Source organism: Trichodesmium erythraeum IMS101, from assembly GCF_000014265.1.
In the GTDB taxonomy this organism is placed as follows: Bacteria; Cyanobacteriota; Cyanobacteriia; order Cyanobacteriales; family Microcoleaceae; genus Trichodesmium; species Trichodesmium erythraeum.
Window position 1 is genome coordinate 3,517,962 of record NC_008312.1, and the last position, 230,686, is coordinate 3,748,647.

The following is a 230,686-nucleotide window of genomic DNA, read 5'->3' on the forward strand; positions in this document are numbered from 1 at the left end:
AAAGTTGGCGACAGAAGGTCAATTAATGGGTTATTATCATTCTGGTTTCTTTTACGCCATGGATACTTTTAAGGAATATCAAGAGTTAAATAAGATGTGGAAGTTGGGTCAAGCGCCTTGGAAGATTTGGGAATGAGATATAAAAGTAAACATTTCCTCGGGCTTGTTATAAGCTCACAATCTGCCAATTATTTTTGTTGACTTGAATACAATTTTAGGAAAAAAACTATGGAAGCTGAAAATCTCAAAGTGCAGATTTTAGAATTGGTTAAAAAATATTACCAAACAGCTCATCAAAAGTCTGGTTTTGAACCAGGAAAAAGTCGAATTAACTACTCAGGAAGGGTTTATGACGATCAAGAATTGGTCAATTTAGTAGATTCTTCTCTGGATTTTTGGTTGACCGCAGGGCCTTATGGAAACAAATTTGAGTCTAAAATGCGCGATTTTTTCAGCAGTAGAGACTTTTTGCTTGTCAATTCTGGTTCATCGGCTAATCTACTAATGGTAAGCACTATTTGTTCACCTGAATTAAAATCCCAAAAGGATACTCAGTTACAACCTTTAGAACCAGGTGATGAAGTTATTACTCCGGCTGTAACTTTTCCTACTACTTTAGCCCCTATCATTCAAAACCGCTTAATACCTGTTTTTGTGGATTGCGAGGTGGGCACTTACAATATTAATCCCCATCTTATTGAGGATGCTGTTGGGCCTCGGACAAAAGCCATTTTTATTCCTCATACTGTCGGTAATCCTTGCAATATGGAGATTATTATGGATGTAGCTAAACGTCACAATCTATGGGTATTAGAAGATAGCTGTGATGCTTTAGGGGCAACTTTTGATGGTACTTTGGTGGGTACTTTTGGGCAAATGGCTTCCTTGAGCTTTTATCCAGCGCACCACATGACAATGGGTGAAGGAGGAGCCGTTATTGTTAATCAAGCTAGTCTGAAAAAAACGGTACTCTCTTTACGGGACTGGGGTAGAAGTTGTTGGTGTCCTCCAGGGATATCTGATAGTTGTAGCAAAAGGTTTAATTGGGAATTGGGCGAACTACCATTTGGGTACGATCATAAATACATTTATTCTAACATTGGCTATAACTTGAAAGTTACTGATATGCAGGCGGCTATTGGTATTGCTCAAAAGGAGAAGGTTGAAGGGTTCATTGAAAAAAGGCGTCATAATTTTTGGCGACTGTATGAAGGCTTAAAATCTCTCGAAGAGTACCTAATTTTACCTAAAATTGATTCTAGGGCTAACCCTTCACCATTTGGTTTTCCTATTACTGTGAAGGAAGGAATAAATCGTCGCGAGCTAGTTCAACATTTGGAAGCTCATCAGATTGAAACTAGGTTGGTTTTTGGAGGTAATATACTAAAACAACCTGGATTTATGAATATTGAACGTAGAGTTCACGGTACTTTGGAAGAATCAGATATAATTATGAATCGCACGCTTTTTACTGGTGTGTTTCCTGGATTAACTGATGAAATGATAGATTATGTCATTGAGCAATTTACTGTTTTCTTTAAAAAAGATCCTGTTAATTCATCGGTTACTCTTTTGTCATAAATTTTCAACATAATAGAAATAATGGTAAATACTATCCAAACAGTTGTCGAGAAAGATTTAGAGTACATCTGCACTCTTCTTAAGGAAGAGATGTCTTGCTTGGCTGGAAAAAAAATGTTGATAACTGGAGGTGCAGGTTTTTTAGGTTATTACTTGGTTAAGTCAGCTTTATTCTGGAATCAGTCTGTAGAAAAGTCTCGAAAAATAGATTTGACAGTTTATGACAATTATATCCGTGGCGTACCTAGTTGGTTAACCGATTTAGAAGAAAACAGTTTTAGCTTGGTAAAGCACGATATTACTCAACCACTGCCTAGTAATATTGATGATTTTCAGTACATAATTCATGCAGCTTCCATAGCTTCTCCGACATACTATCGTAAGTATCCTATTGAAACGATGGATGCTAATGTTAATGGGTTAAGGTTTTTGTTGGAATATTGCCAACAACAAAAACATAAACCTCAACCAGTGGAAGGTTTCCTATTTTATTCGACTAGCGAAATTTACGGCGATCCGACTCCTGAAAATATCCCTACTCCAGAAACCTACAGAGGAAATGTTTCTAGCACTGGTCCGAGGGCTTGTTATGATGAATCTAAACGCTATGGTGAAACTCTGTGCGTGAATTTTGCCCAGCAGTACAATTTGCCGATTAAAATAGCACGTCCTTTTAATAATTATGGCCCTGGGTTAAAAATTACTGATAAAAGGGTAATTCCTGATTTCGCTCGCGATATCCTGGCGGGTAAGGATATTGTCATGCTTTCTGATGGTTCCCCCACTAGGACTTTTTGTTATGTCGCCGATGCAATTATTGGCTATTACAAGATTTTAACTAAGGGTAAGCAAGGTGAAGCTTACAATATCGGTGTGGAAAAACCAGAGATTTCTATGCTTGATTTGGCAAATAAGATTGTGGAGTTAGCAGGAGATTTATTCAATTATTCTGGTAAAGTTGTTCGTCAAGCTAGTGCTGACCAAAATTACTTGGTTGATAATCCTAATCGTCGTTGTCCTGTCATTGCTAAAGCTAGAAATGATTTGGGATACAATCCTGGTATTTCTCTTGATGAAGGGCTAAAAAGATCGCTGATATGGTATCAAGATAATTCAGAAGCAGCGGAGGCATAAATGAAAGTTTCTATGATTGGTACGGGATATGTAGGTCTAGTGTCTGGGGTTTGCTTTGCCGAAAAGGGGCATTCGGTTATTTGTGTAGATATTGACCAAGATAAGGTCGATTCTATTAATCAGGGCATTCCCCCAATATATGAGAAGGGTTTGCAGGAGTTGTTGCAAAAAAATATTGGTGATGGCTTACAAGCTGTCACCGACTTGGGACAGGCAGTACAAGAAACTGAAATTTCTATGATTGCTGTTGGCACTCCTTTTGATGGTAAGGAAATTGACTTGGGTTATATCAAGCAGGTTTCTCAGCAAATAGGGGAAGCTTTAAGGAATAAAAATTCTTATCATTTGGTCGTTATCAAAAGTACGGTAGTACCAGGTACTACTGAAAATGTGGTGTTACCAATATTAGAGGAAACTTCTGGCAAAAAAGCAGGGGTGGATTTTGGTCTGGGGATGAATCCTGAATTTTTGAGGGAAGGGGAAGCTATTGAGGATTTTATGTTTCTTGATAGGATTATTTTAGGTGGAATTGATGCTAAAAGTATTAGCTTACTGGAGCTTTTATACCAAGTTTTCGAGGGCATAGAAAAGCTAACTACAAATTGCACTACGGCAGAAATGATTAAGTACACTGCTAATTCACTTTTGGCTACTATGATTTCGTTTTCTAATGAAATAGGTAATCTCTGTAGTGCTGTTGGTGGTGTAGATGTGGTTGAGGTGATGCAAGGAGTTCATTTGGATAAACGCTTTAGCCCAATTACGGCTAGTGGCGATCGCATTACTCCTGCTTTTCTGAGCTACTTACAAGCAGGTTGTGGTTTTGGTGGTAGTTGCTTTCCTAAAGATATAAAAGCTTTAACTGCTTATGGCAGTAAACTGGGAAACCAGATGGAAATTCTGGAGGCTGCGATTAGAGTGAATGTTGCTCAACCTCAGAAAGTTTTGGATTTGTTGAAAAAGCATTTTCCTTCGACTGAGGGGGTAAAGGTAAGTGTTTTGGGTCTAGCTTTTAAACCTGGGACTGATGATATCCGAGAGTCTCCGGCGATTCCTATCATTGAATCTCTCTTAAGTCAAGGTGCGATAGTTAAGACTTACGATCCATTTGCTCAAAAGGAGGCTCAAAAGTATTTTTGTGAAAATGAATTGCTGTTTTGTGATGATTTAACTGATGCTTTAGATGCTGTAGAGGCAGTAATAATAGTCACTTGCTGGTCTGAGTTTGAGGCTCTCCCACGGCTATTAGCTGGTAAGGATAATCCACCAGTTGTGGTTGATGGCAGAAGAATGTTGGGTAAACAGAGTGTTTCTATCTATGAAGGAATAGGTTGGTCCTCCAAATCAAAGTATTGAAAACATGACACAAACAATTTTAGTTACTGGGGCTACAGGATTTGTGGGAAGTCATTTGGTTAGGCAACTCCTGAATAAAGGCAATCGAGTTATTATTCTCAAGCGTAGTTTTTCTGAAACTAAAAGGATTGAGAATTGCCTGTCACAGATAACTGCTTATGACATAGATCGGTGCAACATAGAAAAACCTTTTCAAGACTTTGGAAAAATTGATGCAGTAGTTCACACAGCAACGGCCACTGGTCGCCGTCAAGAGAGTCTTATAGAAATATTTGAGGCTAATACTGCATTTCCTTTAAAATTGTTGAAAACAGCCAAAGATTTCCAGACCAAGACTTTTATTAATACGGATACTTATGTTAATAAAAGCAATATATTATATCAAGGATTAGAAAGCTACTCTCTTTCAAAAAAACATTTCCAGCAGTGGGGAAAACAAATTGCTCTAATTCATCAGATAAAGTTTTTGAATGTTAGATTAGAATACGTTTTTGGCCAAGGGGATTATCGTAACAAACTAATATCTTACGCGAGCCAGCAGTTTTTAAGCAATGCCTCTGAGTTAAAATTCACTTCGGGGGAACAGCAACGAGATTTTATTCATGTTGAAGATGTAGTTTTGGCCTATCTTTTGCTGCTAGAAAAAGAATCGAAACCCTCACAATATTATCAAGAATATGAAGTAGGAACAGGTAAAGCAACTTCATTGCGACAACTTCTAGAAATGTTGAAAGAATTAATGCAAGTTCAAACAGAATTAAAATTTGGAGCTTTACCTCAACGTCGGGGTGAAATTATGTTTTCTCAGGCTGACACTAAGACCATTGAAGAAATTGGTTGGTATCCGGCCAAAAGTTTAAAAGAACGTTTGATGCAAACCATTGAAGGTGAAAAAAAACTCAAAGATTAACTAGGTTGGCTCAAGACTATTTTTGACACATCAGCACATTGCTGATAGAATACTAAAATTGTTTTACTTATATTATATTATTATATTCAGGACTTATGCAGAACCACTATATCTAGTAGGGGTCAACTGCCTTTAACCCCTACAGATGGTGTATATTTTCATATTTTGCGTAAGTCCTGCATATTATCGAAAAAAATAAATGACTCAATCAACTTCTTACTCTGAAATTACTAAATGCCGAGTTTGTGGCTCCGAAAAACTTACTCCAGTTTTAAGTTTGGGCAGCCAACCTCTCAGTGGAATTTATCCGTCCCCTGACTCTCCAGATCCATCTACTTCTCCTTTAGATTTAGTAATTTGTGATAGTGAGGAAGGCTGTCGAACGTTGCAACTAAAACACAGTGCAGATGCATGGGAAATGTATGGTGATAACTATGGTTTTCTCTCCGCAACAAGTCCAACAATGTGCCGTCACTTACAAGGTATTGTTACAGAAGCTTTGGAACTGGTACAACCCAATCCTGGGGATGTGGTTTTAGACATCGCTTGCAATGATGGTACTTTACTGAACTTTTATCGCGATCGTAACCTAACTCGCATAGGCATGGATCCATCAAGTAAAAAATCTGCAGATAAATTTGATGCAGACATTCAAGTTATCTATGATTTCTTTTCTGCTGATGGAGTACGGGAAATGGTGGGGGATAAGAAATGTAAAATCATTACTTCCATTGCCATGTTTTATGACCTGGAAGATCCAATAGACTTTATGAAGCAAATTCATTCTGTTTTAGCTCCAGATGGGATTTGGGTTTTTGAACTTTCCTATATGCCCCTGATGTTGAAAAATCTGACCTACGGCCAGATTATGCACGAACATTTAACTTACCTGGGTTTGCAGCAAATTCAATGGATGGCAGAACGCGCTGACCTTAAAATACTCGATGTCAGTTTGAATTTTATGCATGGTGGTAGTTTTCGGATTAAAGCTGCCCGCAAGGAGAATCCGATGAAGCCTAACCATGAGGCGATCGAGAAAATTCTTGATGCCGAAAAGCCCCTGGCAACAATGGCTCCTTTCGAGCGATTCCACAATCGGATTATTCAACATCGGCATGAGATACGAGCATTTTTTGATCTGATGCGATCTTCTGGTAAAAAAGTCTATGGCTATGGAGCTTCGACTAAGGGGAATATTGTTTTGAATTATTGTGGCATTACCCCACAAGATTTGATAGCTATTAGCGACCTGGAACCTCAAAAAGATGGTGCGGTTACGCCAGGAACTCGGATTCCAATTATAAGTCACGAAAAGCTACGAGAAATCCATCCTGATTATGCTCTGGTGTTGGCTTGGCATTATCGTCCAGAAATCATTAATAGTGAGATTAACTACTTGGAAAAAGGTGGGAAATTGGTATTTGATTTACCGCGTCCCCATACTGTTAATTTGGAAAATTATCAGTATTATTTGAATGCTTCCTTTGAAGACCTAGCTTTTTCTTTATAGATTAAAGAATTGCTGCTGTTTTATGTTGGCCCGTAGAACAGACATCTTGTCTGTTCTGTGTAGGTTTTCATTGCCCTTTAAGTATTGCGGTAATTACTCTTTTCAATTTATCTATATTCATTTCAAAACCATTGAGCGTTTGGTCGCAATATAGTGGGTAAAAATTATGTTGGCCCAATACAGATACAGGGTAAAAAAACCTATCTATAAGGTATCTACCGGTGAATATCTCGACAACAGTGGTATTTGGATGACACATAAGAATGCAGCTCAACCCTGCGCCAATAGCACCAACTAAAACAGAAGTGTGGTGCATTAACATCGCTTTCTCCTCAAAACTCAACCTTTCGGCATAAACAATCGAAAATCCCAAACTCGCCATCAATTCTTCTACTTCTACCTCGTTAGCCATCGGTCGGCGAGGAGAATACCTTCTGGAAATATACACATAACGAGCGCGATATTCTGGAGGTATATCCGAACGCTTTGCAACAATTGATTCTCTCAATTGTCTGTAAAAATCAATCCTGTCTATATCGTATTGATAACGACTAATTATCAAGTATTTAAACTTCTGCTCTTGCTTTACCAAAATTTTCTCTTTTGGTATGTTCAAATGACTAAAGATTTCCCAGTGGCTATCCGTAATTTGGGGAACAAATATTGGGCAGGATAAATTCAGCTTTTGATAGAGAATTAAGCTAGGAATTTGGTCTAGGAGTAAATGGGCGTAGTTCTGATATGCACCCCAAATATGACCGATAACAGCCAAACTGAAAATTACATCATCTTCGTAATAATTATCCAGTACTGTTTTCCTAATAGCAATCTCCTCTAAAGTTGCTCTAGTATTTGCCATCTGACTATAATTATCATCTGGCGCAACGTCTTCCCTCGAACTGGCAGTCTTTTCACCAATAAATTCCTTAACAAATTTATCAGATATTCTCGGGTCACAACGATGAAAAATATATCCCTCAGAAACACAAAATGGAGACTCGCAAATAAAATCCTTAAATATCTCTATGGTTTGCCTGCTTCTCAACTTAAACGAACCTGACAATTTCCGCACGGTAGCTACAAAATACTCCTTATCTCGATCCATTAACTCGGGTAAATATTTGACCGTAGCTTGTACCTGAAATTTTGGCACCCGTTCGTCCGCGCCCATTATATAGCGTACCGACGATGACAAACCATCAAAACACAACTTATCCATCAATGGCAGTGGAATTTCCGAGCGAATTAGTTTAACCCTTTTATACTCGCTACTATTTAATCTCTGGGATTCTTCTTTCAGAAGTTGGATAGCCATATTGAAGTGTTTTAATATTAACAAATAGGACTTTTTAGGAACCTCTTGAGTAGCAATAACTTGGGAAAACAATTCTTTTAATATCTTTAATTTTGGCAGCAAGGGAGGAGCATCCTTCGCTACGGGGGCAAGATGATTACTTCTCCAATAAAATAGTACTTTATCTGTTAAGTTAGCTAAAGAAACAATATCCTTAATACTATCCGGTTGTTTCGTAACCAGTCGGTCGAGCAGCAAACCTAATTCCTGAATAGAAGTTAAAGATGTCCCCAGTAGTTTAACCTCTGGATATAAACCACGCTGCTGATGGAAACTTACAATCTCTTCGTACTTGGCGATCGCTTCACTCTCCCGACTCAAATTCTTTAACTCCACTGCCGCCAGTATATAAGCATCAATAGCTTTTTGAGGATGATAAAATTTAATCACTCGCTCAAATCTCTCCAGAGCTAACTCTCTATTTCCCTGTTGACTGGCTAAAATTCCGCCCTGGAGCAAGGTCGTTAAATCATTGGGATTCCTTTGCAAAGCCTGTAGAAATTTTTCCTCAGCCTCCGCAAAACGCCCCATAGCTATCAATTCCTTAGCCGCCTCACAGTATGCCGGAATATGCCCAGGGAACTTTTCGATCGCTTGTTCAAACCTTTGCCAGGCAAACTCCCGATTTCCCAACAGCCTCGCCAAAGCAGCACTTTTGTATAATCCTTCATGGCGAGCGGGATATAAAGCAATAACTTTTTCCCACCAAATTTCTGCTTCCTCATACCTAAACAAATTAGCCAGTACATCCCCTTTTTGCAAATAAAAATTAAAATGGCCGGGAAACTTAGCAATAGCATTTTCCCAACGCTCCAAAGCCAACTCCCAATCCCCTAAACTCTGAGTTAAAGCTGCACAACGTTCATAACCATCAGGCTGATTTGGATACTTTTCTATTAACTGTTGAAAAACCGCTTCTGCCTCATCAAAACGAGATAAATTGATTAAAGCATTGGCTTTTTGAACTTGAAAATCAATATTTTCGGGAAATTTGAATACCGCCTCCGACCACCGTTTTAATGCCAATTCCCAATCCCCTAAACTCTGAGTTAAAGCTGCATAACGTTCGTAACCATGAGGTCTATTTGGATACTTTTCTTTTAATTGTTGAAAAACCGCTTCTGCCTCATCAAAACGAGATAAATTGATTAAGGCATTGCCTTTTTGAACTTGAAAATCAATATTTTCGGGAAATTTGAATACCGCCTCCGACCACCGTTTTAATGCCAATTCCCAATCCCCTAAACTCTGAGTTAAAGCTGCATAACGTTCGTAACCATGAGGTCTATTTGGATACTTTTCTTTTAATTGTTGAAAAACCGCTTCTGCCTCATCAAAACGAGATAAATTGATTAAGGCATTGCCTTTTTGAACTTGAAAAACGATAGGTTTAGGAAATTTAATAATCGCCTCTGACCACAATTTTAATGCCAACTCCCCATCACCTAACCTATGAATTAATCTCGCATAATTCTCATAACCTTGAGGTTGATTTGGATACTTTTCTTTTAAATGTTGAAATACCGCTTTTGCTTCATCAAATCTGGCTAAATTGATTAAAGTATTACCTTTTTGAACTTGAAAACCGATATTTTCGGGGAATTTAAAAATCGCCTCCGACCACCGTTTTAATGCTAGTTCCCAATCCCCTAAACTCTGAGTTACCCTGGCATAACCATCATAACCATCTGGTAGTTCTGGATAAAATTTTATTAATTGTTGAAAAACCCTTTCTGCTGACTCAAATTTGCCTAAAGTCATTAAATTATTACCACAACTACGATAAATAGACATCGGTTGTTGAGGATTCAGAATTAATGCTTGTTGATAAAATTCAACAGCTTCCTTGATCTTTCCTGCCTCGTTTAATTTATTCCCGTTATCGATACAATTGAGAGCAATATCTGTTTCCAAGCGAGAGATTTTTTGAGTTGCCAGAGAGTGATTTGGATGAAGAGAAAGGATTTTTTGCCAAGTCTTGAATGCCTGCCATAAATCTAATTTAGCCTCATAAGCTAAGGCTAAAGTTTGATTATAAATAGCCAAGTCTGGCTCTAGAAAAATAGCTTTTTGCGAATAGTTAATAGCCTCATCTAATTTCCCTTGCTCTATTAAAGCCTCCGCTAAACTATTGTGCAAGGTAGCAGAATTAGGATTGAGTTTAATGGCTTTTCTATATTGGGTAACTGCATCCTGCCATTTTCCTTGTTGAAAAAACAACTGCCCCAAGTAATAGTAATTCCAAGCAAAATTGGGCTGTAATTCGATGAGTTTTTGATACTCTTTTTGGGCATCTTCTAATTTACCCGCCTGCAATAATTTGTTAGCGATTTTAAGGGAATTATTTGTGGCCATAACTTTTGGGGAACTTTGGGTCTTAGGATTTTGATTTTACACCATTTTTAATTAGGGTTTGCTGATTAAATATAAAAAACAGATAAAGGTTTTAGCCTTTTTAAGTCCTAAAAAATTACCTGGGTTTTGACTTTTGTCGTCACTTTCATGCAACAAAGCCCTATTTAATCTAAGTTGTGTAGCCACAATCTCTAAAGCGTTGCATCCGCCGAGGGCAAAAAGGACTTGACGTCAAAAATAACTTGCCCGTCATTCTTAGCCAAAGGAAGCTGTTTAAATTCATCGTGGGCAACAGCCAGTACAATTGCCTGATAGCTAGCAAGTTTTGGTAGATCGCTTAAAATATCAATATCATGCTCCTGCTTAACCTCCTCTGGCAATGCCCAAGGGTCATAAACATCTACAACACAACCAAAATCTTCTAATTCACGAATTAAATCTATTACTTTAGAATTACGAATATCCGAACAATTTTCCTTAAAAGTAATACCCAAAATTAGAACAGCAGCACCCTCAACTTTTTGCCCCTTTTTAATCGCGAGCTTAACAACCTGCTTAGCAACATAAATTCCCATATTATCATTGAGGCGTCGTCCTGCAAGAATAATTTCTGGGTGATAGCCTAGTTCCTGGGCCTTGTACGTTAAATAGTATGGATCTACTCCGATACAGTGTCCCCCCACCAGTCCTGGTTGAAAAGGCAAGAAATTCCATTTAGTAGCGGCTGCCTCTAACACTTCCCTAGTTTTGATCCCCATTTTATTAAAAATAATCGCCAACTCATTGACAAAAGCAATATTAATATCTCGTTGAGAGTTTTCAATTACTTTAGCTGCCTCAGCAACTCTTATAGAAGATGCTAAATGGGTTCCAGCTATGACAATCGTATTATAGAGTGCATCAACTTTTTGAGCTATTTCAGGCGTCGAACCTGAAGTGACTTTTTTAACTTTGGTAACTGTGTGTATCTTGTCACCAGGATTAATGCGCTCAGGGGAGTAACCACAGAAAAAGTCTTGGTTAAATTTTAAACCTGAAATCTTTTCTAACACAGGAACGCATTCTTCCTCTGTTGTGCCCGGATAAACAGTAGATTCATAAATGACTATATCATCCTTTTTAAGAATTTTACCAACTGCTTCGCTGGCTTGAATTAAAGGAACTAAATTTGGTTGTTTGTGTCGGTCAATCGGAGTTGGTACAGTTACAATATAAATATTGCAATTAGCAATATCCTCAATAGAGGTGGTGACGCGAAATCCTGTTTCAGATATAACTGAAGCTAAATAATCGTTGTCAACTTCGAGGGTGCTATCAAATCCTTGATTCAGTTGTTCAACTCGCGTTTGTGAAATGTCAAACCCAAGGGTTGGAAACTTTTGAGCAAATTCAACCGCAAGGGGTAAACCAACATATCCTAAACCAATCACAGCTATTTTAATGTTCTGCATTTTTTATTTGATGAAAAATATACTTTATTTTTTTGCACAAAAATTAATCAACAGACCAGCTTTCAAAAAAGGTTGCATCTGTTGGAAATTTTTTAAAGTATTCATAATGGCTAACACCTGATATTGAGATCATCACAACCGTTTCATAAAAAACTGGAAACTCAAATTTAAACCCCTGAATCTTAGGTGGATGTTTTGATGAATCGAAGTGATGCTGATCTATGGGAGCATTAATCGACTGTACATGGTTGTCATCAGAGGACAAAATTGGTTTTTTACCATGAATTGAAAACTTCTGCAAAAGCCCTTCATCTTTTAACTCCTTCATTAACTTAAACAAAGATAGAGTAGTCATCTGATTCGGATGTCCAGTCCAATCAGAGAAAAACAATTTGAGTCCATTTTGGAATAAATAACCATCCGCATCAAAATAGGGTTGCTTGATAAAAACAAAATCAGTAGATACTTGGCAAGCTTTTCGTACAAAAGCTTTAACATCGTTTTCGCTTGGCAAATTCTGAAGTAAGTGGGAGAGAACTGTAAATCTTACCAGTTTTTTTGTAGGAATATTGTTTATATCAAATATCACAGCATTATGACCAGCAGCTTTCGCTTGAGCTATCTTTTTGGGATCGATATCAATTCCCAAACCCTGTTTACCACCAAAAAGGCGTTTGCTCCAGTTTAGGGAATTTCCTTTTGAACAACCAAAGTCAAGATAGTCAAAATTTCCTTCCCGCAATATTTTTATGAATTCATCTCTTGGGTTAATAGATATTTTTTCCGCATTGGATATTCTATAATTTTTTGTATCATCAGAATCGGGGTTAATAACAAATTCTTTAATTCTCTCAAATGCAAATTTCCAATCCATTTTTTTTGTTGTTTCTAGCCCTCCTTTGATAATTTGCTCCCTTAGTTGGTTATTTTCTAATAAACGAATAATGTTTCCAGCAACATCATCGGGTAAGAGAGACGATAACAGTGAATTTTGTTCGTGCTGAAAAAGCCATGAAGTTCCTAAGTTATAATTACTAACTGTAGCACAGCCTGAAGCCATATATTCAAGAGGTTGGTAGGATGGATGTGGGGTCAGCATAAAGACTAAGCCCACATGACTATTTCCATAAAGCTCTGCTACTTTTTCCAAGCTGTCAAGCACACCTAAGTTCTCAATAATGCTTTCGAGGCCATAATCCTTGGGATTCCAATCGCTACCAACAGAGACGATTCTTACATTGTCCTGGAAATGTAACTTGACAAGCTTTAAAGCCTCAATCCCCAGAACAAAAGCATTTCTTTTATTTTTCGGTCTGCCATAAAATACAACTTGCCACGGTAGTTTGTTTTTACTATAAGGTTTCGGATAATAAATACTCCGATCTATTCCCGGAGTGAAGTATGTTACATTATCTCCATATTGCTTGTACTTTTCCGCTATTCCTAAAGAATTGGCAATGCAATGAAAACCAAAGCGGTAAGTCATATCAATCGTTCCACTCACGCTACCAGCTGGATAGAATAACGACTCATCATCTTGCATAAAGTAAAATTTGGCTTGGCAATTATTGTATCGAGCAAGTAGATAAGCTGTATGCCAAGCTGTGCAAAAAGCTATATCTGTTCTGGGAATTTCTTTTGGGTTATCATCAAAATTAAAAACAATTAATTCAAAATTTAGGTCAGGGAAGAATTTTTTTATTGTAGATTTGTCTAAAAATACCTCTGTCGGAGAAGTCATTTGAATTAAAAAAACGTTTTTACTATTCCAGGACCGTGAAAATTCCTCGGCTACCATAAATACAGTTCTAATTCCTCCCGCTAATATATTTCGACAGTTAGGGATAATCCATAACACTTTTCCTGGAGGCTCTTCTAAGGGCTTACCTCTCATGTTTTCAGTAAAAACGCTGTTCTCCTGTAGCTCCTGTAATGAAATTTTTACCAGCAGTAGCTCTTTAGGAAAAATTACCGAATTTATTTTTGTGAGCTGACTTAAATCGTAGTTGGCTAATTTTTGGGGAGAATCTGACGGTCCAGAGCTTTCTGGCAAATTTGTGCTTTTCGGTAGATCGGAGCTTTCTGGCAAATTTGTGTTTTTCGGCACAGATGAAAGTTTAGTAAGTCCCTTTTCTAGAACTTCAACGCCATAATACTCCCCAGCATAAGCCCGTAAACGTTTAAGAAATGGATGAAAATTTAGAGAAATCACAGCTCTTTTGATTCGTTTCTCTCCATGTCTGGCTCTTAGTGCATTCCCACCTGCTTCAGCAAGGACACTTCTAGTTTCCGCACCAAAACTCTTTGATTTGGCATGAAAAACATAGCAATGGGTTGCCAATGCATGGGTAAAACCTGCATTCAAGGCGCGCATAGAATAATCATCTTCCTCCCCATATCCTTTGGGAAAAGCTTCTTCATCAAAGTAGCCAATAGCATCAATAACTTCGCGCTTTATACCATAACAAAAACCATTAATTAAAGGAACCCGGGGGAAATGCCCAAACCAACCGTATTGCTCGCAGAACTTATCCATGTCAGCTACAGTCTTGCCCTCTGGAAGTTCATTGATTATCATTCCACCGTTCTTTGGATCTTTGACAAAAGGTAATGATTGCCATGATGCTGCATTACTCATGGGACCTACTACACCTATCAAATTACTACTCGTTGCAGTTTGCAAAAGTTTCAAAGCCCAGTCTGGGCTTACTATAGTATCACTATTTAAAAGAATAACAAACTCCGCATCAGCAATCTGCATTCCTAAATTTGCAGATTTTGTGTAACCCTTAGCTATCTCATGTCGAACTAAAGTAATGCTATGGTTTTGTGCAGCAATCTGTTTTAGGTAGTCCCAGGTGTCATGATCAGAACCGTCATCCACAATAATAATCTTATGGCTTGGCAAAAGATTGACAAGCACAGAATTAATACAATTTTTAACATGCTCAAGGGCATTGTGTACACAAATGACAATATCAATAGGAAAAGCACTTATGCTTTTTAAGGAATTTCGATCGTAAGGCTTAGTTTTTGAGTGCCAAAATGGAGTTTGTTCAAAGGCAAATTCTTTAGGCAGGAAAGAGGGTATCTGATAGGGGATATCTCTTGTGGTAGATCTTAACCCATGCTGAAAGAAGCCAAATCCTGGGTGGTTTCTTGTTGATCGCCCTTTCTTCATCAATGGAATCCACTTTAAGTCAGTTTTCCATAGAGCAAACATTACGGAAAGCTGGTCTCTTTTACTATATTTTTCTATTTCTTCCCACCATAAATTGTGCAAGTTCCTAATACAATTGTCGTTATGTTTACGAATCATAACACCTGTCTCTATTAATCCTAATTCATAGGGCAGACCTTCCTGTTGATAGTGAGTAGTTTGCTCTTCAATTGTATCTTTGTCGTCTTTCTCTTGCTGGCTACATATATTAGCTTCTTGATAAGTACAATTCCTATATGGGTGAGGGATAGCTGCAAACAATTGCTGATTTTTGATAAAACTATTCAGAAACTCCTCCAGAAAATTGGATTTAACCAGAATGTGCGCATCTATCCAGATACTATACTCATAGTTATTGAAATAAATATGAGGATGTGTTTTTACATATCGAGCAGTGCGAGTGCTATCTTCATGTATGTAATCGAAATGACGAATTTCCCAACAATGCTCCCCTGGATATTGCGCTCTATCCGTAAAGCAAACATAATCCCAGTCAGGGCATAAAAACTCTGGTATTTTTAATACATCATAGTTATTGCAAATGGCTGTATAAACAACCACGTTCTTTTTTTTGGACTTTGACGCCTTTAAATATTTCCGCACCCTTTCTAGCAACTGCTTATCTGCAATCTGTTTAGGACTTACAGACTCAGTATCAATCTGTTGCCCCCGCTGATAAACCTTAACAGCCTCCTCCCTCTTCCCCAACTCCCTCAAAACATTCCCTAAGTGCTGCCAAACCACGGCAGATGCTGGATGCAACTCCGCTGCCTTCCGTAACTCAATCTCTGCCTGGACCCAATACTTCAACTGCATCAAAGCATACCCCAAATGATGCCGAAACTCAGCCGACTTCGGATTAATTTCCACTACTAACCGATACTTAACAACCGCCTCCTCCCATCGACCCAACTGCGACAAAGCTTGACCAAACCCAAACAAAAACTCCTCAGACTCATCAAACAGATGTGCGCTCTGACGATAACATTCCACAACTTCCGACCATCGTCCCAACTTACCCAAACTTGCAGCCCAACCCATACAGCATTCCAATTTACCATAATTAGTTTCCCAACTCTGACGATAAAATTTCACCGCTTCAGACCATTGCTGTTGCCCAAACTTTATGTCTCCCAAGTAAAAATAAGCCTCTGATACATAGAATGTCATTAAGGAAGTTCCATATACCTGCTTTGCCTCCTCCTCTAGAGGGAGAGAGTCAACACAGAAGTCAACCACCTGATAGAGAGATTCCTCCGCGTCCGACCATTGTCCCAAATGCACCAATGCCCTCCCTAAACTTAAATAAAACTCCGGCACATTTGTTTTCTTTTCCACCGCTTGCCGCAAATAACCCACAGCTTCCTTATACTGGCCTAACTTGTTTAACATTGCCCCTAACTTATAAAGAGACCAAGCAGAATTAGGGTTGATGGCCAATGCCTCACGAAAAGCAGCAGCAGCTTCTTTGATGCGTCCTGCTTTGATCAATGCCTCTCCTAAATTATGGTGAGAACAATAGAATTGGTTACTTTTAGTGGTGGCCTTTTTGTAAAAAGCGATCGCTTCCTCTATTTTTCCTTCCTTAAATAGTTGATTTGCCTGAGCGAAAGAAGTAGCAGTCATTTTTTGAATCTTAATTTAAAAATAAGTTTTAGGGACTAAATTCTAAGCTTAAAGTATAAGGCGAGCTGTAGTAATGGAAGGAAAATGTACGCGCTTGGCTGTAAAGCATACCCTTCAATAGATGATATATTTTGTCTAAGTATTTTGTTAGTTATTATGGGCCTTGCTGAATTTAGGGATTAATGTAGAATCTAACTGCAAAAATCACTAACTATACACCACTACCTATGATTTAAACAGGACTTACGCATTTTTTTGTGCACATATAGTGTTGACCGTCACCAGAGATATTAAGAAGTTCAAACCCTACTTCAGCAAACATTTCTGAACTATAATCATAATCCAACTGTCATAATAATTCTTATTGGTTTTTATTGATAACTCTCCTTCAGTTTTTTTAGTCAAATTAATTGGTGTTATTGAATTAAGGGATGAATCTATAAGGGAACAGACACATTCCAAAACTTGTCGAAACTCTTTCATACAATATCATTCCGATACGCAAATACGTAACTCCAATTAATTTAATTCCTTAGTCCATCTATTGGAATTTTTCGGACTTGAAGTATAGTAAAAGTTATACAGCAAATTAAGTCGTATATAGTCAAATTAATATCAAATATTTTCGCGCTATTTTTACTAACCAGCTACTAAAATATTTGACAAAATTTAATAACTATCTCCAATACGTTTAATAGTAGAATCAAACTATCTAAGAATTAAAGAATAAATGACAATAATCATAAAAATTAATAAATACTCAGAGCATATAGTAGAATCAAACTATCTAAGAATTAAAGAATAAATGACAATAATCATAAAAATTAATAAATACTCAGAGCATTTAGTGATTTGAAATCCTTAATTTATGAGATTAGTTAAGAGACATATTATTCAGAAAAATTATCGGTTTTATGCTTAAATTTACCCACTGTATTTCTTGTATAAAAATCTTTATAACTGTGCTAATTATTTAATTCGTAAGTCGGGGGTCCTTGAAAAGACTTATCGTCACTATTATGAGCTACAAAATATACTGCAATCCCAACCATAAACTTAAATTTTTAAGTATTTTTTAAGTAGGTATAATATTTTCCTGATTTTCCTAGTGTGATGTCTTTTTCTATAAATCCTGCTTTTTTAGAATCATAGTATAGGTTTAATAATTGAGTAATTGAAGTTTTACTGTGTGTTGTTCTAATAACTCCTCATTTTCATAAAAAAAATAATCAAGAATAGCATAACATTCATTTTTAATTAATTCAGTAGTCGCAATTCTTTTATTAACAATACCATTATCCAATTTCACTAAATTATCTCCATAAGCATTAAAAGCACTAATTATTAACAGACCTCCTGCTTGAAGATATTTAGAAACAAAATCCAAGCTTTTCTGTATATATCAAAAACTAAAAATGTGGCTAGCCAACATTGTTTCTGATTTGGGATTGCTATTTAAAAAAAAACGTCTACGCAGCACCACGAGAATAAGCCACATCGAATTTTTTACCAATATCTAACTCAGAAACATTTTGAAAATATAAATCAACTTTTTTTCCTAGTCTTTTTTGAGCTTCTTCTAATAAAGATTCACTAGTATCAATTCCAGTTATTCTATAGTCAGGTTCAATTTGCAGTAAATTTTCTACTATTAAAGCAGTACCTATTCCTATATCCAATAAATCTCTAGCTTATCCCATTATTTGAGCAAGGTCAGTAGCAATTTCATAATAATTTCTATTTTTTTTGAACAGCATCACTATAAAATTTAGCAACTCCTTAATATTAATTGTTCATTAGTTCAAATGCTCCTACTTAAAAATTATATTTTTTTCTAGTTTACGGTACTTTTTAAGATAGTAAGTAGAGTTTATTACTAATCTTTTTCCCAGGTTCTCTCAACCTATCAAACTTTGTAACTCATTAACTAAAAAAATGCTGTAAATTAATTTAATTCTTTAGTCAATATATTGAGATTTTCTGGAGTTGGAGTATGAATATAAGCATGTTTTTTAGATAAAAACTTTGCCCCTGTCTCCGTTTCCATTTCTGTAATTATTCTGGCAAAACCAGCATTTTTAGTTACTTCATGAACTTGATAAACAATCGCATTCAAAACCTCATAGCGGAACTTTAGGTGTAATTCGATAGTAAAAATCCACCCTAAATCACAATCTTTTTTCCCTTCTGGTTTATAAGCAGGAATAACAAAAAAAGCTCCCAGAATATTGTTATCTAAATCTAGTGCAATAATATGCTTTATACCTTCTTGATAAGGTTCCCTAAGATTTTTTAAAGTATGTTCTGCTCGACGAGTTCTGACAAAATTATCATTAAACTCTGAATCTACAAATACTCTATATAAAATTGCGTCAATCTCATCCCAACAATTGAAGACAAATTAATAATCAACAACTTTTATTTGATAATCTCTTTTTGATTTATTTAAATGAAATGTATTATTAGTTATCTCTGACATAATTTAGTTTATACCTTTAGTAATTAACATTATTAAAAACTTGATAACTATCTAATTCGATTATAATAATCAAAACTGAAATTTATCACCCAAATAATATTGACGTACTAAGGGGTTGTTATAAAGTTCTTCTGCTGTTCCAGATGCCAAAATTTGTCCATCTCGCATAATATAAGCTCTATCTGTAATTTCCAAAGTTTCTCTCACATTATGATCCGTAATTAAGATGCCCATCTTTTGTTCTCCTAACTTTGCTACTATCTTTTGAATTTCCGAAATAGCTATGGGATCAACCCCCGCAAATGGTTCATCTAAAAACAAAAATTTCAGTCCATCTCGGTTAGAAGCTAAAGCTCTAGCTAGTTCTGTTCGCCGACGTTCTCCCCCTGAAACTTGAGAACCATTAGTAGAAGCTATTTTTTCTAAACGAAACTCATTTAATAGAAACTCTAAGCGCTGTTTCCATTCACGACGAGGCACTTTTGTTTGTTCTAAGACCAAGAGAATATTATCTTTGACACTAAGGTTACGAAAAATACTAGGTTCCTGAGCTAGATAACCAATACCAAGTTTTGCTCTTTTATCCATTGGTAAAGCTGTTATATCTAACTCATTAAAAAAAACAGTACCCAGGGAAGGTTTTTCTAGACCCGTAGCAATATAAAATGTAGTAGTTTTACCAGCACCATTAGGACCGAGTAAGCCAACAATTTCTCCCTGATCAATAAATATATTAACTCGACTCACAACGGCACGACTACCATAATATTTGTGAATATTCTCAAGAACAATTTTCATATTTGAGTTAGAAGCCAACTTTTAAACATAGAATTATATATTAAACCTCAATAATTAAATCCAATGTGTAAATTTTTCAACAAACTATATTAATAATCAATATCCCATCAATTCTAGACTAGTTTAATAAAATTCATTAACAAAAATTGCTAACTATATTAATTACCATATTAGTAATAGTAAGGGTGATAAAGATTTATTAAATAAGGTAGAGATATTACATACAACGTAAGTACCTTAAGACAAGAAAAAGTCAATATTGAAAAAGAGGGATAAAATGATAGAAATAGCTGTCTCAAATGAATTGGAGCAGCTTTTTTTAGCATCTCTGATCGAGATTCTAGACGTACTATGGTCAGGTGCATTCTTTATTCAAAGTATTATAAATAAAAAGACTTTAAGTTTTAGGCAACAGCCCCAGAAAGCAACCTGGAATAGGGAATAATTTAGATTATGGACTAATTGGAGTTTTAAAGGCAGGCTTAGGATTAAATGGTGCACTAACAGCACCTTCTATATCTGCTCCTTGACCAGTAGGAACTACATATACAGACTCTACTTGCCCTTGTGACTGGGGTAAAGCAATAAAACGTCCTTCATCTATTAGATAGGTGACAGTTTCTCCCCGAATTGTATTGCCATCTTGTAGTATAAATACATCTCCACTAAGAACAATTCTACGCTCTCGGCTGAAATATTGAGCTTGAGCTGCTGTTGCTTGAATTTTGCGGGCAGGGTAGTTAATTTGGACGTTACCACGAGCTGTAACAACTCCTGTTCTAGCATCAGCTTCTTGAATATCGGAGCGAACAGTAAGACTACGACCTGAAGAATTTTGATTTCTTGGGGGTTGGTTAGGGTTAATTTGAGCAAAGGTAGGATATGTAATAGAATTGAATATACTTAGAGGCAATATCAAGAATAATCCTTTTAATACCAGTGATTGTGATATTTTTTTATTAAGTATCATTTGTCATTAAAATTAGGTGAAAAATTGTCAAGTGGTCCACCATCTCAATTATTGGGTATATAGCGCTACCCACAAGTCAGAACTCAGACCTCAGAACTCAGAAGTTATTTTTGAGTAAATTTCAGCATTTATAAATGTCCTAATCTTGAGCTTCGACTGGTATAAATTAAGCATCTGTTTATTTTACCGAAAAATTGGGCTTAAAGCCTCCCTGTTCTAGGACTACTTTTTAGTTGTTTTTTATACATCTGCTATTACTTTATTTTCTAACAGCCGGAGAGAATATCAAACAATTTTCAGATGTAGTCACCATAGACTAATACCCACACTAAAGCAACGGAGATTACTTTTAAGATATTTCAGTACTTCTGAGATAGGATTAACTTAGACGAAAAATTTCATTTACCCTTTTGCCAAAACTTCAGTAACTCCTTAAAACCTTTGAATGTCTCTCGCTCTTACAAACTATATAAGTCTGCTCCACAGCAATAATATGTGTATAGCCGATAATAATGAGGATTAAGCTTCATTTGAGTAGCCAACCATGGACTTTATGAGAACTTCTCTGCTTTCAAACTATCCCTACTAAGCATATCTCAAGTGGATTTATAGAACTTATTTGAATCTGTGTATAAATACTCTAATACAACGGTAATTCCTAAATTGTGAGAAAGCTAATTTACTTGTGCTATAAAAGGTTTAGCCATACTTTGATTATATACTCGAGATTTAATAAATCCCTTAAGTCTTCTTGCGGCCACTCACCACAAAATATGGGGTTACCAGACTCCTGCTCTTTTTTAGATGCGCCCAAATTACCACTTATAAAAATATAATTTTTTCAATTTAAATCTTATATTTTGAAATTATTGTAGCATTAACAGGAATGTTTTCTCTCTCAAAATTTTCTTTCAATCTGTAGCAAAACTCACGAGCTACATTCCACTGTTTTCTTGGTTTTGTTTTGACTCTAATTGTAATTTCTACATCCATTTTATTAATACTATTAACGGCTAAAATACTTGCAAAATCTATAATTTTATCTCTCCAATTTGCATCATTTATTAACTCATTATTAACTTTATTAATTAACTTTAGTGCTTGACTTAAATTAGTATCCAAATTAACTTTTATTTTCAAATCAATACTTGCCCAATCTTTAGTAAAATTATTTATAATAGTAACTTTACTATTAGGAATAGTCGTTAAACTTCCTCCAGTATTACGCAATTGTGTCACCCGAAAATTCATATCTTCTACATAACCAATAGTATTATCTAAGTCAATCAGGTCCCCTATTGCATATTGATCTTCCCCCAAAATAAAAATTCCACTTATTATGTCTTTAACTAAATTATCACCACCCAAAGAAACTGCAAAACTAATAATTCCTAAACCAACTAATATGATAATTATAGAAATATTTAATTGGTAAAATATCAAAAGTATACAAATAAAAACCAATATAAAAATTACCATTCCTTGCAATGTATGGGAAAAAGTAATTGCTCTTGATACTGTTCTCTGAATATAAGATTCCATATCTAGTATATGAAAACTATTAATGGTAAACGAGTTGATTACAACTGGACTAATTTTAATTATTAAGTAAGTACCGATGATTATAGTTAATACTGTGGCGTAAGAAAGTAATAAAATTTGTAGCCAACGACTATAAGGAAAATTTCCTAAAATCCAGCTAATACTATACAGCCATAGAATTATTTTAGTTACTTGCAATAAACTTCTAAAAAAAGAATTTTTATATTGCTTTTGTTCCCAGATTAACTGTTGTTTTTGTCCAATGTTTAATTCTGGTTTGACTGAAGTTAATTGTTGCTGATTTCTCAACTCATCTATTTGTGTATAAGAAAATTTTAAACCTTCTATTAACTTTTGGAGTTTTTGATATTTCTCGAAGCAGTATTTTTGCCAAGTTGATATGAGAAAGCTCAACAGTATCAAAGTTAATATTATTCCTGTAGAAATTAAAGTTTGCCTGAATAAATAGTCTGGTTGTCGCTCTCTCTGTGCCCTAATTAAAGCATCTCTCATAAAACCAATAATCTGATTAGCTAAATCTTGTCTAGATATGCCATGAATCTGAGCATCTAAATCTGTAATAGCAATTAATTCTTGATTTTTTAGTTCTTCTGCATCAGAAGCAAATACTAAAGTCTGGTTTTCCAGGATTTCAAGAGTTAATTTTAAAGTATCTGCATCAAAGCAATTTTTAATCGTTTGTATAAGATTATTTTCATACAGTCTGACTCGAATATTTAGAGGAGATGTATTGCTATTTCCTTGAATTTCTTGCCCTGCTATTGCTGCGACTTTTAATATTTCTCTACCGTCTATTTTGATAGGTTTATAAACTATGTTGCTCCGAGGTGTTAATAAGTTAAAAGGGGCGATATTTTCAATATTACTATTTTGTGTTTTTTCTGAATTATTAACTAATGCTAAGTTACTTTTGTTAATGGTAAGAATGAAGATTGACAGACTCAACACTATTACAGTTATAATTTTTGATATTTTATAGCAATTGTAGAATAAATTTTTTTTGATAAGCAGGAGGTTTAATAAAATAAGTTTAAAAATTTGCATAAGCTATTAGATATACATAGGACTTACAAAAAAAACTGGCTGGCTCGACCAAATTTTCCATAAGTGCGAAAAACAATGATCGGGGCAATAAACCTGGTTTCTTATTAGGTATGTAAGTCTTGATAAAATTAGTCTACTGATTGATTTCTATCCGGAAGTAGAAGTATCCGGACAGAAGTCTTAGTGTTTTACTAATTAGTTAATGAGATAAGTAGCTAGGTAAAATTTAAGGTAAAATAGAAGGTAGTGTCATATATATAGTAAGAAGTTAATTAAATCATTAACTTATGATATAATTGTCCTAAATATTACTTGATAATTTGTTGAAAAATAAAATTTTGTTTCTTGGACGATATAGCGGCCAAACTTGCAACAGCTATATCACTTCCTGATAATTTTATTACTACATCTGCAGGACGGGAAAATAGAAAATATTCCTCATATTAATTTGAGTATTCAGCTATTAGTTTCATTGTCTTTAAAGGATAAATTAGTATCCTCATAATTTTAAAAAATTCAAAGTACTAGTAATACTAAGTTTGAAAAAGAATGCACTTCACTAGGTGTCTTTTAATAAAAATAGCTGAAAAAGATCATATCTAATTAATTTGAGATAGTTATATCTATCATTTCTCCTTTGGTTTTAATATTTTCTCCTTCTTCCTTTTTCTTTCGGATGTAGAGACATTGTATCTAACACCTCTACTATATTTAATAAACATTGATCACACTTGGTCTAAAAGCCTAGTTGAAAATATAATTAATAATAATTAGCAAAAAATGATACAGTAGGAAAATAATTATTAAAATTTTGCCGAAAGTAAAATGGTTACAGAAGTTTCTTTGATTGAAATAGCTAAAACCACCCGCCAAGCAGCACAAAAATCAGCAGTGTTATCCACAGAAGCCAAAAATCAAGCTATTGAAGCAGTTGCCCAGGCATTAGAAAAAGCTACACCAAAAATTATTACAGCAAACCAACTTGACTGTCGAATAGCTGAAACTGATGGAATTGCCAAACCCCTATACAATAGATTGAAAATGGATGAGGCTAAACTCAACAGTGCGATCGAAGGTTTACGTAACGTTGCTACTCTTAGGGATCCTATAGGTGTAGTACAAATACATCGAGAACTCGATGCAGGATTAATTCTCAAGCGTATTACTTGTCCCCTGGGTGTTATTGGTGTCGTGTTTGAAGCCCGCCCAGATGCTGTAATTCAAATTTCAGCTTTGGCAATTAAATCAGGAAATGGCGTCATTCTTAAAGGGGGTAAAGAAGCAACTAATTCATGTCTTGAGTTAGTGACAGCAATTCGCCAAGGTTTATCTACAACTTCTGTTAACCCTGATGGGGTACAGTTATTAACTACCCGGGAAGAAACTCTGGAGTTATTGAAGTTAGATGAATATGTGGATTTAATTATTCCCAGAGGTTCTAATTCCTTTGTGAAATTTGTTCAAGAAAATACCCAAATTCCAGTTTTAGGTCATGCTGAAGGAATTTGTCATGTCTATGTAGATAAATTTGCAGATATTCAAAAAGCAGTAAAAATTACTATTGATGCCAAAACTCAATATCCTGCTGCTTGTAATGCTGCCGAAACTTTGTTGGTACATACTGATGTTGCTGCCAAGTTTCTCTCAGAAGTTTTCCCAGAACTAGAAAAACGTCAGGTTGAGTTACGGGGTGATAGAGCTACTCAGCAAATTTTATCATCAGTTAAGGAAGCGACAGATCTAGACTGGGCAACAGAATACAGTGATCTAGTTTTATCAGTTAAAGTAGTAGATAGTTTAGACTCAGCGATCGCTCATATCAATAATTATGGTTCCGGACACACAGATGCTATCATAACTGAGGATGGAAAAGCTGCGGAGATATTCCTCGCACAAATAGGTTCTGCTGGGGTATTCCATAACTGCTCAACTAGATTTTCTGACGGTTTCCGTTATGGTTTTGGCGCTGAAGTCGGAATTAGTACACAGAAAATGCCACCAAGAGGTCCAGTAGGTTTAGAAGGATTAGTCACTTATAAATATCAAATTGTTGGTGATGGTCATATTGCTGCCACTTATTCTGGTGAAAATGCTAAACCATTTACTCACCAAGATTTTTGACGCAGAAATAAAGGCCTTGGTCAATTTAGCTATGATTTTCCTGCTTAGGGGTTAAGGAGCATTGACTTAATCAAAGAATAACTATATAAGTAGAGACGTTGCATACAACGTCGGTACAAATTAGTTCCTTCTTAATTGAAACTTGTACATCATTTGTCCAAAATATGCTGTATAATCAGGTTTATTACCCTGACTATTTTTGTTCAAACCAAGAAATTTCACATTATTAAGACTTACGCAGAGACTGCTTATATAGCGTTCAAAACTATAACGTTATAGTTTTTAGACTCTATATATAGTACCTTGGCGTAAGTCCTAATTATAACCTGACCACTGCATAATATCATGTCCGGATAATCAGTGATCAAAAAACTTTATCCCTTCCAACCTTTTCTTCCCTTCTGCCTTCTGCCTTCTGCATAAGTACCCTCCTTTCTCCAAAGTGTAACTATTCAACTGGACATGATATAAGTCCTGATAATTTTGTTTCTTGTGTGGGTAATTAATGTTAAGTTCAAAACTTGATGGTAGATTTATGTATGATGTATATCCAACAAGAGCAAGAAAAAACTTATGAAGAAAAAAGCTTTTTGCTTCTAGAAAGTCTTCTGTCTCAAAAATAGGTTGCAGCGATCGCCGCTAAATTATCAAGTACCTCTTGGAAAGAAATCCCAGGGACAGTTTTGGAAGAAGATGGCAAGACATTACGAGCAATTCATGAAGTTCCAAGCAAAATGGGTGTATTAGAAAAGATTTCTCAACACCCTAAACTTGTTGAACCTGCAATGCAAATTCTGGGAAGTCAGGTCTACGTCCATCAATTAAAAATTAACTTCAAAGCTGCCTTCACAGAGAAAGTTTGGCCTTGGCATCAAGATTTTATTTTTTGGCATAAAGGAAGACGGAATGCCAGAACCAAGAGCAGTAAATGTTGCTATCTTTCTAGAAGAAGTCAACCAATTTAATGGGCCACTTTGTCTAATCCCTGGCTCCCATAAAGAAGGAATAATTAGCTCTCTAAATCAGATTGAAAGAGATTGGGCATCTATAGAAAATGATGAATGGACTTTGAATTTTCAGGCAAACCTCAAATACACAACCTCTGAAAAAATCGTGAGTAACCTCGTCGAAAAATATGGAATAGAAGCTCCCAAAGGTGTGGCGGGTTCTGTGCTATTTTTTCATCCCAATATTGTTCATGGTTCGACAAATAATATCTCTCCAATTTCAAGAAAAATGGCTATTATCACCTATAATAGCCTTGAAAATATTCCGGTTTCTGTGGAAAATCCCCGTCCCGATTTCATAGTAGGTCGAAACTATGCAGCAATCAAGCCTTTGGCATATCAAGTCCTAAACAATATTTGACCAAACAATTAAAGCAGAGATAGAATTTAAACCTATTTTTTAGTTCTGTTTTGTGTATATCCTACTAACACAGAGGAATATCTACTATGACTAATTGGGGCAATAAATTTAAAACTAAAGATATAGATCCTGAAAACCTTATAGATCACTATAATCAATATGCTGAAGAATTTGATGAACATGTGAAACATGAATTGTGTGGTAATGGAGAAAATATTCCTGTTGTAGTGACAGCAGAACTATTTGCAGAAACTGTTCCCTACCAAGAGTTGATGAAAATATTAGACATGGGAGCAGGTACAGGGGAACAAGGAGAACAACTGACTAAACTGGGTTACAAAAATGTAGAACTTACTGCTTTTGATCCCTCTGAAGGAATGTTAAATATCGCCAAAAAGCGAAATATTTATTCAGAGTTTATCCAAGGTTATTTACCTGATTCTGGTTTGGCTTCTGATTGTTTTGATGCTATTATTTGCGTAGGGACTTTTACTCCAGCACACGCTCCTGCCGAATCTCTCCACGAGCTGGTTAGGATTACAAAGAAGGGAGGCTATATTGTTTATAGTATTCGGAAGCACTTTTATGAAGATATAAATAGTCGCTTTCAAGCCGTAGAAGAAGAACTAACACAAGCTAAAAAGTGGAAAATGATTGCTAAAAGAGAAGATGAATATCTACCTCTTGAGAAAATCAAAGCCTATTACTTTTGTTTTCAAGTGTCTGGAGATTGAAATCTCGGTTTGAAAGCAAAAGTCTTTTCAAAAAGAAAACTAAGAAGAATATGGTACAGAGCAAACATATTGCTATGTGGACAGCTCCGAGAAGCCGTTCTACTCTGATTGCTAGAACCTTTGAACAGTTAGATGAGTGCTGGCTGATTGATGAGCCTTTTTACCCACCATACGCTTTAAAAAACGATTTTGGCGAACCTGAGAGAAAAGCAGTTTTAGAACTGTTTGATACCAACTATCAAAATGTGATTAAAAAGATAACAGGAAAACTGCCGAAGGATAAATCCTTTTCTTTTCAGAAGCAGATGTCAAAGCACGCTTTACCAGAATTTGGATTTAGAATGGTTGCCAAAATTGCATAACTTTTTTTTGATTAGAAATCCTAAAGAAGTAATTCTTTCTTATCAAAAAATATTACATAAAATTTTCGGGAAAGAGAGAAAAGTCAATCAGCACGATGTAGGAATTCACTATCTTTACAAACTATTTAAAGAAGTTGAAGAAATATTAGGAGAACCACCTCTTGTTATTGACTCTACTGATTTAATTAAAAATCCTGCATCTGGTCTAAAGGTATTGTGTGACAATCACCTAGGGGTGACATTTTTTCCAAAAATGTTAAGTTGGGAATTGAACTTAAAAAATTCAAATCTACTCTACACCGGAGACCTATTGCCTTATGCAAAATTCTGGTATTCACAGGTGAGTAATTCTCAAGGATTTATGCCCTATAAAGAGAAAGAAGTGGAATTTCCAGATAAACTTCTTCCTCTTCTAGAAGACTGTTTAGTCTTATACCAAGAAATGTATCAACATTGTACGTTATTCAATAATTAATACTAATAAAAAATGAAAAATTTATTTGAGATGCAACAGTAGTAGTTGGATAAAATATCTGTTTTGGTTGTGAAAGCATCCTTAACTGTAGCTGTAACTGCTTAATCTTTAACAGTCATAAACTCTAACTTAAAAATTGTTCTAATTTTTTAGAACAAATCTGCCACTCCTCACTTCCAGATTTTTTCTATATTTTTCAAAGCATTAAAGGTTTAAATCCATGCTTAACAGATAACTTTCCAATCAATTCCATTTTTTCTACAGTAATTAAATTCCGTCCCCAAGAAAAATTAGTATATAGCTTTTCAAATTCCAGTAGCATTGACTCTGCAAAACAAGCAAATAACTGACGACCTGGTACTTCCATATTGACAATTTTCATAATTTTCCAGTCAATATCAAGAGAATGTTCTACAATTCCACCATTGAGAACATAGATTCCTTCTTGCTGAACCTTAGTAGCCATGTTTTTAGGATAACCCCCATCAATCAATAAACAGGGTTTCTTTAAAACATTCGGGTTAATTTCTAAAGCTTCCGGTATACTAGCTACCCAAACTATAATATCAGCCATAGGTAAAGCTGAATTTAATTCTAATATTTTGCCTCGCTTTAATTCCTTTTGCAGAGCATTAAGCCTCTCTTGTTTACGAGCTATCAACAACAACTCTTCTACTTCTGTCTTAGTATTCAACCAGCGACATACTGCGCTACCAATATCACCAGTTGCTCCACATACTGCCACTGTTGCTTTTGATAAATCAATTCCTAACTTTTGTGCCCCTTGTTCCACTTGCTGACAGACAATATAAGCAGTGTGAGTATTGCCAGTAGTAAAACGTTTAAATTCCAATGTAATGTTCCGAATTTGCTTAAACTTCTGCAAATTAAAATTCTCAAAAACAATTGATGAAAACCCACCCAAAGCAGTTATATCAATACCATGCTTCTGAGCATGGGCCATAGCATTCATTATCTTACGAGTAGCTGCTTTAATTCTGCTAGAGGCTAGCATTTCTGGGAGAAAACAAGATTCTACATACTTGCCTTCAATTTTCTGACCCGTAATACTTGTTACTTTGATTGTATCGACTATTTGAGGAGGAGCACTACACCAGAAGTCAAGACCTTGATCTGCATATTCTGGATATCCTAAATCTCTTGCTACAGATTGGGCGTGTTCTAAGTTAGTTAGATGACCAATTAGACCAAACATTAAAATTGTAAGTTTTGATTATTAGTAAGTTATTGTTGATGGTATGTGGAAATTAGAGTGGAATTTGTGTATCTCAATAAAATTGGAAATTAGCAAGTATCATTTTTACTATGAAAAATTTTTTTATTAAATTCTATACCATTAGTCATTATGATACTATTTTGCTAATATTTTTTGACAATTCACAGTAAAAGTTTATCTAGTTACAACGTCTCTCCCAATGTCTACGAGAAAACCTTATAAAGGCTTTTACTAGTTATCTTCCCTTGTTTATCAATTCAGCAGAGGTAAACACATTGCTTAACTAGATGAGCGGTAACTTATCAGGCATAAGGCCACTTACTGGCCTCATATACAAGCACCCTTAACTAATTAATTTCTCGAACTTTAGCATAATTAGTAGCTTTGGAACCAAAACTATTAATCCCATTCTAATTTCCACATTATTAATTAAAATTAACTATGCAGCAATCAGACCATAAGCTGACATCCGCATAATTTCTCCAGTAGTAAAACCAATATTGTTTAGAGCTTCACCATAAGCAATCATAAAATCCTCAATTAATGCTTCTTTTTCCATCTCCAAAGTCTTAGCATCTTTCTCTACCTGGTTTAGCATTTTCCATACTAGAGGCAAGTTTTGGCGATTTGCTTTTTGTAGCTCTTGTTTAGAGTCTTCAAAATATTCTTTTAGCCATACTTCACCAAAGTTGAGGTGACTATATTCATCTTTGACCACACTTTCAGTAATTTTACGAGCAAAGGGGTCAGCCACAGGTATATAAATATTGTATGCTGCGATCGCGAAGCATTCAATAATTAGAGATTGAATTAACAAACAAGTTACCACATTCCCTGTAGCTGCTGCTGTTTGGAAATTTTCATGAAGTGGCTCAAAGAACTTTTTGGCAAACTCCATATCAGGTGTCACATGAAGATTCCGACCGCAAGCTTCAAAGCCTTTTTTGTGACGATTTTCCATTTTTGATAGCTTAATCAGCTCATCCTTTTCATCTGGAAGCATTTCGGCAAGTTTAATATAATTTTTATAAGCTTCTTGCTCTCCTTCAATTACTATTGCATTGATTCGGCTATAGGCATCTTTGTAAGTTTCAGTTTCAAAGTTTATTTGATCTCCTTCACTTTGAGACTTCACTTTTTCTAGTTTAGTTTCACTTTGAGAATCCATAGTAGGAATTATTTCAAGCTTTGGCATGTTAGTTATCTCCTCATCACAAAATAGCTTCAACAGGGTAAAGAAAAATACTTTATTAATCTTAACTTAGCTTATAGTTTACTGTACTTACTTTCTGGAATAATTGGCTAATATAGCTGTGATTTATCTCTTTCTTGGGCCTAGTTTTTCTGACAACCTCCATTTCTATCAATTTGAGTTTTTGTTTTAGTAAAAATACTTAATAATGGAATTATATATCAATCTATTGACATTTTTTTAATTATCAAACAGTTAAGCTTTAGTTTTATTAGTAATTAGCACTTTTAGCATATCTTCTTTTTTTGTCCATTTTATAAGATATATCCTCATTTAGCACATAATGGCCAATCATTACCATCCTGAACTTTAGTTATTGTCAGTAAATTTTGGTGTAGATACCAAAGGTTTATCTCTCTCATCCGTTAAAATCCTTGATTTTTCTGCCCTCGACTCCTGATATGGGTCTGAAGGTAGAGTCCGATCTTCTACAGGCTCAGAAAGGTTAAGCCAACTTTGCCAAATACTAATTTGACTCTGAGCTGAATTATAAGCTAGAGTACTCGTCGGAATTTTCCTAGCAATTGAGATGGCTCGTGGCACATCTTGCTTCACAACCTCCATAGCAATTAACAATATTTGTTGACTCCATTGATTAATCAATTGAGAAGCTTCTAATTGCCTAGAACTAGAAGTTGGTACTTGTTGTGCTAAACCAATTGCTGTAACATAAGCATCTGTTGTTGCTGTTTGCGCTACTTGACGAGCACTTTCTAATTTAATTTTGGTATCTTGTTGAGCTTGCCACTGTTGAATTTTAGCTCTGGCTTGATTATAGAGGATTCTACCTGATTTGATTTCTTGAGCTTTGGTAATTGCCTGTTCTATCTTACCTGAAGACGCTAGAAGTTCTGCTTGAGCAATAATTGGTTGGTCTTGAAAACGTTCAACTTGTTCTGTCCACCTATTAATTTGACTTTGAGCTTCCTGATATAGAGTTCTACCTCTACCAATTTGACTGGCTTCAGAAATTGCTGCTTGTAGAGAACTCATATCACCAAAGCTTGCTAATTTTTTGGCTTTCTCCAAAAAAGGCTGATCCTCTTGTCTCTGTAGTTCTTTACTCCAAGCTTTTATCAAAGTAGTTGCTTCTTTTCCACGAGGGTTATAGGGAGAAATAGTCTGAACTTTAGCGATCGCTGCTTTAAAATCACTAATTCCTCTAGGTAAGGCTAGTTTTTTTCCTTCTTCAATAATAGTCACATCTGCTATTTCTTGTTCCCAAAGACTAATTAACTCTTGAGCTTTGCTGTAAAAAGGTCGTTCAGCCTTAAGTCTTTTTACTTGAGCAATAGCATCTTTATATCCTGCTATTGTAGATAAATTAGCTGGGGAATGGGCACGAGCTAAAACTTCTATATCTTCTACTAATTCCAGTAAGGCATCATTTTTGGGAACCTTATTGACATCTTCAAGTGCCTCTTGCCAATTTCCTGCGTTTAATTTGACTAAAGCTATATCTATTACTTTTTTTCCCAAATTTACTATTAACTTTTTAGCTTTCTGATAGAGATAGCTATTTTCTTCAATTTCTTGAGCTTGTTTAATCCCATTAGTCAGATTATTTAGTCCACCTGCTTCTCCAAGTTCTCGTACTTCTTCTAATTTAGCACCCTCTTTACGAGTTTTTTTAATATCATTAATTAATTTCTGATATTTTTTTGTTCCCCAGTGAACATTTGGCACTGATAATAAACGAGAAGCTTCTATTGAAGCTTGATGCCATTCTTCTTCACGCAAATATTCTTGAGTCTGCTGGTAATTTCCTTCCGCTTGATTCCAAGTTTTTTGCCACTCTTGAATCTGTTGTTCTACCAGTGAGTAAGCTGGCACTTTCTGGGGGACTCTTTCAGCAATGGTAATAGCTTCTTCTAATTTTCCATCTTGAAAAGCTAAATCTCCCAAGGACAATATTTTTTTTGACCACATTTCAATATAACTATCTACTTGTGGACGCATTGGATGCTCATTGGATAAAACATCTACTAAATCAATTGCTTTAAGCAAACTATCAAGAGTTGGAGAAGTCGCTAACAACTGGGCACAATAAAGACGTTTACTAGCAGATGCAGTACGCCAGTAAGTTGACTCACAATCTTCATTATAGGGTAACTTCAATAAAGCTGAGATAGCTGTTATGCTAGCTCCAGTCGGAACTATCACCAGTAGTAGTATCAATAAAGGCCCATAGATAGACCCTAGATTGTTTGTAGATTTCCCTTTTTTTGACTCAGTTTTTTTGATTTGGGAAACTGATTTTTTTTGTTGATTGGAGTATTTTGCAGGAGATTTGTAAGTCTTGATCTGACTACCATTTGCTCTAATTTCCTGCAGCCTTTCTTGCCGGTTTTTCCGAGGTTCAGACAATTGCCATTGAGTTTCGTCTCTTGGCTTCATCTGTGATAGTATCCGGCCTTGGCCTATAGTTTTGTGCTTTTCATTCATATATGCTTTATCCTGAGCAGCAAGCAATGAATACATTAACGTCTCATTACTTTCCGGTTGATTTAGCCTACAAACAAGCTTTCATCTAAATTCAAATTAAATTAATTTAATTATATGCGGTTCTTAGATATACACTACTTTTGGTCAATATGCAACCTTAATATGTTATGATAAATCTTAATGTCTATTCATAATACAGAAATTAAATCTATTTTTATGAATACTCAAAATTTATTTCTCAAAAAGTTGCTTCAAGACCCACATTATTTTTTCTATAGGAAGTATAGTGTAACCACACAGCTAATTTTATGGGTGAGATTTTCCAGCTAATTTATTTCTAAGAATTGTTAAACTCTTTAATTTAAACTAGAACTCACCCCTACTATTAGGACATTTTAGATACCTAACTCCAATAGTCTTGAAAAACCAATCAATCTAGAAGTAAAATCTGACTTTACTGAATAAATGAGAGTTTACTGAACAAATATTAAAGCACCTGAATTATTCTTAGAATAGACTTCTCCTTTTTTCTAATTATTATAATTAATTTAACTACAATTTTCAATAATTAAACAATACTCAAGATCAGGTTTTTATGCAAATCAAATATAAAATTAGATAAAAAACATCTTTAAAAAAGAAGAAGACGCGTTATTTTTTCTATTAATTTTCTTACCATATTTTAATAGATTTAATTATGCAATATAGATAATATTATCATTAGCGCAGGTTGCATATATGATTAATTTATTTCATTGATTTTTTTTATGTGCTTTATTTATTATAATTTTGTTGTTTTTTTTATCTTCATTTTTCTTTTTTTTCATCCTTCGTTTTGATAATCATATATAAATTAATTTGATGTATGGGCTTCAGCACCTATTCTTTGTCTAAGATGAACCAAATTTGAGGGGTCGAAATTTGGTTAATTACTATAGAACTCAATGGCTATAAAACATTGTCAATACAATCAGTTTTCTCCCCAAAAAAGTTTTACAGCTTCTTTATGACTAAACTCTAAATCTTCTTTAATAATTAACGCCCCTAATGCCATTCTAAAATTTAACTCAGGCACTCCTATTTATATAGAGAAATTGATCGCATATTCATCGACCAAGTCCTGTGAAGCAATTAAACTAGCTATCACTACCCAAGGATTACCTAGAAAATGCTGGCCATTAAATGGCAGCTCAAAATTTTCTGGTGCCATGTCACACTGGCCTACTATTCTGTATGTAGAGCATAAATTATAGATAGCTTATACTTGATACATTTTAGCTAAAAATAGGGTATAATATCTGATGTAAAATACCTTAAATCCTTACTATATCAGTTTTTTAGATTTAATCAGCCAGCCGTAATTAAAATGCTCATCAGGGTCGCCATAAAGCATAATACCAGAAGTTGACTCATATGCTGTTTTCTAAAGTCTAATTTTATAGATAATCCTAGACAAATATCTACAGTAGAGAATGTTTAGTGGGCTGATCAACTAAAATTTTGCTAGAAGACTCATTGCTAAATACCTTTTACAGCTTAAATTTTAGATATCAATATGCACCACATTACACAATGGAACTATTTTAGCAATGTTATTCTAATAAATTGCCCAATAGTTTTTTAATATTAACATTTGATAAGGATACTAAAATCCTCTGGTTCAAGCATCAATAATGGAGTTGACTTGTACTGGGCTGTTTACTACTTCCTAATATATATTTCATAAAAATCCAAGAGGAAATATCACATCCAGTAATTGAGTGGCATATTAACCAACTTTTCCAGTAGGGCGGTGGAAATATAATTCAAAAATCACTTTCACCTCGCTGATGGGAGGCATATTTAGAGATGTCTAGATATTTAGAAGGTATTAATGAGATGACCTACGTAATTGTCCAAGAGGAACTTCTGTAGAAGGTTGTTGTAAGTCTTGAATAATTTGTGTGAGCTCTTTTGGACTTGCTTGATACAATTGTGAACAAAATTCACAGGTTACCTCGGCACCCTTATCTTCTTCAATCATATTTTGTAGTTCGTCTACACCAAACATTCTTAAAGCCCGCAATACTTTTTCCATAGAACAGTCACATTTAAAACGAACTATTTGAGCTTCGGGTAATATATTTAAGCCCATATCTCCCAAAAGTTCTTGGAAAATTTCTGGTAATGTCTTGCCTGAGTGCAGTAAAGAAGTAAATCCTGATAGAGAAGCTATACGAGATTCTAAGACTTGAACTAATTCTTCATCTATAGCTACTTTGGGCATAACCTGCAACAAAATTCCTCCTGCCGTCTGTACTCCTTCTTTATCGACGAATACTCCTAGCACTAAAGCTGATGGCGTTTGTTCTGATTTTGCTAAATAATGGGTAATGTCATCTCCAATTTCTCCAGATACTAATTCTACCGTACCGGAGTATGGATAACCATAGCCGATATCTCTTACTATATATAAGTAGCCTTGATTGCCTACTGCTTTTCCTATATCATGTTTGCCAATTTTATTTGGTAATAGCTCAATGGTAGGATTATTAACATAACCTCGTACAGTTCCATCTAGGCCAGCATCAACTAGTACCTCTCCTAATGGACCATTGCCCTGGACCCTAATGTTAACTCTTGATTCTGGAGTTTTCATACTAGAGGCTAATAATAGTCCGGCTGCCATTGTTCGGCCAAGAACTACAGAGGCTACCCAAGAAAGCTTATGTCGTTGTCTTGCTTCTTCGGTTAAGCGAGTGGTAATTACACCAACAGCACGAATGCCGCCTTCTGCTGCCATAGCTCTAATTAGTTGATCTGCCATTGGAGAAATCCTTACATTGCCTAATAATTATGACTTCTTTATCATAACCCTGTTGGAATACTACAGGTAAAATTTGTCTGGGATACAGCAGATTTTAAGTATATGAATTACAAGGTTTAAGAAGATATCGCTCGAGCAAGCGACTTTTAAATAAAAAGTTTCGTATCCCGGGCATGTTGTCTACTATAGCTGTACCCCACCCTTAGAGTTATCTGCTGTAAATTGATATCTACTGTTACTAGTTACTAGATTATTATGTTAGGTACTTTTCAAAAAAGCCATCTCAGGATTGAGATAGAAGCTGCCGAAGCTACCATAAGAGATAGTTTGTTACGTCCATCTCAGTTACAAACATGGTTATGGCCTCAGAATTTTTCTCCTGGACTACCAGAACAATTATCTGAAGGTGTAAAGTTTCAAACTTCGGTTGGCCTAATAGAAATTAAGCATTATGTTGATGTAGTAGGGCCTAATTGTTTGAGATTACTCCTTAGTCAAAGCATTGATGGATTTCATGAGTGGTACTGGGGAGATGGTTGGATACAGTCTCGTCTAGAAGGAATATCTATGTTTCCTATAAATTTGGGTCAAACTTTTAGTTTGCTTCGTTTGCGAGAGTTTTTGTCTGGAAAAGAATAAGTGGTTAGGTTTTAGGTTATCACAAATGAAAAATAACTAAATTTCCCAAGTCCTTTGGAAATTATCAGCAGTTTTTTACTCATTATATCTCTCCACAAATACCAATTTGGGAACGGGAACATAACGGCGGGAGAATCTTTAAAAAAAAAGTCTATTATTAATCATTAATTTGAATACTATGACTTTAAGTATTTCCTTGCCGGAATGTTCTGCAAAAAATTAGATGTTTAATTCAAAACTATTGGTTATAGCTGTAAAGTATTTCAATTTTTAAGCAGATAGCTTCAAGGGTGAGGTATAGTTTTATCTAGCAATATACTTGCGCTACAAAGGTTTGATAATTCTAATTTTATAGATCAATAGGTAGCAAATTCGTGGAGATGGAAATAGGAGATTTGTGTAAAATTTTAGTCTCCTAATTTGTCTGGAAAATTAGGATAGGTACTATGATCATTTATATTAACTATGCGACTTTCATCATTTGTTGCTGTTAGGTTTTCATAAACTCCTTGATCTCGTTTTACTAATTTACTAAATCCGTGGCTTTTTAGATCACTAATTCCCATTTCTATTATTACTCTAGGGGCACTGATCATACGTTTCACAGGAGTGTCTTCTGAAGTTTCACCGACATCACATCTAGCTAACTTACATAGCTGACCCCAAGTTGTGACATTTTCATTTATGCTGTGCCAAACTTCTAGTTTTTGGTTATTACTTGGACAGAAATAATCATATACAGGCATAGTTATAGCTTCTATATTAACAGTTTAATTTTTAATTATTAAGTAACAGTTAACTTTTTAATTGTAAATGATACTCTATTATAGTAGAAATTATTTATAAAAGTTGTAAACAAAGAAAAATCTAAATAAATTACTTTTTTTACTATTTACTAATAAATTTAAGTTGTAAGATTACAGTTATTATCCATATTATTGGATGGCATATATAACGTTTTTAAATAATATCTAAAAAAAATCTGGTTATTCTGGTTATTTAAGAAAAAACAGTAAAAATTCTGATAAATATTCTTGCCTGTTGCTTATTACATTTTGACTAAAAGCAGCCAGTATTTGACACAACTAAAATTAATTTTCTATAAACATAATATTCTCTTATTTGTTTTTAAGATTAACCAGGAATATTTATTGAGTTGAAATTTTATTTTTATAAGTTTTTCAGAGTTATATACAACTGATAAAAATTTGATTCTATTCTCATCCATAATTGATAACTTAAAGTATCTTTAAAGTTAATATATATCATATAATATATCATATAAATATATCTGAAATAATTTTAGGGAGAATTGATTAATGAGCGATTTTAAAGTAAGGCCACAAAGTGATTTAACTACCATTCAAATGTTAGAAAGATACAACTTACAGGATGAAAAAAACCTAAAAAGTTGGGCTCAATTACATAATATTGATAGTAGTCTGGGTTACTATAGCCCAGATGAAGTTGATTTAATAGATCATGTACACCATCATATTTACAATCTTGGCATGAGCATTATTGAATATCAAACTTTTATAGAACATCGTCAAATTAAGTCACAAAAATCTGTCCAAGAATACAAAAATAATCTGATAGATAATGGTCAATATAATAATTATACCAATGATGGAGTAAATGATACTTTAGAACAAGTTAATAATGAAGGTTATGCAGCAATAGAAATGTTGAAAGATCAGTATTCGGAAGCAATTGATGTAATGGGAGAAAGAATTGCTGATCATTTTATAGATGAATTAGATTTATCTGTAATGCGACATCTAGTTAAAAAAGTAAAAGCACGTCAAAAACTTAATGGTAAAGTTTCATCAAATCGTTTTATGAAAACAATTAAAGCTGTTTTACAACCTCAAAATGGTAATTTTCTTATTCCTGAAGATGATGAGGATGAGTCTAGTATAGAAGTAGAACAAAATCATCGACTTGATTAATTAATTTGTATATCGCTAATGTTTGTTAATCACAGAAAATAAATTTTTGACAATTGTTTTTGTTGGGTAATATCAGTACTTGGGCAAAAAAAAATTAAAAATAGCATCAAACACTGACAGAGTAAATGTTTTATATTTAATTAACCTGTTTCCTGATATATCTAGCTAAGTTTGAGTTATTTTTATAAATAGATGCCTAATAGCTGATTATTTACGTTACCTGAAAAAAAGTAACTGCTTGGCATTTTTACCCTTGAAAAATGTCAACGTACTAATTGAATATCTTGTTCAAGATAATTATACTTAAAGAGAGGTTGTTTTAAGTACATATTAAAAACTATTTGTTACTTATTTTGTTTGACTAATTATTATGTTTTTCACTTTTATATTTTCTAGTGATTTCTAAACTTCAGTAGCTAAATAGTTAAATTTTTTCGCGTTTACTATACAACGATAAACTACAAAAAAAATGATTAAATCTTGGGTAATAATTGGCAGTGTTACTTTCTTAATACCATTTAGTAGTAATTTCTTTATTCGTTCTAGTGATGTTCAATGGTTTAGACGTTTACAAAGACCAAGTTGGTTAACTTTTGAAAGATTAATACCCTTAATTTGGACGACGATTTTTATTTGTGGCGGTTGGTCTGCATATATTATTTGGGAACAAGAACCAGGAACTCAAAAAACTTGGTTATTGATGGCACTATATTTATTATTAGAAATAGTGACAATAGCTTACACACCTGTTATGTTTAGGACACAAAATTTGCAGGTAGGAACAATTATTGGGGGAACTGGTTTTGTATTAAGTATAATCCTAATTTTGAGTATCTGGCAAATTAATAGTTGGGCAATAATTTTATTATTACCCTATATATTTTGGAGTCCTATTGGTACTTATACTACTTGGGAAATGAGTAATATTAATTCTGAGAGTTAGTAATATTGACCAACCTACAGTATTAATATTACTCAAATTAATTAACTAGCTATCAGCTTTAGAGGTAGAGGTTTAAATCTCATTCTTACACATCAAAAAAAATGAACTCAATACTTAAATTTTGAAGGCTAATTTTTTTTGATTTAGAGATATTTTTATGGAAAAAATTGATTATATAATTGTTACAATTTATCTGTTATTTATAGTAATCTTTGGATTTTTTATACAAAGAAAAGCATCGACAGGAATAGAGTCTTACTTTCTCGGAAATCGTAATCTTCCTTGGTGGATTTTGGGTGCTTCTGGTATGGCTTCTAATACTGATTTAGCTGGTACTATGCTATTAACTTCTTTAGTCTATTCTCTGGGAACTAAGGGCTTTTTTATTGAAATTCGGGGTGGAGTTGTATTAATTATGGCGTTCCTAATGACGTTTATGGGAAAGTGGAATCGTCGGGCTCAAGTAATGACTATTGCAGAATGGATGGAGTTACGTTTTGGTAAGAATAGGGAAGGAAATATAGCCAGAATTATTAGTGCGGTTGCTAATATTATTTTTGCTATTGGTACCATGAGTTATTTTGCTCTTGGAGGAGGAAAATTTTTAGGAGGATTTTTAGGTATTGATGATAGAGTTGCTGGAATATTGCTGATTTTATTGGCTCTTATCTATACAGCTGTAAGTGGATTTTATGGGGTTGTTTTGACAGATGTTTTCCAGGGAATTTTGATTTTTGTTGCAATTATATATATCTGTTTTCTGGCTTTTCAAATAGTAAACTTACCAGAGAATTTTGTGGTTTCAATTCCAGGTACGGAACAATTACAAGAATTGAGTTTGAGAGAATGGAGCAGTCTTTTTCCACCAATTAAAATTGACTTACCAGGAGATTATAGTATTTTTAATTTGTTTGGTGGCGTGATGTTATTTTATGTTTTTAAAGTATTTCTAGAAGGCGGTGCTGGAGGAGGTGGTTATATGATTCAACGTTACTTCGCTGCTAAGAATGATCGGGAAGCTGGTTTACTTTCTTTATTCTGGATTTTTTTACTATCTTTTCGCTGGCCTTTGGTTACATCTTTGGCAATATTAGGAATAGATTATGGTTTGAAAAATCAGATAATTTCTGACCCAGAATTAGTCTTGCCTACTGTAATTTCTGAATATATTCCAGCGGGAGTTAAAGGTTTATTGGTTGCCTGTTTTATTGCTGCTGCAATGTCAACTTTTGATTCGATAATTAATGCTAGTGCTGCCTATTGGGTAAAGGATATTTATCAAGCTTATATTAAACCTGAAGCTAATAATCAACAATTGGTTAATCAAGGTCGTTTAGCTTCGGTTGTTATTGTTAGTTTGGGATTAATTTTTAGTTTTAATATTACGAATATTAATGATATTTGGGGATGGTTAACTTTAGGGTTAGGAACTGGGTTGTTTATTCCTTTAGTATTGAGATGGTATTGGTGGCGATTTAATGGTTATGGATTTGCCATTGGTACTGGTGCAGGTTTAGTTGGAGCTATTTTGACAAAAGCAGTTATTTTACCTTTTTTGAATCTGCCTCAACTTCAAGAATATATTCTGTTTTTAGTTCCAAGTATTTGTTCTTTTTTAGGATGTATTTTAGGAACATTGTTAACTCCATCAACTAATTTGGAAGTGATTGATAATTTTTATCGGGTAACTCGACCTTTTGGTTTTTGGGGAGTAGTTAGTAAGAATTTACCAACCAATATTCAAGCAAAAATTAAAAGAGAAAATCGACGAGATATTCTGGCAACATTTATTGCAATTCCTTGGCAGTTGGTTTTATTTTTAATGGGAATAATTTTAATGATGAAACAGTGGGATAGTTTTGGTATTTTATTATTAATGTTTATTTTGTTGTCGATAGGATTATATTTTACTTGGTTTAAGCATCTAGAAAAAATATAGAAATCAAAAATAATTTTTTGAGAATAATTAAATAGGGTTTGTCGAAAAAAAAACTGAAAGTATTTACAAATGAAGCTTTAGCTTTTTTTGTCTGAAAAAGATACAAGCTTTTTGCTATTATCAGCCTAAAATTATCAATTTTTAAGTTATGAAGAGCAGAAAAATTGAGGTAAAATAATTATGACTACATCCTCTGTAATGTCTATTTATTCTAATTATTTGCTGACTACATTCACCCATAAAACTTATTCAGTAAGCTCTAAATTTTCTTGCTCTCTAAACATTCGTTTTTTAATTTAATTTTTTTTTATTTTATAGGTATTCTTTAGTAAATTTTAACAATGCTAAAAATATTTAGGTAATTACTCAAATTAGTAAACACTATATGGTTTTATTAGAAAATTTATGAAAAAAAACTATAGGGGTTTGGTTATATAAATCCCATTTTATAAATTTCATTTTAACTTTAGTTTAGAGGCAAAACTCTCTTTTCTAAAATGTTGCAACCTATCCTAGGAAGTATATATACCGTTTCTGATGTTAATGAAGTATAGTTATTTTTCTTTTTTTTTCTATTCTTATTTCCGATTAAAAGCAAATTGTAAAAATACTTAATACTACTTAATACTAATTGAGTAGAATTTTCGTTAAGCTGTAAATCAGTCGCTAGATACATTAAGGTAAAAGTCGATGACAATTATTTCTCCAAATCTAAAATATAATCAACAACGTTGGCAAACAATAGTTTGTTTAACTCTAGGTTTCTGGTTAAGCGCCTGCATAGTTTTAGACCTAGTAATTATGCCAAGTATGTATGCTTCTGGGATGATGAATACACCAGATTTTACAGTAGCAGGTTCAGTAATATTTTCTGTATTTAACCGAGTTGAATTACTTTGTGCCAGCTTAGGTTTAACAGGTTTATTAGTGTTAAGTACTAAGGCTAGTAATTTTATTAAAAAGAGTAAAACAGCAATTATTTTTTCTATAATATTATTAGGAATAGTTCTAATTGATACCTACGGTTTAACTCCTCAAATGACTGCTTTGGGTATTAATCTAAGTTTATTTGAGTCAGTTAAAGAAGTTCCTGTGGCAATGAACCAAATGCACGGCGGATACTGGTTATTAGAAATAATTAAATTGGTTATTGGTGCTACTTTATTCGGTTGGTGTTACCGACAACCAACAAAGATAGATTAATAATTATTTTTACCGTGCTAGAAAATAGTCAAAAAAATTAGGGTGAGTAAATTTTATTTGAGATCTAATTATCTCAATTAGTAAATATTTACTCACCCTATTAGCTTTAACTAAAAAAAAGAATAGAAAAATAATAGGTAGTTTGTTTTGTGTAATTGTAGAAGTAGATGAAAAACTCTACTACCCCTGTCGCAAAGAAGCAAGATACTCCTCATTTTTATTCAACAAAATAATATAATAGACTACCTTTAGAATGGACAACTACTAAATAAGCAACGTCGAAAAAATAATGTTTTATAAAGGCTAGTAATTTTATTAAAAAGAGTAAAACAGCAATTATTTTTTCTATAATATTATTAGGAATAGTTCTAATTGATACCTACGGTTTAACTCCTCAAATGACTGCTTTGGGTATTAATCTAAGTTTATTTGAGTCAGTTAAAGAAGTTCCTGTGGCAATGAACCAAATGCACGGCGGATACTGGTTATTAGAAATAATTAAATTGGTTATTGGTGCTACTTTATTCGGTTGGTGTTACCGACAACCAACAAAGATAGATTAATAATTATTTTTACCGTGCTAGAAAATAGTCAAAAAAATTAGGGTGAGTAAATTTTATTTGAGATCTAATTATCTCAATTAGTAAATATTTACTCACCCTATTAGCTTTAACTAAAAAAAAGAATAGAAAAATAATAGGTAGTTTGTTTTGTGTAATGGTAGAAGTAGATGAAAAACTCTACTACCCCTGTCGCAAAGAAGCAAGATACTCCTCATTTTCATTCAACAAAATAATATAATAGACTACCTTTAGAATGGACAACTACTAAATAATCAACGTCGAAAAAATAATGTTTTATAGTAGATTTACCCTAGAAGAAGTTCTGGCAAATTTTAATCTCAACTTGGTCGAAAAATTGGGTAAATTTAATCAACTACCAGAAGTTTATCCCAGTAAATTTATTCAAGAAGCTTTAGAATATTATTTACCATTAGCAGTAGCGATCGCTTCGGAAAAAGCTTGTTCAGAATTTATTATTGCGCCGATATTAGCAGAATTAAAAAAATATCTAATAACCAGATAAGTTTATTTTCAGGGATTGAGTTTAATGTTAATCCAGATTTAGGATTAAATGTTTTTTGTGACTTTATTATCAGTTTATCAACTCAGCAAATAGTTCTCAAAGCACCAGTAATAACTTTAGTAGAAGCTAAAAACGATAACCTGAGAAATGGTTTAGCTCAATGTATGGCAGAAATGCTTGCTGCTCAAATTTTTAATCAAAGCAAAGGCAAAGAAATTCCCAAGATTTATGGAGTTATTACTACTGGTAATGCTTGGCAATTTATAGAGTTAGAATCTAAAACAATAGTTATAGATTTAGAGGAATATTCTGTTTATAACTTACCGAATATTTTAGGAATATTAACCAGTTTTGTTTGTTAGTATTTAAGCATTTAGTATTTCCTTGTTTTTCTTGTGGCATTAGTTTTTCATAAATTTGATTGTTAATATACTTATTTACTAGTTTTATTTTTGGCTATTGTAAAAATTATGCGAGAGTAATTTATTTAAGCAAATTCACAACATTAGCATAATTATTTTACCTCAATGAAATTTTTTTCTATATTTGTTAATTATATCTATTTTTGACTACCTACTCATCTATTATCAGACTTAATTAATGCAATTAAAGATGTAGCGTTCATAAATAATTGGTAAAAAAAAATTAGGGTTTTAGTCTTCCAATGTCATTTTAACTTAGGTTTTAAAACTTAACTCCTATGATCAAATATTATACTAAGTTCAGTTATCAAAAACATATTTATTTTAATTCCTTTCAAACCCTTATACCTCCTGTTTGCCCTATAAGTACCTTGCCTTCATAAATATTAATTAGTGTCTCAAATAGATTTAATATTAGAAACTATTTCAGATTGCTATAGCAGTGTCTATACTATTAATACAGAACTTTCCATTGTTATAAAGTAAAGCTACAGTAGTAAGATGCTCACACTACATTATTTTCACTATTTACTGTATACATAATTTGCCAGAAATCTGCTGTAAATTTTCTCTCCTATCAAATTTACTAACCGCAAGAATGTAGAGACAAATGGGAATTTGCTCCTACTTCATTGGATAAAAAATATAGTTTCAGCAAAGGTAAAAGAATAAAATTGTTTTCTTGTTTTTCTATTAGAGAACGTCGCTGCAAAGATTTAATTATGTTCAATAAATCTGAAAGTGGTATTTGTAAATTATCTAATAAAGTTGAAATAGCCACTGCTTCAGTTTTAGTTGCTAAGTGAGAGATTATTTGTTTTTCTAACTCTGATAAACGGGCAAACTGCTGATGTAATAATTCTTTGATATCTGCATCTAAAAATAGGGAGTCATATTGAAATAATTCTGAGACGCTCCCAGCAAATAAATCATTAATAGTAGTAGCAATTATATTTAACCAAGTCGGGTTGCCTTGATAAAAATTAATTAGTTTTTGCCCTTGAGCGTCTACTTCTAGATCTTGGTCTTTGAGAATTTTTATAGCTGCTTCCTCATCTAAACCTTTCAGATGTAATGAGCGAACAGATGTATTTTTACCACTGCTAATTTCTCTAAGTTTTTCTCTACTAATAATTAAGCAACAACTCTGATGAGAGAGTTCGCCAATAAGTTGGAAAAATTGACTGTAGTTTTCATATTCTGGCAGGTAATGACTTGCTAGTTTCCTACTGCTAAATATTGTTTGGATGTCATCTAGTATTATCAGGCAACGGTGCTTTCTCAAATTTTCTAGAAGATAGGAATTTCCTGAAGTTTCAATAGTCAATTTTTGGTTAGAAATAAATTTAATGAGGTTAGTTTGAATTGTTTTAAGAGGTGGGGAGTCTCGCAGACTTTGCCAAATTATATAGTCGAACTTATTTTGAATATTTTTGATTAGTTGGAGAGCTAATGCTGTTTTGCCAATACCAATTATTCCATGGAGAATTACTAATTTTTTTTGTTCTTGGAGAATCCATTTTTTCAGAGTTTTTATTTCCTGATTTCGACCATAGAATTTTTTATAGTCTGGTGCATCTGATAGGTTTATTTTTGGTCGAGGAATAGTCTGGCATTTGTTAATATTTGGCTGAGTCAAATTTTCAGGTTTTATAGTTTCTGAAGAAGGGGAAGTTTCCGGGCAAAAATTTATATTTTTAATTCCTATAAAGTCTTTTTCTATCTTTGGAGATGAAACTATTGAAAACTGCCATCTTTCAAATGTGGTACGTAGATTAGATTTATTTACTTGTTCTCCAAAAGTATCTGAAAAAGTTTTCCATAATTCTGAAGCAACATCCCTGACATGACCGTTAGTGCATTGACATTCTTGAGCTATTTCTGAATATTTTTTACCTTGAAAAACACCCTTTAATATAGCTTGTTGTAGGTCTTCTAAATGTTTTCCTGTTTTGTTAAAGATGAGATGGTCAGCTAAATTCAATATTTCTTGGATATCCATAGATGAGGTTAGGTAAAGGACTTTATATGTATTGTAGTCCTACATTATCCTACACAACAATTTTTTTTACCAAATTTAATGATAAAAGAGACTTTTTTTCATCATTAAATTCCCTACTTATGCCGACTATTCCCTACTGACAATAGAAAAAAAATGTGATGCAATAGAAGGATAGTAAAAATTAAGTCACTAGGTTGATTTATGAAAGAAAGGGAATTATCTCGCTTATTAAAAAAACCATTCTATACAGTTATAAAGTATCTACACCAAAAAGATTTACCAAAAGAAGTAAAAAATGCTTTGAACGATATTTTTAATGTTTTAGAAATTGAACCAGACAATGATATTTCTAACAGACAGGAAGTTTATCAAAGCATTGCCAAATTTCTGCAAAAAAACTTGCCTCAACCAAGATCTGAACCTTTAAGAATTACCCAATGTTTAAGAATTACCTATAAACTTTGTAGAGAGTTTGACGAACAATTAGTAAAAGAAGGATCAGAAATTAACCCGACACTTCTCGAAGCCGCAAAAGCATTAATTTTAACTATTAAAGTAAATTATGAACCTAAAGTAAATTATGAACCTGAATTACTCAAAGTTCAAACTTATAATCGTCAAATAGAAATTTATTACATTAAAGAAAACAAACCAATAGTAACAAGAATAGAACAGGAATTAGATAGAGATAGTTTACCTGAAGATGTACGTTCAGAGTGGTTACGCGAGGGTGAAAAAAAATTAACTTTTAAACTTTATCCAAAGGAGTAAAATTATGCCAATTCCACTATTTATGTGGGCTATAGCAGGTGCTTTAGGGGTTTCAGCAACTTTCGCATTAATATTTTGGGATCAAATTTTAGGCTGGGCAGAAGATAGTCTTTTTCCTTGGATTAAAAATAATATTCCTTCAATTGAAAGTGCAGTAAGAAAAGCATTTAGTGCTTTAGATAATCAAGCTGTTGATACCCGTAAGATCATTCGCAAAGCCTGGAAAAAGTTGCGTAAATTTTTGTTAAAGCAAGTAGTAACACTAGAAAGAAAGTCATCAAACAAATGGATAAGAAGAGTTACATCTTGGGTAATTAAAGTTCTCGAGTCTGGTGAAAAAGTTCCTGTAAAAGTAGAGACAGAAGAGAAAGTTAATTGGGATGAATTACCTGAAGATGTGCGTAAAGAATTTCTCAGCAAAGGAAAAAGTGAAAGTGAAATTGATGTAACAAAAAATCGCGATGACGAAATGGATATGTCTGCTTAGTTAACTAGTATGTTTTGCTCAAAAAAATTAAGTATTTAGGGTAAAAAAAAATGAATCAAATCAAAATTGACTGGCTTGCCATTTCTATTATTGCAGTTATAGGAGTAGGTATAGGTATCTATTTTTTAACTAAACAAAGTGAAGCAGAAAATCGCAGGAATATTGATAGCTGGTTTGAGGAAAAATTATCTATATCATTAGCAGAAAAATTAGGCATACCCAGTCAAGAAATATTACAAACTATTCGGGGTATAGCAAATCCTAAAATAATTGCTAGGATTAACGAAATAGTTGATTATGCTAGACTAACTTTTACTAAATTATCATCTTTTAATGATATAGAAATTCGTCTAAATTTAGATTACAAAAACGGTACATATTTTTCCGTTGCTAGTAGTTGGAAATGGGATGAACTACCAGAAACAATTAGGTCAGAATTTCTCAGAAGTGGTAGTAATATTGTGACTCGTCCCTGGAATTTTCCCTGGGATAACTAATAGATATAGGAGAATAAATATTATGCGTTGGTTAGTCGCAGTAGGTATGTTAGTAGCGGCAGCTGTAGGAACATTAATTGTTGTTAAATTATGGGATGATATACGAGAAATAGTTGCTAAATGGTTACGTCAACAAGGTTTGGCAAAAAGTGATTTAATGGATGCTTGGGTTAAACTAGATTCAATGGTTGGAACTGTGCGTTCTAGAATCTTTATTAAAACTGAAAAAACAGGGAAAACTATCATATCAGAAACTGAATATAATATGAGTGAAATAGATGATGAAGATGTTATAAAGGAACTAGAAAAACAAGGATATTATAAGCGCAAAATTATGGATTTACTTGACTAAAAATAAATTAATCTGTAGCCAGGAAAAAAATTTAATAGTCTAAACTTTTAACTAACTACTTAATTTTTCAATATTTAGCAAATTATTATAAGGAGAATTAATTTATGCCTACAGGATGGGAAAGACAAAAAAGTACAAATACAAAAACAGAGGAAATAAAAACTACAAATATTAACAAACCTCCTCAACAAACTCCCACCAATAATTCCTCTGATAAAACAACTGAAATAAACAGAATGGAAATGTTTATCCCAGAAGAACCTCAGAGAAGTTTAGACGATCTAATAGTTCCCTCAACCGTCAAAAATAGAATTGATACAGCACTGAATAGAATTAAATATCACGATATTTTATATTACCAATGGAACTTAAAAAGTATTGACCCCAGAGGTAAACGTACCGCAATTAATTTATTTGGGTTACCAGGTACAGGTAAAACTTTTTGTGCAGAAGCGATCGCTCACATTTTAAAGAAAAAAATCATCAAAGTTAACTACGCAGAAATTGAGTCTAAATATGTAGGTGAAACCCCAAAAAACATTACCGCAGCTTTTAAAAAAGCCCAAGAAACTGACTCAGTTTTATTCTTTGATGAAGCTGACTCTATCTTAGGAAAAAGATTAACTAATGTCACCCAAAGTTCCGATCATGGAGTTAATGTTAGTCGTTCCGTAATGTTACTTCAACTAGACAAATTTGATGGAGTCGTAATTTTTGCCACGAACCTCGCCAAAAACTATGATGGAGCATTTGTCCGTCGCATTTTAGCACACATTGAATTTGAATTATAGCAATCGAAGCAAAGGTTAGGACGTTAACTTAACAGCATAATCAACTCTCAATGCGAAAATTTTCTATTGTTCCTTCTGACTTTCTGACTCGATTTTTAATTGGAAACCAATAATGTTCTATTTCATTTAAGTCAGGAGAATATGGTGGTAAATATTCAAGCTCACAATTCACTGATTCTATTAATTCTCTAACTTTTTGGGATTTATGAAAACTTGCATTGTCTAATATTACTAATTGTCCTGTTTTTAATTGTGGCAACAATTTTTCTCTCAACCATTTTTCAAAAACTACACGGTTACAAGAGCCTTCAAATGTTAATGGAGCAACTAATTTTCCTTCACACAAACCACTTACAATACTTACCCTTAGACTTCTTTTTCCTGACTTTAAATCGTAATATCTTTTTCCCAATTCATTCCATCCATAACCATAATCTTCTCTATTATCCATACCTGATTCATCTATATACACTAGCTGTTCCGGCCTTTTATCGCGAATTTTGGCCAGAAATTTCTTTCTTTTGTCTTCATCTCTTTCTCTGTAACCGTAAGTTTTTTTTTCTTGTATAACCAATTTTTTTTAAGGCTTTACTTATAGTGCGATCGCTTACCTTATCTGGCCATTCATCAGCCATTTCTTTTTGAGTTTTACTGCCATTAATCTGGGCAAATTTTCTGAATTGTTCTAAGTCTGGTATTTTGGGATTATATCCTTTTTGATAACCTGTTTTTGCTTTTATATCCCCAGTTTCTCTTCTTCTATGTAACCAAGTATTGATGGTATTACGACTAATCTTAAATATAGAACTTACTTGAGTTTTACTCATCCCACCATCAATGGCCTTAATAACTTTTTGTCTTAAGTCATAGCTATAAGGAGAAGGCATAATCTTTCCTAGATAATTTTTCGAGCATTATGTCCTAATCTTTGCTTCGACTGCTATACCAGACAAAGAATGTCGCATGAAATTATGGGAACATTTACTGCCAAAAGAAATACCAACTACAGAAGATATTAATCTAGAATTGTTAGCAAACGAATCTGAAAACCTCGCTGGAGGTGATATTTTAAATGTTGTAATTTCCGCAGCAAGTCGAGCAGTTATCAGAGAAGCAAAAGCTCAAAAAGTTTCCCTTTTTGACTTAGCTGAAGAAATAAAATTTGTGCGAGAAGCAAAGACAAAAATTGGTTCTCCTCACCATCAAACTAACCCACAAAAAGCCAAAGTTAAAGAGACAATAATAAATCCAGATGATTTATCTCCAGAACTTCGCGATCGCTACAATGAAAACATTTCAAAAATAGATAAATCTGAGTCAGATTTTAACAACTAAATAATATACATAAATTTTCATTTTAGCATACAAAAATAGGGAAGTTTCATAGAACATCCCTACAAAATTTTAGTTGTAAAAATATGATTAATTATTATTAATAAAACATCAAATTTAAAATCCCAGAAAATATTACTTAAAACAAAACCTAAACCTAACTATCTTCAGACTCCCCTGACTTCTCCTCACCAGACAATAAAAGACGAAGACCCATAAAAGCAAATCCAGTTGCAGCAGTAATTTTTACTATATTTGTTGGTAAAATTTCTGCCATTCCTTGCCCTACTAAAACTCCTAAAAAACTCGTTAATAATAGAGCAGATGCAGTACCTAAAAATACTGCTTGGGGAAACTTTGAAGACCCACCCAGAGCGATCGCCGCCAATTGACTTTTATCTCCTAATTCAGATAAGAAAACTGCAATAAAACTTAAACCTAAAAGTTGCCAATCCATAGTTAATTAATAAACCAAAAAATTAGAATAAACCAGAAAGAATAAAAAAATTAATCCCATAAAATTTTCACTCATAAATATAGTATATTAAACTAGTAAACTTCATCTCAATCAGGTACACTAATCTCTAGTAAAATGCCCCTACCACTTACTCCTAAATTTAACTAACTAAAAAAAGAAATTCTACACTTTAACAGCTAAAAACTCATTCTTTTCTCAACATTAATGCGACCAATAATTTTCTGTAAATACTTATCAGAAATTCCATATTCTTAATCCTGATAACTGAAATAATACATAATTTATTAACCATGAAAATTTTCATAAAAAACTTCAAATATCAAAGTCAAAGATATTAGCAATAAAATAGCTCCTGCCGACCTTTCTATAGTTTTTGGAGAAAGGTGACTAGCTAACCATTGACCTAACAAAACCCCCAATAAACTTGTAATTACTAAGGCACTACCTGCACCTGCAAATACTATCCAAGGAGCTTGAGACTCAGCAGTCATTAGCAAAGTAGTAAGTTGAGTTTTATCACCAATTTCTGCTAAGAATATTGTCACAAACGTTGAAGCAAATACTGCCCATGCCCCTGCTTTTTGTACCTTTCTTTCTTCTTCTTCTGATTGAGAATTAGTAGGAATTAAAACTTCTCCCTTTTCTGAACTAACTTCCAAAGGTAACCTCTGAGAAACCTTTTTTTCTTCTAAATCTACTTGGTTTTTATCAGTATTTTCGCTAATCTGGAAAAATTTCACTGGCAACTATAATAAATTACTAAATTACTAAATGTATCTAAATTTTTTCAATCTTATTTATTGTTTCAAATAATTATCCTCTATCTCAACTACTTAACTATTTATCCATAACAAAACATCTTACCAATAAACTATAATTTATTATGCCTCTTGAAAATAGAATTTCCCCATATATTGTTTACCTAAATTTCAAAAAAACATATACTAAAAATCAGCAAATTATATCTGTTTACCCTAAATTATCTCTCAAAACCCGATCTAACACCAACTGCATTATTAAACCGAAGCATTTCTAGACTATACTCACCATACATATCTCCAATATGTTGCTGACAACAGTCAATAGCAAATTCATCTAGTTCCTCTGGTTCAACATCGTACATATCCTTAAAAATATCTGCCTGGACTCGACAAAACTTTGGTCTATCAGGGTAAATACGACATTCTCGACTTAAAGAGTCATAATTAATACACCATCCATCTGCCCCTATTAAACTCATATAATACTCAACCTCCTCTGCAGATAAGTATTCTTCTAGATCTGGGCGCTCCGTCGGATCTAAGTAACAACAAGCACCACAACTTTTTATACAACGCCAAGTAACCATTTTTTTTAACTTGAAATTTTCATTTAAAATTCCCCAAAAAATTTTAGAGGACTGGAACTAACATCCCCTTGACTCTAGCAAAACGAAATATTGAGTTTTGTAAAGTTTATTAAATTAAATAGACAATCCCTTGATAAAATAAAAAATAGTTTTTTAGTTCACTATCTATTTTATTAAATTATAGAGGAAATATGGGGTTTTTAACTGATTTTTTCAGCAACATTAACTTTGAAACCATCGCCCAGTTAACAATGCTAGCCATGGTTTTGATTGCTGGCCCGGTAGTAATTGTGTTATTAGCACTTCAGGGAGGCGATCTTTAATCCTTTCCGCCCAGAGCTGATAGTAGTAGATAGTAGGTTTTAAGTCTTAGGAAGTAGGTAGCAGGTAAACTTTTATCCCCCAGAGCTTGCAGATGTGGTTTAGTTAACTCTGGTTACCTAAAAGCTAAAACCTACCACCTATCAATTAAAAATTAACAACGGTTTTGTTCCATGAAAGTAGCCATATAGCTGTTGCTAGGCTCGGCCTTTTATATTAGTTTGAAGGACAAAACCTATCTTCCAGCATCAAACTATACACTACACACCATTTTAGTTATGTAATTTCACCAGCAATTAAAAAATAAGAACTTTAGCAAATTTCAGGGAAATTAGGACATTATCACTCCTCTCAAATTTCATCTAAGCTAAAAATCTACAAAAAAATTGCCATTCCCCTTAATTACTACTACTACTACTACTAGCTCAGAACCGAACTACCTTTATAATTTTGCCATCAATACAGCTTAACTGAATAACCTATAAACCATAAAACCATTCTTCTTTAATTAGCTTAATATTCTAAACCAATAACCTTTCCCATAAACAGTATGAATTAATGGCGAGTCCCCAGCCACCTCTATTTTTCTTCGCAATAACCGTACTTGTGCTGCTAAAACATTACTACTTGGTTGTCCCCCTTCTCCCCACAAATATTCATAAATTTGTTGGTGAGTTAAAAGTTCCCCGGGATAGTTCATAAAATATCCCAACAGCTTACATTCTTTTTCAGATAAGAAAATCACTTGCCCGCCACGATAAGCAACCTTATTTTCTATATCTAACTCTAAATTTCCTACCCGTAAATTTTGATCAGCTGTAGATGTTTCAATAATAACACGGCGACGCAATAAAGCTCGAACCCTTGCTAATAACTCTCGTAACTCAAAAGGCTTAACTAAATAATCATCCGCACCAGCATCTAACCCCCTAACACGCTCATCTAATGTATCTTTAGCAGTAAGAAATAAAACAGGGGTATAGTCATGGCGCGATCGCAACCTTTGACAAATCTCCAGCCCTGTCTTTTGGGGTAACATCCAATCTAAAATCAATAAATCATAGTTACCCTCAACAGCCATTTGAAAACCCGCCTCTCCATGATCAGCAACATCAACATTATAACCCTCCCTATTCAAAGCACAACTTAGAGGAGAAGTAAACTCTGGTTCATCATCCACCAAAAGAATCTGCATTTGATCAATTAAATAACTGTAAATATACCCAGTACTTACCCAAAAAATAAACTTCCAAACAAAATTTAGTAGCAGCAAAAAACAAAAAATCAGAGCAAAAAACCCCTTTTCTTATTTAGGCACCTAAGTATTCATCTATTCATCATATTATCTTTTGATTATCATATAATCCATATAATCTATATAATTAACTTCAACCTATGAAAACTCAATATTGTCAAATTTAATCCTTACTATTTCAATTTCATCAATTGATTATAATTATGTTCTTGGATAATTCTTAAATTGTGAAAAAGCCAGCTAATATGCTACCTTATTATAGCATTAAACTAGCAAAAGCTTAAACATAAAAAATCTATGAGTAGAAACTCAAGCAAAAATAATAATAGCAAATATTACACTAAAAACATTGAAACAGACTGGCAACTAATTCAACGCTTGCTAAACTACACCCGACCTTACAAAACCTTAGTAGCAACATCACTAATATTATTATTACCACTATCAATTGCAGGTACAATTCAACCACTATTAGTCGGACAAGCAATTTCTCTAATTTTAAGAGAAAAAACTTGGCTATTTCTCCAACAAATATCATTATCTCAAGGACTAAATACTTTAGCAATAATATTAACCCTAAGCATCATTGTACAATTCCTATTTCAATCTGTACAAGGTTTTTTAGTAGAAAAAATCGGACAGCAAATTACCGCTGATATTAGAAATGATTTATTTAAACACGTTCTTTCCCTAGGAGTAAAATTTTTTGACACTGCCCCTGTAGGTAAATTAATTACTCGCCTTACCAGCGATGTTGAAGCTTTAGGAGATGTCTTTTCTACAGGTGCTATTGGGATAATAAGGGATTTATTCTCAATTTTAATCATTGCAGTCACCATATTTATTCTTCAATGGCAATTGGCCTTAACACTCATACTAATGATGTTACCAGTAACAGCAATTGTTATCTATTTCCAGCAAAAATATCGGCACGCTAATTACAAAGCTAGAGATGAACTTTCCGATTTAAATTCTCAGCTACAAGAAAACTTAGTTGGCATTGAAATAGTGCAATTATTTCGCAGAGAAAAGTTCAACTCAGAATTATTTAGAGCCAATAATATAAATTATGTAAAAGCATTAGATAAAACTATCTTTTATGACTCTGCTATCTCTGGTATTTTAGAATGGATTTCTTTAATTGCTATCGCTACAGTTTTATTCTTAGGAGGACAATTTTTTTTAGCAGGAAATCTAGACTTTGGTACTCTATCTTCCTTCATTTTATATGCTCAACGTTTATTCAACCCCTTACGACAATTTGCTGAAAAATTTACAGCTATTCAAGCTGGATTAACCGCCATTGAACGCATTGCAAATATTCTCAACGAAAAAATTGAAATTATTGACCCAGAAAAAGAAATTCAAAAGTTATCAAACCTTCAAATTAATAATTCCCAAATAGGTGAAATTAGATTTGAAAATGTCTGGTTTGCCTACAAATCAAATCAATATATTCTCAAAAACATTAACTTTACTATTAAACCAGGAGAAAAAATTGCCTTAGTCGGACCGACTGGAGCCGGAAAAAGTTCTATAATTCGCTTACTTTGTCGTTTATATGATGTAAATAAAGGTAGGATTTTAGTTGATGGAATTAATATTAAAAACTTACCTCAAGCAGAATTACGGAAACATATTGGTGTGATTCTACAAGATGGATTTTTATTTACTGGAGATGTAAAAAGTAATATTACTCTCGGAGAAAAATATTCATTTGAAGAAATTAAAGCATCAGCAAAAAGCACAAATATAGATAAATTCATTGCCGAATTACCCCAAGGATATAATACTCAATTACGAGAACGAGGATCTAACATTTCAGGTGGTCAAAAACAATTATTAGCATTTGCCCGTGCTGCTATTCGTAACCCGAAAATTTTAGTACTTGACGAAGCAACTGCTAGTTTAGATGTCAGAACAGAAGCTTTAATTCAATCAGCATTAGAAAAAATTTTAGCACAACGAACAGGTATTATTATTGCTCATCGACTTTCCACAATTAGAAATGTTAATCGGATATTTGTACTGAAAACAGGAGAATTAACTGAGTCAGGTACCCATCAAGAATTACTACAACAAAACGGTACTTATGCTAGTTTATATAAATTGCAAACGTTAGGAACTTGATCAATATTTAAGTTTAGCTCTAACCAAAAACCTCAGACCTAACAATTTTACCCAGTATAAAAATATATAGAATAAGATGATATCAGAAAAGAACCTACCCCAAGAAAAAAATCAGGCTATCTTGCACCATTACCTTCGTATTATGAGCATTAACATTAGCTCATCAAAATAATATAATTTACCCAGATTTTGAGTCAGAAAAATTGATACATCTTAAATAAGATTAAAAAACAGCATTGATAGATTTTGGCGCCACAAAAAAAATATTTTTTTCACCAAAACTAACCAAACAAAAAGCAAAAAAATAACTATCCCAGTTAACAGAAAAAGGGAGTTAGCAAAAAAAAATTGGCGTGAATTATCAGCATAAGAGAAAAAATTTGCTCATATATACTCATATTAATAATAGTCAAAAAAACAGATTTTCCTAACCTCATATCCCAAGTCAATTACACAACTTAGAAAAGCTTTGAAATAAAGCTTACTGAGGATTATAAGATACCTACTTAAATCAAAATTTAGACTTACCAGGAAAACCAAAATCTGTACTCAAACTTATTAGCCATAGAGACTTAAATACTACTTTGAATCTCCAGCACCGCAGCTAGTTTAACCGCAACATTCTGTCGAAGAAATAACGCCCATATTATCAATAATGTAGAATAGAAAACTTGTTAACTTTCACTCCTTCATTCCTTCATTTGCTTATTCATTTTCTGAAGCTCAAAAAAAATAAAGAAATTTGCTTGCCTTGCATTTCCACCAAAATTTTGATAATATAAAGATATAAGGGGTTATTCGCCCCTACCTATGACTATTTATTCAACACAAAAAAATATTCTTCCCCCCAACAATATGATATTTAATCAACTATAATCATCTGGTGAGCTTACAGAAATCTACAAACACCAAAATAACCCTCAACTATCTATACTCTCCCAAAGCATTCATTCCTTCATTCCTTTATTCATTTTCTGAAGCTCAAAAAAAATAAAGAAATTTGCTTGCCTTGCATTTCCACCAAAATTTTGATAATATAAAGATATAAGGGGTTATTCGCCCCTACCTATGACTATTTATTCAACACAAAAAAATATTCTTCCCCCCAACAATATGATATTTAATCAACTATAATCATCTGGTGAGCTTACAGAAATCTACAAACGCCAAAATAACCCTCAACTATCTATACTCTCCCAAAGCATTCATTCCTTTATTCTTTCACGCCTTCATTCCTTCATTCATTTTCTGAAGCTCAAAAAAAATAAAGAAATTTGCCTTGCATTTCCACCAAAATTTTGATACTGTAAAGATATAAGGATTTGTTCGCCCCTACCTATGACTATTTATTCAACACAAAAAAATATTCTTCCCCCCAACAATATGATATTCAATCAACTATAATCATCTGGTGAGCTTACAGAAATCTACAAACACCAAAATAACCCTCAACTATCTATACTCTCCCAAAGCATTCATTCCTTCATTCCTTTATTCATTTTCTGAAGCTCAAAAAAAATAAAGAAATTTGCCTTGCATTTTTCCTAAATTTTGATACTGTAAAAATATAAGGATTCGTTCGCCCCTACACATGACTATTTATTCAACACAAAAAAATATTCTTCTCCCCAACAATATGATATTTAATCAACTATAATCATCTGGTGAGCTTGCAGAAATCTACAAACACCAAAATAACCTTCAACTATCTATACTCTCCCAAAGCATTCATTCCTTTATTCATTTTCTGAAGCTCAAAAAAAAAGAAAGAAATTTGCCTTGTATTTTTCCCAAAATTTTGATACTGTAAAAATATAAGGATTCGTTCGCCCCTACGCATGACTATTTATTCAACTTAAATTGTATTTAATCACAAATAAAAATTAGAAGGTAACAGTTTTTCACCCCTACAAATGTTATATGATTTGTATTTTGTGCAAATTAAATATCATACTTATATTTAGATAGATAAAAATAGATTTTAAAAATAGATTTTTTTAAAAGTAAATAGCTTTTAATACTACTAATTTTAGCAACCTTTTTTGTAGAAAAAAAATGTAGATATTGACAATTTGTATATTTATAATTAACATCTTAAATAGCAAAATTAAGTAAGTAAAAACTAATAAACATCACTATGTAACGAAACCTTTATCTAGTCTAAAGTCTGGATATTATCTGTTTTTTTAGACTTATTTGCCCTCCCTGGGGAGATAGTTGTAAATTTTCCTACTTACCTACTTAATCATTGCCAATATCTAAAATTATTGAACTATGCCAATATCTAAAATTATTGAACTATAGACTAATTGGAAGTAGTGGAAACGACATATTAGTTGGTGGTAAAGGCAAAGATATTCTCACAGGTGGCAGTGGAGTCGATCGCTTCTTCTTTGAATCTCCCAAAGACGGCATAGACAAAATTACAGATTTTAACGCTTTAAACGAAACTATAGTCATTAACAGTCGCACATTCGACAGCTTGAACCCCGGTAAATTATTAAGTAACCAATTTTCTATTGGATCAAGAGATGCAAAAGCTACCACATCAGACCAAAGATTTATTTACACCACTGATGGGTCATTATTCTTCGATCCAGACGGAAAAGGTGGCATTGAACAAACTAAAATAACTGTTTTTGCTAATCTTCCTTTTCTATCCAGCGATAACTTTGAAATTGTTTAAAGTCCTACAAGAATTTAGCTTTGACCCCAAGTATAGCTAGGCCAGAACAGTGCCTAGACCTCATATGAATCTCAGCCATTGCTTGTGCCCTAATTTCAAAAAACTCCCTATTCTTTACCCGTAGTCCTTTCACATCCTCCCCGTCATAAAAGCACTGAGACTCCTACCGAGCTGTAGCCCCTCCGCGGGTTAACATATCACAGGCTGCTGTTACCTTTTCAGTAGTCTTTTGCTGACCGACCTGTCCGTTTTTTTGTCTCGGTATGTCTACCTGGGACTAATATATTTATTGTGAACTAGAAGGCATGATAACATAACCAGTGGAAAAAAATAAACTAAAAAGTCACCCGCTTATGGGCGAGGCTTTAAACCCAATTTTTCCGTAATATTCAACTGTATATTTAAGTACTTCTATAACCAGCAAGTTACAATAATGAACAACTCCTCCATAAACGAATGGCCTAGTTTATTACAGCAATTACTTGATGGCCAATCTTTATCATCCTCCCAAGCCTCAAACTTAATGCAAGGATGGCTACAAGAAGAAATTCCACCTGTTCTATCAGGAGCAATATTAGCAGCCTTACAAGCCAAAGGTGTATCTGCTCAAGAATTAGCTGGTATGGCAAAAGTATTACAATCTTTATCCTTAACAAAAGAATACCATAATAACAATATTCCCATCACCAACTTTCAATACCCTATCATTGATACCTGCGGTACTGGTGGAGATGGAGCCTCAACATTCAATATTTCCACTGCAGTTGCTTTTGTCCTAGCCGCCGCAGGAGTACCAGTAGCCAAACATGGTAACCGTTCTGCTTCAGGTAAAGTCGGTTCTGCTGACGTATTAGAAGCATTAGGAATACGTTTGAATGCACCCACAGAAAAAGTAATATCTGCATTATCTGAAGTAGGAATTACCTTTCTATTTGCACCCGGCTGGCATCCAGCAATGAAATGTGTAGTTCCTCTACGGAGGACTTTAAAAGTACGAACCGTGTTTAACCTTTTAGGTCCTTTAGTTAACCCCTTGCGTCCCCAAGCTCAAATTATTGGTGTATACAATTCTACACTAGTAAAAACAGTAGCCCAAGCTTTAGGAATATTAGGAGTAGAATATGCGATCGCTCTCCACGGTAGAGAAAAACTTGACGAAGCTGGTCTAGGCGACATCACTGATATAGCCATATTATCTCATGGTGAGGTAAAAGCCACCTCAATTAACCCCCAATATTTAGGCTTAAATTATGCCCCAATAAGTACCTTACAAGGTGGAGACGTAGAGCAAAACGCCGAAATTCTCAAAAACGTTCTTCAGGGTAAAGGAACTTCTCAACAAACAGATGTAGTGGCTTTGAATAGTTCTCTGGCACTACAGGTAGCGGGCGTTGTACCACTAGAAGCTCATCAAGAAGGTATTGGCAAAGCTAAAGATATTCTCCAAAGTGGTGCAGCTTGGTTGAAATTAGAGCAGTTAGTTCAATTCTTATCAATCTTTTGAAATTATTTGAGTCTGCTAAAAATAGGGGAAAAGTTTTAGGAGTTAGGGGTTATATAATGTCTAGTTAACTACTAGAACGTCTCCGTAATTCTACTATATCTGCCTTAATTGTCATATCATAATTACCAAAGAAGCTTTGTCCAAGCAGCCCTATTTTTTTATTTGGCGGTGCGATCGAAACATTAAACTCATTAAATGTTAGGCCACCAGCAGAAATAGAACGAACTAAACCTACTCCCATTTCTACACTGCTACCATCAGCTATAGAATAAGTTTCTTGTGTATAAGGAATAACCTTCAAAGTTTTTGCCATTTCTTGAGTAATAATTGTGTCACTAGCTCCGGTATCTAAAACCATTGGATAAGTTTGATTACCATTAAACGTAACATCAATTAAGAGAGTACCACCCTGACGACCTTTAATTGGTATTTGGTATATTCCTGCTGTTGGACTTGAAGTTGATACTTCCCCTGGTAATTCTTCCTGCAACAGACCACAAACTGATGTTGTTAAATCCTTCTTATTTCCAAGTTCATCAACCATAAAGCATCCTGGATGTTCTTGAGCGATCGTAGCCGTACAAATTAATCTTGTCAGCAACATTGATGGTACTTGCCAAAAAATGGTTTTAAACCGTTGTTTATACTTGATATTATTTTTGTTACTAGAGTTATGCAGTAAAAAAAAATTCATCATAATTACTAAATTTTTTAATAACTTTAATTATTTGCTTACTGTAATATTTATTTGATGACTATTTATCGATGACTACTAATTAAATTAAATTAGTTTAATCTTATTTTATCTTATTTGAAATATAAGTGTAATTTTCACTTGTGACTGCTACATTTTTTCTCAGGATAATAATATATCCTCAATAACCTAAATATTATTCTCAACTGATATTATCTATACTAATCATTAAAATCTCAAACTCAGTTCCTGAATTAGATATTCTGAAGTGATCTGATTTTTTTTATACTAATTAAATAGAGGAATTAAAATGTCAATCTCAGCTCAACCTGCTTTACTCGTCTTAGCAGATGGAACCTCTTACTGTGGCTTATCTTTCGGTGCTCCCGGAACCACCATAGGAGAAGTAGTATTTAACACAGGAATGACTGGTTATCAAGAAGTTCTCACAGACCCAAGTTATTGCGGGCAAATAGTTACTTTTACCTACCCAGAGTTGGGAAACACAGGAGTTAACTCTGAAGATGAAGAGTCCAACAAACCACAGATTCAAGGTGCGATCGCTCGAAATATTTGTCCACGTCCTAGTAACTGGCGTTCTACTAAGTCCTTACCAGAATATCTACAAGAGCATAAAATTCAAGGAATTTACGGTGTAGATACCCGCGCTTTGACTCGGAAAATTCGGACTGTAGGAGCAATGAATGGAGCAATTTCTACAGAAATTCTCAATCCAACTGAATTGCTAGAACAAGTTCAGTTTGCTCCTAGCATGGCAGGATTAAATTTAGTTCAGAAAGTAACAACTAAAGAAACTTATCAATGGTCTGAACCAACAAACCCAGACTGGGAGTTTAACCTTTCTGTCTCTGGTAATACAGGAGAAAAATTTACAGTTGTGGCCATTGACTTTGGAGTGAAAAAAAATATCCTTCGACGTTTAGCTAGTTATGGTTGTCAAGTCATAGTTGTTCCTGCCGATACACCACCAGAAGAAATTCTCAAGCATAATCCTGATGGAATTTTCCTTTCTAATGGACCGGGAGACCCTTCTGCAGTGAGGGAAGGTATTGAAACTACTAAAGAGTTGCTAAAATCATCTAAACCTGTATTTGGTATTTGCATGGGACATCAGGTTCTCGGTCTAGCCTTGGGAGCAGACACTTTTAAGCTAAAATTTGGTCATCGGGGTCTTAATCAACCAGCAGGTTTGCAACAACGAGTAGAAATTACTAGTCAAAATCATGGATTTGCCATTAATGCAGATTCTTTAGTGGCTGAATTAGAAATTACCCATCTCAACTTGAACGACCAAACTGTAGCCGGTCTAAGGCATAAATCTTTACCCTTATTCTCAGTACAGTACCACCCGGAAGCAAGTCCCGGCCCTCATGACGCTGATTATTTGTTTGAACGTTTCGTTCAAGCAATGAAAGATACTCGCAAAGTTAAAGCTTTGAGTTGAGCTTAGTTAACTATTACTGATTTGATAATATTTATTAATAGAAATTTATATATACTGGTACGGCTATACTTATTAAAATCTATAAGTAGGTAAGCCTTAAAATTTGTCACTATGTAACAAAAAGTAAATCTAATCTCAAATCAACTGCCTAGATGAGCTTGTAGTTACCTGACAAAATTTCATATAATTAAGAAATTTCAGTGCTTACCTACTTAGATTATGTATTGGCAAATTAGACCATAAGATTAGTTTGTAGTTTAAAACTAGCCCACTGCCTAACCGAATTTCTGATAAGTTGTCTAACCTCCAGGCCAAGTAACTCCAACTTCTGTCAGCGCCGACAACCCAATTAACATAAATGTTTCAAAGCTCTTGTAGGCATTAGAAGATACTTCCTAAGTAAATTAATCTTACTGTGCATTGTTAATAATTATTAGCACTCATAGTATTGGATCCACCCAATTATTCATGTTAGTTAGGACAGTAAATGCAAAGCCCATCATTCTAGGATGGAGCTTTCCACCCAAAATTTCGGTAGACTATTGATATTCCCACAATCATATTCAAATTAAAAAAGTAGTCTTATAGTAGACATATTTTACTTTTTGAAGTATGATTAGTATTGAATTAAGTAAAATTAAGCTAGGAGGGTGTTATTGCTGATCCTAAGCAATTAAACCTGACTGTTAGCCTGAGAGGCTCTCACGAAGTCAGGGATAACTACCAGCTATTCCGCCTAACAGGGTTATTAGATGCTTTCTCAGAAGGTAGTTTCACAAAAACGCTGAAAACAAAAATTGATAATGGACCAAAAAATATTATTTTGGACTTATCCAAGATAGACTTTGTTGATAGCTCTGGGTTAGGAGCACTTGTGCAACTGGTAAAGCATACCAAAGACAAAGAAGGTACTTTGCAAATAGTTTCCAATGCCCGTGTAAAACAAACCGTTAAGTTGGTTCGTTTAGAAAAGTTTTTGTCTTTACGAAGTACATTAGAAGAAGCTATCGAAGATATCAAGAACTCTCACCCGAACAAGGCAAAGACAGATGATCAAGACAGATGATCTAATCTAGATAGGTGTTATATCCCGTCAAAAAACAAAACTCTAGACGGGAGCTGGTTGCCAGTATTAACCTGGCAATTTCTGGCAATAAATCAAAAAAATCTGAGAAAATTTTAATGTAAAAAAAATTTATAATTGTAGTTAGGAGGTGATTCAATTGTTTGCACTTAAATTTGAGTTAAAACTCAATAAGAAAGAGTGCTCTTTGATGGCCTACTAGGAAGATTCTGCCAGATTTGTTTATAACTATGGTTTGAATATGATTAATGTCACTCAAGCCATGACTAAAATCAATAAGTTTAGTAAAGAATTTAGTTTGAGTTACAATCAACCCATTTTAGGAGTCAAAACAGTCTTTACTAACTATGTCAAAAAGCAAGCAGAATACTCTTAACGCTGGTAAGACAATAAAGATACCAATATTAAAGACCTTTCGATTATTTGAATTAGTTGAATATACTACAGCAAGTCAGACTTTTACCGAAAAATTAATATCTAAAACCTCGCCCTTCTAGGTCGACTTTTTAGTTGTTTTATCACTAAATAGGTAATCATAAATATTTAGTTGAAAGGTTAAATTATGAAAGGGATATCTGAGTATAGTATTATATCCAACACCAGGGAAAAAAATACGGAGCGTGCAAAGCTATTTTGCTATCTTTTCTGTGTCAACATTACGCAAATGTGTTTCCTGGAATTAAACCCTAGCTTTCTGTCAATAAAACTATAAATTAAGAGAGAAAAAACCTGTTAACTCGCTCGCTACAAAAACAGTTTATTATTCAGAGCTAAAAGGACTAAAGATAGAGAATGATGACCAGAGATTTTTATTATACCATTCCAGCAATATTTAAATGATTTAAGTCAAGCTGCTCAAAACTTTTTTAAATCAACCAAAGTTAAGAGGAAAGGAAAAGCTATTAAGCCTCATAAGTTTTAAACTTGAAAGTCACATACAAACTGCTAGGTTGACAAAAGAGAGGTTTAAAGTTGGTAAGATTTATTTAGCTATAGTTGGAAAACTAAAAATACTTTGCTTTAGAAAGTTACCGAGTCTTGCATCATCAGTAACTATTATTAAAAACTCTTCTAATAGACATTTTTTAAGTTTTGTAGTATAAATTAATCCATAAATCTTAGCTCAAACTAATCATTCAGTAGGCATAGAATTGAGGAATTAAAACTTTTGCTACTTTGAGCGATAGTAATAAAATTGATGCACTAAAACCAGAAAAAAAACCAGTTAAGAAATAGCCTGCTTCAGAGGAGCTACGAAGGGCGAAAGTTAAGCAAGTTATTATCATAATAAAACTAAAGAGTCTAAACGATAAAAAATCCCAGGTTAGAGTCGCTAAACCTTATGGCAAATTTAAAGATACAGGGACAGATTTTCTCTATAAATTATTTACCGAAAAATTGGGGTTAAAGCCTCGCCCACCCATCGGGCGACAATCCATGTTTAAATAAGATTAGTTCTTTACTCGTTGTGTCTCAGAAAAGAAGCAGATGCCCCAAAGAAGACCCCCAGGTAACATTCTCATGTTATTCAGATGCCTAGATATTTTATAGATTAGAATATTTTAATGTCAAAGCCATGATGCAAAATAGAAAGTTAGCTCCATCAATAGTATGCTAAGGGTTCTATGAATTTAACAAGGATTAACTAAAAGATTAACTGGGGCGAAGCGTTGTGTTAGCTGACCAGTAGCTGACCTTATTCAAAACTTATCATAATTACAGTATCATTTACTCAGAACTAAAGCTAAGTGACCCCATCTTTAACTGTCTTCATTGTGGAATAATTGATTATACACAAATATATAGACCGGTACTTGAATGTAGCATTAGTTTTGTCCCAATACGAGTTACTTAATCAATTTAGCAGGGCAGGCTCTACCCGAAGTTACTTCTGTTAACCGGAAGTAGCCTACTCTCCTGGTTGAAAAATAAAGCAAGCATTTTTCACTGGCATAATTGGATATTTCCGAATTTTGCCGTAATTGTTTAAGTTTTATATAGTAAAATAATTACTTTGCAGCAGTTAAACCCTATCATCCTAACGTCAGCAGAAGTTCAGAAAATTTCACCGTCAGCTTGGGCCTATTTGGGAGATGCAGTTTACGAACTGTATATTCGGAATTACTATTTGATACCACCAAAGCGGTCGGGTTATTATCATCAATTAGTTGTGTCCCAAGTCAGGGCAGAAAGTCAAGCTCATCAATTACATAACTTAAAACCTCACCTCACTGATGTAGAGTTAGATATTCTCAAGCGAGGACGGAATGCTGCTTTTAGGAAACCAAAAAGATTAGATCCAGAGGTTTATCAACAGGCTACAAGTCTAGAAACTTTAATTGGGTACCTATATTTGACCGATCCACAAAGATTAAATCAACTACTAAGCTATATAGAATTAGATTAAAGTCAAAAGTCAGGTTAATATATATTTTTATTATTTTTAGAGTATGGCCAACTAACAATAATGGCTTTAATTGCTAGAGTTTTGAGTAGATAAGGTATTTTAGCATAAGAGATTTGGTCTTTTAAAATTAAAGTTTGTTGTTAATAAAATACTAAAAAGTAGCAGCTAATTTTATAGTAAAAAAATTTTCAAAAATATGAGTTACTTATCAAAATCAAATTTGAAATAATTAATCTACAATTGTCTTTTACCTATAACATCTCCCAAAGGGATTCAATAAAAACTATAAGTAGTAAAGCAAATTTGAAATAACTTATGTCTACAAAAAATTATAAATTCAATTCTCAAGAAAAACCTCAAAAAAATAAACAAATTCAACTAAAAGATGGGCGATCAAAAAAATATTATTCCCCAACTGTCAAAGAAGAAGATGAGGATCTAATCTACGGACGACACACTGTACAAGCTGCCCTCAAAAGTGAGCGATATTTAAACCGCATCTGGATAATTTCTTCTCTGCGATATGATCCCCGGTTTCATATATTGCTGAACGAGGCCAAAACGAAGGGTACAATTATAGATGAAGTAGATGACAGACGCCTAGATCAAATTACCCGGAGAAAACATCATCAGGGTATAGTAGCTCAAATATGCCCTTATGAGTATAAGGAACTTCACGAATTAATTTCTCAAGCAAAATCGAAAACTGATCGCTCTGTATTGCTTGTAGCTGATGGGATAAATGATCCCCATAACTTAGGAGCTATTATTCGCACTGGTGAAGCTCTTGGAATACAAGGTTTAGTTATTCCGCAAAGACGAGCAGTAGGAATAACTTCCACAGTGACAAAAGTTGCTGCAGGAGCCTTAGAAAATTTTCCTGTAGCTAGAGTTATTAATCTTAATAGTGCTTTGGAAGAATTAAAGAAAGAGGGTTTTTGGATATATGGTACTGTCGCGAAGGACGGGGAACCTATCCATACAGTAAAATTCACTGGAGCTATTGTTTTAGTCGTTGGTAGCGAAGGAGAAGGTTTAAGTCTTCTGATCCAAAAAAATTGTGACGCCTTAGTTTCTATACCAATGTCGGGAAGTACACCAAGTTTGAATGTATCAGTCGCAACGGGTATGGCTATTTACGAAATTCATCGACAACACTGGTCAAAAAATTTACGTATTTAGCTAGAACTTTGACATAGGGAAGTCCTTGTAATATGCTACCTAATCAAATAATTATAATTAAATTTGCTAGTAGAATAGAAATTATAAGCATAGGGATCTTGCTTTACTACAAAGAAAAACATTTTTATCACTTATTATAATTTTGGGACTAACTACTTCAGCTACTTTGTCATCCCGTGAGGTACTATAATTACCATTTTAAGGGCTGTCTAAACGAAAACCATTAGGGTTGACTTAGGCCAAACGAATCACACTAACTCTACCCAGTTTTTGATATCTGTTATAACTTGGTGAGGAATTTCCCAAGGAAATAAATGCGCTGTGTTAGGATAGCATTGCCAAGTAGCATTTTTGAGGTGAAGGGCAGTTTCTTGACTTGACGATAGAGTAATATGCCGATCGCCTGCCCCAGCTAATACTAAGCAAGGAGATTGAATCTTGCTTAACTCAGTTAATCTGTTATAACCACCTCTTAAAGCTTTATTCAAGGCTTTAGTAGCAAATCTTGAAGTTTGTAAATAAGCCGAAACTGCTTCTTTTGCTAAATATTTATAGGTAGCAGGAGTATGGTGTTGGATGAGATATCTAAATAGCGATCGCTTGCCAAAAGTATCAATATTCCATTGCCAACCAGGTAAAAAATAATTTATGACCCCCGCTAAACCTGTATAAAGATTATCCTGCCAAGTTATCGGCGGATGATTACTTCGAGGCCTGGCAGCTGTAGCTATTAAAATTAAACCTGCGACTTGCTCAGGGTTTCTCAGAGCTAACTCCATGCCAATAATTCCACCTAAAGACCATCCTAATATTAAATATCTAGAAATTTGAAGTTGTTCCAGAAGTGTTTCTAAGTCTATTAAATGTTGAGTAATTTCAAAGTTGGTTTTCGTAGAACTTTTCCCATATCCTCTTAAGTCTGGAGCAATGGTTTGAAAGTTTTGGCACAAAGAGTTAGTAAAGACTGACATACATTGACTATTACCTGGATGTCCGTGAAGACAAAGAATAGGAAAACCTTTTCCTTTGAGTTGAAAATGTAGTGTTGATAATGGGAACATAAATCTTATTTTGCCACCTAAAATACTTGACCTCAGTCTCCGTTAAATCAAATAATTAAAAAGTTCAACAATATTCACACTTATCCTTGACAGTAGATATATTATTTTCTCTACACGAGTTGATTCAATATCTAGTAGATTTATTTAAGCAATCTCTAACTTTGTTGTTTTGATTTACTGTAACCCTAAGCTATATACATATATTATCAATGTAATATAAATATTATAAAGCTTTTTGTACTTAAGTATGTTAATTGGTTTTTAATCAAATAAAATACTATTGTAATTATCATAGAAAAATTTGTTGTTGTATTGAAAAGCAATATAATAATATTGGTGCGATTTACCAAGAATTCAAAAGTTAAGCCACAGTTAAGCCACATTGTCAATTTCAAAAAAATTTACTTTTTTTAAGCTACTGGGCAGTTTAGAGGGAAAAAAATTCTTGATTTTGCCTGTAACACAGGTTTTTACACTCAGTTATTAAAACAACAAGCAGCTACCACGGTAGTTGGTGTGAATATCTCAGAAGAGATGCTCAAGGTGGCACGTAAACAAAAAAAGGAAAAGCCACTGGGTATTCAATACCATCTAGAAAATACGACACAATTGGAGCAGATAGAAAGTTTTGATCTGATTATCTGATCACTGCCGTTTATCTTCTGAACTACCCCCAAAACCAGAACATTTGCTCTCTATGCTTGTTAGTGTCTGTAAAAATATGGAAGAGGAAGGATGTTTTGTGGCCTTTACAACTCATCCAGATTTTAAGATAAGCCAATCAAATCCTACTAAATATGGATTAACGGTACTAAACAAGAATCAATTTCCCAAGGCTACTATTATGAAATTGAGTTTCACACTTCTTTACCTTTTATAATTGATTGCTGGGGCTGGAATTGGCCTGGTTATGAAGAGGCTGTCAAAAAAGCTGGATTAAAAAATTTGTCATGGCATCCAATAGAAATTCCACCTCAAGCAATAGAAGATTACGGAGAGGATTATTGGTAGGATTTTTCTGACAATAATCTAATTATTGCTTTAAGTTGTGATAAATAATACCAAATACTGAGCTAGAGTTATGAAATTACGGGAGGATAAAATTAAATTTTAACCTCATAAACAAAATTAAACTACAAATTGAGCGAAGCTAAAATCCAATCTTTGTTTAAAACCGTGATTTGTAAATAATTCTGTGTAAGTGCGTGTTTAATTTCCTGGGATTTTAAAATGATTTTTTTTAGAAAAAAATAGGATTTTTGCAAAATTTATCATAACCACAGCCACTCATTTTACAAATGATATATAGTGCGCAAAAGTCAAACTATTATAGTACAGCTATCTTATCAGCTAAATGTTTACCTATTTTGAAGATTTAAAAGCTCAAATAACTGAGTTTTCTATTTCTTCCCTTCTAGCTTTTACCTTCCTTATTAACTAGATATAATACTATATCCCAGTCACTGCCAACGCTTCCAATAACTCTGACTCACTCAACTCTTTCACCCCTAATTTTTTTGCCTTCTCTAACTTAGAGCCTCCATCTTCTCCCACTACAATAAAGTCAGTCTTAGAACTTACCGAACTTGTAACCTTACCACCAGCATTTTGAATCAAGTTTTTTGCCTCATCTCGCCTCATAGTTGGCAAAGTTCCCGTCAACACAAAAGTTTTACCTCTTAACAAACCACTTTGCACTTCTACCACATCACTTGTAGAGTCTTTGGTCTCCATTGTCACTCCAGCAATTTTTAGACGTTCAACTAAATTCTCTAAATTCTGACGTGCAACTAAATTCTGACGTGCAGCTAAATTCTGAATAGCTAGCACAGTTTCCGTCAACTTTGCCATACCACTTGTAGAGTCTTTGGTCTCCATTGTCACTCCAGCAATTTTTAGACGTTCAACTAAATTCTGATTTGCTGGTACCCGAAACCACTGTTCCACATATTGAGCAATTTCAGGACCAATACCATGCACTGTTTCAATGTCAGTTGCCTTTGCTTGGCTTAACTGTGCCACAGTCGGAAATTTTTGAGTCAACAACTCTGCATTCACCGTACCTACATGACGAATACCCAAACCATAAAGCACCCGCCTCCAGGGTTGAGCTTTTGAAGTCCCCATAGCTTCTATCAACTTATTCGCCGACTTTTTCCCCATGCGTTCCAGGGAAGTCAAATCTTCCATAGTCAAATTATACAAATCTGCCACAGACTTAACCAAACCACTATTAACCAACTGCTGCACCAACTTTTCTCCCAAACCATTAATATCCAAAGCTGCCCTAGATGCCCAGTGTGCTAATGATCCCCGAAGAATAGCGGGACATGAAGTATTAATACATCGAGTTACCGCCTCATTTCTAGGTTTAATTAGAGGTTGACTACATTCTGGACAATGAGTGGGCATTTGAAATCTTTGAGCTTTTTTTGGTCGTAATTCTGGTAAAACTCTGACCACCTCTGGAATAATTTCCCCTGCCTTGCGGACTATTACTGTATCCCCAATGTGTAAGTCCAATTCTGCCAAGCGATCGCTATTATGTAGAGATGCCCTTTGTACAGTTGTCCCTGCCAACTGAACTGGTTTTAATTCGGCCACAGGAGTTATGGCCCCAGTACGCCCTACTTGAACTGTAACTCCTTGGACAATGGTTGGAATTTCTTCGGCAGGGTATTTGAGAGCGATCGCCCACCGAGGGTACTTTTGAGTAAATCCTAACTTCTCTTGTAGTGATAAAGAATTAAGTTTAACAACTACTCCATCAGTTAAATAAGGTAGATTTTCTCGTTGTTTATCCCAGTACTGATAATATGCTTCAACTTCATTTAAAGAGCTACAAACTTGACCGTTAGGATTAACTTTAAAACCTAATTTTTTAAGTAACTCTAAACATTGCGACTGTGTATAAAACTGCAAAAAATTCGATTCATTTTCTTCTAAATAAAGTGTATAAGCAAAAAAATCTAGGCGACGTTTGGCTACTATTTTTGAGTCTAATTGTCTTAAAGTACCTGCTGCTGCATTCCGTGGATTTGCAAATATAATCTCTCCAATTTTTTCTCTTTCAGCATTAATATTTTCAAATACATTTATTGATAAAAAAGCTTCTCCCCTAACTTCTACTAATAAAGGTGGATTATCAACTTTAAGTTTTAAGGGAATACTATTAATTGTCTTAACATTTTGAGTAATATCTTCCCCCATAATTCCATCACCGCGAGTAGCACCTCGTACTAATAAACCATTTTCATAAGTTAAAGCCAAAGCAGAACCATCAATTTTTAATTCACAAATATAATCTACACTTGCTAAATCTATTTCATCAAAATTAGAACCAGTAATTACTGGAGCTAAAGAATTAACTGTAGAGAAATTATCTGACTCATCAATAGAGTTTTTAATTTTGACTTCCCCCCTTAGGGGGAGAGTTAACCTTTGATTTTCAAGAAGTGTTTGACGCTGCCAACGTTCTTGCCAACTTTTTAATTCCTGAATATTAAAAGCATTTTCCAGACTATAAAGGGGAATATTATGTTTAACTGATACAAATTTAGTTGCTGGCTTTTCTCCCACTCTTTGAGTAGGACTATCTGAAACAATTAATTGAGGATATTGACTTTCTAATTCCTGTAACTCTCGAAGTAGGTGATCATAAACAGCATCTTCCATAATTGGTTGATCAAGAACATAGTAAGAATAACCAGCTTCTTGAAGTTTTTCCCTTAAGTTTTGAGTGTATTGCTCAACTTCTAGTGTTAATTTTGCCACAATCTATTATTTCCTTGCCTCAATTTTCGAGTAGATAGAACCTAGCTTAAAATCATAGGGGAAAATATACAGTAAATTCCAGTTATTTAACTATTAAATTATCTTAATTTAATAGTTATAAAAGAGCTTAGAAGCTAATTGCTAATTAAGCAATGAAATTACTTAATAATTTCACTCAAAATACATCATATATAAATGGTATAAATTGATTTATATGATTCTTAAATTGCTGCCTATATCTACTTATAAATTTAAATCTAAAAAATCACTAAATTTCTTTTCTATAGTTGGCAGTTCAATTTTGAAATCTCCATTATGGTGACTTTGATAATCATCATTTTCTGATGTTGTACTATGAAGTTTTGTTTGAGGTCCATGTTCTATTTGAAATACATTTGCATAGAGATTAGCAATAATTTGTTTTCCACTTTGAGTTAATTCCAAATAACTAAGAGCAGCAGGAATATAGGGATAAACTCCATTCCAGTAAAATTTCGCGTAACTGCGTCGGAGATCTCCAGGACATTTATAACCTAAAATTTTATTAGTACCTACTTCTTCAAACTCATAAAACAAAGCACTAATTTTGAGCAAATAATTAGGGTCACTTAATTGACCAATTAAATCTGCAGCCCTTGATAACCCAGAAAAATTATTTCTATCTTGATAAGTTTCTGCTTCTGGAACAGGAAAACGAGTTAATTCAATATTACGTTTAATTTGAGCTGCATCAATTAATCGATGACCACCAAAACGTTCATCTATTGCTAATTTACCCCGGTCAACATGATAAGGTGTTAAACTAGCCGCCGTACTACCATCTGCCAAAGATACCATCCCACCATCTATTCCAGTAGCATATAGACCTAATAATTCTTGGTCTTCTCTACATAGTCCTTTAGTATAACCAATATCATGACACAATAAAGAAATAATATAATGTAACCAATCTTCTGGAGAAACACCACCTTCTCGAATGTGCTTACCCCGCAAAATTTCTTGCCCCACAAGAGTAACTAACATTGTGTGTTCAATATTATGATATAATGCGTCACAATTAGCGATGTTTTCCAAAGCCATATTTCCGGCCCAGGCAATAATTTCTGGATAGTCTGGTTTAAAGCCACCATAGGTACGATGGTATCCTGCTTGTAGCTCTTTGACAAAAGTCTCTATTAAGATTTGTGTTGAATTAAACATTACTATTTTTTTGCACTCCAGTATTAAGTGTTATCCTGATAGCTTGAGCTTTAGCAGTTAGCTATTATTAATTGATTAGAACTTGCTTTTACAATTAATTATTCATTGAGTAGCCAGTCTAAATATCAACAAATTCTTTTTTTTAGTTTGAATATTTTATTGTATACTTAGTTTAAAATTAACAAAAATTTATGGCATCGTCAAAATTAAGAGTATGTATTGTTAGGGATAGTTTCAATTATCAGTTAACAGTTATTAGTTATCAGGGTCTTTTACAATAGGGAGGCAAGAAGATATACAATATTCTTTTTTTACCGCCTTAACAAAAAAGCCTTGAGACCCAAATTTTTAGTTAGGCAAAAAATAAAAGTCAAAAGGCAAAAATTTTCGCTTAAAAAGTTTTTTGGTATCTACCAATCTTCTAAATTGAATGAATAACTCTATAATAGACTGAATTCAATAATTTGTGGACATTGAAATTAATCAGACTTAACATCCACTAATAAAAAAATATAATGAAAAATATGTAAATACTAATTTCATTGGACAAAAAAGTTATTTAGAAAAGCTTTATGGTGACTGCAACAGAAGAAGGTATTTTTATTGGTACTACAGTTGATCTTTTTAGGCCACTTCTGAATAATACTAAAGGTAATACTAGTGAAGGTTCTGGGGGTTCGTTCAAACTCCTAACAGATGAAGATGATGAGACCATTGGTTCAGCAGGATCAGATTCAATTAGCGGACTTAAGGGTAGAGACTCTATAGACGGCAGAGGTGGAAGAGATATAATTTATGGCAACGAGGGTAGTGATACACTTTTGGGAAGAAGCGGCGATGATTCCCTATTTGGTAATCAAGGAAAGGATTCTTTGTTAGGGAATGAGGACCAAGATATATTGTGGGGTGGTAAAGATAATGACTTTTTAGATGGAGATGATGATCAAGACACACTTTATGGAAATAGGGGGAATGATACTCTTTTTGGCAGTTTAGATGATGATTGTTTATACGGTGGTAAAGGTGATGACTGCTTAGTTGGAAGCGAAGGTAATGACACTCTAGCAGGCGATCGCGACTCTGACACTTTAATAGGAGGTATTGGAAAAGATTTATTCATTATTTCTAAAAGTACAGGTGGCCTGAGTGAATCAGAAGCAGATATTATTAATGATTATAATACTGATCAACGTGATAGAATTGGATTAATTGATAGTTTGAGACGTAGTGACCTGGATTTTTTGGACACAATAGTTGGTGAAAGAAATGGAACAGTTATTCGGTTGAGGAATGACCCAGAAGATTTTCTGGCAATAGTTATTGGAGTCGATGAAGAGGACCTTGACTTCATAACTATCTGAGACAACATGATCACAAAAGATTAAGTTTGAAATAACAATATAATGCAAGGATTTCTCAATCTTAACAAACCATCGGGCATGACTTCCCATGACTGTGTAGCAAAAGTACGAAAGCTACTACGTCTCAAGCGTGTTGGACATGGAGGAACTCTTGACCCTGCTGCTACTGGTGTTTTACCTATTGCAGTGGGAAAAGCAACCAGGTTATTACAGTTTCTACCTTCAGAAAAAGCTTATTTTGGTACAGTTAAATTTGGTATAATTACTACTACTGATGACTTAGAGGGAGAAATTGTTCAATCTGCACCAGTACCAGAATTAATGTTGTCTGATATTGAAAAAGTATTACCAAATTTCCTAGGTAAAATAGAGCAAGTGCCACCTAGTTATAGTGCAATACAGGTAGAAGGAAAGCGACTTTATGATTTAGCGCGTCAGGGAAAAACAGTTGAGGTTCCTACCCGTATTGTTGAAGTGTTTAATATAAAAATTCTTGACTGGCGAAGTGGAGATTTTCCAGAAGTAGACTTGGCGATCGCTTGTGGTACAGGAACTTATATTCGAGCGATCGCTCGCGATCTAGGTAGAACTTTAAGTATTGGCGGAACTTTAGCTGCTTTAACCAGAATAGAAAGTAGTGGTTTTTCTGAGGAAAATAGTCTCACTTTTGCAGAAGTGGAAAATCAACTACAGGAAAATAAGTTTAGTCTTTTATCTATAGAAATAGCATTGGCACATTTACCAGTGATAGTCTTAATTACTGAAGATGCAAAAAGATGGTGTCAAGGTCAACGTTTACCCTATCAAGTAAAATGGCAGATAGAAACTAAAAAAGCTGAGCACTATTTCCGAGTATACAATTATAAAGGTGACTTTCTAGGTATTGGGCAGTTAATCAAATCTGAAGAAAATTTATTATTAGCACCTCAAGTTGTAATTAGTAATTAGAGTCGCTTTGGAATTGATAAGGTATAAAGTTTTACGAGTTTAGGAGTTTAGAGAATAAGTAATATTAAACATGGTAGCGTTAGTATAATTCCATATAGAGAAGTAATAAGTTGAAATTCTAGAAACGAGCAAGCTTTTATCCCTACTGAGGATAGGAATTATATTACTCCGAAGGCAACAGATTTGATATAATAGATATCCCCAAAAATACTCAAATGTATAGTCCAGATAGTATTTTCCAAATCGGACTTGTTTAAGAAGCAGGGGGGTGAAGATAGAACATATCTACTATACCATCATTTTTTATACTAAATTTATAAATATGATTATACTAATTTGACAAACTTAAAGCTTCACTTTTCGAAGTAATCTATCAAGTTTGAAAGCAAATCTGTTAAGTAATGTGCAATGTTACTTTATAAAGTTAGTATAACTGTAATACCTTGAAATCAAAGAAAAAATCCAAAACCTAGGCAGTGCAATATTTATCAACACTAATTTAAATACTAATTTTATAAATATGCTCAATACAAATGTATAATCTAACTTCAGAAAATTGGTATAATTGCAATACCCTGAACTCGAAGAAAGAATCCAAAACTTAGGCCGTGCAATATTTATCAATACTAATTTAAATACTGATTTTATAAATATACTTAATACGAATTTGATAAACTTAAAACTTCACTTATCTAAAGTAACCCCTAAAGCTTGAAAGCCAAGATATCAAATTATGTGTAGTCTGACTTTAGGAAATTAATTGGTATAATCGCAATCATGGGAACCGGAAGAAAAAATCTAATACTGAGGGAGTATATGGGTATCTTAAATCTTCCCAGACGAAATAAATATAATATAAATATAACATAAAAGTTAATATTTTGTCCCAAAAGTAATATGAGAAAAATATGAACTTTAGAGATTACTATCAGCAAAAATCAAAGCTACAGTTAATACTGTAAGCGTTGCATAGCTAGAAAGTAAAAGTTAATATTTTATCCCAAAAGTAATATGAGAAAAGTATGAATTTTAGAGATTGCTATCAGCAAAAATCAAAGCTATAGTTTATATCGTAAGCGTTGTATAGCTAAAAGGTAATGGTTAAATTTGCCCTTAACTGAAATTGTTTATCAATCAAACTTTTGGACAGATATCAGAATTATCCCTTAGTGATGCAACGCTAAATTTCTAATTAATTGAGCTTTTAATGATTAGCTGTTCGGGCTTAGTAAGGTTATTTTTTATGATTTACCTAAGAAGTTATCCCTCCTATTCAACTATTCAGCAAACATGAAAATTTCTATCTGTAATAGGTCCATCTGTAATAAAGATCTGGCTTATTCATTGTTACAATAATCTGGTTTTTGTTTTAGGAAGTCCAAGAAAGCCCATTATTATAAATGACGTCGACTCTGTTCTTAGCAAAAAGGATCATTATAGAATTTCCGGTAGTGCGTCAGTAAAGTGTGGGATAAGTAATTAAGTCGTTCCAACTCCAAGGAGCGATCGCGTTCCTCAGCTCTTTGCGCAGCAGTATTTTCTTTGCGACTATGAACCCAAATCCAATTAAAGTAGGCCCTCGCCAACCTTATTGTTACATCAGTTTCTTGCCAGAGCTTGCCAAATTTATTCTGTCGGCGATGCCATCGACCGAGCTGCTGTCTGATAATTCCATTTGTGCGTTCCAATTGCTGTATATAGTTTTTACCAATAATGTATTCTACTTCTGGAGCGAAAACTCGTTCATACCCTCCGCAATTATCAGTTAGCTATTTTTTACAGCTAGTTTTCCCTTCTGTGTTGAGGAGCAATTCTTCAATTAACTTATTTACCTACTCTAGTACTCAGAATTAATCCACTGGATGAAGGGTAGGCACTTGCCAACTCAAGAATTCCCTTCTGTCAATTCCTGATACTGGCACTGTTTTTATTTTTTTGGACCAATGACCAAAACTCATCACTGCTGATCTGTAAGGTATTGATATTCTGGAGATGAACATTATGAATCATGTGTCCTTTTTCACAGCTAGCTCTCACCAAACTAACTACCGTATTATCGGCCCAATTCAATGTTCGACTAATCCCTCTTAAACTACTGCCCTCAAAGTGAGCTGGTATTTCCATGGGCACTTGTTCAGGTTGAATTGTTCTACGATAGTAGAGAGTGTCAAAAGTATCGGTGAAAGTTTGTAGGCATTCAGGACAATAATATCGTTGACAACATTACTGGTCTTTACCATGTTTATGAGTTTTCTGATGGCCACATATAGGACATTTCATGATAATAGAAAGTATTTAAGGACAAGGATTATATTACCATTCCCACACTTTCTTGATGCACTACCAACTATTCTAGTAGAAATAGTAGGAGAAGTTGCATTTTAATTATAGTTGTCTGTTGTGGGAAGAATTAAAATGCTCAAAAGTTTACTATATAAGCTTTTCATGATTTGAAGCATAAAAACCGGTATAAACCTAAACTGACAAAGGTTTTAGTTTTGTTTCTTTAATTACCAATAATTCTATTATTAATCCTAAAGCACAATAGTGATCGCATAAACTAAGTAAAATTACTTAATGCCTAACGAGAGTCAGGTAAAATAACTGAATACCTACTAGAGCTTGCCTGAAACATACAATAGTATTGGATTATATGTATTCCAGGGAATAGCTGAGTTAGAAGCCATAAATTGCATTACAGCAGTGTTTTAAAGATAAATTAAGAAAGTAAACTTGTTAGTAAATTCTGATCCCGAAGTTATAACTAAGGAATCTATTATGAATCATAAAGCACAATAGTGATCGCATAAATTAAGTGAAATCACTGAGTACTTACTAGAATCTGCCTGAAAAAGGAAATATACTAAATAATAAGTATGTCCAATTAGGGAATAGCTGAGTTAGAAGCTATGATTTGCATGAGAGGAGTGTTTAAACATAACAGAGGAGAAATTAAGAAAGTAAACTTGTTGGTGAATTGTGATCCAGAAGCTCTAACTAACGAATAACTAGTAACTGGAGTATTATTAATGGCTTAATGAAAAATTAGTTTGAGTGAGCCACTGTCCCCCATTATGCTTATTAATTTTTTTTATCTAACTTTAAAGATTTTTTCAAAGCAAAAGTAGTTGTCAGGATGAATCAAATAGTGTTATGGTAAATGTATGGTGAGATACAATAGTTGAGAAGATCAATAGGCTCCCATCATTATTTCAGAATCCCATTCTTTATTTATTAGGTTCAGGTTCTACTCAATAAGTAAACTTATAGTTATCTTAAGTTTACTGTATATGTTTTTGACTTAGGCAGTTACAATTATGGCAGTAAGCAGTAAGTAAAAAAAGTTGGATCATCTCCTTACCTAGCAGAAGTTATAGTTCATATTATGACTAATAACTATAGATGTTTGGGTATGCGTGTCTTTAGTAGCTATTGAGTTACTGGCAATTGAAGCAATAATAGTGATAGTTCTAGTAAAAACTTACTTCCAGTATGCTGTAGTTGTTTTTTAGATACTCTAGCATAACTACCAGATCAGGAGAAACTGCAGCTTACATTAATCTCAAAGTCAAATTTTTGGATATTTCAACATAGTATGAGGCAAAAAAGTAATCCCAGGAGTTAAGTGAAATTTCTGATAGCAAAAAAGCATATTTATTAGACAATTGTAGTCCATAAGCTGTAATTACTCAAAAACTATTAACTGTAAGTGTGATTAATGGCAAATTATTTTAAGTCAGCCACTAGCTACCTACTTCTTATTGTTTAACTTTAATATTTTTTAGTTAAAGCTGTTGTTATCAATGAACAGAATAATGTTAAGATTATGAATATTTAATTTTATATAAATACAAGAGTTAAAACTCTAAACAAATAAATAGAATTATTTCAGCATTATGATACTTATTCAGGGTCTACTTCATTAGTAAACTTAAAACTAATTATAGTTTACTGTAGAAGCTTTTAATAGCTTTTAAATAGATGGTACTTCTAGCAAATCAGTAACTAAAAATATGGCATTAGAAAAAATTAATTCATATTCCCGTCTAGTCAAATTTGTAGATCCAATTCTAGATAAAGAAGCAGTGATAGATGCTTGGGTACGTGTTTCTGTAGTAGGTATTGAGTTACTGGCAATAGCAATAAGTTCAACACAAATTAAGTTAAAATTGAAGAATGTTGTTGAGAAAAAATATCAATAAGTTAAATATTTTTAGCATTATCAGTAATGTTTATCAGGGTTGACTTCCTTTTAGACAAAGGTGTAATTGTAGATGCTTGGGTACGTCTTTCTTTAGTAGTTATTGAGCTACTAACAATTGAAGCAAAAATAGTTATTGCATCAGTAGAAGCTTACCTAAAGTATTCAGAAGCATTTTGTTTTAACTACTAACAATTGAAGCAAAAATAGTTATTGCATCAGTAGAAGCTTACCTAAAGTATTCAGAAGCATTTTGTTTTAACTACTTTAGCAGCAGCAACAGGAAAAACAGCAGCTTAATTTATCTGTTGAGATAAGTTTTGGCTTTTGAAGAAATAGCACAAGGGTAAAAACAGGAATGAACTAAAATTACTGTTGCCCAATAAATTACCCAAAAAAGAAAAACTTTAAAGGTTAATTTGTGCTGTGAGATAATAGTTGCTAAGGGAAGCTATGGAGTTTGAAAACAGTATTGGTACTGTTGACAAATAGTACAGCAGGAACATGAAGAAACTGCAGGCAAATGTTGAAGCAGTAGTTGTAACTACGAAACAATTGCTGAGTTAGTGGCTTTAGTGTTCTTACTGGTAGATTAGTGTTTCTCTTAACATATTGTGCTCTAATTAATATTTCTAAAAAATTCCGAAAGGTAGTTGCAAATTAATTGAGATCATGTTAATCTCATATCAGAGTTAAAAAGCTCAACAAATAAAATCACCTCAGCATCATAATATTTACTAAGTTCTAATTAAAAGTAAGCTGTTATTAATTAATAGTTTGCCTAATTAACTGTGTAGAATATGAATCCAATGGTGTTCGTAGAAAATAGTAAAAAGTAAGGAATCAAAATCATGGCAGTAGAAAAAGTTAACTCATCTTCCAGTCTAGCAGAAGTTATAGATCGCATTTTAGACAAAGGTGTAGTTGTAGATGCTTGGATACGTCTTTCTTTAGTAGGTATTGAGCTACTAACAATTGAAGCAAGAATAGTTGTTGCATCAGTAGAAACTTACCTAAAGTACGCAGAAGCAGTTGGTTTAACTACTTTAGCAGCAGCACCAGGAGAAGCAGCAGCTTAATTTATCTGTTGAGATAAGTTTTGGCTTTTGAAGAAATAGCACAAGGGTAAAAACAGGAATGAACTGAAATTACTGTTTCCCAATAAGTTACCAAAAAAAATTAAAGGTAAATTTGTGCTGTGAGATAATAGTTGTTAAGGAAAGCTATGGAGTTTGAAAACAGTATTAGCACTGTTGACAAATAGCACAGCAAGAGGATGCAGAAACTACAGGCAAATGTTGAAGTAGTAGTTGTAACTAACAATTGTTGAGTTAGTGACTCAAGTTTTCTTACTGGTAAATTAGTGTTCCTCTTACATATTGTTCTCTAGTTAATATTTCTAAAAAATCCCCAAAAGTAGTTGCAAATCAATTGATATCATGTTACTCTGATATCATAGTTAAAAACTCAACAAATTAAATCACCTCAGCATCATAATATTTACTAAGTTCTAATTAACAGTAAGTTATTAATTATCAATAAATAGTTTGCTTAATTAACTGTGTAAAACATGAAGTAAGTGGTGTTTGTAGAAAATAGTAAAAAGTAAGGAATCAAAATCATGGCAGTAGAAAAAGTTAACTCATCTTCCAGTCTAGCAGAAGTTATAGATCGTATTTTAGACAAAGGTGTGGTTGTAGATGCTTGGGTACGTCTTTCTTTAGTAGGTATTGAGCTACTAACAATTGAAGCAAGAATAGTTATTGCATCAGTAGAGACTTACCTAAAGTATGCAGAAGCAGTTGGTTTAACTACTTTAGCAGCAGAACCAGCAGCTTAATTTATCTTTTGAGATAAGTTTTTTGAAGTGAGAATAGCTCTACTTTACTAGAGACTTAGCGAAAGTATAGAAACTTGCCTCAAGTATTTTGAAATATTTAGTTTGAGGTATCTAGCCACAGTATGTAGGAAAGGTTAATTCTTAAACGTTACCTACTGCTGTAGCTTAATTAATTGATATATAATAGAAATTAGGCAACAACTATATATATTTAGTGTATGCCAGGTTGTTATCTAAAGCGTTTATAATATATTTATCTCCGTTGCTTAAATTCTAAATTTGAATGCGAATTGGTTAATATATTGGTATAAAGTTTTTATGTCTCTTAAAAGAATTTGGTTAATAAGGAAGAAGCGGGCGATTAAGTGAGATAGCTCTTAGAAAGTAAACAGTTAGCCAAACGATAGAAAAATATCAAAATTAACGGAAATGAATGTCCGACAGTCTTGAAAAAGGATTGAAAGATTTTGGAAGTAATCTTCATTAAACAGGTCTAGAAGAAAGAAAAAACAGGTCTAGAAGAAAGAAAGAAAAGGCAAACAGAAATTACTGAACGCCAAGAAGAGGTTGCTCAAAAAAGAAAACCAAGTCAAAGTGATATGATTTTAATAAGTAGTCAAAACACTATGACTTTGCAAGAGTTTACGAGTAATCTTCGTCAAAGAGGTAAAGAAAAAAACAGCAAAGGCAAATACAAATTGCTGAAGGTAGATAATATGTTTGGGATTATTCAACTAAAGATACTAATGGTGAGATAGAAGGACCGATAGCTTAATATAGTATTGACAGTTAACATCAAGATTCTGACTATCACAATTAATGATATTAGGAGTATGATCATACGAACATTAGGATAGATAAACTAATAGGGTTAAATTCAGAATTTATTGGGGCGGTGCAGATAATATAGTATGGAATAAGTAATTAAGTTTTTCCAACGGGTAACTCTTAATTTTTTCAGTTGTACTTCCTTGATTTCTTTTACTAACTTTACTACTTTATTGTATCTGCTGCTGTTACTTAATTAATAATAAGGCACAGGTTTTTATGGCTCTTATAGATATATGGGAAAAAAGCACTGAAATTAGGAAAGATGAGGTGCTACAGATTCACGAGACAGGTAAAGAAGAGAAGAAGCAAAGGCAAGATGTCATTGTTCAAAGGCAAAATGAGGTGCAAGTTATTCATAATGAAGCTTTAGAAGAGAAGAATCAAAGGCAAGACGTCATTGTTAAAAGGCAAAATGAGGTGCAAGTTATTCATAATGAAGCTTTAGAAGAGAAGAAGCAAAGGCAAGATGTCATTGTTGAAAGGCAAAATGATACAAAAGCTGATCATGAAAAAGCTGTAGCAGATAAGTCCCAAAGGCAAGACGTCATTGTTCAAAGGCAAAATGATACGAAAGCTGATCATGAAAAAGCTGTAGCAGATAAGTCCCAAAGGCAAGATGTCATTGTTGAAAGGCAAAATGATACGAAAGCTGATCATGAAAAAGCTCTAGCTGACAAGAAGCAAAGGCAAGATGAAAAGGATGAACGGAGATCCTACGTTTGGGGTTATAAAGCTGGAATTGAAACAAAACAAACGAGTAGTAATGATTCATATCAGCAAATAGCATAAGCATCATGATCATTGGAATGAATTAATTAATATAGTTTAGTTAAGGATTTCCTTTGACAGGTAGTTAAGAGCACAAAGTGTGGAAAAAGTAATTAAGTCGTTCCAGTTTCCTCGGAGCAGCTTCTGATTTCCCTCTTTGTGCTTCTTTACTCTATCTTCGACTATACATCTAAGTTTAGAATTGAGGTGTGCGCTTATTAAGCTTAATTTTTATTCTTTTGTATGGGATTTTATTAATAAATCTTCTGCCTGAATAATGATATAGAATAGAAGTATGGAAAAACTACAGAGGAGAATAATGATAAGTTTAGGAAACCAAACCTTAATTAATAAAATCCTAGCTAATTGTTATGAACTGTATGAAGTTATAGCGACCATTAAACAAAAAAAAAGATTTACAGTAAAAAAAAATTAATTTTATTACTGTAATAAAATATTATATGTACTATACTATAGGATATAGGAAAGAAAAAGAAAGAGAAACTTTTTTTTGATTAGATTTATTGTTTTCTATGAATAAAAAAAAAATGTTAATTTCCTGTCACCCTTGATTTTAAAATAACTGATGTATTCCTTTGATAATCTGAACTTAGTAATGTTTAGTGGCAAAGGAGGCGTGGGAAAAACTACAAATTCTTGTGCTTTTGCTGGCCATTGGGCAAAAAAATCTCCTAATGAAAAGGTCTTGTTAATTTCTACTGATCCTGCACACTCTTTAGGAGATGTATTGCAAATAAGTGTTACAGATACACCAAGACCTTTAGAAGATTTACCTAATCTTTTAGTCAGAGCTTTAGATGTTAATCTTCTGCTTGAAGAATTTAAAAAACGTTACGGCGATGTCCTAGAAGTAATTGTAGAGCGAGGTAGTTTTGTTGAGGGGGGAGACCTGACTCCAGTATGGGATTTAGATTGGCCAGGATTAGATGAATTAATGGCTTTACTGGAAATACAAAGGCTTTGTAACGAAAAAGTAGTTGATCGCGTAGTAGTGGACATGGCTCCGAGCGGTCATACTCTAAACTTATTCAAACTAATGGATTTTTTGGATACTTTTCTCAATTCTCTAGAGCTTTTTCAAGAGAAACATAAATATATAAAGAAAAGCTTCTCAGGTTCTTATATACCAAATGAAGTTGATGAAGTATTACAAAATCTTAAGGATGAATTAGCAGCAGGTCGTCATTTATTACAAAATTCATCTAATACGGCTTGTTTAGTTGTAGCACTACCTGAACCGATGAGTTTTCGAGAAACTCAGAGGTTTTTAAGTTCTTTGGAAGAGATCAAAATTCCTTACGCTGGTATTGTTGTCAATCAAATTGTTGTAGATAAAGATGGTAATAGCGATCGCTACCACGAACAGCAAAAGTTAGTTAATGACTTTATTAAACTCGCGGGGGATAAACCAGTATTTTTGGTACCCCAAGAAAAAGCTGAACCTTTAGGTGTAACTGCTTTAGAAAAGCTAACAAACCAAATTAATCAAGCAACAATTCAAGAATTCTCAACTTCTATAAGCTTCAATATTCAATGGCCAGAAAAGGTTCCTCCTGGTTTTACCGACTTTATCGGAAAGGGTAAACGTTTATTAATTGTTGGAGGAAAAGGAGGTGTAGGAAAGACTACGATAGCTGCTGCTATTAGTTGGGAAATGGCAAAACGATATCCCGAAAGACAAGTTAGGGCTGTTTCTATTGATCCTGCTCATTCTTTGGGAGATGCCTTTGGTATGGATCTATGTCATGAACCATCTATAATTAGTTCTAACCTTAAGGGACAAGAAATAGAAGCAAATAAAGTTCTTGAAAAATTTCGAGAGGATTATTTGTGGGAATTAGCAGAAATGATGAGCGGAGAAAAATCCGAAAATCAAGCCTCTTTTGAAATGGCTTTTGCCCCTAAAGGATGGCGTCAAATTGTTGAGCAAGCTTTACCTGGTATTGATGAAATATTATCATTTATAACAGTTATTGAGTTATTGGAGGAAAAACAAGAAGATTTAATTGTTTTAGATACAGCTCCCACAGGGCATTTATTACGTTTTCTAGAAATGCCCACTGCAATACAGGATTGGTTAGGCTGGATTTTTAAATTATGGATAAAATATCAAGATATTATTGGTAAAACTGATTTTATGGGACGTTTGCGAACTTTACGCCAACGGGTGGTTAAAGCACAAAAAATTCTCAAAGATCCAAAAAAAACTGAGTTTATTGGAGTAATACGTCCTCAAAAAGGAGTTATTGCGGAAGCAGAACGTCTTTATAAATCTCTTGCAGAAATGCACATACCACAAAATTATTTAGTTTTAAACTGTTTTACCTCTAATAGCGTTATCCCTACTGACCAATTTCCGGGGGTACAATTTGTTTGTATGCCAATGTTACCTCGTTCAATTGAACCTATTGAACAAATTAAAGGAGCAGCTACTTATATATTCTAAGATAGAATGATATGAGTTTTGCTAACTTTTTTTTATGTGGACTTAATGTCTATAAAAATCTTCTAAATGTTTACTAGCCAACAGGTTTATTTATTAGCTATGAATAATTCAGCAAGACGTATAAGTTTTTCAAAAAACCAGAGCATTGTACCTCGGAAAAAATATGACTCAAGTACATATTTAAATATATATCAAAGTGTTGTCAGGAAGGAACATTTAAGCAGAGAAATGAACAGAATACAAGAACGTTGTGATCAAATAAAAGAAGAAATTGCTTTTCTTGATAAAAAAATAAAAAATGAAAAAATGACACTCAAAGATCAAAAAGTAGAAGAAATAAACGAAGAAAAAGAAAGTAAATCATCAGAAATAAATGAAGAAAAAAAAAGTAAACCATCTTATCAACCTAAAATTAATGAGTTAAAAAATCAGACATCTATGCCAGTCCAATCAAAATTCAAAACTATTAATTTCGGGTATTAGTAATTAATTATTACCCCTTCATTAATTAACGATTACCTCTGCTTTTTGATGCTTGATATCTCCAAGTGCATCAGAGCTCTGGTTCAAGTTAATCTTATGGGTATTACGGTATCACCTTATGGGTATTACGGTATCACATCTAAAACGTTTATGATAATGTTTAAATATTAGGAGGAAATAATACTTTGACTACTGTACTTAATGTCTCACCTGATAGATTTGTCAGCACCCCTGGTGTTGAACGTGTAACTCAACGCGCTTCTCGTTATTTAGAATCTGGTTACTCAGTTCACTTGCGCGGTCCCGCAGGAGTCGGTAAAACAACTCTCGCATTACACTTGGCTCATTTACGTCAGCAACCTATTTTTTTAATGATTGGGGATGACGAGTTTAAAACTTCAGATTTAATCGGTAATAAGTCAGGATATACAAGGAAAAAACTTGTAGATAATTACATCCACACTGTATTAAAAGTTGAAGATGAACTGAGAGATAATTGGATTGATTCTAGGTTAACCTTAGCTTGTAAGGAAGGCTTCACTCTGATTTATGACGAATTTAACCGCTCTCGTCCAGAGGTAAACAATGTTTTACTCTCTGTTTTAGAAGAAAAAATGTTGGTTTTACCACCTAGCCAAAATCAATCTGAATATATTCAGGTTCATCCCCAGTTTAGAGTAATCTTAACTTCCAACTCTGAGGAGTGGACAGGAGTTCATGCAACTCAAGATGCTTTATTAGACAGGGTGGTGACAATTGGAATGGAACAACCTGATATTTCGACTGAGCAGAATATTGTCATACAGAAAACAGGAATAAACCCTCTGAAAGCTGAAGTCATAATTAAGCTGGTGCGCAGTGTTCGCCAAAGAGTGGACAAAGAAGATTTAGGTAGTTTGCGTTCTGCTCTAATGATTTCTAAAGTTTGTCACGACCATGATATTCCTCTAGATGGTAAAGATTCTAGTTTTTCAGATCTTTGTGCTGATATATTAATATCACGACCTAATTTGCCTCGGCAGGAAGCTCTGCAGCAACTAGATGAAGTTCTAGAGGAATTTTTCCCCGCTGATCAACCTTCAAGTTCTGATGTTGGGCTCGAAAAAGAGGGTAGTTTATGAAGACAAGCGCTAATATAGCTACATCAGCCAGTGGAAATGGTCTAGCAGATGTACTGGAAAGAGTGCTGGATAAAGGAGTTGTAATTGCTGGAGATATTTCTGTTTCTATTGCTAGTACAGAACTTCTGAATATTAAAATCCGCCTGTTAATATCCTCGGTGGAGAGAGCTAAAGAAATTGGAATTAACTGGTGGGAAAGCGATCCCTATTTCAGTAGTCAAAACAATTCTTTGGTGCAGGCCAATGAAAAACTTCTTGAGCGAGTTGCTTCTCTCGAATCAGAGATAAAAGCACTTCGTAGTAATTAATATTACTCCCTCCCCGGTCGCAAGATTATAATAAGTGTATGATAGTAGCATACACTTAAAATCTAGTTTAGCTAAGTAATCTCTTAGTGGGAAGAGAGTAACATCATACCAATGGTATTTTCTAGATCACTCTAACAACAAAGGTAGAAAATGGTAACTAATACAGCAAAAAAAATCAAAACTAGTTTGAAAAATATCAAAACTCAGGGAGATATTAAAACTCCGGGAGATATTAAAGCTCTGGAAAATATTTTGAGCAGTTCGGCTGTTCGTGGTTGTTTGTCTTGTGAATCTATAAAAGGTGATAAAACTCGCGTGCTTGAAACAGCTAGAATCTTAGTTGCACAAAATAGAGTTTTAAGTCAACAAAAATAACTTTAACAATGGCGACTTGCTCAATGACAAACTTGTTAGGTGTTGTTAGTTGAGTGTTTCACACAGTAAAAAGCCAATAGATAACTAAATAACTTTATATAAAGTTTTAATTGATAGATATTATCTCGTTTCATCTAACTATACCAGAGCGAAGCGCTATATTTTAATATTTTCTTAAGTAGGATTATTTATTATGTCTCTAGAAAATTCCCCAGAGGAATCTTTAATTGTTCCCATTGACAAATCTAAAAGTAACCCCGAAGCCGGATTAGCTCCATTATTATTAACAGTAATTGAGTTACTAAGGGAACTAATGCAAGCTCAAGTAATTCGGAGGATGGATGCCGGAATACTTAGTGATGAACAATTAGAACGTGCAGCTGAAGGTCTACGACAGTTAGAGGAACAAGTGATTAAGCTCTGCAAAGTTTTTGATATTCCCACCGAAGATTTGAATTTGGATTTAGGTGAAATTGGTACTTTGTTACCCAAGTCGGGAGAGTATTATCCAGGAGAAAAATCTGAGAATCCCTCTGTTTTAGAGCTGTTAGACAGAATTTTGAACACCGGAGTAGTTTTGGATGGCACTGTAGATTTGGGATTAGCAGAGTTAGATTTGATTCATGCTCGTTTACGCTTGGTTTTGACTGCCTAGCCAATTTTTTAAGGCTAAAAAACAAATACCCGATATAAAATTAAAGTGCATTCTGGCACACGAGTATAAGAATCAGGAGATTTTTTTGGCGTTGGTAAACAGCAAGATGAACTGAGTGAATAGGTAGAGCAAAATAGAGTATATAGGTTGTGCTGGAGCTAAATAAGTTTATGCAATGTTCAGAGTATGCTAGTAAATATAGAGGAATTAGGGGAGTTACTTGGGTTGCCTGCAGCACAATTATTAACTGGGTTAAACTTGGAGAAAAACTGTTACCTTATACATAAGGTTCTCTAAGTCATCCCAGAATTTCCAGGGTTTGATGAGTTACAAACTTTATGTCTCCCCAAAAAAAATCAAGTTTTGATTGAGATAGTCGTTGAATAACTTTCTCCAGAGGTTCTTGGTCGGTTAATCAAAAACCGTAGTTCCGAAATCTTTATTTAACTCTGGGAAGCGATCGCTTTTTAGCAATACTATTTCTGGGTCAGTGATGAAAACCCAGATTCATGAACATTTATTCCTGAGCAGGAGTGGGTTGTTAGTAAGACCTATATAACAAGAGTGTAAGGAAAAAACACACTCGTTTAGGATACTACTTAGTTAGTTTGACTGCAACGGAAAACGCCGTCCTATTTGAAATCTGTATAAACGCTGAAGCATTCCATAAGACTTTTAAATTCATGATCTCAAATTTGTAGATGTACCCCTTCGGTGCCTGATTGATCTTTAAATTTACCAATGCCATTTTTTTAGCAGCCAACATATGGCTTAAGTAAGTTAGCAGTCAATATATAGTTTAAGTAAGAATAATCAGGCTAATAAAGTAAGTTTATTGTCATAGTGTGTAATTTAAGTTAGCAGCCAATATATAGTTTAAGTAAGAATAACCAGGCTAATAAAGCAAGTTTATTTTCATAGTGTGTAATTATTGATAATTTTTTGTGTGTCTAAATTTGATACTTCCTCTTACTTGTTGTCTGTGAAAAAATTGGATATATGATTTAAGTTCTGAAGATCTTATTTAAGTTTAAAGCAAGTTTATTGTCATAGTGTGTAATTATTGATAATTTTTTGTGTGTCTAAATTTGATACTTCCTCTTACTTGTTGTCTGTGAAAAAATTGGATATATGATTTAAGTTCTGAAGATCTTATTTAAGTTTAAAGTTAGGTATGAGATTAGGGTGCACCGATCAAGTATTACAAAATTTTCAGGATAAATTAGCAACAGGTCATCATTTATTAAAATAACATTTATTAAGATAACTGATAAAAGCTCAAAAATTGATATAATGAAATTAAGGATAATCTGGCTGTTCTTAATAAAGAAATAAAGAAAAAATTTAAGCAAGAATAAAAGCTTAAATAATCTCATCAACTTAAAATTAATTAATTAATTAATTATACATTAACACTACGAGAATCACAATTCCAAGTAATTACTTTAGGGTATTAGTAACTAATTATTAATTATTAACTCTGCTTTATTATACTTGCTCCTTACAAGTGCATTAGAGCTTTGGTGTGAGTTCATCTCATTGAATGCTGTAGCTATGAGTTTGAACTATAACTTGCCCCTACTATCGTTAGTAACATTTTAGGGCTATTACAGTACTACATCTAAAAATATTTATACTTTAGGAGGAAATAATACTTTGACTACTGTACTTAATGTCTCACCTGATAGATTTGTTAGCACCCCTAGTGTTGAACGTGTAACTCAACGCGCTTCTCGTTATTTAGAATCCGGTTACTCAGTTCACTTGCGCGGTCCCGCAGGAGTCGGTAAAACAACTCTCGCATTACACTTGGCTCATTTACGTCAGCAACCTATTTTTTTAATGATTGGGGATGATGAGTTTAAAACCTCAGATTTAATCGGTAATAAGTCAGGATATACAAGGAAAAAACTTGTAGATAATTACATCCACACTGTATTAAAAGTTGAAGATGAACTGAAGCATAATTGGATTGATTCTAGGTTAACCTTAGCTTGTAAGGAAGGCTTCACTCTGATTTATGACGAATTTAACCGCTCTCGTCCAGAGGTAAACAATGTTTTACTCTCTGTTTTAGAAGAAAAAATGTTGGTTTTACCACCTAGCCAAAATCAATCTGAATATATTCAGGTTCATCCCCAGTTTAGAGTAATCTTAACTTCCAACTCTGAGGAATGGACAGGAGTTCATGCAACTCAAGATGCTTTATTAGACAGGGTGGTAACAATTGGCATGGGACAACCTGATATTTCGACTGAGCAGAATATCATCATACAGAAAACAGGAATAAACCCTCTGAAAGCTGAAGTCATAATTAAGCTGGTGCGCAGTGTTCGCGAAAGATTAGAGACAGAAGATTTAGGTAGTTTGCGTTCTGCTCTAATGATTTCTAAAGTTTGTCACGACCATGATATTCCTCTAGGTGGTAAAGATTCTAATTTTTCAGATCTTTGTGCTGATATATTAATATCACGAGCTAATTTGCCTCGGCAGGAAGCCCTGAAGCAACTAGATGAAGTTCTAGAGGAACTTTTCCCGGCTGATCAACTTTCAATTTCTGATATTGGGCTCAAAAAAGAGGGTAGTTTATGAAGACAAGTGCTAATATAGCTAAATCAGCTGGTGGAGATAGTCTAGCAGATGTGCTCGAAAGAGTCTTGGATAAAGGAATCGTAATTGCTGGAGATATTTCTGTTTCCATTGCTAGTACAGAACTTCTGAATATTAAAATCCGCCTGTTAATATCCTCTGTCGAGAGAGCCAAAGAAATTGGAATTAACTGGTGGGAAAGCGATCCCTCTTTGAGTAGTCAAAACAATTCTTTGGTGCAGGTCAATCAAAAACTTCTTGAGCGAGTTGCTTCTCTTGAGTCAGAGATAGAAGCGCTTAAATACTCACAATAAAAGTAGAAAAAAAAATGAAAATTAATAAAGTCAAAAATAATCAACTCAAAAGAATAAAAACTAGGCAAAATATTCTTAATAGTACGGGTCTTCGTGGTTGTTCCTCTTGTAACTCTATTACTGGACAAAATAATCGGGAAGTTGAAAAAACTAGAATCTTAATTGCACGAGCTAAAGTTTCGAGTCAAAAAAGATAACTTCAACAATGGTGCTTTGCTCAATAGTAACCTTATCAGGTATTGTTAGTTGAGTGCTTCACACATAAGGGTTCAGGCAATAGAGAATTAAAAAACTTTATATCAAGGTTTGAGTAATTACTATTGCCTCCTATATTCTAACTATACCAGAGCAAAGCACTATAACTTAACGTTTTCTTAAGTAGGATTATTTATTCTATCCCTAGAAACGTCCTCAAAGGAATCTTTAATAGTTCTTAATTGACAAATCTAAAAGTAACTCCAAAGCCACATTGGCTCCATTATTTATTATTAACTGTGATTGAGTTACTACGGTAACTAATGCAAGCTCAAGTAATTTGGTGAATGGATGCCAGAATACTTAATAACAAACAATTAGACCCTGCTACTGAAAGTCTACGACAGTTAGAGTAACAGGTGATTAAGTCCTGCAAAGTTTTTGATATTGGCACCTAAGATTTGAATTTGAATTTAGGTGAAATTGGTACTTTGTTACCCTATTCGAGAGAGTATTATCCAGGAGAAAAATCTGAGAATCTTTCTGTTTTAGAGCTAATTGCGAGCTAGTTTACCTAGGAAGAAAGCTCTGCAGCAAATAGATCAAGTTCTAAAGCATTTTTTTAGCCCTGCTCAACTATTGTTAAGTCATTTTCAATCGTGGCTAACTTTAGCATAACTCTGTCGTACTGCATGGTTATCAACAGTGATAGCAATTTTCATGATTCAAGAATACAGAGATTTTCCCTTAAAAGCAATTATCCATTTATGAGTCAGGGGGAAGTTTTGTAGTTATGAAGAGAAAACTGTTATCAGTTTTGTTATAATTAATAAGGGGGAAATGATTTAATATCATGTCCCCCTGATTATTTCTACTTTTGTGTCGGGAAGGCGGAAGAAGGCACTAAGACACAAGAGTTTATTCCAATTGTGACTTAGTTTTATACACAAACAATACTACCGGAGTGATATGGCCTAACTTTATACACAGATGTCAGAATCAAAATTATTAGACTGTTTTTGACTCTTCAGAGCGTTGTAAGCATTTTCAAAGTCAGCACTTGTAATCTTGATATCATTTTCCTTAGAAGACTTAATTCCTTGAGCGCTATAACTACGAATTGCGGCTAAAGCAGCTTGATTAGTCAACAATGCCAAATCTGCTCCATTCCAACCTTCTGTACGACTTGCCCAATCTTCTAAATTGACTTCTTCCAGTGGGCGATCTTGATTATGAACCTTCAAAATTTCTAAACGACTAGCTTGATCTGGTAAGTCTACCTTGATTTGCAAATCCAATCTCCCCGCTCGAAGTAAAGCTGGGTCTAGAGCATCAGGACGATTAGTTGCTCCTACTAATAAGAGCTGAGTACAATCTCGCAAACCATCCAATTCCGTTAATAGTTGACCAACTAGGCGATCGCTCACTCCTGAATCTCCCATCGTTTTACCACGAGCAGGAGCTAGAGTATCAATTTCATCTATGAAGATCACACAAGGTGAAACTTGTCTTGCCTTAGAGAAAAGTTCTCGTACTGCTTCTTCTGCCGCTCCTACCCATTTACTTAACAACTCTGGTCCATTTACCGCAATAAAATTAGCCTGTGCTTGAGAAGCAACAGCTTTGGCTAACAAAGTTTTTCCAGTTCCTGGTTCACCCCATAATAAAATTCCTTTAGGAGCTTTAGCTTTAGTCTTCTCATACAACTCTGGGTAGAGCAATGCACCTTCAACTGATTCTTGCAATTTTTGTTTAACAACATCGAGACCACCAATATGTTGCCAACTTACATTAGGTACTTCTACTGCCACAGACCTTAATATAGAAGGTTTAATTTCCTTAATTGCTCTGAGTAAGTCGCTTTGCAATAAACTCATATCTTCTGGAGTCTGAATATTTAAGTTCTCTAGGGATGGAACTTCACGACGGAGAGCGAAATAAGCAGCTTTTTGACATACAGCCTTTAAGTCAGCACCCACTAAACCAACTGCTAAATCAGCAATTTCTTCCAAATCAACAGAATTATCTAATGGCATAGCTTTTGTCAGAATCTGCAAAATTTCTGAGCGTCCATCGCGATCTGGAACATGGAAATAAACCTCTTGGTCAAACCTCCCTGGACGACGAAGAGCTGGATCGATATGGTCTGGACGATTTGTTGCTGCTAATAGCAGGACACCCTCTAAAACTTCAAATCCATCCATCAGTCCCAAGAGTTGAGCGACTAATCGCTTTTCGACTTCTCCCTCAACTTTACTGCGGTCTGGAGCAATGCTATCAATTTCATCAATGAAGATCAGACAAGGAGCAGATTTTTTGGCTTTGGCAAAAATATCCCGTAACTTTCCTTCTGCTTCTCCATAATATTTGCTCATCACTTCTGGTCCGTTGATGGCAATATAATTTAGCCCCAATTCTTCTGCTATTGCCTTAGCCGTCAGAGTTTTACCTGTACCTGGTGGTCCAACTAATAAAACTCCACGAGAAGGTTCAAGTCCTAATTTAGTCAACAGATCAGGTCGTTTGAGTGGGAGTTCTATAACTTCTCTTAATTCTTGAATTACTTCTGACATACCCCCGATATCTCTTAGGGTAGGTCTCAATTTAGTTTCTGGGGATGAGGTTGTAGAATTAGTTTTCTCTTGAGCTCTGTTTTGTGTTACACTATCTTTGTTTGGGGATTGAACAGTAAAATTAGTATCTTGTGAAGACTGTCCTGTTTGAGCTTGATAATTGCTTCTTCCCATTCCCCTCGGTATATTCCCATGCCTGGGAATATTTCTCATCGGTCCAGACTGTACCTCAAAGGAAGTTTTGATTTCTCCTGATTTGGCTTTTTCTTCTAGAGTTTTTGCCAATTCTACTAGGTCTTTTACATCTAATCCAAAAAAATTATTCATTTTTTAATTTTTAATAGTTGAAGTTAATACTTTAGTCTATAAGCTATTCTATCACATTTAAGCGGCTCTAGTAAGTTATGATCATAAGTACAAATAAAATACAGAAAAAATGCAGAAAAAGTGATACCTCTTCTTGATTTTAGTAATGATGTGAACAAATAGACCAGACTTCTCTGCTCACAATTATTTTTTTCAGTGTAGCTTAATCAAAAAATTGTGTTAGCTACACAGGATAAGTATTCAGCTATTAGATGTGAACACATAGACTAGATTTCTCTGCTCACTATCATTTTGTTCAGTATAGCTTAATCAAAAAATTGTGTTAGCTACACAGAATAAGCATTAAGCCATTAGCGGTTAGCTCTACTACTTTTGAATGAATAAAACAAATTACTTTACTCAAAATAGCTTTTATACTTAACTCTTAATTTTAATTCTTCCTCAATTCAAAAGTACTGACCAGTTGATTTGAGAATTGAGCATCAACAGAAAAGGAAACAATAGCTGTCAACAGTAGTATGTTTGCGAGGGTGAAAGTTATGAACCAGTCTTCCTCGCTTTCCACTTAATTATAACGCATTATTATTATTAGTATCTTACGGTTTACCCCCCAAGCTATAACCCATTATGATTATTGGCATCTTACTTGGCCTAAAAACACCGGGATTTTTACCTAGCTGAATATCAAAGGTAGGTTAATGTTTTCGTTACGTAAGGCAACGCATTTCACATACTACTAACCAACCCCTATTCGGAGTGATTTGAGGTTGGTTACTTTTGCCTCTGTGCCCGTTTCTTGCCTTTAACTTCCAGTTTGCTAATAATTAATTTATAATTTACTATAGCACTTATAACATATGTATTCAAAAAAAAACAACTAAAAAGTTGCCTTATACTAGATAGAGAGAGGCTTTCAACCCAGTTTTTTATCAAGACTCAACAGAGAAATTTAGTTGCTGTATAAAGAATTATCAAGGTCAATGGCATTGTAGAAAAAAAATTCACCAAACTCTGAGCGCAAAGTTACATCATAGATTGTAGACTTGTTCTAAGACAATAAGAAACTTTTGAAATTATGAGTAGGTAAGGGTTAAAATTTGTCTCTATCTAATAAAATTTGCATTTTCTCTCAAATCAACTGTATTGAGAAGCTTGGAGTTACTTTTACAAAGTTTAGTATTTTAGTATTATAGTTAGGCTATTTGATCACTATACACTTAACTCGTAACTCCTCACTCAATCAATATTCTATGCATCTTCCTCTTCTTCTTTAAGCTTTTGTTCTTCTAAGGCCTGAATTGCTAATAAAAGCTCCTCCTCCTGATCTTCAAAATCTTCTTCCGAAATCTCCCCCATGTCAAAAGCAAGTTGAAGAGTTAGTAGCTTTTTACTAAGATTTTCTGTCTCATCTATTTCTGTATCAACTTGTTCTTGAAGTTTTTTCCCTAACCACGTAACTCCTTCTAGTGGACCACTAATAGGCAAGGTTAATAAACGTAAAAGCATAAGATAATCTCCTTAAATTAGTTCTATAAGTAAAAACACCCCCACTAGTTACTAACTCTAGCTACTTAACTAATTTTAGCAACTTAAATTAAGGGATTAACTATATGATATACTTATTACATAATCATATGTACTAATGTACCTAAAAATTAGAAATTAAAATTCTAAATAATTATTTTGTCTTAACAATTTGTTATAATTTAAAGATTGACATTCAAGTTGAGATTAAAATAAATTTTGAATAAAAAAAGCATTTAGTTTTGAACACAAAGGGCATTAAGGCATCTGATTGATCACCCAACTAAGTCAAAAAATCATTAAATTATTAATTATGGAATTTGGTTTCTACGTTTATGGTCTAATCCAGGAAAAAGGTAAAATGGATGAATCGAAAGATGAATCGAAAAATGGATTAAAAGGATCGAATGAATCGAAAGATGAGTTAAAAGGATTGGATAAAGAAGATGTAAAAATTCAAGACGTTGATGAATTTGCAGTGCTTTACTCCATTGCCAAAAAGGAACGTTATCTAGCAAGTCGTCGTAATTTAATTACCCATGAAAAAGTTCTTGAGTCAGCGATGGAAGCAGGTTATAGAAATTTACTGCCGATGCAATTTGGTTTAGTAGTTTCTGAGTGGGAAAAATTTTCTCAAGATTTTACTAAACCTTGTGAACAGCAAATTCATGATCTATTCACTAAGTTAAAAAATAATCGAGAAGTAGGGATAAAAATATATTGGGAGCCAGATGCAGAACTGGAAAAGTTACTGGAAAACGACAAAGATCTAAAAGAGGAAAGAGATAGTTTAAAAGATAAAAAATTAACCATGGATCAGGTCATTGATATTGGGCAGAAAATTGAACAAGGAATGAATGAACGAAAACAAAATATTATTGAAATTTTTCAAGAAACTCTAAATAAAATGGCGATTGAAGTAATAGAAAATGAGGTTCAAACAGAAAAAATGATTTATAATGCAGCTTATCTCATACCTTGGGATCAAGAAGAAGATTTTGGTGAGAAAGTAGAAACTATTGATAGTAAATTATGTGAACGGGGAAACTTTACAATTCGCTACAATAGTTTTACTGCTCCTTATAATTTTGCTCGAATTAGACAACAAGACTGATCTGGCGATCGCGAAATTCGACAAAATTAAGGTTATTAAAGACTGAAATCAGCTTGTGGAGTTTTTTTTACTTAAACTATCAGGTACAGGTAAAACTTTGATAGCTGAGGTTATAGCAGAAGAACTGAGGCTAAATTATAATGCTATCAATGATTAGAAATGATGAGCAAATATTATGGGGAGTTAGAAGTGAAATCATGGAAGATGTTTTGACCAATGCAAAAGAAATCTGCTCCTTAAGTCTAAGTATAATTACTCCTAACTCATAACTCCCCATCCACTTAACACTAAGCAGTTAAAATGTCATATTATGTCTACGGTTTTCTATATCTACCCGAATCATGTTTAGCATTGCCAAAAGGTATGGAAAAGGAAGTTGAGCTAGTTCCATATCAAAATATTGCTGCTGTAGTTGAAGCAAATGTATCTATTGAAGCAATACAGGAAACAGAAGAAAAATTACTAGAAGCAATATTAGCCCATGATCGTGTAGTTAGAGAAATATTTCAGCAAGTATCTATGCTACCACTAAGATTTGGTAATGCTTTTGCTCTGCGAGAAAATATTATTAATGATTTACAAAATAATCAGCAACAATATCTGAATATTTTAACTAAACTGCAACAACAAGCAGAATATACTATTACTTTTACTCCAGTTTCTTATCCTTCTACCCTAGAAGTTAGTAAAGTTCGTGGCAAAGCTTATTTATTAGCCAAAAAACAACAGTTTGAACAACAACAAGCTTTTCAAACTAAGCAACGTCAACAGTGGGAAAATATACGTCAGTTAATATTCAAGAATTATCCCAAAGCAGTTTTTAGAGATAGTACGGAAAGTAAAATTAAGCAAGTACATCTGTTGGCCAATCGTGATGCCAGAGTTATAACTACTGAAGAACTATCAACTTGGCAAACTGAGTGTTCTTATTGGCAAATTACTTTGAGCGAACAACTTCCTCCTTATCATTTTGTCTGACTTTTAACTGGGAAAATAATCAAAAAAATCGTCAGGACTAACAAAAAAACTACGTATTGTGGATATTAATTTAGGCGATCGCTATAGGAGAGTAAAACGTAATTGTTGAGTGTAATGGTACTGAACTTATCTGGCTAATATAAAAGTATAGCAAGCAATAGCTATTAGTAAAATTATGTTGGTCAAACCTTAGGTATTAGCCAGAATAATTTCTTAATTATATGGTTATTTTTTATAGTCTTTAAACATAACTTTAATGGCCATTGTCGGCCGATAAATTTTTAGGATATGATCTAAATTGTCAAGATTTATAAAAAATACCAAGGTTCTTTTTCCATTGTGATAATGTAAAAAATACAAAGCTTAAAGTTTTAATATTTTAGTAATTAAAATGTTTACATAAGAGGTATTAAGTTATGAGCGAACATTATCGTCAAGAGTTAGTTCGTGATGGTCAACGTCGTTTTGATGAGTGGCACGGTAAGTTTCTGAAGTATCAGAAAAAATATCTGAAGTATCAGAAAAAATATCTGAAGTATCAGAAAGAATTTACCCAGTCAGTTGATAATGAGCATTATCGTCAAGAGTTAGTTCGTGATGGTCAACGTCGTTTTGATGAGTGGCACACTGAGTTTCTGAGGTATCAGAAAGAATATCTGAAGTATCAGAAAGAATTTATCGAGTCAGTTGATAATGAGCATTATCGTCAAGAGTTAGTTCGTGATGGTCAACGTCGTTTTGATGAGTGGCACACTGAGTTTTTGAGGTATCAGAAAGAATTTATCGAGTCAGTTGGTAATGAGCATTATCGTCAAGAGTTAGTTCGTGATGGTCAACGTCGTTTTGATGAGTGGCACACTGAGTTTCTGAGGTATCAGAAAGAATTTATCCAGTCACTTGATAATGAACAGAATAAACAAAAGTTAGTTGGTGATCGTGAAACTCGTTATAAAAAGAAAGAGTCACAGGACAAACTTAGAGTGAAAAAATCTAAGCAACCAGCTAAGAATAAACCTGATCAACAAAAGTTAGGTGCTGCTGGTAAAAATCCTCGTAAGGAGAAAGAGTTGAACGATAAATTTGGAGGGGAGAAACTTCGGGAGTCAATTGCTGGTGAACATTATCGTCAAATGTTAGTTCGTGATGGTCAACGTCGTTTTGATGAGTGGCACGAGTCATATCACGGATATATAAAAAAGTTGCGCGGGTAGCAACAAGAGTAACGAGGAAGTTTATACTCTAGCTCCTTCCTATGGAAAATTTACTATAATTAGTTGATAATGAATATTATCTCTAAAAGTTAATTCCTGATTTTCAACTTTTCAACTTTCTTTTAATGAGTAACAGGGGGTTTTTTGAGATATAAAAAATCTCCAAGGTAAGCAACGTCTGGTTTAAGGCGTTGCTAAGTTTATCTCTGAATTTGTCTAACTGAAGTACTGGAATACTTCAAACTAGCGATCGCTCACAACCCTCGGAAAATTTGTGATTTATTCAAAAGTTTGCTCCCTGAAATTTTTGTTGGAGCAAGAACATCCTAAAACCGAAAATAGTAAATTAGCAATTGAATTTAGTATTTGAAGATGTCTAATATAAATCTTCAGAAAAGCTTCTTTTACCCTGACCCTGGCTGTTCCCAAATGGGCATTTTGGATAGTCTCTTGATAGAATAACAAATGGTTTGACAATGTATTCGAGCTATTAGGATATCTCCCATATCATATTTTTTCCTTCGACTGTTGCCATATCAGTGTTACTAATAGTTTTGATTTGCCTTTGGTATAACAGAGGAATATACTTTCCCATAAATTAAATCTACTAAAAAATCATTCAATAGCCGAATCATTAATTTTACTCTTCTACAATTTGTTCATCTAGTATTGTTTAATTGCTCTTTGCATAGCCCGTTTATCATCTCTACGTTTAATAGTTTCACGCTTATCATAAAGTTTTTTACCTTGTGCTAAAGCAATATCGACTTTTACCCAACCACGCTTAAAATACATTCTCAATGGTACTAAAGTTAATCCCTGTTGTTCTACTTTTCCAATTAATTTTCGAATTTCTTGTTTATGTAACAATAGTCTTCTACTACGCCGGGGTTCGTGATTAAAAAAATCTCCTGCTTTTTGATATGGGGAAATATGAACGTTAAGTAACCATGCTTCATTATTACGAATTAAAGCATAACCATCCCGTAGGTTGACTTTACCTTCTCGGATTGATTTTACTTCTGTTCCTTGTAATGCCACGCCAGCTTCATAAGTCTCTATAATATGATAGTTAAACCTTGCCTGGCGATTATCACTAATTATTTTTTGTCCTTCACCACTTTTTTTAGCCATAACATATTTTTAAACATTTTTTGAACTTTAATTTTTTATTATACTATAAAATTATTAGCTACAAAAATAGATTAAAGTAAGGGTTAAACCATCAGCTATTATCTATAATTTCTTAACTTATTATACCAAGAAAACTGGAATGTTTGTTACAAATGCTAGAGTGAATAAAGAAAAAATTGGCAATACTGAAGTTAGAGTGAATATTTTCAAAAATGGGAAAATTATAGATCTAAATATCTTATAATTAATAATAACTGCTATTTTAAGCCCCTCTGATTCATCTGGATTTTTTAGTAGTATTTTTTTCCACAGGTGGTATTATTTTGTAAGTACAAAGTACAGAGAAGTATGAAAAAAAAGGTCATCAGATAACCTTATTAGTTTATTCTGTTCAAAAGTTGATTGGGATTCGATTATCCAGGAAAAGCTGAACAATGAATGCTGAGAATTAACTATTCTTTACTATCAAAAGACTCTGGTAATTTTAAAAGCGATCGCTCTAAAATTATCATATAAGAATTAATAACTGAAGTACGAGCTATAGTTCTACCTTGAGAGTTGATTAGTATCAATTTCTTAAAGTCTAAATCTTGCACTTCTTCAAACATTTGATTGACTAATTTATTTTGTTCTTCTTGAGTCATGTTATACCAATCATTGCTCAGTTCAGCCATTAATAAATTAGTGGAAAGATAAAATTTTAAAGACTTAATAATTCCACCAGCATATTGATTAGCTAAATCATCAATCTGATTTTGAATTGACACTAGAAAAGTTTGCTCTGGAGTCAACTCTGGAGGTGGGGTGATAATGGGCTCTGTAGATTCAAGAGCTTCTTGTAATGCTGTTTCCGAAAGTTGTGGATTTTTTGAATCTATTGTAGAACTTAGAGATTCTGGGGCGGGAGTTTCTTCATTTAATTCATACTCTGCAACGACGGGAATATCTTGACTAGGTGAAATTGATACAAAAATAACTACCAGAATAAGGGCAAAAATACCTGTGACAGCCACACTCAAAAAGTTATCAGAAAGATTCTTATTTAGAGACTGTGGTAATAAGGAACGAACTAACCCCAAAACTTGCTGCCAAAGTCGAGGTTTGGCAACAACTGATTCATTATCAGAAATGGGTTGTTCTGGAGGTTGGGTTTCGGATATCATAGAAGGATTTTCTGTCGTTTCCTGAGAAATTGCTTCTGTTTGAGGTTGTTCTGAATTTATTTGCTTTGGTTGATCTTCTGACATTTTTTCTATACCTTTTGGACTAAGTAAATCAACGAATAATGAGTTGGAGAGAGTTTTAACAGCTTTCAAACTTATTGGTCAATTATCCTATTGTTGCGACCCGGAAGTTCAAACTCAAAACTCAAAAATTTTGATTTATCAGGGCTTTAGGACTTTGTAATTTAGTGGATTATTTTGACCATACTAAACTATTTTGATATTAGTCATTAATTAACAAGTATTTCTCTACTATTTTTAAGTTAAAATAGTGAGTATTTCCATCTACAAATAATTTTGCTAACCTTCATTTGGAGGCATTTCTTTGTTGGTAAACCTGTGAATTATAGTTTGTATAGCTAAGGCAATTAAACCTAGAGTTACTATGGCACATATACAGGCGACAAGAGCAATAACTCCTACGACTAAAGTACGAACTGCACCAGAAAGATTTACTACCAAAAAATTATCTGAAGTAATGGGTTTACTTGCAAATGTCTTAGCAACTGATTGCATTAAGGAATAGGTAACGGTTGCTAGACTGCCAGAAATTACAGCACTTGCTAAACATTGTAAAGGGTTAACTTTAGGAGTAGATTTTTTATTAGATTTAGGGGTAGAGTTTGTCATTTCAGTTATTAGTTATTAGTTATTAGTTTCAGTTATTAGTTTCAGTTATCAGTACCTCCTGTAATATAGAATCCGATTATATAATGTATATTCATAATTCTATCTATACTTTATACAAAATTCCCAAAGTGTAAGAGAGTATTTTTTTTAAGTTACAGCCGTTGCTAAGTAAGGAATTTAGGGATTTTTAAAGCCTTTTGTACTGAATTTGGTATCAAGATTCATTTCCCCCATTTCCCCATCGACCACAATTATATACAGAAGATGAGCGATCAAATGACGTACAGGGTAAATGGTAAAAATATTGGCAAGTTTTTTTTATGAAATTCGTGTACCTCACATACTTATACCGAACCGCTGTAATAATTATTTAACCCTATTTCATATAATAGGGAGGTGAGAAATACAGACTTTTCTTTTTGAATAATTAAATTAGAAAGAAAAGTTGATAAAATTGACGATGAATTAGATTTGGCAGTAATTTTTTTGACAAAGTTTTGATGTTATGAATAATTTAATCACTCCTTAAAAATAGCTAATACTTAAATAAATTGCCTGTAAATAAAGCTGTTATATCTAACCATAATCCCGGAAAATTTTGAATAAAAATAATACTTTTTGCATTATTTTTTTTGAGGCCATACCATTTCCCAAGGAATTTTTTTTTGTAGATTTTGATCTATAGTAATATATTTCTTGCTCTATCAATAAATAACTTTGCTTGTTGGGCCCAAAAATCAGAACCCCAATAAACAAAACAACTGGTTTCACACAACAATAACGCTTTACTTTTTTGAACAGAACCCTTGCCCGACTCTACAACCTTTGCATAATCTTGACTCAGCTGTTCAACTGCAGCCAATACCTGTTGTCGTAAATCTCCTTCTTGCCATTGCTGATGACCTCCTATCCATGAGCCCCCTGTTGACTTCAGTCTAACTTCTGTTATTTCCCCTGGTGATAAATAAGTATCAATATATTCACTCACGGTCATAAAACCTACATCCAACCAGCGATGACGCTCCCGAAACAGAGGTGCAAAAGAGTTCTTAAAATATTCAAACATCATTACATTGCCATTCTCCCCATCAGAAGTTGGCACGACCAAACCAGGAGGTTTCATCCCCACTACTCGACTACGATATCGCAGATCATCAATACAACCCTCAGCATTGTGACCGCTTTGTTGTCGAATCCCCATATCGGTATCTCTTACCACACATAGAATACGTTCTGACTCACCACATGATTCTACTACCAACCAATGCACCCGGTTTTCTAACTCTGGGGTACTCCAACCTTGAGGATGTTCTAATGCTGCATTGGGTAAAATAATCCACTCATAACCGCACTTTTTCAACAAACGCACAAATCTCAAGGCTTCAGCAGGGTTGCCACTTACTCCCATCTCCGGTGGCCAAAACCCTCTAACTCTTGATAGTGCTTTTTCACCAAATAAATCTGCAAATACTTTTCGCCATTGCATAATTTGAGCTTCATGGTCTCGTTCAGGAGTAGCGGGAAAATAACAATGACTATATGCACTACCAGTAAATTCTATGGTATCTGAATATTCAGTGAGAACTTCTTGCCAGAGACTGATGACATCTCCTATGCATTTGCCGTCAACATAAATATTGGAAAAAATGCCGTTTTTAGAAAGTTTTGCCATCTCTTCAAGTAATACCCCAGAATAATCTACCATCATTCGGGGTTGATGACCTTCTAATGTGAGTTGTTGAGCATAACGAGCTGGATTTTTATATGCTTGGGCAAACCATTGAGCATTCCAATGTTCTTCTGAGTTAGCTTCGCTATTGAGCATTTTTTCCAAGTTACCCTGTAATTTTCCATTATTCCAAACTGGAGGTTGGTGAAAATGTAACCAGGGGACAAATATAACTTGGGAATTATTAAACATTTTGGGAGCTTTTTGGTATAAGAGTACTAATTTAATTTATTTATTCTTTATACCACAGAAAGTCAACATAGATTTTTAGTTAAATTCCCGGGTGCTTTAAAAATAATTAACTCTGGATGCTTTAAAAATAATGAACCATTTAGGTCTTTATTAAAGATACTAATATATTAAATAATTGAATTTTCTCCAACTATTATGGCTCTTAATTGGTGAATGCTGATTCTTTAAAAACCAACGCTCAAGTCTATAATTATGAATTGACCATCAAAAGCATAAAAAACTACTTTGTAAATCTTTTCAGCATTTACGGTTAGTTGAGTTTTAGGAGAAATCATTGAATTAGAGTTAAGTAAGCTTGAAGTAGGAATTTCGTCTTTAGCTAAGAGTTCTTCATTTTGATTATAAGCTGACACAATAGTTCGGTGGGAATTTCTTGTCAATGCGCTAACAAACTTGGCTGGAGATCTAAAGTACATTTCTATTCTGCCATTTTTCGGCCCTCCTATTAGAACTTTTACACCTTCAGGAACTGCAAAAGCTGGGTTAGATGGTTCGATAATGATTGCATTAGAGAAAGTTATGCCCCAATTTTGAAATTGATTATCTACTTGTTCAAAGCATTTTAAATTGTCTAGGTTAAGGTGAATATAACTAGGCACATTTGAGTCTGATTTAATCTGTTTATATTCATTAGTACTTGCAAATTTATCTTTATTTTTGACGCTGAAGTTATCGGTCAGAGGATTAATATTCTCTATTGTATTACTGTGTAACATTAAGCTTTCTTTATTAAATTATTAACTAAGTGGTTAAACCCCTGAGGTCTATTACACCTTATTATACTCAATCCATTGAAATTAAGGGGATAGTCATCACAAAATTAAAAAATAAATTTTTATAGAATGCTTTGTTTGTTATGATGTGACTGTGCATTATTAAATTCCTAAAATATTAAGAAAATAAGTCAAAAACTACTAACAGTGATTTTGCAAGAGCGAACGACGAAAAATTTCTCAGTGGGTAAACTAAGTCAATTACACAGTTGAAAAACTAAAATCTAATCTTTATATAAACATTCCACTTTATCAATAATTTTGGTCAATGATTTTTTGTGGGTACTTACTGTAAGCTAAATTTATTGAAAATTTAGGGTTATAAAGTACATAGTTGAAGAGAATAATGATTAGTAATAAAATTATTATTTATATGCTGAAAATTACTTGGCAAAATATAAGCCTCATTAATTAGCTATAAGAAAAATACTTTGATCACATCAGTTGCTAACTTTTTCCTAACTTTTAATCCCCTAAAATTTTTCCATATTAGGTATTCAAGGAGATATAGGCATATTTTAGGTTTATGAGCTACGCCTACGGGGGCAAGATGCTGGCGCGGAGAAGATGCTTGCACTATATTGCTTTTACTAAATACAGCCGTACATCATTTCCCCGAAATTATGTTCTAATGTTATAGAGCGATCGCAATAACAGATAGATAAAAACACTTCCTCTGTAAATTGTTAACTATTTTTTTTCGCTCACCGTTTTCTCAAAAAAATTTTTGAGATTAATAACATTGCTAAATACTTATGTTTCTGTTAACAATTTTTCTGATTCTTGTTTAATTTCTTGACTTTCAGGTTCTCTATATAGTCATAAAACAGTGGCCAAGTTTGAATGTTATAAATAGGAATCTAAAAGACCTCAGTCAAGGCCAGAAGTTGACAAAAGTATTCTGGTTTTGCATTGTCGCCTTAATAGTTAAGAGATGGTTTCGGGACTTTCTATGGACTGAACCAAACTCACTTAAAATTTCCTGAAGTAAACTATTGAAATACGAAATGGTAAATTAAGTTAGTAAAATGCCTTTAGCTATAGTTATATTAACTGGAAAAGACAGATCGTAAAAGTAACTTGAGTGAATGGAGTTTTACAATTAACACCTTACTTCATCTATAATTTGAGCTGGAGCTACTGATAACTAATAACTAAAATTTAGCTAAGGGTACTGCAGATACTGATATAGGAAGGTAGTTCTGTGGATGGTGATCTTTTTGGTTAGCTCTTTTTACTATTAAGAGTTTAATTTTAAAAGTCACTATCTGTAAACCAATACCTATAGGAGAAATATTATGGCGTCAGAACAAGAGGAAAGGATTAAACAATTGTTCATAACAGAAGCAGAAGAACATTTAGTAACTTTAGAAAATGGTTTGGTAGATTTGAAGTCTACAATATCAGATGTTGAAGTTATTAATGATATGTTTAGAGCGGCTCACTCTGTCAAAGGTGGAGCTGCTATGTTGGGAATACACAGTGTAAAACAGATAGCTCATCGTTTAGAAGACTGTTTCAAAATAATTCGAGAAAATTCTATTAATGTTAACCAAACGATAGAGTCTCAATTTTTAAAAGGATATGATCTTCTCAAATATTTAGTAGAGCTTATGCAAGGTCCTTACGGCTTGAGGGAAGAAGAGGGAGAAAAAATAGTACAAAATGCTTTACCTATTTTTGCTGAGTTAGAGAATAATTTGAATATTTTAGCTAGTACTGAAACTACTAATCAATCTACGACTACTAGCAATAAGAAAGAAAAAACTAGTTTTGATCAACAGGTAAAAGAGCAATTAAAGGAAATGTTGGAGCTTTTTAAAAAGGCTGATTCTCCATCTTCAAGGAAACAATTAATAGAAAGTTGTAATGGTTTGTTGAAGTTGGATACAAATACAAAAGCTTGGCAGGTTTTAGTTACTACTTCTCAAAAAGCTTTGGCTAATTCTAAGTTGTCTTATCACGTTTTAGCACCTGTTATTATTAGGGAACTTAATCAAGCTGGTGAGTTTATCCAAGTAGGAAAGGTGAAGGAAATAGTACTAAGTAAAGATTTAAAAGAAATTGCAATTTCTCCCAAAGCAAGAACTTGTGAAAATACAAAGGTAAGTTTACCAAAAGAACCGAAAGAAATGGTAAAACTAATTATTAATAATTTTGATTCTCGGCAAAAGGAAGCGATCGCTAAGTTATTAATCAAGCATATAAAGTCGTCTAGAAATCGTTAATTCAGAAATAGTTATATTAACTATCAAAAACTTTGCTAGTCTTAAATTTTATATTTTACATACTATTTATTAATGTAGTTTTTTTATTAAATAACTTCTAAGATTTTTTTAGTGATTTTGAAAATTTTTTAAGTATAGCATTATTTTTGAATAAAAATATCAGAATAACAAGCTTCAGGGTTTTCTACTAGTTTTTTTCATATCAATAAAAAAATTATATAAGTTCAGACAATTTTAGATAATTGAAGCTGATTTATGATATAGTTTATAATTTAATTAAAGCTAATTTAATTTATATAATTTCCTGTTTGATATCATCTATTGATGAATCACCGAAACTATCCTAAAAAAGTGATCCCTTGTTTTGGCTCTACTATTTTTTAAACTATGGGTGATCAATATCTTTGTGAGGATAAAATTTGAAAAAATAGAAAGGTTATAAAAGGTAAGCATTCAGCTATCAGCTATCAGCTATCAGCAGGAAATTAGCCCCCAAAAAAAATTTAAATTCGGACACGAAAAGGATGATAAGCTTTACTTTATCTTTTTGCCCAGCATAACCAAGCAAAAGTCTTTGAGCTGACTGCTAAGGTGGGAGTGCTGACTATAAATAGGATATTTCGGAATAGTAAATATCTTGAAAAATATGTTTTTTTCTGGTGGGTGTAATTCTGCGATCGCTACTCTCCCCCCTGGTCTTCCTGGTCCAGGCTAGAAGTGGGTCCCTATTTCTATCTTAGAAAATGGTTTGAAAAATTCCTGATCACTGATGGCTCAAAAAAGGGGGGACTTTGGAGACTTTTTTGTAGGCTCCTCGCTTTTTAAGGGGATAAAGGGAGGTCTAATTTTATTGGGTATTCTTGGCAGCTATCTATTTGAAATAATAATTCATAACATGGTCGTTTTTTTAGGGCCTGGTTTATTTGATTGATTATTTTCAGATATTCTGTTTTTTTAGTTTGAATTTGATTTTCAATACTTTGGTTCTCGGGAATATTTTCTAGTTCTTTAATTGCTATTTGTAGTTCGTCTCTGGCAATTTCTAATTCTGCTTTTTTCTGGGATGTTTTGGCTTTGTTAATGGCTAATTTTGCTTTTTTAATAGTTAAATTTAAGCTTTTCTTGGCTATAATTTCTATATTTTCAATATCTATTTTTTTGTATAGCTCTTTGCTTTTGTTCAGGTTTATAAAAATATTTGTTGCTTGGCTAAGAATAGTCACAATAATAGCAATAAAAGTTAGGGATATTTGTATTATTAATAATTTGCTATTTTGCATTTTTGAACTGGGTGCTGGAGCTGGATTTTGTAATACTCTGGTTGGTATTAGAGACTGAGGTTTATTTAGTTCGGTTAACATTTCTGTGGCTGTATTGTAGCGATCGCTCAAATTTTCTTCTATGGCTCTACTTAAAATATTGCTAAATTCTGAGTTAATATTCGGTACGTCTTTGCGCCAGGAAAATGGATCTATGGGTAGTTGGTTGCTGAGGAGATAAATTGCTGTTAGCCCTAAACTATATATATCACTAGCATGGGTGGGTTGACCTTTTTTTTGTTCGGGAGAAATAAACCCTGGAGTTCCAATACCGAGGACGGTATAAGGTGTCTTTTGGTTAACTATGGTGTAAATTTCTTTGACTATACCGAAGTCTATTAATATGGGTAATTTTTCTCTGTTGACCATGATATTACTGGGTTTAATATCTCGGTGAATTATTTGATTTTTTTGCAGAAATTCGAGTACTGGCAATATTTTTATTAGTATATCTTTCACTTCTGATTCTGTCAGTTTGCCTTGTTTTTCAAGCCTTTCTTGGAGGTTACCTCCTGCTATCCATTCTTGAATTAAATAAAATTGATTATTTTCTGAAAAATAGCTGTATAAGTCTGGAATTTGTGGGTGGTTTCCTAGTCTTTCTAAAATTTTTGCTTCTTGTTGAAATCTTTGTTCTAATTGTTTTTTTAATTGGGGGTTGTAGGAGCTTTTAAGTTGTTTGATTAAACATAGACGGTTAAAGTTTTTGGTGTCTTTTCCCTGGAATGTTATGCTTAAGTTGGTCTCGTGTAATTTGTTAATAATTTGGTATCGGTTGTCTAGAAGTTGGTTTTTGGTCATTGGTCTTTGGGGTTGGTGCTTAGAGAGCGATCGCTTTTGGGAATGGGATATTTACAGCTGACGCAGAACTACTATATCTAGTAAGGGTTAAGGGGGGTTAGTTACTCCATAGAGATCGTACTATATTTTCATGTTTTGCGTAAGTGTTGGTTTATATAATAGCTGGTAATAATTTCTAGGGGTGAGGAGAGGCCTAATAACCTATTATGTGGCAGGTGTCTGGTTTCAGGTGGCAGGTGGTAGGGTTGAATTTCTACTAAGGTTCATTGGTGCTTTTATTTATTTAATGTAGGCGGCAGGTCTCAGGTTTCAGGCCGCAGGTGGTAGGGTTGAATTTCTACTAAGGTTCATTGGTGCTTTTATTTATTTAATGTAGGCGGCAGGTCTCAGGTTTCAGGCGGCAGGTGGTAGGGTTGAATTTCTACTAAGGTTCATTGGTGCTTTTATTTATTTAGTTGTTTGGCATTGTCAAAAAAGTCTAGTTAGGACTTAGGCAAGGAGACTAATGATAGGGGCGTTATCGGAAAAATGACATTTTTTTTAATTATATATAGTAGCACTGGGTAAGTTTTGAAGGTATTGATTTTTCAGCATTCCCAGATAATATATCAGGCTGTTAGTACCCATATACAGAATACTGTTTGGCTATGAAAAACCTCAAGCCTAATGTTTTTCTTGATTTCAGTTTGACTGTGACCGGGTTAGGTTAGTAATACTGTTTTACGGAAGTTATGCACTCATGCATTCAACTACTCCCTTGAACCCAAGGAGGGAAGTTAAAAGTAAGATTTTAAGATTTGAAAGCTTTGAGAATACATTGGTTTGAGGAAATTATTTGAGGTTTGCTGTTAATAGTCAGTAGTGTCGCCTAAGTTGATGAACTTGGTATCAGGCTTTAGTCCTGAGAGCCTGATTTAAATTGCCAATAGTTTCGGGTTAGTCGACAGGTTAGGTTATTAAGGGATATGATCTTCTAGTTATATCAACCAATAGAAAACAACTCATTATTTAGATATGATTTCATTAAGATCCTCGTAATTCTTTGAGTTGATCTAGAGAGTTTTGATACCATGTTTGATTTCCTTGTTGTTTGTATAAGTCGGCAGCTTTTTCAAAGTCTGATATAGCTTTTTCCATATTTCTTTGATCCTTGTTAGTCAGACCCCTGGTGTAGTAAGCATTAGCATATTTGGGATTAAGTTGAATGGCTTGGCTATAGTCAGCGATCGCCAAGTCATATTTTCCCTGGTCATCGTAAACATTACCCCTGTTGTAGTAAGCATAAGCATCTTTGGGATTAAGTTGAATGGCTTGGCTATAGTCAGCGAGCGCCAAATCATATTTTCTCTGGTCATTGTAAACCAAACCCCTGTTGTTGTAAGGCAGCCAAAGCTGAGGGTTATTTAGTCTGATGGATTCGTTATAGTCAGCGAGCGCCAAATCATATTTTCCCTGCTTACGGTAAACCGCACCCCTGTTGTTGTAAGCTTCAGCCAATTTGGGATTAAGTTGAATGGCTTGGTTATAGTCAGCGATCGCCAAATCATATTTTCCCTGCTCAAGGTAAACACCACCCCTGTTGTTGTAAGCCTCAGCATATTTGGGATTAAGTTGAATGGCTTGGTTATAGTCAGCGAGCGCCAAATCATATTTTCCCTGGTCATCGTAAACCACACCCCTGTTGTTGTAAGCATAAGCATATTTGGGATTAAGTTGAATGGCTTGGTTAAACTCAGCGATCGCCAAATCATATTTTCCTTGGTCATCGTAAACCAAACCCCTGTTGTTGTAAGCTTCAGCATATTTGGGATTAAGTTGAATGGCTTGGTTATAGTCAGCGAGCGCCAAATCATATTTTCCCTGGTTATAGTAAACATTACCCCTGTTTTTGTAAGCATCAGCATATTTGGGATTAAGTTGAATGGCTTGGTTTAAGTCAGCGAGCGCCAAATCATATTTTCCCTGCTTACGGTAAACAATACCCCTGTTGTTGTAAGCATCAGCATATTTGGGATTAAGTTGAATGGCTTGGTTATAGTCAGCGAGCGCCTGTTCAAATTCTTCCCTATCATGGTGTTTATCTCCTTGTTCATAGTAACTTTCGGCATTCTGAATTTGAGATGGAGTAACATTATCAGTATTTCCAACAGCCCGATTTTTAGGGGAAGGTATCGGAGAAGGCAAAGCAGCAGAAGTTGACCTCACCAAAACCCTGCTCACCTGCTGTGGTATATCCCGCAAAAAAGTCGAAACCAAAACCCCCTCCCCATCTCCAGCCTTTGTCAACCCCACATGAATACCCATCAACTGCCCCGCCTTATTCAAAACCGCCCCCCCACTCATACCAGGATATACACCCTCACCAGGTACAGTAGGCTCATAATTTAAAAGATCTCCTGCCCGTGGGTTAGTCACCTTCGCCGGAGTGAACTGAAAACCTTCCCTATTCTCAGCCCCAGGCCAACCCCCCACATAAACTTCACTATTTTTCCTTAACTGACTCGCTTCCCCTACTTCAGCCACCTTATATTGCTTCACACTAGCAAACTTAAACACAGCCAAATCTGCATCTGGATAACGGTAGATAATTTCTAGCTTCAGAATTTCCGCATCCTCCCCCGGTTTTTTACTGCGAACAACTACCCGATAGTCATCTTGGTACTGAAAAATATGCTTGGCAGTGAGCACATAATAAGTAGAACCTTGTTTACCAATAATAACCCCCGAACCTGACGAGCTAAAAGGGTCACCTCCAGAAACAGTACTACGAGCAACAACTTCTACAGTAATATTTTCAGCTAATCTATATATATAAATTTGGTTGAAAGGAGCATTGTCTTGTCTAGGAGTAATAATTGGATCAGGTCTAGAAATTTTAGTAGAAACATCTGTACTTATTTGTGATTCATATTTATTGCAGCTGACCAGAGCAATAGTAATTAACCCAACAGTTAGTTTAGTAATATGTTTCATTATAGTTATTTTCTTCCTTAAATATTTAGAAATTACTTTAATATTTTCTCACCATTCAGCTATTAGCATTTACCTCTCAGGTTTTAAACCTATGCAAGTAACTACTAAAGTTACCTAATGACCAAATTCCCTTCCTTTCTTTTCCCCTCTTTTCCCTTCCTTTCCTAACATACAGAATGCTACACAAACCGAGCTTTACCAACATAACTTTTTAACTATCCTTTGAGATAAACTCCTCCTTCCCACGTAACCAGTTAATAACTCATAGCCGATAGCCGATAGCCAATAGCTGAATACTTACTATCTTTTAAATTTTAGCCATATTATAACAGCAACTCCCACAATAATAGACTTAGTTAACCATTCTTGATTTACTAATATTTCTTCACCATTAGTTTATATATATCGATCCAATTATACCCATCAAATTACAGCTAATTTCCCGCAAACGACCTACAAAGTAAATCGTAAAAATCATCCAGTGTAGGCATCTGGCCCCCGTAGACATCTAGCCCCCGTAGGCCTACCTCATAAACCTGAAACACCCTGTATATAGATTATGGTAAAACCCCACAAACAGAATAGTTTGTAGTAGAAAACCAGGCCACCAAGTAACTGCTCTCCAGATAACTGACCTCAGAGCATAGCCTAACTGAAACCTCCGTCAAGGCCCATAACCAAAAGGAGGCTAGTCCTCTATCATCTCCCTATTCCTGATGTAGAGAGATTATATGCAACCTCCCTACCCACAGTCCTTTGTATGGAACCTCCCTACGGACCCCCTTCCCCTAGTCCTGAAAAATCCTTTTTGAGCCCACCCTACCTTAAAGTTGGGATAAAAAAAAGGAGAATCAAAAAAAAGTCCCCCTTTCAGATAAAGACTTAGGGAGAGCAGAAAAATACCATTAAATTAGGTAAGTTGCCAGAAATTATTTAGTAGGTGAAGAATACCGCAACATTGAATTAATATCAAGAACCTTAATATCCCCATATTGTTCAAAAATAGTAGCTGAATGTCTCAGAGGCTCAACAGAATCTTTGAGATTTAATTCACCCATTTGATTAACCATTTCTTGAGCATTATCACCAGGTTTAAGAGTCATCAAAACATTAGTATTAGGACAGCTACCAGTATAGCCATCTAGACTAGAAAGAGCACATAATACAGGTAAGTTATTTGTACGACTAGGAACAATTTTCCTCAAACTTCCTATACTTTGAAAACGATTAAATCTATTAGAAATTATACGGCAACGCTTCTGGGGATCATATCCAGCATTAATGAAATAATTACTTTCCCAAATAATGAGAGTTATTTTCCCCCGAATGGGATGGTCTGCAATAGTAGCAGACTTACCATTATCAGTACCACAGTAGAAACTAGCCAAGCCACCATTTTGTTGAGCCCGACTATGGTGAGTTAGACCAAAAATTACAGCCAAACTAAAACAACTAATAGTTGCCCATCGTTGGACAAATTTAAAATTCATACATAGCACTCCTTTACCAACAAAGATATAGTAATTATAGTCAAATTTTTCCTTGAGTTGCTATTTGGAATATAGCTTTAAATTTTTTGTAGTATTCTGCCTTTAAAGTTGGTATCAACAAATAGAAACTTTCAGGTAAAAAAAAAGTGGGTTTTTGTAGGATAATTTAATTTTTGCTGAATGTAAAAAAACAACTTATGAACTTGTTAATTATCAGTTTTCCTTTTTTCTGCTGCAATATTTTTCTCAAGTTTTAGCAAAGCCTGATTAACTTTTTCCTCCAACTTTTGAAAACTTTGTTCTCTTAAACTACTCCATTCTGGCAACTTATTAATAAACTGTTGTAAATCAACAATTACACTTGCTAAATCATTAATTTGTTTCAGTTCCGGCCGCTGGTTAAACTGCTGAGAAAATAAATTTAATTCTGCTTGCAATAGTTTTATAGTTTTCTCCTGAATATCTAATCGATTCGACAAAGTTTTAAGAGTTTCCAGCAAAGGTTGAATTTTTTCTTCTACCTGATGAATTTCTAATACTTCAGTTGTAGACTTCAAAGATTTTATATTATTTTGTAACTCAGAAATTATTTCAGAAATTGAATCTTGATATTTGTCTATTTTCCCAGTTGTCTCAAATTTAATTGCTTTAATTTGCGCTCCTAAATTTCGTCTATTCACAAGATTAATTAATAAAGAAATTAAGACCAAACCTAATGGATAAACAATTGGTTTTTGCCAAAAATAATTAACAAAAATTCCAACAGCAGAGGCAAAAATAAAAACATATTCAGCTATTTCTAAAAAGCGAAGGCGGTGCAACATATTTTTAGTTATTAGTTATTAGTTATTAGTTATTCCCCTGAGGAAGAACTAGATTATTCATGTTATTTAAGGAAACAATACCACCGTGAAGCCGGAAGCTTAAAACCTTATTTATTGGACAAGTTGTTTATAGACAGCGATCGCTTATAACGTTAGAAGTGGTTGAAAAACTACAAGCTATATAGCTGAAGTTAAAAATCATACCACCGATAAAAAAATATACTTGACAGTAGTGTATCCTAATAAAAGTAGCTAAAAAAGAATAGCTCTAATACCATTTATCAAAAAGTTTTTAACTTACCTAACCACATAAATTATGATGTGACTTGATTATATATATAAACACAAACAATACTAAAAGATATTATATTATAACACTTTAAAAAAAATAATGATATCAATAAGTAGCTGTAAATTATTAAAATCAGGCATAAAACCTTCTCTATTAGCCACTTTTAAAATTAGTATCAGAAGCTAAATTATCACCGTAATTAAATTTTAAAATAGCAAGAATATTCTAACTAACCTGATAAGTACTATACATGTTTGTGTAAAAAAATTATGAGTCAATAAATCTCTGTAATTTGTACAAGTGCTCATAGATTTTTTACTCCAGTTAGGTTATATTAACTCCCATGTATAAACGCTAGACTGAAGTAACATTTAAATTATTAAGTAACTAACATAGGTAGAATAACCTTTTTTATAATTAATGTTCTTATTCATATTAATTTAATAATATTGTACGGACGTTGCATATACAGACATTGTATGCAGCATCCGTACTTCTCGAGGGTGGCAGTTAGACCTATACCTCCTACTCAATATCAGGGTTGAAAAGTTTTTGAGAAATGGTATTATTCTCAGAGATTAAAGTTTATAATTGTCTTCAGCCTTCATAAATAGTTATCTGGAAATATCAGTAACTTGTGTACATGATTTTTTTTATTTTTGAGCCGGATCAAAATAATAAATAACAGCAGTATCATTAGAGCTTATAATGACAGATTTTCAGGATATAAAATTAGACAAAAGCTACTATCTATGAATAATAAAAGGTGAGTACTTATGATCATAAATCATAACCCACCTTGAGGTTTTTTTCATATTTGTAGAATCATTCGTGCCAAGTTGAAATAAATTAAAACACCGAGAACATCCACAGCAGTTGTAATAAAAGGTGCTGACATTAATGCTGGGTCTAACCCAAATGAGCGAAACAAAAATGGCAAAGCAGAGCCAGCAATAGAAGCCAAAGTTGAGATAGCGACTAAACTTATTCCTACGGTCACTGAGACTTCTAAATTTCCATTAACAATAAATAAGTATGCCCAAGCTGTTGCCAATAAACCGAGAATACTTCCAAGCATGGCACCAGCACAAGCTTCACGGATAATGACTTTCAGAATTCCAATTTTCCAGATTTCATCAGTATTCATACCCCGAATGACAACAGTTGAAGACTGCGCCCCCACATTTCCACCAGTACCAGTTAATAATGGAATAAATGCTGCCAAAGTAACTACCTTTTTCAGAATATCTTCTTGTGCTGTAATAATTCCACCTGTAACACTATTTGTCAGTAGTAAAACAAATAACCAAACTACCCTTCTACGAGCAACAGTAAATAAATTCACCTGGAAATAATTATCACCATCAGACTGCACCCCACCTAAAGCATAAATATCTTCAGTAGTTTCCTGTTCCAAAATATCAAGAACATCATCAACGGTAATAATGCCCACAAGTCTTTGTTCACTGTCAACTACTGGTATTGCTAAAAAATCATAACGCTGAATAACACGGACAACTTCTTCTTGGTCAGTACCAGTTTGCACCGAGACAAAGTCACGACTCATTATTTCCCCAATAGTTTGGTTGAGCTGAGAGGTAACTAAGTCTCGAAGTGATAAAATACCTGTAAGATAACGGTTAGTGTCAGTGACATATAGAGAATAAACTGTCTCGGTAACATTAGCTAGTGAACGAATACGTTCTAAACTTTCGGCAACGGTATATTCTTCTTTAAGGGAGATGTATTCTGGAGTCATTATCCGCCCTGCTGTTCCGGAGTCATAACCCAGGAGTTGGGCGGTAGCTTGGCGTTCAGTAGGACTGAGTTGACCTAATAAACGTCGGACAACAGCTGCTGGAAGTTCTTCAAAGAGTTTGACACGATCATCAGGGGACATTTTATCAACAATATCTATGACTTCTTGGCGCTTAAACTTTTCACATAAAGACTGTTGTACAGTAGAGCCTAGTTGTTCATAAACTTCGATCGCTTCTACTTTAGGCAGTAACCGAAAAGCAATGACTTGCATAGTTTCTGGTAAACCTTCGATCGCTTCAGCAATATCGGCTGGTTGTACTGGTACTAAAAGAGCTTTGGCTCCAGACAAATTATCTTGTTCTAGTAGAGTTTGAAGCTGCGATCGAACTAATTCCCGTAGTTCTTGACGAGAAATAGTGGTTATGGAAGGGGGTGAATATTTATTCTTTTCAATCAAAGTTAGCCCTCCTATGAGATATGTTCCTGAGTTCAGTTTAGAAGCTAAGGGAAATTTTTTTTTCCCTTAGAGTCAATAAAGTCCTAGTTTTTAGGGTGTGGTTTGTACCATTTTGCAAAAACTTTTCTATGTTTTCTTGAGGTAGGGAGTGAAGGACTCCCAATAAATTAGGTATAAAAAGATATTAACTCCTGCTAAAAGAAAAAAAAATAATAAGTTATGCAGAATTAATTATATATGCTTTTAATAGAAAATTTTACTCTCCCTGACATTATAGATGTGGGCTATATTAATTATTTGTTTCTTGAGCCCAATAAACCGAGCTCATCATATCTTAATTATTTCATCATCACAAGTAATTAAACAATTTATGCTTAACTATTCCATTCTGAAAATGACTTATTTTTTGTTTCTATATACAACTATGTTTTTATTTTTTCAACTACCACTACAGGAATTAAACTCTTTTCTAAAACTGCTTGAGAAACTGACCCAACTAACACATTGTCCCATAAACGATCCCCCTTTTTTCCTATGACAATTTCTGCTGCTCCATACTCTTGCGCTATAAAAATTATTTCTTCTGAAGCATCACCCGCAACAGTTATAAACTGATGCCGAATATCTGCCAAAAGTTGCCTAGTTTGCTGTCGCAGTTGCTCAATACTGTTGCGGTATTCAAATTGAAGAACGTGCAAGACTACAATTTCCCCGTCACAACGCCTCGCCAGTTCTGCAGCTTTTAATAACACATCAACGGCAAGAGGTGAGGTATCAACGGCGGCTAATAATATAATAGGACGAGCGATCGCTACTTTTGTCGGATCGACTTCTCCTTTTTCTAACAGTTTTGGTGCTAAGGCAGGTATTGCCCAAGCTCCCAAAGGTGCTGTGACTAATATGGAAAGGGCGGCGATCGCTAAAATTGTTTCTCCTCCCTCAATGCCTACCGCTAGAGGAATAGCACCAATAGCAGCCTGCACAGTTGCTTTTGCAGAATTTCCAGGTAGTAAAAATAGACGTTCTTGCAAATTCCAATTACTGCCCAAGGTCGAGAGATACCAACCAAACATCCGCCCGACAAAAGTACCCAGAGCTAAAATTAATAACCCCACTAAGAAGACATTTTCTAGGACTTGCAAGGGGATACTAGCACCGAGCAAAACAAACAAAATTATTTGCGCTATCGTCCACAAGGTCTCAAAACCATTTCTTAAGCGTCGCCCCAGGGGAGGATCAAATTCGAGCACAAAAAATCCTGTTGCCATGACTGCCAAATAACCAGAGAATATGGGGAATTTTTCTGCTAAGACTACTAATAAGAGGGTCAGGCTTCCAGCAACTAAAGTATCTTGGGTAGAATTTTGAGTCCAATTTTGTTTGACTAATAATAATACTAATATTTGCGCCATCAGCAACCCAGCGATCGCTCCCAAAATTATTTGCAGAGTAACCTGAAAGGGTAATATTTGTAATAAGTTTATAGTGATGCCACCAGGTAAAGTTATGCCAATAGTTGTTCCCTGGGATAAAAATGCCAGTAGTAAACTAAAAATTAACAACAGCAAAACATCTGACAAAGCACTACCAGTTAAAATTGCATCAGGAATACCTTTAGTCACGCCCCAACCCAAACTTTTGAGCCGCAACATTCCAGGAACAATAACTGCAGGAGACTCGGCACCGATGATACAGCCTAATAACAACCCGGTAGCAAAGTCAAAATTAAGTAACCACATAGCGGCTAGGGCAATAACAATAGCTTCACAGGTTGCTGGGAGAAAACCTAGGCGCAGTGCTACACTACCTTGTTGTGCTAATTTTTCTCTGTCTAGACCTAAGCCTGCTTTCATTAAAATTATTGTTACAGCAAAGGTGCGCAGAGAGTCGGCAGCTTCCAAAATGCTAGAGTCGATAGTATTGCTAATTTGAGGACCTAATAATATTCCCACTAATAGCATTCCTATTAGGGGTGGTGCTTTTAACCTCAAGGCAATTTCACCGACAAAAAAGCCAGTTAATAATATCCAAATAATACTTTCTAGCATAGTTTAAGAATTAATAATTAATCTAATAATAGGTTGGAATAAGCTATTGTTAAAACTAACAATTTTAAGTTTTTTGTTGTTTTTTTATCAGGTAAAAATAACCTAAAAAATATTGTTTTTGTTTTTTACTTCAAGGTAATTTTGCTCATAAATTTCACAATTTATATTTTTAAAAAAAACATTTTTTTCTGGCCTGGTATTAGTTTAAAAAGATTATTTTTGGTGAAAATACCAATATTTAAACATTAAAAATGAATATAAATTAGAGCTATTTGTAAATAAATTTTGAGGATAATTTAGCTGATTATAAAAAAAATTGTAATCTAAATATAAGCTAGTGCTAGGTGATTTTTATTTTGAAGTTTACAATTTTTTTATACCTCAAAAAAAATTATTTAACTTTGGTGGTAAGTGATGCTAATAGATTATAATTTATCATCAAAATAAACTGATAAAAATGAATCTAAGGGAAATTCAAGATTTTAGCGATCGCTAACTTCAAGCAAGTCAAACAGCTTCGGATGTGTTTATTGTAGCAAAACCTCCATCTAAAAAATAATTGGGACTTAGGCCAAAACTAAGTTGAGGGACAAAATTTTGTGAGAGTAAAAATTTAGGGCATAAGCATCTGTAGTGTTAAAGTTTTGAGCAGATAAAAGTTAACTTTTGACTTTTTATTTTAGACTTTTGGCTTTTATAAAGTAGTATAAACATCATCAGAACTTGGGCAAATAAACCCATAAACCAGGCTTTTTTGTAAATATCTATTGTTAAAAATAAAGATTTATCCTAGAAACCGGGCCTCCGCCTGGGTAAGTCTTAATAATGATATTATGTATTGTTTAGCTAAATTTGTAATTTAGACAATTATGCGAACCCATTATTGTGGCCAAGTAAATAGTAATAATATTGAAGAAACTGTGAACCTCTGTGGATGGGTAGACCGCCGTCGGGATCATGGGGGGGTAATTTTTTTAGACTTGCGCGATCGCTCTGGTCTTATCCAAATTGTCAGCGACCCAGAGCGCACACCAGACTCCTATCAAATAGCAGGAGATATTCGTAATGAATATGTTGTACAGATCACAGGTCGAGTCAGTCGTCGCCCCGAAGAGTCTCTCAACCCCAAACTTCCTACTGGGGAAATCGAAATTTACGCCGATGATATTCAACTATTGAATGGCTTAGGTAAACAACTGCCATTTCAGGTTTCCACAGCTGAAACAGAAGCAGTACGAGAAGAGTTGCGACTAAAATACCGATATTTAGACTTGAGAAGGGAACGCATGACTCGCAACTTATTATTACGTCATGAAGTTATCAAAGCGATACGTCGTTTTCTGGAAGACGAACAAAATTTTGTTGAAATTGAAACCCCGATCCTAACACGCTCTACTCCAGAAGGAGCAAGGGATTATCTAGTTCCCAGTCGCGTTCATCCTGGGGAATGGTTTGCCTTACCCCAATCTCCCCAACTTTTTAAGCAAATATTGATGGTGTCTGGTTTTGACCGTTATTATCAAATCGCCCGTTGTTTCCGGGATGAAGATTTGCGAGCGGATAGACAACCAGAATTTACTCAGTTAGATATGGAAATGAGCTTCATGTCTCAGGAGGAAATTCTGCAGTTAAATGAGAAGTTGGTAGCTTACATTTTTCAGAAAGTAAAAGGTATAGACTTACCTTTACCATTTCCGCGACTGACTTATACCGAAGCGATGGAACGTTATGGTAGTGATAAACCTGATGTTCGCTTCGGTTTAGAATTAGTGGATGTCTCTGACTTGATGAAAGATTCTGGTTTTAAGGTATTTTCCGGTGCCATTGCTAAAGGTGGGATCGTGAAAGTATTGCCTATTCCTGGAGGTAACGATGCCATCTCCAATGTTAGAATTAAACCTGGTGGAGACTTGTTTAAAGAAGCGAGTGAAGTAGGAGCAAAAGGTTTAGCTTACGTTCGTGTCAAAGAAGGCGGTAAGATAGATACTATTGGAGCTATCAAAGACAACCTCACCGATGAGCAAAAACAGGAATTACTCAAACGTACTAATGCTCAACCTGGTCATTTGCTGTTATTTGCCGCGGATGACGCAAATACTGTTAATAAAACCTTAGACCGCCTCCGGTTGGTTATCGGGGAACAATTAGGATTAATTGATCAGGATAAAATTAGTCTATTATGGGTGACAGACTTTCCCATGTTTGAATGGAATGAGGATGAACAACGTTTGGAAGCTTTACACCACCCCTTTACTGCACCTCACCCAGACGATATTAATGACCTCAAGACTGCACGAGCCCAAGCTTATGATTTAGTGTTTAATGGTTATGAAGTTGGCGGTGGTAGTCTGCGGATATATCAACGGGATGTTCAGGAAAAGGTATTTGAAGCTATCGGTTTATCTGCTCAGGAAGCTGATAATAAGTTTGGCTTTTTATTGGAAGCATTTGAATATGGTACTCCTCCCCACGGTGGTATTGCTTATGGTTTAGATCGGTTAGTGATGCTGTTAGCAGTCGAGGAGTCTATTCGGGATGTAATTGCATTTCCGAAGACTCAACAGGCAAAGTGTTTGTTGGCAAATGCACCCTCTGAGGTTGATAAAAAGCAGTTGAAAGAATTACACGTTAGTTCTATTTCTAAGGCGAAATCTTAGCCAGACTTACAGTACAAGGAGCAGGAAACCCACCCCCTTGCTGAACAAGTCTTTTTCAAGAATAGTAGAGGCCTTGCATGCAATGTCCCTACGGAGAAAAAAGTATATGGTTCGCAGTAGGGTTTTAGCCATTGAAATATTTACCTTAGAGCTAAAACCTTACTGCAAGCTTTAATTATAACTATTCAACCGGACATGATATAAAAACATTGATCATGCTTGATATTCAACATTCTACTATTTCCTTGATTTAATTCCAGTTTGCAAAATTTCTAAAACTTATTCCATTGGTTGTACTCCTACAGGCGTCAATACCCGTCTTCAAATTGGCTTGAGACCAAAACGATGTTCATCCATTGCCCAGAGTTCTACAGTTGCTTCTAGATATTCAGCTTTCAAAAGTTCAAATGAGTGACAGAGTTTTTTTTTCCATTTTCCTTATTCGGCTAGAGTTGCCGAAAATTGAATCTTAGGCTAGAGTTCCATTTCTAGTTGGGCTGGTCGCTCATTTAAACTCGGGTTTTATTTGAGTATTCCCACTTTTTTACTAGAATTACTGATCACTTAATTGAGATGCACTCCATTTGTTCACATTTTGCGCAAATATTATCCAGGAGTTACCAAGGGAGAACCCAGAAACTATTTTTTTAAATCAATTTTTTTAAATCAATTTTTTTAAATCAATTTTTTTAAATCAATTTTTTTAAATCAATTTTTTTAAATCAATTTCCCGGCCTCATTAAAACACCATCGGCATTGAATTCATCTCCTCTTCTTGCAACGCTGCAGACAACAAACCCATTTTCACCGGAACATCATATAACCTCCCCTTGCCAAAGCGCGACCAAAAATGACGCAACCCAGGCACAATAACCTTAACTACTTTTAACTCAATATCCGGACGAGTCTGATCTAATACCAAAGTTTCCATTCCTGCCTCTTGAGCAATTTTCACACAAGTCAAAACATCATCATAAATATCATCGCTCCAAAGCTTAGGATAATCTCCATAAACCTTAGCAGGTATTTCTGGATGGGGAGCTAAATAAGGATGACTTTCTAAAGTTGCTGTGGTCATCCATCTCTGGAGCCCTTCCTCCATCTGACTAATATCTTGCTGATCCATTCCCAACCCAATTTGATTTACTTCCGTTACTGCTCGCAGAATGGCAATTTTCGGGTCAAAATGCGCTCCAAAACCAGTAATAACTCGCTCATATTCTTCATTAACTCGACGAGATACGGCAGTAAAAGCAGGTATCCCTAAATCTGTAGTTAAATCTAATACCCATAACTCCCGCTGATTTTGTTCATAAAATTCTTGCACTTCCAATAAATAGGGGTCGTCAAAACTTGCTAAATCTACTCCCGGACGCTGCAAAGAATTATACCACCAAATTGCCACACTGTCGCGCTCAACTAATTCCATAAATCCTTGCAAAATTGCTTCTTCTATGGTATTGCCCGCAGCATTGCCATTGGAATCAGCTACACAAAAATTATGCTTTTTGGGCAATTTATAAGCATAATAACACCAAGCAGTAGGCAAATATTTGTGGGTCTCCTCCGTCAGTGACCACACTGGAGTCCATTCAATTTCTTGACTGGCATCAAAAGGTTGGGGGATCCAATCATGAGCCACTTTAGAATTAGCATTCAATTCCTCCCGGTTAGCATACTGAGTCGGACTAAAATGTAGACATCTTTCTGGATGAATACCTTGCTTTCCCAATTTGGCTAAAGTTGACTTTTTCCGAGGTTCGTCTCCCTGGAATATTCCCGAATAACGTTCGATCGCTTCACAAAAACCACTGGCTTTAGATTGGCGATCGCTCTTACCTTTACCTCCACTTTTATGACGCAGGGAACGACGCAAAGCACCGAGACTTTTCGCAGCACCAAAACTATGGATAGCACTGTAAGTATGAATTAAAGGATTTTCGGGGTCAGAAACTCGCACCAAAGCACTGACAACTCCTGTAATGGGACTAATCAATTTTTTGTAGCGTTTGGTTGTTTGGTCGGGAGTGAATGCCCGGTGACCGCCATCTGTGGTAAAATGCTTTTTGCGACTGCTGAGACTGAGAGGATAAGATGACATTTCTTGGAGTAACTTGGAATCTCCACAAGCTTCACATTGGGGGCGTTTACTCAAAATGTGAGTTGTTGTGGAGAAGTCGGTTTGGTTGAAAGTAACCACTTTTCCAGCGAGAGTAGTAAACTTTGGCATTTCTACCCCACTTTCTTTGACTATCCATTTCGCAACTTCCGTAGTTATAAGATTAATTCCCGTTGCCAAAGTTGAAGGAAGGAAAACAGGGGGAGGAGGCAAGCACCCAGTAACATCTCTTTTGCTAGCACTGGAGACAACAGATTTTTCTTTTTGTCGCAAAACTGTGGCTTCCACTTCCCGATGTCCCCGTAAACGTTGACTTAAGCATTCCCAACATCCTGTATTTTCTGGTTCAAATATGGGACCCAACCACAGGACTCCCCCTACTGGTTTTGCTAACAACCAAGGTTGGCTAGCTGAGAGGGCGGTTTTATTAATCTCTTTTAATTGTGGTTGGAGGTAGTCGTCGGTGAGAACAACTAATAGTGCCTTGCGGTCTGATGTGAGTGGGTAGTTTTCCCAAGGTTTAGTTTTGATACCCACTGCTGTTAAACTTTCGATTAATAAATCTGTGGTTGTTTCTCCCACTGAGGCGATATAAACCGTATTTTTTTGGAGACAGTCCGAGGCGAATTGGGGTTCGACATTCAGTAATGACCAAAATGCAGCGGCAGGTGGGGGTAGTTCGGGAGTTGCTTCTGTTAAATAACCTTTAGTTTTGAGGCGGTTAAGAACATATTCTACGTCTTCTGGGTATGCTATTTCTGCTAAAGTTTCACAGATTTCCTCAAAGCTATGTTGACCATCTAATAGGGGGATGAGTTGACAGTAGAATTCTCCGGTGAGGGCGTCGGTGGAATTTTCTCCTAGGAGGTAAACGTGCTTGGGTTCGATAATTTCGATGTGAAAGTGGGGTTTGATTTGTGGATTTGACATTATAATTATTTCAGTTAATTATGTGGGTTGGGTTGAGGAAGGAAACCCAACAAATACAAATTGTTAAGTTACCTCAAATCACCAGAAGGCCAGCACTATAATATTTTATGTAGTGTCTAGACCAATTGTCAGTATATAATCATAACATTGAGTCATAAATTATATACACAGGACTTAAGCAAATTGATCTATGGACGCCATTTGTTATAGGACGTGCTCGTGGGTAAGTCCTGATACAAAAACTAATCCGCAAAAATGGAGAACAGTTTTTGAGAAATGCTACAAGTCCTGAATATAATAATCTCATAGTCAGGATGAACGGTTGATTCTAATTAACTTATTTTTTAAGCTTTCAGTAGTTGAAATTGTCCCATGAATTCGGTTGGCAACTCCAACAAAGTTAGAATCTTCTGTACAAACAATTATTCCTTCATGGTTGGAATTAGCAATATGTAGTTGAATGAAATCACGACGATTTCGTGTCAAAACAGCTCGTCCGTTATTAACAGCAAATGCTAATACTTCTTCATCGGGGATTTGTAAATTTGCTTTACCTGCCGCTTGAGCAGTTAAAACATTATAACCCATATTTGTTAAATTTTTGACGACAGGCAATGGAAAGTTTTCATCTGCATAAAGTAGTACCATCTTATTCTACTTCTGTTTCCATGATGACTTCATTCTCTCGAATAGCACTTTCAATCTCTTCTAGATGTCTTTCTGCATAAACCCAAGCATTGACTAGATCAACAGCACTGAGGGTAGGAAATGCTGCCAAAATCTCAGGGTCGCTCATTCCTAAGCGGCGATCGCTCACCAATGACCAAACTGGAATCCGAGTTTTCCCAACACAAGCATCACCACCACACACATTGGGCGTTTTGTTAATTCCTTGGGAAGCAAGAGTTTGAGTTGCTAGTAGTCTCAAAGCTACATTTATAGCTTCATCGAGGGAACAATATTGACCACTTTGTACTTGATTACGAATAAATTTTTCTAGTTCTGGGTCGAGAGTTATTTCCATAATCTTATTATATTTCAAACTGAAAATTCCCAGGGGTATCAAATAAATGGCCAGAAAACCTGGAAACTTTCAAGTTGGGCACTCCTACCATATTACCACCTGTTGCAATAATTGTGAATTCAAACTGATAGATGGGCAAATACAGGGAAGTTTTTCTCTAGATCATCATCAGACTTGAAACAGAGCGATCGCTCCCTTCTACTTCTCTACAGATAGTGCAGAAAATTTGGGTGCAACATGACGGTACTGAAGATGCGATCGCTGACCAATTAGTCGAAAAAGGAGTACCTGCAGAAGATATTGTTTTGGCCTATCATCCACCATTACTCAGAAAATATACAGAATTTGCCGAAAGTTAATTAAAAGTACTTCTGTTGGTTAGTTTATACAACATGTACTATACTGTACTTAGTTTGACTTTGTCTAGTCCAAGTCGATGTCAAACATTTCTTTATTGCCAATACTTGTCTGTTGGCCAAAGACTCGTTGGCCATAAAAGCTATTGATTGACTTTTCCCCGTGGGGTAGTAATGAAAAAAGTAATTAATATAGACAACTTTTGCAACTTTATAAGTTAAAAATTAAAAAAAATTAAAAGTTAAAAGTTAAAACTCAAATGACATCCTCTCTATTCACTCTATCCCTAACTTCATTAGTCACCCTGATCCATGAAGATGACAATATCATATTACAAGCTCCCATCCGCAGTCCACTCAAAAAAACTACTCCAACTCGCCAAGTCAAATTTGAACATCCCTCCTCAGGTTTAATATCGGCATTAAATCATCTCAAGTCTTCCCAGAAAACCTACCCTCAACTTAAAGCATTAGTGGTAGCTGCTGATGGCGAGGAAGCGGGAGAAAGATTTGATGTAGAATTGGAAAAACTCATAAATACAGGTTGGGTTTCCCATTCCCTTTACCCCCTGGCAACAGTTATCCCAATAGTGGAAAAAAACTATCGCTTTAAGTCTCCAGAAATTGCACAACTACAAGGAAAATTTACCTTGTCCCGTTTTGCCTATTTACACCAAAGCCAAGGGAAAACCATCATAGAATGTCCCCTGTCTACTAGTCAAATAATTGCATTAGACTGGCGATGTGGTGCCTTGCTTGCCAAATTATCTCAACCACAAACCCCTAGCAGTTTGAGCGCAGATATTCCCGATATTACTGAAGAAATTGCCCAAAAATTCCTGGCTTTGTTGATGGCAACTCAAATGTTATCCCCAGAAACCGAACCCACCCCGCTGATGTATTGGGAATTTCACGACTTGCTATTTCACAGTCGCTCTCGGATAGGAAGACACAACAACCCAACTGGAGGCACAATGAGATTTTTTGGCAAAACTGAACCTTTGCCTATTGTCAAACCACCAATGAGTGACAAAGTTATTAAACTGGTGCAACCTAACTTAGAATATTTGACTCAAATTGACATTCCCTTGACAAAAGCATTGGAGTTACGCCAGTCTATTCGGGAGTACGATGAACAACCAATACGGTTGCAACAATTGGGAAAATTGTTATATTGTTGCGCTAGGATTAAAAAAATAGAGACTATGGAAACAGAGGAATTCGGTACACTGCATTTAAACTATCGTCCTTATCCTTGTGGCGGTGCAATTTATGAGTTGGAAATTTATCCAGTGGTGAACCGTTGTCAAGGTTTGGCAGCAGGGGTCTATCACTATCAACCTTTGGAGCATTGTCTGTATCAAATTTCGGCTCATGAAACACAAGTGGAGGCATTGATAGAGGATGCTTACAAGTCTAGTGGTGAACAAGATCAACCTCAAGTTTTGTTGGTAATAACAGCTAGGTTTGGGCGAATATTTTGGAAGTATGAATCAATTGCTTATGCTTTGATATTGAAGCACGTTGGTGTATTGTATCAAACTTTTTATTTAATGGCAACGGGGATGCACTTAGCTCCCTGTGCTTTGGGGATAGGAGATGCTGATAATTTTGCTCAGATAACAGGGTTAGATTATTATGAAGAGTCTTCTGTTGGGGAGTTTCTTTTGGGTTCGGTGAGGAACTAGTTATTACGGCGCTACCCCGTTTTTTCGGTAAAAATTTAGTTTCCGGAGATATCTAATAAGAATGTAGAGCACCGAATATATGGAGAGTTATTTTCTAATTATATTTCCCACTCCAAATACCCAAATGTATAAATAAATGGCTAGAAAACCTCGAAACTTTCAAACTGGATATTCCTACCACATTACCACCCGTTGCAATAATCGTGAATTTAAACTGATCCGACGCGAATGCAGGGAAGTTTTTCTCTATGCCATCAAGAAAGCTATTAAGAAGTACAACTTCAAACTGTACGCTCTCTGTATTATGTCTAATCACGTCCATTATCTTATAGAACCCGCCCAACCTGAAGATTTAGCTAAAATTATGCATTTTCTCAACTGGTATACGGCTATGTGCTTTAACCGAATGTTGAAGCGCACTGGACATTTTTTATTGGGAAAAACGTTATTTTGCTGATGGTTTTCCTCCAGGCGATGGGGAGCGAGCTATAAATACTCTTCGATATATCCATGGAAATCCCAAAGCTGCCAAAATACGCGGGGGGTTTTTCTACGACTTTAGTAATTATGGTAGTTACGAACGTTTGACTGATGATGGTCTCACGGAGTGGCATCCAGCTTTTTTGAAATTAGCCAATACTTTGGAAGGGTGTGCCCAGAAGTATAAGGGGTTTTGCAACAAATACAAGCCAAAACAAAAAACTCCCAAAAAGTCCCACTGGGGAAGTAGGCTTTTAGGGGGTATAACTCTCAATTTTGAAAAGCGATCGTCTCAAAAGACAAAAAAATCATCGACTTCCTTTGACTTTCCCCCGTGCCAGGTACCCCCGTGCCAGGTAACCGAAAAGCTAGAAGTAGCAAAGGTAGTAAGTCAATTTGTTGAAGCAAACAGACCGCCGAAGCAAGAGGGAAAGGATTTTTGACATTTTCTTGAGTTATGTGATACGCTAAAGTTCTTACTCGTCGTCTCCGTCGTAAGAACAGCTACAGAGTCTAGGGTGTAACCCATCACCAGAGGGCCCTGGGCCATTTGCCAATGGGCCATGGCCTTGGTTTCCTTCTGTGAGGTTCTCTTCTCTGAGTTCCTCCAGGGCAGGTCTAGCAACTAGGGAGCGAAAAACAGGTTGACTTGAGTTGGGCTGGATATTCTTTTTTCCCATGGATATTACCTCTGTTTGTTTGGATATAGATAATAGTAATAAAGTTTCTTTTTTCTGTCAATTATATTTCCCCCAGTTTGATTAATTTTTGAAACTTTTCTCTACCTGTCAGACTATTGAACGCAGGCGGGGGCGAGCGTGATTACACCAAAATCTGTTGAAACCCTCGCGCGGAGCGACCATAGATAAATTAGATTTTGAGCCCAGGCATTACTTAATGGCATTACTATTAGCAAGAGATCAGTTAACTTCTCCTCAAATAGACTACAACTTTGTAGGGAGGTTGCTTTGTAGGAACGTTCCCAGATAACTGATACAATTAACAACTATATTCGCCAATACTTTGGAAGGGTGTGCCCAGAAGTATAAGGGGTTTTGCAACAAATACAAGCCAAAACAAAAAACTCCCAAAAACTCCCACTGGGGAAGTAGGCTTTTAGGGGGTATAACTCTCAATTTTGAAAAGCGATCGTCTCAAAAGACAAAAAAATTATCGACTTCTTTTTACTTTCCCCCGTGCCAGGTAACCGAAAAGCTACTATTAGCAAGACCTTAGAGTGACCATTATGTACAAAAATAAAAATAATTTTAAATTATTGGTAAAAATTTCAGCACTTACTATGGTAAGTTATATACGATTTATAAAAAAACAGGAGTTAAACATTGGTAACTAATGACTAATAACTGATAACTAATAATTAATAACTGATAAAAGATGCCCGAAATTTCTTCAATTCCTGGAATCAAACAACTATGGGCAAAAACCAAAGGTAACTCTGAGGTTTGCGTGGCAGTGCTTGACGGTCTAGTTGACCTGAAACATCCTTGTTTTGAGGGAGCTAATTTGACTCAACTACCAAGCTTAGTTCAAGGTCAAGCTACTCCTCAAAGCGAGATGTCTCTCCATGGGACTCATGTGGCCAGTATAATTTTTGGTCAGCCAAACTCAAGCGTCTCTGGTATTGCTCCCCACTGTCGAGGTTTAATAGTTCCCATATTCTCAGACTATCATCGCCGAACTTCTCAGTTGAATTTAGCACGGGCCATCGAACAAGCGGTGAATGCTGGGGCTAATATTATTAATATTAGTGGGGGTGAACTGACAGATTATGGTGAAGCTGAAGACTGGCTTAACCGTGCGGTGAGTTTATGCCAAAATAATAATGTTTTGCTTGTTGCTGCAGCGGGTAATGACGGCTGTGAATGTTTGCATGTTCCGGCAGCACTACCCACTGTTCTAGCAGCAGGAGCCATGGGAGAAAACGGACAGCCCCTAGATTATAGTAACTGGGGCGAAAATTATCAGACTCAAGGTATTCTGGCTCTGGGAGAAAATATTTTAGGTGCTGAACCAGGAGGTGGTACAAGACAGTTGAGTGGGACCAGCTTTGCCACCCCAGTAGTGTCAGGAGTTGCTGCATTATTGATGAGTTTGCAGTTGCAAAGAGAGGAAAAACCAGACTCACAAAAAGTGCGTACTGCCTTACTCAAGACAGCTGTTCCATGTCATGCTCAAGAAAAACGCCGTTGTTTAGTTGGCCAGATGAATATTTCAGGTGCCATTGCACATATAACAGGAGAAACTATGTCAGAATCAGAACAAGATAATAGTAATGGTATTGAAGCTAGCTGTGGTTGTGAGTCAACTCCAGAAGCTAGCTTGCCAGGTTCAGTTGGCCTAGAAAATAGTCTACCGACTCCCGCCGACAATGGTGTGGTAGCTGCAGGGGTCGTTGAAGCTGGCGTCACGGCTTCACAACCATTATCATCAACTAATACATCTAATACATCTAATAATCAAATTTCTGCTATGCCAAATAATAGTCAAAGTAACAATAGTAATGGAATCACACCCAGTCAACCTCCTCAAGACGTGACAAATATAGTCTACGTTATTGGTACATTGGGTTATGACTTTGGAACTGAAGCACGGCGGGACTCATTTAAACAGTTGATGCCAGCAGTTACTATTGGAAATACCCAAATTCCAGCTAACCCTTATGATGCTCGTCAAATGGTGGATTATTTGGCGAATAATCTTTCGGAAGCTAAATCTTTGATTTGGACTTTGAATATGGAATTGACTCCTATCTATGCTATTGAAGCTGTGGGGTCATTTGCACGGGAAGTTTATGAAGCTTTGCAAGAGTTACTTGCAGGGGAAGTAGAAGCGGAAGATGCTGAGAGATATATTGAGCGGGTGAGTATTCCGGGAAAATTAACTGGGCGTACAGTTAAGTTGTTCTCAGGCCAAGTGGTGCCTGTGATTGAACCTGTTAGTCCTCGTGGTATTTATGGCTGGCGGGTGAATACATTGGTTGGTTCTGCTTTGGAAGCAGTTCGTGGAGAACAAGCAGAGGCTGACGATGAGCAAATGCGTCGGAGTTTGAGCAGTTTCCTAAATCGAGTTTATTACGATCTACGCAATTTAGGGCAGACTTCTCAAGACCGAGCTTTAAATTTTGCAGCTACTAATGCTTTCCAAGCGGCTCAAACTTTCTCTACAGCAGTGGCAGCAGGCATGGAGTTGGATAGTATTGCTGTGACCAAGAGTCCATTCTGTCGGATGGATAGTGATTGTTGGGACGTGCAGTTGAAGTTTTTCGATCCAGAAAATAACCGTCGGGCGAAGAAGGTGTTCCGGTTTACCATTGATGTTAGCGATTTCATTCCGGTAACTTTGGGCGAAGTTCGTTCTTGGTCTTCTCCTTATTAGAGGAGCGGCTAGGTGTAGGTTGGGTTGAGGAAAGGAAACTCAACCAGCCATCAGCAGCTGAGTTAAACTGATTTAATAGGATATAGTTTAAGACATAGTTAGTAGACTTTCCAAGTAGACTTTACTTCTCCGGTTCTCTACTACGAACTTAAAAACAAATAGCAACGATTTTGGTTATCAATCGTTGCCTAAATTCACAAAATCCTTGGCGGGCTACTGAGGCTCCTCCTTATGCCCAAATGCGCCCGCGACGAGGGAAAGGAGGTTTGCCTTCCCGCTTTTGGTCTTGAAACATTCCCTTCCAACGTCCATAATCTTCTAGACCTGTTGCCAATATAGTGTTCTCTTCTATTTTAAGCTCAGGTTGTTGGACTGGTTGTGATGGTGGAGAAGTTATTTCTGACTTAGCTTGAGGTGTTTTTTTGACATCTTTTTTCGACATGATCATCCTCCTTTTGACATTTCCAGGGATTGAAACACCCTGTATTTTAAATTAGTGTAACATTTAACCGACTCAAAACTATACGCTTTAAATCTGTACGGCATCACCAGTTAAAGTGATTGCTGCTACCTGCAAAGCTCGTAACATGACATTATGAATGCTGTTGCACACCCAGTGTGCAGTATATCCGCACTGAGGGCATTGAAACTTTTTGTGACCACTTAGTTTTTTGTGGTTCTGATCCCATTCAGGGTAGTATAAGACTCCTTTGAATTGGCCATCCTAACCATAAGATATAATCTGAGTTATATGTGGGATAATTATATTGCCAAAGCTAAAGCCTCACTACAAACAAAAATAGTTACCACCCCAACCAGAAGACATGATCTGATTATATGTGGGATAATTATAGGGTGCCGGATCGTTATAGTTAGCTCCGTGCATCAAATCCATACGAATTGCTACTAGGTCTTGACCCCGGCCGTGCTCCACATCTACTGCTAGATGAGGAGAAATAATATCGGGTCTTTTTACCGGAGCTGCTTGTTTAGGTAATCTCATATTTTTGACTAGACTATATATTCAATTAATTCAGTCTATTATACCTTATTAATCATAATAGAACAAACTTGACAATTCTTAATTGGTTGCCTATTTGCCAACTTTAGGTGTAAACTTAGTCTGGAAATGTAATTTATATTGAATGAATTGTGCCAGACTTTGCAGATATTCCCGGACTCACCAAATTATGGACTCACACGAAAGGAGACCCTCGCATCACAGTTGCCCTCCTCGATGGAACTGCTGATATAGAACGTGGTTGCTTTCAGGGGGCCAATGTTACGAAAATCAATTCTTATTGGCAAGAAGCAATAGAGCTTGACCCCAAAGATATAGACACCTACCGAGAAATTCAGAACTCTGATGAAAAAAGTGAAGTTAAACAGGCAAAACTGAAAGAAGCTATCCCAGACGAAATAACTTTACAAATTCTCGGAGCAGCTTTCCACGCGACTCATGTCTTTAGTAACATTTTCGGACAACCAGGAACTCCCGTGGAAGGTATTGCCTACAAATGTCGGGGCATTAATATTCCTCTTGGTTATGGTAATGACTATTATATCGACCCCATAAACTTAGCTCGTGGCATTAACCTAGCAGTAGACTTGGGAGCAAATATTATTCACTGTGCTGCCTGTCGCCCTAACCAAACTGGTATTGGTCACGAAATTCTAGAAAAGGCAGTACGTCAAGCTCAGGAAAATAATGTTTTAATTGTGGCTCCCACAGGCAATAATAAAGGTGAATGTTGGTGTCTCCCTGCTATTTTGCCTGGAGTCATGTCCGTAGGAGCAATGAAGGATAATGGTCAGGTATTCAAATTTAGTAACTGGGGCGGACAATATCAACAACAAGGTATTATTGCTCCGGGGGAAAATATTCTCGGTGCTCAACCAGGAACAGAAGAAACTGTCCGCCAAAAAGGTACCAGTTGTGCAGCGCCAATGGTGACAGCTATTTCGGCATTGCTGATGAGTTTGCAGTTGCAGCAAGGAGCATCTCCAGATGCAGAAGCAGTGAGGGCAGCTTTAACAAACAGTGCTATTCCCTGCACTTTAGAAGATACCGAAGAAATCGAACGTTGTATGTTGGGTAAACTGAATGTTGCCGGAGCTTATCAACTTTTGACAGGAAAGCAGTTAGAAGCAGTGGGAGTTTCTGCGGCTGAAGCGACCTCAGAAGAAGATGTAATATTGGAAGATAGTGGGGTTGATGTGGGGGAAGTTATTGTAGATGAAACTTCAGTAGTTCCTGCCCAGGAAAATGCTCCCATATCTTTTTCTCTGCCAGTGGGAGAAAATAGAGAGAGTCTGACAAATGTGGCAACAAATATCACTGCTGCATCGGGAGTAGAGCAAAACAATATCAAACCCACAAAAGTTTCTCAAACTGCTCATGGTGTTACCCCGAGTGCTCGCTCCAATATGATTTATGCTTTGGGTACCTTGGGTTATGATTTTGGTACTGAGGCACGACGAGACTCATTTAAACAGTTAATGCCAGCAGTGATATTAAACGGGGTACAAGTTCCAGCTAATCCCTATGATGGTCGTCAGATGGCTGATTATCTGGATGCTAATTTATATGAAGGGAAATCTTTAATCTGGACTTTCAATATAGAATTAACTCCTATTTATGCCCTCAGACCTGTAGGTGCATTTGCGGACGATATTTATGAAACTCTGCAAAATATGTTAGCAGGAGAGGTGGAGGCAGAAGACCATGAAGACTACATCGACAGGGTGAGTATTACCGGGAGGTTAACTGACCAAACAGTAAAGTTGTTTTCTGGGCAAACCCTGCCGGTGGTGAAAATAAACAGCCCCCGGGGAATGTATGGTTGGACGGTGAATAGCCTAATAGATAATGCTTTGGAGTCAGTTAGGACAGAACAAACAGAGGCAGAGGAGGAGGCAATACGGAAATCTCTGAGAAGTTTTTTGCAACGGGTTTATTATGATCTGCGCAACCTGGGTCAGGCAGATCGCGATCGCGCCATCAACTTTGCAGCGACAAATGCTTTCCAAGCAACGGCGACTATTTCTGAAGCAGTAGCTATTGGCATGGAGTTGCACAGTATAGAGGTAGAGAAGAGTCCTTTCTGTCGTTACAATAGTAACTGTTGGGATGTTAAGTTGAAATTTTTTAACCCAGATAATAGTAGGAGAGCCAAGAGAGTTTATCGTTTTACTATTGATGTGTCAGATTTAATGCCTGTAACTTTGGGTAAAGTGCGGTCTTGGTCTGTGCCTAAGTGAAGACAGGAGTTTTGTTTGTAGTTTTGCTCTAGCCCTAACAATATATGGGGTTTGAACAAAACTACGAAACTACGAAAGTAATCAAATAAATATTCGATGAAACTTTATTGTACCACACATTGTATCCCCTCAATAATTGGGGGTAGGGAATAATTCTACTGACCATGAGCAACCAAGGGAATTAAGAGAAGCTTGAGCACGGATAATAGAGTTGCCAGAGAAAGAATGACTCCTGCTTCACAGATGGGATCTTTAGATATACTCAAAAAAGTTGATTCCCAACTTACGGGTAGTGTTCACCAGAGACATAAAAATATTCCAAGATGCGATAGTTATAAGTGTCTGGGTAGAATAACTAACCTGGTAGTTCTCTATAGTAATGGTCAAGTAAAAATTGTGTCATTGTAATTATGTATGGGTAGTCTGGATAGTAATGGTAAGATATGAGATCTTGAGAGTAATAAAGTTCAGTTTGTACCAGATGTATTGTCCTAAATTCCAGCCTACTAAAATTATAAAGCATGAACATACTCACTATGGTAAGCCTCGTTTTCGTGCAGATAAAACCATACAGAATATTTAGAGGCTTTCTGGTCCGAAACCCTCTACTAGATATGGTGCTTCTGTGTAAGTTCTATATATTTGAGAATTTGAGAATATTCAAACAATAATCTCGACTACTATACTTTTCTGGAAATTTCTAATAGACCTCTCGAGTAATTCCGTAAACTTTTGTACTGCTATCTGTCAAAATTGAATTTTTGTCCTATCGAGTGAGAGCATCTTTCTCCAGTATGGTAACAAGACGCTCACACTAGTAACCCACCAGGAATATTCCATAGAATTTCCTGAGATTATTTTGCAGAAATTTCTAATACTTAATCCTTTAAAGTCGAACGCATAGTTGGAAACATAATGACATCCCTAATACTTTGAGTATTTGTCAGCAACATCACCAGACGGTCTACTCCAATACCCATTCCACCACAGTTAGGCATCCCCAGTGATAACGCTTGAATAAAATCTTCATCCATTGGGTGCGCTTCATCATCCCCTGCCTCTCTTTGAGCGATCTGTTCCTCAAAACGTTGGCGCTGGTCTTGTGGATCATTTAACTCGGAGAAACCATTAGAATATTCTGTGCCGTGAATAAACAACTCAAATCTTTCCACAAAACCTGGTTTACTATGATGTCTTTTTGCTAACGGGCTAACCTCAACCGGAAAATCAATCACAAAAGTAGGTTGAATTAAAGTTGACTCTACTTTTTGATCAAAAACTGCATATAAAAGATAACCTAAACTTTGAGTTTCTAATTTGGATAATTTCAGGTTTAATTTTTCTGCTGCTCGAATAGCTTCTGGCAACTCTAGGTTATCAAAATCTAGTCCTGTTTCATCCTTAACTGCTTCCACCATTGTTTTTACTTGCCAATGTTTTCCTGTGAAATTAGGATATTTTTGACTATAGTCATATTGACGTTCTAAACTAATAGTTTGCCCTTGATATTCTATCTGTTTTAAATCCCCCAAAATATTGGTTAAACTATAACAAATAACATCCTCTACCAAGCCCAGAATTTCAAAATAATCTGCATAAGCCTGATAAACTTCTAGGGAAGTAAACTCAGGATTATGAGTACTATCAATTCCTTCATTTCTAAATACTCTTCCTAATTCAAATACCCGTTCAAAACCTCCACAAATTGCCCGTTTGAGAAATAATTCTGTAGCAATTCGTAAATATAAATCTACATCTAAAGCATTATGATGAGTAACAAAAGGTCGAGCTGCAGCACCACCATAAATTGACTGTAAAATTGGTGTTTCTATTTCATAAAAATTAGCATCCCAAAGATATGTTCGAATACTTTGCATAATTTTGCTCCGCACTCTAAAACGCTGTAAAGCTTCAGCATTTCCAGCCAAATCCATTTCCCGGTGACGGCGACAAATTTCTGGGTCATTTACACCATAATAAGAGTCAGGAAAAGGAATAATAGCTTTGGAGAGCACATCCAATTTATTTACCTGAATTGATAACTCACCTCTATTAGTACGACAACCTATTCCTTCCGCACTAACAAAATCTCCTACATCTAATAATTTTTGAACTTGTTTAAAGCTTAAACCAGGGTCGCCCTTTACTAATTTTTTCTCAATTTTAAGTTGAATTTTTCCAGTTTCATCTGTTAGGTTAATAAAACCAATACTACCACTATCTCGCTTAGAAGTAATACGACCGCAAACCTTTAAGAATTTTTCATTGGGGTCTGTTTCTCCAGGTTCTAATTCCTTTGCTGGTGGAGAAAATAGATCTATTACTTGCTTAGTGGTATGCGATCGCTCTATGGCTTGACTAGGATAGGGGTCTATTCCTTGGGCGCGTAATTCATCAACTTTTTGTGAACGAACTTCTACTTCATTCCTGGTTTCGCTTTTAGCCATTAGTGATTTTACTCTTTAGATTATTAATCAAGAGGAAATAATACCACATTTTTATATTTTTGGGCTGTCACAAAAATTAAATTATTCCAAAATAATAAAATATATGGTTTATAGTAGAGCTTTAGCCCTCAGTATAGATAGAGCTTTTGCTTTACTATTAGCTTTAATTATAACTATTCAACCAGCAAATAAAACACAGGTCTGAATAAAAATTATCTGGCTTGTTTCCCAGTGACCAAATTGTTAAGATGACAGGACTGACCCACGGATATGAAATTATACACCATTTCTTGTCGGGGTTAACGGCCGAGTGCTCCGCAACATGAAAGCCCCTATCATAATTGTGGTCATGGTCATAGGTAAATCTTAAATGATATAGATATTACTAATGCTTGAGAGTAGTAAAAATAAGCCTTAAAAATTTGCATGAAACTGACAATAATATAACTATTACTTATCTTGAGAAGCAAATTTTTTGTAATCATCTTGAGCATCTGATAGTAACTTTTCAGCAGAAAGAATTCGTTCTTTAATTATTGGTGTGAAACCAGCTATTTTTTCCTTTCCACTGCGAACTTAAATAATAACCTCTTAAATGTCACTTATTCTAGAGACTCCACTACTCCTTGTCAACCTCACTAAATTCCAAATATCTCCACCACCCAATTCTGTAGACCGTTGTGCTAACCATTGAGAATTAATAACCTGAGAACGAGGTACAACTTCAAACAAAAAATATTCCCATAAAATTTTCAGACGACTTAGCTCCGGGAGCTCAAACTCAATAGGAGCTAATAAAATTTCAGACAACCTAGCCCCGGGAGCCCAAACTCAATAGGAGCTAAAATATAATAACTTTAACCATACCGTGCCAACAATAAAGTCAAATCATCATCAGTCCTCCCCGTTACCTTTGGCGAGCGCAAAAAATCCTCCAACTGCTTATTTGCCTCTTCTTCATTAGTAACCACCGTCATAAACTTAAACAAAGGAGCAAAAAACGGACTATGAGGCAACCCCATTGGCATTTTCAAAGCTAACATTTGCAACCCATCCGAAAAAATTGCTAAATGAACAAGTTTTCCTCGCCATATATTCACCTGAGCATTTTCTACACCTTGCTCTGAAATCAAAAAAGTTGTCTCATTAACATGTTCTCCAGTCTGAGGTGATGTCACTGGAAAAATATTCTCCTCTCCATCCCCTACAACTGCTGCACCATCTCCCACTTGAGCAGCAATAGCAAACTCTGGTGTTGCCACCACCAAAATCAAAGTTGCAGCCAACTCCCGCCCCTCAACCTCTCTAACCCGAGACTCAGCCAAAACAGCATTTTTCGCCGCCTTCAAAGTATCAACTAACAAAAATTGCCAACCAACATCATCTACTGGCAACAACTTTTGTTGGGAAATAGCCTCTACTGCAACACCAACAGCTATTTTAGCACCAACATCTCCCAAGTTAGACGAACCTGCACCATCAGCAACAGCAGCAACTAAAATTCCCTCCGGCAAAATCTGCCAATGATGTGCATCCTGACATAGTTGTCCCCGTTTCTCGTGACTCTTACCCGCCACTGATACCGATATCACTCGCCACTTAATTTCTGCTTCTATTGACATAACCTAATATTTACCAAACTTTTTTTTTCTTCAATGCACTAATTTAAGACTTACACACCCATAAAGTAACTCTGTCATTGCTGGGGAAAACACTTACAAAGCAGTCTGTAAAGATAGTAACCTCAAGTGGCCATAACTTTTTCCCAATGCGTAAGTCCAGCAATTGTTAATGAAAACTGCTATCATGACCACAGACAGATAAAATGGTGAAATAAGCCTAAGTTAGGTAACATCGAAAGTAGTAATATCCCACCAAAGTAACCCAAGCACAAAAAAAAGGTCTGTTGGGTTTAACTTCGCTCTACAAGGGTCTACATTGTTAAGTGTATCAGTCCAATAATGCTTGACATTCCAAATTTTAGCTCCAGATCCCAGTTTCTATATAAGTTCTGTTTATATAACTTTTTCTTCTTCCTTTCATAATTAAACTGCTCCCCATCCAGGAGGAGGTAGGGCGACTTGTTCGTCAACTTTAGAATGAGAAACTTGCTGCATACTAGCAGATAGCCAAATAAACATTTCTCGAAAATTAAGTCCTCTCAGTTTTAGGGGCGTTCTCTGAACTATTTCCCCCAACTTATCCATATTTGCTCCTTCCACACCCACTGCAAAGAAGGCAACATGCTTGTTATCCTCCTCCTGTTTAATGCGATCGCCAGCTTCTTTGAAAACTTTTTCTGATTCTCCTTGAGGTTCACCATCAGTAATCAAAAATACCCAAGGTCGATAATAAGTTATACCATTATTCCGATATTCTGACTTCCGGGCAGCAATCATATCTAGAGCTTTATGAATGGCAGTACCCATATAAGTTTGTCCTTGGGCCGTTAATATTGGATTTTCAAATTGGTCAGCGGTAATAAAGTCTTGGACAATTTTCACCTGATTATCAAAAGAAATAATAGCAACCTCTACCCGTTTTTTAGCCAAGTCATCAGTAATTAAATTATCTCTAAAAGTTTCCAACCCATCATTTAAAGCTTTAATAGGTGTGCCCGTCATTGATGCCGAAGTATCTAATAGTAACACACAAGGGCAACGAGGTTCGGGATTTTCTGCAAATTCTACTAATTCATCAAGTCTCATATTAATTTTGTTTTGGGTTATGTTATTTTCTGATTTTTGTCTCTGATTCTGAGACTTTAGTTCTACAATATTAAACGAATATTATCTTTTTTTATTAGTGGTAACAAATATTTTAATAATACTTGGGCTACTTTTTTAATCTTAACTAGAGAATTTAGGTTACCTCCAATTGATAAATTACACTCAGGACAATTATGCTCTCAAAAAGAAAAATGGTTTTTTGATTTTCAAGAACATTCTACTAAATTCAGTTTTTATTTTATGAGGTTTAACCTCAACTACTAAAAAGCCAGACTCAAACAGCTGGCTTTTTAGTAATTGATTTAATTGACCCCTGTAGCTAATTTAGACTTAGCCTCAGTTTTGATATTCAATTTTTTTTTACTGCAATCATGTCATATTTAGATATAACAAAACCCATGCTAGCAAAGCACATCTTTAAACCTCAAAAGCTTGTTTATCAAAGCTTTTAGTGTTTCTAATTTAAGTAGTAACTGCTATAATAATTAGTTAGCAGTTTTAAAATTAAATCTTTTATAGTATCAGCTAATTTTTTATATTTTTTAGCTAATTATTTAATTATTTTTTGTCTAGATTTACTGTCTTTTTTTTATTCTAGATATTTTCCTTTGAACTGACTTAAGTTTTCTTTTTTGACCTTCTCAAATATTTAGGTTCAGGTCAGAACCAATACTTGAAATTACAAATAAATCTATTAAGCCTAAATCTACACCGATTATTTTATCTTGTTTTATATCTGGTTTCATTTCTAGCACGGACTTATATTCTCAACTCAAAGTTACAAACAAGACCATTAGATTTCCTAGTAATTGATGTAGTTTTAATTACAAATATGTCTAGTAAGACTCTATTAACAATTACCTTTACATGACCTATCTTAGATAATTGAACTCTGTTACTTACAACCAAGATGTTGTTGAAACTGAGAATAAGTAAATCTCTTCTCGTGATTCAGATTAAGTCAGAAAACCTTAGCCTAGCAAAATCTTGATCAGACTTATGAGCTTTAAGCCATCTATAGAATAGATATTTTACCCGGCGTATTAAAACCGGGTTAATTTGTGTAAGTCTGATCAGGCAGGAATGCAGCAGCTACATTTGAGGTAAGCGACTAGCAGACAGGATGCTCGTACTACAGAAGCTTGAAAGTTAATACTTATACCTGAGATACTTAGAATCTACTGTAAGTATAAATGTATAAATATGTTATTATTTATTCCTAACTTCTGAGTCTTGACTTCTAACTCCTGACTACTTTCTTAGCAATAACTTTTCAGTTAATTCCTCTTCATCCTCTTCACCCCAGTTTTCCAGCCAATCTCCATCAATATTTTCGACATATAAACTAACATGATTAATACCCCAAGTTAGTCGATCTTCTTGCAAATTTTGGACAGCTTGAAAAGCTTGCCAAGCTTTTTCTAAACGTTCTTTATTTGATAGAGTTGTGCCAGTTGTTACCATATATCCTGCCTACTGTTAAAATGTATAGTTTTATTTTCCAAAATGAAGCAAAACTCAATAGGAATAGATCAATTCCTATCTAAAACAAAACTTAATGTATTTAGCCTCCTTTAAATGTTTGCTGTTATGCAGAATGAGATTTACTAATTGAATAACAGATCTATCTTGACTTGGGTTATAACTAACAAAAATACCCCGTCTAATTTTCCATTGTTGCAATGTATCTTTCCATTCTTTATATTTATAATTACAAAATTCACCTGATATAGTAGTGAGTTGTACACAAAGAGGTTTACCTGTGTTACTACTTACAATTACATCTGTTGCCATCGACAAATCTGCAATATAACGATGTACAACAAAACCATCACGACTTTTAATTTGACGGGCGATAGACTCTATTAATTGAGCATCTTTTTGATTAAACTCTCCTGATCTTAACTTTTGTTTCCATATATAGAATTTATGGTCATTTTTATTAAACCATTTTGGAAAAAGACTTTCATACCAGTATGTAATTGGAGATGGAAGGTGCTGCAAAAATATTTGTCTTTCTTCATTTGTTAAAGATTGTAATTTTAACCAAAATTCTCCATCCTTAATTAATTCTAATAAAAACCCTACTAAAAGCCTCTTTTGAGTTAGTGAGCCTGGTCTTATATCTTTAATCCAACGCCTGACTTCATCTAACCTCTGGGCTAAAGCAGGTTCGGTTGACCAGGCAAGACGGCTAAGTTGTTTTAGCTTAGGCTCGATTTCTCTTGCTTGCAATCACCCTCCTACATCAGACCCATTATAAGAATCTTTAAAAACTCTTATATTATAACTTATATTGTAGCGGTTGATTCTTAATGTTAAGGATATTAACAAACTATAAAAGATCAAAATATTGTCTTTAAAGACATCTGTAGTAATAATACATGATCATCTATTGACTAATTTCATTTTAAGTGGTATAGAACCTTCAATACAACTACAATAAGATTGCACATATAAATCTTAAGGCGGCTTAAAAAAAATAAAGATTCTTATGTTCATTCTAGGTTCACAATAATTATTAGCAGTAACTATAAATACAGAAAAGCAATGTCAGAATTAACTATTGAATCAATCTTACAAGAAAAACGTCTTTTCCAACCACCAGAAAAATTTGTCCAAACGGCCCAAATTAAAGGTATAGAGCAATACAAGGAACTCTACGAAAAAGCTAAAAGTAACCCAGAAGAATTTTGGGCAGAATTAGCTGAAACAGAATTAGACTGGTTCCAAAAATGGGACAAAGTTCTTGAGTGGCAACCACCCTTTGCAAAATGGTTTATTAATGGCAAAATTAATATCTCTTATAACTGTCTAGATCGTCACCTTACTACCTGGCGAAGGAACAAAGCAGCCCTAATATGGGAAGGAGAACCAGGAGACTCTCGCACTATAACCTATGCTCAACTGCATCGAGAAGTATGTCAAATGGCAAATGTCTTTAAGCAATTAGGAGTAAAAAAAGGCGATCGCGTCGGTATCTACATGCCCATGATTCCTGAAGCAGCGATCGCCATGTTAGCTTGTGCAAGAATTGGCGCCCCCCATACTGTCGTCTTTGGTGGATTCAGTGCTGATGCCCTCAAAAACCGCCTTGTTGATGCTGAAGCAAAATTAGTCGTCACTGCCGATGGAGGTTGGCGCAAAGATGCCATTGTTCCTCTCAAAGAACAAGTCGACAAAGCACTCATGGCAGGTGCCCCTAGTGTAGAAAATGTTCTAGTTGTCAAACGTACTGCCCAAAAAATTCAGATGGAACCAGGGCGCGACCATTGGTGGCACGACCTTCAAAAAAGTGCTTCCGGGGAATGCCCAGCGGAACCAATGGATAGTGAAGATATGCTATTTATCCTTTACACAAGTGGCACAACAGGTACACCCAAAGGAGTAGTACACACCACAGGTGGTTATAACCTTTATACTCACGTTACTAATAAATGGGCATTTGACTTACAAGACACAGATGTATATTGGTGTACTGCTGATGTAGGATGGATTACAGGCCATAGTTATATTGTCTACGGTCCCCTCTCTAACGGTGCCACTACCCTTATGTATGAAGGGGCACCACGGGCATCTAATCCCGGTTGTCTCTGGGATGTAGTCGAAAAATATGGCGTCACCATCTTCTACACCGCCCCCACTGCAATTAGAGCATTAATGAAAATGGGAGAACAACACCCTAACTCTAGAAATCTAACTTCTCTACGTTTATTGGGAACAGTAGGAGAACCCATTAACCCAGAAGCTTGGATATGGTATCATCGTGTTATTGGTGACAGTAAATGCCCAATAGTTGATACTTGGTGGCAAACTGAAACTGGTGGATTTATGATTACCCCCCTACCTGGTGCTACTCCGACTAAACCTGGTTCGGCAACTTTCCCTTTTCCTGGTATAATTGCTGATATTGTGAATGAGGAGGGAGAATCTGTTGATGGTAATAATGGTGGTTATTTAGTCGTTAAACATCCTTGGCCGGGAATGATGCGGACTGTCTATGGTGATCCTGATCGTTTTCGTCGCACTTATTGGGAATACCTACGCCCGAAAAATGGAGAATATATTTATTTTGCTGGTGATGGTGCTCATAAAGACGAGGATGGTTATTTTTGGGTGATGGGTCGTGTTGATGATGTGATTAATGTAGCAGGTCATCGCCTGGGTACTATGGAAGTTGAGTCGGCGTTGGTGTCTCACCCTGCTGTGGCAGAGGCTGCAGTTGTTGGTAAACCTGATGAGGTTAAGGGTGAAGATATTGTAGCTTTTGTGAGTTTGGAAGGGGGACGGGAACCTGATGAAAATTTGGAGAAGGAGTTGAAGCAGCACGTTGTCAAGGAAATAGGAGCGATCGCTCGTCCTGGAGAGATTCGGTTTACTGATGATTTACCAAAGACTCGCTCTGGTAAAATTATGCGACGGTTGTTACGTTCTCTGGCAGCAGGTCAGGAAATTACAGGGGATACTTCGACTTTGCAAGACCGTAGTGTATTAGATAAGTTACGCGCTGGTTCATAATAGGGCTACGGGTTCGTCAAAGGTTCAAAGTAATCTCTGAAACTAATAGATTTGTTGGCTCTGGGAAAATTGAAAATGCTCTAAATCTTACTTAATCAGGTTTTTAGTGTTTTAAGTTTGAAAAATACTATCAACTTTTATCTGATATTAGTTTGAGCCTTTTTGTCCTCAGTTCCCAACAATTCTAATATCAGGATAATAAGTTATAAAAAAGTTTTTCTTTGTAATAATGCTTAAGCAATATCTATCTTATTCTTAAAGTTTGTAGTATGAGTTTAATAATAAGAAATGACTGAAATAAATAATATTAATTCCCGGAAGCTACCAATTAAAAATCCACTCAATAAAGCCGAAAATGTAAAAAAAAATTAAAAACAAATTTAAGCACAAAATCCTATCAAAGGAATTAAATTCCTGATGTCAAGCTTAACATAATAACTATTTAACGGGAAACGATATAATATAATATCGGGATAATTAAGTTGTAAAAAAAGTTTTTCTTTGTAGTAAAGCTTAAGCAATATCTATCTTGGCACTAAAGCTCTGCTACAAGCTTTAACAATAAATGATAACTGAAATGACTGAAACAAATGATATTAACTCCCCGGCAGCTAATTCTGAACAGTCTACCCAAACTACTCAGGATGTAAAAACAAAATCAAAAATAGACTCTTGGCAAAGTCATGTCAGTGGAATTTGGAATGATACCAACAAACGTTTCATGAAACTTCTCCCCATTGGTAAGGCAAGGCAAACAATAATGCAATGGTTTACTGTGGATGAAGCTGAAGTTGCAAAGATATTAGTTAAGGTACGCGCCGAACTTCCTACCACTGAGGCTATTTTAATTGGTAAACCCCAAACAGGTAAAAGTTCCATAGTACGCGGTTTGACAGGGGTTTCAAAAGAAATAATCGGTCAAGGTTTTCGCCCCCAGACTCAACACACACAACGTTATGCTTATCCTTCTGATGATTTGCCATTGTTGATTTTTACTGATACTGTGGGGTTAGGAGATGTGAAACAGGAAACTCCTATTATTATTCACGAGCTTTTGGCAGAGTTGCAGCAGGAAAGCAACCGCGCCAGAATCTTGATTTTGACTGTAAAAATTAATGATTTTGCTACGGATACTTTACGACAGGTAGCACAACAGTTGCGACAGGAATATCCAAATATTCCTTGTTTGTTAGCTGTGACTTGTCTGCACGAAGTTTACCCTCACTCCACTGAGGACCATCCCGAATATCCTCCAGAATATGAGGAGCTCCAGCGCGCTTTTGCTACTATTAAAGAAGATTTTGCCGAGTTGTATAATAGTTCTGTATTGCTCGACTTTACTTTGGAAGAGGATGGGTATAACCCGGTGTTTTATGGTTTAGAAGCCTTTAGAGATAATTTAGCACAATTACTCCCAGAAGCAGAAGCACGAACAATTCATCAATTATTAGATGAGCAAACAAGTAAACAACTGGGGAATATTTACCGAGATGTTGCGAGGCGTTACATTTTGTCATTTACTATTATGGCAGCTACGGCAGCAGCAGTACCTTTGCCTTTTGCAACTATGCCAGTATTGACAGCGTTGCAAGTGTCGATGGTGGGTTTATTGGGAAATTTGTATGGGCAAACAATTTCTCCATCACAAGCTGGAGGGGTTGTTAGTGCTATTGGTGGCGGTTTTTTAGCTCAAGCAGTGGGGCGAGAGTTGATTAAATTTGTGCCTGGGTTGGGGAGCGCGATCGCTGCTTCTTGGGTAGCCGCTTATACTTGGGCTTTAGGTGAAAGTGCTTGTGTTTATTTTGGAGATTTGATGGGAGGAAAAAAGCCAGATCCACAAAAAATTCAGGGAGTAATGCAGGAGGCTTTTGAGTCGGCACAGGAAAGATTTAAAGGCTAGCATGGGCATTTTTTTTGTTCCTTTTTTTTAGTTATTAGTTATCAGTACTGACCGCTGAAGTAAGCTGTCACAACTTGGTTATTGTTTGGAGGGTTTGTAGTCTGCAATGTTTATATTTACAAGGCACAAAAAATACTTTATCGTCTTTTGTTAAAAAAAATTAAGTAACTAGTGACAATTTTAAAAAAATATGTTAAGGGCATCAGATATTAAGATGATCAAAATAATATTTGTTCATTTGAGGTAGTTGACAAAAATGTACATACATGAAATTGAGGAATTTTGGGGTTCAATCATGGCCAAGTGATAACTGTGTTATGGGAATAATGATTAAACCAAGAAACTGTTAGGCTAATGATTAGAAAAAGATATCTCAATAGGTTTTATACTATTATTTCCTGATTGGCTAAATCTTTTTCTGAGCTCCCTACTCTAATTGAGATTGATATTATTTAGTTAATAATGCAATAATATTTCGGCACTATTGAGCAATAATAATATTCTGTTATGATATCTGAAGTTCCCCAATTCCCCGAAGCTCTTGCCGAAGCTTTAAATAATTTTCCCGAACTCAATTTAGACCTACCAGACCCAGAAGATGAAGAAATTCCTGACTCTGAGTTTGAAAATGTAGTAGATATAGCCTGGAAAGTTTGCGATCGCTTTGATCTCCAGACCGAAATTTGGCGAGGCCGTATCCTGAGAATTATTAGAGACCGAGAAAAAAAAGGGGGCGATGGCCGGGGTAGCGGATTTCTAAATTGGCTTAAAGAAAGAGAAATTGGTAAAAGCCAAGCTTATGCCTTAATAGAATTGGCCAATAGTGCCGATACTTTAATGGATAAAGGACATTTAGACCCCGACTCAATTAATAATTTTAGCAAAAGGGCTTTTGTGGAAACAGCTAAATCTTCCACAGAAGTCCAACAAATGGTTACAGATGCAGCGAAAAAAGGGGATCGAATTACTAGACGAGAAGTTAAGCAACTAGCAGACGAATGGACGGCCGTTAGTTCGGATTTGCTTCCAGAGGAAATTAGATCCAAGGCTACTTCTGGTTCTATGCCACCACGTTATTTAGCTCCCCTAGTCCGGGAAATGGAAAAATTACCAGATTCCCATTTAAATGCAATTCAAGAGGAAATAGTACAAAGTCCAGAATTAGATACTATCAAGCAACTAACCTCAGATGCTCGTAACTTATCAAAATATCTTGATGCTGCGGCCAAGGTTCAAGCATTGAACGAATCATCATTAGATATGGAAATGGTATTAGAAGAAGCTTTAAGATTAGAGTGTCTCAATATAGTTGCTGACCTGGTCAAACAATCTGCCCAATTAGAAACAACAATGGCCAAACTTTATAGTAGCTGGAGGCGTTTAGGTAATTTATCAGAACGATTATTTGTGGATACTGGTGCTAGTACACCTCATTTACGACATTTATTAGGGTGTCTTGATAAGCTTTCAAGTAATGTAATTGAACTGAGCTTAAATGACCTTAATAATCAAACTGTTCGTTTACAAATACTATCGGAGACTGATTAATTAGTATTCAGCTTTTTCTTTCCTAGGACTTAGGTGGAAACTGAGCATGAAAACAATGCTAGGTTTATCCTATAAATAGGAGTTAAACTAATGCTAGTTTTACCTCAAATATGAATAGTATTGAATACTTTGTTGATTCTATCAGCAATGTTCGATAACCCCTATAAAAACAAAATTAAAATGAGTAGTGCTGTAAACGAAATATTTCAAGATGTTGAATTTAAAGCACAACTCCTAGTTAAGTCTTGGCATAACTTCTATATAGAAATATCTCAGCATTTGCCTGAGACATATCAGCCTGAGATGAAGGAACTCTCTAATAATTTAGAGAAAGCACTAGAAAAACTACTTGGTGAGCTTCGTAGTCCAACACTGACTATTGCAACGACAGGAACTACTAGTAGTGGTAAAAGCACACTTGTGAATTTGTTATGTGAAGCTGAAATTGTTCCTATGGCAGTAAGCGAAATGAGTGCTGGAGTAGTTACTATTGAATATAGCGATAAAATATCTTTAGTAATTGATGAAACACCTGAAGCTACCTGGGAGTGTGGAGAATGACAAGGTATTAGTGAAGAAGAAATTTATCAACGCTTAGAAGAGGTAATGATAAATTACATTGATCAAAGAGAGGAAAACCCAAACTTAGCTTGTCCACAGTCTGCAATTAGCTACCCCTTCAAATTTTTAAAACGATCTGATCTGGAACTTCCTAGAGGCACTAAGGTACGGATAATGGATCTGCCTGGTTTAGCTTATGTAGGTGATGAAGGAAATACCAGTGTCATTCGACAGTGCCGTGAAGCTTTATGTCTCGTCACATACAACAGTGCGGAAACAGATAAACAAAAAGTTAGGAGTTTATTACAGGAAGTCGTTACACAAGTTAAAGACTTAGGAGGTTCTCCGGCACGGATGCTTTTCGTTCTAAATAAAATTGATGTTTTCAGGGCCGATAACAATTGGGAGAGATCAGAAAAACGTTTCATTGACAAGACTATCAAGAGCATAAAAACTGAGTTGAGTGACCGACTGAAAGAATATACAGAAGAAATTGAGAATTTACAGGTTGTCAAACTTAGCACATTGCCTGCTCTTCTGGCTCTTGAGATACAAAATAAAAATAATGACTACATTAAAGCTTGTAAGAAGGTAAAAAAACAGTTTTATGGAATTGTTGAAGATATATTAGATAATTTGGTGGGCAATGTAGAAAAATGGTCTAAGCCTGAGCGTAACAAAGTTGCAGAGGAATTGTGGCAAAAGTCTTATGCAGGTGTTTTTTTTTACAACTTGAAGAATCATATCACTGAACATTTTCCGCAACTGGTGATACCACAAGCAATAGAACGTTTTAATGTTGCTGCGGGAAACGCTGTAGTAGAGTGGGCAAAACAAACAACAACGGCTATTCTTAATAGTTCAGAGGATCGTTATCAACAAGAGTGTAAAGAGATAGAACGCATTAGAAAATCCATTGAACATTTCCTTGACATTCATTCAAGCAACTTAAGAGAACCTTTCGAAGAAGTAGGTAAAAAAATTCAACAGGTTTTCAAACAACAGTCTGAAGATGATCCTGTTGTGTATTTAGAAAACACAGTCATAAAACTTATGGATGCTAAACCCTATGACTCCCTGGGAGAAAAGTTATTCCCACTCTTTGGATGGCGCAGAGAACTGGCACAAGGAATCTCCAAAGTTTTGGAAGCAGTTGGAGAGTCTTTGGAAACAGGAAAAGTAGATATAGAGAGTACAGAACTCAAAAAAGCCAATTACAATTATGTAAATTTACTGGAAGCAAACTTAAAGAGACTTGTGGGTTTAGGCTATACCGCTTCTGTCGCCAAAGAAGGTAAAAATATGGAGGCAAAAACTAAGAGTGAAAAAGAGGAACTTGGACAATTGAACACAGAATTAAATTTATTAGCTACTCATTTGAATCTTGTGCTTGAGGATGTAGCAAACCAGATTTCACACCAAGAATTAAACAGGATTTATCAAGCGGTTGTAGAGCTTTTTAGTTGTCACTTGTCTTATATTGAAAAAGGTTCAAATGATATCGCACCAAATATGGCTATTAAGTTTCCAGATTCTCAAATTAGTAGGGTGACAGCTGATCGACCGCTTAAATTTACCTTTAAGTTTAAAGCAGGATTTCCTATTACAGAAGGAACTTGGGAAGAGCGTGTACAAACAAAGGTTCAGAAAAGGGTTTGGTGGAAGTTATGGTTGGGGACATCAACGTTTTATGAAATCGAGTATCGAAAACGCTCTAGCGATAATGCTGAGATACCTAGCGTGGAAAATTTGCTAGATGGTTGGCTAATTCAATCTCAACAAGCAGAAGGAGAAATTGTTAAGCAAATAGCACATTGGTTACTAGAACAAATTGAAAGTCTTAATAAAAAGGTAAGCGAGGTTCAAAGCGGTATTATTAATGCTTATCAGTCAAGGCTCGATCAAGCTCGCAAAGAAGTCACTATAGATTATGAAAAAGAAAAAAATATCTGGGAACCTATGGGAAAGAAGGCTCAACAACTCACGGATGAATTTTCTAGCTTGGCAAAAATCTTAAGCAAAGGGTCTTAAATGATCGTGACAAATAACGTATATGACAATGATTATTATTATGAACGAGTTGTGGAGGAAGTATATCCACACTTAGAAAAGCAAGAACGAGGTTTACTATATAGAGCAATTCAGATAATACATGGAGAAGAAAAATCACAAACCCCAAAAAATACTCAAGACATATGTAAAAGTCTAGATATAAATGCCAATGCTGATAAAAAAGATGACGTCAAAAAAGCTAAGCAGTTTTTAATAGGAAGGCTAGAAAAATATTATCTAGATAATAAGGATCAAAATATTTTACAAAAGATAGGTAATGTTTGGGAATACAGAGAAAAAACAACATCAAAAAAAATACAAGCAGGAGATGATAAAATGATAGAAATTAGGTTGATTATTATAGGGGCTTGTACATTAGTTGGATTTCTTGCTTGTCGGGATTATCTTGATAAAGAACGAAAAAAATCAGAAAGAAAGAAAGTTATTTCTCAAGAAAGAAAAGAGCAGCCTTCTCCTCCTCCAATTCCCGCTTCGTTGTGTCTTGTTGTTCCAGCGAGGATAGCCAGCACTCTAGAAACCAACTCTAGTTTATTAAGTGTTAATAGTGTAAAATACCTCATAGACAATACTGCATACTTCTTATGTACAACATGTAAAGTAGCTGATTCAAATGAGCAAGAATACTTAAAAATCGCCAAAGAAAAAGAGATTTTACCTAATAGTCAACGAGACGTTTATATCAGGATTGATATCAATTCTGGAGGCAAAAATCTTATTGATAAAAAGAACCGTTTGGCGTTGAAGAACAATCTACCAGAGAATGCAGAGTTTGCTTTAAAAGAAGTGGCTCGTCTCAAAGATTTATCTGGCCTAGAAAAATTTATTCGTATTTAGGGCGTAAAAATGAATGATCAAGCTGCTTATTTATATTATGCAGTTTGTATTTTTCCCCTAATTTATCTCAATTACACACTCTAAAAGTTAAGTTTTTTCTTGATAAATTGAAAATAATTTTGAGCTGGATTAACTGTATTAAATCCAGCTTTTTATTATTCTTATACTAGGTTTAATGGTGTCTTTTTTTTTTGTTTAATTTTCGATTCAACTCTTCTCGATATCGCTTTTTTTTCCTCTGCACTTTCAACAATTAACCATCTTTGTTTAGAAGCTGTTTGAAAAGGGATAGAAGTGTAGCCAATTATGCTAAACGCCATCTCAAGTAGAATTAGCTTACACTCAAGCATAGTAGAGAATATCTACTTACAGTCAGACTAAAGTAGGGGTGAAGTAAGCAATGGTTTGAGAACCTTTTCTGGAGATGTCTAGTTATCAACTGCTTGCTGGGGATGTTCTTAAATATCTACTATCCATACAGGAGTTATGCCAACTCCTAGAAAACAAGCTATCTGTAGGGGTTAAATATCTGCTCTCTCTACTGGATATAGTCATTCTTCGTAAGTCCTACTGACAATAATTTTTAATTTTGCCTAATTTAGGTTTCATCATTTGATTTACCAACGCTTAATTTTTTCTTAACCTGAGTTTTTATAATTATATTTAATCAATAATATAATTGTATCTATATGTTTTGTACGATTATTTCTGACAAGCTTAATAATTTTTAATAATTTTTAATAATTTTTAATTATCAGGGGTAAAATGTGAGAGGGTAAATATAATCATAGAAAATTATATTAAAAAATAAAAACTAAAAACTAATTTTATTTTATGGCTATAAATTATCGAACTGGAAAAGTCATTACTTCAGAAAATAGAGGGAAATGGCAAGGACTAATTATTGGTATTGGCATTGGTGTAATTGCTAGTTTAGTGAGTATGCAAGTTTCTAGACAAAAGCAAAAGACTGAAGCTAATACCACTTCTACCCAAGCCATTAAAGGTGCAATAGAGACTAATTTGGCCCCCACTATGAGCGTGACAGTGGCAAGAGTAGAATTAGCAAGGGTAGAACGCACCCTTAATGCTACAGGTAGCGTTGTTGCCTTCGATCTATTACCAGTGTTACCCCAGGTGAGTGGGTTACAAATTCAACAAGTCTTGGTAGAGGAAGGGGAAACAGTTACTCAAGGTCAGGTAATGGCAATTTTAGATGACTCCGTTTTGAAATCGAAAATTAACCAAGCTAAATCTCAAGTAGCATCAGCTCGCAGTCAAGTAGAGCAAAGAAGGGCTGTTCACAGTAAGACGAAAGTAGGTGTGGAGCAAGCTATTGCTGCTTGGGAACAAGCAAGAGCAGAACGTGATGGTGTCAAAGCTACTATTACTCAGGCTCAAGCAGGTAAAGATGAGGCGATCGCTGCTCTCAAACAAGCTCAAGCAAGTCGGGATGATGCTTTTGCCGCTCTCAAACAAACTCAAGCAAGTCGGGATGATGCTTTTGCCGCTCTTAGACAAACCCAAGCAAGTCGGGATGACACCCTGGCGTTTGTAGCGCAAACTGAAGCTAGGTTATCAGAAGCTCAAGCTAACGAAGAACAAACCCTGAGAGATTTTGAGCGATATCAAACTCTGAGAGGGGAGGGTGTTATTAGTTCTCAAGAATTAGAAACTCGTAGCACGGCTACGAAAACAGCTAGGGAAGGGGTTCGAGTTGCTAAAGCTAATATTAATAGTGCTCAAGCTAAGGTTGACATTGCTGAAGCGAATATTGATAGTGCTCAAGCTAAGGTTGACATTGCTGAAGCGAATATTGATAGTGCTCAAGCTAAGGTTGACATTGCTGGATCAAATGTTAGGAGTGCAGAAGCTAGGGTAGAAAGTGCACAAGCAAGTCTCAGTAGTACAATAGCTCAACTACGGAGTGCAGAGGCTAAAGTTAATAGTGCTAAAGCTAATATTAGTAGCGCTCAAGCAGAAGTTAATAGTGCATTATCCAATATTAATAGTGCTATGTCAAGTGTTAGCAGTGACGAAGCTCGCCTAGAAGAAAAACAAACTCAGCTCTCACAGACTTTAGTGAAAGCTCCAGCAAATGGTATATTAGCAGAACGGATAGCTCGTGTTGGTGATGTGAGTTCTAGTAGTAAAAAATTATTTTCAATTATTAAAGATAATCAATTAGAATTACAATTAGAAGTACCAGAAACTCAGTTACCACAAGTTAAAATTGGCACAAAAGTTAATATTAGTTCTGATGCTGATAGTAGGATAAAAATTTCAGGAATAGTGAGACAAATAGCACCATTAGTTAATGAACAAACTCGCGAAGCTACTGTCAAAATAGACCTACCTAATAGTGATTTATTACGACCAGGAATGTTTTTGCGGGCAAAAATTACAACTGCTACAAATCAAGGATTAAAAATTCCAGCAAAAGCAGTATTACCTCAAACAGATGGGCAGTCTATTGTTTATGTTTTGCAAAGTAATAATAAAGTTAAAGCTATGCCTGTAGAAGTAGGAAAAATTTTAGGTAAAAATAGTGATTTAGCTAATGCTGAAATTGAAGTAAAAAAGGGTTTAGATTTAGGTAATAAAGTAGTATTAGCAGGTGCAGGTTATTTGAAAGATGGAGATATAGTTAAAGTTATTGAGTAAAATTAACCTCTAATAATTGTGAAATAAAAATATCGTCATAATTCCAATAGTTGCATAGTAATCAATACTCAATTAACTCCGTTCATGATTTAGATATCAAATAACATCACAATACTTAAAAGTCAGCTAAAATTTTATATTTTGAATTAACTATGTCATTTCATCTATCAGCTTGGTCTATCAAAAAACCAGTTCCTACTTTGGTCATGTTTTTGGTTTTAACAGTAGTAGGGCTAATGTCATTTTTTCAATTAGGAATAGACAACTTACCCAATATTGATATTCCCCTAGTATCAGTAACAGTAACTCAACAAGGAGCAGGTCCGACAGAATTAGAAACACAAGTCACAAAAAAAGTTGAAGATGCTGTGGCAGGTTTAGGAGATATTGAGCAACTAAAATCAACCGTAACCGATGGACTATCTACAACTGTTATTAGTTTTGACTTAGGAGTAGATAGTGATCGCGCTACTAACGATGTTCGCAATGCCATAGATAAAATTCGCCAAGATTTACCCCCAGATGTTAATGACCCCATTATTACAAGAATAGAAATAGGTGGAGACGGACCAATAATGACTTATGCTGTCGCTTCTGACAAACGGTCTGTAGAAGAGTTAAGCGAATTGGTTGACAAAGAAATTAGTCGAGCTATTCTCAATGTTCCTGGTGTTTCTCAAATTAACCGTATTGGGGGAGCTGACCGCGAAATACTCATAGAACTAAGTCCCCAAAGACTAGAAAGTCTGGGTATTACTGCTACTCAAGTTAACGATCAAATTCGTGCTTTGAATGCTAACATACCAGGAGGACGTTCTCAAACAGGAGGTACAGAAAAAAATATTCGGACTTTAGGGAGTGCTGAGACAGTAGAGGCATTGAAAGAATATCAAATTATTCTGCCTTCGGGTGGTGCCGTTCCCCTTTCCAGTGTAGGAAAAGTCATTGATGGTTTTGAGGAAACTAGACAAACAGCTTGGTTATTAGAAAAAAATAGTGAGGGTAAAGCTTTAGGTTCTGAACAAAACTTAGTCAGAAATAATATTGGTAAACCAGTTGTAGCTTTCGGGGTAGTTCGCAGTACAGGCAGTACCTTAGTTACTGTAGAAAAAAATGTACGGAAAACAGTTGCCAAACTTGAAAAAACATTGCCAGAAGATGTAGATTTACAACTCATTTTTACTCTGGCAACAGATATTGAACAATCATATCAAGCATCAATAGACGCTTTAGTTATTGGTTCCATACTCACTGTCATAATTGTTGGTATATTTTTACGAGACTGGCGACCAACTATAGTGACAGCAGTAGCATTACCATTATCAATACTCCCTACTTTTTTGGTAATGAGAGCTCTCAATTACACTCTAGATGGGATGACTCTATTAGCACTAGCATTGGCAATGGGTAACTTAGTAGATGATGCTATTTGTATGATCGAGAATATCGAACAACATATTAACAAGGGAAAAAATCCGTTCCAAGCAGCTTTGGATGGGTCAGCAGAAATTGGTTTGGCAGTAGTTGCAACAACTGCTACAATAGTTGCAGTCTTTTTACCTGTAGCGTTTATGGGTGGGATACCAGGTAAGTTTTTCAAACCATTCGGCATTACTGTAGCAGTTGCCACCATGTTTTCTACATTAGTTGCGACTACAATGACACCAATGTTGGGTGCGCGGTTATTGAAACATAGACGGCTAAAAACATCTCCTGGTTTTCCAGAACACAATTACAAACAAAGAAAATTTCGCCCTTACAGTCAGTTACTAAATTGGGCATTACGCCATAAAATTATCACCTTAGCTATTGCAGTTATCTTTTTTATTAGTAGTTTGCAACTGATTCCACTACTTCCGAAAGGATTAACTGGTGCTGAGGATCGGGGAGTGAGTATAGTTTCCCTAGAATTGTCTCCTGGTTCAACTTTAGCAGAAACAGAACAAGCCACACAACAAATAATGCAACTGTTACAAGAAAATCAAGTTGTCACTAGCGTATTTGCTAATGTGGGTAGCGAATTTGTGAACAAAAGTAGATTATACGTTACGATCTTACCCAGAAAAGAAAGAAATTTTTCTCAAAAAGAATTTGAAAAACAGGCACGACCATTATTTCAGAATATTCCAGGAGCACGAATTAATTTTGTTAGTATGGGTGCTGGGGGTACGGGTAAGGATTTAACCATTGTTCTGAACAGCGACAATGCAGTTACTTTACAACAGACATCTGATGCTTTAGAACGACAAATGCGAGAGGTTCCGGGGTTGGTGGATGTGACTTCTAGTGCTAGTTTAGTGAAACCAGAAATTTTGATCCAACCATTACCTGCCAGAGCAGGAGATTTAGGAGTTTCAGTACAGGCGATCGCTCGTACCGCATCATTAGCTACTATCGGAGATAATGAGAAAAATTTAGCTAAGTTTGATCTGGCAGATCGTCAAATTCCAATTCGGGTACAATTGGCAGAGGAATTTAGAAATGACTTAGATGTAATTAAAAATTTACGCATTCCCAGTAAAAATGGTAGGTTGGTACCATTATCTGCAGTAGCTGAGATTAGTGTCGGTAGTGGACCTGCGCAAATAAAACGTTTTAACCGTTATCGTCAAGTTTCCTTTGGGGCAAATTTACAGGGTATTTCTCTGGGAGATGCACTAACAGAGGTTAAATCATTACCAGCAATAAATCCACTACCTCTTGATATCAGTGAACAATCTGATGGTAGTGCAAAACTTATGATGGATGTGTTTAATGGTTTTGCAAGTGCTTTAGGTTTATCAGTATTGTGTATTTATGCAATTTTAGTGTTACTATACAATAACTTTCTTTATCCTATAGTAATTTTGGTAGCATTACCTTTATCAATTGGTGGTGCATTGTTAGGGTTGCTAATTTTCCAGAAAGAGTTAGGTTTGTTTGCTTTAATTGGAATTGTACTGTTGATGGGTTTGGTGACAAAAAATGCGATTTTGTTAGTAGACTGTTCCTTAGCCAATGAAGAAAAAGGAATGGCTCGGTTCCATGCAGTCCGAGAAGCTGGTATTTCTCGCTTGCGGCCAATTTTAATGACTACATTTTCAACCATGGCCGGAATGTTACCTATTGCCCTAGAATTAGGAGCAGGAGGTCCAGTCAGAAGTCCCATGGCGATCGCTGTCATTGGTGGTTTAACTGTGTCAACGTTATTAACGTTAGTAGTAGTGCCTGTGTTATTTAGTTACGTTGACTTGGTTGCAAAAAATTATGAAAACCACATTAAGGTACAAAGCTACTCGAGCAAGTAAATATGAGTAAATCCAAATTTACAGCCTATTCAATGGTATAATTAAAGATAAATTAAGATGGTTGTTACAACTTTCATGCTTTAAAATATAGCTAAGGTATATCTAAAGGGTATCAAAAAGGTAGCACTAGGTAAGCTAAAATGAATAGCGCGAACACAACTGGATTTTATCTACAGAAAAAGTAGCCATATTATTAAACCTGCAAACTAAAAATATTCAAAACAAATGCTCTAGGCATAACTTTAAATTTATTCGTGATCTAGAATGAGGTTATATAGTATATGTATATGTAACTAAGAATAAGCAGACATTAAAGCAATGGGAAAGCGTTTGAGTCTCAAAGAGCATATTTCTGCAGCTAGACTTTAGGAAAAAAACGAAATCAAACTACCTTAGTCTATCTCCAAACCAACTCAGTGGGACATTGTCTGGCTATTGGCGGTTCCAAGAGTTAAGAAGTAGCTACAGTGACTGGGTTGAGCTTGCAATGGTAAGAGGCGATATAGCTGCCCATCGGTTCCGCAAAAGCTCAACGGTTTTACAAAGGAAGACCAGCAGCGAATGCAGATGGTCGTCACCAGAACCAGGGAGCAAAACCTTTGCTCCCGGAACAGCAGCAAGCTCTACTGGTACAACTTTTAGAAGGAGTGCCTCCTGGTGGAGGGATATAGAGCGACCCAAAGGTAGCGCTCTGAGGGAGAGTGTAGTACAAGCAAAAGGTCCACTAAACTTAGAAAATAAATAAGTTTTATTTTTTTATTTTAATTAATGTATTATTCAGCTTATTCTCTAAAAGTACCATTGTATCTACCTAAAACCTTGCTTGTAAGCACTTGAGAGTCTGGGGAAACAGCCTTACTCTTAAAACATTTTAGGCGTGTTACGCCACTACTAACTTTAGAGAAAAATTTAAGCTAAACTTTTCAATAGACATCTACAAAAATGCTGGTTTTGTTACGTCAGCGTAAGGGCTTGAAAACCTTTCCTAGAGATGTCTAATATACAAACTTAATACATCTCACTATGGTAAAATTAAAAAAGTGGCACTTAGCAATACTCGCTATTCCCCCTCTTGCTGTAGTAGCCTTCCTAATGATATCCGCTGGCAGACAAATAAATAATTGGGGTATTAACTGGGTCTGGGGAATATTCATCCTTATTTTTGTCGGCTGGCGTAGGTTGCTAGTCAAATGGACTCGACCTACAGTTGCACAAATGGAAGAAGTAATAGCAGAAGTTAACAAAGAAATTCCCGCCATAGACAACACGAGAAACCAACCTTTAGAAAACGAAGCCACTAAACAACTAGAGATCACTCTCCAAGAAATTATCAAATCATGCCGTAACGACCCTCCATTCTGGGAAGACTGGCAAATATTCTGGCAACGTTGTCAAGAAGTGGTGGCTGCTGTTGCTCATGCTTACTATCCCGAAGTCAAATATCCTCTACTTAATATTTATATCCCTCAAGCTTACAGTTTAATTCGAGGTACTGTTGATGACATAGACAGATGGATACAAAAATTATCCCCTACCCTGAATCAAATAACTGTTGGTCAAGCATATCAGGGATATGAAATTTATCGGAAGTTAGAACCCTCAGCTCGAAAACTTTTCCAAGTTTTGGGTTGGGCGCAATGGTTACTTAACCCTGTAGCAGCAGCCGCTAAAGTCGCAAGTCGCGGTTACAATGAACGAGCAAATCAGCAATTGTTGGCTAATTTGAGTCAAATATTGCGGGAAGTGGCGTTGCGAAATTTGTCTCAACAGGCGATCGCTATTTATGGAGGTAGTAAGTTAGAATTTTTAGACTCTGCTATTTCTACTCAGACTCTCCCGAAAGCAGAAACTAAAACTCTCGAACAAATTCTGGCACAAGCTCAACCGACGGAAACTGTTGAGCAAAAACCTGTTAATATTTTATTGGTGGGGCGTACGGGAGCAGGAAAAAGTAGTTTAATTAATACTCTATTTGCTGCAGAGCGTGCTGAGGTCGATGTGTTGCCAAGCACGGATGAAATTAAAAATTATCAGTGGCAAACTCAAATGGGAGAAATTCTTAACCTTTGGGATACTCCTGGTTATGAACAAGTTAACCGTGCCGACCTGCGAGAATTGGTGCTTGACTATGCTAAAACTGTTGATTTATTGTTGTTAGTTAACCCTGCTCTTGACCCTGCCTTGCAAATGGATATAGATTTTCTCCAAGATCTCAAAGGAGAAGTTGCTAATTTGCCTACTATTATAATTATAACCCAAGTCGACCGTTTACGACCGATACGGGAATGGCAACCACCTTATGATTGGATCTGGGGCAAAAATGCTAAGGAAAAATCTATTCGGGAGGCGACTCAATATCGGGCAGAAATTTTGGGAGATTTTTGTAGTCAAGTTTTACCTGTTGTAACGGCGGATATTAAAAATAATAGAAATGGTTGGAATGTTGATGCCATATCTTTGTCACTCTTAGAAGCTATTGCTCCTGCTAAACAACTACGTCTAGCTAAGTTTTTGTGCGATCGCAAAGCTCGTTCTGTAGCAGCAGCTCAAATTATTAACCATTATACTTTTCAAATGGCTACTACTCAAGGATTAACTGCTTTATTGAAAAGCCCAGTATTGCAGTTTATTTCTACTTTAACAACAGGTTCACCAGCTTTAGCTTATGTGCTAGCAGAAAAAATTCCTGTGGAAGATTTGCCTATAGTTATTGGTAAATTACAGATGGCTTATGATTTATTTTCCTTATTGAGTGAGGATACAAATTTGGGCAGTTTTGATCTGTTAGCATTGTGGCCTTTATTATTAGAAAATCCTGCTGCACCAGACCTTAATGCTTGGGCATTTGGTCACGCTTTGGTAGAATATTGGATGCAGGATTTGAGTATTATACAATTGCAACAGCGGTTTAATAATTATTTAAAAATCTAATTATTCTCTAACTAAGAGGCTGTTTGAGAAGTACCACGAGGGGTTGATTAATCCTTTTGACAAACACCTCTTCCCTAACCTCCCACCACAACGGTTTGGGAGGTTAATAAGCCTCTCTTTTTGTAGGATAGAGGTGCGGATGAAATTTCACCATCAAGGACACAAGAGTTAGTCATAAGCAGAAGTTTCCTTTATGTGTTGGCTGAGAACCACCAGTTATATATCTAGTTTCCTAGTTTTCAGGGCTAACAAGTCCCACAAATTCACTAAATTTGTTAAACCTAGTTACTTATTTTGAGCTTTTAATGTTGGTTTATCATACCAATTATCATGCATTATTGCTAACTTTTTGTAAAACTTCAGTTATTAAATAATTAATGTAAAGGAAATAATACCAATTTTATTAACTTAGGCTACACTGCTTATCATTTATATACAACAAATGTGAAATAATTTTATGAAATGACTATAGCATAAAAGTTTTGAGCCTAGAAAATCTTAATGCATAAATGCATGACTTTCGTGAAATGGTATTATTTCCCTAATCAAATATCAAGTTGAAAAGTTTTTGATAAATGGTATAAGTCCTGTTTAAGATACTCCTAATTTTGCCCTTACAAAATTAATACAAGATTCTTTAGCCAGGGTTTCCCTCACCACAGTTTTGAACTTTAAAGATATAGAACTTCAGCAGAGAGTTCTTGAATATTAAGCTGTAGGTTATCGCATTTGATGTTGTGTGGCAGAACGCAATTCATTAAGAGCTTGATCAATTTTGGACAATTCTGGATGTTGTTCCAAATTGGCCATTGCTTTAGCCTTAGGAATTTTTACTTTTTTGGCTTGTTCTAGGGTTTCATTAATAATACGTTCCCGATATTGTTCTAGTCCTTTGATGACTTCTTCTATTTCTTTTTCTTGGGTTGTTGGTACTGAAGTATTAGCTTTTAAAGTTTCAGACATAATAATTTTCTCATTAATTTTGGTATTTTTCTACAATTTATCATCCTAGATTTAGGGATTAGTTGCTAGTATATGTAAAGAAAGGTAAACAAAATTCCCAAATTATTATGGAAATTAAACAAATTCAGGTATACTTGAAAAGTTCTGATTCTCAAGAAAGATTGAAAGCACTGACTGAGTTAAGGAACTACGAGAGTGAAATTGTAGTTCCCCTGCTAAAAACCAGACAACAAGACCCAGAATTTCTAGTCCGTTCATTTGTGGCAATGGGGTTAGGGAATAAACGTACTCCTGAAGGTTTTAAAATATTGCTAGAAATGATGCAAAATGACCCAGACTACAACGTGCGAGCGGAAGCAGCAAATTCTCTATCTAAGTTTGGAGCCCAAGCAATTCCTTTTTTAGTAGAAAAATTTCGCCAAGACAATAATTGGTTGATGCGTCGGAGCATTCTGGCACCTCTGATAGATATGCCATTTCCTGAAGCACTATACGAAGTGTGTATGTGCGCGATCGCTGATGAAGATACAACAGTGCAGGAAGTTGCCATTAGTGCTTTAGGTAAGTTAGCAGGGACAAAGAAGGAAACTGAGGCTTTGCAAAAACTATTAGCTTTTGTCAGTGCCGAATCTTGGAATATCCGGTTACGAGCTGCTCAAGGGTTAGGGAAATTTGACGTTCCTCAAGCAAAAGCAGCTTTGAATTATCTTAGCAAAGATGACAATTATAAAGTAGTAGCAGCTGCTTTAGAGAGCTCGCTATCATAAAAATTATAGCATAGTACTATGCACAAGTCAAAAGTTAAAAGTAATCTCTAACTGAGTTGGAATATTTATAAACGTCCCCACCATATTTGGGTAATGCTGTATTTAATCAACTACTTACAGTAGTTTTTGGGTTAATGAACTAGATTAAAAAATGATAACCCACTCTGGGACGTTGCACACAACGTCCCTACAAGACTATGACTATTTTAGACAACAAAAAAACCCCTTAATTTTTCTTTTTTTTAGTGGCTTTGTTGCATAAAATTGTGATGAGAGAGTATAAATAGTATTAGGATAGAAATTTGTTGCATAAAGATGGCGATATAGCTGCCTAACTTGCTCCATCAATAATGTTGACTATCCCCCTACTCTTCTGCTGAAGATACAGGTTGAAAAGTTTGTGAAAAATAGTATAAGTTACTATAACTCCTACTATTCTTTTATCTTCTCAATTCTCTTCATCATCTTATCCCGTTCTTCTAGCTTTCCTTGTTGCTGGTAAATTTCTGCTGCTTTGTGCAAGTCATCAATACCTGCTTTAAATTCTCCTAACTGAATATATCCTTCGCTACGAAAAGAATAAACGTGAGGCAAATTAGGATTAATATTCAAAGCACTAGTTTGATCCTTGATCGCTTGGGTATAGTTTTTTAACTTCAGATAAATTAACCCTCGGTTAACATAAGCATCAATTTTTCTCGGATATATTCGTAATACTTCATTATAGTCTAAAATAGCTTGCTCTAAATCTCCCATCTCAGTATGAATTAAGCCTAAATTATAGTAAGCTAAACCATACTTAGGATTAATTTTTAGCGCTTGATAGCAATCAGTAGTTGCTCCAGAAAAATCTCCTAATTTCAAAAGTGCTAAAGCCCTATTATTATAGGCTGGAACATATTTGGGATGAATGCGTAAAGTTTCACCAAAGTCCCTCATGGCTCCCTGAAAGTCTCCTGTTTGAAAGCGAGAATTTCCCAGATTATTATATGCTTCAGCGTAATTAGGATTAATTTGTATAGCTGCTTCAAAGTCTTTCATTGCTCCTGGAATATCCCCTCGTCTAAACTTTGTAAAACCACGGTTGTTATGACCTTCAGCATAGTTAGGATTAATTTGTATAGCTGCTTCAAAGTTTTCCATTGCCCCTGAGATATCTCCTCTTCTCAGTCTCACAATACCCATATCGTTATAAGCTTGATGATATTTAGGGTTCAAACGTATAGCATTCTCAAAATCAGCGATCGCACTTAAAATATCTCCCATGCTGCGTTTAGTATTAGCTCGTTGGTAATAAGCTTCTGCATTGTTGGGTTGAAGTTGCACTGCAGAATCTAAGTCTTTGAGGGCACCTTCATGATCTCCAAGATCAAAACGAACTATACTTCGTTTGATATAAGCATCTATATACTTAGGATGGAGCTGTATAACTTTGTTTAAATCATCTAGTGAACCCTGATTATCTTTGGTCAAACGACGAATTATAGCCCTGTTGTAGATAGCTTCAGGATGTTTAGGATTAAGCTTGATAGCATCATTGAAATCAGCGATCGCTCCCTCTATATCTTTAACCTCAAACCTGACAATACCTCGCTGAGTGTAAGCATCTACAACTCTAGGATGAAGTTGTAATACTTTTGTAAAGTCATTCATTGCATCTTGGTTATGCCCAAGAAAACGATAAGCAATACCTCTATTATAATAAGCTTCTGGTTTGTTGGGATTAAGTTTTATGGCTTGATTATAATCTGCTATAGCTCCTTGCTTATCTCCTGCCTTAAAACGGACTACTCCTAAGTTTTGATAAATTTGAGAATCTTGAGAATCTACTTTCAGGGCTTGGGAAAAAAGCTCTATGGCTTCATTAAATTCTCCTAGTTCTACATAAGCTGCCCCTAAATTATTATAGGTTTGTAGGTCTTTTGGTTCTAGTTCTAGTGCTTTTTTAAAATTTTCTATAGCTCCTTTTAAGTTTCCCATTTGGGCAATTGCAATAGCTCTGTTATGATATAATAAATAATTATTCTTTTCTAAGAAAATAGCTTGATTATAATCTTCAATAGCACCAGTATGATCTCTTTTTTGTAGTTTGATTAACCCTTGGTTGTGCAATACATTTACTGCTTCCTGGCGACATTTTTCAACTTTTTCGCTCATAGCTGCTATTTGATATTGCGTCATAGCTTCTTTCCATTGTTTTTTCTTTTCAAATTCTCTAGCTCGACAAAATGCTGCTTTCTGAGGTATTTTTGCTCGGTCATATTCAATAGCAGCTTTTAACCATTGCCTCTTTTTTTCAAGTTCCATAGCACGGTATTCTGCTTTTTTTTGAGGAACTTTCATCCAGCACCGTTTAGCATTACTAAAATCTGGAATTTCTTCCCATTTTTGAGCTGCTTCTGACCATTTGAAGTTTGCTTCTAGCTGAGAAGCTTCACAAATTTTTTGCTTCTTATATTCTCCTATATTTGCCCAAGATTTTGCTGCTTCTTGCCATTTTCCTACTTTCTCAAATAACAGTGCTGCTTCTTGCCATTCTGTTAACTCAACAAAAATTTCTGCTGCTTCATAATAAGCTTGTTTTTGAATTAAAAACTTACCTTGAGCTTGTTTCTCTAAAATCACATCTCCAGATTTATTAAAGCATTCTTTTGCTTGTTGATAAAACTCAGACTTAAGATAATATTCTCCTTGCTGACGCCATCTTTCTGGGCTAGTTTCTATACAATCACTTCTTACTAATTCAGGAATTATTGACTGAAATAAACCTCTTAATTCTGGTTCTTGCCAAAGCTGACTAGGCCTTGATTCCCAAATATTTAAAATTCGACTAGCACGAGTAATTCCTACATAAAGTAAGTTGAATTCTAGTTGTAGTTGTGGTTTTTCTTTTTCTTTTAGTATCCCACCTCGTATTACTTTACTCCAAAGTTTTGCTTGTGGCTGAAAAAAATCTACAATGAAAACTGTATCGAATTCTAGTCCTTTTATTTCTTCAATTGTAAAAACAAAACTAGAATTTAAGTCGGCTCTAATTTTTTCTTTGTCTGATTCTTTTCGGACTAATATAGCATCACCAGGATACAAAGATGTTTCTTTTAATATTCCTATTAATGTTTGATAATCTGCTGAAATTAGCCTTGCTAATTGACCAGAAATACTGTTACTTATTGAATAATTACTTACAGATTTTGCTAAGTATCGAGAACGTAATTTTAGTAGTTGATTTGCTAAATTCACTAGGCTTCCTACACTGCGAAAGTTAAATTTCAAAGTTTGTTGATATACTTGTCTGTGGGGATAAAATTTATTTTTTAGTGTTTCCCAACGAAAACCACTGGGACTAATCATTTGATAAGAGTCTCCTGCAAAAAATAAATTTCCGCTGGGAGCAACTAAATTAAATAACAACTCTAATTGTATTTCTGTCAAATCTTGTACTTCGTCACAAACAATTAAATCATATTTTTTCCTAGGATTATTTTTTAGCAATTGCAAGACTTGTCTGACTATATCTATTTCATCATATAGTTTTTCTTTTTGAAGTTTTTTTTGATACCATTCTGCTATTTTGTATATCTCTCGGCGATTTTTGTTAGACATTGAAATGACACGATTTCTCGTTATTTTTTCATATTCTTTCTCAGATAAAATATCTTCTGTTATGGCTAACTGTTTTCCTTTGATTATACCTCGAATTTCTTCCCATATTAAATTTGTTGGATATTGTTTTTTTCCAGGATGTGCTCTGTACATTTCTGAAAATACTTGATAGTTTACCTCATCTTGTAAATAATATATTTTTTGATGCTTTTTGAGAATTTCTAAACATAGCTTCTGTATATTTTTAAACTCAAAAATTACTTGGTTGTTTGATTTCTTTGATTCTAGTTCTAATTGACAGTTGGTAGTCACTATTTTATAAAATTGTTCTTCAGCATTATTCACAAGCAAATCATTATAAGCAATATATAAACGTCTTCCTAAGTTTTTATACTGTCTTTTTTGGATCATTCTATATAATGCTACTGTAGTTTTTCCTGTGCCTGCACTACCACTTAATAATAGATTTCCTGACAATTTAGCTAATTTATATTCTTCTGGAGTCAGCTTTAAAGGTAAATCTGTATTTTGCTCAATAATTGCTTTTTGCCATTCTGTTTCTGACTCTAATACTCGCCACTGAATATTTCCTAACAATTCATCATCTGTTAAATCTGAGTTTGTTTCTAAGTCTAAAGCTTTCATAGCTTCAATATTTGCTTTTTCTACTGATGAATATAATATATTTTTATCTATATTATTATCCTGGTTTTTGAAATTGTTCGTTTCCAGAATAACTTCAAATTCTGGTGTTTCTAACCATTCAGCATCAGGTCTGTTTTTCCTAGCTTTAGCACGTCGGGATACATCATCATGATCTACACAAATATCTTGAATTGCTAGATAAACTTGCGCTTTTCCTGTTTCTGGCCTTTGTGATTTATCGTAGGTGAAAATTAAGCGACTAGCACTATTAATTCTAGCTTCCCATACTCTTTTGTTTATTCCTTTCAGCTTTTTTACCCGCAACCCACTATTAAATTTTTGCTGTTTCAGTGTTTGAATACATTCCCATACTCTCTTTTGCAAATTACTTCCTATTTCTTTTCGGAGAAACTCAACTATATCGGGGTGTAAAACTGCAGGTAGTGACATACATTGACTTTTTACTCTTGCTTTTTAATTTTATAGATAGTTTAACACAATATTATTTTTCATATAATTTATTTAACATAGATTGATTTTTTCCTCGTTACTTTTTTTTTCTACAATTATTTATAACTACTATCAGTTCAGGTTTTCAGATAACAAATATTACTTCATTAATATTGTTTTTTATGCCTATATAGATGTATTGTATAGTACAGAAATATGTCCTTTTTTTTGTTAAGCATATTACCTGAGTTAAAGTTATTAAAAAATATGACATTTATTCTAACTAATGACGATGGAATTAATGCTCCGGGTATTAAAGCACTTTGGGAAGCTATCAATAATGCTGATTCGGCTATACCGTCTTTCGACAAAAGTATTATTGTTGCTCCTCAGGGACAATTCTCTGGTTGTGGGCATCAAGTTACTACTAACCGACCAATTAATGTGCAACGTTTGTCTGAAGATAGGTATGCGATCGCAGGTACCCCAGCAGATTGTACTCGAATTGCAATAACACATGTTAATACAAATGTCAAATGGGTGCTTTCTGGTATTAACTCAGGTGGTAACATGGGTTATGATACTTATGTATCTGGAACAGTAGCAGCAGTAAGAGAAGCAGCATTTTATAAAATCCCAGGAATTGCCCTTTCTCAATATCGTCAAGGGAAAAAGCCTGTGAACTGGGAAAGAGTAACTGGTTTAGCCAGAAGCGTATTAATAAATTTACTCAAGCGCCCTATTGAGCAAGGAGCTTTTTGGAATGTAAACTTCCCCTATTTAGAACCGGAAGCACCAGACCCGGAAATAGTATTTTGCAAAACATCTATCCAACCATTGCCAATAGCTTATCAGAAGGACGGAGAAGATTTTTCTTATACAGGAAAATATGAAGAACGCGATCGCACTCCTGGCACAGATGTAGATGTTTGCCTTTCTGGTAAAATTGCCGTTACAAAAATTAAACTTTCATAGATATTGCTGTATAGCTTAAACTATTGAAACATTATACCAATTTCATAAACTTAAAACTTCACTTATAAAAGTGATCTATCAAGCTTGAAGTCGAAGATATCAAGCTATGTGTAGTCTAACTTTAGGAAATTGGTATTACTGCTTCATAAAACTGATATAAAACATCATAATAAGTGATATTTTAATCTTTACTTCCTGCTTCCACTGAAGCTGTCGGCAGTTACTCATCCACAAGCATTAACGAGTATTCCTCAATAGTACCTCTCAAATTTATACTGGCGTTTAAATCTCAATAAAATAGATAAACCACACTCTGAGCAGTCATAAGCCCTTAGATGTAATAGCATATCTTGAAAATGACCCCAGTTTGAATAAGTCTTTGATGATGAAAAAAAACTGTCAACTACTACTAACTCCGAGCCCTACCATTGGCACTTGTATTCTAGTTGTCTGCGAAGCTCACAAAATCTTTGCTCTGTAATTGGTTTAGCCAGCTTATGATCAGCTTTTCATGTCGCTGTGCAAAACATCCCACTAACCTTTAAGTCTTCAATGACAACAGCGCCGTGCTTTAAAACTTGCGTATGTTGTCAATTTATCAAGTGCATCTTTACGGATGTTTGCTAATTTTCCATGCAATTTAGGTATCTTCAACCGTGCTTTTTTCCAGTTATTAAAACCTATTTCTTTATTGTGAGGCCTTGCATTCTAGACAGTTTAGTTTCAAATCTGCGATCATATTTCACACTTTCCAATACTTCACCATCACTTAATGTAGCTAAAGTTTTCACTCCTAAACATACACCAACTACATCAGTTTTTTTTGATGTAGTTCTGCCATAAAATTCATAGCTACAGCTAATATACCAGTCAACTTTTTGTCTACTAATAGTGTTTTTTTTGTTGTTGCCTGTGCCAGGGCTCATAAGTTTTGACAATACCAATAAAAGGTAATTTGTGACTCCATCCGTTTAATTCTATTGGTTTTCCGCAATTATCAATGGTCCAAGAATCATACTTACCTTTTTTCTTAAATCTTGGATACTTACCTAACCCTTGTTTGCGAAGCATTCCGAAGGCAAAGAACCTCTTAAATGCTTCAGCTAAGTGGATGAAAACGTATTGATGAACTCTAGACGACAATTTTTTCATCTATAAAGTTTTGTCAATTCCGTCTTGGTCAAATCAAAAAAAACATGTAGTTTGTGCTATGTTAGTCTGGAATTTTCTCAAAAGGTTAGCAGTAAAAATAGGAAAAACTATGTACATAGTCAAACATGAATTACTCTCAGACTATTTGAGCTAAGAATTGAAGAAAACTACAATAAAATTCAGGGTTTCCAATGATTTTGTAAGCATTTTTTACTCTAGTGTTAATAATGGTAATTTTATTAAAGCGATCGCTATAAATTTGTAACCTTTGGCGGAGCATGGTGGCGGCAGCTACATTACTCTATTTAGCATACTCTATATATAGTATCTTTGCCTAAATTTTAAGTTTATAACTGTGATTTTCGGGTTGCCAGAAATAACTATCATATTATACTGCTTTATAATGTAAATTGTTAACTAAGTCAAAACTCCTCCCAAAGAAACCCCCTGACTCCACAGCAAGATTTTAACAACTCAAAGCTTTGATACTCTCCGTAATTTGAAGTAATTATTTCACATATGTATATATTTTAAAACTATTTGTAACATTCTTTTTTAATCCTTAGTATAAAAATACTTTTTCAGCAAACCGTATATAGAAAATGATCTTCTAAAATTTCCCCCTATTGATATTGATAGAAACTCTCACTATAAATTTCCGGATATTCCATAGAGGTTGAGTATGAAGAAAATAGATAGCCTATTTACCAATCTCTAAATCAATGTATCAATATATATTATCAACAAGTATTTTTATCAGTCCTGTTCTTATAGGACTGAACGCAATTCCAGAAACTACTAGTAACTTCACACATATACCACAACTAAAATCTGCGGGGCAAAGCCCTATACAACTTGCTGCTCACAAACTAGAGCAAGAAGACGTGACAGCAGGCACATCACGAGATACTAGAGACTAATAAACAAAAAACATAGTGAAAACTTACCTGTCGAGATAATAAACCAGGTGCTTTACCCTAATTATTATTTTTTTATCTCACGAAATTTCATTAATTAACCTAGTTTTTAATCACATCAAGTATGCCTGCTTTAGAGTGTTATAACAAGCAAGGTTTATGGAAGAGGAACGTCTTTTAGTATATCTATATGCTGTGGTTTTATTTGATAATAAATTAATTGTTCAATAGTTGTAAAAAAAACATCTCAGTTTTCTGTTTTAGTACTTGCCATCAAATACTGTAACCAATTTATTTGAAAACAAATATCTAGAGACTGTCTGGCTAGCGAGAGTTTTTTTGTTATTTTCTGCCAGCACAATACAACCATGATCTCATACTCCATAGTCATTCAATTAAACTGTTTTCACCACTTATTTTTCCTGTAATTATCTGAGTTCAATAGTTAGTCGTCGCTCCTGAATTTTAACTGTAGCGATCGCTTATATCATGCCCCTTTAAATACCCATCGTGTTGTAGAAAAAAAATCAGGGAGTTAGGAGCAATTTTTGTCTAAGGAAAAGCATTTTTATTATCACTCACTAATAAGACTTGATCTAAGCTTGTTCTTGTAAACACACCAAACCTTTCTTTGACTAATTGACTTTGAAGATGTCAGAAATAATTGGAAACTAAAGCTCTGAAATAATTTTCTGAAATTACTGATCACGTCAAAGGTTTGAATTTTGAAAATCTTACTTGCCCCTTTTGGAAGTGGTAAGGGTGGGAGTGAATTTCTAGCTTCCCTGAAACGGTATTAATTCTTGAGAAATTATAGTTAAATTAGATTGATAACACAGCTTTTTTCAGTTCTCAATATCTATAACTAATGACCTCGCAAAAATATAACTAATTCTTGTATTAAAGCATCTATAAAAGCATCAAGTGTCACATATCAGTTATCAGATGTTAAGTTTAAAAATCAACAAATTGACAACATCTGACTACCACATTCATTAATTTTAGCTCGTTAAACCTGAATAACTTTTGACTTAAATCATTTTCTATCTTTGCCTTCTTCCAACAAACCTCAAACCACAAAACCAACAAACCACCAAACCTACTAAAACTAAATAGATGAATAATTACTAATGATCATAATCTATAATATTAGATCATTCGTTTGTCTTGAGTAAAAATTTCAGAGGAAAACTCTCACTATTCATGACTATTGAGACACTATGAATTATTTTTCCCCTCAACATACCTCTGCCACATTTCCTCATAAGCCTTCTCCATCTCCAGGGTAAACTTTTTAGCATTCCACAACGGGGCAGTTTGCCTCGACTTTCTCAACTTCCAGGATATCTCCTGCCGCAACTTTTCATCTTTCCCTAACCTAATACCCCATTCCACATATTCTTCATCACTCCAAGCAATACCTTCAGTGATGCCAGTATTCATCATCATTGTATAACTATTGCGTGCGGCAAACTGTTGACCAACCCTTGTTACCATAGGGATGCACATCCAGAGAGTTTCTAGAGTGGTGGTAGCACCATTGTAGGGATAAGTATCTAAAACAATATCTGCAATACCTAAATTAGCTCGGTGAGTTTGTTCTAGACTGACCTCTTCTATCGGTATAAGACGATCGCTACTAATACCTTCTGACTCAGCAATATCGATCAATAATTCAGATAAAGTGTCTGAGTCACCTAAATTTTTAAATAAGAAGTAACTCTGGGGAACTTCCTTGAGGATTTTCATTTGCAGTCTGACAGTATCGGGATTATATTTATGACCTCTCTGAGCAGTAAAATAAACTACTGCATCACTGGGAATACCTAAATCTTCTCGTTTGATGCTAGGTACGTCTACCTCAAAACCATTTACAGCTAAATAAGTTTGAGGTAGACGCCAAATTTTATGGGGGTAATAGTCTTGAGCATTTTCTGGCAAAACATAAGGATCGGCGATAAAATAATCAACAGTTGGTATTCCTGAAGCATCCCAACCTAGCCATGTTACTTGAATTGGTGCTGCCTTCATTGCCATAATTGAACAACTATTAGTTAATGTTGTACTATCTAAATCAATTAAAATATCTATTTCGTCTTCATAAATATCTTCTGCCATTTCTGTACTGACAATACCGTAAACATGAGCTTTTGTAGCTTGATTAATATACCACTGTTGTAGAGAATCATTGCGATTTTCTGCCCCCTGTAAATAGGCATAAATTTCATATTTTTCTCGATTGTGATATTTAAATAGCCATCGGGCAATCCATCCTACAGAATGTTTTCTTAAACAATGGGATAAATACCCGATTTTTAGAGTTTTTTTTGTCGGATGTATTTGTTTTTGTGAGAATAACTTCTGATGATATTTATTGATTTTTTCAGAACAAGCTTTTGCTAAATTCAGTTGACATAGCTCTGCTACCTGAGTGCGGATTTTCATGTTTTTTTCTGGGCAATCTCTGGCATAGGGGAAGAAAAAAACAGAACTATACAAACGTATCGCTGCTCCGGCAAGTTCTTGGGGAGATTCTGTAATCAGAGATTGTAATAGCTTTTCTTCTTTTTCAACAGCTTCTTGAACTTCTTTGTCACATCCTTTTGACGCTATTAAAGAACGACAAACTAAATAATAATCTATAACTTTTTCAAAGGTTTTTTTTGATAAAGCAGAACTCTTTTGGGCATACTCAATACCTAGATCATACTCTTTTAAGTCTGTGCTAAATTGCGCCATAGTTCTCAAGACTTCCTTATTCTCTGGCACAAAATTCAACAATATTTCTGTATATTTTCTGGCGACTCCTACTTCTGCAAAGGAGTAAGCAATCTGATATATGGGTGGTATTAAACAACTAACAAGCGCAGGTTTATCCTCTATTTTTTCTGCAACAACTGAGGCAAATTCTATAGATGATAAGTTGATGGGGTCGTATTCCATCAGATCTCTTAATAGATATAGCAAGAAAGTTTGATCAAGTTCTTGAGCCCTGCTATTTTCTAGTTGTTTAATAACTTGATATTCAGTCAATTTATCTGCTGTATAGTTTTCAATAGTAATAGACAAATAAATTAAATGCAATAAATTATGAATATCAGTGGGGTTAATTTCCCGAGTGTGTTGTCTGATGAGCCAAGAAACAGAATAATTTTCTGCTGTTGCTTGTCTATTTGCTTCTGTTACCAATACCTGTACTAATTTTTCTGTCCACAGCTCAATCTCTTCTGTGTCTCCATCCACCATACCTAATAACCAGGTTGTCTGTGCCTCCTGTTCTTTTCCTTGCAATAGTAAAATTAAACCTAACTGCCAGTAGTATGATTTGCATTCAGGATCAGCGTTTATTGCTTGCTTATAAAAATTTGCTGCTTTTGCATAATTTCCATTTCTGAAACAAGCATCAGCTTCTTCTTGCCAAGATTCCATATTGCCGAAAGTATTTTTGGGAAGCATATTACACAATTAAACTTGATTTTTATACAAAACAGGGCCTTGGTGATTTTGGCTATGGCCTTGCATTAACACTAATCACCTAACTATTAACCGAAAAGCATTTTATACTTAGCTAAGTTTAGTTATTATAGCTTGGCTCACCAAAACTAAAAATAGATAGTACTGAATGTACTACCTATTTTTAAGTTTACATTTTTATTAGTCAAGTCTTCTTGAAGTATGAGATATACTTCCCACGTTTGTGGTATGGACTTTAATACCACTGTTTATTATCTTGATGAATTCTCCTGGCCATGGACCAATAGTATAGGGTGGGTAACAACCCAGAGACCAAGATAATAGTAGATTTCTTACGCCCTCTATGGCAGAACTAAAACCAGTACAGAATACAAGGACAAGTAAACCAACCTAATGAGTTAAAATTCTCAGTCTTTGAAAAAAGTACAGGTTTCAGCCTTTTAGAGCGGATACAAACAAGTCTGAAGATTATGCCAGAGACTATAAGGACACTGTGAAGCCTCCTGTATCAGCACATTTAGTTGCAGTAGCAGTAGGAGCGGTTTGATTAGTTGCGGCATCTTTTGATTGATCCCCACTCTCACAAAGGGCGGTTTCGGAAGTCAGGGCTCCAGATGCTTGAGTCAGATATATTAGACCAGCATAATATTTCAAACCCTGTGCAGCGTTTTTGGTCCAAGCATTTACTCCACCTGCGCCGGCTGTAGTTCCTACAAGTTCATATGTGTAATTGTTAGTTCCAGTTCTGATACCTAGGCCAAGCTTACCTATGTCGGCTATGGCAGTTATAAACGTACCTTTCTCTGCATAATAAGCCTGCTGGCCCTTAGCTATAGAAGCTATATATTGCTTCGCTTCAGACTGCTTGGCCTTATTAGCTTGGTTCAAGAAAGAGGGCAATGCAATGGCGGACAAAATACCGATAATGATAATAACCACCAACAATTCAATTAGGGTAAAGCCCTCTTCTTTTCTTTTCTTAGCAACGTGCTGTAAAAACTTAGCCTTAAATTCAGTTTTCATTTTTTCTCCTAATAAGGTTTTAGGTTAACATTTTGTTTTCTTGAATCTAACATACCCACATTGATCAAATTTCATATCACCTTCCAAGAATTTTTTTTTTCAGAGATATGTAAGTACGATTTATCAAGGCTTTTCGAGATTTTCTCAATTATGGGAGTAAAAGATGAGGAAGACTGGGGGGATCTAAAGCTCTAAAAGCACATACAAAAACGGACTTAAAGTATCCAATAACTCCGTAACGTCCTCCCAGGCACTTTCCTCGTCTATAGGTTCCAGAGTAGTAGGGTCTAATGGCTTACCCTTAAACAACCGATCTACTAAAGATTGGACATTACAAACTCCATCCCACAGATGCAGCATACAAGGAGCAATACTACTATCTACACTAATAGGGGACAAAGTAGGTAACTTAACATAAGGTTTAGGTTAACATTTTGTTTTCTTGAATCTAACATACCCACATTGATCAAATTTCATATCACCCTCCAAGAAATTTTTTTTTCAGAGATATGTAAGTACCATTTATCAAGGCTTTTCGAGATTTTATCAATTATGGGAGTAAAAGATGAGGAAGACTAGGGGGGATCTAAAGCTCTAAAAGCACATACAAAAATGGGTCTAAAGTCTCCAATAACTCCGTAATGTCCTCCCAGGCACTTTCCTCGTCTATAGGTTCCAGAGTAATAGGGTCTAATGGCCTAGTCTTAAATAACCGATCTACCAAAGATTGGACATTACAAACCCCATCCCACAGAGGCAGCAGACAAGGAGCAATACTACTATCTACACTAATAGGGGACAAGGTGGGTGACTTAACATAATGACTAATCTCAAAAGGCTTATGGTTATTGATACAGTTAATTAAGTCTTCCTTAGTTTGAGAATTTCGCAACTGGGGATGAAGTTGTACCCTGGCCCTTTCCCAGTCAGAGTCAGTCCATTCTACAACAGGGAGAAAAGGCAGAGCTTGTTGAGGATGGCCACACCAAAAGTCCAGCAGACGGTGCATAGACTGTAAAAGCTCAAATAAATGGAGTCGTTCTTCCAAAGAAATCTCAGACAAGCCCACTGCAAGAAAAACTGGCAAATCATCCTCATTTTCAAACAAATCCAAAACCTCCCACTGTCGCCATTTGAGCATACTAATAAACTCTAAATTCGCACTTTTTAGAGCAGCAAAAACTTCCGGGATAGTATAGCCTTTATCCCCAAGCAACAAGTAATTCGACAGTAACCATTGTGCATCTTTTGCCCTTTCTGGATTCCAAACTTTTTGCTTAAGAATAATTGAGTCTTTCAAAGCATTCATAGTTTTTCGTGCGGCCTCCATCTCCATTTCTCCAGGATTTTCATTCATTAATCCCATCATTTGGAGCGTTTCCTGTAGCCGAAAATAATAGTGGCGTTGGAAGGAACTATGGAGATTTGTTCTAATAATTCCATCAGGTTTTAAAACAGCTTTCATAGCCTTCAAACCGACCACTATATCAGGTAATAAATACAGAGCTTCATCATTATTAATATAGTCAAATTTTAAGCCTAAGCTTGGCAATTCTTCTATAGACAAAACATGAAATTCAGCATTATCAAAACCATGATATTGGAGACGTTGACGAGCTAATTCTACAGACTTTTCGGAAATATCAATACCGACTATCTTTGCTCCCGGATTTGCCTCTGCTAAAACTAATGACTTATAACCACTGCCACATGCGGCATCTAAAATCATTTTACCTTTTGTTTCTATTACCTTTTGATTTCTCAGATAATATGGAGTAATAAAATTATGAAGAAAAAGTAATTCATAGTCATCTTTAGGAGACTTTTCTACAGGAATTTTAGGATAGGGTAGTCCATCAAATTGTTGACGAATTTTTGCTTGTAATTCTGATTCTGAATTGTTCATATTGACTTGATTAGTAAGGCTGAGTTATAAGTATAGTTATTTTGTATCCTTTGTAAAAAAAAGCCCTTGCCCGAGGATAGTTACCCTCTTTTTAAGGCAGTAGGGAGAACCCAACTTTCCATTGGTATAAAATTTAATCATTAAACATTGTAAACTATGAATAATCAAACTGGGTTTATCCTCAAAGTTCTAATGCTTTCTGGGGGACTTTCCCTAGTCATCAAATATGGTGGCCCTTATCTATCCATTCCCTCCACGGCCATTAATGCTCTAATTCCTGTGCTTATGTTTCCCATAGTTGTAGGGATATTATTGGGGTGGCGACTTTGGCAGCAAATTGAAAATGTAGAGTAACAGAATGGTTGAGGCCATAAGGTGCTAATTCCACAAGGTCTTAAATATTTGTACTTCATATACTTGGAGTTTGCTATGTAGCATATCTCAATAATTAGGAAGCGATCGCTCAAATAAAAACATCAAATATCAAGTTTATTTCAACTTCCAAATCATAATTTTTTCGACATTACAGTTTAATAAAATCAGGGGTATTTTGAGTCACGAAAATTAAACTATAAGCTGGAGCGATCGCTAGATTTTTTTTGACGATAAAAACCCAGAATTAGACCATAAATTTCTGAGATATTTTTATAAGTAAAAAAATTAAAATATTAAATATTTGTACCTCATGTACTTGGAAATTGCTATATAGTAAATCCCAATAATTAATAAGCGATCGCTCAAATAAAAACATCAAACATCAAGTTTATTTCAACCTCCAAATCAGAATTTTTTTTCGACATTACAGTTGAATAAAATTAAGAAAATTTTGAGTCACGAAAATTAAACTATAACCTGGAGCGATCGCCAACCTAGTCTTTTTATTAGCTTAAACCGACTTCTTGACTTATAAACATAATTAGAATATATTAATTCATATATTTGCAACCTATACTTTAACTCTAATTCCTGTGAACCTAGGTAATTGGATTGGTATATTTACCATCCTCACTTCTATATACATATTGTGGCAAATTCGTCAATTATTATTGTTAGTATTTACTGCAATGGTAATCGCTACCACTCTTAATAAACTATCCAGAAAGCTCCAAAGTTTAAAAATCAAACGTTCTCTAGCTGTATTAATATCCGTCAGCTTATTTATTTTACTAATTGTCACCTTTTTCTGGGTAATTGTTCCCCCTTTAGCAGAACAGTTTCAACAACTAATCACTATTGTCCCCCAGGGAATTAACAAATTAAATGACTGGTTGAATATACTTAGAGATCAATTACCAAATCAACTGAAAGAACAATTACCAGATATTGATATTAATGAAATTATTCCTCAACTACAACCAATACTTAATCAATTAATTAATAATGCTGGAGAATTTGTTGGTAATACTTTTGGGATATTTCTGAGCTTACTACTAACCTTTGTATTAAGCATGATGATGTTAGTAGATCCAATCTCTTATCGTCAAGGGATGATCAAATTATTCCCCTCTTTTTATCGACAACGAGTGAACTTAATTTTAGATAATTGTGAAATAGCCTTAGGAGGATGGGTACTTCATTCTTTATTGAAGATGAGTGTAGTTACTTTACTCAGTTTTATAGGTTTATCTATATTGAAAATTCCTCTGAGTTCTGCTCAAGCGGTTTTAGCAGGGGTACTAACCTTAATACCACATATTGGACTAATTATCAGTATAATTCCTCCAATGGTGATCGCTCTTTTATATTCACCCTTAAAATCTGCTTTAGTTTTACTAATTTACATTCTCATTCAACAAATTGAACATAATATTTTGAATCCTTACTTCATAGTCAAAAAAGTATCTTTGTTACCTGCGATCACATTAATTTCTCAAGTATTCTTTGCTCATTTTTTTGGTGTTTTAGGGCTTGTACTAGCCTTACCTTTAACAATTATTTGTCAAGTATGGGTCAAGGAATTATTGATCACAGATATTCTTGATAACTGGCAACTTGAAAATATTCCTCCTCAAAGATAGCATATTAATGCTTTACCTAAAAAAAAGCTCAAGTTCTAGAATCAAAAAATTGATTAGAGAATTGAAAAAAAAATATTCCCACTGCAAAAGCTGCCGCAGCAAACCCCAAGAGGGATAAGTGCAGTGAAACGAAAGGAGTAAGTTACCCTAGTCTAGTGCATCTGTTTTTTTGTTTCCGACTGCCCGCCCGCGACTAATTAATGAATAAAATGATACATACAGCCCTTTCCCATGTTATCAAATACAACCACAGAGGTAAGACACCGGCAGCAAGTGATTTCACCAAAAATCTGCTGTACCTATTCAAAAAAAACAACTAAAAACTCGCCCAATGAGCGAAGGAGGCTTTAACACAAATTCTTCAGTAAATATTTTTCCTTGTTCCTATCTTTCAACCCATCCTTTTTACCGCCTATTCTTTAAAACCATCAATAGATGAGAACAATTGCTGAAATTAACCACAAAATCTCCCAGAAAAAAGCTGTTGTCTGGACAATAACAGAACTCAAAGCCAGAATTACCGAAACAAGCATTACCCAAGCTGCAAAAGAAGTTGATGTAATTACAACTGGCGCTTTTGAGCCAATGGAGTCATCTGGAGCCATCATCAACTTGGGACATACTGATCCCCCCATCAAAATTCGCTCCTGTTGGCTAGATAGTGTCCCTGCTTACTCAGGCTTTGGAGCTGTAGATTTGTACCTTGGGGCAACTCAAATAGCTGAAGATACTGAAGAATTTAAAGAACGAGGTGGCGGCCATGTAATCGAAGACCTAATCGCAGGTAAACCTGTTCACCTGAGAGCAATTGGTCAAGTAACAGATTGTTATCCTCGAAGTACTTTTGAAACTACTATTACTCGTGAGACAATTAACCAATTTTATTTATTTAACCCACGAAATTTATATCAAAATTTTATAGTTGGTGTGAATGGTGGCGATCGCCCTCTGTTTACTTATCTTGGTCCTCTAATGCCCAACTTAGGTAATGCAGTTTATTCTAACTCTGGTGCTATTTCCCCATTATTCAATGACCCAGACTTAGAAATAATTGGTGTTGGTACCCGGATATTTTTGGGTGGTGGTATTGGGTATATCACTTGGGAAGGTACTCAGCACTTTCCCCTACAAAAACGTCTTTCTAATCGAACCCCTATTGGACCTGCTGCGACTTTAGCCTTAATTGGAGATGCCAAACAAATGCAACCTCAATGGGTGCGTGGTTGTTATTTTAAAAATTACGGTCCATCAATTATGTTAGGTGTAGGAATTCCTCTACCCGTTTTGAATGAAAAAGTAGTAGCTAACTGTTCTATTCAAGACCAAGATATTGTAGCGCCAGTTGTAGATTTTTCTATTCCCCGGCGGGTGCGCCCAACTTTTGGTCTAGTGAGTTATGCTCAACTCAAATCTGGTCGGATAAAAATAGAGGGCAAACTTGTGAGGAGTGCCCCCCTTGCAAGTATCTTTCTATCTCATCAAATTGCCTTGGAGCTAAAAGAATGGATCGAAGCAGGAGAATTTACTCTAACTGAATCAGTTGCTCAACTTCCGATGGATCGAACTTTCTTACCATTTCTGGAACGTTAAGTTCTCCACAAAAAAAACCGGCATTTTCCTAAACTTTACTGAAAAAATTAATTCCCTTGCTCACTTGAGTTTTGATTTCTTTTAATTGGTTTAGGAAGAGGTTCTTTACGAATAGGAATTGAACTTGTTACATAATTATCACTTTTGTGAGAAAACCCTTGTGAATAACTACTTTTTCTATAATTATCTCTATTATTAAATGTTCTTTTGTCCTTTGATATAAATTGGCGACGATTATTTAAAAACAGACTACCAATATCATTAGCATATTGAATAACAAGAGATGTATTCTGGCGCTGAATATGTAAATCCCAGAAATGATTCAATGGGCGATCGCCTAAATTCCCTTTAAGTTTCAGCTTAAAAAACTTAGAAGTTTCTTCACCTTTGCGGGCTAATTGTTGTACCTTAACTACTACATATTCTTCCTCTTGAGATTGATAAATCACTTCTCCTCGAATAGAAAAATAACCATCACCTAAAGTAACTAAATCATCTATCTCAGTTTCCGGACTAGGAAAAACAGTACTTGGTTGAGAATTATCTATATTTTCTGATACTTCTGGTATTTCTTGACTTTGGTTATCTTCAACGGTGGGAGAAATACTTAGAGATGAAGTTGTTTGTTGCTGTTCTTCATTTGTTAATTCAGTAGAGAATTTTGCCTTGGTTCCTAGAGTTTCTGGTTCCCATACCCCCATAATTTGAATATGTAGGTCATTATTTTCTTGTCTGGTACGAGGATAAACTACCCAGAGATGATCTGACTCTAGATCTAAATGATTTTTTAATAGACTCATTACCCGGCCTAACAATACAGCATCTATTTCTGAATCATCTGGTGTTCGTAGGCTACCTCGTGTAAATTGTTCTGTAGAAGGTTGATAACGACCTCGAACTAAACCTATGGCCCGGTACTGTTGGGGTTCGCTAGGGGGAGCAATTGGATGTTGTCGTACAGTGGTAATATTATGAGTCAGAGTATTAGTTGTAGTTTCTTCCTCGTAGTTAGATTTAGCAAAATTTAATGGTTTCGTATCTGTCACAGCTAAAGTATTAGTATTATTAGTCTCTTGATCCTGTTCTTGGGCCATATCTATGCCTGAAAATTCATTTATTGATTTCACAGAGGTATCATAACTTAAAGCATTAGTTTTTCTAGGAAGACTTTGCTTAATATCTGGTTTATTAATAGCTTGCTCATTGGGATAGGCCTTGTGATCTGTTGTAAACTTATTTGTTTTGTGAGAGTGGTTAACAGAATAATTCATAACAACTCCTATGATCAGAGATATATACCGTGTGAGAATTTAGACAAATATAATCAATAATCTATACAAGAATTATAGTCTTAGATTAAAAAAAAAGTTAATGTTATGGCAGTCCTCAGGGCGGTTAGAAGATTCTCATCCCTCTCAAATTTAGTTCGTGCTGCAAATTTAACTTCTAAGTTCTGACTCTTGCTATAAATTCTCTAAAACAGAACAATAACACGGTTCTTTTGAACTTAACTGTTAATACCGATCAAAATTTTATAAAAATTGGATTAATTAATTTAAACTAAATTTTATAGTAAACAAAAAAGAGCATAAATTATCTACCGAAATAATTAGTGAAAATCAAAAAATTATTTTAGAGGCATAATATCTATTTTGACTGGTTAAAAACCTTAACCTACCCCCAACTGCAAGAGAAGTGGGGAAAAATCAACATGGCTCATTAGATTAAAGCACTCAAAGAATTTATAAAAAAAACTGTATGAATGATTTAAAATTATAAAATAGTATATAATTATAGCATTAACCCATAAGAATTGCTATAAGTCCTTTATTATCAGAAGGAGCATTTAAGTATAAATTGGGGTTTAGCCAAGAAGAAAGAACCAGTAGTCAGATTGAAAGTTTTAGTAGCGCAGAATTTAAGATTGCCCTGATCAGAACTTTATAACTGGAGTCGAACAACTGTAGCTAAGAAAAGATTGATTTCCTAAGTAGGCCTGGAGATTTAGGCCAAGTTAAATGTCCACTCTGAAAAACAGGAACAAGGCCAAATTGGACAACTTACTAATTTGGTCCACACTCCAAAAGTGGTCTTTGTTTTGAGAAGATTATTTCTTTTGTTGAAATCTAATTGTGTTGATTGATTTTCTAGCTTAACTTAGTAAAGTGATGGTTAAGTAAGGCTAAAACCTATGTTAAGGTGGGGAGAATTTAATCCAATGGTAGAAAAAAATCGTGGTTTTTTGATGACGGTGGTGGTACTGCTAATAATTGCTTTCTTAGGGTTTTCTCTATCTCCATTGTTAGGAGGATTATTAGAGGCCAATCAACAAAATAGTCAATCAACTCCATCGCCAAATCAGACATCTGTAGCAGATAAAGAAGCAGATTTACTCGCACAAGCACGGGGTTATGAGTTAGTTTTACAAAGGGAGCCAGATAATTTAACTGCACTCCAAGGGCTTTTACAAGTCAAGTTGGAGTTGATTCAATCAGGTAAGAGTAATATTGAGGATATTTTATCCCCACTAGAAAAGTTGTCTGAACTAAATCCTAGTAGTACAGATTATAATGTTTTGCTAGCTCAGGCTAAGGCATATACAGGCGATCGCGAAGGTGCTGCTCAAATTTATCGTTCTCTTCTGGCCATCAAGCCTGGTGATATCAAGGCTTTGCAAGGTTTAGTTAGTTTATTGTTGGAACAGGAACGCCCTGAAGCTGCTATTGGTTTGTTGCAAGACACACTTAAAGCTGCTCCTGTTAAAAATCAAGTAGAAGCTGGAAGCATTGATATAGTATCTGTGCAGTTGATTTTAGGACAGGTTTATGCTCAACAAAAACGCTACGAGGAAGCGATCGCTGTTTATGATGAAGCAATTAAGCTCAGTTCTAAGGATTTTCGGCCTATTTTGGCTAAGGCCATTATATTACAAGAGCAAGGTAATACTGAAGCTTCTCAAGAACTTTTTAATAAAGCAATAGAAATAGCTCCTGCAGGATTTAAGGATCAAATTAAGCTAAAAGCATCAGCTAATGACTCTGAGGCACAGGCATCTCCAGAGGCAAATTCTACTGAGACTGAAAAACAAGAATAATTTTATTCTCTAGATAGACAAAAAAAAGGGTTTCAAGCCTGCCCCTTCTGGGGCGACTTTTTCAAAGATGGGGGGAGACTCATCAAAATATGTTTTTTATTTTTTGGTTGTGATACTATGTCCGGGTAAATAATTAGATTTTAGTATAAAGAAGGTACTTATAGATTTTTTCCCTATATCTACTCTAACCATGCTACCGGAGATGATATGACTAGACTTGAAGAAACAGGAATATTTGGTAATAAAAGAGAAAAAAACGTAGATTTTAAGAGCTATTTATAGTAACCATAACTGAGGGTTGGCTGAAAAAGTCTGTTATTGAGAGGATTGAAAAAATTCCCATTACCAATAAAAAGAGTTTTTTTGAACTAATAGGAAAAAATTTGGTTTTCTATAGATTTTTGCTATCTGGGCTAAACGACTAGATAAATATGAGCAAATAAATAGTTAGCCAAGAAGTCGCAAATACTCAACCTTAATGCAAATATCCATTGCCAAATTTAAGCCCGCATCTAATGCTTTATTTGCTGACTGCCAATTTGTAACTCCTAGCTGAGTCCAAATAGTTTTGGCGTGGATAGCGATCGCAGCTTCTACTATTTCTGGCAAATATTCAGAACGGCCGAAAACATTAACAATATCAACAGGTTCAGGAATATTTTGTAAGGTAGCATAAGTAGGTTGACTATCAATTTCTTTAACTATAGGATTAACTGGATAAACTTTGTAACCTACCTCTCGTAAAAACTGAGCAATTTGATAGCTAGTACGCTCCGGTTTTTCCGAATTATCCACTATAGCAATTATTTTCGAACTTTTCAATATATCTCGCTTTAAACGATCATTTCTATTCAAATTTGCCATGACTTTTCCAAGAAATACGGGACTATCAATAGAACTATGTTAAAATATAAATATAACCTGATATTTTCCTCTAAATGAAGTTGTATTTTAATGTTCTTATATAATAAAAAATCTTATTTTATTTATTAGTCATTGACTGACTAATAAAATAACCCAAAAGTAAAAGGCCTAGTATATGGTCAGAGAATTGTTCTCCTTTTTTACAGTAACCCTAGGGATATTCTTCTCAATTATCAATCCCCGCTTCCTCTACATACACTATCTACCAGCACTTCAATGCAAGGATTTTTTTTGACTTTTGTCGCTGTTGTTCATCTCTGTGTTGATAACCATAAGTTTTTTTAGGAGTAATTCCCATTTTTTTTTCAGGGGATCGCTCACATTCTACTGCCTGAGTTCCTCTCCCCAGTGACTATCATGCTTGCTGAAACTCTCGGAATTTTTCTAAGTCTTTGATTTTCAGCTTACATCCTTTCTGAAATTCTGTCAAAGCTTTACAGCCTCCTATTTCTTTTCTGCCCTTGAGCCATCCACCTAAAATATTTCTACTGATGCCAAAATTCCAGCTAACTTCGCTCTGGCTTTGGCCATTATTAAAAGCCTTGATCGTTTTTTGTTGCAAATCATGACTTAAGGATGCTAGCATCGGGTATCTGGTTATCTACTCTATTATTTTCTCTTCTATTCTACCTTAACCTTCTCATATCTTGCCTCGTAATGCTATATTAATCGTAAATAGTCTCATAATTGCTTACTAGCTAGTCTAATTAGTCGAGTTAATAATATCAAATCTTGGGTTGACAAATTAACTAAATATGTTCCAATTTTTGCAATGAATATGGAGTTAGCTAGGTTTGATTTTCAAAAGATTATTAATTCAGAAATTCAAGGCAAAAAATATCAAATTGGTGAGTTATTTGGATATGAAGTTAGGCAATAAGAAATTCAAAAAGTTTAATTATACTTACGTCTATTGTGGAACAAAAGAAGCCATATTTAATTGAAACAATTTTTATCTAAGGTCTCATGGTGATATTGATAGAGTATACAATTGAGTTCTAATTTGTGTGAAGTGTAATCAAGCTAAAAGTGCTAAATTATCTGCTCTTCTTTCTATTAAATAAACTATTATTCTTAACAATGACTGTGAGTAGATTAGGAAAGTTCTAAATTTTAAGGATAAAAGTAATTTATGATGCTGGTTGCTTTCTTCCTAACACTAAAAGTAATTTATAATTTTGGGTCTCCAGCAACTATTTATTGATGAATAAACCAATTAATATTTTTGAATATGAGTCTTTAGCACCAAAATATTTATCTCAAATGGCGCTAGATTATTATGCTAGTGGTGCATGGGATGAAGTTACTTTACGAGATAACCGTACTGCTTATGAAAAATATAAACTTCGACCTCGGATGTTAGTAGACGTTAGCCAGCGAAATTTAAGTACAAAAATTTTGGGGCAACTTATGAAAATGCCGATTTTAATTGCCCCTATGGCTTTTCAATGTTTGGCGCACCCAGAAGGAGAGTTAGCAACAGCAAGAGTAGCAGCAGATCATGGTATAACAATGGTATTAAGTACCATGTCAACAAAAAGTTTAGAAGATGTGGCATTAGCGACAAATGTCCCACAAAGTCTGTGGTTTCAACTCTATGTACATCGCGATCGGTTTCTGACTCGAACTTTAGTTGAAAGAGCTAAAGCAGCAGGTTATCAAGCACTATGTTTGACAGTTGATGCGCCAGTTTTAGGTGTTAGGGAACGAGACCGAAGAAATCAATTTACTCTACCATCTGGCCTGGAGTTAGCTAATTTAACATCAATGGCAAATTTAGAGATTCCTGAGACAGAAGAGGAGTCTGGGTTATTTGCTTATGTTGCTAATCAATTTGACCCAGCTCTTACCTGGCAAGATCTTGAGTGGTTACAGTCGTTAACGTCATTACCTGTAATAGTTAAAGGAATTTTACGGGGAGATGATGCTGTTCGAGCAGTTGAACATGGGGCCAAAGGAATTATTGTTTCTAATCATGGAGGTAGACAGTTGGATGGAGCGATCGCTACTATTGATGCTCTCCCAGAAGTAGTTGCAGCGGTAGGAAATAAAGTTGATGTGTTGATGGATGGTGGTATCCGTAGAGGTACAGATATTCTCAAAGCTTTAGCATTGGGAGCAAAAGCAGTTTTAATTGGGCGTCCGGTTTTGTGGGCCTTAGCGGTGAATGGAGAAACTGGGGTACATCATTTGTTGGAGCTATTACGTAATGAATTAGATGTGGCTATGGCTTTGAGTGGATGTGCTAAGGTAGAAAATATAAATCCTAGTTTGGTACGTTAATTCAGAAAGTAAAACTTATATAGAGATTTTTTTTGTTGATATAAGGACTAAAAAAATGAACAAATCTAAACTTGTTAATAATTCGAAAGTAAATGAAACTAGAAATACAGGTATAGCTTACCTTTTATGGTGTTCCTCTTTTTTGGGTATTTGTGGATTACATAGATTTTATTCAGGAAAATATTTCACAGGCCTTATTTGGTTTATAACTTTTGGTTTATTCGGAATAGGTCAAATTTTTGACTTATTTTTTATTCCTGGAATGGTAGAAGAGAAAAATCTTAAACTGCTGAAGAAACAGTTAGATTCTGGGGATGTATTTAATTACTTACCCCAGGAACAAATAGAAAAGATTTTAGACAAAAATCCTACCAAGTCAGACACACAAATTATTCTTGAATTAGCCAAAAAACATCCGGAAGGAATTTCAATAGCAGATTGTATAATTGCTACAAATAAAACAGTAGCAGAAATGAAAGATCTTTTAAAAAGCTTATATAAAGAGGGATTAGTAGAAATGGAAAATCACCCCGAAACAGGAGCAGTTATTTATAAAGTTTTTTAAAAAAAAAATATGTAATACTAAGGGTAAAAAAATAATCTTACAAATAATCGGGAAAATCAATAAATATCTAATAAGATTTATCTTTAATTAAAAAGGAATCTTTAAAATAATATCATAATATTTTAACTATTTATAGGCTTAAAAGCTAGTTAAAAGCTATATATAAAAGTCTTGTTCCTAACTAACTGAATAATACTTTAACTCAAAGAGAACGCTGATTAATAAGAGATAGAAGTATCGTGGGAGGGTAGCTTTGACTAAACTTTTGGTTAATAACTTATTCAGCCAAATAATTTTTAACTTGATGTCCTAGGTGACAAAGTTTGTGCCTACCAAAAATACTTAGTGAGTGATGGTAAGTAAAATTAATTAATATAGCATTCTAGCAGTTAGCTAAAAAATGCTGAGAACTAACTGCTGAGAACTAACTACTAATAACTAACTACTAATAACTAAATGCTTACCATCTAAATTTTTGAAAAATCTTTTTTCTTTTCTACCAATAAAGCTTTAGCTTTTGTCCGCATTTTAGCATGAGATACTACTCCTTCATAAGCATAACGATTATAACCATTATTAACAATTAATTCTTCTAAATAACGGACTCTTTCTGCTGTCTCTGGGTGAGTAGATAACCAAGCAAGAACACCCATATCTTCTTTCCCTTCATTAAGAGTAACCATCAGATTTCTTACCCCATCTGCAGCATAACCTGCTGATACTAAAATTCTGGTTCCTAATACATCTGCTTGACGTTCCATTTTTCGACTATAGTTAAGCACAATTAAATTACTAACTGTAGCCCCAGCATAAGGAACATATTGCACCACGCTATTAATTAAATTACCTTCAGACATTAACTTAAATCCATGGGATAATACAGTATGAGCTAGTTCATGAGCAAGTAAACCTGCTAATTCTGCTTCTGATTTAGTTTTAAATATTGCTCCTAAATTCAGAAATATTTGCCCCCCTGGTAAAGCAAAAGCATTGAGGTTTTCATCATTGACTATATAAAAATTATATTCAAATTCATTTCTACCTGTCATATCTGCAAGTTTTTTGCCCATGTTATTGACATATTTGATAATTTCTTCATCCTCAACTATAGGTAAATTTTTTTGAGCATAATTTGCTATGGTTTTGCCAATTCTTGATTCTCCTTGGAGCATCATTGCTGTTGTTTGAACTGCATTTATAGCCGCAAATGGATTACCAGTAATAGCTACACCTAATGCTCCAGTCACAACATTAGCAATTGTATTTCTTCTTAATCTTGATTTAAGCTGAGATTGAAATTTTTTTCTATAGGTTTCTGCTAATTGATTAAATTCATCAAATTGGGAATTTTGGGTGTTCATTAAAGCAAATTGTTGAGCAGATAAACTTGCTTCTAACCATTTTTTATCATCTGCTAGAGCAGTAATTGTTGCTTTAATTAATTCTGGTTCATTGGGATATAAACCTGTTGCTTGATGTAAGACTTCTAAGGCTAATTCTGTTTGTTCATCAGCTTTTAAATTTTCTGCTAGTTGAATATGGGCAGGAATAAATTCAGGATACTCTTTAACTAATAATTGTAAAGATATAAATGTCTGAGTTTCAATATTTTTGACTAAACCTTCCTGTGCTTGTCGCCAATATACTTGAGCAGTTATGGGTAATTCTGTAGGTTCATATACTGCTTGAGGACGATCAAGTTGGAGTTCAATATCTCCAGTAAATGGTTCTTTTACTTCTCGATAAAGTTTTTCTGCTGCTGCTTTTTCTCCTGCTAAATAAAGTCTGTCTGCTGCTGCTAATTTTTCCTCTTGTGTTTGAGGCTTAGAGTTAGTAGAAAAAATTTTTTTTGACTGAGAATTTTTCGGTTTTTTTTCTAGATTAGGGATTATACTTTCGGTTACTAAATGTGAATCAAGCCGGTAATAATCTATATGTATTGGGTTTTGTTTATTCACCCAATTTAGGGAAGCTAATTTTTTATTATCAGTATTTAACTGGAGGTAATATGACTGGGAATTTCTGGGTTTATTTTCTAGAAAATTGATCTCTGCTAAGGCTAAGTTTTGCTGGGCAAATATGCTGAGTATAATTGTGATATAATTTAGTAAGGGTTTCATAATTTTACATATTTTTTAAATTTTCAAAACATTTTTTTTGTTAAAAATATTATTAACTATTAAAAAACTAGTTGGATAATTGCTTTTTCTATACTTTATAACAACTGGAAGCCCTATAAATACCTTTATCCCAAATAATAATGCTCTGTTTGTTTTGGATATGTTTGATTAATTACGAAATAAAATTAATAGTCTTCTCTGTATTTATTTTTGGATAATCAAAGGGTGATAACAGTTTTTCTTCAATAATTAATTATACCATAATCAATCTGTTTTTTGAATCTATTTTTGAGATGAATATCAATTATAATATTTTTTTCTCCCTAAATATATCTACAAATATTTCCCAAAATTCAATAATACTTATCTAAAAAAAACTATTAATTGCTCTAAATATTGATATATAATTTTTATATTTTAGTCTATATTTACTTTTTTTTCATCCTATCAATATTATCCATTTCTCCTATATTTACATATTTTTTTTGTGTTTTACAAATACAGTGCTACTAATTTTTTAAATAGCTTTTAAAGCATATAATTAAGTCGTCACAATCTTAAATAAACTTACTCAAATTACTTTGCTAAAATTACTTTGCTAAAATTGCCTATAAATAGACTAAAAATTAATGATATTTTTCCAGCAAATAGGGAATAGATTTGGAGACAATAGGAATAAATGATCAATTATTTCTATAGAATAATTCATTTTCTTTTTTATTTTTGGAGATATCTATTCTAGTTAAAATAATCTCGCACAATCTTGATAATTCTCTCGGAGGCATGACCATCACCGAAAGGATTAATTGCCATTGCCATCTTTTTATATTTAGCATTATCACTCAATAATTCTTCAGCAACAGCCACAATATTACTAGAACTAGTCCCAACAATTTTAGCTGTTCCAGCTATTATTGCTTCTGGTCTTTCCGTTGTTTCTCGTAATACTAAAACAGGTTTACCTAAACTTGGAGCTTCTTCCTGTAAACCCCCAGAATCAGTTAGGATTAAATAACAATTTTTAATTGCCCCTACCAACTCACTATAATCAAAAGGTTCCTCTAAAAATATTCTTGGATGACTCCCTAAAATTGCTTTTAAAGGTTCCCTAACTGTGGGATTTTTATGCAGAGGTAAAACCAAAGCAGTATCAGGAAATTTATCTAAAATTTGCAGAAATGCTTGAGCAATTTCTTTTAAAGGTTCCCCCCAATTTTCTCGCCGATGAACTGTTGCTAATATTACCCTATATTTTAACCAATCTAAACCATCAATATGACATATAGCTTGAGATTTTGCTACCTTAAGTAAGGCATCAATTACCGTATTTCCTGTTTGATAAACTTTTCCTAATACTCCAGATTTTTGTAAATTTTCCACAGCTAAAGTTGTAGGAGCAAAATGCAATTGAGCTATCTGAGAAATTAAACGGCGGTTTACCTCTTCGGGATAGGGATTAAATAAATTATTAGTTCGTAAACCTGCCTCCAGATGACCGACAGGAATTTTTTGATAAAATGCAGCTAGGGCAGCAGCAAAAGTGGTACTAGTATCTCCTTGAACTAATACTAATTTGGGCTTTAACTGTAGGAATAATTCTTCTAGTCCTTGCAAACTTCGGCACATAATATCCGTCAATGTTTGTCTAGTTTGCATAATGGCTAAATCCTGGTTAGGATTAATATCAAATAATTTCATTACTTGGGCAACCATTTCTTTATGTTGACCAGTTAAAATTACCAGGGTTTTAAAATCAGGAGAGTTTTGAAAAAGTTGAATAACTGGTGCTAGTTTGATGGCTTCGGGGCGAGTTCCTAAGATAATTGCTATTTGGATCGGAATTTTTAGCATTTAAATTTAACTTTATATGTTTTGAGGCAATAATTATAATTATATAGTATTTTAGTCAAGTAGATATTCTATAACTAGAGAATATAGAGGTACTTATTACTGCAATTATCTCCCAAAAGTGAATCCTATATTTTATATTTCTGAAAGCTGAAAGCTAAGATTTAGTTGATTTATAATATTTTTATTATGAGTTTTTTTTTGCAGTTATAAAAAGTATAGCAATCCCATATTGGTCGCAACAGATATAATAGTAAGAATAACAGATCTAAGAAAAAGACAAAAAATGAATATTATAGATAAACTAAATGATTTTATTAATCAAACAAAAGAGTCTAAAGAAATTAAAAGGGCCTTGGCCGTAAAAATGACCTTGTCAGGAAAATCCTACCATGAAGTCAAAGAATTATTAAATGTTTCTCACAGTTTTATTAGTGAATGGAAAAACCAAGCATTATTTCATGGTGTAGAAAGTTTAAGGCTTCAGTATCAAGGGAGACAAGGTTACTTAAAAACGGTCGAAAAAGAGAAAACAATTGAGTGGTTGAGAGCACAAGATTATCTTAGGTTATCAGATTTAAAAAACTACTTACAGGAGCAATATGATGTGGTTTTTGAGTCTAATCAAAGTTACTATAACTTGTTTAAAGAAGCGGGCATAAGTTGGAAAAAAACTCAAAAAAAGAATCCTGCTAAAAATGATGAATTAGTAGAAGTTAAAAGAAAAGAAATAGAGGAATTTTTAGCTAAATGGCAACCAGAAATAGAAACTGGAAAGCTTACAGTGTTTATGATTGATGAATGTCATCTTCTATGGGGAGACATATTAGGTTATGCTTGGGGAAAAACAGATGAAAGAATAGAAATTGCAATTAAAAATGAAAAAGAAAGACAGACTTATTATGGAGCTTTAGACTATAAAACCAAGGAATTTCTTGTGCAAGAATATGAGAGTGGAAATACTAAAAATACTATTGAATTTATTAAATATTTGCAGAAGCAAAGACCGGGCAACAAATTGGCAATATTTTGGGATGGGGCAACTTACCATAACTCTCAAGAATTTCGAGAATATTTAATGACAATTAATCAATACTTATCAGAAGAAGAATTGTTGATAAATTGTACAAGATTTGCTCCCAATGCTCCGGAGCAAAATCCTGTTGAAGATATTTGGTTACAAACCAAAAATTTCAGTATTACTTTTTATCATCTTTGCAGTTCTTTTAAAGTAGTTAAGTGGCTATTTAAGTTTTTTGCGGATGGTCAAATATTCAATTTCCCAAAACTTTTTCAGTATGAAATTTTGCCGCAACCTACTTAGGATTGCTATATATACTAATAATAGTCTGTCAGGAAAAATATATGGGTTGTTAGCTGTGTAAAGTGTTATAATCAAAAGTATATAAAAATATATAATGATATTATAAAAAATCTCATATGTACCCAAATTAGGGACCATAAATAATTGTAATTTTCCATAATATATCATTTATATTCAAAATAATTTAGGCTTAGTAGATCAAGTCATAGAAGCAAACAATGATGAAGAATGCTGGGAAAAATATAGTCTAAAAATACCTGATTTAATTATAATAATTAAATTTGCTAACTTTGAGGTTTTAACTAAAGTTACTAAATGTCCTGTGTTTGAAGAATATATAGAGAGGGAATGGCAAAAAATGGTCAGGAAAAAAGTACTCATAGTTTTGGTTCTATGTGACGTTGACTATTTTAAGGACTACAACGATGCTTATGTTCCTCAAGTAAGATATAGCTGTCTCTAAATAATTGCTAATGTGATCTGATTAAAGCAGAACTCAAGAGAACAGAAGACTTAGTAGCACTTTACGTCAGGAAAAATTTATAATTTGTAATGGTATTGCCTCGAATAGATGCTCAATATGGATTTTTAATAGCAGAATTTATCTGTCAGATACTTTTAGGTTTAAAGTTATTTCATACTGGTTCTTAAATATCAGAATTTGTTACCATGAGTTTAGGTGTAGAAAGTACTATTCTTTTAAGATATTTTTCCTGGGAAAAATTGCTTAAAATAGCATCTGAAGCCCTCTATAAAATCCAGAGATAAGGACGTAATTATACGATTATTAAAACTTTTTGCACTACTAATTTTTCTAATTATATTATAGATGAAATTTATGGTTTATCGCTATATTTTATTTAATAAGCCTTATAATGTTTTGAGTCAGTTTACTGATAACCGTAATGTTAAGCATCGATCTTCTACTCTTAAAGAGTATATTTCAGTTGATTCAGTTTATCCAGTTGGCAGATTAGACCAAGATAGTGAAGGTCTTTTATTATTAACAAACCATGGACAGCTTCAATATCGACTAAGTGATCCTAAGTTTGCTCATCCTCGTACTTATTGGGTACAAGTAGAACGAATACCAGATACAATAGCATTAAAGCAACTACAAGAGGGTGTAATGATCAAAAATTATCAAACACGACCCGCAAAAGTTAAATTGTTATCTAACGAACCTCTGTTACCATCGCGCCATCCACCAATTCGATTTCGCAAAACTGTACCTACTGCATGGTTAGAAATCACTCTCACAGAAGGTCGAAATCGTCAAGTACGAAGGATGACAGCAGCAGTAGGTTTTCCTACACTTCGGTTAGTTAGGATAGCGATCGCTAATCTTCGTCTTGAGGGACTAAAACCTGGCGAGTGGCGAGACCTAAATTTAAGTGAAATTCAATCTCTCAAGAACTACCTCGGCTTAGGATAACAAATTGATTCTGGTTTCAATTGTGCTTGATGTTCACACTGAAAACCTTTCTGACACCATTGTGTCATATTTACCTGTGAGAGTTTGACCACATCTGTACATTTTGCTTCTATTACCTTACTTGCTAACGCCCACATTAAACTACGAATTACATCTACTGCTGTCTTGAGAGGAGATTCTTGATTTCCTGGTATACCTATTTCCTGAACAATATCAGTTTCTACCCAAATTCCATGAGTACCCAAAATAATTTGTGCCAACCACTTTGCCCTGGGCAAATGACTAGGAGATGTCACCAGTTTAATATGTTGTACTCCCCATTCTTCTAAAATTGGCATAGTAAAAAAGAAATTACTAAAAGTAGATTTAGCGCAATGTTCTAACCAAACTCCATCTAAAGGAACATTTTCCCGTTGAAATAATTTCACAATACAGGGGTCTTTAGAACCAGCAGAAATGAGTATAGGTATATGAGGATATTGTTTAGCCACTTGAGTAATATAAATTTCCCGTTTAATACTACCACCCAAAACTAAGTAAGCATCAACGGGAGCTTTGGCTGCTGAGTTTAGGGAAATAGTATTCCCTACTATGCAAACTAACGTGTAAGAAGCTATGGACAAAAGTATCAGCAGCAGTATGTTTTTAGTTTTCTTGTGCACGACAAATGATTTGACTTTCTCTCATATAAATTGTAGTCATTTCAAATTTTGAATAAAACACTTTTTGACCTGAAACTTTTTTACAAAAATAAAGCTTTGTCTCAGTTTAAACTGAAATGACTATATTTGAAATTCTATCATGTCAAGCAGGTTAAGTTCTTTGGGGCTTACTTAAAATTAAGCTACCAGATCTGATTTTAATATTTTCCTCTAATCTGAAGATTCTGGCAAGAGAAAAAGCTTTTCTCCATTTTCACTCATTTCCACTTTCCCACCAAGTTCGATAATTTCTTGTTGAGCGCGCTCTTTTACCCTTGAGTCTTGTGTTTGATAATATACCCATAACCAGGCGTTGAACTTGATTAATTTACTATCTGGATCTGTCTTGAGAAATTCTGCTGTGTTTTTAAACAGAGAGCTTAATTCTTGGTATGATGTATTCTCAGTCCATTTTGCTGCCATTTCGTGAGAACGAATTGCCCCTGGAATATCACCTACTAATAATAATTGATCGATCCCTTTTAATCTCCATACTTGCCAAGCTTCCGGATCTATTTGTGGGGAAAGTGCATCGGTGCCACGGGTCATATATTCTACAGCTACTTTGGGTTTACCTTGATATATAGATAAAGAGTTGGAAAGGAATAGGTATATATCAACCCATTTGGGATCTAAATGGGTGATGATATCAAAATAATCTTCGCTTAAGGAATAACCTGTTTGATTTCTGGCTACCTCATCCCCGAAATATTGGATGAACTGGAGGAATGCCCAATCTGCAATTAAATTATCAAACCCAAAAGTGGGAGATGTTTTCAATAGCTTAAGCTGAAACTGCAAAGCTTCTTTTTGTTCGGCTAAGGCTGCATCTGTTGAGTCTAAAATAATTTTTTCTTTTAAGGGTGAACCTTCTGGTGGCCAGAGTACTTGCAAGCTGATCGTACCTGTTAAAGCTATGATAGAAATTGCTAGATTTACTAATGAACCTAGCCAATTTAGGGTTTTGGCTTTGGTTTTGATCATTTCTCAAATTTTCCTGTTAATAAAATTAATTATTAAAATTTTTGAGCCCAAAATTAGGTAAATTTTATACCCTGACAAATATCATACGTCTAAATATTTGATATTTTCCATTTTTTCTAAATTATTTACTAATTTTTTTGACTCCGGATGAGCCATCAGTAGGATAATTTTTTAACGTGGATGCCTTCTAAGTCATGCAGTGTAAGATTTTCCGATTTTAACCATAATTCTCAAAGCTGTTAATTTAGTTTTTTCTTAAGGAGGCTAGCTGTTTGTGTTTTTGGCTGTCACTGACATGACATGCTATTTAATATTAATGCCTAGAATCCTCTATATACCTATTCTCCTATCGAAATGCTAAAAACTGATAGCTAGTTAAGTATTTGCTTTGAAAACTCTGGTATAATTAAATAGGTTAGGTTAAGTATTTTTACAATTACTTTTGATATTTTGAGTTTGTTAGCTAAAATATTTATTTGTTAAGAGCTCAATTTTTGGCATTGATCATTAATTTTTTAATTCTAGGTACTATAGTGGTTTCAAATAAAAATAATACGGCCAAAATTGTGATATAAAAGAATTGTATTTATCATTTTATAATGATAAGTGTATCAATCTTAACTGAAATGACCATACAATTTTGCAGATACTGAATTTTCTAGGGACTTACAGATATAATGGTTTATATTCTAATATAGATTTACTGTAAAGTATCATAAGCTTAGTCGAAAAGTCAACTAAATATCTAATTACCAATAAAAATCAATGAACATAGCTTCAATACACTCTCTTTTTAAAAATATTTTATATAGTGGAGCGATCGCCACAACAGCAGCTATATCTTTATTGGCCCCTAGCTTAAGTAAACCTGCTGAAGCAAATTTAGAAAATAGCCCCAAAGTAGTTTTGGACGAAGCATGGCAAATTGTCAACCGCGAGTATGTTGATGGTAGTTTTAATCATACAGACTGGAAAGCTACTCGCAAAAGTTTATTAGAGAAAAACTATACTTCCCAGGAAAAAGCTTACGAGGCATTAAGGCAAGCTCTAGACCAACTCAATGATCCTTATACTCGTTTTTTAGACCCAGAACAGTTTAAAGCTCTAACGAGTCAAACATCAGGAGAAATGTCTGGAGTGGGAATGCAACTGAAGCAAGAAGAACTTACCAAGACGATCGTTGTAGTAGACGTTGTGGAAAATTCTCCAGCGATGAAGGGAGGTTTATTACCAGGAGATCAAATTCAAGAAATTGATGGTAAATCTACTTCTGATTTAAGTGTATCGGCAGCGGCTAAACTGATTCGAGGTGATGTGGGTACAAAGGTAATGCTAGGAGTTATTCGCCCTGGAGATAGGGAATTTGAGGTGACTTTGACAAGGGCAAGAATTGAATTACAGGCAGTTCGTTACGATCTCAAGCAGGAAAAAAATCAACGTATTGGGTATATCCGTTTACAAGAATTTAGCGCCCATGCTGGAGAACAGATGCAAAGAGCAATAGAGAAATTGAATAATCAAAATCCTGATGGTTATGTTTTAGACTTACGGGGCAACCCAGGGGGTTTATTGCGTATTAGTATAGATATTGCTAGGATGTGGATGGATAAAGGTGCTATTGTCAGCACTGTAGACCGAGATGGTGACAGACAAGAAGTGTTGGCAGACCGTTCTGCTTTGACTGATAAACCAATAGTGGTTTTAGTAGATGGTGACTCGGCAAGTGCTAGTGAAATTCTGGCAGGAGCGCTCAAAGATAATGGTCGTGCTACAATTATAGGGGATCAGACTTTTGGGAAAGCTTTGGTACAGTCGGTGCATTCGTTATCAGATGGTTCTGGTTTGGCTGTAACTATTGCTCACTACTATACTCCGAAAGGAACTGATATTAGTAAAAAAGGTGTGACTCCTGATGTGGTTCTTAATTTGACGGACTCTCAAAAACGACGCTTATATCGGCGTCCAGAAGCGATCGCGACTAGTTCTGACCCCTATTATGCTCGAGCTATTAATCTTTTGAGAAATGAAGTATTGTTAAGTCCATTGATCTTAGGGGAACAAGAAAATTAAATTAATAAGTGTTGATTTGATTTAAGGTTCTCCAGGTGCTCGCTGATCCAGGTTTAATTTTTACGCAACTGCAAAACTAAGTGAACTAATTCCGGTAGGATTAAGTTTTTTATAGCTAGCTTAACTGCATTAGTAGAACCTGGAAGTGAAAATACTAATTTACTTTGATAAACACCAGCAACAGCACGAGAAGCGATCGCCCGGGAACCAATTTCTTGATAACTCAACCACCGAAATAATTCCCCAAAACCAGGTAAAGTTTTTTCTAGTAAATGTTCAATAGCATCATAAGTAGTATCTCTGGGAGCTATTCCTGTTCCGCCGTTAAAAATTACAGCATCTATATCATCTCGTTGACATAGAGCTTCCATTTGTGCGACTACTGCCAATTTTTCATCTTTGATAATCAGATATTCTGTTATAGAATGACCAGAACTTCTCAGAATTTCCTGAAGTAACTGACCACTTTTATCTGTTTCTCCTGTGCGGGTGTCACTAACAGTAATTACAGCACAACCCAAGGAAATATTCTCAGGATCAGGATGAGGAATTTGTTTATTCATTCAAATAACCTAATCTGGTAAAGAGTTAATTTAGTCAAGTATATATTGTCAAAGACCCCTTTATAGTTTTGAGAACTTAACGGTGAGTTATTTGTTCTCTGCTTTGCAAAAGTCTATAGAAGTAGCTAGATATTCCCAGGCTCAAAATTGCTCAAAATTTGCTAGCCTGGGGAACTTATCAAGCCTTAGCCTTTTTAAATCCTAAGTCATGCTCTTTAGCATAACTCTCCATAAAGCGCATAAAACGCTCCCATTCTTGCTTAGTCTTCATAACATAAAGTCCCTCAAGGAATTTAGGCTGACCATTAACAAATCTGGCCTTAACGTCACGACTAGTTATTTGGCCTTCTTCATCAATCATATACATCCCTGTAATTTCTTGAGTAACATCTTGGCCTAAAGCCTTGGGATCTTCAAAAATCAATGTAGCTGTTCCCTGGTTACCACTACGAGAACGAGTTAGACGCACTTCTGGTGTTACTTCTTCATCTATTCCTTGAATAAACTGAATTGTAGTCAACTTTTTGTCAATTGTAGTCATTAGTATTTTTGTAATCCTTAACAAATCATTAAAATATTATTATAAACAGAAAAACTCTCTTCTATAACCCTAGATTTACAAGAACCTCTACTTTTAATTTAGGGCAAGGAAATACTGGCAGAGGCAAATAAGTAGATCAACTCTCAAATAATTGCCAAATAAATTTTCTACATAACCCGCAGAAGAACCACCATGAATAGAATTAACTCTTAAAGATTTTCTATCTTTAGATAAATCATACCTAAAAGATTGAATCACAGAAAATAAAATCTTATACTTTCTTGTGCTAGAGATGTAGCTAGAAACTTGAACATCAAATTTTTTCAAAGCTTCAATACTCTTAGATACAGTAGGGTGAGTAGTATCAAGTTCAGCAGTTAGTGTTTGTTCCAAAACTTTTATCATCCTTATACAACCTTCTGACTCAAAGCCTGCCTTTGCTGAATATAAATATCTTATCTCATCATCTTCAAATTCTCTGTTAGGACTTTCTTCAGCCAAGGTTTGTCCCAACTCTTCATTTTTTTTTAGGCAAGAATTTCATCTATTCTTTTTTTTGATTTGCCTTTAACTGTTGATGACTAGCACGACCCAATATAGAATCACTAATTGCCCCTACTCTGTCGCCAAATATTCTTGCTACACCACCTTCAACAGACAGGCCAGTTGCCCCTGCTTGAGTATCCTACTTTTGTGCCAAAACTTCTTGTTCAGCTTCTTGTTTAATTTTTTCAATTAAGCCTGCTTTTTCCACAGGAGGCAAAGCTATGTACTTTTCAGTATGATGTGCTATTTAATGGCCAACCAGACAAGCTACTGTAGGAGATGCTTTTGCAACTTGCTCTAAAATACCATTGTATAGAGGAATAAGGTTAACATATTTTGGCAAAAGCTAATGTCGTATTCTGGAATAATTTAGTATCTCCCAAGGTTTTTCATCTCGTTTATTGGCCATGACAGAGTCTGGGATTTGATACAGTGCATAGAAGTCTTTAGATAGCTCTTCTTTGGCCTATTGGTATATATTTTTTGGTTGTTTGGTCTCAGTTGTTTGTTTTGTTGGGGTATAATTCTCCGATGATATGGGAGATGTGGGGTTAGCTTGAAATGATGTTGATGGGTAGATAGAAAAAGTGTGATTGCTGTTAGTGTACTTAGTATAGTTTTGATTTTTAAAATACAGCACTTTCTATTATTATCAGCTACAGCTACAGGGGAAAGATACCTAAACTACATGATTTTCACTATTTACTGTGTACATCATTTGCTCCTTATTTGCTGTATATTTAGATTCAAAGTTAAACTAATTTTTTTTTCTGCAAGTAATAGGTTAAAAGTACAAAAAGATAGGGTTGCTAATATTTAATGTTAGATATTAGTTTTTCTCAATTTTTTATTACATCCTATTCACTCTATTTTTTCAATTTTTTATTGATTTGGTAATTGGGTATTTCCAATTTAAAGTGTTTTTTTTAAGGGGTATACAGTTATAATGATTGAAGTTGAAAATTTAAGCAAAATGTATGGTTCAAACTCAGCACTGAAGGAAGTATCTTTTATGGTACAACAGGGAGAAATACTGGGATTTTTAGGTCCTAATGGTGCAGGTAAAACTACAACAATGCGAATCTTAGCTGGATATTTGCCGGCTACAAGTGGCACAGCTAAAATTGCTGGTTATGATGTTCATGAAAATTCGATGGCAGTACGACAATTGATTGGTTATTTGCCAGAAATACCACCTTTATATCCAGAAATGACGGTGGAAGGATTTTTATTTTTTGTAACTAGAATTAAGCGAGTTCCTGCGGGGGAACGCTCTTCTAAAGTGAACTTAGCTATACAAAGATGTGGCTTATTAAATAAGCGTAAAGAATTGATTAGAAAACTATCGAAAGGATATAAACAAAGGGTTGGTATTGCTCAAGCTTTGGTGCATGATCCCCAAGTAATTATATTAGATGAACCTACTGTTGGTCTTGACCCTAGACAAATTATTGAAGTCAGAAATTTAATTAAAAGTTTGGCTGAAGAGCATACAATTATTTTATCTACTCATATTTTACCGGAAGTTAGTATGACTTGTAATCGAGTTGCAATTATTAATCAGGGTGAAATTGTAGCTACGGGTAGTCCCGAAGAAATGAGTAATAAGTTAGCAAGTGGGTGGGGGTATGAAGTGGAAATTGAGGGAGAAACTGAGGATATAGAAACAGGATTAAAGTTATTAGCTGAAGTTCCGGGAATTCAATCTATAGAAAAAATTAAGTCAGATCATGAAAGCCGCCTTAGATTACAAATAAAATCTCAACCGAAAATGGAACCAGGAAAAGAAATTTCTAATACTATAGTTACTGCTGGTTTAGGTTTATGTGAACTACGACGAACTAGTGCTAGTTTAGAAGATGTTTTCTTGGGTTTAACTACAGGTGAAGTTCCTATAAATTCTATGGTTGAAATATCTACAAGTTCTGTCATAGATGAGGAAAAATCTGAGGAAAATATTGATTTAAGAAAGAATAAAAATAAATTACCTGACCCTTGGCAAGATGAAACTGAAATAAATACTAAATAGGGTTTCTTCTTTTTATCTTTTTGAGGAGTAAATTAAAGTACTTACCCCTAATATTGATGGTGACGAGGGAGTAAGTAGGGATGTTACATAAAACATCTCCACAAAAGCTATAAATAGGGTTTGCTGAAAAGTATTATGAGTGAGGTTATAACTCATAACTCAGTGGTTATCACTCAGGATAAATGGGAATTAATTAGGAGGTAATTGGATATATTTACACTTTAATTTTTTGGCAATTATTCTTCCAAAAAGGTTTAATTTGTAAGCTTTTATATCTAAAAAATCAGCATTTTTTTTGACCTAAAAAGCTATTAAATTTTATCTATAAATTGTTTAATATTTAATCAGCAAGCCCTAAATATAATATTTCATTAAAGTTAAAAATTAACTATTTATTACCTTCTATAAAGGGAGGAATTGAGGTTTTATATACTCAAAAATGTGAGAGCTTTAGTGATTTTAAGAAACTATTTTCAACATGTTTAAATGAATTTTTATAAGTATGAACAAAATTGAGGCGATCGCTCTGTAGGTCGAACATATTATCTATTAATCTATTAATCTATTAATCTATTAATCTATTAATTTATTAATTTATTAATTTATTAATTTATTAATTAAGACTGTACCTAACTGAGATGAAATTTACACTAAAATAAGCAGAGACAATATTCAAAAATTTACCATAGAATCAAAAACCTTATCAGAAGGTTTCATAAAAGGTTACTACTGTGGTCTAATTAAGTGAAAACTGCTATAAATAAACGTAACTAAGGAAGGAAGTAAATTAATGCTAATAATAATCAGCAACATTATCGCAATTTACAGAAAAGAATTACAAGGATATTTTGCCTCACCATTAGCTTATACAATTACAGGAATATTTTGGCTATTGGGAGGATACTTTTTAGTAGCTATTTTATTAGGACCAGATGGAATTATTCAACAAATTGCTACTAGAGACCAACTAGGAATTACAGAACCGCCAGTCGATGCACCCTACGAATTTTTGAAGGCTTATCTGGGTATTATGGGTTCTCTTTCTTTATTTTTATTGCCTATGTTATCTATGAGTTTATATGCGGAAGAAAGAAAACGAGGCACTTTAGAATTATTAGCAACTTCACCTTTAACTAACTGGACAGTGGCAACAGGAAAATTATTAGCTGTATTAACATTTTATATTTCTATGGTATTGCCATTGTTGGGTTTGGAGGCTATTGCTCTTAATGCAGCAAAGCCACCTATTTCACCACTTTTATTATTGTCAGGACATGGGGGTTTAATATTACTAGCTGCGGCGGTATTATCATTAGGAATGTTTGTTTCTTCTTTAACAGATAGTGCTATTTTATCTGCCATTCTGACATTTGCTTTGGTATTATTTCTCTGGGTAATTGATGTGGTAGCTAATGCTGTTAGTGGTCCTTTTGCACAGGCATTAAAACATTTATCTATGCTGACACATTACACTAATATTATTCAGGGACTTGTAGATACTGGCAGTATAATTATGTTGTTGAGTTATGTTGTTTTGGGAGTATTTTTAACTGCTCAATCAATTGATGCTTTAAGGTTCCAACGTTCTTAATATTCAGGAAGAATACGGAAGTTAAAGGGAAAAAATTAGAGGCAAAAAAAAGGTTCATAAGAGAGAAGTTTTTTTTATGACTATAGGGTTGAAAATTTTGCCTGCTATTACTGTATCTGAATCAGGTAAAATTCTCTATTTCCTATTCTAATTCCTATCTTTAATATACTCAGTAGGGATGTTGTATGCCAAATTTATACTATTCCTTAAAATTATGAATATATATATTTTATAGAGTAGGAAACTGCTGTATTTTTAGTTTGCTTGTTAAACTCTTTTGTATTGAAATAACTTATTGTTGTATAACTCGTTCAAAGAAAAATCCTGATAACTTCTGACTTCTGATTTTAAGTTGCTAAGGGTGTATCTTAAATGCGTATTAGCTGATTCTATGATTCATAATTAGGCAAATAAAATATAACAGTATTACTATTATTTTGATATTTATTGTTGGTTACCCTTCCGGTTTCTTTGAAGACCAAATTTATCAATTTTTTTTCATCTAATAGAAACTATTTTTTCTCCTCATTTTTTTTCATCCATTTTTTTTAATTATACAGACTTGGAAGTAACTTATAGTATTCTATTTTGTTTTGTGTAAACAGTTTAGGGTCAATCTCCATCTTGTCAATTGTTTCTAATAATTTATTCAAAAAATCTGTTCCTGTTCTTTGTATCTGTAAAGTTATTCTTTTAGACTTAGGAATAATTTCAATTTTGGTAATACTTTTTCTGAGTTTAACAAATTCCATAGTTGTTAATTAGTTGATTTTTGCCAACCCCAGATTTCAGTGATGTACTCTGTCAGTTCTCGACTAATTAACTCAAGAGGAGTTTTATTGCTTAAATCTAATTTGTCTTGTTCATTTACCCATTGAATAAACTTGCCTACATATTTCTGGTAAGCACCTGTTAGATTTTCTCGCATTTTTCCCAATGTTTCACGAGTCAGTAAATATCAAACTTGACTCTCCATAAATTCTGTTTCTACTTTTTTACTTTCCGGGTAATTATCTAATAATTGGAGCCATGTTTCTAGCCTCTCAATAAGAAAGTATTTTTCTATAATTTTATCCATAAAAATAGTTCGTTTTATATCGTCTTTGTCAAGAATATTTGAAAGTTATTGCCAACTCATCCAGGCACTAGAATTACTATCTATAACTAACTTACTTAATATTGACGATAATTCAACTTTTTCTGGGGAATTATCTGGTTTTGCTAGAGATTTATCTGGAGAATTTTGCCGGCTAATATCTGGAACGTACCTTGAAGTTAAATATGATTCTAGTGTATCTGAATATTCGTCTGTAAATTTGTCTGAAGACTTATCTTGAAAATATTGGGAATTAAACTGTTTATAAAATTTATCTGGAGACTCATCTGTCAATTTATCTCGATATCTATCTTGAAAATATTGGGAATTAAAAAAATTATCAGCTTCCATAAAATCACATAGTTTAAATTTCACTTTTTCTTCTGGAAAACTAATACTCTTTTCTATTGCAGATTCCAATAGTGGCAAACTTTTTTCATAAGTTAGTGAGTGAGATTTTAGAGAAGTAAGATAAAGCTCACTAGTTTTAGAATTGCTAATTTTTAAATTATTACTAATCTCAGGAATATGGAAAATACTTTTCTTTTTTTGCCATAAATATCAAGTCAAAGAATTGATTGTCTCAATAAAATTTTTATGCCAATTTTACTTGAAATTACTTAGCTCAAAATTTTTTATCTCTAAAATCGAAAAATGCGAAAAAAGTTGTTTAATAAACAAGTCTTTAAAATTATCCCTCGTAATTTTTCCAACTAATGCTAAATCCCATAGTTAAAATTTATATTTCTGAGAATAAAATATCTTTTCACAACCGATTCTTAGTTTTTCCAGTTTGAAATATTTTTGTGTAGAGTCTTGGAAGTATTCTGGATTATTTTGCAAATCTTCAATCCCTTCTTTAGATTTTTTTTCTATCAGTTTTAAACAAACATTTTGTAATACCTTGACAATGTCATACCCGAGATTTTTATCTGCTAAATAATCTATAAATTTATTTTCAATTAAGTTTCTAAAAAGTCAAAAAAACCTGATTATCTGTTTCTACTATCTCTAAAAAATTATCCGGCAAACAAGAAGAGATTTTACATAACAGAGTCTTCGTTAAGCTGCCATTATTTTCAAGTATTGGCAATGCTTTCCACAGGTATAAAAGTTTTAAATTTTTACTATCTGGAATTGATGAATTTTCGCCAAACGTATCCAGAAAACTTTGCGCTTTTTCTTCCATTCGAGGAACTTACTTGCCCAAAATTTTAATTTTTTCTTGTGACTCTGCTGGGCAATTAAAAATAAAATCTATTGATGAATTATTTAACTTCAACCAACTATCTACTTCCTGGAATTTCCAAACTAAATTATCAGAGTTATCCTGAGTAGTCTTATCAAGATACTCACATAAGTAATTAACTTTTCATATTTATCTTTGGTCGGAGCAATTAAATCTTTGACATATTCCTGGTCTAGATTTTCTTCTTTCTCAAACTCCTCTTGACTAAAATCTCACAACACTATATTATCAGGAAAAAAATATTTTGAAAAATTATCTGCCTTAAGTATTATTTGTGCCCACTTGCAATATTCAGGGTCAACCGAACCTATAGCTAAAGATATTTTGCTGCCCAGATGAGTAGACAGGAAAAGCAAAGGAATATCTAGAAGTAATAATGATGATACTATCTTTGGTTGACTAGTTGGTTGACTAGTAAGTAATAATTTTTTACTATTCAAAAGTACATTTAGTCTTTGAAGCAAAATATTTTGCTCAGATTTTTTAAGTTTTTTTCATACCTTTTCTATTAATACAGCGCTTTTCAAATTTATCAACTACATCACCATAACCAAAACTTTGTAGGGAGGTTCCATGGAAGGTTCCTATTTGCAACGTCTCTGCTGTGGTCTAGGGTGATGAAAACTGCTGTAATTATTCTTGGAGGCTAATTTTTTATTCTAACTGATGGCTGATAGCTGACAGCTGAATGCTTACAGTCACTATACCTATTTCCTTCCACCAAAGTATAAGTATTCACCCAGATATGATATCAGTTGAGAGCATCAATAAATTTAAACTTGACATCAGACTATCATAGATTTCAATGTAATACGTTGTAGTATTATATGGTAGCAAAAAAAAATCGACCCGCTAAAGCGGGACAATAAAGGAAAAAGAAAAACAGGGCAAAGGGCAAAAGGGGAAAAGAGAAAAGGGTTAGAGAGTTCTCCCGCCATCGCAGACAAGACGAAAACCAGTAATGTAGTTGTGGACGTCGCGCCTAATAAAGTAGTAGCGAACCGCAGAACGGCAAATATAAGGATAGCTGATCCAAGAACCGCCCCGCAGCGGTGATAGACTTTTATTTCCATTTAGCCAAACACTGCCATCTGTAGGCGCACCATCATAGTTATCATGCCATTCATCAGCACACCATTCCCAGACATTCCCGTGCATATCGTACAAGCCAAAACTATTGGGTGGAAAATTTCCCACATCTGTTGTTTCTTTTCTATATTTTCCTTTTGGCCCATTACCGTAAGTGTACCTGCCATCATAGTTGACTAACTCAGACGTTATGGTTTCTCCAAAATAAAATGGTGTTGTTGTTCCTCCACGACAGGCATATTCCCATTCTGCTTCGCTCGGCAGTCTATAGTCTCTTCCCGTTTTCTTAGAGAGCTTTTGACAGAACTCTGTAGCGTCATTCCAACTTACCCTTTCTACAGGGCGATTTTTTCCTTCAAAACGAGAAGGGTTGTTTCCCATAACTGCTTGCCATTGTGCTTGAGTGACTGGATACTTGCCCATGAAAAATTCTGGCACATTTACATAATGTTGCGGACCTTCATCATCATCTCTTTCTGCTTCAGTCTCTGGAGACCCCATGAGGAATATACCTCCGGGAATTTTTACCATTTCTAGAGAAACTCCATTACCGATGTTTTCTGTCATTACTTCTGCTTTACCTTCACTGCGACTTATTATGTTTCCTCTACTGTTAACTCTCACAGTGGTAAACGTCTGAATGGGAATTTTTGGTCGTGGTGGAGGAGTTTGTTTTTGTCTAACTTGTTCAGTTTCCCTAGAATAATTAGCGATCGCTGTTGATAAATCATTATTCATATCAAGAAATTCTAGGGATAAATTGTTTTCCCTAGCATATTTAATAATCACTTTTTTAGCTTTTTCTACATTCTCTATCCCCGATGACTGAGCTATTTTGAGAATCTTATCAAATTGTTTGGGATAAAGAATCTTATCAGAAGAAATTTGAGCAAGACTTTGAATATTGTCCTTGATAGTTTTATATTCCTCAAGTTCTAAAGAATTATCATATAGTCTACGAGTTTTTTCTGTGGCAAAAATATTTTTACTTTCTATTGCCAGACCTCTTTGAGCTTCCGTTTTCGTATCTTTTCGCCCACTTTTTTGTGATTTTTCGTATTTTTCCTGAGCTCTATCAATAAAAATATTGTTCTTTGCCGTGGTTTTTGATAGTTCTAAAAATTCGTAAATATTTTGGTAACCTAATGTCTCTAAATACCCTTTAATTCTTTTTAATTGTGTTTCATCTAAAGTTTCTAAATTTGGTTCATCGACATCTTGATTAATTTGAATATTGTTTCTGTTGATTTCATTTCTGATAAATGATTCTGGAACAAAATTTTTATATTTTCTAACTAACCCTTGAATTTCCGATTCGTAAATAAATCCTTTACTAGAAATTAAGTCTATTTCTGTTATTAATTTTTCTTGTTCTACTTTGCCTGGAGTCTCTTGCTGGCTAGTCTTTGCCATTTCTGCTTCTTTTGCTCTTTGACCAGGGTCCCCCATAATCTTTTTAATTTCAGGAATTAGAGCTAAATATTCTCGATACTGCGCCCCTTTTCTTCCTGGTAATTTGCTTTTTGCCGACCACTCTGCACGTTTTTGTATTAGAATTTCCTCGAATTTTTCATCAGACCAAGATTCTTTTGGATCTATTCCCAAAAGTATGAAATAATTTTCCCGCTGTTTTTCTGGCATAATAGTCTCAAAACTTTACTCTGCAAATATTCGACTAAATATGATTTTAACCTTATTTTGATTTTTCCTAAAGTCCGGTTAAATTAAAAGTATTTAATTCTTAATGCTATGTTATAATTTTAAGGCTTACGGGAAAAAAATTAATCTCGTAACAAAAAGTTACACATAGTCATCCTAACAGTCCCTACTCTGCTAGAGAGTACAAAGCTCTTCTAAAAAAGGATTTGCTAAACTGAGCTGAAAGTTTTATGGGAAAAGCCTTACAGCATCTATAGTTTTCCATGGAGAGTTGAGAAAACCTGGAATTGGTTATCCTAAAAATAACAGGACTTACGCACCAAGCGCTATATGAGGTTATCCTCCACCAGGAAGAGAATTATTAGTAAAAGTTTGTGTACCAACACCCTCAGTCGTAGGAAGACTTCCGACAACTCCTGCTAAAAAATTACCAACTTTATTAAAAAAGCCCTGATTTTTCAAAGGAAACTGGAGAAACTGAACCTGTTGTTCTGTCGCCAAAACACTATAGTTTAGACAATGATTAATTCTCATATTAGGGTCGGGCGGACCTTCTCGAGAGCCAATAATATATTAATTGCTCATAGCTTTTCCTCAATTAATTGATATTTAACAACTGGCAATTTAATCACCATCACCGTTACCGCCAACCTCTCCACCATCTCCAATATCAGCAATATCACCTATATCCGCAAGTTGTTCGTACTCATATATTTCAGTATTTAAATCATCATTTTGTTTGATTCCACTCTACATATTTTCATTATTATCAACTAGGTAAGATATATTATTAAAGTCATTATTTTATCTGCTTTCATTCCAGACACCTTTATTCTCAATATTATCTAGTTTATTATCCGGTTGTGTTCGGTTTGGCGACTGAGAATTAATAGCAGGGTTTTTCAGGCAACTATTACCATTGTTAGGGATCCAAATTTGGTGATATTTATCCAAAAGCATTCCACCGTATGCTTGAACATCATATTCTTTATGAATCCTTAGATTCTATCAGAAACTCAAACCTAAATAATGCCAATTTTTATCTAGCTTTTTTCAAACGAGCTAATAAGTAAAAGTACAAATTTACAAAAAGCAAATTTAGTAGGAGGATATCAGATAGAAAGCTAATTTTAGTAAGGCAAATTTATCTGGTGCTAAAACTTATGGATGGAAAAGAAAAAATGCAAACTTTATTGATACTATAATGTATGAGGAAAAAAAATTTATTGACACTGAAACATTCATCAATAATTAACCCACAAAATAGACAATAAAAGAAAATATGATAACCCGTAAAATAATCAAAACCGACAAAGCACCAGAGCCAGTTGGCCCTTATAATCAAGCGATCGCTGCCACTGGCCAAATGCTGTTTATCTCTGGTCAAATAGCGATCGACACCAAAACTAATCAAATAGTCTATAGGGAGGATGTAAGTAAGCAAACAGAGCAAGTCATGGCCAATCTCGAAGCTATCCTTACTGAAGCCAACACTAATTGGTCAAACGTCGTCAAAACTACAGTCTACCTGAAAAACATGGACGACTTCGCTACCGTCAATAATGTTTACGCCAAATACTTCGACCCTGAGAACGCACCCGCTCGTGCTTGTGTAGAAGTAGCACGTCTACCCAAAGACGTACTTGTAGAAATTGACTGCATTGCTGTGATATAGGAATTTTAAGCTTAGGCAGGAAGGGTGAAAAAAACATCCTCCTGAGCAAAAAATCATCTCAACATCCGTATACCTTAGAAGTCGCTACTAATGAGTTTTAATTAAGATAGAAAAATTACTGATTTTCCGGAGTTTACTTTACACAACATTGATGATTTTCTGGAGCTTCAGGAGTCGATACTGATGAGTTATTATATGGTTGGGTAACTACACTTTGAAGGATAGAGTTAGCATTTACCAACAGAAAGTTTTTTTCTCAGTGATGATCCGGAGATAGTCTTATAAATAAAATGGAAAGATTGCTGATTTTCTGTGTTTTATCTACACAACATTGCTAGAAAATTACCAATTTTTCGGATTTTACCTACACAACACTGCTAATTTTCCGGATATTATCTACATAACAGTGACTAAGAATACTAAAATCTCACATAATGGTACTTAGTTATGCTCAAGGTAAAAAATCATTTTTTTTCGTGGCTATTTTTTGAGGCTGAAATCTACAGACATAATTGATATAAACTATACATAATCGAAATCTACTCAGCATCTACTAAATAACCCAACAAATATTTCATATATTCTTGACTTATGCAACTTATTTAATAGATGTCAGTAAAATTAAAGTTTTCAGCTTAATTAATCAATTAATCAAGTTAATTTATCGCTTATAAAATTTGATGTATATGTAATTTTTAGTTAGCAAACTTATCATATTTTAGTGATTCAAAAACCACCTAAAAACAAAGATAATTATTGATGAATAAATACATAATTAAACTTGAATAAATGTCTTAAGAGAGTATATAATATTTGGAAATCATGAACGATCAAAATAAAACTAAAGAGGAACTAATTCAGGAACTAGTAAAACTTCGTAAAACTGTTAGTAAATTAGAAGAAGCTAATTCAAATTCCCAGTTAATAGGACAAAAATTAAATAATGTAATTGAAGATCGCAATGCAGCACTAAAAGAATCAAACGATCAGCTTATCCAAGAAATTGTTAAACGCCAACAAGCCGTAAAAGCTTTGAGAGTAGCAAAAGAAAAGTTACTAACTGTTTTGGCAGCAGTACCAGGTACAGTATCTTGGATCAAGTCAGATTTACAGTATATAGAAGTTAATCAGCGTTTAGCTGATATGTTTGATCTACCCAAAGAAGAATTTCCGGGAAAACATATTGGTTTTTTAGAGACAAGTTCTGAGTTTAATGACTTTATCAAAGAGTTTTTTGAGAGTTCGCAGTTAGAAACAACCCGTGAAATTGGAGTAGTAGTTGATGGGAAACCTAGAAACTATTTGGTAGTTGCACAAAAGTATCATAAAAATCAAGCTGCCTTTATAGTAGGTATAGATATTACTGAAAAAAAACAAGCAGAATACAAATTAAGAAAAGCAAAAGAACAGTTAGAAACAGTTTTAGCAGCAGTACCAGGTACCGTATCTTGGATTAGTTCAGACTTACGCTATATTGAAGTTAATCAGCAGTTAGCTAATATTTTTAGTATGCCCAGAGAAGAATTTCCGGGGAAATATATTGGTTTTTTAGGGATCAGTTCTGAATTTAATGATTTTGTTGAGGGGTTTTTTGCTAGTTCTGATCTCGAAACAATAGGTGAGGTTGTATCACAAATTGATGGGGAAGATCGAAACTATTTAATTATTGCACAAAAGTACAATCAAAACAAGGCTGCTTTTGTCATAGGTATAGATATTACTGAACGCAAACAAGCAGAAAAAAATCTGTTAGTTAGTAAAGAAAAACTAGAAACAGTATTAGAAGCTGTTCCAGGAATGGTTTCATGGATTAATTCAGATTTAACCTATATTGAAGTCAATCAAAAATTAGCTGATACATTTAACCTAGCACCAGACGAATTTGTTGGCAAAAATATTGCTTTTATAAACAAAAATTATAAATTTAATTCTTTAATTCAAGATTTTTTTGCTAGTCCTGAGCAGGAAATAACTGCTGAGATTACTTCAGAATACAATAATATATCCCAAAATTATTTAATAGTTGCTCGCAAATATAATCATAATCAAGCAGCATTTGTAGTTGGAATTAATATTACCGAACACAGACAAGTAGAGTTAGAGCTTGGGGTAGCTCAAGAACAGTTCAAAACTATTTTAGAAGCAGTGCCAGGAATCGTATCTTGGATCAGCTCAGATTTACGGTACTTAGGAGTTAATAAACACTTAGCAAAAACTTACAATTTACCCCAAGAGGCTTTTGTTGGTCAAAATATTGGCTTTCTCAAATCTAGTGAAAAATTTAGTACATTTATGCAGCAATTCTTTGCTAGTTCAGCTCAGGATGCCTATGAAGAAATATCTGCTTGGGTTAATGGTACTCTCCGAAGTTATTTAATTGTCTGCCACAAATATGCTCAAGGGGCAGCTGCTTTTGCTGTAGGCATTGATATTAGTGACCGCAAGCATGCAGAGGTAGCACTACAAGAAGCTGAAGAAAAATATCGTACTATCTTTGAAAATGCCATTGAAGGAATTTTCCAAGCATCTCCAGAAGGTCACTTGATCAGTGCTAACCCGGCATTAGCTCGAATTTATGGTTATGGTTCTCCTGAAGAAGTGATTGCTGATCTGGTTTGTTTGCCACATCAACTTTACAGTCATTATAAATACCAGGAGCAATTTATCCAAAAATTAAAGGAGCATGGTCGCTTAGTTAATTATGAATCACAAATTTATCGTCCAGATGGCAGTTTAATTTGGATTTCCGAAAATACTAAAGCTGTATACGATCAAGATGGCAAATTAATTCGTTATGACGGAACTGTCGAGGATATTACAGAACGAAAACAAGCACAAGAAGCTCTACAAATAGCTAATCAGCAGTTAGAAGCCAAGGTTGAGGAACGCACTCAAGCTTTAGTGGAATCAAATCGTTTGCTAATGATAGAAATTTCAGATCGTCGTCGTGCTGAGATTGCCTTAAGAGAATCTGAAGCAGAATTACGGGTGTTATTTGAGGCCATGACTGATATAGTTACTGTCTTTGATTCCCAAGGTAGATATGTCAAAATTTTCTCTACTAATTCTAAGGTATTATATACTCCTACCAATGAATTGATTGGCAAAAGTGTTGATGAGGTTTTGCCCCCTCAGCAAGCTAGCTTATTTATGATTAATATTCAACGGGTGCTGAATACCCAGGAAACTGTGAATGTAGAATATAGTCTATTTCTATCTGATCATCAACAGGATAATGATATACATAGTCTATCATGCGAAATGTCTAATTACCAATCTTACCAATCCCATCCCGATCATTATTCTTCTATTTCTCAACCTAATAAAGCTTGGTTTACTGCTAACGTTTCACCATTACCAGATAACTGTGTAATTTGGGTAGCGCATAATATTACAGAACGCAAACAGGTGCTAGATGCTTTGCGAACAGCAGAGGAAAAATACCGCACCATCTTTGAAAATGCCGCAGAAGGAATATTTCAAACTACTGTTGATGGACGCTTTATTAGTGCAAATCCAGCTTTAGTTAAAATGTGTGGGTTTTCATCAGAAACAGAGTTAAAAGAGAGGGTAACTGATATTGCTAAACAACTATATGTTGACTTAAAGCGTCGCTCTGAGTTTGTTGCTCAAGTTGAAAAATATGGCTCTATATCAAATTTTGAATCAAAGATTTATCGTTGCGATCATAGTGTGATGTGGATTTCTGAAAATGTTCGTGTAGTTCGTAATTCTGAGGGAGAAGTACTTTATTATGAAGGTACTGTTCAAGATATCACAAAACGTAAATATATAGAAACTGAACTGCGCTTAGAACAACAAAAATCTGACAGTTTATTATTGAATATTTTGCCTGCTCAGATAGCTGGAAAATTAAAACAAAATCAACGTGCGATTGCAAAACGGTTTCAAAATGTGACTATTTTGTTTGCTGATATTGTGGATTTTACTAGCTTTTCGGCTCGGATATCTCCCACTGAACTAGTGCATAGGCTGAATCAAGTTTTCTCAGAGTTTGATAAATTAACTGAACAACACAATTTGGAAAAAATTAAAACAATTGGAGACTCTTATATGGTGGCTAGTGGTTTACCCAAAGCCAAAGAAGATCATGCCGAGGCGATCGCTAAAATGGCAATAGATATGCAAAAGGTAATTAAGAAATTTTTAAATGATCGCGGAGAACCTTTTCAAATTCGCATTGGTATTAACACCGGGCCTGTAGTAGCAGGAGTAATTGGTATTAAAAAGTTTGTTTATGACTTGTGGGGTGATACAGTAAATGTAGCATCTCGGATGGAATCAAGTGGAACACCTGGTAAAATTCAAGTTACCGAAGCTACTTATCAACTTTTACAAGATAAGTTTTCATTAGAGTCACGAGGGTATATTCCGGTTAAAGGTAGAGGAGAAATGATGACTTATTGGCTTATAGATCAGGGATAATTCTAATTACAGGAAAAAAATTTCCAACCCTTATTATACTTATCCCACACTTTACTGATCCACTACCTAAAAGTTTTTATAAGGTTAAACACTAATTATTAACCCACATTCTGGACTTCAAGCATACTACCAGTATACTATTAAGGAAGAAGGAGGATTAGAGCTTCTATTATTTCTAATAACTATCAATACTTTTTGTAATATTTTTTTTCACTAACAAACCTCATGGTTATTATCAGGTCAAGCTTTCAATGGCATTTCTTATATGCTACATTTTGACGTGCGGAATGTAAATTATAGGAATTGGCTTACAATATTTTTAGTTTTTTGATATAATTTATAATTTAAGCAGAACTTACGTATTGCTTCTATATGTGGTATGTTTTTGATAGTTGTTTCCGATATTTATACTAAAATTAGTGTCTTTGGGTAAGCTCTGTTAGAGTTATAATTGTCAAAAGTTTTCTTTTCTTAAGGCTAGGAATTAATAAACTAACAAAACTAAATGATTACAGGTGAACTAAAATCAAAAGTAGATAAGTTATGGTCGACGTTCTGGAGCAATGGTATTAGTAACCCATTGTCAGTTATTGAACAAATATCTTACCTATTATTTATTAAACAACTTGATCAGCAGGAAGCAGTTAAGGAGAAAAAAGCGCGACGGCTAAAAAAGGTAAAAGAAAAACTAATATTTTCAGAAGCATCACAAAGCTGTCGATGGTCTCACTTCAAGGAATTAGCAACAGATAAGATGTTTGAGGCTGTAAGGGATGAGGCTTTTCCTTTTATCAAAACTTTGGGGGGAACTTTAGAAAATAATGCCTACTCTCGACACATGAAGGATGCTGTATTTATGATAGGCAGCCCGGCATTATTGGCAAATGTGGTGCAACAAATAGATAGTTTACCCCTCGATGACCGAGATACTAAGGGGGACCTCTATGAATATATGCTTTCTAAGCTGAATACTGCGGGGCAAAATGGACAGTTTAGGACACCGCGCCACATTATTAAGATGATAGTGGACTTGATGACACCCCAACCTAATGATGTCGTTTGTGACCCTGCTTTTGGTACGGCTGGGTTTTTGGTCGCCGTAGCAGAACATTTACAACAACTCAAGGATGAGAATGGTTCCTTAGTTTTGAATGCACCAGGAAACAAAGAGCATTTTTATCAGCATATGTTTCACGGTTTTGACTTTGATGCCACAATGTTGCGTATTGGTAGTATGAATTTAATGCAGCATGGTATTGAAAATGCTCAAATTGAAGCGAGGGATGCTTTATCGGAAGACCACGCGGGGGTTGAGGAAATGTTTACTTTGGTTTTGGCTAACCCACCGTTTAAGGGGTCGATACAAAAGTCAAGTATTGCTAAAGATTTAACTAAAATTGTTAATACTACTAAAACAGAGTTGTTATTTTTGGCTTTATTTTTAAGGTTATTAAAAACGGGGGGTCGGGCGGCGGTTATTGTGCCTGATGGGGTTTTATTTGGTTCTTCTAAAGCCCATAAAGATGTTCGTAAGATGTTAGTTGAAGAGCATAAGTTAGATGGAGTTATTTCTATGCCATCGGGGGTTTTTAAACCTTATGCGGGGGTATCAACAGCGATTTTAATGTTTACAAAAACGGGGGCGGGTGGTACTGATTTTGTTTGGTTTTGTGATATGCAGGCGGATGGTTTTTCGTTGGATGATAAACGGCAACCTGTAGAAGAAAATGACATTTCTAATATTACTAAAAGTTGGCAAAAACGGAATCCTAAAAAAGATAAGGACCGGAATAGTAAGACGTTTTTTATACCGAAGGATGAGATAAAAGATAATGGTTATGATCTTTCTATTAATAGATATAAAGAGGTGGCATACGAGGAGATAGAATATGAGCATCCTTTAGTAATTTTAGGTAAGTTACGAGAATTAGAGGATGAAATTAATCAAGATTTGGATGAGTTGGGGCAGTTATTAAATGGAGATTAATCTGCAAAAGGAGGAGTTTAGTTATGCTTATATTTGAGGGGTTGCTACTGTGGCGGGTTGTGTTTTTCAAGGAACTACTCCCCCTTTAGATGGGTTGGGAATTGATTTAATTTTAACTTGATTAAAATCACGACTACCAGAAAATTTTCCGATTCTTTATGTGCTGGTAAAATGTAATTCTAGGGGGGTTATTAATGATGATATTGTCCCCTTTCCTTTGTCTGTGAAAAACTATAATGATTTGAGGGTAATTAATCGTTATCCGCGGATAATTTTTATTGTTGTGGTTGTGCCGGAAAAGGTGGAGGAATGGCTACTAAAATCTGAATCATCTCTTTGTTTTCTAGGTTGTGGTTATTGGTTATCTTTGGCGGGTGCTGATGTGACGAAAAATCAGGATAATATTACTGTTTCAATTCGGAGAAAAAATATGTTTAATCCTCAAGTTTTAGAGGGAATTATGGAGAAGGTTTGGCAAGGGGATATGTTATGAATTTTATTGTTAAAGATATTAATTTATTTAATAATATTCAGCGGGAAGTTGTGGCTAATTATTTGGAATAAGGAGGTTGGAAGCAGCAAAGACTGATTGAAAATGAGGGGATAATTTGGGGTAAGAATGGGGTAGATTTTTCTAATATGACTTTGGTTTTACTATTGAATCAAGAGGTTGCAGATTTTCTTTTAAGTATTAATTTATTGGTGGAAAATTTGGCTAATTTTGAGGGGATAACTGAGTTGGAAATTTTGCTAAAGTTAATGACTAATTTGCCTAATGTGGAGATACAGGGGTTAATTGTGGGGATAAGGTCACCAGAAGGTGATATACTTAGTGGAGATGTTGATTTTATGGGGGTGGTTATGAATAAGTTGGAGAGGATAAAAATGGTATTATTTGATAGGGATTATGTTGTGGGAATTAGGGCTGATCAGGAGCGTTTGCCTGTGTTATTTGGGGGGGATTTGGTGAAGGGACATAATGGTTTTGTTTTGAAAAATGTTTGTAATTTTGAGGTGGATAAGTAGGATGGGGAAGGAGTTAGGAATTGAGTTTTTTTTTGTTGAGTTGAAGGGATTAATTGGATGAAATGGCAGCGTGTTTTTGTTGAAGATGTAGCTAAAATTGTAACTAAGGGAACTACTCCTACTTCTATAGGTTTTAGCTTTTCTAAAGAAGGTATCCCTTTTCTACGAGTCAATAATATCCAAGATGGTAAAATCAATCTTGGTGATGTTTTATTTATTGACTCAAAAACGGATCAAGCTCTTGCGCGTTCTCGAATTTTAAAAAAAGATGTAATAATTTCAATTGCTGGTACAATTGGAAAAACCGCAGTTATTCCTACTAATGCTCCAGCAATGAACTGCAACCAGGCACTTGCAATAATAAGGCTTCACAATAATGTAGACCCCTACTATTTTAACCATTGGCTGAATACAGGAGATGCGTTTCGACAAATTACAGGTTCAAAAGTGACAGCAACTATTTCTAACCTAAGTCTTGGTTGTATCAAAAAGCTCAAAATCCCCCTCCCCCCAATAGAAGAACAGCGCCGAATAGCTGCAATACTCGACCAAGCTGATGCTATCAGACGAAAGAGACAACAAGCGATCGCTCTAACAGATGAATTATTGCGTTCTACATTCCTGGAGATGTTCGGCGACCCTGTTATTAATCCGAAGGGGTGGGAGGTAAAAAAATTAGAGGAAGTTGCATTAAAACGCAAGGGGGCTATAAAATGCGGACCTTTTGGTAGCCAACTACTTATAAGCGAGTTTGTCAAAGATGGTATTCCAGTATACGGAATAGACAATGTTCAAAAAAATGAGTTTGTTTGGGCCAAACCCAAGTATATTACTACTGAAAAGTACGAGCAATTAAAAAGCTTTTCTATCCAGGATGAGGACGTTCTGATTTCAAGAACTGGAACAGTTGGAAGAACTTGTGTCGCACCACCTGATATCCCTAGAAGTATCCTTGGACCTAACTTGCTGAAAGTTTCCTTAAATACTAACAAAATGCTTCCTAAATATTTGTCCTATGCTTTAAATCACTCTAATCCCCTGATTGAAGAGATAAAAAGAATGTCACCAGGTGCTACAGTTGCAGTTTTTAACACAACAAACCTTAAAGCTTTGAGGTTAACAATTCCCCATATAAACCTGCAATCCCAGTTTGTCAACTTTACTGAAAATGTTGAATTGACAAAGCAAAAAGAGTCTAACTACCTCACAGAATCCAACAACCTATTTAACTCCCTGTTACAACGCGCATTCAAAGGCCAACTATAATAAAAGGAAAAAACCCATGACCTCAAACTTTGACTTTCTCAAACCCCACTACCCCAAACTACACCAAACCGCCACCCAGGCAGAAACATTAATCAACAACGCCCCCCGGGCCAGTTGCTTCTACACCCGCTACACCTTAGAACAAGCGGTTATCTGGCTCTACGAAAATAATCCTTACCTAGAGCTCCCCAAGACCTACAACTTAGGGGCATTAATTCACGAGCAAACCTTTAAAGACAACCTCCAAAACAACCTTTTCCCCAAACTCCGCATCATTCACAAAATAGGCAACGCAGCAGCCCACGACCCCAAACCCATCACCTCCAAAGATGCTCGTTACCTCATCCAAGAACTCTATCACTTCCTCTACTGGCTCACCCGCTACTACAGCCCCGACGGCAAAAACCTCCCTAACCTCAAATTCAACCCCGACCTCATTCCCACAAGCACAACTAAGTCAGACCTCACCCTCGATAAACTCCAACAACTCGAAACCCAACTTTCTACCGCCCAAGAAATGCAACGCATCGCCGAACAAAAAGAAAAACAAACCACCGCAGAACTAGAAACAGCAAAAGCCGAACTCGCCCAACTCAAACAACAAAACCAGACCAAAAGCGATCGCCACGACTACAACGAAGCCGATACCCGCACCTACTTACTTGATATTTTACTCAAAGAAGCTGGTTGGCCGATACATCTGCCAGAGTCTACAGAATACCAAGTCACAGGAATGCCTAACGAAACAGGAAAAGGTAAAATTGACTATGTATTTTGGGGAGATGACGGCAACCCTTTAGCAATAGTAGAAGCAAAACGCACTCGCAAGAGTCCCCAAACAGGACAACATCAAGCCAAACTATACGCCGACTGTCTGCAAGCAGAATTTAACCACCGCCCCGTCATTTTCTACAGCAACGGTTATGAGCATTGGATATGGGATGATTTTAACTATCCACCCCGCCCCATTCAAGGCTTTCTCAAAAAAGACGAACTAGAGCGTTTAATATTCCGCCGGAGTCATCGTCAACCCCTCCATACCCTGGATGTCAACCCCGACATCGCCGGACGTTGTTATCAAAAAGAAGCTATCTGTTGCATCAAAGAAATATTTGACAACAAACAGCGTAAAGCATTATTAGTCATGGCAACAGGAACAGGTAAAACTCGGACAGCCGTCAGTATTGTAGAATTATTGGAACGAGCCAACTGGGTGAAACGAGTCTTATTTTTAGCGGACCGCAACGTCCTCTTAACTCAAGCCCAAGGTGTCTTTAACAGTAACCTTAACAGTATTACCACTGCAAACCTAACCGAAAAAAAACAAGACGCAGAAAACGCCACCATTGTCTTTTCCACCTACCCCACCATCAGCAACCGCATCAACGCAACTGATGGAGATAAACGCTTATTCAGTCCTGGATATTTTGATTTAGTTATAGTAGATGAAGCACACCGTTCCATCTATCGCAAATATCGGCAAATATTTCAATATTTCGATGCTCTACTTTTAGGTTTAACAGCTACACCCCGCAATGAAGTAGACCGGGACACTTACAGTATTTTTGACTTAGAGCCTGGGGTTCCCACCTTTGCTTATGAATTAGACAGCGCCATCAAAGACGGTTATCTCGTTCCTCCCAGTGGTGTCGAAGTTCCCTTTAAGTTTATGCGGGCAGGTATTAGATATTCAGAACTGCAACCAGAGGAAAAGACAGCCTATGAGGAACGGTTTGCTGATGCAGAAACTGGGGAAGTGCCGGACAAAATTAATGCTACAGCTCTTAATACTTGGTTATTTAATATTAGTACCGTAGACCAAGCGCTACAGTTATTAATGGAGCGGGGGCTAAAAGTAGAAGGAGGCGATCGCCTCGGTAAAACCATCATTTTTGCTCGCAACCACAAACATGCTGAGTTTATTTCTGAACGGTTTAATGCTAATTATCCCCACTACAAAGGTCAGTTTGCTCAAATTATTGATAGCCAAAGTTCCTACTCTCAAAGTTTGCTGGATGACTTTTCAAATGCAGACAAACAGCCAATTATTGCGGTGTCTGTAGATATGTTAGATACAGGGGTAGACGTGCGGGAAGTAGTTAACTTAGTATTTTTCAAACCAGTCTATTCTCGGATAAAATTCAATCAAATGATTGGACGCGGTACTCGTTTATGCCCTAACTTATTTGCTCCGGGTGATGATAAAACAGAATTTTTAGTATTCGACCTGTGCAGTAACTTCAGTTATTTTGAGCAACAGATAGACGAAAAAAATGTAAAAATTCCTGACAGTCTCACAACAAAATTAGTCAAATCACGCCTTGAACTGAGTCAATTAGTACCCACTGGCGAGTTAAAAAATAACCTCTTAGATGAGTTGCATCAATATATTAACTCAATGCCCAAAGATAACTTTTTAGTGCGCCCCCATTTGCAGCAAGTAGAAGAGTTTTCCCAGAGAGAGCGATGGAATGAGTTAGGAGAAAGCGATCAAGAAATAATAGGGGAGTCATTAGCAAGTTTACCCAATGGTTTACCAAAAGAGAGCCATTTAAATAAACGGTTTGACCTAATATGTGTCAAATTACAGCTAGCATTGTTAAAACAGTCAACAGACTTTATCAGACTCCGGGATAATATTCGAGATATTTGCTCTCAACTCGCCCAAAAGTCTAACATTCCCATGATAGCAGCAAAACTACAAGTTATTGAAGAAGTACAAGCAGAGGAATGGTGGCGAGATATTACAGTAGAAATGGTTTCAATTTTACAGCAAGACTTACGAGAATTAGTAAAATTTATAGATAGCCAAGAACAAAAAATTATGTATGTAAACTTTGCCGATGAAATGGGAGAAGTGCAAAATGTCAACGTTCCCACCCAAACATCAGGGTTTAGTCCTCTCCAGTATAAGAAAAAAGTAGAGGCATATATTCGGAGTAATGAGAACAATGTTGCTGTTGCTAAATTAAAACGTAATATCCCCTTAACCGACGCTGACTTAACAGCATTAGAAGAAATGTTATTTAATAGTGAAGTTATAGAAGATAGGGAAATATTTGCCGAAGTTTACGGTCAAAATATTAGTTTAAAACTATTTATTAGAAAGTTAGTCGGATTAGATAGAAATGCAGCCAAAGAATTATTTAGTAAATATTTAAACAGCAAATTTAACACCAGTCAAATTAGATTTGTTGAGAATATTATCGACTATTTAACTCAAAATGGAGTGATGTCCCCAGAATTATTATATGAGCCACCTTTTACAGATTTACACACGGAAGGATTAGATGGTATCTTTGCAGATAAAGAGGCAGATAACATTATTGAGATATTGACAGAGATTAATGAAAGTGTTGATTATGACGTAGCTTAGAAACCATATTTTGTGAGTCTTAGGGATTAAAATAATAGGGGTAAATAAGCATCCCTATGTTTACCCCAACTAACAGCAAAACCTTTAATAAAAACTAGTTTTACAGTCGTGAAAAATCTTTTAGTTACTGTTTAGCTGATTGACTCTAATGTTTTTTTCTCTTAGAACTTTGTACTGTCCAATAACTAATCTTTTCTACTATTGAATAAGGCACAACCGCCTAAAAACAGAAAACCTCCGACAGTAATTAAATTATTTTTATGACTAATTAAGCCGATATTGTAATTACATTTTCTTGAGAAACGATAAGAACTTTGATACTCACAAATTGTAGTTTTGTAAAACCACAAAGTTCCTAGCATTGTAACTAAACCAATAGTAACGAGACCTTCTGGTATGTGAGTTACCTTAAGCCATTCTGGAATTTTGAATTTACTACTACTAGACTCAAGTTTCCTTATTGGTGTAAATTTTTTCTTACTGCCAGGTTTAGGGCCTGGGCTTTCTTCCAGTTCAGGTTTCAGTGGAGGCGGTGGTGGTGGTGGTGGTAGTGGTAGTTTTTTGCTCATACCTAAAATTCCTCTAACAACTCAGACATTTCAGACTGTGACTTATTTAAGTTATCATTATAAATAATTAGAGTATTGACATCACAATGTCTTGAAAAATCTCTAGCCCTTCTCAAGTTACCTCCATTCCTATCCAAAAGATTTGATTTCTATTGTAAAACCTTCAGAAACTCAGCTAACCATCTAGGAATAGCAGGCCAAGCAGGTCCAGTAACAAGAGAACCATCCACGAACGCTTCATCAACTGAAACTTCAACGTATGTACCCCCTGCAAGAGTCACCTCAGGAGCACAAGCAGGATAGGCAGTGCAGCGCTTTCCTTTAAGTACATCCGCAGCAGCTAAAACCTGCAAACCATGACAGAGAGCAGCAATAGGCTTCTTCTTTGAATCAAAGTGGCGAACAATATCCAATACTTTTTCATTCAAACGAATATATTCTGGCGCACGTCCCCCAGGAACCACCAAAGCATCATAAGCATCATAGCTTTCTGGATCAACATCATCAAAACTAGCATTCAGCGTAAAATTATGTCCCGGTTTCTCACTATAGGTTTGATCACCCTCAAAATCATGTACCGCTGTTCTGACTATATCTCCTTTCTTTTTATCAGGACAGATAGCATCAACTTCATGCCCCACCATTTGCAATGCTTGAAAAGGTACCATCACCTCATAGTCTTCTACAAAGTCACCCACGATCATTAAAATCTTCTTTCCCGTCATCTTCAACTACCTCATAAAAAAGTGAAAGTTTAAATTTTATTTATTCTACAACACCTATACAATTTTCGCGCTCACTAGGTAAAACCTAGTAATGCCTCCTCAAAGATATTTGCTTCTTGCTTCAACCGCAAGAGGCCAACCTCTTCCAATTTACAAGCATAAATTATGGTACAGCCTACCCTATTTCTTTGATTAACTTCCCCGTAGTGATATCAAACCAGCACTATATTTAAGTCCTGGTATATTCCAATTCCAGGGCAGTTAAAAGTAAAGCACTAATTCAGTTATTAGTTATCAGTAGTTTTCTTGCCTCAAAGTAGCGATCGCCAATTTCCGCCTCAAATTCAACCCTCAGAATTCTATCGACCTCCGTATTCGAGACCGATAAAATCCAACTTTTAACCCCTTACCTCTTAGTTCTTACATTTGACTTTTGACCTTTAACTTATCAACTTCCGTATTTGAAACCAATAAAATCTTACCTTTAACTTTTGACCTTTGACTTTTAACACTCCGGTGATAGCTAGTCAGGCTAGATGTCAGAGAACAGTCAAAATAACCAACCACACTACCACCATTACATATTTTAAATCAAGTCTTCAAAAAAAATCAATCTAATCGTAACACCGCCATAAAAGCTTCCTGTGGAACATCAACCGTACCCAAGGACTTCATCCGCTTCTTACCCTTAGCCTGTTTTTGTAATAACTTCTTCTTACGGCTAATATCCCCACCATAACACTTAGCCAAGACATCCTTCCGTAAAGCAGGAATATGCTCACTAGCAATAACCTTAGAACCAATAGACGCTTGAATTGGTACCTTAAACTGATGACGGGGAATTAACTCCTTCAACTTTTCCGCCAAAGCCCGGCCTACCCCATAAGCCTTATCCCGATGCACAATTATAGCCAAAGCATCCACTGGTTCAGCATTAATCATAATATCCAACTTAACCAAAGGATTCTCACGATAACCTATAAGATGATACTCCATACTAGCATAACCGCGAGACCGAGACTTCATTTGGTCGAAAAAATCCGTAACCACCTCTGCCAAAGGAATCTCATATACTAAAGTAGTTCTACCCTGAGCCAGATACTTCATATCCTTAAATACCCCCCGTCGTGACTGACCCAGCTCCATTAACGTCCCTACATATTCCTCTGGAGTAATCATTTCCACCCGAACATAAGGCTCCTCAATTTTTTCTCGCAAATTAGGCTCCGGCAAGAAATTTGGGTTATCAACCAAAATCACCTCCTCCTTACTAGTAGTTACCTGGTAAACCACCGATGGAGAAGTAACAATCAAATCTAAACCATATTCTCGCTCCAACCTTTCCTGGACAATTTCCATGTGCAGCAGTCCTAAAAAGCCACATCGAAATCCAAAACCCATAGCACTCGACGTTTCTGCCTCATAAGACAAAGCTGCATCATTAAGTTTAAGCTTATCCAATGCTTCTCGTAAATCTGGAAACTGGTCAGCATCAGTAGGAAATAATCCACAAAACACCATAGGGTTAGCTGACCTGTAACCTGGCAGAGGATCCTGAGCCTGTTTTTTGGCCAAAGTAATCGTATCTCCCACCCTTGCATCTTCCACCGCCTTAATAGCCGCCGAGAAATAACCAACCTCTCCTGCATGAAGCTCCTGTACTGGTTGTTGAGTTGGAGACAAAACTCCTAGATCATCTATCTCATATTCCTTTTTAGAAGCCATAAGTCGGACGCGATCGCCCTTAGCAATAGTCCCATCCATAACCCGGAAATATACAATTACCCCTCTATAGGAGTCATAATAACTATCAAATATCAGGGCCCGTAATTTTTCACCTATAGTATCTTGTGGTGGTGGTACTAACTGAACAATGGACTCTAAAATTTCCGGAATTCCTATTCCTTCTTTAGCAGAAGCTAAAATTGCACCCGAACAGTCTAAACCAATTATTTCCTCTATTTCCTCTTTTACCCGTTCTGGTTCTGCCCCTGGCAAATCTATCTTATTTAAAACCGGGATAATTTCTAAATCATGCTCCAAAGCCAAATATACATTAGCTAAAGTCTGAGCCTCTACCCCTTGGGAAGCATCTACCACCAACAAAGCACCTTCACAAGCCGCTAAAGAACGGGATACTTCATAAGAAAAATCTACATGACCAGGTGTATCAATAAGATTTAAAACATATTCTTCCCCATCTTTAGCATGGTAATTCATTCGGGCAGCCTGGAGTTTAATTGTAATGCCACGCTCCCTTTCTAAATCCATCGTGTCTAAGAATTGCTCTTTCATTTCACGGTCTGCCACCGTACCGGTTGCTTGTAGTAAGCGATCTGCTAAAGTTGATTTTCCGTGGTCTATATGAGCAATAATGGAAAAATTACGAATATGAGATACAGGAACTTTTGTCATATTTTTTTTTTATAATGTGATACTTTCGTCGACATACCCCTCGCCCTAAGCCGTTGGGGATTCTCTCTTCACAGGGAGAGCCAAGCAGGAATATCAACCCCCACCCCGATCTCTTTACCTTCGGTGACCTTTTTTCCCGTCTGCCCGACGGTACTTTATACTCTTCACTTTAACGAAAAATTAGATTTAAAGCCTTGCCCATCAGAAGCCGACTTTTTAATTGTTTTTTTTTAATACATATGCTATAATAACTTTTAAATAATTACTTGTAGGTTGACCATCCGAAAAAAAATGGACCTAGAAGCAAAGGTAAAACTAAAGTCAACTTTCCCCACTTGCCACATAAAAAGTAGTATAATTAGGAAAGTATGTTAAATGTAAAATGTCAACCCACCAAAGAACCTCACCATTAATAGAATTGACATTGAATCAGATTAGCCTTGAAAAAGAGAAAAAGAAAATAACCCATCTCATCAGTTTCTTAAAATAAAATGACAAATATCTAGCCATGTATAATGGTAAATCCTTACTCAATAGACTTAAGATTTAGATATCAACTTGTACTGATTATTGAGAATTACCACATAAATTAAAACTAACTTAACTCTATTCTCACATTAGCATAGAAATATTAAGCTATCGCAAGAAATACCTTGTCCTCAAGCCAGACTTCGGTAAACATAATTTACTGAGATTTTAATTATAGGCTTGACAAATAAGTAATAATGTAGTATGACTAAACATTGTTTATAAGATGCTATAATTTATAATAAAAAACTATAGTAATAGTAATTCTATATTGACATTGTCCAAAATATAGCCTTGCTACTTTTGGCAAAAAGAGAATAAGAATTAAGGTAATAGTGGGTAAGAAGTTCGGAGTTTATTTCTAGATTTTTGAATTTTCACAACCACTTGATTAGATTGTTATGTATACAGAATTATATTATTTCTGAGTAACATTGTTAAATTAGTTATTGTATATTAATAAATCAATTTAGGATTATTTAACATGGGGATAAATGAGTCTAAAATTAATCAGCGAAAGTCAACTGAAAAAGTGGAATTATCTATACATATAGATTCTAGGTTACTAGACCAAGTTCAGCATTTGACAAATGATCCCAGTAAAGTAATTGAAAGTGCTCTTCGTCAGTGGTTAAGAGGAGGTATTCCCGAAGATGAATTAGCTTTAACCCTTCAGAGAAACCCTCCTATCCCTCCAAGAGGTGAATGGAATGATTGAAACTTAATTTTTTCTCAAGTTTTATATTCTCTAATTTATAATTTAATAGTACAAATATTATTAGTATTTATTGATACTATTAGTATTTATTAATTAAACAAAAACTTGATTTTCATTATTTGAGAATAAAAATATAGTAAATTATCCAAACTTGTGAGAAATTAACCTAACTTCAAAGACAATCTTTGGATATTCTCAATATCAATAGTAAATAATTACAATTGGTGTAATCTTAAAATAAACCAGTGAATAGCTAGATAGCTATTGGTAAAAATGAATTGAATAGGAAATAGATATCAAGAATTTGAAGAATGTCAAAATACACTAATTTGGGTGTAAGTTATTATTCTTTACTTGGACTTCATCCCAAAGCATCTAATCAAGAAATTAGAAGGGCGTATCGGGAATTGAGTAAGCACTATCATCCAGATACTACAGATATGCCACAATTACTCGCCACTGCTAAATTTCAGGAAATTAATGAAGCTTATGCTACTTTAGTAGACTCAAACAGAAGATTAGAATACGATAAAAAGATTAAGCACTTATATATAAATGATTTTGAGCAAAAAATTAACTTCAATACTGACTTTGTATCTAATTCAAAATGGAAAAATTTATCTAGCTACATAGACAGTACAGACAGACCATTATCTCCAGGTGAACTATTTGCCCTATTAATTATGGGAATAACTCTGTTTGGTTGTTTGATAATAGCTATTATTATTGGCCTCATGCGTCCTGAATTAACTATTCAATCCATTAATCTACCAGGAATTTAATTGAGTTAACCAAAATTAATTGTATATTTAATAGTCATTTAAGTTAGAGCAGCAAACCCAAAATTATATGTACAAAACTCTTATTAGTCAAACTTTTGTAGTTTAGGATATTGCCCGCTAGATCTTTAGCTTACCAATAGTTACAATTACTTTTTCAGTTACTTAATACCTCCAGATAAAACCAGAACTTGAAATACCGAAGTTTATTATTCCCACATTTTTGGTCAGAGAATATTTGTAGCCCAATACCATAATTTATCTAAATGTTGGCAGAAGACTCGTGCTCTCCCGTAGGGGAGTGTCCATGTCTGCCAATCATTCTTGTAGCTTGACCAATAATCTGTTCTAATATAGAAGTTAAAAAGTAGGTAGTAGACGCTTGAAAAAGCGTACACAAATTTAGATTTTATCCAACTCCTCAGCACTGTTAGTATGCTTTGTTACATCTACAACAAAGCCTTAGCTTCCAGGACTTAAATTTGGTATGAACACCAAGAAAAAAGTGGGCTACAAACAAAACTTATCTATGCTGAAGAACTGGAAAAAGCAGGAATATTTAGATTTTTTGACTAAAGTAATTATTATACCACTCCAGCAAGGCTTAAGACATTTACAAGCTACTTTCACCAACTTTTTTTGGGGGACAGACTAAATATCCTAATTTCAAGAAAAAGCCTAATGGTCGAAGTTCTGGTTTGCGAAGGCAGCATTCAAGTGTAAAGATACTCAAGTATATCTAGCTAAATGTGCAGAACTATTACCTATTAGATCGAGTAGACAACTACCAGTAGGTTGTATGCCTAGTGCAATAACTGTAAAACTTGATTTTAGGGGTAGATAGTCTGTATCTTTAAGAAATTTTTAATACTATAAATTTGAGACTCAATCCGACTAAGAAACAAGTGGGCATTGACTTGGGTATTACTAGCTTACTAACTACCAGCGATGGAGAAAAAGTGGCCAACCCAAAGAATCTTCAGAAGTTACACAACAAACTGAGATTAACTCAGAAGTATCTGAGCAAAAAAACTAAAGGGTTTAATAATTATCATAAAACTCGACTCAAAGTAGCTAGGATACACGCCTTAATTAAAGATTCCAGACTAGACTATACTCACAAGCTAACTACTCAATTAATAAGAGAAAACTAAGCTATTGTAGCTGAGGATTTAGCAAATAAAAAACATGGTCAAGAATCACTTATTAGCAAGAGCTATAAGTAATGCTAACTGGGGATAAATAGCCAGGCAATTAAAGTACAAAGCTGAGTGGTATGGACGGGAATTATAGCAATTGAACAAAAGCTTAGGACGCTCTCTCTATTCCGGATTTGCGAATATAACCGAAATTAATGTCTTAACCTATACTTCGACTGCTATAATAAAAAATGATAGATATTTCCTCACTTCTAAAGAGTTGTTCTAGTTGTGGTTATGTAGTAGAAAAATTACCTCTAAATATTAGAGAGCAAGATTCTCCTAAATGTAGTAGTCACCATGACAGGGACATAAATGCGCATTTTAAACATTTTGGCTTTGGCTGCGGGACTCGCCGTATCATTCTAGGCCACGGTCTTTATATCTGAAGAGAGTAAATCTGGGAAGGCGGGTGCTATGAAACAGAAAGCCTCTAACAGCAATGAAGTGAGAATCCCTCCCTGTCTCCTAAGAGTAGCGTCAGGAGTATTTCAAGTGTAATAACTTTAGCAAGATCAAGAATTTTTATAGTATAAGATTTTGCTCTAGTGAAAATAAATAAGTAGACCCTGCCTGAAAATGAGAGGCATTTAACCTAATTTTTCCTTGTAAGAACACAAATAAATGAACTTACCCAGCCCAGATACTCCCTTATATAACCATCCTCTACCAAAAATTGAGGAATGGCTTCAAGAAAATGGTTGTCAACAAAATCCTGAAAAACTTCACTGTTGGTGGGTTGAAAAACCTAACTGGCAAGCAGAATTATTACTTGATATCGATCAACTGACTATACGTTATGTAAATGCAGGTGTTGATGGTAGTGATATTCAACGCTCTTTTACATATTCCTTAAGTCGCCGGGATATTGAAGAAGCTATTTTTTCCGGCCCCTAGTTGGACTAGAGTTAATTAAATTTTACCAAATCTACGTTCACGCTTCTGATAAGCACACAAAGCCCGATGAAATTCATAACGATTAAAGTCAGGCCAAAGTGTCTGAGTGACATAAATTTCTGAATAAGCCATTTGCCATAGTAAAAAATTACTAATACGCATTTCCCCACTAGTACGAATTAATAAATCTGGGTGAGAAATACCAGCAGTATAAAGGTATTTTTCAAAAAGTCCTTCATTAATTTCTTCTGGCTTAAGCAAACCTTTTTGTATTTGGGTGCCGATCGCCTTACAAGCGTGTACAATTTCCTGGCGTCCTCCATAATTAGTAGCGACAGTAAATTTAATTCCCTGATTTGGCCGAGTCATCTCCATTGAGTGTTTAATCTCAGCTTGTAAAGATACAGGCAAAGAACTTAAATTACCCACAAATCTAATTTGAACATCTTCTGCGACTATCTCTTGCAGTTCTTGGCGCAAAACTTTTTCAAACAAAGTCATCAGAAAATTCACTTCTTCTAGTGGTCTTCCCCAATTTTCACTAGAAAAAGCGTAAGCTGTTAAAGCTTCTAGACCCCAATCTCTACAACATCGCAGTAAGTCCTTAAGTGTTTCCACTCCCTTTCTATGGCCCATAATTCGAGGTAAACCACGACTTTGAGCCCAACGACCATTACCATCCATAATCACAGCCACATGATGAGGTAACCTTTCTGGTTCCAGATCGACAGGTAAATCTTGTAAGCAAGTTCCTTGATTCATCTTTTCTTTCGAGGACCTGATGGACTTTGATGAAGTACCCATGAAATTAATTGTGATCCTTTTGATCCTATTTGACGTCCAATATTAACTAAAGGAAGTGATTTTGTACTTTTTTCACTACCTGATAGAAATAGACGTTCCTCTAATAACTCTTTTAGTCTATTACTTGTTAAGGGTCGATTCAAAATTCCTTTTTCAGCTAGAGAGATAGAACCGGTTTCTTCAGAGACAACTATACAGAGACATTTTTCCACTTGTTCAGTAATTCCCATAGCTGCTCTATGACGAGTCCCTAATTGCCTTGAGGCTATTTTCTCAGACAAAGGTAGAATTACACCTGCTGATATAATTTTGTGTTCTCTAATTAAGACGGCCCCATCGTGTAATAAAGTTTTTGGCTGAAATATAGTTTGTAATAGCTCCTTAGAAAGTTCAGCATTTAATTTTA

The 230,686-nt window shown here is 34.9% G+C and carries 174 protein-coding genes and 4 pseudogenes (2 of these 178 only partly in view); 100 read left to right on the forward strand and 78 right to left on the reverse strand.

Features of this window, described 5'->3' with window-relative positions; translation table 11 throughout:
• From rfbF to TERY_RS10775, 6 genes are all read left to right on the forward strand, one after another.
• A protein-coding gene (gene rfbF / locus TERY_RS10750; protein ID WP_011611856.1) for a glucose-1-phosphate cytidylyltransferase crosses the window boundary here: on the forward strand, positions 1-136 show its 3' portion. Its footprint begins 641 nt before the window's first position; 136 of the gene's 777 nt are visible here — the last part of the coding sequence; its start codon lies beyond the left edge, outside the window; the stop codon is at positions 134-136.
• 92 nt (positions 137-228) lie between these two features.
• Positions 229-1,581 carry a lipopolysaccharide biosynthesis protein RfbH gene (gene rfbH, locus TERY_RS10755; RefSeq protein WP_011611857.1) on the forward strand — a complete coding sequence of 451 codons (1,353 nt, stop codon included), beginning with the start codon at positions 229-231 and terminating at the stop codon, positions 1,579-1,581.
• Positions 1,582-1,602: 21 nt separating this feature from the next.
• Complete coding sequence (locus TERY_RS10760) at positions 1,603-2,715, forward strand: NAD-dependent epimerase/dehydratase family protein (protein ID WP_044136714.1); 1,113 nt, start codon at positions 1,603-1,605, stop codon at positions 2,713-2,715.
• Positions 2,716-4,071 (forward strand): nucleotide sugar dehydrogenase, encoded by a 1,356-nt coding sequence (locus tag TERY_RS10765; RefSeq protein WP_011611859.1) that lies wholly within the window; start codon positions 2,716-2,718, stop codon positions 4,069-4,071.
• Between the two features lie 4 nt (positions 4,072-4,075).
• Positions 4,076-4,981, forward strand: coding sequence for an NAD-dependent epimerase/dehydratase family protein (locus TERY_RS10770; RefSeq protein ID WP_011611860.1), 906 nt, complete (start codon positions 4,076-4,078; stop codon positions 4,979-4,981).
• A gap of 199 nt (positions 4,982-5,180) precedes the next feature.
• Positions 5,181-6,491, forward strand: coding sequence for a methyltransferase domain-containing protein (locus TERY_RS10775; RefSeq protein WP_011611861.1), 1,311 nt, complete (start codon positions 5,181-5,183; stop codon positions 6,489-6,491).
• A gap of 67 nt (positions 6,492-6,558) precedes the next feature.
• On the opposite strand, the gene TERY_RS10780 is transcribed toward TERY_RS10775, so the two are convergent.
• The 9 genes from TERY_RS10780 to TERY_RS10815 form a co-directional block, all read right to left on the reverse strand.
• On the reverse strand, positions 6,559-10,200 hold the full coding sequence (locus TERY_RS10780; RefSeq protein WP_011611862.1) for a tetratricopeptide repeat protein: 3,642 nt from the start codon (positions 10,198-10,200) through the stop codon (positions 6,559-6,561).
• A gap of 191 nt (positions 10,201-10,391) precedes the next feature.
• On the reverse strand, positions 10,392-11,651 hold the full coding sequence (locus tag TERY_RS10785; RefSeq protein WP_011611863.1) for a nucleotide sugar dehydrogenase: 1,260 nt from the start codon (positions 11,649-11,651) through the stop codon (positions 10,392-10,394).
• Between the two features lie 43 nt (positions 11,652-11,694).
• The gene (locus tag TERY_RS25185) at positions 11,695-16,497 is read right to left on the reverse strand and encodes a tetratricopeptide repeat protein (protein ID WP_011611864.1); all 4,803 of its coding nucleotides are present in this window, start codon (positions 16,495-16,497) and stop codon (positions 11,695-11,697) included.
• A 1,159-nt stretch (positions 16,498-17,656) separates the two neighbouring features.
• A complete protein-coding gene (locus tag TERY_RS10795) occupies positions 17,657-17,884 on the reverse strand; it encodes a hypothetical protein (RefSeq protein ID WP_011611865.1) in 228 nt (75 codons plus the stop codon).
• Between the two features lie 82 nt (positions 17,885-17,966).
• Positions 17,967-18,176, reverse strand: a complete 210-nt coding sequence (locus tag TERY_RS10800) for a methyltransferase domain-containing protein (protein ID WP_011611866.1) — start codon at positions 18,174-18,176, stop codon at positions 17,967-17,969.
• 266 nt (positions 18,177-18,442) lie between these two features.
• Positions 18,443-18,613 carry a hypothetical protein gene (locus tag TERY_RS32890; protein WP_011611867.1) on the reverse strand — a complete coding sequence of 57 codons (171 nt, stop codon included), beginning with the start codon at positions 18,611-18,613 and terminating at the stop codon, positions 18,443-18,445.
• 432 nt (positions 18,614-19,045) lie between these two features.
• Complete coding sequence (gene lptB / locus TERY_RS10805) at positions 19,046-19,774, reverse strand: LPS export ABC transporter ATP-binding protein (protein ID WP_011611868.1); 729 nt, start codon at positions 19,772-19,774, stop codon at positions 19,046-19,048.
• A 451-nt stretch (positions 19,775-20,225) separates the two neighbouring features.
• Positions 20,226-20,744 (reverse strand): LptA/OstA family protein, encoded by a 519-nt coding sequence (locus tag TERY_RS10810; RefSeq protein ID WP_011611869.1) that lies wholly within the window; start codon positions 20,742-20,744, stop codon positions 20,226-20,228.
• A gap of 846 nt (positions 20,745-21,590) precedes the next feature.
• Positions 21,591-23,255, reverse strand: coding sequence for a mechanosensitive ion channel family protein (locus TERY_RS10815; RefSeq protein ID WP_196797273.1), 1,665 nt, complete (start codon positions 23,253-23,255; stop codon positions 21,591-21,593).
• 921 nt (positions 23,256-24,176) lie between these two features.
• Here TERY_RS10815 and TERY_RS10820 point away from each other — a divergent pair.
• The 6 genes from TERY_RS10820 to TERY_RS10840 all read left to right on the forward strand — a co-directional run bounded on the left by TERY_RS10820 (position 24,177) and on the right by TERY_RS10840 (position 28,411).
• Positions 24,177-25,472, forward strand: coding sequence for a glutamate-5-semialdehyde dehydrogenase (locus TERY_RS10820; protein WP_011611871.1), 1,296 nt, complete (start codon positions 24,177-24,179; stop codon positions 25,470-25,472).
• 683 nt (positions 25,473-26,155) lie between these two features.
• Positions 26,156-26,437, forward strand: coding sequence for a phytanoyl-CoA dioxygenase family protein (locus TERY_RS36770; protein ID WP_370497040.1), 282 nt, complete (start codon positions 26,156-26,158; stop codon positions 26,435-26,437).
• On the forward strand, positions 26,379-26,840 hold the full coding sequence (locus TERY_RS10825) for a phytanoyl-CoA dioxygenase family protein (RefSeq protein ID WP_370497042.1): 462 nt from the start codon (positions 26,379-26,381) through the stop codon (positions 26,838-26,840). The genes TERY_RS36770 and TERY_RS10825 overlap by 59 nt, the downstream gene beginning before the upstream one ends.
• 86 nt (positions 26,841-26,926) lie before the next feature.
• Positions 26,927-27,574 carry a methyltransferase domain-containing protein gene (locus TERY_RS10830; protein WP_011611872.1) on the forward strand — a complete coding sequence of 216 codons (648 nt, stop codon included), beginning with the start codon at positions 26,927-26,929 and terminating at the stop codon, positions 27,572-27,574.
• Positions 27,575-27,648: 74 nt separating this feature from the next.
• A complete protein-coding gene (locus TERY_RS10835) occupies positions 27,649-27,936 on the forward strand; it encodes a hypothetical protein (protein ID WP_196797274.1) in 288 nt (95 codons plus the stop codon).
• A gap of 7 nt (positions 27,937-27,943) precedes the next feature.
• The gene (locus TERY_RS10840) at positions 27,944-28,411 is read left to right on the forward strand and encodes a hypothetical protein (RefSeq protein WP_155994393.1); all 468 of its coding nucleotides are present in this window, start codon (positions 27,944-27,946) and stop codon (positions 28,409-28,411) included.
• 196 nt (positions 28,412-28,607) lie between these two features.
• Here TERY_RS10840 and TERY_RS10845 read toward each other — a convergent pair whose 3' ends face one another.
• From TERY_RS10845 to hslO, 4 genes are all read right to left on the reverse strand, one after another.
• Positions 28,608-29,627 carry a long-chain acyl-[acyl-carrier-protein] reductase gene (locus TERY_RS10845; RefSeq protein WP_011611873.1) on the reverse strand — a complete coding sequence of 340 codons (1,020 nt, stop codon included), beginning with the start codon at positions 29,625-29,627 and terminating at the stop codon, positions 28,608-28,610.
• 460 nt (positions 29,628-30,087) lie between these two features.
• Positions 30,088-30,843 carry an aldehyde oxygenase (deformylating) gene (locus tag TERY_RS10850; RefSeq protein WP_011611874.1) on the reverse strand — a complete coding sequence of 252 codons (756 nt, stop codon included), beginning with the start codon at positions 30,841-30,843 and terminating at the stop codon, positions 30,088-30,090.
• 366 nt (positions 30,844-31,209) lie between these two features.
• Positions 31,210-33,345, reverse strand: coding sequence for a hypothetical protein (locus TERY_RS10855; RefSeq protein WP_196797276.1), 2,136 nt, complete (start codon positions 33,343-33,345; stop codon positions 31,210-31,212).
• A gap of 1,870 nt (positions 33,346-35,215) precedes the next feature.
• Positions 35,216-36,151 (reverse strand): Hsp33 family molecular chaperone HslO, encoded by a 936-nt coding sequence (gene hslO, locus TERY_RS10865; protein WP_011611876.1) that lies wholly within the window; start codon positions 36,149-36,151, stop codon positions 35,216-35,218.
• A 255-nt stretch (positions 36,152-36,406) separates the two neighbouring features.
• Here hslO and TERY_RS10870 point away from each other — a divergent pair, with 255 nt between their 5' ends.
• Positions 36,407-36,790, forward strand: coding sequence for a hypothetical protein (locus TERY_RS10870; RefSeq protein WP_011611877.1), 384 nt, complete (start codon positions 36,407-36,409; stop codon positions 36,788-36,790).
• Positions 36,791-37,197: 407 nt separating this feature from the next.
• On the opposite strand, the gene TERY_RS10875 is transcribed toward TERY_RS10870, so the two are convergent.
• Positions 37,198-37,536 (reverse strand): hypothetical protein, encoded by a 339-nt coding sequence (locus TERY_RS10875; RefSeq protein ID WP_011611878.1) that lies wholly within the window; start codon positions 37,534-37,536, stop codon positions 37,198-37,200.
• Between the two features lie 573 nt (positions 37,537-38,109).
• On the opposite strand from TERY_RS10875, the gene TERY_RS10880 reads away from it, so the two are divergent.
• From TERY_RS10880 to TERY_RS10905, 7 genes are all read left to right on the forward strand, one after another.
• Positions 38,110-38,742: a hypothetical protein gene (locus TERY_RS10880; RefSeq protein ID WP_011611879.1), complete on the forward strand. Its 633-nt coding sequence runs from the start codon at positions 38,110-38,112 to the stop codon at positions 38,740-38,742.
• A gap of 469 nt (positions 38,743-39,211) precedes the next feature.
• Complete coding sequence (locus TERY_RS10885) at positions 39,212-39,685, forward strand: tryptophan-rich sensory protein (RefSeq protein ID WP_011611880.1); 474 nt, start codon at positions 39,212-39,214, stop codon at positions 39,683-39,685.
• Positions 39,686-39,842: 157 nt separating this feature from the next.
• Positions 39,843-41,624, forward strand: a complete 1,782-nt coding sequence (locus TERY_RS10890; RefSeq protein WP_011611881.1) for a sodium:solute symporter family transporter — start codon at positions 39,843-39,845, stop codon at positions 41,622-41,624.
• Positions 41,625-42,314: 690 nt separating this feature from the next.
• On the forward strand, positions 42,315-42,827 hold the full coding sequence (locus TERY_RS10895; protein WP_011611882.1) for a DUF4149 domain-containing protein: 513 nt from the start codon (positions 42,315-42,317) through the stop codon (positions 42,825-42,827).
• A 398-nt stretch (positions 42,828-43,225) separates the two neighbouring features.
• Positions 43,226-43,390: a hypothetical protein gene (locus tag TERY_RS36775; protein ID WP_011611883.1), complete on the forward strand. Its 165-nt coding sequence runs from the start codon at positions 43,226-43,228 to the stop codon at positions 43,388-43,390.
• A 289-nt stretch (positions 43,391-43,679) separates the two neighbouring features.
• Positions 43,680-43,913, forward strand: a complete 234-nt coding sequence (locus TERY_RS36780) for a hypothetical protein (protein WP_370497049.1) — start codon at positions 43,680-43,682, stop codon at positions 43,911-43,913.
• Positions 43,850-44,275: a hypothetical protein gene (locus tag TERY_RS10905; RefSeq protein ID WP_370497051.1), complete on the forward strand. Its 426-nt coding sequence runs from the start codon at positions 43,850-43,852 to the stop codon at positions 44,273-44,275. Before TERY_RS36780 ends, TERY_RS10905 begins: the two co-directional genes overlap by 64 nt.
• Before the next feature lie 646 nt (positions 44,276-44,921).
• Here TERY_RS10905 and TERY_RS10910 read toward each other — a convergent pair.
• Positions 44,922-46,337: an NB-ARC domain-containing protein gene (locus tag TERY_RS10910; protein ID WP_011611884.1), complete on the reverse strand. Its 1,416-nt coding sequence runs from the start codon at positions 46,335-46,337 to the stop codon at positions 44,922-44,924.
• 201 nt (positions 46,338-46,538) lie between these two features.
• Between TERY_RS10910 and TERY_RS10915 the strand changes: the two genes are divergently transcribed.
• From TERY_RS10915 to TERY_RS10935, 5 genes are all read left to right on the forward strand, one after another.
• On the forward strand, positions 46,539-47,108 hold the full coding sequence (locus tag TERY_RS10915; protein WP_011611885.1) for a hypothetical protein: 570 nt from the start codon (positions 46,539-46,541) through the stop codon (positions 47,106-47,108).
• A 4-nt stretch (positions 47,109-47,112) separates the two neighbouring features.
• Positions 47,113-47,595 (forward strand): hypothetical protein, encoded by a 483-nt coding sequence (locus tag TERY_RS10920; RefSeq protein WP_011611886.1) that lies wholly within the window; start codon positions 47,113-47,115, stop codon positions 47,593-47,595.
• Positions 47,596-47,645: 50 nt separating this feature from the next.
• Positions 47,646-48,092 (forward strand): hypothetical protein, encoded by a 447-nt coding sequence (locus tag TERY_RS10925; protein ID WP_011611887.1) that lies wholly within the window; start codon positions 47,646-47,648, stop codon positions 48,090-48,092.
• Positions 48,093-48,114: 22 nt separating this feature from the next.
• Positions 48,115-48,444 carry a hypothetical protein gene (locus tag TERY_RS10930; protein WP_011611888.1) on the forward strand — a complete coding sequence of 110 codons (330 nt, stop codon included), beginning with the start codon at positions 48,115-48,117 and terminating at the stop codon, positions 48,442-48,444.
• Positions 48,445-48,548: 104 nt separating this feature from the next.
• Entirely contained in the window at positions 48,549-49,235 is a 687-nt protein-coding gene (locus TERY_RS10935) for an AAA family ATPase (protein ID WP_011611889.1), read from the forward strand.
• A 40-nt stretch (positions 49,236-49,275) separates the two neighbouring features.
• Here the strand turns inward: TERY_RS10935 and TERY_RS30545 are convergent.
• Positions 49,276-50,122, reverse strand: a protein-coding gene (locus tag TERY_RS30545) for an IS630-like element ISTer1 family transposase (RefSeq protein ID WP_076611779.1) whose coding sequence is annotated in 2 segments (ribosomal slippage) — positions 49,276-49,815 and positions 49,817-50,122 — 846 coding nt in all. Because the reading frame shifts where the segments join, the coding sequence is not laid out codon by codon here.
• A 76-nt stretch (positions 50,123-50,198) separates the two neighbouring features.
• On the opposite strand from TERY_RS30545, the gene TERY_RS10950 reads away from it, so the two are divergent.
• The gene (locus tag TERY_RS10950) at positions 50,199-50,570 is read left to right on the forward strand and encodes a hypothetical protein (RefSeq protein ID WP_011611891.1); all 372 of its coding nucleotides are present in this window, start codon (positions 50,199-50,201) and stop codon (positions 50,568-50,570) included.
• A gap of 154 nt (positions 50,571-50,724) precedes the next feature.
• On the opposite strand, the gene TERY_RS10955 is transcribed toward TERY_RS10950, so the two are convergent.
• The 3 genes from TERY_RS10955 to TERY_RS10965 form a co-directional block, all read right to left on the reverse strand.
• On the reverse strand, positions 50,725-51,024 hold the full coding sequence (locus TERY_RS10955) for a TMEM165/GDT1 family protein (protein WP_011611892.1): 300 nt from the start codon (positions 51,022-51,024) through the stop codon (positions 50,725-50,727).
• A gap of 305 nt (positions 51,025-51,329) precedes the next feature.
• The gene (locus TERY_RS10960; protein ID WP_011611893.1) at positions 51,330-51,785 is read right to left on the reverse strand and encodes a TMEM165/GDT1 family protein; all 456 of its coding nucleotides are present in this window, start codon (positions 51,783-51,785) and stop codon (positions 51,330-51,332) included.
• Between the two features lie 239 nt (positions 51,786-52,024).
• Positions 52,025-52,393: a YkgJ family cysteine cluster protein gene (locus TERY_RS10965; protein WP_011611894.1), complete on the reverse strand. Its 369-nt coding sequence runs from the start codon at positions 52,391-52,393 to the stop codon at positions 52,025-52,027.
• Between the two features lie 191 nt (positions 52,394-52,584).
• Here TERY_RS10965 and psb30 point away from each other — a divergent pair, with 191 nt between their 5' ends.
• The gene (gene psb30, locus TERY_RS10970; RefSeq protein WP_011611895.1) at positions 52,585-52,716 is read left to right on the forward strand and encodes a photosystem II reaction center protein Ycf12/Psb30; all 132 of its coding nucleotides are present in this window, start codon (positions 52,585-52,587) and stop codon (positions 52,714-52,716) included.
• Between the two features lie 506 nt (positions 52,717-53,222).
• Here psb30 and TERY_RS10975 read toward each other — a convergent pair.
• The gene (locus TERY_RS10975; RefSeq protein WP_011611896.1) at positions 53,223-53,909 is read right to left on the reverse strand and encodes a response regulator; all 687 of its coding nucleotides are present in this window, start codon (positions 53,907-53,909) and stop codon (positions 53,223-53,225) included.
• Between the two features lie 357 nt (positions 53,910-54,266).
• Here TERY_RS10975 and TERY_RS10980 point away from each other — a divergent pair, with 357 nt between their 5' ends.
• The 3 genes from TERY_RS10980 to trpD all read left to right on the forward strand — a co-directional run bounded on the left by TERY_RS10980 (position 54,267) and on the right by trpD (position 60,289).
• Positions 54,267-56,099, forward strand: coding sequence for an ABC transporter ATP-binding protein (locus tag TERY_RS10980; protein ID WP_011611897.1), 1,833 nt, complete (start codon positions 54,267-54,269; stop codon positions 56,097-56,099).
• 2,248 nt (positions 56,100-58,347) lie between these two features.
• Positions 58,348-58,785, forward strand: coding sequence for a calcium-binding protein (locus tag TERY_RS10985; protein WP_011611898.1), 438 nt, complete (start codon positions 58,348-58,350; stop codon positions 58,783-58,785).
• Between the two features lie 433 nt (positions 58,786-59,218).
• A complete protein-coding gene (trpD, locus tag TERY_RS10990) occupies positions 59,219-60,289 on the forward strand; it encodes an anthranilate phosphoribosyltransferase (RefSeq protein ID WP_011611899.1) in 1,071 nt (356 codons plus the stop codon).
• A 64-nt stretch (positions 60,290-60,353) separates the two neighbouring features.
• Here the strand turns inward: trpD and TERY_RS10995 are convergent, their stop codons facing one another.
• On the reverse strand, positions 60,354-60,986 hold the full coding sequence (locus TERY_RS10995) for a retroviral-like aspartic protease family protein (protein WP_011611900.1): 633 nt from the start codon (positions 60,984-60,986) through the stop codon (positions 60,354-60,356).
• Between the two features lie 307 nt (positions 60,987-61,293).
• Between TERY_RS10995 and carA the strand changes: the two genes are divergently transcribed.
• From carA to rlmB, 4 genes are all read left to right on the forward strand, one after another.
• Positions 61,294-62,448, forward strand: coding sequence for a glutamine-hydrolyzing carbamoyl-phosphate synthase small subunit (carA, locus tag TERY_RS11000; RefSeq protein ID WP_011611901.1), 1,155 nt, complete (start codon positions 61,294-61,296; stop codon positions 62,446-62,448).
• Positions 62,449-63,139: 691 nt separating this feature from the next.
• Positions 63,140-63,514, forward strand: coding sequence for an STAS domain-containing protein (locus tag TERY_RS11005; protein WP_370497200.1), 375 nt, complete (start codon positions 63,140-63,142; stop codon positions 63,512-63,514).
• A gap of 2,032 nt (positions 63,515-65,546) precedes the next feature.
• Positions 65,547-65,939 (forward strand): ribonuclease III domain-containing protein, encoded by a 393-nt coding sequence (locus tag TERY_RS11010; RefSeq protein ID WP_011611903.1) that lies wholly within the window; start codon positions 65,547-65,549, stop codon positions 65,937-65,939.
• A gap of 315 nt (positions 65,940-66,254) precedes the next feature.
• Entirely contained in the window at positions 66,255-67,121 is an 867-nt protein-coding gene (rlmB, locus tag TERY_RS11015; protein ID WP_011611904.1) for a 23S rRNA (guanosine(2251)-2'-O)-methyltransferase RlmB, read from the forward strand.
• 248 nt (positions 67,122-67,369) lie between these two features.
• On the opposite strand, the gene TERY_RS11020 is transcribed toward rlmB, so the two are convergent.
• Positions 67,370-68,182 (reverse strand): alpha/beta fold hydrolase, encoded by an 813-nt coding sequence (locus tag TERY_RS11020; protein ID WP_011611905.1) that lies wholly within the window; start codon positions 68,180-68,182, stop codon positions 67,370-67,372.
• Positions 68,183-68,614: 432 nt separating this feature from the next.
• On the opposite strand from TERY_RS11020, the pseudogene TERY_RS27830 reads away from it, so the two are divergent.
• Positions 68,615-68,827 (forward strand): annotated as a pseudogene (locus TERY_RS27830) (class I SAM-dependent methyltransferase); the annotation flags it as partial.
• An 804-nt stretch (positions 68,828-69,631) separates the two neighbouring features.
• Here the strand turns inward: TERY_RS27830 and ligA are convergent.
• Both ligA and TERY_RS11035 read right to left on the reverse strand, forming a co-directional pair.
• Positions 69,632-71,956 carry an NAD-dependent DNA ligase LigA gene (gene ligA, locus TERY_RS11030; protein WP_011611906.1) on the reverse strand — a complete coding sequence of 775 codons (2,325 nt, stop codon included), beginning with the start codon at positions 71,954-71,956 and terminating at the stop codon, positions 69,632-69,634.
• A gap of 243 nt (positions 71,957-72,199) precedes the next feature.
• On the reverse strand, positions 72,200-73,156 hold the full coding sequence (locus tag TERY_RS11035; RefSeq protein WP_011611907.1) for an Npun_R2479 family HD domain-containing metalloprotein: 957 nt from the start codon (positions 73,154-73,156) through the stop codon (positions 72,200-72,202).
• 572 nt (positions 73,157-73,728) lie between these two features.
• Here TERY_RS11035 and TERY_RS11040 point away from each other — a divergent pair.
• Together TERY_RS11040 and truB are read left to right on the forward strand one after the other, a co-directional pair.
• Entirely contained in the window at positions 73,729-74,517 is a 789-nt protein-coding gene (locus TERY_RS11040; RefSeq protein WP_011611908.1) for a calcium-binding protein, read from the forward strand.
• A gap of 42 nt (positions 74,518-74,559) precedes the next feature.
• Complete coding sequence (truB, locus tag TERY_RS11045; RefSeq protein WP_011611909.1) at positions 74,560-75,465, forward strand: tRNA pseudouridine(55) synthase TruB; 906 nt, start codon at positions 74,560-74,562, stop codon at positions 75,463-75,465.
• A gap of 1,456 nt (positions 75,466-76,921) precedes the next feature.
• Here truB and TERY_RS30550 read toward each other — a convergent pair.
• Positions 76,922-77,760 (reverse strand): annotated as a pseudogene (locus tag TERY_RS30550) (IS1 family transposase).
• 1,718 nt (positions 77,761-79,478) lie between these two features.
• Between TERY_RS30550 and gvpJ (TERY_RS11060) the strand changes: the two are divergent.
• The 14 genes from gvpJ (TERY_RS11060) (at position 79,479) to TERY_RS11120 (ending at position 91,614) form a co-directional block, all read left to right on the forward strand.
• The gene (gvpJ, locus tag TERY_RS11060; RefSeq protein ID WP_011611911.1) at positions 79,479-79,667 is read left to right on the forward strand and encodes a gas vesicle protein GvpJ; all 189 of its coding nucleotides are present in this window, start codon (positions 79,479-79,481) and stop codon (positions 79,665-79,667) included.
• Between the two features lie 26 nt (positions 79,668-79,693).
• Positions 79,694-79,858 carry a gas vesicle protein GvpJ gene (gvpJ, locus tag TERY_RS27840; protein ID WP_011611912.1) on the forward strand — a complete coding sequence of 55 codons (165 nt, stop codon included), beginning with the start codon at positions 79,694-79,696 and terminating at the stop codon, positions 79,856-79,858.
• A gap of 659 nt (positions 79,859-80,517) precedes the next feature.
• Positions 80,518-80,745 carry a gas vesicle protein GvpJ gene (gene gvpA, locus TERY_RS11065; protein WP_011611913.1) on the forward strand — a complete coding sequence of 76 codons (228 nt, stop codon included), beginning with the start codon at positions 80,518-80,520 and terminating at the stop codon, positions 80,743-80,745.
• A gap of 542 nt (positions 80,746-81,287) precedes the next feature.
• Positions 81,288-81,506: a gas vesicle protein GvpJ gene (gvpA, locus tag TERY_RS11070; protein ID WP_011611914.1), complete on the forward strand. Its 219-nt coding sequence runs from the start codon at positions 81,288-81,290 to the stop codon at positions 81,504-81,506.
• 1,098 nt (positions 81,507-82,604) lie between these two features.
• The gene (locus TERY_RS11075) at positions 82,605-83,126 is read left to right on the forward strand and encodes a hypothetical protein (RefSeq protein ID WP_370497062.1); all 522 of its coding nucleotides are present in this window, start codon (positions 82,605-82,607) and stop codon (positions 83,124-83,126) included.
• 565 nt (positions 83,127-83,691) lie between these two features.
• Positions 83,692-85,572 carry a TRC40/GET3/ArsA family transport-energizing ATPase gene (locus TERY_RS11080; RefSeq protein WP_011611916.1) on the forward strand — a complete coding sequence of 627 codons (1,881 nt, stop codon included), beginning with the start codon at positions 83,692-83,694 and terminating at the stop codon, positions 85,570-85,572.
• A gap of 99 nt (positions 85,573-85,671) precedes the next feature.
• Positions 85,672-86,055: a hypothetical protein gene (locus tag TERY_RS11085; protein WP_196797277.1), complete on the forward strand. Its 384-nt coding sequence runs from the start codon at positions 85,672-85,674 to the stop codon at positions 86,053-86,055.
• Between the two features lie 185 nt (positions 86,056-86,240).
• A complete protein-coding gene (gvpN, locus tag TERY_RS11090; protein ID WP_011611918.1) occupies positions 86,241-87,176 on the forward strand; it encodes a gas vesicle protein GvpN in 936 nt (311 codons plus the stop codon).
• On the forward strand, positions 87,173-87,484 hold the full coding sequence (locus tag TERY_RS11095) for a gas vesicle protein GvpJ (RefSeq protein ID WP_011611919.1): 312 nt from the start codon (positions 87,173-87,175) through the stop codon (positions 87,482-87,484). Before gvpN (TERY_RS11090) ends, TERY_RS11095 begins: the two co-directional genes overlap by 4 nt.
• Before the next feature lie 150 nt (positions 87,485-87,634).
• The gene (locus TERY_RS11100) at positions 87,635-87,859 is read left to right on the forward strand and encodes a hypothetical protein (RefSeq protein ID WP_011611920.1); all 225 of its coding nucleotides are present in this window, start codon (positions 87,635-87,637) and stop codon (positions 87,857-87,859) included.
• 193 nt (positions 87,860-88,052) lie between these two features.
• Positions 88,053-88,514, forward strand: coding sequence for a gas vesicle protein GvpJ (locus TERY_RS11105; RefSeq protein ID WP_011611921.1), 462 nt, complete (start codon positions 88,053-88,055; stop codon positions 88,512-88,514).
• Between the two features lie 1,656 nt (positions 88,515-90,170).
• The gene (gene gvpN / locus TERY_RS11110) at positions 90,171-91,106 is read left to right on the forward strand and encodes a gas vesicle protein GvpN (protein WP_011611922.1); all 936 of its coding nucleotides are present in this window, start codon (positions 90,171-90,173) and stop codon (positions 91,104-91,106) included.
• The gene (locus TERY_RS11115; protein WP_011611923.1) at positions 91,103-91,417 is read left to right on the forward strand and encodes a gas vesicle protein GvpJ; all 315 of its coding nucleotides are present in this window, start codon (positions 91,103-91,105) and stop codon (positions 91,415-91,417) included. Before gvpN (TERY_RS11110) ends, TERY_RS11115 begins: the two co-directional genes overlap by 4 nt.
• 14 nt (positions 91,418-91,431) lie before the next feature.
• The gene (locus tag TERY_RS11120) at positions 91,432-91,614 is read left to right on the forward strand and encodes a hypothetical protein (protein ID WP_044136726.1); all 183 of its coding nucleotides are present in this window, start codon (positions 91,432-91,434) and stop codon (positions 91,612-91,614) included.
• A gap of 978 nt (positions 91,615-92,592) precedes the next feature.
• Here the strand turns inward: TERY_RS11120 and TERY_RS11125 are convergent.
• Both TERY_RS11125 and TERY_RS11130 read right to left on the reverse strand, forming a co-directional pair.
• The gene (locus TERY_RS11125) at positions 92,593-94,512 is read right to left on the reverse strand and encodes an AAA family ATPase (RefSeq protein ID WP_011611924.1); all 1,920 of its coding nucleotides are present in this window, start codon (positions 94,510-94,512) and stop codon (positions 92,593-92,595) included.
• 1,248 nt (positions 94,513-95,760) lie between these two features.
• Positions 95,761-96,018 carry a gas vesicle protein GvpG gene (locus TERY_RS11130; protein ID WP_011611925.1) on the reverse strand — a complete coding sequence of 86 codons (258 nt, stop codon included), beginning with the start codon at positions 96,016-96,018 and terminating at the stop codon, positions 95,761-95,763.
• Between the two features lie 331 nt (positions 96,019-96,349).
• Here TERY_RS11130 and TERY_RS11135 point away from each other — a divergent pair, with 331 nt between their 5' ends.
• From TERY_RS11135 to TERY_RS34980, 3 genes are all read left to right on the forward strand, one after another.
• Positions 96,350-97,150, forward strand: coding sequence for a GvpL/GvpF family gas vesicle protein (locus TERY_RS11135; RefSeq protein ID WP_011611926.1), 801 nt, complete (start codon positions 96,350-96,352; stop codon positions 97,148-97,150).
• Between the two features lie 300 nt (positions 97,151-97,450).
• Positions 97,451-98,128, forward strand: a complete 678-nt coding sequence (locus TERY_RS11140; RefSeq protein ID WP_011611927.1) for a GvpL/GvpF family gas vesicle protein — start codon at positions 97,451-97,453, stop codon at positions 98,126-98,128.
• Positions 98,129-98,544: 416 nt separating this feature from the next.
• Positions 98,545-99,339 carry a hypothetical protein gene (locus TERY_RS34980; RefSeq protein WP_011611928.1) on the forward strand — a complete coding sequence of 265 codons (795 nt, stop codon included), beginning with the start codon at positions 98,545-98,547 and terminating at the stop codon, positions 99,337-99,339.
• Between the two features lie 663 nt (positions 99,340-100,002).
• Here TERY_RS34980 and smpB read toward each other — a convergent pair.
• From smpB to TERY_RS11170, 5 genes are all read right to left on the reverse strand, one after another.
• Positions 100,003-100,473, reverse strand: coding sequence for an SsrA-binding protein SmpB (smpB, locus tag TERY_RS11150; RefSeq protein WP_011611929.1), 471 nt, complete (start codon positions 100,471-100,473; stop codon positions 100,003-100,005).
• A 452-nt stretch (positions 100,474-100,925) separates the two neighbouring features.
• Positions 100,926-101,720, reverse strand: coding sequence for a hypothetical protein (locus TERY_RS11155; RefSeq protein ID WP_011611930.1), 795 nt, complete (start codon positions 101,718-101,720; stop codon positions 100,926-100,928).
• A gap of 276 nt (positions 101,721-101,996) precedes the next feature.
• On the reverse strand, positions 101,997-102,326 hold the full coding sequence (locus tag TERY_RS11160; RefSeq protein WP_011611931.1) for a DUF3082 domain-containing protein: 330 nt from the start codon (positions 102,324-102,326) through the stop codon (positions 101,997-101,999).
• A gap of 679 nt (positions 102,327-103,005) precedes the next feature.
• Positions 103,006-104,247: a glycoside hydrolase gene (locus TERY_RS11165; RefSeq protein ID WP_011611932.1), complete on the reverse strand. Its 1,242-nt coding sequence runs from the start codon at positions 104,245-104,247 to the stop codon at positions 103,006-103,008.
• A 224-nt stretch (positions 104,248-104,471) separates the two neighbouring features.
• Positions 104,472-105,023: a hypothetical protein gene (locus TERY_RS11170; protein WP_011611933.1), complete on the reverse strand. Its 552-nt coding sequence runs from the start codon at positions 105,021-105,023 to the stop codon at positions 104,472-104,474.
• Positions 105,024-106,378: 1,355 nt separating this feature from the next.
• Here TERY_RS11170 and TERY_RS11175 point away from each other — a divergent pair.
• Entirely contained in the window at positions 106,379-107,308 is a 930-nt protein-coding gene (locus tag TERY_RS11175; RefSeq protein ID WP_011611934.1) for an Hpt domain-containing protein, read from the forward strand.
• An 821-nt stretch (positions 107,309-108,129) separates the two neighbouring features.
• On the opposite strand, the gene TERY_RS25195 is transcribed toward TERY_RS11175, so the two are convergent.
• From TERY_RS25195 to TERY_RS11205, 6 genes are all read right to left on the reverse strand, one after another.
• Positions 108,130-109,428: a protein kinase domain-containing protein gene (locus tag TERY_RS25195; RefSeq protein WP_011611935.1), complete on the reverse strand. Its 1,299-nt coding sequence runs from the start codon at positions 109,426-109,428 to the stop codon at positions 108,130-108,132.
• A gap of 1,023 nt (positions 109,429-110,451) precedes the next feature.
• The gene (locus TERY_RS25200) at positions 110,452-112,401 is read right to left on the reverse strand and encodes a tetratricopeptide repeat protein (RefSeq protein WP_011611936.1); all 1,950 of its coding nucleotides are present in this window, start codon (positions 112,399-112,401) and stop codon (positions 110,452-110,454) included.
• A gap of 929 nt (positions 112,402-113,330) precedes the next feature.
• Positions 113,331-113,891 (reverse strand): COP23 domain-containing protein, encoded by a 561-nt coding sequence (locus tag TERY_RS11190; RefSeq protein ID WP_011611937.1) that lies wholly within the window; start codon positions 113,889-113,891, stop codon positions 113,331-113,333.
• A 206-nt stretch (positions 113,892-114,097) separates the two neighbouring features.
• The gene (locus tag TERY_RS11195) at positions 114,098-114,715 is read right to left on the reverse strand and encodes a hypothetical protein (protein WP_011611938.1); all 618 of its coding nucleotides are present in this window, start codon (positions 114,713-114,715) and stop codon (positions 114,098-114,100) included.
• A 1,103-nt stretch (positions 114,716-115,818) separates the two neighbouring features.
• Positions 115,819-117,225, reverse strand: a complete 1,407-nt coding sequence (gene mgtE / locus TERY_RS11200; protein ID WP_011611939.1) for a magnesium transporter — start codon at positions 117,223-117,225, stop codon at positions 115,819-115,821.
• Positions 117,226-117,647: 422 nt separating this feature from the next.
• Positions 117,648-119,273 carry a cation:proton antiporter gene (locus TERY_RS11205; protein ID WP_011611940.1) on the reverse strand — a complete coding sequence of 542 codons (1,626 nt, stop codon included), beginning with the start codon at positions 119,271-119,273 and terminating at the stop codon, positions 117,648-117,650.
• A gap of 869 nt (positions 119,274-120,142) precedes the next feature.
• On the opposite strand from TERY_RS11205, the gene aspS reads away from it, so the two are divergent.
• Positions 120,143-121,930 carry an aspartate--tRNA ligase gene (gene aspS / locus TERY_RS11210; RefSeq protein ID WP_011611941.1) on the forward strand — a complete coding sequence of 596 codons (1,788 nt, stop codon included), beginning with the start codon at positions 120,143-120,145 and terminating at the stop codon, positions 121,928-121,930.
• Positions 121,931-122,669: 739 nt separating this feature from the next.
• On the opposite strand, the gene TERY_RS11215 is transcribed toward aspS, so the two are convergent.
• The 3 genes from TERY_RS11215 to TERY_RS11225 form a co-directional block, all read right to left on the reverse strand.
• Complete coding sequence (locus TERY_RS11215) at positions 122,670-124,979, reverse strand: TOMM precursor leader peptide-binding protein (protein WP_011611942.1); 2,310 nt, start codon at positions 124,977-124,979, stop codon at positions 122,670-122,672.
• A 309-nt stretch (positions 124,980-125,288) separates the two neighbouring features.
• On the reverse strand, positions 125,289-125,627 hold the full coding sequence (locus TERY_RS11220) for a DUF5615 family PIN-like protein (RefSeq protein ID WP_011611943.1): 339 nt from the start codon (positions 125,625-125,627) through the stop codon (positions 125,289-125,291).
• A 1-nt stretch (position 125,628) separates the two neighbouring features.
• Positions 125,629-126,003, reverse strand: a complete 375-nt coding sequence (locus tag TERY_RS11225) for a DUF433 domain-containing protein (RefSeq protein WP_011611944.1) — start codon at positions 126,001-126,003, stop codon at positions 125,629-125,631.
• Positions 126,004-126,218: 215 nt separating this feature from the next.
• Between TERY_RS11225 and TERY_RS11230 the strand changes: the two genes are divergently transcribed.
• The 3 genes and pseudogenes from TERY_RS11230 (at position 126,219) to TERY_RS27845 (ending at position 128,970) form a co-directional block, all read left to right on the forward strand.
• Positions 126,219-126,362, forward strand: a complete 144-nt coding sequence (locus TERY_RS11230; protein WP_011611945.1) for an element excision factor XisI family protein — start codon at positions 126,219-126,221, stop codon at positions 126,360-126,362.
• A gap of 257 nt (positions 126,363-126,619) precedes the next feature.
• A complete protein-coding gene (locus tag TERY_RS11235; RefSeq protein ID WP_011611946.1) occupies positions 126,620-128,047 on the forward strand; it encodes a SagB family peptide dehydrogenase in 1,428 nt (475 codons plus the stop codon).
• Positions 128,048-128,183: 136 nt separating this feature from the next.
• A pseudogene (locus tag TERY_RS27845) lies at positions 128,184-128,970 on the forward strand (transposase).
• Between the two features lie 33 nt (positions 128,971-129,003).
• Here TERY_RS27845 and TERY_RS11250 read toward each other — a convergent pair.
• The gene (locus TERY_RS11250) at positions 129,004-129,207 is read right to left on the reverse strand and encodes a microcyclamide/patellamide family RiPP (protein ID WP_044136730.1); all 204 of its coding nucleotides are present in this window, start codon (positions 129,205-129,207) and stop codon (positions 129,004-129,006) included.
• 715 nt (positions 129,208-129,922) lie between these two features.
• Between TERY_RS11250 and TERY_RS11255 the strand changes: the two genes are divergently transcribed.
• The gene (locus TERY_RS11255; protein WP_011611949.1) at positions 129,923-131,923 is read left to right on the forward strand and encodes a PatA/PatG family cyanobactin maturation protease; all 2,001 of its coding nucleotides are present in this window, start codon (positions 129,923-129,925) and stop codon (positions 131,921-131,923) included.
• 229 nt (positions 131,924-132,152) lie between these two features.
• Here TERY_RS11255 and TERY_RS11260 read toward each other — a convergent pair whose 3' ends face one another.
• Positions 132,153-132,365 (reverse strand): cyanobactin biosynthesis PatC/TenC/TruC family protein, encoded by a 213-nt coding sequence (locus TERY_RS11260; protein ID WP_011611950.1) that lies wholly within the window; start codon positions 132,363-132,365, stop codon positions 132,153-132,155.
• Between the two features lie 345 nt (positions 132,366-132,710).
• The gene (locus tag TERY_RS11265; protein WP_011611951.1) at positions 132,711-132,926 is read right to left on the reverse strand and encodes a cyanobactin biosynthesis system PatB/AcyB/McaB family protein; all 216 of its coding nucleotides are present in this window, start codon (positions 132,924-132,926) and stop codon (positions 132,711-132,713) included.
• Positions 132,927-133,075: 149 nt separating this feature from the next.
• On the opposite strand from TERY_RS11265, the gene TERY_RS11270 reads away from it, so the two are divergent.
• Both TERY_RS11270 and TERY_RS32895 read left to right on the forward strand, forming a co-directional pair.
• Positions 133,076-135,184: a PatA/PatG family cyanobactin maturation protease gene (locus tag TERY_RS11270; RefSeq protein ID WP_011611952.1), complete on the forward strand. Its 2,109-nt coding sequence runs from the start codon at positions 133,076-133,078 to the stop codon at positions 135,182-135,184.
• Between the two features lie 192 nt (positions 135,185-135,376).
• Positions 135,377-135,592 carry a hypothetical protein gene (locus TERY_RS32895; protein ID WP_155994395.1) on the forward strand — a complete coding sequence of 72 codons (216 nt, stop codon included), beginning with the start codon at positions 135,377-135,379 and terminating at the stop codon, positions 135,590-135,592.
• A 470-nt stretch (positions 135,593-136,062) separates the two neighbouring features.
• Here TERY_RS32895 and lysS read toward each other — a convergent pair whose 3' ends face one another.
• The 6 genes from lysS to TERY_RS11300 all read right to left on the reverse strand — a co-directional run bounded on the left by lysS (position 136,063) and on the right by TERY_RS11300 (position 142,595).
• On the reverse strand, positions 136,063-137,631 hold the full coding sequence (gene lysS, locus TERY_RS11275; protein WP_011611953.1) for a lysine--tRNA ligase: 1,569 nt from the start codon (positions 137,629-137,631) through the stop codon (positions 136,063-136,065).
• 591 nt (positions 137,632-138,222) lie between these two features.
• Entirely contained in the window at positions 138,223-138,441 is a 219-nt protein-coding gene (locus TERY_RS11280) for a hypothetical protein (protein ID WP_044136736.1), read from the reverse strand.
• A gap of 47 nt (positions 138,442-138,488) precedes the next feature.
• Positions 138,489-139,253 (reverse strand): protein phosphatase 2C domain-containing protein, encoded by a 765-nt coding sequence (locus tag TERY_RS11285; RefSeq protein ID WP_011611954.1) that lies wholly within the window; start codon positions 139,251-139,253, stop codon positions 138,489-138,491.
• 423 nt (positions 139,254-139,676) lie between these two features.
• On the reverse strand, positions 139,677-140,339 hold the full coding sequence (locus TERY_RS11290) for a VWA domain-containing protein (RefSeq protein WP_011611955.1): 663 nt from the start codon (positions 140,337-140,339) through the stop codon (positions 139,677-139,679).
• A gap of 1,272 nt (positions 140,340-141,611) precedes the next feature.
• Positions 141,612-141,824, reverse strand: a complete 213-nt coding sequence (locus TERY_RS11295; protein WP_011611956.1) for a hypothetical protein — start codon at positions 141,822-141,824, stop codon at positions 141,612-141,614.
• 75 nt (positions 141,825-141,899) lie between these two features.
• Positions 141,900-142,595, reverse strand: coding sequence for a hypothetical protein (locus tag TERY_RS11300; RefSeq protein WP_011611957.1), 696 nt, complete (start codon positions 142,593-142,595; stop codon positions 141,900-141,902).
• 315 nt (positions 142,596-142,910) lie between these two features.
• Here TERY_RS11300 and acs point away from each other — a divergent pair, with 315 nt between their 5' ends.
• The 10 genes from acs (at position 142,911) to TERY_RS11355 (ending at position 160,676) form a co-directional block, all read left to right on the forward strand.
• A complete protein-coding gene (gene acs / locus TERY_RS11305; RefSeq protein ID WP_011611958.1) occupies positions 142,911-144,878 on the forward strand; it encodes an acetate--CoA ligase in 1,968 nt (655 codons plus the stop codon).
• Positions 144,879-145,455: 577 nt separating this feature from the next.
• Positions 145,456-146,778, forward strand: a complete 1,323-nt coding sequence (locus TERY_RS11310) for a YcjF family protein (RefSeq protein WP_044137423.1) — start codon at positions 145,456-145,458, stop codon at positions 146,776-146,778.
• Between the two features lie 510 nt (positions 146,779-147,288).
• A complete protein-coding gene (locus TERY_RS11315; protein WP_044137425.1) occupies positions 147,289-148,326 on the forward strand; it encodes a hypothetical protein in 1,038 nt (345 codons plus the stop codon).
• Between the two features lie 180 nt (positions 148,327-148,506).
• A complete protein-coding gene (locus tag TERY_RS36785) occupies positions 148,507-148,887 on the forward strand; it encodes a dynamin family protein (protein WP_370497079.1) in 381 nt (126 codons plus the stop codon).
• Positions 148,888-148,932: 45 nt separating this feature from the next.
• Entirely contained in the window at positions 148,933-150,918 is a 1,986-nt protein-coding gene (locus TERY_RS11320) for a hypothetical protein (RefSeq protein WP_011611962.1), read from the forward strand.
• 6 nt (positions 150,919-150,924) lie between these two features.
• Entirely contained in the window at positions 150,925-151,794 is an 870-nt protein-coding gene (locus TERY_RS11325; RefSeq protein ID WP_155994396.1) for a hypothetical protein, read from the forward strand.
• 834 nt (positions 151,795-152,628) lie between these two features.
• Positions 152,629-154,458, forward strand: coding sequence for an efflux RND transporter periplasmic adaptor subunit (locus TERY_RS25205; RefSeq protein ID WP_011611964.1), 1,830 nt, complete (start codon positions 152,629-152,631; stop codon positions 154,456-154,458).
• 152 nt (positions 154,459-154,610) lie between these two features.
• Positions 154,611-157,745 carry an efflux RND transporter permease subunit gene (locus tag TERY_RS11345; protein ID WP_011611965.1) on the forward strand — a complete coding sequence of 1,045 codons (3,135 nt, stop codon included), beginning with the start codon at positions 154,611-154,613 and terminating at the stop codon, positions 157,743-157,745.
• A gap of 424 nt (positions 157,746-158,169) precedes the next feature.
• Positions 158,170-158,490, forward strand: a complete 321-nt coding sequence (locus TERY_RS11350; RefSeq protein WP_011611966.1) for a hypothetical protein — start codon at positions 158,170-158,172, stop codon at positions 158,488-158,490.
• 278 nt (positions 158,491-158,768) lie between these two features.
• Complete coding sequence (locus tag TERY_RS11355; protein ID WP_011611967.1) at positions 158,769-160,676, forward strand: GTPase; 1,908 nt, start codon at positions 158,769-158,771, stop codon at positions 160,674-160,676.
• A 720-nt stretch (positions 160,677-161,396) separates the two neighbouring features.
• Here the strand turns inward: TERY_RS11355 and TERY_RS11360 are convergent.
• Positions 161,397-161,639 carry a hypothetical protein gene (locus tag TERY_RS11360; protein WP_011611968.1) on the reverse strand — a complete coding sequence of 81 codons (243 nt, stop codon included), beginning with the start codon at positions 161,637-161,639 and terminating at the stop codon, positions 161,397-161,399.
• A gap of 107 nt (positions 161,640-161,746) precedes the next feature.
• On the opposite strand from TERY_RS11360, the gene TERY_RS11365 reads away from it, so the two are divergent.
• Entirely contained in the window at positions 161,747-162,406 is a 660-nt protein-coding gene (locus tag TERY_RS11365; protein ID WP_044137430.1) for a HEAT repeat domain-containing protein, read from the forward strand.
• 432 nt (positions 162,407-162,838) lie between these two features.
• Here the strand turns inward: TERY_RS11365 and TERY_RS25210 are convergent, their stop codons facing one another.
• A complete protein-coding gene (locus TERY_RS25210) occupies positions 162,839-167,104 on the reverse strand; it encodes a tetratricopeptide repeat protein (RefSeq protein WP_011611970.1) in 4,266 nt (1,421 codons plus the stop codon).
• A gap of 267 nt (positions 167,105-167,371) precedes the next feature.
• Between TERY_RS25210 and surE the strand changes: the two genes are divergently transcribed.
• The gene (surE, locus tag TERY_RS11375) at positions 167,372-168,079 is read left to right on the forward strand and encodes a 5'/3'-nucleotidase SurE (RefSeq protein ID WP_044137434.1); all 708 of its coding nucleotides are present in this window, start codon (positions 167,372-167,374) and stop codon (positions 168,077-168,079) included.
• 680 nt (positions 168,080-168,759) lie between these two features.
• Here the strand turns inward: surE and TERY_RS25215 are convergent.
• On the reverse strand, positions 168,760-169,005 hold the full coding sequence (locus TERY_RS25215) for a hypothetical protein (protein WP_052845780.1): 246 nt from the start codon (positions 169,003-169,005) through the stop codon (positions 168,760-168,762).
• Between the two features lie 948 nt (positions 169,006-169,953).
• On the opposite strand from TERY_RS25215, the gene TERY_RS11385 reads away from it, so the two are divergent.
• Positions 169,954-170,151, forward strand: coding sequence for a hypothetical protein (locus TERY_RS11385; protein WP_044136738.1), 198 nt, complete (start codon positions 169,954-169,956; stop codon positions 170,149-170,151).
• A gap of 1,215 nt (positions 170,152-171,366) precedes the next feature.
• Here TERY_RS11385 and TERY_RS11390 read toward each other — a convergent pair.
• The 4 genes from TERY_RS11390 to TERY_RS11405 form a co-directional block, all read right to left on the reverse strand.
• Complete coding sequence (locus tag TERY_RS11390; RefSeq protein ID WP_011611972.1) at positions 171,367-173,604, reverse strand: tetratricopeptide repeat protein; 2,238 nt, start codon at positions 173,602-173,604, stop codon at positions 171,367-171,369.
• 498 nt (positions 173,605-174,102) lie between these two features.
• Positions 174,103-174,645 (reverse strand): type IV pilin-like G/H family protein, encoded by a 543-nt coding sequence (locus TERY_RS11395; protein WP_011611973.1) that lies wholly within the window; start codon positions 174,643-174,645, stop codon positions 174,103-174,105.
• A 183-nt stretch (positions 174,646-174,828) separates the two neighbouring features.
• Positions 174,829-175,044, reverse strand: coding sequence for a hypothetical protein (locus tag TERY_RS11400; RefSeq protein WP_044136741.1), 216 nt, complete (start codon positions 175,042-175,044; stop codon positions 174,829-174,831).
• Between the two features lie 187 nt (positions 175,045-175,231).
• Positions 175,232-176,551: a methyltransferase domain-containing protein gene (locus TERY_RS11405; protein WP_011611975.1), complete on the reverse strand. Its 1,320-nt coding sequence runs from the start codon at positions 176,549-176,551 to the stop codon at positions 175,232-175,234.
• A gap of 156 nt (positions 176,552-176,707) precedes the next feature.
• On the opposite strand from TERY_RS11405, the gene TERY_RS11410 reads away from it, so the two are divergent.
• The 3 genes from TERY_RS11410 to TERY_RS11420 all read left to right on the forward strand — a co-directional run bounded on the left by TERY_RS11410 (position 176,708) and on the right by TERY_RS11420 (position 180,159).
• Positions 176,708-176,905: a hypothetical protein gene (locus tag TERY_RS11410; RefSeq protein ID WP_011611976.1), complete on the forward strand. Its 198-nt coding sequence runs from the start codon at positions 176,708-176,710 to the stop codon at positions 176,903-176,905.
• A 614-nt stretch (positions 176,906-177,519) separates the two neighbouring features.
• Positions 177,520-178,569 carry an AI-2E family transporter gene (locus TERY_RS11415; RefSeq protein WP_011611977.1) on the forward strand — a complete coding sequence of 350 codons (1,050 nt, stop codon included), beginning with the start codon at positions 177,520-177,522 and terminating at the stop codon, positions 178,567-178,569.
• A 435-nt stretch (positions 178,570-179,004) separates the two neighbouring features.
• A complete protein-coding gene (locus tag TERY_RS11420; RefSeq protein WP_011611978.1) occupies positions 179,005-180,159 on the forward strand; it encodes a homocysteine biosynthesis protein in 1,155 nt (384 codons plus the stop codon).
• A 47-nt stretch (positions 180,160-180,206) separates the two neighbouring features.
• On the opposite strand, the gene TERY_RS11425 is transcribed toward TERY_RS11420, so the two are convergent.
• Positions 180,207-181,430 (reverse strand): hypothetical protein, encoded by a 1,224-nt coding sequence (locus tag TERY_RS11425; protein ID WP_052845781.1) that lies wholly within the window; start codon positions 181,428-181,430, stop codon positions 180,207-180,209.
• 920 nt (positions 181,431-182,350) lie between these two features.
• Between TERY_RS11425 and TERY_RS11430 the strand changes: the two genes are divergently transcribed.
• On the forward strand, positions 182,351-183,253 hold the full coding sequence (locus TERY_RS11430) for a tetratricopeptide repeat protein (RefSeq protein WP_011611980.1): 903 nt from the start codon (positions 182,351-182,353) through the stop codon (positions 183,251-183,253).
• A 447-nt stretch (positions 183,254-183,700) separates the two neighbouring features.
• Here the strand turns inward: TERY_RS11430 and TERY_RS11435 are convergent, their stop codons facing one another.
• Positions 183,701-184,117 carry a CoA-binding protein gene (locus TERY_RS11435; protein WP_011611981.1) on the reverse strand — a complete coding sequence of 139 codons (417 nt, stop codon included), beginning with the start codon at positions 184,115-184,117 and terminating at the stop codon, positions 183,701-183,703.
• 415 nt (positions 184,118-184,532) lie between these two features.
• The gene (locus TERY_RS11440) at positions 184,533-184,763 is read right to left on the reverse strand and encodes a hypothetical protein (protein WP_011611982.1); all 231 of its coding nucleotides are present in this window, start codon (positions 184,761-184,763) and stop codon (positions 184,533-184,535) included.
• 117 nt (positions 184,764-184,880) lie between these two features.
• Here TERY_RS11440 and TERY_RS27855 point away from each other — a divergent pair.
• The 3 genes and pseudogenes from TERY_RS27855 to TERY_RS11450 all read left to right on the forward strand — a co-directional run.
• A pseudogene (locus tag TERY_RS27855) lies at positions 184,881-185,057 on the forward strand (RRXRR domain-containing protein); the annotation flags it as partial.
• Between the two features lie 323 nt (positions 185,058-185,380).
• The gene (locus TERY_RS11445; RefSeq protein ID WP_011611983.1) at positions 185,381-186,460 is read left to right on the forward strand and encodes an alpha-hydroxy-acid oxidizing protein; all 1,080 of its coding nucleotides are present in this window, start codon (positions 185,381-185,383) and stop codon (positions 186,458-186,460) included.
• Positions 186,461-186,515: 55 nt separating this feature from the next.
• Positions 186,516-187,025: an NINE protein gene (locus TERY_RS11450; RefSeq protein ID WP_011611984.1), complete on the forward strand. Its 510-nt coding sequence runs from the start codon at positions 186,516-186,518 to the stop codon at positions 187,023-187,025.
• Positions 187,026-187,492: 467 nt separating this feature from the next.
• Here the strand turns inward: TERY_RS11450 and TERY_RS11455 are convergent, their stop codons facing one another.
• Together TERY_RS11455 and wecB are read right to left on the reverse strand one after the other, a co-directional pair.
• Positions 187,493-189,145: a M48 family metalloprotease gene (locus tag TERY_RS11455; RefSeq protein ID WP_011611985.1), complete on the reverse strand. Its 1,653-nt coding sequence runs from the start codon at positions 189,143-189,145 to the stop codon at positions 187,493-187,495.
• Between the two features lie 738 nt (positions 189,146-189,883).
• Positions 189,884-190,996: a non-hydrolyzing UDP-N-acetylglucosamine 2-epimerase gene (gene wecB, locus TERY_RS11460; protein ID WP_011611986.1), complete on the reverse strand. Its 1,113-nt coding sequence runs from the start codon at positions 190,994-190,996 to the stop codon at positions 189,884-189,886.
• Between the two features lie 283 nt (positions 190,997-191,279).
• Here wecB and TERY_RS11465 point away from each other — a divergent pair, with 283 nt between their 5' ends.
• From TERY_RS11465 to TERY_RS11470, 3 genes are all read left to right on the forward strand, one after another.
• On the forward strand, positions 191,280-192,317 hold the full coding sequence (locus TERY_RS11465; protein ID WP_011610086.1) for an IS630 family transposase: 1,038 nt from the start codon (positions 191,280-191,282) through the stop codon (positions 192,315-192,317).
• Between the two features lie 274 nt (positions 192,318-192,591).
• Positions 192,592-192,780, forward strand: a complete 189-nt coding sequence (locus TERY_RS34985; protein ID WP_370497202.1) for a diguanylate cyclase domain-containing protein — start codon at positions 192,592-192,594, stop codon at positions 192,778-192,780.
• Positions 192,781-193,155: 375 nt separating this feature from the next.
• Positions 193,156-193,752 (forward strand): pseudouridine synthase, encoded by a 597-nt coding sequence (locus TERY_RS11470; protein ID WP_044137444.1) that lies wholly within the window; start codon positions 193,156-193,158, stop codon positions 193,750-193,752.
• Here TERY_RS11470 and TERY_RS11475 read toward each other — a convergent pair.
• Together TERY_RS11475 and TERY_RS11480 are read right to left on the reverse strand one after the other, a co-directional pair.
• Positions 193,734-194,375 (reverse strand): YdcF family protein, encoded by a 642-nt coding sequence (locus tag TERY_RS11475; RefSeq protein ID WP_370497090.1) that lies wholly within the window; start codon positions 194,373-194,375, stop codon positions 193,734-193,736. The genes TERY_RS11470 and TERY_RS11475 overlap by 19 nt on opposite strands.
• Before the next feature lie 249 nt (positions 194,376-194,624).
• Entirely contained in the window at positions 194,625-195,437 is an 813-nt protein-coding gene (locus TERY_RS11480; protein WP_011611989.1) for a hypothetical protein, read from the reverse strand.
• A gap of 765 nt (positions 195,438-196,202) precedes the next feature.
• On the opposite strand from TERY_RS11480, the gene ctpB reads away from it, so the two are divergent.
• Positions 196,203-197,507, forward strand: coding sequence for a carboxyl-terminal processing protease CtpB (ctpB, locus tag TERY_RS11485; protein ID WP_011611990.1), 1,305 nt, complete (start codon positions 196,203-196,205; stop codon positions 197,505-197,507).
• Positions 197,508-197,560: 53 nt separating this feature from the next.
• On the opposite strand, the gene TERY_RS11490 is transcribed toward ctpB, so the two are convergent.
• The 3 genes from TERY_RS11490 to TERY_RS11500 all read right to left on the reverse strand — a co-directional run bounded on the left by TERY_RS11490 (position 197,561) and on the right by TERY_RS11500 (position 199,112).
• Positions 197,561-198,070 (reverse strand): molybdenum cofactor synthesis domain-containing protein, encoded by a 510-nt coding sequence (locus TERY_RS11490; protein WP_011611991.1) that lies wholly within the window; start codon positions 198,068-198,070, stop codon positions 197,561-197,563.
• 178 nt (positions 198,071-198,248) lie between these two features.
• A complete protein-coding gene (psb28, locus tag TERY_RS11495; RefSeq protein ID WP_155994681.1) occupies positions 198,249-198,590 on the reverse strand; it encodes a photosystem II reaction center protein Psb28 in 342 nt (113 codons plus the stop codon).
• Between the two features lie 114 nt (positions 198,591-198,704).
• Positions 198,705-199,112 (reverse strand): hypothetical protein, encoded by a 408-nt coding sequence (locus TERY_RS11500; RefSeq protein WP_011611993.1) that lies wholly within the window; start codon positions 199,110-199,112, stop codon positions 198,705-198,707.
• Between the two features lie 991 nt (positions 199,113-200,103).
• Between TERY_RS11500 and TERY_RS11505 the strand changes: the two genes are divergently transcribed.
• A complete protein-coding gene (locus tag TERY_RS11505) occupies positions 200,104-201,186 on the forward strand; it encodes an ATP-binding cassette domain-containing protein (RefSeq protein WP_011611994.1) in 1,083 nt (360 codons plus the stop codon).
• Between the two features lie 790 nt (positions 201,187-201,976).
• Complete coding sequence (locus TERY_RS11510) at positions 201,977-202,777, forward strand: ABC transporter permease (protein WP_011611995.1); 801 nt, start codon at positions 201,977-201,979, stop codon at positions 202,775-202,777.
• Positions 202,778-203,325: 548 nt separating this feature from the next.
• Here TERY_RS11510 and TERY_RS11515 read toward each other — a convergent pair.
• The 6 genes from TERY_RS11515 to TERY_RS11540 all read right to left on the reverse strand — a co-directional run bounded on the left by TERY_RS11515 (position 203,326) and on the right by TERY_RS11540 (position 208,371).
• Entirely contained in the window at positions 203,326-203,529 is a 204-nt protein-coding gene (locus TERY_RS11515) for a hypothetical protein (protein ID WP_044136745.1), read from the reverse strand.
• A 5-nt stretch (positions 203,530-203,534) separates the two neighbouring features.
• The gene (locus TERY_RS32905) at positions 203,535-203,705 is read right to left on the reverse strand and encodes a hypothetical protein (RefSeq protein WP_155994399.1); all 171 of its coding nucleotides are present in this window, start codon (positions 203,703-203,705) and stop codon (positions 203,535-203,537) included.
• A 195-nt stretch (positions 203,706-203,900) separates the two neighbouring features.
• Positions 203,901-204,302, reverse strand: coding sequence for a hypothetical protein (locus tag TERY_RS11520; RefSeq protein ID WP_044136746.1), 402 nt, complete (start codon positions 204,300-204,302; stop codon positions 203,901-203,903).
• A 541-nt stretch (positions 204,303-204,843) separates the two neighbouring features.
• Entirely contained in the window at positions 204,844-205,062 is a 219-nt protein-coding gene (locus tag TERY_RS11525; RefSeq protein ID WP_044136749.1) for a hypothetical protein, read from the reverse strand.
• Positions 205,063-206,040: 978 nt separating this feature from the next.
• The gene (locus TERY_RS36790) at positions 206,041-207,852 is read right to left on the reverse strand and encodes an SUMF1/EgtB/PvdO family nonheme iron enzyme (RefSeq protein WP_011611998.1); all 1,812 of its coding nucleotides are present in this window, start codon (positions 207,850-207,852) and stop codon (positions 206,041-206,043) included.
• A gap of 354 nt (positions 207,853-208,206) precedes the next feature.
• Entirely contained in the window at positions 208,207-208,371 is a 165-nt protein-coding gene (locus tag TERY_RS11540) for a hypothetical protein (protein ID WP_155994400.1), read from the reverse strand.
• Between the two features lie 781 nt (positions 208,372-209,152).
• On the opposite strand from TERY_RS11540, the gene TERY_RS34990 reads away from it, so the two are divergent.
• From TERY_RS34990 to TERY_RS11575, 7 genes are all read left to right on the forward strand, one after another.
• The gene (locus TERY_RS34990; RefSeq protein WP_011611999.1) at positions 209,153-209,545 is read left to right on the forward strand and encodes a Rid family detoxifying hydrolase; all 393 of its coding nucleotides are present in this window, start codon (positions 209,153-209,155) and stop codon (positions 209,543-209,545) included.
• 822 nt (positions 209,546-210,367) lie between these two features.
• Positions 210,368-213,991, forward strand: coding sequence for an adenylate/guanylate cyclase domain-containing protein (locus tag TERY_RS25220; protein ID WP_011612000.1), 3,624 nt, complete (start codon positions 210,368-210,370; stop codon positions 213,989-213,991).
• Positions 213,992-214,496: 505 nt separating this feature from the next.
• Entirely contained in the window at positions 214,497-215,978 is a 1,482-nt protein-coding gene (locus tag TERY_RS11555) for an N-6 DNA methylase (protein ID WP_011612001.1), read from the forward strand.
• Positions 215,979-216,138: 160 nt separating this feature from the next.
• Complete coding sequence (locus TERY_RS11560; protein WP_011612002.1) at positions 216,139-216,471, forward strand: DUF4365 domain-containing protein; 333 nt, start codon at positions 216,139-216,141, stop codon at positions 216,469-216,471.
• 146 nt (positions 216,472-216,617) lie between these two features.
• The gene (locus tag TERY_RS11565; protein WP_011612003.1) at positions 216,618-217,004 is read left to right on the forward strand and encodes a hypothetical protein; all 387 of its coding nucleotides are present in this window, start codon (positions 216,618-216,620) and stop codon (positions 217,002-217,004) included.
• Between the two features lie 57 nt (positions 217,005-217,061).
• Positions 217,062-218,270: a restriction endonuclease subunit S gene (locus TERY_RS11570; protein WP_011612004.1), complete on the forward strand. Its 1,209-nt coding sequence runs from the start codon at positions 217,062-217,064 to the stop codon at positions 218,268-218,270.
• Between the two features lie 16 nt (positions 218,271-218,286).
• The gene (locus tag TERY_RS11575) at positions 218,287-221,646 is read left to right on the forward strand and encodes a DEAD/DEAH box helicase family protein (protein ID WP_011612005.1); all 3,360 of its coding nucleotides are present in this window, start codon (positions 218,287-218,289) and stop codon (positions 221,644-221,646) included.
• Between the two features lie 185 nt (positions 221,647-221,831).
• Here TERY_RS11575 and TERY_RS11580 read toward each other — a convergent pair whose 3' ends face one another.
• From TERY_RS11580 to lepA, 3 genes are all read right to left on the reverse strand, one after another.
• Positions 221,832-222,215 carry a hypothetical protein gene (locus TERY_RS11580; protein WP_011612006.1) on the reverse strand — a complete coding sequence of 128 codons (384 nt, stop codon included), beginning with the start codon at positions 222,213-222,215 and terminating at the stop codon, positions 221,832-221,834.
• A gap of 149 nt (positions 222,216-222,364) precedes the next feature.
• Positions 222,365-222,940: a DJ-1/PfpI/YhbO family deglycase/protease gene (locus TERY_RS11585; RefSeq protein ID WP_011612007.1), complete on the reverse strand. Its 576-nt coding sequence runs from the start codon at positions 222,938-222,940 to the stop codon at positions 222,365-222,367.
• A gap of 609 nt (positions 222,941-223,549) precedes the next feature.
• Positions 223,550-225,355 carry a translation elongation factor 4 gene (gene lepA / locus TERY_RS11590; protein WP_011612008.1) on the reverse strand — a complete coding sequence of 602 codons (1,806 nt, stop codon included), beginning with the start codon at positions 225,353-225,355 and terminating at the stop codon, positions 223,550-223,552.
• Between the two features lie 1,012 nt (positions 225,356-226,367).
• Between lepA and TERY_RS11595 the strand changes: the two genes are divergently transcribed.
• From TERY_RS11595 to TERY_RS11610, 5 genes are all read left to right on the forward strand, one after another.
• Positions 226,368-226,601 (forward strand): hypothetical protein, encoded by a 234-nt coding sequence (locus TERY_RS11595; protein ID WP_011612009.1) that lies wholly within the window; start codon positions 226,368-226,370, stop codon positions 226,599-226,601.
• Between the two features lie 311 nt (positions 226,602-226,912).
• Positions 226,913-227,383 (forward strand): DnaJ domain-containing protein, encoded by a 471-nt coding sequence (locus tag TERY_RS11600; protein WP_011612010.1) that lies wholly within the window; start codon positions 226,913-226,915, stop codon positions 227,381-227,383.
• Positions 227,384-228,258: 875 nt separating this feature from the next.
• Positions 228,259-228,534, forward strand: coding sequence for a transposase (locus TERY_RS36795; RefSeq protein WP_011612012.1), 276 nt, complete (start codon positions 228,259-228,261; stop codon positions 228,532-228,534).
• 236 nt (positions 228,535-228,770) lie between these two features.
• Positions 228,771-228,968 (forward strand): zinc ribbon domain-containing protein, encoded by a 198-nt coding sequence (locus TERY_RS27865; protein WP_071820684.1) that lies wholly within the window; start codon positions 228,771-228,773, stop codon positions 228,966-228,968.
• A 235-nt stretch (positions 228,969-229,203) separates the two neighbouring features.
• Complete coding sequence (locus tag TERY_RS11610; RefSeq protein WP_011612013.1) at positions 229,204-229,476, forward strand: DUF3143 domain-containing protein; 273 nt, start codon at positions 229,204-229,206, stop codon at positions 229,474-229,476.
• A gap of 15 nt (positions 229,477-229,491) precedes the next feature.
• On the opposite strand, the gene uppS is transcribed toward TERY_RS11610, so the two are convergent.
• Positions 229,492-230,238: a polyprenyl diphosphate synthase gene (gene uppS, locus TERY_RS11615; RefSeq protein ID WP_011612014.1), complete on the reverse strand. Its 747-nt coding sequence runs from the start codon at positions 230,236-230,238 to the stop codon at positions 229,492-229,494.
• On the reverse strand, positions 230,235-230,686 hold the final stretch of the coding sequence (gene cdaA, locus TERY_RS11620; protein WP_011612015.1) for a diadenylate cyclase CdaA. It continues 463 nt past the right edge of the window; 452 of the gene's 915 nt are visible here — the last part of the coding sequence; its start codon lies off the right edge, out of view; its stop codon occupies positions 230,235-230,237. The genes uppS and cdaA overlap by 4 nt, the downstream gene beginning before the upstream one ends.

What these genes read in the sequence shown, in the direction of transcription:
- TERY_RS11395 (WP_011611973.1), bottom strand. Translation starts at nt 174,645, where the DNA reads ATGAAAACTGAATTTAAGGCTAAGTTTTTACAGCACGTTGCTAAGAAA.
- TERY_RS25205 (WP_011611964.1), top strand. Translation starts at nt 152,629, where the DNA reads ATGGCTATAAATTATCGAACTGGAAAAGTCATTACTTCAGAAAATAGA.
- TERY_RS11285 (WP_011611954.1), bottom strand. Translation starts at nt 139,253, where the DNA reads ATGTCAATAGAAGCAGAAATTAAGTGGCGAGTGATATCGGTATCAGTG.
- TERY_RS11295 (WP_011611956.1), bottom strand. Translation starts at nt 141,824, where the DNA reads ATGGTAACAACTGGCACAACTCTATCAAATAAAGAACGTTTAGAAAAA.
- TERY_RS11585 (WP_011612007.1), bottom strand. Translation starts at nt 222,940, where the DNA reads ATGACGGGAAAGAAGATTTTAATGATCGTGGGTGACTTTGTAGAAGAC.
- TERY_RS25210 (WP_011611970.1), bottom strand. Translation starts at nt 167,104, where the DNA reads ATGTCACTACCTGCAGTTTTACACCCCGATATAGTTGAGTTTCTCCGA.
- ctpB (WP_011611990.1), top strand. Translation starts at nt 196,203, where the DNA reads ATGAACATAGCTTCAATACACTCTCTTTTTAAAAATATTTTATATAGT.
- aspS (WP_011611941.1), top strand. Translation starts at nt 120,143, where the DNA reads ATGCGAACCCATTATTGTGGCCAAGTAAATAGTAATAATATTGAAGAA.
- TERY_RS11435 (WP_011611981.1), bottom strand. Translation starts at nt 184,117, where the DNA reads ATGGCAAATTTGAATAGAAATGATCGTTTAAAGCGAGATATATTGAAA.
- TERY_RS11570 (WP_011612004.1), top strand. Translation starts at nt 217,062, where the DNA reads ATGAAATGGCAGCGTGTTTTTGTTGAAGATGTAGCTAAAATTGTAACT.
- TERY_RS10890 (WP_011611881.1), top strand. Translation starts at nt 39,843, where the DNA reads ATGGAAAAAATTGATTATATAATTGTTACAATTTATCTGTTATTTATA.
- TERY_RS10995 (WP_011611900.1), bottom strand. Translation starts at nt 60,986, where the DNA reads ATGATGAATTTTTTTTTACTGCATAACTCTAGTAACAAAAATAATATC.
- rlmB (WP_011611904.1), top strand. Translation starts at nt 66,255, where the DNA reads ATGTCTACAAAAAATTATAAATTCAATTCTCAAGAAAAACCTCAAAAA.
- TERY_RS10850 (WP_011611874.1), bottom strand. Translation starts at nt 30,843, where the DNA reads ATGCCAAAGCTTGAAATAATTCCTACTATGGATTCTCAAAGTGAAACT.
- TERY_RS36780 (WP_370497049.1), top strand. Translation starts at nt 43,680, where the DNA reads ATGTTTTATAGTAGATTTACCCTAGAAGAAGTTCTGGCAAATTTTAAT.
- TERY_RS11130 (WP_011611925.1), bottom strand. Translation starts at nt 96,018, where the DNA reads ATGCTTTTACGTTTATTAACCTTGCCTATTAGTGGTCCACTAGAAGGA.
- TERY_RS11235 (WP_011611946.1), top strand. Translation starts at nt 126,620, where the DNA reads ATGACATCCTCTCTATTCACTCTATCCCTAACTTCATTAGTCACCCTG.
- TERY_RS10930 (WP_011611888.1), top strand. Translation starts at nt 48,115, where the DNA reads ATGCGTTGGTTAGTCGCAGTAGGTATGTTAGTAGCGGCAGCTGTAGGA.
- TERY_RS11440 (WP_011611982.1), bottom strand. Translation starts at nt 184,763, where the DNA reads ATGCTAGCATCCTTAAGTCATGATTTGCAACAAAAAACGATCAAGGCT.
- truB (WP_011611909.1), top strand. Translation starts at nt 74,560, where the DNA reads ATGCAAGGATTTCTCAATCTTAACAAACCATCGGGCATGACTTCCCAT.
- TERY_RS10835 (WP_196797274.1), top strand. Translation starts at nt 27,649, where the DNA reads ATGTGGACAGCTCCGAGAAGCCGTTCTACTCTGATTGCTAGAACCTTT.
- TERY_RS10825 (WP_370497042.1), top strand. Translation starts at nt 26,379, where the DNA reads ATGCCAGAACCAAGAGCAGTAAATGTTGCTATCTTTCTAGAAGAAGTC.
- TERY_RS10950 (WP_011611891.1), top strand. Translation starts at nt 50,199, where the DNA reads ATGAAATTATGGGAACATTTACTGCCAAAAGAAATACCAACTACAGAA.
- TERY_RS11445 (WP_011611983.1), top strand. Translation starts at nt 185,381, where the DNA reads ATGAATAAACCAATTAATATTTTTGAATATGAGTCTTTAGCACCAAAA.
- TERY_RS10975 (WP_011611896.1), bottom strand. Translation starts at nt 53,909, where the DNA reads ATGCAGATTCTTTTGGTGGATGATGAACCAGAGTTTACTTCTCCTCTA.
- TERY_RS25220 (WP_011612000.1), top strand. Translation starts at nt 210,368, where the DNA reads ATGAACGATCAAAATAAAACTAAAGAGGAACTAATTCAGGAACTAGTA.
- TERY_RS11510 (WP_011611995.1), top strand. Translation starts at nt 201,977, where the DNA reads ATGCTAATAATAATCAGCAACATTATCGCAATTTACAGAAAAGAATTA.
- TERY_RS10965 (WP_011611894.1), bottom strand. Translation starts at nt 52,393, where the DNA reads ATGGTTACTTGGCGTTGTATAAAAAGTTGTGGTGCTTGTTGTTACTTA.
- trpD (WP_011611899.1), top strand. Translation starts at nt 59,219, where the DNA reads ATGAACAACTCCTCCATAAACGAATGGCCTAGTTTATTACAGCAATTA.
- TERY_RS10915 (WP_011611885.1), top strand. Translation starts at nt 46,539, where the DNA reads ATGAAAGAAAGGGAATTATCTCGCTTATTAAAAAAACCATTCTATACA.
- TERY_RS36790 (WP_011611998.1), bottom strand. Translation starts at nt 207,852, where the DNA reads ATGCCAGAAAAACAGCGGGAAAATTATTTCATACTTTTGGGAATAGAT.
- TERY_RS11365 (WP_044137430.1), top strand. Translation starts at nt 161,747, where the DNA reads ATGGAAATTAAACAAATTCAGGTATACTTGAAAAGTTCTGATTCTCAA.
- smpB (WP_011611929.1), bottom strand. Translation starts at nt 100,473, where the DNA reads ATGGCTAAAAAAAGTGGTGAAGGACAAAAAATAATTAGTGATAATCGC.
- TERY_RS11465 (WP_011610086.1), top strand. Translation starts at nt 191,280, where the DNA reads ATGAATATTATAGATAAACTAAATGATTTTATTAATCAAACAAAAGAG.
- TERY_RS25215 (WP_052845780.1), bottom strand. Translation starts at nt 169,005, where the DNA reads ATGAGCCCTGGCACAGGCAACAACAAAAAAAACACTATTAGTAGACAA.
- TERY_RS10780 (WP_011611862.1), bottom strand. Translation starts at nt 10,200, where the DNA reads ATGGCCACAAATAATTCCCTTAAAATCGCTAACAAATTATTGCAGGCG.
- TERY_RS11220 (WP_011611943.1), bottom strand. Translation starts at nt 125,627, where the DNA reads ATGGTACTACTTTATGCAGATGAAAACTTTCCATTGCCTGTCGTCAAA.
- TERY_RS10845 (WP_011611873.1), bottom strand. Translation starts at nt 29,627, where the DNA reads ATGTTTGGTCTAATTGGTCATCTAACTAACTTAGAACACGCCCAATCT.
- uppS (WP_011612014.1), bottom strand. Translation starts at nt 230,238, where the DNA reads ATGAATCAAGGAACTTGCTTACAAGATTTACCTGTCGATCTGGAACCA.
- TERY_RS11135 (WP_011611926.1), top strand. Translation starts at nt 96,350, where the DNA reads ATGGAATTTGGTTTCTACGTTTATGGTCTAATCCAGGAAAAAGGTAAA.
- TERY_RS11390 (WP_011611972.1), bottom strand. Translation starts at nt 173,604, where the DNA reads ATGCTTCCCAAAAATACTTTCGGCAATATGGAATCTTGGCAAGAAGAA.
- TERY_RS11105 (WP_011611921.1), top strand. Translation starts at nt 88,053, where the DNA reads ATGTCTCTAGAAAATTCCCCAGAGGAATCTTTAATTGTTCCCATTGAC.
- TERY_RS11155 (WP_011611930.1), bottom strand. Translation starts at nt 101,720, where the DNA reads ATGTCAGAAGATCAACCAAAGCAAATAAATTCAGAACAACCTCAAACA.
- TERY_RS11165 (WP_011611932.1), bottom strand. Translation starts at nt 104,247, where the DNA reads ATGTTTAATAATTCCCAAGTTATATTTGTCCCCTGGTTACATTTTCAC.
- TERY_RS11345 (WP_011611965.1), top strand. Translation starts at nt 154,611, where the DNA reads ATGTCATTTCATCTATCAGCTTGGTCTATCAAAAAACCAGTTCCTACT.
- TERY_RS11360 (WP_011611968.1), bottom strand. Translation starts at nt 161,639, where the DNA reads ATGTCTGAAACTTTAAAAGCTAATACTTCAGTACCAACAACCCAAGAA.
- TERY_RS11140 (WP_011611927.1), top strand. Translation starts at nt 97,451, where the DNA reads ATGTCATATTATGTCTACGGTTTTCTATATCTACCCGAATCATGTTTA.
- TERY_RS11035 (WP_011611907.1), bottom strand. Translation starts at nt 73,156, where the DNA reads ATGTTTAATTCAACACAAATCTTAATAGAGACTTTTGTCAAAGAGCTA.
- TERY_RS11430 (WP_011611980.1), top strand. Translation starts at nt 182,351, where the DNA reads ATGTTAAGGTGGGGAGAATTTAATCCAATGGTAGAAAAAAATCGTGGT.
- TERY_RS10955 (WP_011611892.1), bottom strand. Translation starts at nt 51,024, where the DNA reads ATGGATTGGCAACTTTTAGGTTTAAGTTTTATTGCAGTTTTCTTATCT.
- lptB (WP_011611868.1), bottom strand. Translation starts at nt 19,774, where the DNA reads ATGAAAATTGTTCTTGAGAATATTCACAAATATTATGGTAGTCGTGCC.
- TERY_RS11610 (WP_011612013.1), top strand. Translation starts at nt 229,204, where the DNA reads ATGAACTTACCCAGCCCAGATACTCCCTTATATAACCATCCTCTACCA.
- TERY_RS10920 (WP_011611886.1), top strand. Translation starts at nt 47,113, where the DNA reads ATGCCAATTCCACTATTTATGTGGGCTATAGCAGGTGCTTTAGGGGTT.
- TERY_RS25185 (WP_011611864.1), bottom strand. Translation starts at nt 16,497, where the DNA reads ATGACTGCTACTTCTTTCGCTCAGGCAAATCAACTATTTAAGGAAGGA.
- TERY_RS10880 (WP_011611879.1), top strand. Translation starts at nt 38,110, where the DNA reads ATGAGCGATTTTAAAGTAAGGCCACAAAGTGATTTAACTACCATTCAA.
- TERY_RS11125 (WP_011611924.1), bottom strand. Translation starts at nt 94,512, where the DNA reads ATGAATAATTTTTTTGGATTAGATGTAAAAGACCTAGTAGAATTGGCA.
- TERY_RS11480 (WP_011611989.1), bottom strand. Translation starts at nt 195,437, where the DNA reads ATGATCAAAACCAAAGCCAAAACCCTAAATTGGCTAGGTTCATTAGTA.
- TERY_RS11040 (WP_011611908.1), top strand. Translation starts at nt 73,729, where the DNA reads ATGGTGACTGCAACAGAAGAAGGTATTTTTATTGGTACTACAGTTGAT.
- TERY_RS36775 (WP_011611883.1), top strand. Translation starts at nt 43,226, where the DNA reads ATGACTGCTTTGGGTATTAATCTAAGTTTATTTGAGTCAGTTAAAGAA.
- TERY_RS11100 (WP_011611920.1), top strand. Translation starts at nt 87,635, where the DNA reads ATGGTAACTAATACAGCAAAAAAAATCAAAACTAGTTTGAAAAATATC.
- TERY_RS10775 (WP_011611861.1), top strand. Translation starts at nt 5,181, where the DNA reads ATGACTCAATCAACTTCTTACTCTGAAATTACTAAATGCCGAGTTTGT.
- TERY_RS11470 (WP_044137444.1), top strand. Translation starts at nt 193,156, where the DNA reads ATGGTTTATCGCTATATTTTATTTAATAAGCCTTATAATGTTTTGAGT.
- TERY_RS10910 (WP_011611884.1), bottom strand. Translation starts at nt 46,337, where the DNA reads ATGGATATCCAAGAAATATTGAATTTAGCTGACCATCTCATCTTTAAC.
- TERY_RS11575 (WP_011612005.1), top strand. Translation starts at nt 218,287, where the DNA reads ATGACCTCAAACTTTGACTTTCTCAAACCCCACTACCCCAAACTACAC.
- TERY_RS11425 (WP_052845781.1), bottom strand. Translation starts at nt 181,430, where the DNA reads ATGAATTATTCTGTTAACCACTCTCACAAAACAAATAAGTTTACAACA.
- TERY_RS25200 (WP_011611936.1), bottom strand. Translation starts at nt 112,401, where the DNA reads ATGAAACATATTACTAAACTAACTGTTGGGTTAATTACTATTGCTCTG.
- TERY_RS11600 (WP_011612010.1), top strand. Translation starts at nt 226,913, where the DNA reads ATGTCAAAATACACTAATTTGGGTGTAAGTTATTATTCTTTACTTGGA.
- TERY_RS36785 (WP_370497079.1), top strand. Translation starts at nt 148,507, where the DNA reads ATGAGTAGTGCTGTAAACGAAATATTTCAAGATGTTGAATTTAAAGCA.
- TERY_RS11080 (WP_011611916.1), top strand. Translation starts at nt 83,692, where the DNA reads ATGTATTCCTTTGATAATCTGAACTTAGTAATGTTTAGTGGCAAAGGA.
- TERY_RS34980 (WP_011611928.1), top strand. Translation starts at nt 98,545, where the DNA reads ATGAGCGAACATTATCGTCAAGAGTTAGTTCGTGATGGTCAACGTCGT.
- TERY_RS10820 (WP_011611871.1), top strand. Translation starts at nt 24,177, where the DNA reads ATGGTTACAGAAGTTTCTTTGATTGAAATAGCTAAAACCACCCGCCAA.
- TERY_RS11355 (WP_011611967.1), top strand. Translation starts at nt 158,769, where the DNA reads ATGGTAAAATTAAAAAAGTGGCACTTAGCAATACTCGCTATTCCCCCT.
- TERY_RS11020 (WP_011611905.1), bottom strand. Translation starts at nt 68,182, where the DNA reads ATGTTCCCATTATCAACACTACATTTTCAACTCAAAGGAAAAGGTTTT.
- hslO (WP_011611876.1), bottom strand. Translation starts at nt 36,151, where the DNA reads ATGGCAGATCAACTAATTAGAGCTATGGCAGCAGAAGGCGGCATTCGT.
- lysS (WP_011611953.1), bottom strand. Translation starts at nt 137,631, where the DNA reads ATGGCTAAAAGCGAAACCAGGAATGAAGTAGAAGTTCGTTCACAAAAA.
- TERY_RS11225 (WP_011611944.1), bottom strand. Translation starts at nt 126,003, where the DNA reads ATGGAAATAACTCTCGACCCAGAACTAGAAAAATTTATTCGTAATCAA.
- TERY_RS10830 (WP_011611872.1), top strand. Translation starts at nt 26,927, where the DNA reads ATGACTAATTGGGGCAATAAATTTAAAACTAAAGATATAGATCCTGAA.
- wecB (WP_011611986.1), bottom strand. Translation starts at nt 190,996, where the DNA reads ATGCTAAAAATTCCGATCCAAATAGCAATTATCTTAGGAACTCGCCCC.
- TERY_RS10760 (WP_044136714.1), top strand. Translation starts at nt 1,603, where the DNA reads ATGGTAAATACTATCCAAACAGTTGTCGAGAAAGATTTAGAGTACATC.
- TERY_RS10765 (WP_011611859.1), top strand. Translation starts at nt 2,716, where the DNA reads ATGAAAGTTTCTATGATTGGTACGGGATATGTAGGTCTAGTGTCTGGG.
- gvpJ (WP_011611912.1), top strand. Translation starts at nt 79,694, where the DNA reads ATGTTTATCAGGGTTGACTTCCTTTTAGACAAAGGTGTAATTGTAGAT.
- TERY_RS10810 (WP_011611869.1), bottom strand. Translation starts at nt 20,744, where the DNA reads ATGATACTTAATAAAAAAATATCACAATCACTGGTATTAAAAGGATTA.
- psb30 (WP_011611895.1), top strand. Translation starts at nt 52,585, where the DNA reads ATGGGGTTTTTAACTGATTTTTTCAGCAACATTAACTTTGAAACCATC.
- TERY_RS25195 (WP_011611935.1), bottom strand. Translation starts at nt 109,428, where the DNA reads ATGACCAAAAACCAACTTCTAGACAACCGATACCAAATTATTAACAAA.
- surE (WP_044137434.1), top strand. Translation starts at nt 167,372, where the DNA reads ATGACATTTATTCTAACTAATGACGATGGAATTAATGCTCCGGGTATT.
- TERY_RS10885 (WP_011611880.1), top strand. Translation starts at nt 39,212, where the DNA reads ATGATTAAATCTTGGGTAATAATTGGCAGTGTTACTTTCTTAATACCA.
- TERY_RS10870 (WP_011611877.1), top strand. Translation starts at nt 36,407, where the DNA reads ATGTTAGGTACTTTTCAAAAAAGCCATCTCAGGATTGAGATAGAAGCT.
- TERY_RS11170 (WP_011611933.1), bottom strand. Translation starts at nt 105,023, where the DNA reads ATGTTACACAGTAATACAATAGAGAATATTAATCCTCTGACCGATAAC.
- TERY_RS10895 (WP_011611882.1), top strand. Translation starts at nt 42,315, where the DNA reads ATGACAATTATTTCTCCAAATCTAAAATATAATCAACAACGTTGGCAA.
- acs (WP_011611958.1), top strand. Translation starts at nt 142,911, where the DNA reads ATGTCAGAATTAACTATTGAATCAATCTTACAAGAAAAACGTCTTTTC.
- TERY_RS11555 (WP_011612001.1), top strand. Translation starts at nt 214,497, where the DNA reads ATGATTACAGGTGAACTAAAATCAAAAGTAGATAAGTTATGGTCGACG.
- TERY_RS11595 (WP_011612009.1), top strand. Translation starts at nt 226,368, where the DNA reads ATGGGGATAAATGAGTCTAAAATTAATCAGCGAAAGTCAACTGAAAAA.
- TERY_RS11250 (WP_044136730.1), bottom strand. Translation starts at nt 129,207, where the DNA reads ATGGGAAAAAAGAATATCCAGCCCAACTCAAGTCAACCTGTTTTTCGC.
- gvpA (WP_011611914.1), top strand. Translation starts at nt 81,288, where the DNA reads ATGGCAGTAGAAAAAGTTAACTCATCTTCCAGTCTAGCAGAAGTTATA.
- TERY_RS10855 (WP_196797276.1), bottom strand. Translation starts at nt 33,345, where the DNA reads ATGAATGAAAAGCACAAAACTATAGGCCAAGGCCGGATACTATCACAG.
- TERY_RS11320 (WP_011611962.1), top strand. Translation starts at nt 148,933, where the DNA reads ATGATAAATTACATTGATCAAAGAGAGGAAAACCCAAACTTAGCTTGT.
- TERY_RS11215 (WP_011611942.1), bottom strand. Translation starts at nt 124,979, where the DNA reads ATGTCAAATCCACAAATCAAACCCCACTTTCACATCGAAATTATCGAA.
- TERY_RS10935 (WP_011611889.1), top strand. Translation starts at nt 48,549, where the DNA reads ATGCCTACAGGATGGGAAAGACAAAAAAGTACAAATACAAAAACAGAG.
- TERY_RS11115 (WP_011611923.1), top strand. Translation starts at nt 91,103, where the DNA reads ATGAAGACAAGTGCTAATATAGCTAAATCAGCTGGTGGAGATAGTCTA.
- TERY_RS11265 (WP_011611951.1), bottom strand. Translation starts at nt 132,926, where the DNA reads ATGAGATTACCTAAACAAGCAGCTCCGGTAAAAAGACCCGATATTATT.
- TERY_RS27865 (WP_071820684.1), top strand. Translation starts at nt 228,771, where the DNA reads ATGATAGATATTTCCTCACTTCTAAAGAGTTGTTCTAGTTGTGGTTAT.
- TERY_RS11085 (WP_196797277.1), top strand. Translation starts at nt 85,672, where the DNA reads ATGAATAATTCAGCAAGACGTATAAGTTTTTCAAAAAACCAGAGCATT.
- TERY_RS10925 (WP_011611887.1), top strand. Translation starts at nt 47,646, where the DNA reads ATGAATCAAATCAAAATTGACTGGCTTGCCATTTCTATTATTGCAGTT.
- TERY_RS11195 (WP_011611938.1), bottom strand. Translation starts at nt 114,715, where the DNA reads ATGTTGCACCGCCTTCGCTTTTTAGAAATAGCTGAATATGTTTTTATT.
- TERY_RS11175 (WP_011611934.1), top strand. Translation starts at nt 106,379, where the DNA reads ATGGCGTCAGAACAAGAGGAAAGGATTAAACAATTGTTCATAACAGAA.
- TERY_RS11255 (WP_011611949.1), top strand. Translation starts at nt 129,923, where the DNA reads ATGCCCGAAATTTCTTCAATTCCTGGAATCAAACAACTATGGGCAAAA.
- TERY_RS11205 (WP_011611940.1), bottom strand. Translation starts at nt 119,273, where the DNA reads ATGCTAGAAAGTATTATTTGGATATTATTAACTGGCTTTTTTGTCGGT.
- lepA (WP_011612008.1), bottom strand. Translation starts at nt 225,355, where the DNA reads ATGACAAAAGTTCCTGTATCTCATATTCGTAATTTTTCCATTATTGCT.
- TERY_RS11490 (WP_011611991.1), bottom strand. Translation starts at nt 198,070, where the DNA reads ATGAATAAACAAATTCCTCATCCTGATCCTGAGAATATTTCCTTGGGT.
- TERY_RS11515 (WP_044136745.1), bottom strand. Translation starts at nt 203,529, where the DNA reads ATGGAATTTGTTAAACTCAGAAAAAGTATTACCAAAATTGAAATTATT.
- TERY_RS11120 (WP_044136726.1), top strand. Translation starts at nt 91,432, where the DNA reads ATGAAAATTAATAAAGTCAAAAATAATCAACTCAAAAGAATAAAAACT.
- gvpJ (WP_011611911.1), top strand. Translation starts at nt 79,479, where the DNA reads ATGGCATTAGAAAAAATTAATTCATATTCCCGTCTAGTCAAATTTGTA.
- carA (WP_011611901.1), top strand. Translation starts at nt 61,294, where the DNA reads ATGTCAATCTCAGCTCAACCTGCTTTACTCGTCTTAGCAGATGGAACC.
- TERY_RS10980 (WP_011611897.1), top strand. Translation starts at nt 54,267, where the DNA reads ATGAGTAGAAACTCAAGCAAAAATAATAATAGCAAATATTACACTAAA.
- TERY_RS11310 (WP_044137423.1), top strand. Translation starts at nt 145,456, where the DNA reads ATGACTGAAACAAATGATATTAACTCCCCGGCAGCTAATTCTGAACAG.
- TERY_RS10770 (WP_011611860.1), top strand. Translation starts at nt 4,076, where the DNA reads ATGACACAAACAATTTTAGTTACTGGGGCTACAGGATTTGTGGGAAGT.
- TERY_RS11455 (WP_011611985.1), bottom strand. Translation starts at nt 189,145, where the DNA reads ATGAAACCCTTACTAAATTATATCACAATTATACTCAGCATATTTGCC.
- TERY_RS11290 (WP_011611955.1), bottom strand. Translation starts at nt 140,339, where the DNA reads ATGAGACTTGATGAATTAGTAGAATTTGCAGAAAATCCCGAACCTCGT.
- TERY_RS32905 (WP_155994399.1), bottom strand. Translation starts at nt 203,705, where the DNA reads ATGCGAGAAAATCTAACAGGTGCTTACCAGAAATATGTAGGCAAGTTT.
- TERY_RS11160 (WP_011611931.1), bottom strand. Translation starts at nt 102,326, where the DNA reads ATGACAAACTCTACCCCTAAATCTAATAAAAAATCTACTCCTAAAGTT.
- TERY_RS11505 (WP_011611994.1), top strand. Translation starts at nt 200,104, where the DNA reads ATGATTGAAGTTGAAAATTTAAGCAAAATGTATGGTTCAAACTCAGCA.
- rfbH (WP_011611857.1), top strand. Translation starts at nt 229, where the DNA reads ATGGAAGCTGAAAATCTCAAAGTGCAGATTTTAGAATTGGTTAAAAAA.
- TERY_RS11565 (WP_011612003.1), top strand. Translation starts at nt 216,618, where the DNA reads ATGACTTTGGTTTTACTATTGAATCAAGAGGTTGCAGATTTTCTTTTA.
- TERY_RS11420 (WP_011611978.1), top strand. Translation starts at nt 179,005, where the DNA reads ATGAGAACAATTGCTGAAATTAACCACAAAATCTCCCAGAAAAAAGCT.
- TERY_RS11190 (WP_011611937.1), bottom strand. Translation starts at nt 113,891, where the DNA reads ATGAATTTTAAATTTGTCCAACGATGGGCAACTATTAGTTGTTTTAGT.
- gvpA (WP_011611913.1), top strand. Translation starts at nt 80,518, where the DNA reads ATGGCAGTAGAAAAAGTTAACTCATCTTCCAGTCTAGCAGAAGTTATA.
- TERY_RS11410 (WP_011611976.1), top strand. Translation starts at nt 176,708, where the DNA reads ATGAATAATCAAACTGGGTTTATCCTCAAAGTTCTAATGCTTTCTGGG.
- TERY_RS10875 (WP_011611878.1), bottom strand. Translation starts at nt 37,536, where the DNA reads ATGCCTGTATATGATTATTTCTGTCCAAGTAATAACCAAAAACTAGAA.
- TERY_RS11260 (WP_011611950.1), bottom strand. Translation starts at nt 132,365, where the DNA reads ATGTCGAAAAAAGATGTCAAAAAAACACCTCAAGCTAAGTCAGAAATA.
- TERY_RS11525 (WP_044136749.1), bottom strand. Translation starts at nt 205,062, where the DNA reads ATGGAAGAAAAAGCGCAAAGTTTTCTGGATACGTTTGGCGAAAATTCA.
- TERY_RS11580 (WP_011612006.1), bottom strand. Translation starts at nt 222,215, where the DNA reads ATGAGCAAAAAACTACCACTACCACCACCACCACCACCGCCTCCACTG.
- TERY_RS11450 (WP_011611984.1), top strand. Translation starts at nt 186,516, where the DNA reads ATGAACAAATCTAAACTTGTTAATAATTCGAAAGTAAATGAAACTAGA.
- TERY_RS11095 (WP_011611919.1), top strand. Translation starts at nt 87,173, where the DNA reads ATGAAGACAAGCGCTAATATAGCTACATCAGCCAGTGGAAATGGTCTA.
- TERY_RS11405 (WP_011611975.1), bottom strand. Translation starts at nt 176,551, where the DNA reads ATGAACAATTCAGAATCAGAATTACAAGCAAAAATTCGTCAACAATTT.
- TERY_RS10785 (WP_011611863.1), bottom strand. Translation starts at nt 11,651, where the DNA reads ATGCAGAACATTAAAATAGCTGTGATTGGTTTAGGATATGTTGGTTTA.
- TERY_RS34990 (WP_011611999.1), top strand. Translation starts at nt 209,153, where the DNA reads ATGATAACCCGTAAAATAATCAAAACCGACAAAGCACCAGAGCCAGTT.
- TERY_RS11385 (WP_044136738.1), top strand. Translation starts at nt 169,954, where the DNA reads ATGTATCAATATATATTATCAACAAGTATTTTTATCAGTCCTGTTCTT.